The organism is Tessaracoccus zhenghani (genome assembly GCF_055326325.1).
Genome location: NZ_JBUZNQ010000003.1, coordinates 225565 through 456250, shown reverse-complemented (window position 1 = coordinate 456250; position 230686 = coordinate 225565). Strand labels below are relative to the sequence as shown.

Here is a 230686-nt window from a genome sequence, read left to right as displayed (position 1 = left end):
CGCAACACGTGCTCGTCCTCCGCCACCGCGAGGGCCGGGAAGGCGCTGGGCAGCGACAACGCCTCGCCACGGGGCGCACCCCAGGCCGCGAGCGTCAGGAGGGCTCCGGTGAGGTCCGAGGTCTGCGACTCCGGCGTGACCTGGGCCCGTAGCCCCGTGTAGGTCCGCTCGTCGTAACAGCGCCACACCACGCCCGGCCCCTGGCGCGCGGCCCGCCCGGCACGCTGGTCCGCCGACGACCTCGCGCAGCGCACCGTGACCAGTCCCGACATGCCACGGCCGGAATCGCGTCGGGGCTCCCGGGAGAGGCCCGCATCGACCACCGCGCGCACGCCGTTGACCGTCAACGACGACTCGGCCAGGTTCGTCGACACCACCACCCGGGGCCGCTCCCCGGGCCCGCGGCCCGCCACCGCGCGGTCCTGTTCCCGGGCCCCCGCCTGCCCGTGCAGTTCCAGCACCTCCGCGGCCACCCGGCCGCGCAACGCTTCCGCGACGGTGCGCACCTCCCACACCCCGGGGAGGAAGACCAGGAGGTCGCCGTCGGCGGGCAGCTCAGCGAAGGCCCGCGCGGCGGTGTCCGCCACGTGCCGCAGGAAATCGCGGGACGTCCCCCGTGAGTCGAGCGGCATCGGCCCGGGGACCCACCGCACCTCCAGCGGATGCAGCACCGCGGGCACACAGACCACCGGAGCGGGAGACCCGCCGCCCAACAGCGAGGCGAGCCCGGCGGCGTCGAGGGTCGCCGACATCGCCACGACGGCGAGGTCCTCGCGCAGCTCCCGCACCTCCGCAAGGAGGCCCGTCAAGAGGTCCGTGTCGAGGCCGCGCTCGTGCACCTCGTCGAGGATCACGGCGCCCACTCCTTCGAGGGAGGGATCCCGCAGCAGGCGGCGCAGCAGCACGCCCGGCGTGACCATCTCCACGCGTGTGGCAGGCGACACCTTCCGCTCGCCGCGCACCGTGAATCCCGCCACCTCACCCATCGCGGTGCCCGTCAGCGAGGCCAATCGACGCGCAGCCGCCCGGGCCGCGACGCGACGGGGCTGCGTGACCACCACGCGTCCCCGCACACAGCCGGCCACGACGGCGGGCGCCAGCGTCGTCTTGCCGGTGCCGGGTGGTGCCTCCACGACGGCGACCCCACGCGTCGTGACCGCCTTGCGGAGGTCGTCGGCAGCCGCGGCGAAGGGCAGCCCGCAGCCGTCGGCGACGAGTTGGGCGAGAGTTGGCACGGGCCCAACCTAGCGGGGCCGCCTAAGCTGTAGCGGTGGCACAGCTTCCTGACGGCGACCAGGCTCCGGCCGACGGTTCGCTCCCCGCATCCGCACTGGCATCCACCGCGCCCCTGTCGCTGTACGTCCACGTGCCGTTCTGCCGCACCCGCTGCGGCTACTGCGACTTCAACACCTACACCGCCAGCGAGCTGGGCGACCTGTCACCGGACACCTACCTGGGCGCCGCGCACGCCGAACTCGCCCTGGCCCAGCGCATCCTGGGCGATTCCCGGCCCGTCCAGACCGTCTTCTTCGGCGGCGGCACCCCCACCATGCTGCCCGCTGAGGCGCTGACCGGCCTGCTCCGCGCCATCGACGACAGGTTCGGGCTCGCGCCGGACGCCGAGGTGACCACCGAGGCCAACCCCGACACGCTCAGCCCCGCCTACCTGGAGACCCTCCGCGCGGGCGGCTTCACCCGCCTCTCGCTCGGCTTCCAGTCCGTGGTGCCCCACGTGCTGCAGGTGCTGCAGCGCACCCACACCCCCCGTCGGGGCCTGGACGCCGCCCACTGGGCACGCGACGCCGGCTTCGACCACATCTCGCTGGACCTCATCTACGGCACCCCGGGCGAGTCCATGGACGACTGGCGCGCCAGCCTCGACGCGGTGACCGCCACCCCTGTAGACCACGTCAGCGCCTACTCGCTGATCGTGGAGGAGGGCACCCGCCTGGCGATGCAGGTGCGCCGCGGCGACATCCCGATGCCCGATGACGACGACCTGGCGGACAAGTACCTGGTGGCCGACGAGACCCTCACCGCGCTGGGCCTGGCCAACTATGAGGTGAGCAACTGGGCGCGCCCGGGCGGCGAGTGTCGCCACAACCTCGCCTACTGGAGGGGCGCCGACTGGTGGGGCATCGGCCCCGGTGCCCATTCGCACGTGGGGGGAGTCAGGTTCTGGAACCGCAAGCACCCGCGCAGCTACGCGGCGTCGCTGACGGCGGGGGAGTCGCCTGCGCTCGCCCGCGAGGTGCTGACCGACGAGGACCGCCGCGTCGAGCGGGTCCTCCTCGAACTGCGGCTGGCGGGGGGCCTGCCCCTGGACGTGTTGCGACCCAGCGAACTGGCGCGCGTGTCTGCCGTAGTCGCCGCGAACCTGGCGACTGACGACGGCGCCAGGCTACGGTTGACCCAGGCGGGCCGCCTCCTGGCCGATGGCGTGATCCGCGACCTGCTGGACTGAGGCCCGTCAAGGAGGACGCCATGACCTTTCCCATCATCAGGCGCCGCACGCTGCTGGGCGCCTTCGGCGCCGTCACGGTGGCCGGCGCCGTGGGCTGTGGAGGGGACGAACCCGCCGCGGGCAGCCTGGAGGAGGTCGTCTACCAGCTCTCCTGGACCCACTCCGTGCAGTTCGGGGGGACCTACCTCGCCCGCGAGCGCGGCCTGTTCGAGGCCGAAGGGCTCAACGTGCAGCTCGCTGCGGGTGGCCCCAACGTCGCGGGAGACGCCAACACCGTCAGCGGCGGCAGCCTCGTCAACATCTCGGCAGCCGACGGTGTGGCGAGATCCAATGCGGAGGGCGCGGACCTCGTGATCGTCGGCGCGCAGTACCAGAAGTTCCCGGGCACCATCCTGTCCCTGGCGACGGCCCCGTTGAAGCGGCCGGAGGACCTCGTCGGCGCACGGATCGGCGTTGCCGGGGCCGACACCCCGGGCTTGAACTCCTTCCTCACCACCAACGGGCTCACGCCTGATCAGGTGGAGTTCGTGCCCAGCCAGTACGACCCCGCTGTGCTGACGGCCAACCAGGTCGACGGGCTCTTCTGCTTCTACAACGACCTCCCTGTCGCCCTCGCGGTGCAAGGAGTGGAGGGCCATTCGATGTTGCTGGCCGACTTCGGCTACAACCCCATGAGCCAGACCTACACCGTGCTGCGCTCCAACCTGGAGGATCCCGAGAAGCGCGATCAGATCCTGCGCCTGCTCCGGGCCGACTTCCAGGGCTGGCAGCTGTACCGCGACGACCCGCAGGCCGCGGCGGAACTCACCGTCAAGGCCTACCCCGATGCCGGCCTGGACCTGGAGACCCAGCGCAAGCAGGCGGAGGTCCAACTGGACATCATGTTCTCCGAGGCCACCGACGAATCGGGCTTCGGCTGGTTCTCGGACGAGCAGATCACCGACAACCTCGCCCTTTTCGACAGCCTCGGCATCGAGGGGGCCACCGCAGAGCTCTGGGACCGTTCCCTGCTTGAGGAGATCTACGAGGACGGGCCCACGGCGTGAGCGTAGAACCCGCACTGGCGGCACCGCAGGTGACCTGCCGGGCGGTGTGCAAGACGTTCCACACCGCGCGCGGGGAACTGGTGGCCCTCGGCGCCACCGACCTCACGCTCGCCGCCGGCACCGTCACCGCTCTGGTCGGCCCCTCCGGCTGCGGGAAGTCCACGCTGCTGCGCATCCTCGGCGGCCTGGAGCAGCCGGACCCGGGCGGTGCGGTGCTGGTGGGCGAGGAAGCCCCCCAACAGATCCGACGGCGGGGTGAGCTCGCCATCACCTTCCAGGACGCGTCCCTCCTGCCCTGGCGCACGGCAGCGGGCAACGTCGCCCTCGCCCGGAAGCTCGCCCGTCAACCCGCAGACCCCGAACGCGTGCTGGCGCTGCTGCGGATGGTGGGTCTCGAAGGGTTCGAGCACTCCCGGCCCGCGCAGCTGTCCGGCGGCATGCGTCAGCGCGCCGCCATCGCCAGGTGCCTCATCACCGAGCCGCGGCTCCTCCTCCTCGACGAGCCGTTCGGCGCCGTCGACGAGCTCACGCGGCGCCGGCTCAACATCGAACTGCCGCCGCTGTGGTCAGACACCGGCACCACCACGCTGCTCGTGACGCATTCCGTCACGGAGGCAGTGCTGCTGGCGGATCGGGTCCTCGTCATGTCACCGCGCCCCGGCTCCATCGTCGCCGACCTCACCGTCGACCTCGCCCGGCCCCGGACGGCGGAACAACTGCGCTCTGACCGCTTCCGCGAACTCGTGGAGGAGATCGGCGCCCTGCTGTCGGTCGACGGAGAGGCCTGAGGTCGTGGCGGACCGAGGCCGGCCGGCTGCCCTCGCCCGTCGGGTGCTGATCGGGGTGGCCGTAGTGGCCGCGTGGGAGCTGCTCGCGCGCACGCTGTTGGCCGGCCGGCACCTCCTGGGCGCCCCGTCGGGCATCGTCGGGAAGCTGGTGGCCAACGCCGGCGTCTACGGACGCGGGCTGCTCTACACGTCGGGAGAGGCGCTGTGGGGCTACCTCCTCGGCAACGGCGCCGCTGTGCTGCTGGCGCTGCTGGTGGTGCTGCTCCCGTGGTCCGAGCGGCTCGTGCTGCGACTGGCGCTGGTGGTCTACTGCCTCCCGCTGGTGGCGCTGGGGCCGCTGCTGCGCCTGGTGTTCGGGCTGAACGACGGCCCCCAGATCACGCTGGCGGCCCTGGCCGTCTACTACCTGACGCTGGTCCCGTTGCTGGTGGGGCTCCGTGCGCTGCCGAGCGCCTGGCTCGACCTGACCGCCACCTACGGCCGAGGCCGATGGGTGACGCTGGTGACCGTGCGTGCCCGGGCCGCGTTGCCGTACCTCATGGCGGGGCTGCAGACGGCTGTGCCCGCGGCGTTCCTCGGTGCACTGGTGGGCGAGTTCACCGGGGCCGAGCGCGGTGTCGGCGTCCTGTCCATCCTGGCGCTGCGCAGCCTGGACACCGACGGCCTCTGGGCCCTGATGCTCCTGGCCACGGCCGTGTCCCTGCTGGGGTACCAGGCGGTGGCGGCCCTGGCCCGGCGGATCGCGCCGGAGACGCCGCCCGTCCTGCTCGCGCCGTCGAACGCGAGCCCCCGCCCCGGGTGGCGCCGGGCGCTGGAGTCGACAGGGGGAGCCCTGGTGGCCGCGGTGCTGGTGATCGGCGGGTGGGCGGCCGGCTTCGCTGCCGTGGGGCTCAATCCCTACTTCGCGAAGCGGCCCTGGCACGTGTGGGAGTGGCTGGTGGCCGGCCCGGAGGCCCCTGCCAACAGGGCCGGGCTGCTCGACGCCGTGGCGGAGACGGCGACTGTCGCGGTACCCGGCTACTTCGCCGGCCTCGCCGCCGGGGTGTTGTTGGCCGCGGTCTTCTCGCTGTCGGACCGTACCCGCGAGGCGCTGACCCCCGTCGCCGTGGCGTTGCGGTGCGTGCCCATCATCGCCATCGCGCCCCTGCTGGTGGCAGCGCTCGGCCGCGGTGCCTTCGGCACTGCCGTGGTGGTGGCCATCATGACGTTCTTCCCGACGATGGTGGCGTGCCTCTACGGCCTCAGCCAGCTGCCGGGACAGGTGGCCGATGTCTTCGCCACGTTCGACAGTTCCCCTGGGCGCACCCTGTGGCTCGGACGCCTCCCCGCCATGGCGCCGGCCTTCTTCGCCTCGGCCCGGATCGCCGCCCCCACCGCGCTGCTGGCGGCGACGGTGGCGGAATGGCTGGCCACGGGCTCGGGGCTGGGCAACCGGATGGCGGTGGACGCGGCCACCAGCCAGTACACGTCGCTGTGGGCCACCGTCGTGGTGGTGACCGTGCTCGGCCTGCTCGCCTACACGGTGGTCGAATTCGTCGAAGCGCGGGTGCTCGCGCGCGTCGCGCCCGAGCAACTGCGCTGGTAGGTCACCTGCGCAGAGCGGCGGCCACTGTCGCCACGGTGTCGGACCACGTCTGGATCCCAGCGCGGCCGGCCAGCGCCTCTGCCCGCCAACGCCGGCGCACGTGGGCGTCGGTGAGCCAGGCGCGCAGTTCCGCGGCCAGGCCGACGCTGTCGCCGGGGGTGAACTGCGCGCCGCTCGTCTGCGCCTCGACAGCCCCCGTGCCGCCGCTCACGATCGAGGGGATCCCGCGGGCCGCCGCCTCCGCCACGACCATGCCGTACATCTCGGCGCGCGAGGTGTGGACGAGCAGATCGGTGCCGGTCCACACGGCCTCGAGGGCGGGGCCGTTGCGTGCTCCGGTGACGGACACGCGCCCAGCCAGGCCGAGCTCGGCGATCCGCGCGACGACCAACCGCGTGAGGGTGGGGTCCACATCGTCGGGGCCGACGAGGCGCGCCGTCCACTCCAGGTCCGGCAGGTGGGTCAGCGCCTCGATGAACGTCATGGGGTCCTTGCCCGGAGTGAGCCGCGAGAGCCACAGCAGCGACGGTGCTCCGGCTGACTTCCCAGGCGCGGGTCCCGTCGAAACCCCGGGCCGGGCCACGACGGCGTCGGCGCGCCCATAGCGCCCGGCCACCTCGGCGGCGGCCCACGCGCTGGGGACCACCAACCGGCTGGCCGCCCGGACCGCCAGGCCCTCGGACGCGCCCAGCTTGGCGCGCTCCTCCAACGACAGGGACGGGTCATCGGCGGGGAAGTAGTGCATCAGCAGCGTCACCCGACGGCCCTCTGCCACGGCGTCGATGATCGCCTCGGGGGCCGCGGAACCGGCGATGTTGTCGACCAACCACTCGTCGCCGGTGGCGAGCAACTGGAGGAGGGCACGCCGCTCGCAATCCGTGGGCAGTGGCCAGGCCCCCTTCACCGGTCTGACCCGGAGGTCGACCCCGGCGGCTGGCAGGCCCGCGATGAGCTCGTCGTCGTAGCGGTTGCCGCCGCTGGCCTGGGGGCTGCGCCAATGAGCGAAAGCGATCGCGGCCACGGTGCCTCCTTCTTGGACGTCCTCTGCATCATAAGCAGCCACCCGCCAGAGCGCCGCCGCTAGGCTCAGGCGATGAGCACGCCTGGGTCCGCGCGACTGGGCCGCTGGGTGACGGAGCTGAGGCTGACCCCGGCGGACCGGATCACGCTGGGCAGGGCGGCGCTCGGCGGCGTCTGCGCAGTGCTGGTGGCGCTCGGCTACCTCGGATACCTGCCGGGGCGCAGTTGGGCCCTGTTCCTCGTCGCGCTTCCGACGGCGTTGCTGGATGCCGTGGACGGCGCCGTGGCGCGCCGCACCAACACCGTGACCGAGCGCGGCGCCCGCTGGGACGTGGCGGTCGATTCGGCGGTGCTCCTCGTGCTCAGCCTCGCCCTGGTGCCGCTGGCCCCCTGGATCCTGCTGATGGGCGCCGCGCGCTATCTGTTCCTGTTGGGCGGCAGGTTCCGTCCGCGGTGGCTCCTCCCGTTGCCGTTCAGGCAGTCGCGCCGGCTCATCGGCGGCCTGCAGGCCCTTGTCACCGTCACGGCCCTCGCGCCGGTCGTCCCCGTCACGGTGGTGCAGTGGAGCACCGGCCTCACCGTCGCGCTCGTGGCCTACTCCTTCGCCCGCGACATCCGCTACCAGGAACGCCGCCGCGCGTACTGAGCCACGGCCGCACCCCGGACGCAACCGACTCAGGAAGCCTGTGCGTCGCAACTCGTCTGTGCTACTGTATTAAGCACCTAATACAGTGAGACACCGGGAGGTGAGATGGAGTTCGACGCAAGCAGCCCTATCTGGCTTCAGTTGGTCGACGAGTTCATCCGTCGCATCGTCACCGGCCAGTGGGAAGCGGGGACCCGGATCTCCGGCGTCCGCGACCTCGCTGGCGAGCTGAAGGTGAACCCCAACACCGTCCAACGCGCCCTCGCCGAACTCGAGCGGCAGGGCATGACCAGGTCCGAAAGGACCACCGGCCGTTTCGTCACCGATGACCCGGCCGTCATCGAGCAGGCCCGCCTCGTTCTCGCGGCGGGCGCGGCAGATGACTTTGCGCGGCGGGCCCAGGGGCTCGGCATGAGCCTCACCGCCGCCCGCGACCTACTGGGCCGACGCTGGTCGGTCCCCGCAGAAGGAGCCCAAGAATGACAGCACCGGCGATCCAGATCGCCCACGTGACCAAGAAGTACGGCGCGTTCCCTGCCCTCAACGACCTGAACCTCTCGCTCGAGGGCGGCCAGATCGTCGGGCTGCTCGGGGAGAACGGCTCCGGCAAGACCACCCTTTTGAAGGTGTTGGCCGGGGCGCTGACGCAGTACGACGGCGAGGTCCGTGTGCACGGCGTCCCCATCGGGCCGGACACCAAGGCGATGGTGAGCTTCCTGCCCGACGCCAGCTTCCTGGCAGACAACGACGCCATCGACGGCTGCGTCGGCATGTTCAAGGACTTCTTCGCTGATTTCAGCGAGGCCAAGTGCCGCGACCTGCTCAAATTCTTCCAGCTGGACACCCACCGCAAACTCAACACGCTCTCCAAGGGCATGCGGGAGAAGGTCCAGGTGGCCCTGGCCATGTCGCGCGACGCGAAGGTCTTCCTCCTGGACGAACCCATCTCCGGCGTCGATCCCGCGGCTCGGGAAGTCCTGTTGGCCGCCATCGTCCGGGATCTCCCGGAGGACGCGTTGGTCCTGATCTCCACCCACCTCATCCACGATCTCGAGCCCGTCCTCGATTCCTTCGCGTTCATGCGTTACGGGCAGATCCTGCTCAGCGGCTCGGTCGACGACCTGCGGGCCGAGCGCAACATGTCCATTGACCAGCTATTCCGGGAGGTCTACCGATGGTCGGCAAACTGATCAGGCACGAGATTCGGCGCACCCTGCGCTGGTACCTCATCATCGTCGGGGGAGCGGTGCTCGTCGTCGGTCTGGCGACCCTTGCCGCCGTCCTCCTCCCGGCCCCCGTCAACACCCTCTTCGCCGTGCTCACGGCCATCGGCGCGTTCGCCGTGCCCACCGCGGTGCCCGTGTGGCTCGGGTTCGACTTCTACCGCTCGTCCTATTCGAAGACGGGGTACCTCACCCGGGCCATCCCCGTGAAGGGCTCGACGATCTACTGGGTGAAGTTGCTATACGCCTACGTGCTGAGCGTCATCGCCCTGGTGGTCTCCGCAGGGCTGGGCTATCTGGCCGCGGTGTCCTTCGCCCTGGTGGGCGGCGGATCGGTGGGGGGCGTCAACGACGCCATCGCCGGTGCGCTCGACGCGATGGGGCGGATGCTCCCGGGCTGGGTGATCGTCCTGCTGATCGCGCTCATCCTGGTCTGGCCCTTCGTCTGGCTCGCGTCGTACTACTTCGCGGCGGCCGTCGGCAGCGAGGCCTGGAGCAGCAAGATGGGCATCGGTGGCCCCGTCCTGGTGTGGTTCCTCTTCTACGTGGCCGGCCAGGTCGCCGCCATCCTCGGCGCGTTCCTCCCCTTGCAGATGGTCTTCGACGAAGCAGGGATGGTGGGCTTCCAGGCCCGGCTGGTCAACATCTTCACCATCGAGGAGCAGAGCGTCGTGCCCGTGGGCATGTTCCTGGCGATGCTGGTCCTCTCTGCAGTGGGGATTGTCTGGGCGTCGGTGTCGTTCGACAAGAAGGTGGAGTTGCGCTGATAGCGTCGTCCGCCGTGGACAGATACGCGCGAGACGTCTTGGCACCGGGCTGGCAGAAGGCCCATCTGAAGCAGACCCGTGACGTGGCCGTCGAACTCGACCAGGTGGTCGAGTTCGACGACTTCTGCGGCGCGGTGGTCGGCTGGGAGAACGGCCTCGTGGTGTTGGAGGACCGGCACGGCAAACGCCGCTCCGCCCCGTTCGGGTCCGGCTTCCTGCTGGAGGGCGAGCCCGTCGCGCTCCGGGCCCCGCTGCGGGGAGGGCCGGTCAAGCCCAAGTACACCGCCTCCGGCTCCCGGGCGAGCCAGGAGCCCGTCAAGGCCAAGGTCGCGCTGCCCAGCCGCATCTACGTCGAGGGCCGCCACGACGCGGAGCTCATCGAGAAGGTGTGGGGGGAGGACCTCCGGCACGTGGGGGTCGTGGTCGAGTACCTGGGCGGCATCGACGACCTGCCGCGCATCGTGCAGGACTTCGGGCCCGAGCCCGGTCGTCGGCTGGGCGTGCTGGTCGACCACCTGGTGCCCGGCTCGAAGGAGTCGCGGATCGCGGCCGAGGTCTACCGCGCCGGCCACCGCGACGTCGTCCTCATCGAGGGGCACGAGTTCATCGACATCTGGCAGGCCGTCCGCCCGGCCCGCATCGGCCGCAAAGCCTGGCCGGTGGTGCCGCGCGACGTCGACTTCAAACTCGGCACCCTCAAGGCCCTCAACCTGCCACACGCGGACCAGGCGGACATCGCGCGCGGCTGGCAGGCGATCCTCGCGCGGGTCAGCAGCTGGCGCGACCTCGAGCCACAACTGAACACCAAGGTGGAGACCCTCATCGATTTCGTCACGCAGGACCACCTCGGCGCCTGACCCCGGACAGACCACTAAGGTAGCGACATGGACACCGAAGGCATTCTGGGCCTGCTCAAGGAGACCGCTGCGGAGATCATCACCCCGCGGTTCAGGCTGTTGGCCGACACCGACGTCAACGAGAAGAAGCCCGGAGACCTCGTCACCGTCGCAGACCACGAATCCGAGGTGTACCTCACCCGCCGGCTGAAGGAAGCCTTCCCGAACGCCGTCGTTGTGGGGGAGGAGGCCGTCTTCGCGGACCCGTCGCTCCTCAAGGGTCTGGGCAACGCGGACCATGCCTTCATCATCGACCCCATCGACGGCACCCGGAACTTCGTGCACGGCCGCGACGAACACGGCGTCATCCTCGCCGAGGTCCGCGGCGGCGTCACCACCCGGGGCTGGATCTGGCAGCCGCAGACCGGCCGAGCCTATGTCGCCGAGCGGGGGGCCGGGGTACAGCTCAACGGCGGCCCCATCGAACGCCGGCGCCATGACCGCCCGCCGCTGGGCGCCTCGTCCAAGCGCAAGCTCCGCGGCTTCGACGCCGACGGCAAGCTGAGCCCCGTGGTGCGCAGCCACTTCGCATGCTGCTTCGACTACCCGGCGGTGCTCGACGGCACGTTCGACTTCATGTTCTACTCCAGCCTCCACCCGTGGGACCACCTCGCGGGGTCGTTGATGGTGGTGGAGAACGGCGGCATCAGCCGCACGATCGACGGCATGGACTACAGCCTCACCTCGCGCTCGCGCGGCGGCCTGCTGGTCGCCGGCGACACGCTGAGTTGGATGGTGGCCCAGCAGAACTGGCCCATCATCTGAGGTTCGCGCTCAGATCAGGGGCAGGTGCCTCTTCGGCACGACGCCCTTGGCACTCAGCTCGGCATAGGCCTTCGGCAGGGCGATGGCGAGCGTCTCGGCGGTGAAGGGCCACTCCGTGGCCGCCGCCGCGTCCTCCAGCTTCGTGCCCTGGTGGATCAGCATCTCGGTCTGGCCGTAGAGCATGCCGATCTCGGCGCGCTGGATGAACGCGTAATCGCGGTCGACGACGGCCCCATGGCCGGGCACGAAGCGCGTCGTGGCGTTCGCGGCGCCCAGGACACCGTCGAGCACGGTGGGCCAGTTGCTCAGCGAGCCCCGGTCGTCGATCTGCGGATCCGAGCCCTCCTCCAGGAGGTCGCCGGCGAAGACGACGTTCTCACCGGGCAGGAAGACCAGCACGTCGTTGTCGGTGTGGCCCTCGCCGAAGTGCAGCGCCTCCACCCGCAGGTTGCCGAGATCCACCGCCAGCGCCATCGAGAACGTGCGGGAGACCGGAACGGCCGTGAGCTTCTCATGCGCGATCGAGATGACCTCCCCCATGCCGGCCAGGCCGTTGACGTGGTCGTGATGGTCGTGGGTCAGGAGGACGTGCGTCACGGGGACGCCGGCCAGCACGGTGGCCGACGCCAGGACCTCCGCGCCCTGCTCGGGCGAGTTGCCGGTGTCGATCAGCATCGCCCCGGTGTCGCCGACGATCAGCCCGATGTTGACACGGTGCGGTTCCACGGTGGTCATGAAGACGCGGTCGGTCACGGGGGTCCAGTCGAGTGTCATGATGCCCATCGTAGGGGCGGTACACTGGCACTCGGTAAACGAGAGTGCCAATGAGTAGGCTGCTGCAGCAAGTGTTGGAGGTGACGTGATAGACGACCGCAAGTTCGACGACCGCAAGCTCGAAGTCCTCAAGGCCATCGTGACCGACTATGTGGCCAGCCGCGAGCCGGTGGGCTCCAAGGCCCTCGTGGAGCGGCACAAGCTCGATGTCTCGGCCGCCACCGTCCGCAACGACATGGCCGCGTTGGAGGAGGAGGGCTACATCACGCAACCCCACACCAGCGCCGGCCGGATCCCCACGGACAAGGGTTACCGGCTGTTCGTCGACAAGCTTGCGCGCATCAAGCCTCTGTCAGGCGCGGAACGCACCGCCATCACCACGTTCATGAACGGCACCGCTGACATCGACGACCTCGTGATGCGCACCGTCCGCCTCCTGGCGCAACTGACCCGTCAGGTCGCCATCGTGCAGTACCCCGTGGCGCAGCACGACGTCATCCGGCACATCGAACTGGTCTCGCTGACGGCCGAGCGTTTGATGGTGATCGTCGTGCAGTCCTCGGGGCGGGTGGACCAGAGCGTCATCGAGGCCCCGGCGCTGGATGAGGCCCGCCTGCACGGGCTGCGGCAGAAGTTGGTCGCCGCGACGGTGGGCCGGGCCGCCGCAGATGCCGCCGACGCACTGGTGAGGGTGCTCGACACCATCGCACCGGAGGACCGGGCGTTCTCCGCGCCGGTCGTCGCCACGGTGCTGGAAACCATCGCCGCCGAACCCGCCTCGCAGGTGGTGGTGGCCGGCGTCCCGAACCTGGCCGGCGCCGCCTTCGAGACGAATATGCGGCCGCTGTTGGAGGCCCTCGAGGAGCAGGTCGTCCTCATGCGTCTCCTCGGTGAGGCGGGCGGTGACGACATCACCGTCCGCATCGGGCAGGAGAACACCGCCCAGGGGTTCCAGTCGACATCACTGGTGGCCTCCGGATACGGTGCCGATTTCCGGGCGAGCCTCGGCGTCGTCGGACCCACCCGGATGGACTACCCGTCCACCATCGCCGCGGTGCGCGCCGTGGCTCGTTACGTGAGCAGATTCCTCAACGAAGGCTGAACGCAAGAAATATGAGCAAGGATTACTACGCCATCCTCGGTGTCGAACGCGACGCAACCCCTGAAGGCATCAAGAAGGCCTACCGCCGTCGTGCCATGAAGGTCCATCCCGACGTCGCCCACGAGGACGCGGAGGCCGCAGAGAAGTTCAAGGAACTCAGCGAGGCCTACGAGGTGCTGAGCGACCCGAACAAGCGTGCGGTCTTCGACCGTGGCGGTGACCCCATGGCAGGTGCGGCCGGTGCGGGCTTCTCGGGCTTCGGCGGCGGGTTCGCCGGTGGCTTCGACTTCACCAACCTCGTCGACGCCATGTTCGGCCAGGCCGGCAGCCGTGGGCCGCGTTCCCGCGTGCGCCAGGGCCAGGACGCGCTGGTGCGCGTCTCCCTGGATCTGCACGAGGCAGTGTTCGGCGTCACCAAGCCGGTGAAGGTCGCCACCGCCGTCGTCTGCCCGAAGTGCACCGGCTCCGGCGGCGAGCCCGGGTCTGAGCCGGTGACGTGCTCGACCTGTAACGGCAACGGCGACATCACCCAGATCCAGCGCAGCTTCCTCGGCGACATCCGCACCTCGCAGGCGTGCCCGACGTGCCGTGGCTACGGCACGATCATCCCGCGCCCCTGCGGCGAGTGCTCCGGTGAGGGCCGCGTGCGCACCACCCGCACCCTCCAGGTGAAGATCCCGGCTGGTGTCTCGACGGGGATCCGGATCCACCTCGAGGGCCAGGGCGAGGTGGGGCCCGGCGGCGGCCCCGCCGGAGACCTCTACGTGGAACTGTCCGTCAACAGCCACGAGAGCTTCCGGCGAGACGGCGACAACCTCGAGATGGTCGTCAAGCTCCCCATGACCGCCGCTGCGCTCGGCACCACCGTCGCCGTCACCACCCTCGAGGCGGAGTGGGAGAAGTCCGACGTCGAGGACCGCACCGTCTCCCTCGAGGTGCCGTCCGGCACCCAGTCCGGCACCCGGATCGCGCTGAAGGGCCGCGGCGTGCCGCGCCTGCGCGGTGGTGGCCGGGGAGACCTGGGCGTCACCCTGCTGGTGCAGACCCCCACCAAGCTCGACGACCACCAGCGCGACCTGATGCACCAGCTCGCCGAGGCCCGCGATGAGATCCGGGCGGAGGCGGTCACCGCCAAGCCCGGCAAAGCGGGTGTCTTCGGCAAGCTGAGCGAGTGGTTCTCGTGACGGATCCCCTCTTCCTCGCCACGTTCGACGACACCGTCCGGCCCGGTCAGCGCGTCGTCGTCACGGGCGATGAGGCCCACCACGCCGTCAGCGTGAAGCGGATCCTGACAGGGGAGAGCGTGATCCTCGCCAACGGCGAAGGACTCGGGCTGCGGGGCACGGTCATCGACGCCGCGAAGCGTGAGCTCACGGTCGAGGTGACCGAAGTCTTCGACGACGAGCCTCCCGCCCTGCGGTGGGGCGTCGTCCAAGCGCTGGCCAAGGGGGACCGCAGCGACCTCGCGGTGCAGATGGCCACCGAACTGGGCACCCGGCGCATCCTGGCGTGGCAGGCGTCGCGCTCGATCGTGCGCTGGCAGGGTGACCGGGGAGCCAAGGCGCTCGAACGCTGGCAGGCGACGGCGCGCGAGGCGGCCAAGCAGTCGCGCCGCTTCGCCGTCCCGGTGGTCGAGGCGGCCTCCACGGCACAGGTCGTCGAGGCGATCCGTCAGGCGGACCTGGCCCTCGTGTTGCACGAGGACGCCGCGTTGCACATCGCCCAGGTCGAACTTCCCGACGAGGGCATCGGCCTCGTCATCGTCGGTCCGGAGGGCGGTATCTCACCGGAGGAACTGGACACCTTCGTCGCGGCCGGTGCGCAGGCCGTGCTGATCAGCGACGGGGTGCTGCGCACCTCGACCGCCGCTGCGGTGGCGCTGGGCCAGCTCGACGTGCTGGCGCGCCGATGAGCTTCTCGTTCGACGTCACCCACCGCCTGGAGGGTGCCCCGGGGCGGGCGGGCGTCATTCACACTCCCCACGGCCCCATCGAGACCCCGGCGTTCATCGCCGTCGGTACCAAGGCCACGGTGAAGGCCGTCCTGCCCGAATCCGTCGCCGCCACCGGCGCGCAGGCCGTGCTGGCCAACGCCTACCACCTGTACCTCCAGCCGGGCTCCGACATCGTCGACGAGGCCGGCGGCCTCGGCAGGTTCATGAACTGGCCCGGGCCGACCTTCACGGATTCGGGCGGGTTCCAGGTGATGAGCCTGGGCGCCGGCTTCAAGAAGGTGCTCGCCATGGACACCAAGGGGATGGTCGACGACGACGTCATCGCCGAGGGCAAGGAGCGCCGCGCCCACGTCGACGACGACGGCGTGACGTTCAAGTCGCACCTCAACGGCACCATGCACCGGTTCACCCCCGAGATCTCGATGCGCATCCAGCACGAACTGGGCGCCGACATCATGTTCGCCTTCGACGAGCTGACCACGTTGATGAACACCCGCGGCTACCAGGAGGATTCTGTGGCGCGCACGCACGCCTGGGCGGTGCGCTGCCTGGCGGAACATGCGCGGCTGACCAGGGAACGCGCCGACAAGCCCTATCAGGCGCTGTTCGGCGTCATCCAGGGTGCCCAGTACGAGGACCTCCGACGTCGGGCGGCCCAGGGCCTGGCGGCCATGGAGGTGGACGGCCACGGCTTCGACGGCTTCGGCCTCGGAGGGGCGCTCGAGAAGGAGAACCTGGGGCAGATCATCGGCTGGATGGTCGAGGAACTCCCCGAAAGCAAGCCCCGCCACCTGCTGGGCATCTCCGAGCCGGACGACCTCTTCGCCGCCGTCGAGATGGGGGCCGACACGTTCGACTGCGTCAACCCGTCGCGCGTGGCCCGCAACGCGGCCATCTACACCGCCGACGGCCGCTACAACGTCAACACCGCGGCCCACCGGCGCTCGTTCATCCCGCTGGAGGACGGGTGCGACTGCTACACCTGCACGCACTACACCCGGGCCTACCTGCACCACCTGTTCAAGGCCAAGGAGATGCTGGCCTCGACGCTGGCCACCATCCACAACGAGCGGTTCACCGTGCGGTTGGTCGACACGATGCGCCAGACGTTGAAGGACGGCTCGTTCCACGCCTTCCGCGACGAGTTCCTGGGCAGGTTCTACAGCGGCCGTTGACCGCCGCCGGAACCCTCAGGCGACGTCGTCGTAGGAGGGTTCGCGGCGCTTCACGAGCTTGATCACCTGGTAGGTCACCGGCAGGAAGACCACCTCGACCACCACCTTGTAGACGTAGCCCACCAGGATGTAGTTCAGCAGGGTGCCGCCGGTGATGATGCCGGCGAAGGCCACGGTGCAGAAGATGATGGTGTCGGCCGCCTCGCCCACGACCGTGGAGCCCAGGAGCCTCGCCCACAAGCCGCCCTCGCGGGTGCGCTGCTTCAGCTTCACCAGCACCCAGGCGTTGAGCAGTTGTCCGGCGAGGTAGCCCAGGGCCGAGGCCAGCACGATCCGCGGCACGAAGCCCAGCACTGCCTCGAACGCCGCCTGGTTGCCCCAGTCCGCGGCCGGGGGAGCCGCCCCCACCACCAGGAAGGTCAGCGAGGCCAGGATGGAGACGGCGAAGCCGATGATGATCGCCCGCTTGGCGCCCCGCATGCCGTAGACCTCGGCCAGCACGTCGCCGATCACGTACGTGAGGGGGAACAGGAACGCGCCCCCGTCGGTGATGATGGGCAGGATGGGGAAGCCGAAGACCTCCACGTCCGGGCCGAACTGGATGAGCTTGACCGCGGACACGTTGGAGATCAGCAGAAGCGCACAGAACAGGGCCACGACGATGTCGTAGACGCCGTGCTGGCGGGCTGCAAACTTGGCGGTCATGGTCTGTTCCTCGAGGCTGGCTGGCACCTCGGAACTATATATCGCCCGCGAGTTTGTGCCCGCTACCGGCCCGCTGGTGGCAAACTCAGTACATGGACGACATCACCGAGACGGTTCCTGAAGAATCAGTGCAGCTGGACCAACTCCAGCCGGACGACTCCTTGATCTACCGCGGGGTCGACGACGTTCTGGACGAGGGTTACATCACGCCCGACGACTGGTCGCCCGCCATGGGCTTCGGCAACACCGCCGAAGAGATGCGGCAGGGCGAGACCATCGACATGCGGGTGAAGCAGGAGTTGCCGGACAGTTCGCCGGAGCAGGACGAGCGCTGGAACCCCGGCGACGAACCGCGCGAAGTGGGCGGCGAACGCGCCGGCCGGCTCATGCGGGTCCAGGGGCCGGGTGGCAGCGAGACCCTCGGTGTCGACGTCGGCTTCAGCGGAGGCGCCGCCAGCGCCGAAGAGGCTGCGATGCACATCATCTCCGATGACGACGAGGATGACGCATCCTTGGACGTAGACTGATGCATCGGCGCTGACCAGCCCATGCACCCACGGATCAAGGAATTGCCCTGAACAACAACTCTCTCGACCAGCAGCATGCCGTGCGTAACGTCGGGGTGCCCCCGTCGATCGACATGGTCAACCTCCTCGGCCCCCGCGACGAGTACCTGCGGATCCTTGAGGAGAACCTGGCCGCAGACCTGCATGTGCGGGGTGGGCAGGTGACCCTGTCGGGCAAGGCAGTCGACGTGGCGCAGGCCGCTGACGTCCTCACCGAACTCGTCACCATCCTCCGCACCGGGCAGGGCCTCACGTCGGAGACCGTCGAACGGGTCCTCCAGATGGCGGACGAACCCAACGCCACGGCCTCGGAGGTGCTCACCCAGAACATCATCTCCTCGCGTGGCCGCACCGTCCGTCCCAAGACGCTCAACCAGAAGCGGTACGTGGACGCCATCGACCAGCACACCGTCGTCTTCGGCATCGGGCCCGCCGGTACCGGCAAGACCTACCTCGCCATGGCGAAGGCCGTGCAGGCGCTGCAGGCCAAAGAGGTCAGCCGCATCATCCTGACCCGCCCGGCCATCGAGGCCGGCGAGCGGCTCGGATTCCTCCCCGGAACCCTGAACGACAAGATCGACCCGTACCTGCGGCCGCTCTATGACGCCCTCCACGACATGGTGGACGCCGAATCGGTGCCCAAGCTGTTGACCTCCGGCACCGTCGAGGTCGCCCCCCTGGCCTACATGCGCGGCCGCACGCTCAACGACGCGTTCATCATCCTCGACGAGGCCCAGAACACGTCGATGGAACAGATGAAGATGTTCCTCACCAGGCTCGGCTTCAACTCGAAGATCGTCGTCACCGGCGACGTCACACAGGTGGACCTGCCCGGTGGCATCAAGAGCGGCCTGCGCGGGGTCCAGCACGTCCTGGACGGGGTGGAGGACATCGAGTTCTGCACCCTGACCAACCGCGACGTCGTCCGCCACAAGCTCGTCGGCCGGATCGTGGCGGCCTACGACCAGTTCGAGAGCCTTGCCACGGAGCGGAGGCGCGCGCAGTGATCGACCTGAACAACGAATCCGGCGCCGAGGCGGACGAACTGGGCCTGATCGAACTGGCCCGCTTCGCCCTCGACAAACTGCGGATCCATCCGCAGGCGGACCTGTCGATCGTCCTCGTCAATGAGGAGACGATGGCGCAGTACCACGAGCGGTTCATGGACCTGCCCGGCCCCACAGACGTGATGAGCTTCCCCATGGACGAACTGCGGGCGCCGGATGAGGACGAGGAACCGCCGCTGGGCCTCCTCGGCGACATCGTGCTGTGCCCCCAGGTGACGGCGCGCCAGGCTGCAGACAACGGACGCGAGCCTGACGCCGAGGCGGAGTACCTGCTCATCCACGGCCTGCTGCACCTCCTGGGCCACGACCACGCGGAGCCGGAGGAGAAGGCTGTCATGTTCGGCCTCAACGACCGCATCATCGCCGCCTGGGAATTGGCACGGCCCGGACGCTCCTGAGAGGCTGGGGCCCGACGTCCCGTTCCCGAACCCGCAGGAGAAGCGATGTCCACCCGGCCTCACGCCCGGTCCGAGTTGAACCGCAGCCTGGGGCTGTGGGACGCGATCGCCATCGGTGTGGCGTCGATGGTGGGCGCCGGCGTCTTCGTCGTCTGGTCTCCCGCAGCCGCTGCGGCCGGTGACCTGCTCCTCGTCTCCCTGGTGATCGCTTCGGTGGTCGCCTGGGCCAACGCCACCTCGTCGGCGCAACTGGCCGCCCAGTATCCGGCCGCCGGAGGCACCTACGTCTATGGGCGTGAGCGGCTGGGGGAGTGGCCCGGCTACCTGGCCGGGTGGAGCTTCGTCATCGGCAAGACCGCCTCTGTGGCCGCCATGGCGCTCGCCTTCGTCGCGTACCTCGCGCCCCAGGGCTGGGAGAAGGCGGTGGCTGTGGGTGCCGTCTGGGCCCTCGTCGTCGTCAACCTCCTCGGCGTGAGCCGCACCGCCCAGGTGGCCAAGGTGCTCGCCTCGCTGGCACTGATCGGCATCTTCACCGCACTCGGGGTGTCGTGGTTCGGAGGCCGGGGCACGGCCACGTTCGGGTGGGCGGACATCGACGGCAGCCCCTACGGCGTGCTGCAGGCGGCCGGCCTGCTCTTCTTCGCCTTCGCCGGCTACGCACGCATCGCCACCATGGGCGAGGAGGTGCGCGACCCGCGGCGCACCATCGGCAGGGCGATCATCACGGCGCTCATCATCGTGCTGCTGCTCTACGCCGTCGTCGCCGTGTCGCTGCTGACCTGGGTCGGGCCGGAGGCGCTGGCGGCCTCCAGCGCGCCGCTCACGTTGCTGACCACCGCGCATCCCGTCGCCTCGGCCATCCTCACCGGGGGAGCGGTGGCAGCCATCGCCGGGGCGCTCCTGGGGCTGTTGTCCGGCATCGGCCGCACGATCCTGGCCATGTCGCGTGAGGGCGACCTCCCACGCTACTTCGACCACACGCATCCGCGCACGAAGGTGCCGCACCGCATCGAACTGCTGCTCGGAGTCGTCGTCACCGCGGTGGTGCTCGTGGCGGATCTGCGCGGCGCCATCGGCTTCTCGTCGTTCGGCGTGCTGCTCTACTACTTCGTCGCGAACGTCTCCGCCTACACGCAGGATGCCGAGCACCGCCGGTACCGCCGGGCCTGGCAGGCCGTGGGGGCGCTGCTCTGCCTGGTGCTGGTGGCCACGTTGCCGTGGCCGTCCGTGCTGGGCGGGTTGGTCGTGCTGGCTGTCGGAGCGATGTGGCGTCTGCTGCGACCACGAGCGCTGCGTTAGACTCCAACGCACCATGAATTGTCTTCCGAGTGAGCGAGTTGATCGAATCCCGTGACGCAGTCCGAATGGATTGAACTGGGCATTGCCCTCCTCTGCGCTATCGGCGCGTCGCTGCTGGCTGCGGTTGAGACCGCGTTGGGCGTCATCACCAAGTCGCGGGCCGAGCGGCTCGTGGAAGACGACGTGCGCGGCGGCGACCGCATCCTCCTCATCACCCAGGATCCGGCCCCCACCATCAACGCCGTCATGTTCGCGCGGATGGCGCTGGAGATCAGCTCCATCGTGGTGGCCACCATCGTCATGTTCACCCAGTTCGAGGTGGACTGGCAGCGGGCGCTGGCCACGATCGCGATCATGCTGGTGGTGTCGTTCATCCTCTGGGGCGTGGCACCCCGCACCATCGGTCGCCAGAAGCCCGAGGCCACGCTGCGTGCCTTCGGCCCGGCGATCAGCGCGTTGACCACCGTGCTGGGCCCCGTCGCCCAACTCATGGTGTACCTCGGCAACGCGTTGACCCCCGGCCGGGGATACGCCGACGGTCCGTTCGCCACGGAGGCCGAGCTGCGCGACCTCGTCGACATGGCCCAGGCCCACGACCTCATCGAGGCCGGCGAATCGAAGATGATCCACTCGGTCTTCGAACTGGGAGACACCATCGTCAAGGAAGTCATGGTGCCCCGCACCGACGTCGTCTTCGTCACCCGCGACAAGACGCTGCGCCAACTCCTGTCCCTCGCGTTGCGCTCCGGCTTCTCCCGGATCCCCGTCATCGGCGAGAGCCTCGACGACGTGCTGGGCGTGGCCTATCTGAAGGACGTGGCCAAGCGCATCCACGACTTCCCGGACGCCGAACGGCTGGAGACGGTGGGCGACATCATGCGCCCCGCAGCCTTCTGCCCGGATTCGAAGCCCGTCAGCGAGCTGCTGCGCGAGATGCAGCTCAGCCATTCCCACCTCGTGCTGGTGATCGACGAATTCGGCGGCACCGCAGGCCTGGCCACCATCGAGGACATCCTCGAGGAGATCGTCGGCGAGATCGTCGACGAATACGACCATGACACCCCAGCCGTCACTGAGCTGGGGGAGGGTCGCTACCGGATCTCCTCGCGGCTGCCGCTCGACGAACTCGGAGCCCTGTTCGGCGTGGACCTCGAGGACGACGAGGTCGAGACCGCCGGCGGCCTCATGGCAAAGCTTCTGAACCTCGTCCCGATCCCCGGCTCACGCGCCGTCGTCGGCGACCTCGAACTCGTCGCCGACCGCGCCGTCGGCCGCCGCCACCAGATCGGCACCGTGCTGGTGCGCCGTCTGAGCCGCGACGAACTGGACCACCACACTCCCCAGGAGAACACAGATGACTGACTCAACCTTCCGCTCCGGCTTCGCCTGCTTCGTGGGCCGGCCCAACGCGGGCAAGTCGACGCTGACCAACGCGCTCGTCGGCCAGAAGATCGCCATCGCCTCCAGCAAGCCCCAGACCACCAGGCACGTCGTGCGCGGCATCGTCACCCGTGACGACGGCCAGCTGATCCTGATCGACACCCCGGGGCTGCACAAGCCGCGCACGCTGCTCGGCCAGCGACTGAACGACCTCGTCTACGAGACGTGGGGTTCGGTCGACATCGTGGGCGTCTGCCTGCCCTGCGACCAGCGCATCGGCCCCGGCGACAAGTTCATCATCGGCGAGATCGCCCAACTCCAGCGCAAGCCGAAGCTGGTGGCCCTGGCAACCAAGACCGACCTCGTGAATCCCCAGCGGATCCTTTCGCATCTGGTCGACATCGCCGCGGTGGCCGAGGAACTGGGCATCGAATGGGCAGAAGTGGTGCCCTGCTCCGCCACGGAGGGCGACCAGCTCGACGTCGTGCGGGACTCGCTCCTCGGCCTGCTGCCCGAGGGCCCGCAGTTCTACCCCGACGGTGAGATCACCGACGAGCCCACGGAGACACTCATCGCGGAGTTGATCCGCGAAGCGGCCCTTGAGGGGGTGCGGGAGGAACTGCCCCACTCGATCGCCGTGACGATCGACGAGATCCTCCCCCGGGCGGACCGGCCCGAGGACAAGCCCTTGACCGATGTCTTCGCCACCATCGTGGTGGAACGCGATTCCCAGAAGGGCATCATCATCGGCCATCGGGGCGCACGGTTGAAGGAGATCGGCACCACGGCCCGCGAACAGATCAACCGGCTCCTGGGCACGCGCGTGCACCTCAACCTGCACGTCAAAGTGCTCAAGGAATGGCAACGCGACGCAAAACACCTCAATCGCCTGGGGTTCTGAACGTAAATCGCTCAGGGTGCCTTGAGCAAGTTGGCGCCGGCGTCGATTCAGGGCGCTCACCCGGCTCAAGTGCGCAGGCCGCCTGCTCATTACCCTGTTAACGGTAACTATTTGGTTACAGCGTGGTGGTCTTGCCTGGCCAGCCGGGGTGGGTGTTCCTAGTATCAACACAAACAACCGCCCCGGTTGACCTTGACCTTAAGGAAAGGACCACACGTGAAGAAGCGTGTTTACAAGCTAGGCGTGGCCGCCATCGTCGGCGTCTTCGCTCTATCTGCCTGCGGTGGCAACGGCAACGACAATGGCAATGACGCCCCCGCCGACGACGCCGGCAGTGAAGTTGCACCTGCGGATCTCGAGACGACCATCAAGATCCTCGCGCCGTCCTACTCGGACAGCTCGAAGGCGGATTGGGATGCCATCACCAAGAAGTTCAACGAGGAGTACCCGAAGGTCACAGTTGAACTGCAGATCGATGGCTGGGAGAACTTCTCGCAGACCGTCCAGTCGCGCATCCAGGCCAACGACTACCCGGACATCCTGAACGACAACGCGTTCTCGTCGTCGGCTGAGGCCGACCTGCTCTACCCCATCGATGAGCTCCTGAGCGAGGAGACCATCAGCAACATCGACGCCGGCCTCCTGGCCAACGGCGAAGGCCCCGATGGCACGCAGTGGGCGGCTCCCGACATCGCGTCGGCCCGCATGCTCGTCTACAACACCGACCTCTTCGAGCAGGCCGGCGTGGCCGAGGCTCCGAAGACGTGGGAAGACCTCGAGGCTGCCGCCGAGAAGATCACCGCGCTCGGTGACGACATCTACGCCTACGGCATGCCCTTGGGCGCCGAAGAGGCCCAGGTCGAGTCCTCCCTCTGGGTGTGGGGCGCCGGTGGCAACTGGACCGACGGTGAGAACCTGAAGGCCGACTCCGACGTGGCCATCGAAGGCTTCACCCAGATGAAGAAGATGTACGACGCCGGCTACACGCAGCCCAACCTCGAAGACGATCGTCAGGACACCACTGACCTCCTCGCCGCGGGCAAGCTCGCCATGGCCATCGGCCACGGCCAGGTCGTCGGTGACGCCACCGCCAAGGGCATCAACGTGGCTCTGGCCCCGATCCCCTCGAAGGACGGCGAAGGCGTGGCCATCGGCGTGACGGACTTCATCGTCGCCTTCAACAACGACGATGCCGCGCGCAAGCAGGCCACTGCCGCGTACCTCGACGTGTTCTACTCCGATGAGGTCTACGAGCCGTGGTACAAGGGCACCGGCCTCCTCCCGGTGACCACCTCCACCATCGAAAAGGGCAAGGCCGAGGCCGAGGGCAACGAAGCTGCCTTCCTCGACGCCCTGTCCGTGGTGAAGTTCCAGCCCGTCTCGAACCCCCAGTGGGATGCGCTCCAGACCGCCCTGCAGGCCAACGCCTACAAGATCGGCACCGAAGAGCCCGCCGCTCTGCTCGAGCAGATCGAAGCTCAGGTCGCAGCCCAAAGCTGATCTGTCCGTGTGAAGGCGGGGTGGCACGGGAATCCCCGGGCCACCCCGCGTCACGCGAACACCACCCACAATCACGAGAAGGGACGACAGCGGTGTCGTTGACAGCCACCCCCCAAATGGTGGAGCAGGTAAAGAAGCGGAAGATTTCCGGAGGCTGGGAGACGCTGCGTGCGCTTCCCTGGCTGCTGCCCACCCTGATCCTGATCGTCGGGGTCGTGCTGTACCCGGCCGCGCTGATGATCTACACCTCGTTCTTCAAGTACAACAACAAGGGCATCCAGCGCAGCCCAGACCCCGTCGGCCTCGACAACTACATCGGTAAGGCCGGAGCCCTGACGTTCCCGGGTGTGCCGATCGGCCGGATCATGGCCAACACGGTCGTCTGGGTTGTGGTCGTGGTGGTCATCACCGTGCTGTTGAGCCTCGTCCTCGCGCAGTTCCTGAACAAGCCCTTCCGCGGCCGCAAGCTGCTGCGCCTGTTCATCATCCTCCCGTGGGCCTGCTCGGTCGTCATGACGGCCACCGTCTTCCGCTACGGGCTGCAGCAGAACGTCGGCCTGTTCAACCGTCTCCTGGTCGATACCGGCATCCTCGAAACAGCACGGGCCTTCACGAAGGACCCCAGCTCTGCGTTCTGGGTGGCTGTCTTCGTGGCCATCTATGTCTCGCTGCCGTTCACGACGTACACCATCCTCGCGGGCCTGCAGGCCGTCCCCACGGATGTCCTCGAGGCCGCCCACGTCGACGGCGCCCATTCGGCCCAGCGTTACTGGCACATCGTGCTGCCGCTGCTGCGTCCCGCCATCGCGGTGGCCGCGCTCATCAACATCATCAACGTCTTCAACTCGCTGCCGATCCTCCGGATCCTGCAGGAGACCCCCGGCTACCACAACGGCCACATCACCACCACGCTCATGTACGAGTACCAGTCCGCCCTCGGCCCCGGCGTCTCGTCGGCCCTCTCGGTGCTGAACTTCCTGTTCTGCCTCGTCATCATCGCGGTCTACCTGATCATCGTGCAGCCCACGAAGGAGGTGGCCTGAGCCATGGCGAAGGTCAAGTCTGAACACATCCGCGGCGGCATCAACAAGAAGCCGAACCTCGTCGGAATCGTCATCGGCTCCATCCTCGTGGTGCTCTTCTTCGGGTTCCCCTATGCGCTGATGTTCATCACGTCGCTGAAGACACGGCTCGAGGTCACCGACATCCCGCCGGTGTACTTCCCGGAGGAGCCGCGGTGGCAGAACTACATCGACGTGTGGTCCTCGTCGGTCAACCCCGCCTCGTCGCTGCTGTCCACCACGGTGATCGCCCTCGGCGCCACCCTCCTGGTGCTCCTGGTGGCCACCCCGGCCGCCTACTACATCGCACGTTTCCGTTTCCCGGGTCGCATGGTGTTCCTCCTCCTCGTGTTGTGCACGCAGATGCTGCAGCCCACAGTGCTGGCCGTCGGCCTCTTCCAGGAGTTCAAGGGCTGGTCCGGCTACGCGGTCTGGGGGGCGCTGATCCTGATCAACGGCGCGTTCAACCTGTCGTTCGCCATCTGGATCATGCAGGCCTTCTTCGCCTCGGTGCCCAAGGAGGTCGACGAGGCCGCCCTCATCGACGGGCTCGGCAGGCTCCAGACCATGTTCCGCATCTCGCTGCCGCTGGTCTGGCCCGGCATCGTGACGGCCATCGTCTTCGTCTTCGTCAACTCGTGGAACGAGTTCGCCGCGGCCCTCATCCTGGTCCGGCAGAACGACCTCCAGCCGTTGACGGTGTCGATGCCACGCTTCCTCGGTCTCTATGTCCAGGACTGGCAGTACCTCTTCACCGTTGCGCTGGTCGCCATCGTTCCGGTGATCATCCTGTTCTCCTTCATCGAGAAGAGGCTCATCGGCGGCCTCACCGCCGGTTCCGTGAAGTAGCCATCGCCCACAAAGGCACCGCCCCCGCCGGATCGATCGTCCGGCGGGGGCGGTTTTTCATGGGCGGCACGGGCCGGATCGCCTGACCCTAAGCTCGGCATTGAGCCGGCGACGGCCACCTGGGAGGACACCGCATGAGTCACGGGGATGCTGCTATCCGCATTGAAGGCCTCATCAAACGCTTCGGTGCCTTCACTGCGCTGGACGGCCTCGATCTCGAGGTCCGTCGCGGTGAGGTCCACGGCTTCCTCGGGCCCAACGGTTCAGGCAAGTCCACCACCATCCGCGTGCTGCTGGGCCTGCTCGCCTCCGACGGGGGGCATGTCGAACTGCTCGGGGGAGACCCCTGGCGCGACGTGATCTCCCTCCATCGGCGACTCGCCTACGTCCCCGGAGACGTCTCGCTCTGGCCCGCGCTGACCGGTGGGGAGGCAATCGACCTGCTGGGCAACCTGCGGGGCGGCATCGACCCGACGCGGAGGCAGACGCTGCTGGAGCGGTTCGAACTCGACCCCACGAAGCGGGGGCGCCAGTACTCGAAGGGCAACCGCCAGAAGGTGGCCATCGTCGCGGCGCTCGCGGCCGACGTCGAACTCCTCATCCTCGACGAGCCGACCTCCGGACTGGACCCACTGATGGAGGCGGTCTTCCAGGACGAGATCCAGGCACTCAAGGACCAGGGACGCACGGTCCTGCTGTCCAGCCACATCCTCAGCGAGGTCGAGGCGCTGGCAGACCGGGTGAGCATCATCCGGCAGGGCCGCGTGGTGCAGACCGGCACGCTGGACCAGTTGCAGGGCCTGAACCGGGTGACGATCACCGCCACCCTGGCCAGCAGGCACGCGAACCTCGCGGCGGTGCCGATCCTGCACGAATTGCGCCTGGACGAGCACGGGCGGATGTCGGCCACCGTCGAGCCTGCCGACCTCAATGACGCGATGGCGATGCTCCTGGGACTGGGGATCACGGCGCTGAAAGTGTCGCCGGCCTCGTTGGAGGACCTGTTCCTGAGCCACTACGGGGAGTCCCTGGCATGAACGGGGCCCTGACCGGGGCGCGTCCGCTGCTGAAGGTGTCGCTGAGGCAGGACGCCCACAACTTCGCACCCTGGGTGATGTTGATCTCGGTGCTCTCGGCCACCTCGATCCTGGGTTACCGCTGGGTCTTCCCGGACGAGCCGGACCGCGTGGCACTGGCCACCGCGGTGGGGGCCAATCCCGCGTTGGAGCTCATCTTCGGACAGGCTCGGGACCTCTTGACCAACGATGGCTTCAACGCGTGGCGCGCGGGAGGACTGGGGGCGTTCTTCGCCGGCCTGATGGCGATCCTGATCGTGGTGCGCAACAGCCGCGCGGACGAGGACTCCGGACGGGCAGAGCTGATCGCATCGGGTGTCATCACGCGCCGGGCGAGACTCGCGGTGGCGGTGGGCATCGCCGGCGTGGCGTCGGTGCTGCTCTTCGTGGTCTGCTTCCTCCTCACCTGGGCCTCAGGCGGTGACGTGGTGCCCACGCTCCTGCTGTCGGCGACGTTCTCGGCCTCGGCGCTGATGTTCGCCGGGGTGGGGGCGGTCGCGGCGCAACTGGGCGGCGACGCCCGCACCGCCAGCACCATCGCCATTGCCGTGCTGGGCGGCGCCTACGTGCTGCGGGGCTACCTCGGTATGAGCGGGGCGGGCGACTGGACCGAGTGGTTGACGCCGTTCGGCTGGCTCGCGCTGACCCGCCCGTCCACCGACAACGACCCGTTACCGCTCCTGGCGGCCCTCGCGTTGACGGCGGTGCTGCTGGCGGTGGCGATGGTCCTGCAGGACCGCCGGGACCTGGGCCTCGGCATCGTGGCGCAGCGGCCCGGAAGGGCCTCCGCCCCGAGGCTCACCGTCGACAACCTGACACTGCGCCTCCACCGGACGCCGCTGATCGTCTGGCTCCTGGCGCTCGGCTCCCTGGGTTCGGTGTGGGGAAGTCTCGTGTCCTCCGTGGACGAGGTGATCGGTGAGAACCCGGCCATGGCGAAGTTCATCGCGGCGGGGGCTCTCGACGTGGAGCAGCTCAGCTTCGCCTTCGTGGTGACGATCCTCAACCTCATCGGCATCCTCGCCGCCATCGTGGGTGCCCAGGTGATAATGCGGGTCTATGTGGAGGAGATGGAGGATCGCGTCGAACCGTTGCTGGCGGGGGCGGTGACCCGCTGGCGTTTCCTGGCCGGTCCGGTCGCCGTCGCGCTGGGCGTCAGCGCTCTCGCGACCATGGTGGCAGGGACGGGCCTCGGGCTGGTGGCGTCGGCCGGGGACGGCGGCATCGCCTTCGCAGACGTGCTCCTGCAGGCTCTGGTCAGCGTGCCGGCGGTGTGGCTCATGGTCGCTGTCTCCGTCGCTGCGGTGGGTGCCCGTCCCGCCGCCAGGATGGCCGGCTGGGCAGTCATTGTGGCGACGTTCGGCATCACGCTGCTGGGACCCACCTTCGACTTCCCGGACTGGGCCATGGCGGTGAGCCCGCTCTATCACGTGCCCAACGTGGTGGCCGACGATCCGGGCTGGGGCTCGCTGGTGGGTCTGGGCGCTGTGCTGATGGTGTTGCTGGCAATCGGCTTCGCCGGGTTCCGGCGTCGCGACGTGCAGTGACGGATGGTCCCACTCGCGGAATGGAAGCTCTCTGATCTGTGGCAGGGGAGTGCTATTGTGACGCTCGTGGCATGGCAGACCCTCCTCCTTGGCTGCCGCAGCGAGGCCCAGAATTTCTGAGCCGGATCTCCTCGCTGCGGTGCTTCGTCGTGTCTGGCACCTGAACCCCAGCCCAGGAGAGTTTCAATGATTGAGATCAACCACCGCAAGCAGCCCAAGCCTGTTCAGCAGCCCACGGGCATGCCGGTGCACCGCTACACCCCCTTCGTGCCGGTCGACGTACCGGACCGCACCTGGCCGTCCAAGAGGATCGACAAGGCGCCCCGCTGGCTGTCCACGGATCTGCGTGACGGCAACCAGGCCCTCATCGACCCGATGACACCCTCGCGCAAGATGCGCATGTTCGAACTGCTGGTCGAGATCGGCTACAAGGAGATCGAGATCGGTTTCCCGTCGGCCTCCCAGACGGATTTCGACTTCGTGCGGCAACTCATCGAAGAGGACCGCGTGCCCGAGGACGTGACCATCTCGGTGCTGACCCAGGCGCGCGAGGATCTCATCAGCCGCACCGCTGAATCGCTGGTCGGCGCCAACCGCGCCACCATCCACATGTACAACGCCACCGCGGAACTGTTCCGCAACGTGGTCTTCCGCATGTCCGAAGAGGAATGCGTGGAGATGGCGCGGCGCGGTACCGGGATGGTGATGAAGTACGCCGACAAGTACCTGCGCGACGTGCAGTTCGGCTACCAGTACTCGCCGGAGATCTTCACCCAGACGCCCACCGACTTCGCCGTCGAGGTCTGCAACAACGTGGCGGACGTCTGGCAGCCCGGAGAGGGTCGCGAGATCATCTTCAACCTGCCGGCCACCGTCGAGCGGTCCACGCCCAACACGTACGCGGACCAGATCGAGTACTTCATCCGCAACGTGAAGAACCGTGAGCACGTGGCCGTCTCGCTGCACCCGCACAACGACCGCGGCACGGCCGTCGCCGCCGCGGAGCTCGGCCAGATGGCGGGCGCCGACCGCGTCGAGGGCTGCCTGTTCGGCCACGGCGAGCGCACGGGCAACGTCGACCTGGTCACGCTGGCCCTGAACCTGTACACGCAGGGCGTGGACCCGGAACTGGACCTGCACGACATCGACCATGTCCGGCGCACCGTCGAGTACTGCACCGGCCTGCCGGTGCACCCGCGGCACCCCTACGCGGGTGACTTGGTCTACACCGCGTTCTCCGGCTCCCACCAGGACGCCATCAAGAAGGGCCTGGAGCACCTCGAGAACCTGGCCGACGAAGCCGGCAAAGAGGTCACGGAGATGCCATGGGAGGCGCCGTACCTGCCGATCGACCCGCATGATGTGGGCCGCACCTATGAGGCGGTCATCCGCGTCAACTCGCAGTCGGGCAAGGGCGGCATGGCCTACCTGATGAAGTCCGAGTTCAAGCTGGACCTCCCGCGTCGCCTGCAGATCGAGTTCAGCCGCGCCGTTCAACAGCACACTGAGGCCACCGGCAGCGAGGTCACCCCGCAGGAGATCTTCGACATCTTCATGTCCGAGTACCTCGGAGAGGGCCCGTGGCGGCTGACCAGCGCCGGCACCACGTCGAGCAACGGCAGCTTCGTCGTGCACGCAACGGTGGACGGCCCCGGCCGGACCGCCGTCGAGATCACCGGCGAGGGCAACGGCCCGGTGTCGGCGTTCGTCGATGGTCTGGTGGAGGCCGGCGCCCACGTGCGGGTGCTGGACTACACCGAGCACGCCCTGGATTCGGGCGGCGACGCCCAGGCCGCCGCGTACGTCGAGTGCGAGATCGGCGAGGGTGACGACGCCGAGGTGCTGTGGGGCGTCGGGATCGACCCCTCGATCACGAGCGCCTCGATGAAGGCGATCCTGAGCGCCCTCAACCGCTCCGCCCGCTGACGCTTGTGAGGCCCGCGAACCCCCGAGGTTCGCGGGCCTCGCGCAGCTGGACAGGGTGAGCATCGGGTAGGTTGGCACGCATGCCGAAACTCACCGACCCTGTAGCCGGTGACGCCGACTCCCTCTACGAGCACTTCACGGCCTGGGCCGAGAGCCAGTCCATCTCGCTGTATCCGCATCAGGAGGAATCGGCGATCGAGTTGTTCTCCGGCAACAACCTCATCCTCGCCACGCCCACCGGTTCGGGGAAATCGCTGGTGGCGATCGCGGCGCACTTCGCCGCGCTGAACACCGACAGGGTGAGCTTCTACACAGCGCCCATCAAGGCGCTGGTGAGCGAGAAGTTCTTCGCCCTGTGCCAGGTCTTCGGAGCAGACAACGTCGGCATGGTCACCGGCGACGCGTCCGTCAACGCCGACGCCCCCATCATCTGCTGCACGGCTGAGGTGCTGGCCAACATCGCGCTGCGTGAGGGCAGGAACGCCGACGTCGGCCTGGTCATCGCAGACGAGTTCCACTTCTACTCGGAGCCGGACCGCGGATGGGCCTGGCAGGTGCCGCTGCTGGAGCTGCCGCAGGCGCAGTTCCTGCTGATGAGCGCCACGCTTGGCGACGTGGACCGGCTCATGGAGCAGCTCTCCGAGCGGTCCGGTCGCAGCACCAGCATCATCGATGATGCAGAGCGCCCCGTCCCCCTCATCTTCGAATGGTCGCTGACGCCCATGCAGGAGAAGGTCACAGACCTGGTGCACGAGCAGAAGGCGCCCGTGTACATCGTCCACTTCACACAGGCCGATGCGCTGGAACGGGCCCAGGGCCTGCTCAGCCTCAACTTCATCACCAAGCACGACGCGGAACGCATCCAGGAGGAGATCGGGGCCTTCCGGTTCGGGCCCGGCTTCGGGAAGATCCTGTCCGGGCTGGTCAGGCGCGGGATCGGAGTGCACCACGCAGGCATGCTGCCCAAGTACCGCCGCCTCGTGGAGCAACTGGCCCAGACCGGCCTGCTCAAGGTCATCTGCGGCACCGACACCCTCGGCGTCGGCATCAACGTGCCCATCCGCACCGTCCTGTTCACCGGGTTGAGCAAATACGACGGCAACCGCGTCCGCAGGCTGCGCTCACGCGAGTTCCACCAGATCGCGGGGCGCGCGGGCCGGGCCGGTTTCGACACCGTCGGGTTCGTCGTCGTCCAGGCGCCTGAGCACGTCATCGAGAACGAGCGCGCGCTCGCCAAGGCGGGCGACGACGAGAAGAAGCGGCGCAGGGTCGTGCGCCGCAAGCCGCCTGAGGGTTTCGTCGGCTGGAACGACGAGGTCTACGAGAAGATCATCGTGGCGGAGCCGGAGAACCTCGTCTCCCGCATGCAGGTCACCCATTCGACCATCCTCAACATCGCACAGCGACCGGGGAACGGGTACGAGGCGATGGTGCACCTCATCGAGTCCAGCCATGAGGGGCGCGAGCGCAAGAAGGCCCTCCGCCGTCGTGCCCTGGTGCTGACGAAGGGCCTGCTGAACTCCGGCGTGCTCGTCAAGCGCGCCGAGCCAGACGCGACGGGTAATTGGTGCGAGCTGGGGGAGGGTGTCAGCGAGAACTTCGCGCTGAACCAGCCGCTGGCACCGTTCGCCGTCGCCTCGCTGGAACTCCTCGACCCGGATTCCCCCACCTACCACCTGGATGTCGTCTCCGTGATGGAGGCGGTGTTGGAGGACCCGTTCCACGTGCTGCTCGGGCAGCAGCACGTCGCCCGCGGCGAGGCCATCGCGCAGATGAAGGCCGACGGCATCGAGTACGACCAGCGCATGGAACTCCTGGAGGAGGTGACCTGGCCCAAGCCGCTGGCCGAACTCCTGGAGGCCGCCTTCGAGCTGTACGCCGGCGCCCACCCCTGGGTCGACCCGACGGGGCTTTCGCCCAAGTCCGTGGTGCGCGACATGTGGGAGCGGGCGATGAACTTCACCCAGCTCATCTCCGTTTACAAGCTGCAGCGCAGCGAGGGCACGGTACTGCGCTACCTCACGGATGCCTACCGGATCCTCCGCCACACCGTGCCTGACGAGTACCGCACCGAGCAGTTCGACGACCTCGTTGAGTGGCTGGGGGAGACGGTGCGCCAGACGGACTCGTCGCTGCTCGACGAATGGGAATCCCTCACGGACCCCGACAAGGTGGCCGCCGCGGCCGCTCTGGCCGCCCAGGGTGCGCCACCGCCCCCGCCCCGTCCGGTGACGGGCAATGAGCGCGCGTTCACCGCGATGATCCGCACGGCGATGTTCCGGCGGGTCGAGTTGGTCGCCGCAGACAACTGGGAGGGGCTGGGCAGCCTCGACGAGTCCGCCGCCGCACTGACGGAGCCCCCCATGCCGGTCCTGATGAGCCGCGACGACTGGGACGAGGCCCTCGCCCTCTACTGGGACGACTACGACGACGTGCTGCTCGACGGCGACGCCCGCGGGCCGGACCTCTTCCGGCTGGAGAAGGGCAAGGACGTCTGGAAGGTGACCCAGGTCATCCATGACCCCGACGGCAACCACGACTGGCGGATCGCTGCCGAGGTGGATCTGGCCGCCAGCGACGCCGTCGGGGTCGCGGTTGTCCGCACCACGGAATTCGCGCGGTTCGGCTGAGCGAAGAGGGCTAGGCTCAGCGTCGGGACAAGGAGTGCCGATGAATGACCAACGACGCGGTGTGACGCTGCGCTTCCTGGCGGAGCCGTTCGACGCCAACGTGCGCGGCGCGATGGACGCCGGCAAGGTGCTCGAATGGATCGACAAGGCCGGCTATGCCGCGGCCGTCGGGTGGGCGGGCACCTTCGCCGTCACCGGCTACGTCGGCAACACCCACTTCGTGAAGCCCATCCGCGTGGGCGACCTCGTCGTCGTGCAGGCGCGCGTGGTCTACACCGGCACCACGTCGATGCAGATCGTGTGCACCGTCACCAGCGGCGACCCCCGCTCGGCGGAACGGGTGCTCAACACCCAGTGCATCCTGCAGTTCGTGGCGATGGAGAATGACAAGCCGGTGCCCGTGCCGAAGTTCTTCCCCCAGGACGACTGGGAGCTCGAGCAGCACGCCCGCGCCGTCGAACTCAACGCGGCACGACGGGCCATCGAGGCCGACATGCGCGCCCAGATCTACAGCGACGAGACCGAGGTCTGCCGCGAGACGCTGCGCTTCCTCGCCGCTCCCACAGATGTGAACTGGGGTGGCAAGGTGCACGGCGGCTACGTGATGGCCTGGATCGACACCGCGGCCCGCGTCGTGGCGGAGCGCTGGCACGCCGGCCCGGTGGCGTCGGTGTACGCCGGCGGCGTCCGGTTCTACCGGCCGATGTTCATCGGCGACCTCGTGGAGGTCGACGCCAGGCTCATCCACACCGGCAACACCAGCATGCACGTGTCGATCTCCGTGCGGTCCGGCGACCCCCGCACCCGTGAGCTGCGCGAGACCACACACTGCACGTTCGTGTACTGCGGAGTGGACGCGGAGGGCCGCAAGCGGCCCGTGCCGTCCTGGGAGCCGAAGCTGCTCGGCGACATCGCGCTGGACGAGCATGCCAAGAAGGTCATCGAGCTGCGCCGGCAGTTGCTCCGCCCTCTCCCGAGGGAGTTCCCCCCGGACTTCGAGTGAGGCTCAGGCGCTGCCGAACCGCCGGTCGCGGGAGACGTACTGCTCGACGGCGGCCCAGAGGTCGCGGCGGCTGAAATCCGGCCAGAGACGGTCCAGGAAGATGAACTCGGCGTAGGCCGACTGCCACAACAGGAAGTTCGAGATCCGCTGCTCGCCGGAGGAGCGCAGGAACAGGTCGACGTCCGGGATCTCCGGCTCGTCCAGGAACTTCTGGAACCGGTCCTCGGTGAGCCTGTCGGGGTCGAGCTTCCCGTCCCGGGCCAGCCGTGCGATCTCGCGGGCGGCGTCGACGATCTCGGCCCGGCCACCGTAGTTGACGCAGAACTGCAGCGTCAGCGTCGTGTTGTGCCGGCTCATCTCCTCGGCGACCTCGAGTTCTTTGACGACCGATCCCCACAGCCGGGGGCGCCGCCCCGCCCAGCGGATGCGCACCCCCAACTCGTTCAACTCGTCTCGACGACGGTGGATGACGTCGCGGTTGAAGCCCATCAGGTAGCGCACCTCGTCGGGGGAGCGCTTCCAGTTCTCCGTGGAGAACGCGTAGGCCGACAGGTACGGGATGCCGATCTCGATGGCGCCGTGGATCACGTCCAGCAGCGACGCCTCGCCCATCGCGTGGCCCTCGGTGCGTTTCAGCCCGCGCTGCTTCGCCCAGCGGCCGTTGCCGTCCATCACGATCGCGACGTGGCGGGGGAGGGCCTGCTTCGGCAGCTGTGGTGGGGTGGCACCGCTGGGATGCGGGGTGGGGCGACGGCGGGGCTCGGGCACGGGCACGAGACTACCGGCCTATCATCGTGGTGTGCCCACCTACCGTGACGAAGCAGTGGTGCTGCGGACCCACCAGCTTGGTGAGGCCGACCGCATCATCACGTTCCTCACGCGCCGCAACGGCAAGATCCGGGCGGTGGCCAAGGGCATCCGGAAGACGTCGAGCCGCTTCGGTGGCCGGTTGGAGCCCTACTGCCAGGTGGACATCCAGTTCGCGGAGGGCCGCGGCTCGCTGGAGGTGGTGACCCAGGTCGAGGCGATGCACGTCAGCAGGCTCGCGGCTGACTACTCGCGCTTCACGGCGGCCGAGGTCCTTGTCGAGACCGCTGACCGGCTCGTGTCCGAAGAGGGTAGCCCAGCCGTCCAGCAGTACCGGCTGCTGGCCGGTGCCCTGAGGGCGCTGGAAGACCCCCAGCGGCCGTATCCCCTGGTGGTGGACTCCTATCTGCTCCGGTCCCTCGCGGTGGCCGGTTACGCCGTCTCGACGGTGCGCTGCGCCGGCTGCGACAACGCCGAGGTGCGCTGGTTCTCGCCCCAGAGCGGCGGGGCCGTGTGCACCGCGTGCCGGACGTCCGGCTCAGCACCCTTGGAGGAAGGGGCGGCCGTCCACCTGGGCGCGCTGCTCGCGGGCGACTGGGCCACGGCCACGGCCACGGACGTGGGCACCGCCAAGAGTGTGGACGGCATGGTGGTCGCGTACGCCACCTGGCACCTTGACCGTGCGCTCAGATCGTTGCCGTATTTCGAACGGTAGGGTCTGGGCCATGGCACGACTCCTGGCGACCGACGTCGACGGCACCCTGATCACGACGGCGCACCAGATCTCCGAGCGGACCCGCGCCGCTTTCCGCGCGGCCAAGGACGCAGGCCTCGAGGTGATCGCGATCTCGGGGCGACAGCCCTACTCCATCGCTGCCATCGTCCAGGGCACTGCCCTCGACGGTGACGCGATCGGCTCCAACGGGGCGGTGGCGATGAACCTCAACTCACGCGAGGTGCACTTCGAGGAGACGATGGAACTCTCCTCCCAGCGGGAGATCGCTGACCGGCTGCTGGAGCTGTTCCCGGGCATCAAGCTGGTGTCGGTTCGTTCGGCAGGCGACTCGTACATGGCCGAAGAGGGCTACCCGGGGCTCCAGGATCTCGGCGCCTGGGAGACGCGGTGGCCGGTTCGCCACTGGTACGGCCCACGCGAGGAGGTGCTGGCCGAGGCCTCACTGAAGTTGGTGGTGCGTGACGACGCGATCCTGCCCGACCACCTGCTCGCCGCCGCACGCGCCCTCCGGGTGCCCGGCTGCCACCCGACGACGTCGGGTGCTCCCTTCCTCGAGGTAGGGCCCGACGGCGTGACGAAGGCCAGCGCGTTGGAGCGCTACTGCGCAGCACGGGGGATCGACCGCAGCGACGTCGTCGTCTTCGGCGACAACATCAACGACCTGGAGATGTTGCGCTGGGCCGGGCTGGGGGTGGCCATGGCCAACGGCGAGCCCGAGGCCCGCACCGCTGCAGACCACGTGACCTTGAGCAACGACGACGACGGGGTCGCCGTCGTGATCGAGGAGATCCTCGCCTCTGCCGGGGGCTAGGAACAGTCGCGGCAGAGGCCGAATATCTCCAGTTCGTGCCCGGCGTCGGTGAAGCCGTGCTTGCGCGCCATCAGCGCCGCCCACTCCTCCACCTCGTCGGCCTGGATCTCCACCGAGTGGCCGCAGGAGCGGCACACCAGGTGGTGGTGGTGACCGGAGGAGCAGGCCCGGTAGGCCAGTTCGCCCTCGGGGGTGCGCAGCACGTCCACCTCGTCGGCGTCCGCCATCGACTGCAACGCCCGGTACACGGTGGCCAGGCCCACCTTGGCGCCGTCGTCGCGGAGGAGGTCGTGCACCTGTTGAGCGGTGCGGAACTCCTCGACGCGCTCCATCAGGTCGCGCACCGCGGCGCGCTGCCAGGTCTGGCGGGTGCCGGCGCGGGGGGCGTCAGTGCTCGTCATAGTGGTCTCCGTGGCGGGCGTGGCGGTGGCCGTCGTGGACGAAGTCCAGGTGGTCGCCATGCTGGATCACCTGGACGCCCGGCTGGCGGGCATGGCGGTCGTCGTGGTTCTCGGCCTTCTCGTGCGGGTGCTGGCCGTGGTCCTCGACGTAGGGGATGAAGCGGCTGGACCGTTTGAGCTTGCCTCCCACGAGCCATGACACGCCCAGCAGAGCGATCGAGGTCACGACGATGGTGGCGCCGGTGGCGGTGTCCAGGTAGAACGAACCAACGGTGCCGCCCACCGCAGCCAGTGCGCCGATGCCCATCGCGCCGAAGAAGGAGGCGGTGAAGCCCACGAACGACTGCTGGGCCGTGGCCACGGGGATGACCATCAGGGCGCTGATGAGGAGGAGCCCGACGGTGCGCATCGAGACCGTCACGGTGACGGCGGCGAGGACCACCACGAGCAGGTTCAGCCACTTCACCCTGATGCCGAGCACCTGGGCGTAGTTCTCGTCGACCGACACGGCGAATAGCCGGGGGGCCAGCGTGATGGTGATGCCAAGGATGAGCACCGCGAGCGCGATGATGACGTAGATCTCCGTCTGGCTGACGGACGTGAGCGAGCCGAAGAGGAAGCCCGAGAGGCCGGCGGCGCCCTGACCGGCGATGCCGGCCATCAGCACGCCGGAGGCGAGGCCGCCGTAGAACAGGATGGCCAGCGCCAGGTCACCCGACGCCTTGCCGTGCTGGCGTAGCAGTTCGACGACGATCGCACCGATGACGCAGGTGACCACGGCGATGGGCAGGGGAGCGCTCCCGGTCATGAGCGCGAGGCCCACGCCCATGATGGCGACGTGGCCGAGCCCGTCGCCCAGGAGGCTCATCTTGCGCTGCACGATGAAGGTGCCGATCGCGGGCGCGATGAGGCCGCTCAGCATGGCGGCGACGAGCGCGCGCTGCATGAACGGCAGCGAGAGGATGTCGATCATGCGAGCACTCCTGACAGGGGGTCCTCGACGCCGAACACCGAGGCGGGGGCCAGGTCTGGCGCGCATTCAGCGGCCGACGGGTGTTCGTCGTCCACGACGCGGCCGTCGCAGAGCGTCACGGAGCGGCTGAGGATGGGCTCCATGTAGCCGCGTTCGTGCAGGACCACCAGGAGCGCCAAGCCGTCGTCGCGCAGGCGGCTCAGCAACGAGGCCATGCCGGACTGGCTGTGGAGGTCGACACCTGCGAGGGGTTCGTCCATCACCAGCAGATCCGGATGAGATGCCAGGGCGCGGGCAATGAGGACCCGTTGCTTCTGGCCCCCCGACAACGATCCGAACGGCCAGTGCATCCGTTCTTGCAGACCCACGAGTTCCAGCGCCTCGTCGAGTGCCGCCTTGTCCTTGCGCGTCAACCATTGGAAGGGCCGACGGTGCGCCAGCCTGCCGGAAGCGGCGATCTCGCGCACCGTGGCGTTGGGGACGCTGATGGCCGAGTGTTGCGGCACGTAGCCGACGCGCCACCAGTCGCGGAAACCGGGGAGGTGCTCGCCGAAGAGTTCGACGGAGCCTTCCTGGTAGGGGACCAGACCCAGCAGGGTCTTGACCAGGGTGGATTTGCCGGAGCCGTTGCCGCCGAGCAGCGCGACGGCCTCGCCGCTGTCCACGTGGATGTTCACGTCCCGCAGGATGGGCATGCCGCCCATCGAGACGAAGAGCCCCCGTGCGTCGAGAGGGTCAGTTGCAGTCATTGGCACTCCTCAGCGCCTCCAGATTGGCGCGCATGATGGAAGGGTAGTCGTCGCCCGGTGATTCCTCAGTGACGCCTTCGAGGGGATCCAGCACGGCGGTCTTCAACCCGAGGTCGCCGGAGATCGACTTCGCCATGGCATCCGAGGTGAGGGTCTCGAAGAAGATGGTGGTCACGCCGTGCCGCTTCGCCTCCTCATGGACCTCCGCGATCCGTGCGGGGGAGGGCTCGCCGTCGGGGTTGATCCCCGAGATGCCGATCTCCTCGAGGTCGTAGCGTTCGGCCAGGTAGTTGAACGCCGCGTGGGTGGTGATGAATTCACGGCGAACGCACTCGCTCAGGCCTGTCGAGTACTCCTCGTCGAGGGCCTTCAGTTCTTCGACGGCGGACGCTGCGTTGGCCCGATAGGTGTCGGCCTGTTCGGGGGATGCTTCGGCGAGGCGCTCGGCGATGGCCTCGACGACGGTGCCCATCCGCTCGGGATCGAGCCAGAAGTGGGGGTCGAGGTCGCCGTGCTCGTCCTCGGCCTCATCGTGGCCATGGGCTTCGGCGATGGGGGCCAGTTCGATCACGTCGGTCACGTCGAGTGCCCGTTCGCTCCCTGTCTGCGCGACGGCGGTGTCGACCTCGGGCTGGAATCCCTCGAGGTACACCACGACGTCGGACTCGGTCAGCGAGGCGATCTGGCGCGGCGTGAGTTCGAGGCCGTGGGCCTCGCCACCCGGCTTGGTGAGCACCTCGACGGTGCCTTCGGCCTCGCCCAGCACCTGCTCCGTCGCCCACTGCAACGGGTAGAACGCGGCGATCACAGTGGGGCCCTCACCGCCGGTACTCCCGGAGGAAGGGGAACCGCAGGCGGTGAGGACGAGGGTGGTGGCTGCGGCGACAGCCAGGGAGGCGCGGAGCTTCACGTTCATGAGAACCATTATCAACAGCGGTGGGCGGTGAGTCAAACGGTACGGTGGCAGCATGCTCGCCATCAGTCGCTTCTCGTCACCCGGCCCGTCCTTTGCCGCGGACGCCGCCGGCGCCGTCGAGTGGTGGTCCCAGCGGCCTGGCTGCCTCAGCATGGACCTGGTGCAGAACCTCGACGAACCTGAGTTGTGGGCACTGGTCTCGCGGTGGGAGTCGGTGGGCGCCTACCGCCGCTCCTTCAACGGTTTCGACGCCAAGATGCTGCTCACGCCACTGCTGTCGCGGGCCCTGGACGAGCCCAGCGCGTACCTACCGCCCGATGAACTGGGCGAGAACGTACCCAGGGGCCTCTGACTTTTCGGCAGACCGGAGGGGCACGGTTAGACTGGTCTGTCGCCGATCCCGAGGACCCCAACCACATGACCGTCAACGCCGCACCCCTCCGCCTGCATGCGCCCAGCAACCCCGACGCCGTCGTCGTCGAGTTGCCGGTGGTGCTGGCGCCGATGGCCGGTGTGACCAACGCGGCCTACCGGCAACTGTGCCGGGAACAGGGCGCGGGCCTGTACGTCTGCGAGATGATCACCTCCCGCGGCCTGGTCGTCGGTGACCAGAAGACCCGCGACATGCTGCAGTTCGACCCCGGGGAGACCACGCGCTCCGTTCAGCTCTACGGGGTGGACGCAGACGCCATGGCCGGTGCCGCGCGCGTCCTGATCCGCGAGCACAGCGTGGACCACATCGACCTCAACTTCGGCTGCCCCGTGCCCAAGGTGACCCGCAAGGGCGGCGGCGGAGTGCTGCCCTACAAGCGCGACCGCCTCCGCGCCATCGTCCGCGAAACAGTCAGGGCAGCGGACGAGTTCGGCGTGCCGGTGACCATCAAGACGCGCATCGGCATCGACGAGGAGCACGAGACCTTCCTCGACGCCGGCCGCATCGCGCAGGAAGAGGGCGCGGCCGCCATCGCCCTGCATGGGCGCACGGTGCAGCAGGCGTACTCGGGCGAGGCGGACTGGGCCCGGATCAAGGAACTCGTCGACGAGGTCGACATCCCCGTACTGGGCAACGGCGACATCTGGGAGGCCGAGGACGCCCTGCGCATGATGGCCGAGACAGGCTGCGACGGCGTGGTCATCGGCCGCGGCTGCCTGGGGCGGCCCTGGCTCTTCGGCGACCTGGCGGCCGCGTTCCGCGGCGAGGGCCAGCGCCTGCGTCCCTCGTTGGGCGAGGTGGGTCAGATGCTCCTGCGGCACGCCGAACTGCTCACGCGGGTGATGGGTCCCCGCGGCATCGTCGATCTGCGCAAGCACATGGCGTGGTACTTCAAGGGCTATCCGGTGGGCGAGCTGCGCCGCCGGTTCGCCATGGTGTCCTCGATGGCAGAACTCGAAGAACTGGTCGGGATGCTGGACGCCGGTGCGGAGTTCCCGGTGGCCGAACTCGGCACCCCGCGTGGGCGCCAGGGATCACCCCGGGGCAAGGTCGTGCTCCCGCACGGCTGGTACGACGACACCTCGGGTTGCGACCTGGATCTGTCCGAGGCGGAACTGGACGTTTCAGGCGGTTAGTCCCACCCCCGGTGAGCCCGCACGGGCGTCGTCTGTAGGTTTGACGCACCCAGCCCTCCTCCAGGGGGCTCTGGACATGGAGGTGCCCATGCAGGAGTACGCCACCATCACGATCGACGGTGCCGAGCACCGGCTGCCGATCGTCACCGGCACAGAGGGCGAGCGCGCGATCGACATCGCGCACCTCAGGCAGGACACCGGCCTCATCACCCTGGACCCGGGGTACGCGAACACCGGCTCGGCGCAGTCGGCCATCACCTTCATCGACGGGGAGAAGGGCATCCTGCGTTACCGCGGCGTGCCGATCGAAGACCTGGCCGAGCGCTCGAGCTTCATCGAGACCGCCGAACTGCTGATCTTCGGCGAACTCCCCGACGAGGACGAACGCGCCAACTTCCGATCGCTGCTCACGGAGAACTCCGCGCTGCACCGCGACATGCGCAAGCACTTCGACGGATTCCCGGTCAACGCGCACCCGATGAGCATCCTGTCGTCGATGATCAACGCCCTGCAGGCGCACGACATGCCGGAGCACGGCTTCACCACCGGCAACGGTTTCCGTGAGGCGGCCGCGAGCCTGCTCGCGAAGACCCGCACCATCGCCGCCGCGTCCTACAAGTCGCACGTCGGCCAGCCCATCGCCTACCCCCGCTACGATCTGCCGTACGCAGAGAACTTCCTCCACATGATGTTCTCGGTGCCGTACCGCGACTATGAGCCCACCCCCGAAGTGGCCCACGCGCTCAACATGTTCCTCGTCCTGCACGCGGACCACGAGCAGAACTGCTCCACGTCGACGGTCCGCATGGTGGCGTCCTCCGGCGCGAACCTGTACGCGGCCGTCTCGGCCGGCGTGAACGCGCTCTGGGGCCCGCTGCACGGCGGCGCCAACATGGGCGTGATCGACATGTTGGAGCAGATCAACGAGGGGTCCTGGACGGCCAAGCAGTACGTCGACCGCGCCAAGGACAAGAAGTCCGGCATCAAACTCATGGGCTTCGGGCATCGGGTCTACCGCAACTTCGACCCGCGGGCCAAGATCCTCAAGGAGGCCGCGGACAAGCTCCTCGACGCCATGCACATCGACGACCCCCTGTTGGACATCGCCCGGGAGGTGGAACAGGCGGCGCTGACCGACGAGTACTTCGCCTCCCGCAGGCTGTACCCGAACGTCGACTTCTACTCCGGCATCATCCTGCGTGCCATCGGCATCCCGGTGGACATGTTCACCGTGCTGTTCGCCATCGGACGCACGCCAGGGTGGATCGCGCACTGGAAGGAAGTCACCGACGACGCCAAGCAGCGGATCTACCGGCCCCGGCAGGTCTACGTCGGCCCCCAGCTGTCGCAGTGGGTGCCGCGCAACGAGCGCTGATCGGTCGGCTGCCCACCAGGCCCGTTAGGCTGGGGGCCGATGAACGAGATCCTGCCCCGCACGAAGCTCTGGGCGCACACGATGCGCGGCCACGGCGACGACGTGATCACCGCGCACAGCTCGTCGTCGGCCCGCATCAGCGCCCGGCCGCCGCGTGAGCGTGCCCAGCGGGAAGAACTGGAACGCGCGCTCTATGTGCCGGAGGCGACCTTCGCGTCCGGCGCCGGGAACCGCGCCCGGGCGGAGGCGCCGGACCGGATGCGCACCTGCTTCGAGCGCGACCGCGACCGCATCGTGCATTCAGCCGCCTTCCGCAGGCTGGCGGGGAAGACGCAGGTGGTGGTCTACCCGACGGATCACCAGCGCACGCGCCTCACGCACGCCATCGAGGTGGCTCAGTGCGCCATCGCCATGGCCCGCGGGATCGGCGTCAACGTGACGTTGACGGACGCGATCGCGCTCGGCCACGACTGTGGGCACGGGCCGGGGGGACACGCCTCAGAGGACGCCTTCGACGAGTTCATCGCCACCGGCTACGACCACGGGCCCTGGGGCGCCGACGTGGTGCTCGAACCCCTCAACCTGACGTTGGAGACGCTCGACGGCATCCGCAACCATTCCTGGTCCCGCCCGGCGCCCTCCACCATCGAGGGGGAGATCGTCAGTTGGGCCGACCGGATCGCATACTGCGCCCACGATCTCGAGGACGCCGTATACGCCGGCATCGTCAACCTCGCGGACCTGCCTCCCGTGATCCGTGACGTGGTGGGCACCACCCGCCGCGAGCAGTTGGCCACGTTCATCAACGCGGTGATCGTGACCACGGGCGAGACCGGCACCGTCGGCATGGATGCGACGACGGCCGAGGCCCTCGCCGAACTGCGGCGGTTCAACTACGAACGGATCTACACGCGGCCCGAGTCCGTGGCGCAGTCCAGCACGGTCGTGGCCGTGTTGCGCGACCTTGTGAACTTCTATCTGGAGAACCCGCGGGCCTTGCCGCAGGAGTACCACGGGGACGACCTCGTGCGCGGCGCCGTCGCCTATGTGGGCGGGATGACGGACCGGTTCGCCTTCGAGCAGGCGCAGCGTCGCCTTGGCTGGGACCCGTCCAGGTTGCCCCGGGGCATCGGCCGCGGAGCCTGACCCGGTAAGCGTCCGGTCAGGCGTGCAGCTTGACGGCGAGGTCCGGCGGCAGGAGCCACGTCCTGGTCGACAGCCAGCGCGCGGCCACCGCAGTGCACACCTGGCCGGCGTTGATGCCCACGAGCACCAGCAGTTGGGCCGCGGCGGCGTCCCAGGCGGAACCGCCGCCGAGCAGCACGCCGATGTAGGCGCCGGGCAGCGTCACCAGTCCCACCGTCCGGGTCTGGTCCAGCGAGGGGATGAGCGCCTCATGGAGCGTGGGGGAGACGACGTTGCGGATGGCCCTTCCCCGCTCCACCCCGAGCGCCAGCCAGGCCTCGTACTCATCGTGGCGGTTACGCAGCTCCGCGAAGTTCCGGCGGCCCGCCAGCGTGTGCGCGGTCATCATGTTGCCCACCATGATTCCCGCGATCGGCACGATCGACGGGCCGGTCAGGGGCGCAGTGCCGGTGGCGAAGATGATCGTCAGGACGGGCACGGCGCCTGCCGCCATTGCGACGGCCACCGCAAGGTGCCCCCGGAGCCCCTTGATGTCGGTGCGCTGCGCCGTGGTGAGGACGCCGACGATGAACATGACGAACACGAAGGCGAAGGCCAGCGCCCAGTGGGAGAGCGCGAAACCGACGAGGAACGAGACAAGCAACAGCTGCACGGCCGCGCGCAGGGCGACCCAGGGGATGGTGCGCCACACGGACACACGGCCCCACAGCGCCACCCCGGCTCCCAGCGCCACGAGCAGCACCAGGCCGACGGCCAACGGCCAGCCGATTGCGATCTCCATCCAGCCTCCGATCCACCCGAACTCTATCGCTGCCGGGTTGCGGCTAGAGTTGCGGAGTGGCTGGCCGGATCAATGAGGAGGACATCGCAACCGTCCGGGAACGGGCTCGGATCGACGATGTGATTCGCGACTACGTCATGCTCCGCAACGCCGGCTCCGGTTCCTTCAAGGGCCTGTGCCCCTTCCACGACGAGAAGACCCCCAGCTTCACCGTCACACCGGCACGCGGCTTCTACTACTGCTTCGGTTGCGGCGAGGGCGGCGACGTCATCAACTTCCTGATGCGCCAGCAGAACCTCGGGTTCCAGGAATCCGTCCAGATGCTCGCAGACCGCTTCGGCGTCGACCTCCGCATCGAGGACGATGGCGTCCCGGGCCAGCCGCCCGGTCTCCGCAAGCGGGTGCTCGAGGCCAACGAGGCCGCGCAGGAGTTCTTCGCCGACCAGTTGGAGTCGGCAGAAGCGGTGGAGGCCCGCCGCTTCCTCCACGGCCGCGACTTCGACCGCGCCGTCGCCCAGCGCTTCACCGTCGGCTACGCCCCTCGGCACGGCTGGGCGTTGCACCAGACCCTCAAGGCCAAGGGCTTCACCGACGACGTGCTGAAGACCGCGGGTCTGATCCGCGACGGGGGCCGGGACTTCTTCACCGGTCGCGTCCTCTGGCCCATCCGCGATTCCGCCCAGGCCGTGCTCGGCTTCGGTGCCCGGCGCATCTACGACGACGACCGGCTGCCGGCCAAGTACATCAACACCCCGGAGTCCCCGGTCTACAAGAAGTCGCACGTCCTGTACGGCCTCGACCTGGCGCGCCGCGAGATCGGCCGCAAACAGCAGGCCGTGATCGTCGAGGGCTACACCGACGTGATGGCCGCCCACCTGGCCGGCGTGGAGACCGCCATCGCCTCGTGCGGCACGGCCTTCGGCGACGACCACGCGCGCCTGCTGCAGAGGCTGATGGGCACGCAGGGCGGCCTGCACGGCGAGGTCATCTTCACCTTCGACGGCGACAAGGCGGGCCAGGCGGCTGCGCTCAAGGTCTTCAAGGGCGACCAGAACTTCATCTCCCAGACCTACGTCGCCGTCGAACCCACCGGCCTCGACCCCTGCGACCTGCGGCTGCAGCAGGGCGAGGCGGCGGTCCGCGAGCTCGTGGCGCGACGCATCCCGCTGTACCAGTTCGTGATGAACAACATCGCGAAGAGCTACGACCTGGACAGGGCCGACGGCAGGCTGGCGGCGGCACGGGAAGGCGCCGAACTCATCAGCGCGATCCGCGACCAGTCGCTGGTCAACCAGTACCTCCGTGAGCTGGCCGGGGTGCTGGGCATGGACGTCGACGACGTGCGCCGCGAAGCCGGCCGCTTCGGCCGCCGCAATGCCGGTGCGCCGGTTGAACCCCCGCCGCCCCCGGCGCCTGAGGAGCGCGCCGCCGAGCCCGGCTGGCCCAATCCGAACGATCCGCATCTGCGGCTCGAACGCGATTCGCTGAAGCTGATGCTGCAACACCCCGTCACTTTCGACACGGCCTGGAACTCCGTGGTGGAGGAGGATTTCACGCACCCCGGGTACCGCGCCGTCTTCCGGCTGCTGTCCGGGGTGGAGTACGGCGAGAACTGGTCAGACCGCGTCCGCGCGGCGGCGCCCAATGAGCTGGTGGCCCAACTGGTGGTCGCGCTGCTTGTGGAACCCCTGTTCCGGGAGCCCGACGAAAGTTATTCACTGGCGCACACGGCACAGTTGCAACTCACCCGGGTGACGCACGAGATCGCCGACGTGAAGTCGAAGCTGCAGCGGACCGACCCGGTCAAGGACCCGACGGGGCACCGCTCGCAGTTCGCACACCTGACCCAGTTGGAGATGAAACGCAAACAACTACAGCATGTAGGACTAGCCTGACAGCAGGCAGTTGCAGGCAAATTCTTGCAATCGCTCAACGCATCTGCGTATTATCTTGACGTCGAGACAATGTGGTCTCGCCGACCTTCAGGAGAACGATGTCCCAAGGCCGAACAACCGAACCCTCCCCGATCCAGAACAACAGCCGTGAGGTCTTCCTGGAAGTGGCCCGCTCCCAGCGGTTCCAGCAGCTGCGCTCGCGCTTCCGCAACTTCGCCTTCCCGATGACCATCGCCGGGCTGGCCTCGTACTTCACCTTCGTGGTGCTGTCCATCTTCGCCGTTGACTTCATGTCCTCGCCGTTCCTCGGCCTCGAGGGCGTCAACGTCGGGTTGGTGATCGGCTTCTTCCAGTTCGCCCTCGTGTGGGTCTGGACAGCCATCTACGTCAACTACGCCAACACAAAGCTGGACCCGGTCTCGGCTGAGCTCAAGCAGGAACTCATCGAGAAGGGGGCGGTGTGATGCTGCTCGAGACCCAGTACGGCAATCCCTGGATCAACATCGCCGTGTTCGCCGTGTTCGTCCTGGCGACGCTCACCGTCGTCATCGTCGTCAGCCGCCAGAAGACCAAGGCGACCGACTTCTACACCGGCGGCGCCAAGTTCTCCGGCCGGCAGAACGGACTCGCCATCACAGGCGACTACCTCTCGGCCGCGGCCTTCCTCGGCGTGACCGGAGCCATCGCGCTCTACGGTTACGACGGCTTCCTGTACTCGGTGGGCTTCTTCGTCGCGCTGCTCCTGGCGCTGTACCTCGTGGCAGAGCCGATGCGCAACACGGGCAAGTACACCATGGCCGACGTCCTGAGCTTCCGCATGGAACAGAAGCCCATCCGGACCGCCGCAGCCACGTCCACCCTGATCATCTCGCTGGTCTACCTGCTGGCGCAGATGGCCGGCGCGGGTGGCCTCGTCGCGCTGCTGCTGGGTGTGACCGACAAGTCCATGCAGGGCGTCGTCATCGGCCTGGTGGGCGTGCTCATGGTCGGTTACGTGCTGATCGGCGGGATGAAGGGCACCACCTGGGTGCAGATGATCAAGGCCGTGCTGCTGGTCACGGGCGCCGCCATCATGACCTTCCTGGTGCTCATGGGCGACGGCTTCAACTTCGACAAGCTGGCCATGGCCGCAGACGCGGCGGCCAACAACGACCTGCTCGCCCCCATGCAGCAGTACGGCACGTCCATCTGGACCAAACTGTCGTTCCTGTCGCTGTCCATCGCGCTGATCGCCGGCCCTTCGGGCCTGCCGCACGTGCTGATGCGCTTCTACACCGTGCCGACGGCGAAGGAGGCCCGCCGCTCGGCGGTCTGGGCCATCATCCTGGTGGGCATCTTCTTCCTGTTCACCCTCGTCCTCGGCCTCGGTGCGGCCAAGCTCGTGGGTCAGGACGCCATCATGGCCGCCCCCGGCGCCCAGAACTCCGCGGCCCCGTTGCTGGCGCTCAACCTCGGCGGTGAGGTCTTCATGGGCATCATCTCCGGCGTGGCCTTCGCCACCATCCTCGCGGTGGTCGCGGGGCTCACCATCACGGCGTCTGCGTCGTTCGCCCACGATGTGTACAACAACATCATCAAGGACGGCAAGGCTGATCCCGCCCAGGAGGTGAAGGTCGCGCGCTACACCTCCGTGGTGGTGGGCTTCCTCGCCATCCTCGGTGGCATCGTCGCCAACGGCCAGAACATCGCCTTCCTCATCTCGCTGGCGTTCGCCGTGGCGGCCTCCGCCAACCTGCCGTCGATCCTGTACACCCTGTACTGGAAGCGGTTCAACACTCGCGGGTCCGTCTGGTCGATCTACACCGGTCTCATCTCCGCGACCGTGCTGATCGTCTTCTCCCCGGCCATCTCCGGCTCCAAGACGGCGATGCTGGGGGAGGCGATCGACTTCTCCTGGTTCCCGCTGACGAACCCCGCCCTGGTCAGCGTGCCGCTGGCCTTCCTGGCGGGCTATCTGGGCACGATCTCCTCGCCCACACGCGGTGACGACGAGTTCGCCATCGAGATGGAGGTCCGCTCCATGACCGGCGCCGGTGCCGGCGAGGCCATCTCGCACTGAGCCCGGCCCTTCACCCGACGGCGGCGGCCGCCTCACTGTAGGCGGCCGCCGCCGTCGTGCGTTCCCCGGCCAAGAGGAGGCGGGCGGCCTCCAGCGCCTCCCGCTCCCACCGGCTGACCGTGGAGGGGGAGGCCTGCATGATCTGCGCAATCTCCGCCAGCGTGCGGGCCTGCCCCGTGAGCCCGAAGCGCAACTGCAGGAGCCGGCGATGCCGGGGCACGAGGAGGGTCAGGAAATCCAGGCCCTGCCCGTGGCACGGCTCGTAGCTCAGGTGCGCAAGCCCGGTGCTCTCCAGCGCGACGTCGAGACTCACGTGCCGGATGCGGCCCCTGCGGGCGGCGGTGGGGGACAGGCCCATCGCCGTCACCACGGTGTCGACGGCGGATTCGGAGTCGGCCAGGCCGCGGGCGTCCATGGCGCGGACCGCCATGCGCGCGGCCCGTCTGTCCGCCCGGCTGACGGTGGGCCGGCCGATCCAGTGGCGGCCACCGTCCGCCAGTTCGCGCATGAGGTATTCGTGGACGAACGTGGAGAACCTGATCCCGCGGGCGTGGTCGTAGCGGCGGATCGCCTCGCCCACCGCCACGCAACCGTCCTGGAAGAGTTCGTCCTCGGGCAGGCCGGACAGATAGGCGGTACGGCGGGCGTATTTGAGGGCCATGCGGATCCCCACCCACGCGAACCGTTCGGCGGCCCGCCGCCCCAGCGCCACCACTGCCGGCAACAGCGGGTCCAGCCTCCCCTCCTCGAGCAGGTGGTGGGCATACAGGCCGGCCTCCACCGCCCTGGCCAGCTGGGCGTCCTCGCCTGTGGCGAGCATGACGTGGGGGAGATCGAGCTCTGGGATCTTCATGTCGCCCACCCTGCCGAGCGGACGGGCCGTGTCGGCCCGCACGGCTGGGGATGTGGACAACACGCGACGGACAACACTTCTTTTCCACAGGGCACAATGGGCCCATGGCGTTCTTCAAGCGGCCCACCCGCGTCGATTTCTCAGGCCTTGCGGCCCTCCTGGGCGCGCAGCCCCACGTCCTGGCCCACGGCATCGGCGACGGCGATGTCGTCCTCGCGATCACGCGCGAGGAACTGGCGCTGCGCCGCGAGGGCCAGTGGCAGGTGTGGCGGTGGGAACTGGTGGCGGGCGGCTCCTGGAACGGCGAATCAGGCACGTTCACGTGGCGCACGATGGACGGCGAACGCTTCGAGGCGGCGCTGACCGAGGAGAACCGCGTGCCGGAGGCCTTCCGGGAGCGGGTGCTGGCGTCGACGCTGATCCAGTCCGTGGTGGATGCCAGGCCGCGCGGGCAGGTACAGGTCGTCGGCCGGCGCAGCCTTTCCCCTGTCCCGCAGACGCACTGGTACGCCGTGCCCTCGGGCGGTGCGGACCTGAACGACCCGGTCACCCGCGAGGCCGTGGTGGCAGAGACGGACAGGCTGCGCACCGAGTACTTCTAGCCGCTGAGGGGCGGCGGCGGGCTCTTTTCGTTTCGGTCGCGTTACAAGCTTTTTAAGCTCTTTCGTATGGTGCTGGATTGCGTTGCGCCGGATCAGCGGCGGACTTACTGTTCTTTCCGGCCACCGGGCACCTGGTGGTGTCACGCCCTGAATCCAGGAGGATCCGCCATGACGAGACGTGTGTTCCCACAGCGCGAGAAGGTCGGCCTCTACGATCCGGTCAACGAGCACGACGCGTGCGGCGTGGCCTTCGTGGCCCAGCTCGACGGGGTGGCGCGCCACGACATCGTCGCGAAGGGGCTGGAAGCACTCCGGAACCTTGACCACCGCGGCGCGACCGGTGCCGACACGGCTGCGGGCGACGGCGCCGGCATCCTGATCCAGGTGCCGGACGCGTTCCTGCGCGGCGTGCTCGACGTCAAGCTGCCCGACGCGGGGGAGTACGCCGTCGGCCTGGCGTTCCTTCCCACCGACGGGGCGGAGCGTGCCGCCGCCAAGGAGGCCATCGGGGCCATCGCCGAGGAGGTGGACCTCGACGTGCTCGCCTGGCGCGAGGTGCCCGTCGACACCCACACGTTGTCGCCCATCTCCGTGGGCGCGATGCCCCACTTCGAGCAGTTGGTGGTGGCGGGCCGTGAAGACCAGTCGGGCATAGACCTCGACAGGTTCACGTTCGTCCTGCGCCGTCGTGTGCAGCACGAGGTGGGCATCTACTTCGCGTCCCTGTCATCGCGCACGCTCGTCTACAAGGGCATGCTGACCACGGACCAGCTCGAAGAAGTCTTCCCCGAGTTGCATGACGACCGGGTCGCCTCGGCGCTGGCGCTGGTGCACTCGCGCTTCTCCACCAACACCTTCCCGGCCTGGGAACTGGCCCATCCCTACCGGATGATCGCCCACAACGGCGAGATCAACACCGTCCGCGGCAACCGCAACTGGATGCGGGCCCGCGAAGCCCTGCTCACCAGCGACAAGATCCCCGGCTCGCTGTCCAGGCTGTTCCCGATCTGCACCCCCGAAGGCTCTGACTCCGCCTCCTTCGACGAGGTGCTGGAACTCCTGCACCTGGGCGGCCGGTCACTGCCGCACGCCGTCCTCATGATGATTCCCGAGGCCTGGGAGTCGCACGCGGAGATGGACCCGGACCGCCGCGCGTTCTACGAGTTCCACTCCATGATCATGGAGCCCTGGGACGGTCCCGCCTGTATGACCTTCACCGACGGCTCCGTCATCGGCGCGTGCCTCGACCGCAACGGGCTGCGCCCCGGCCGCTACTGGGAGACCCGCGACGGGCTGGTCGTCTTCGCCTCGGAGGCAGGCGTGCTGCCCATCGCGCACGCGGACGTGGTGCGCAAGGGCCGGCTGCAGCCGGGCCGCATGCTGCTCGTGGACCTCGACCGGCACGCCATCGTCTCCGACGACGACGTGAAGGGTGCGCTCGCCGCCGAGCACCCCTACCGCCAGTGGGTGGCCGACAACAAGATCGAGCTCGACGAGTTGCCGAGCCGCGCGCACATCGTGCACTCGCACGCCTCCGTCACGCGCCGACAGCAGGTGTTCGGCTACTCCCACGAGGAACTGCGCTCGATCATCGCGCCGATGGCCAACACCGGCGTCGAGGCGATCGGCTCGATGGGCACCGACGCGCCCATCGCGGTGCTCAGCCAGCGGCCCCGGCTGATCTTCGACTACTTCAAGCAACTCTTCGCCCAGGTCACCAACCCGCCGCTCGACGCGATCCGCGAGGAGCTGGTCACCTCACTCACGGCGAAGATCGGGCCCGAGCGGAACCTGCTCGAGCCGGTGCCTGCGGCGGCCCGCATGATCATCATGAACCGGCCCATCCTCGACTCGGAGCAGCTGGCCAAGATCGTGCGCCTCGGCCGCGACGGCGACCTCCCCGGGTACGCCACCCACGTCGTGCACGGGCTCTACAAGGTGACCGGCGGTGGCCGCGCGCTGGCCCGCAAGCTGGAGGAGATCTGCGACGAGGTGTCTGCCGCCATCCGCGGTGGCGCCCGCGCCATCGTCCTGTCGGACCGCCATTCGACTGCGGAGCTGGCGCCCATCCCGTCGCTGCTGCTGACCGCAGCCGTGCACCACCACCTCGTCCGCGAGAAGACCCGCACCCAGGTGGGGCTCGTCGTCGAGGCCGGAGACGTGCGCGAGGTGCACCACGTTGCGCTGCTGCTCGGCTACGGCGCGGCGGCGGTCAACCCCTACCTCGTCTTCGAAACGGCCGAAGACCTCGCGCGCCGCGAGATCTACGTCGACGTCAGCCCCGAGAAGGCCATCGCCAACGTGGCCAAGGCCCTCTCCAAGGGCGTGCTCAAGGTGATGAGCAAGATGGGCGTGAGCACCATCGCCTCCTACACCGGCGCCCAGATCTTCGAGTGCGTCGGCCTCAGCGAGCAGGTCGTCGAGCGGTACTTCACCGGCACCACCAGCCGCCTCGGCGGGTTGGGGCTGGACGAGGTCGCCGATGAGATCATGGCCCGCCACGAGCTGGGCTACCCGGCCGACGGCATCCCCCTGGCCCACCGCGACCTCCTGGTGGGCGGCGAATACCAGTGGCGCCGCGAGGGCGAACCCCACCTGTTCGACCCGGAGACGGTCTTCCGCCTCCAGCACTCGACGCAGGCCGGCGACTACGACGCGTTCAAGAAGTACTCGGCGCTCGTGAACGACAACTCCGCACGCATCATGACGCTGCGCTCGCTCATGGAGTTCACCGGTACCGAGCCGATCAGCATCGACGAGGTGGAGCCGATCAGTTCGATCGTGAAGCGGTTCTCCACCGGCGCGATGAGCTACGGCTCGATCTCGATGGAGGCCCACCAGACGCTCGCCGTCGCGATGAACCGGCTGGGCGCGAAGTCCAACACCGGCGAGGGCGGCGAGGACCCGGAGCGGCTGCACGACCCGCTGCGCCGCTCCGCCATCAAGCAGGTGGCCTCCGGCCGCTTCGGCGTCACCTCCGAGTACCTCACCTACGCCGACGACATCCAGATCAAGATGGCGCAGGGCGCCAAGCCCGGCGAGGGTGGCCAGCTGCCCGGCAACAAGGTCTACCCCTGGGTGGCCCGCACGCGGCACTCGACGCCGGGCGTCGGCCTCATCTCGCCGCCGCCGCACCACGACATCTACTCGATCGAGGACCTCAAGCAGCTCATCCACGACCTGAAGTGCGCCAACCCGTCGGCCCGTATCCACGTGAAGCTCGTCTCCGAGATCGGCGTGGGCACGGTGGCGGCGGGCGTCAGCAAGGCCAAGGCGGACGTCGTGCTCATCTCGGGCCACGACGGCGGCACCGGGGCGGCCCCGCTCACCTCCGTCAAGCACGCCGGCGCCCCGTGGGAGCTCGGCCTGGCCGAGACGCAGCAGACGCTGCTCCTCAACGGCCTGCGCGACCGCATCGTCGTGCAGTGCGACGGCCAGCTCAAGACGGGCCGCGACGTGCTCGTGGCCGCGCTGCTGGGCGCCGAGGAGTTCGGCTTCGCCACCGCTCCGCTGGTGGTGTCCGGCTGCGTCATGATGCGCGTGTGCCACAAGGACACCTGCCCCGTGGGCGTTGCGACGCAGAACCCCGAACTGCGCGGCAAGTTCCACGGCGACCCGGACCATGTCGTCAACTTCTTCGAGTTCATCGCCCAGGAGGTGCGCGAACTGCTCGCGTCGCTTGGCCTGCGCTCGATTGAGGAGGCGGTTGGCCGCGTCGACCTGCTCGACGTCAGCCGTGCCGTCGGGCACTGGAAGACGCAGGGCCTTGACCTGTCGCCCATCCTCGCGCAGATCGACGTCCCCGAGGGCACCCGCCGCTACCGCACCGTCGAGCAGGACCACGGCCTCGATGCCAAGCTCGATGTCGAACTGATCCGCCTGGCGGAACCGGCCCTCACCCACGGGGAACTGGTGCGCCACACCCTGCCGGTGCGCAACGTGGACCGGACGGTGGGCACCATGCTTGGCCACCACGTCACGCGGGTCACCGAAGGCATCGGCCTGGAGCCGGGCACCATCGACTTCACCCTCACCGGCACCGGTGGCCAGAGCTTCGGGGCGTTCCTGCCCCGGGGGGTCACGCTGCGTCTCATCGGCGACTCCAACGACTACTTCGGCAAGGGCCTGTCCGGCGGTCGGCTGATCGTCACCCCGCCGTCGGAGGTGTCGTTCGACCCGGCTGACCAGATCGTCGCCGGCAACGTGATCGGCTACGGCGCCACGTCCGGGCAGCTGTTCCTGCGCGGCCGGGTGGGCGAGCGCTTCTGCGTGCGCAACTCCGGGGCCAGCGCCGTCGTCGAGGGCGTGGGCGACCACGGCTGTGAATACATGACCGGCGGCGAGGTGCTGGTGCTCGGACCCACCGGGCGCAACTTCGCCGCAGGCATGTCCGGCGGTGTCGCCTGGGTGCTCGACCTCAACCCGCTCCGGCTCAACACCGAGCTGGTGGACCCCGCCCCGCTCAGCCACGCCGACCTCGCCCGGATCCGCGCGCTCATGGAGGAACACCGCCAGGAGACCGGCTCCGCCGTGGCCGACGGGCTGCTCGCGCTCAGCGACTTCGAATTGGGCCGCCGCTTCACCAAGCTGGAGCCGCGCGACTACGCCCGCATCATGGCCGTCCAGGCGCAGTCCCTGGCCGACGGCCTCGACGAGAACCAGACCACCGAGCTGATGATGGAGGCCGCACATGGCTGATCCCAAGGGTTTCATGACCACCCCGCGCGAGGTCGCCGCCCGCCGCCCCGTCGAGGAGCGCGTGCACGACTGGCAAGAGGTGTACCCCGGTACGCCCGGACGGGCGCTGCTGCCGATCATCACCAAGCAGGCCGGCCGGTGCATGGACTGCGGCATCCCGTTCTGCCACAACGGCTGCCCGTTGGGCAACCTCATCCCCGAGTGGAACGACCTCGTGTGGCGCGACGAGTGGCAGCCGGCCCTGGAGCGTCTGCACGCCACCAACAACTTCCCCGAGTTCACCGGCCGACTGTGCCCCGCGCCCTGTGAGACGGCCTGCGTCGTGGGCATCAACCGCGACCCCGTGACGATCAAGAACGTCGAGGTCGCGATCATCGACAAGGCGTGGGACGACTCGCGCGTCGTGCCGCAGCAGCCGGAGTGGCACACCGCCAAGACGGTAGCCGTGGTCGGATCCGGGCCCGCGGGACTGGCCGCCGCGCAGCAGCTGACCAGGGCCGGGCACACCGTCGTCGTGTACGAGCGGGCAGACGCCGTCGGCGGGCTGCTGCGCTACGGCATCCCGGAGTTCAAGCTGGAGAAGTCGGTGGTCACCCGCCGCCTGAAGCAGATGGTGCTCGAGGGGACCCAGTTCAAGACCGGCGTGGAGATCGGCGTCGACATCAGCGCCGCGGACTTGCGCGAACAGTACGAGGCCGTGGTCCTGGCCATCGGGGCCACCGCTGCCCGCGACCTGCCGGTGCCCGGCCGCGAACTGGGCGGCATCCACCAGGCGATGGAGTTCCTGCCGCAGGCCAACCGGGCCGCGCTGGGCGAGAGCGTCGAGGGCCAGATCACGGCGGAGGGCCGCGACGTCGTCATCATCGGCGGCGGCGACACCGGCGCGGACTGCCTCGGCACCTCCATCCGCCAGGGGGCGCGCTCCATCACCCAGTTGGAGATCATGCCGATGCCGCCGGAGGTCCGGCCCGCGGGTCAACCCTGGCCCACGTACCCGATGACCTTCAAGGTCTCGTCGGCGCACGAGGAGGGCGGCGACCGCATGTACGCCGTCTCCACCCTGCAGTTCGTCGGCGACGACGACGGCCGGGTCGCCGGGCTGGAGATCGTCGAGGTGCGCTTCGACGCCGGCCGCTTCGAGGCCGTCGAGGGAACTGAGCGCCACATCCCCGCGCAGCTCGTGCTGCTGGCCATGGGCTTCACCGGCCCGGAGCAGACCGGCCTGGTGCAGGAACTCGGCCTGGAGCTCGACCCGCGCGGCAACATCCTGCGCGACGCGGACTTCGCGACGAACGTGCCGGGCGTGTTCGCCTGTGGCGACGCGGGCCGTGGCCAGTCGCTGATCGTCTGGGCGATCGCCGAGGGCCGCTCCTGCGCTATGGGCGTCGACAAGTACCTGAGTGGCTCGTCGAAGCTGCCCAGGCCCATCGGACCGGAGGTGCGGCAACTCCTCGTGTGATCGGCGAGTAGCCTGACCCGTGTGCTCGACCTCCTCACCTCCTCACCGCTCCTGACGATCATGCTCGTGGTGGCGCTCGGCGCCGCCGTCGGCATGATCCCGTTCGGACCGTTGCGGTTCGGGGCGGCGGGGGCGCTGTTCGTGGGCCTGTTCTTCGGCGCGCTGGAACCGGCGCTGGGGGAGGGTCTGGGCCTGGTGTCGACGCTCGGGCTGGCGCTGTTCGTCTACACCGTGGGCGTCGCCGCCGGCGAGACGTTCTTCGCCGACCTGCGCAGGCAACTTCCCTTCATGGGGCTCGCGGTGGGCGTCATCGCCGTCGTGACGGTGGTGGCGATCCTGCTGGGCAGCGCCTTCGGGCTAGGCCCCGGCATGATCGCGGGCGTGTTGGCCGGTGCTCTGACGTCGACCCCCGCCCTCGCAGCGGCGACGGCCGCGACCGGCAGCGCCGAAGCCGCCGTCGGCTACTCGCTGGGCTACCCGGTGGGCGTGGTGCTGGCCATCATCGTGGTCGCGCTCGTGGTGAACCGGCGGTGGCCGGGCCGCAAGGACGAGCCGTCCGCCAACGCCGAGGGCATCGTCGCTGAATCCGTGGAGGTGGACCGCACCTCCTCGCTGCGCCTGGTGCCCGGTTGGGCCGATGAGGCCATCAAGATGAGCTACCTGGTGCGCGACGGCCGCACCCGCGTCGTGTCGCCCGGCGAGGAACTGCTGCCGGGGGACCGCGTCCTCGTGGTGGGGGCGCCCAACGCGGTGGGCCGGGCGGTGGAGTTCCTCGGCACGCGGCTGGAGCAGGAACTCACCACGGACCGCGGTTCCGTGGACTTCCGCCGCTTCGTCGTCTCCTCGAACCACGTGGCCGGCCACTCGGTGGCGCAACTGAACCTCCCCAGCCGGTTCGGCGGGGTGATCACGCGGGTGCGCCGCGGCGACGCGGACCTGCTGGCGCGCGACGACCTCGTCCTGCAACTGGGCGACCGGGTCCTCGCGGTGGGCCCCCAACGCGACCTCGACGCCATGGGCTCCTTCTTCGGCGACTCCGAGCGCAAGGTCTCAGAGGTGGATGCGCTGGGGCTCGGCCTGGGCCTCGTGCTGGGCCTGCTGCTGGGGGCGGTCACCGTCCCGCTGCCCGGAGGGATCGACTTCTCGCTCGGCCCCGCGGCCGGCCCGCTCGTCGTGGGCATGATCCTGGGTGCCATGCACCGCACCGGCCCGCTGCTCTGGTCCATCCCGTTGTCGGTGAACCTGACCATCCGCCAGCTCGGGCTGCTGCTGTTCCTCGCGACGGTGGGGCTGGCGTCCGGCCCCATGTTCGCGTCGCAGGCCCTGACCGGCACGGGTCTCCGCGCCGGTGCCCTGGCGGCCGCGGTGGTCATCGCCTCAGCTGTCGCGTTCCTGGCCGGAGCCCGCACCATGGGGCTGTCGGCACCGCGGGCAGCAGGCGGTTTCGCCGGCTACATCGGCCAGCCGGCGATCCTGGCCTTCGCGAACGAGCGCGTGAACGACGACAGGGTCGAGGCAGGCTACGCGGCGCTGTTCGCACTGGGCATCATCGCCAAGATCGTGGCGGTCCAGGTGCTCGCGGCAATGATGGGCTGACCCGGCGGGCCGTCACCAGAAGGGGGACCGACGGTGGCAGGGTAAGCTGTGGAGCCGTTGGTCCGTAGTGGAGGTTGGTTGTCTGTGGCTGAGAATTTCGTTCACCTGCACTGCCACACGGAGTTCTCGATGCTCGATGGCGCGGCCCGCATCCACGACCTGTTCAAGGGCGCGGAGAAGATGGGCATGCCGGCCCTCGCCATGACAGACCACGGCAATCTCTACGGTGCCTACGAGTTCTACAAGGCCTCCAAGAACTACGACGTCAAGCCGATCATCGGCCTCGAGGCCTACCTGACGCCGCGCACCCACCGCTCTGAGCGCAAGCGCGTGCAGTTCGGCGACGGTACCGGCGACGACGTCGCGTCGAAGGGCGCCTACACCCACATGACGATGTGGGCCTCCAACAACGAGGGCATGCACAACCTCTTCAGGCTCTCCACCAGGAGCTCCCTCGAGGGCTTCTTCTACAAGCCGCGCGCAGACCGGGAACTGCTCCACCAGTACGGCAAGGGCCTGCTGGCCACGACGGGGTGCCCGTCGGGCGAGGTGCAGACCTTCCTGCGCCTGGGGCAGTACGACAACGCCCGCGCCGCCGCCGCGGAGTTCCGCGACATCTTCGGGGAGGGCAACTTCTACGTCGAACTGATGGACCACGGCCTCGATATCGAGACCAGGGTCCGCAAGGACCTGCTGCGCCTGGCGAAGGACCTCTCGCTGCCGCTCGTGGCCACCAACGACCTCCACTACGTGCACGCCCACGATGCAGACGCCCACGACACCCTGCTCTGCGTCTCGGCCGGCTCGCGGAAGGCGGAGATCAGCCGCTTCAAGTTCGACGGCAACGGGTACTACCTCAAGTCCGCCGAGGAGATGCGCTCGCTGTTCCGGGAACTGCCGGAGGCGTGCGACAACACGCTCGCCATCGCGGAGCGGATCGAGACGAAGTTCGACGAGGGCATGGGCACCTACATGCCCCGGTACCCCGTCCCGGAGGGCGAGACCGAGGACTCCTGGTTCCACAAGGAGGTCGAACGCGGCCTGCAGGCGCGCTACCACGGCAACATCTCCCAGGAGGTGCGTGAACGCGCCGAGTTCGAGACCAGCATCATCGCCTCCATGGGCTTCACCGGCTACTTCCTCGTGGTGGCGGACTTCATCAACTGGGCCAAGAAGAACGGCATCCGGGTCGGCCCCGGCCGTGGCTCGGGTGCAGGTTCCATCTGCGCCTACGCGCTGCGCATCACCGATCTCTGCCCGCTGCAGCACGGCCTCCTGTTCGAGCGGTTCCTGAACCCGGAACGCGTCTCGATGCCGGACTTCGACATCGACTTCGATGATCGCCGCCGCGGCGAAGTCATCCAGTACGTGTCGGAGAAGTACGGCAACGACAAGGTCGCCCAGATCATCACGTACGGCTCCATCAAGGCGAAGGCCGCGGTGAAGGACTCCGCGCGCGTGCTCGACATGCCGTTCGCCATCGGCGAGCAGATCACCAAGGCCATGCCGGCAGACGTCATGGGCAAGGGCGTGTCGCTGGCAGACCTGTTCAACGAGCAGCACAAGCGCTACGCCGAGGGCAACGAGTTCCGCGAGCTGTACCAGTCGTCGCCGGACGTGCGCACCGTCGTCGACACGGCCAAGGGCCTGGAAGGGCTGAAGCGCCAGTGGGGCGTCCACGCCGCGGGCGTGATCATGAGTTCGCATTCGCTGATCGACATCATCCCGCTCATGAAGCGCGAGGCCGACGGTGCGATCATCACGCAGTTCGATTACCCCGGCTGCGAGTCCCTCGGACTGATCAAGATGGACTTCCTGGGGTTGCGCAACCTCACCGTCCTCGACGACGCGGTGCGCAACATCAAGTTGAACCGCGACTTCGACCTCGACCTGGACGCCCTCGTCGAGGACATGACCGACAAGGCCGCCTACGACCTGCTGGCCAGCGGCGACACCCTGGGCATCTTCCAGCTCGACGGCGGTGGCATGCGCACCCTGCTGCGCCTCATGCAGCCGGACCATTTCGAGGACATCTCCGCGGCGCTGGCCCTGTACCGGCCCGGGCCCATGGGCGCCCAGTCCCACACCAACTACGCCCTGCGCAAGACCGGCCAGCAGGAGATCGTCCCGATCCACCCGGAGCTCGAGGAACCACTCGCGGACATCCTCTCCACCACCTACGGCCTGATCGTCTACCAGGAGCAGGTCCAGCAGATCGCCCAGCGCGTCGCCGGCTACTCGCTGGGCAAGGCAGACCTGCTGCGCCGCGCGATGGGCAAGAAGAAGAAGGAGGTCCTCGACGCGGAGTTCGTGCCGTTCTCCGAGGGCATGCGGGCCAACGGCTTCTCCGACGGTGCCATCAAGGCGCTGTGGGAGATCCTGATCCCGTTCTCCGACTACGCCTTCAACAAGGCGCACACCGCGGCCTACGGCGTCATCTCCTACTGGACGGCCTACCTCAAGGCGAAGTACCCCGTCGAATACATGGCGGCGCTGCTCCAGTCGGTGCGCGACGACAAGGACAAGTCCGCCCAGTACCTCGCCGAATGCCGCCGCATGGGCATCGAGGTGCTGCCGCCGGACGTGAACTCCTCCGAGGTCATGTTCACGCCAGTGGGCGAGCACATCCGCTTCGGCCTGGGCGCCGTCCGCAACGTCGGCGACAAGGTGGTCACCGCCTGGGTGGAGGAGCGCAAGCGCCTCGGCCCCGCGTCGGACTTCCACGACTTCCTGGACAAGGCGCCGCTGCTGATCTGCAACAAGCGCGTGGTCGAATCGCTGATCAAGGCCGGGGCCTTCGACGAGATGGGCCACGCCCGCCGAGCGCTCATGAGCATCTATGAGAACGCCGTCGACGCGGTCATCGACCTCAAGCGCAACGCCGAACACGGCCAGGACGGGTTCGACTTCGGTTTCGGTGCCGAGGTCGACGACACCAGCTCCGCGCTGCGCGACACGGTGCCGGAGATGGACGAGTGGGACCGCCGCACCAAGCTCGGCTTCGAGCGCGAGATGCTGGGCCTCTACGTGTCGGACCACCCGCTCAACGGGCTCGAGCACGTCCTGCAGGCCAACTCCGAGCGGTCGATCTCCTCGGTCGCCTCCCCGGACGGCTACCGCGGCCCCACCAAGGTGTGTGGCCTCATCACGTCGGTGGCCCGCCGCGTCAACAAGGCCGGCAACATCTGGGCCATCATCAGCGTGGAGGACCTCACCAGCTCGCTGGAGGTCACGGTCTTCCCCCGGGTCTACGACCAGGTGGCGCAGTACCTGGAGCCGGACACCATCATCGCCATCAGCGGCGTGGCCGAGGACGGCGAGGACCGCGGCCGGATGCGGGCCCAGCAGATCATCACGCCACACGTCAGCGCCGAAGGTAACGTCGGCCCGCTCGCCCTGTCCCTGCCCGCGGTGCGCTGCACCCCCGGCCTGGTGAACCGCCTGAAGGAGATCCTCGCCCTGTACCCCGGCGCGGCCGAGGTGCACCTCAGCCTCCGCACCGGCGACACCATCAAGACCTTCCGCCTCGGCGACGGTTACCGGGTGAACCTCACGTCGGCGCTCTTCGCAGACCTGAAGGCCGTCCTGGGGCCGGCCTGCGTCGGCATGGGACGGGGCGCTGATGTCTGACGGCCTCCTCGTCGTCACCCGGCGCAGCCAACTCGCCGAACTGTGGGACAACAGCTGGTGGCGCCTGATCGTCTTCGTCGCCGCCTCGGTGCTGGTGGGCGCCCTCGGAGGTCTCCTCTGGGCCGCCACCGCGCCCCGGCCCACGTACCAGATCCAGGAGGACCTCACCGCCCTGATCTCCGAACGCGGGCAGGCCGCCATGATCGGCGCCGACGCCAGCTTCGTGCTGATCACCGGGATCATCGGGGCCGCCGTGGGCCTCGTCGGCTGGTTCGTCCTGTACCGCCGCGGTTGGCTCGTGATCGTTGGATCCGTCCTGGCCGCAGTCGCGGCCGCGCTCATGACGTGGCGGCTGGGGCTGGTCGTGGGCACCACCGGGTTCGCGCAGCGGCTGGCTTCGGCCTCGGCCGGCGATGTCGTCGCGGTGGACCTCCAACTGCGGTCCCTGGCCGCCCTGATGGTGGCCCCCTTCACCGCGATCACCCCTGTCATGCTGCTCGCTGCGTTCTGGCCGGAACCAGGGGATGAGCAGGAGTCCGAGGAGCCTGAGCCCACGCAGTAGGATGGCTTACCGTGCTGCGCATTCTTGATTTCACCGGGGCTCAGGGGCCCTACCGGGCCATGTTGCCCCGCGGGTCGTTCGACGTGGACGCCGCGGTGGAGGTGGTGCGGCCGATCGTCGACGACGTGGCTGCCCGCGGTGAGCAGGCGCTGCGCGAGTACTCCCAGAAGTTCGATGGCGTGATTCCGGAGTCGCTCCGCGTACCGGCTGCTGAACTGGCCCGCGCCGCCGCAGAACTCGACCCGGACCTGGCCGAGGCCTTCGCCGTGTCCATCCAACGGCGCCGTCAGGTGGCCCAGGACCTGGAACTCGACTCGAACCCGGCCCCCGCGGTCCTCGCCGACGGCGCCCGCGTGGGCCTGCGCAACATCCCCGTCGGCCGCGTCGGCCTCTACGTGCCGGGCGGCCTCGCTCCGCTGGCCTCCTCGGTCATCATGAACGTGGTTCCGGCGCAGGTGGCCGGGGTGCCGTCGATCGCCGTCGCGTCGCCGCCCCAGAAGGACTTCGGCGGGCTGCCGCACCCCAACATCCTGGCGCTGTGCCACATCCTCGGCGTGGAAGAGGTCTACGCCGTCGGTGGCGCGCAGGCCGTGGCCATGTTCGCCCACGGCGTCGACGGACTGTGCGAGCCCGTCTCGTTGATCACCGGCCCCGGCAACATCTACGTGGTGGCGGCCAAGCGCCTGCTCCGCGGGCTCGTCGGCATCGACTCGGAGGCCGGCCCCACGGAGATCGCCATCGTGGCCGACGACACCGCGAACCCGGCCTACGTGGCCGCAGACCTCATCTCGCAGGCCGAACACGACCCGTTGGCAGCGTCTGTGCTCATCACACCCTCGGCCGCGCTGGGCGAGGCCGTCCGGGCGGAGGTGACCCGGCAGATTGAGGTGCAGAAGCACCACGAGCGGATCCGCACCGCGCTCACTGGCCCGCAGTCCGCCGTCGTGCTGGTGCGCGACCTCGACCAGGCCGTCGCAGTGGCGGACGCCTACGCCGCCGAACACCTGGAGATCCAGACAGCCAACGCGGAGGCGGTGGCCGCGCGTATCCGCAACGCCGGCGCCATCTTCGTCGGCGACTTCGCCCCCGTCTCGCTGGGCGACTACTCCGCAGGTTCGACGCATGTGTTGCCCACCGCGGGCTGCGCCTGCCACTCGTCGGGACTCAACGTGCGCTCGTTCATGCGCACCGTGCACGTCATCGGCTACACCGAGCAGGCCCTGATGGCCATCGCAGACGGGGTGGAGAAGTTCGCGCTGGCCGAAGACCTGCCGGGCCACGCCGCGGCCATCACGGTGCGGAGGGCCCGATGATCACGCTCGACGACCTCCCGCTGCGTGCGGATCTGGTGGGGGAGGAGCCCTACGGTGCTCCCCAGCTGGACGTGCCTGTGGTGCTCAACGTCAACGAGAACCCCTACCCGCCGTCGCCGGCTGTCCGGCAGGAGATGGCGGCGGCCATCGTCAACGCCGCCGGCACGCTCAACCGCTACCCGGACCGCGAGGCGCGCGCCCTGCGGGCCGATCTCGCCGCCTACCTGGGCCACGGCCTGACGGCAGAGCGGATCTGGGCGGCCAACGGGTCCAACGAGATCATGAGCCACCTGCTCACCGCGTTCGGCGGGCCGGGGCGCAAGGTGCTCACCTTCACTCCCACGTACTCCATGTACCCGGAGTACGCGCGCAACACCTGCACCGAGTACGTGACGGTGCCGCGTCGCGACGACTACACGCTCGACGCCGAACTCATCCTCGGCGCCATCGCCGAGCACCGGCCCACCGTCGTCCTCATCACCTCGCCGAACAACCCGACGGGTACCACCGTCGCGTTGGAGGTCATCGACGAGGTGTGCGCCACCACGGATGCCATCGTGGTCGCCGATGAGGCCTACCAGGAGTTCTCCAGCCGCCCCAGCGCACTCGAGCTGCTCGACAAGCACCCCCGTCTGGTGGTGTCACGCACCATGAGCAAGGCGTTCGCCCTGGCCGGAGGCCGCGTGGGCTACCTGGCTGCGGCCTCGGCCATCGTGGACGCCTGCCGGATCGTGCGCCTGCCGTACCACCTCAGTGCCCAGACCCAGGCCGTGGCGCGCGTGGCGCTGGCCCACGCCGACGAGCTCCTCGCCCGGGTGCGCGAACTGACCGCCGAGGCCCGCGGCTTCGAGGCCTGGGCGCGCGAGCACGGCTACGCCGTCGTCGATTCGGAGGCGAACTTCTCGCTGATCGGACGCTTCCCTGACCGGCACCAGGTCTGGCAGTCGCTGCTGGACAGGGGCATCCTGATCAGGGAGACCGGCCCGGCCGGCTTCCTGCGGGTCTCCGCCGGCACCCCGGCCGAAATGGCCGCCCTCGAAGAGGCCCTCACAGATCTCCAGCCCGAAAGGCAGCCATGACCCGCACCGCCACCGTCGAACGCGTCACCAGCGAGTCGTCCATCAAGGTCACCCTCGACCTGGACGGCAGCGGCACCTCGCAGATCTCCACGGGCATCGGCTTCTACGACCACATGCTCACTGCGCTGTCCAAGCACTCGCTGATCGACCTCACCGTCGAGGCGGAGGGTGACCTGCACATCGACGGGCACCACACCATCGAGGACACCGCCATCTGCATCGGGCAGGCGCTGAAGGAGGCGCTGGGCGACAAGTCCGGCATCCGCCGCTACGCCTCCGCCGTCGTGCCGCTCGACGAGGCCGTCGCCGAGGTCGTCGTGGACGTGGCCGGCCGCCCGTACGTCACCTGCCAGGGGGAGCCCGACGGCCAGGTGTACGCCCGCATCGGTGGTTCCGGCGTGCCCTATGCCGGTTCCATGACGTACCACTTCTTCGAGTCGCTGGCGCTCAACGCCGGCCTCTGCCTGCACCTCACGCTGCGCGCCGGCCGGGATCCGCACCACATCGTGGAGGCCGAGTTCAAGGCCCTGGCGCGGGCGCTGCGCGACGCCGTCGAGATCGACCCCCGTCGGCAGGGCATCCCGAGCACGAAGGGTGCACTATGATTCGCCGGGTCGGCCTGCTCGACTACGGCTCGGGCAACCTGCACTCCGCCGCCCGCGCGTTTCGCAACGCGGGGGCTGAGGTCGTCGTGTCGGCGGACCACTCCGAACTCCTCCGGCAGGACGGCCTCGTCGTGCCGGGAGTCGGTGCCTTCGCCACCTGCATGAACGGGCTCACGGCGGTGGGCGGCGACGACCTTATCCGGGACTGGGCCGCGGCCGAGCGTCCCCTCCTGGGGATCTGCGTCGGCCACCAGATCCTCTTCTCCGCCGGCCACGAGCACGGCATCCGCGCCGAGGGCATCGGGCTCTACGACGGAGAGGTCACGGCCCTGGAGACGCACCGCCTGCCGCACATGGGCTGGAACACGGTCAGCGCCGCGCAGGGTTCGCGCCTCTTCGAGGGTCTCGCAGAGGAGCGCTTCTATTTCGTGCACAGCTACGCCGCACGGACGGCACCGGGCGACGGCCTCGTCACCACGGCTCAGCATGAGGACGTCAGTTTCGTCGCGGCTGTCGAGCGCGGTGTCGTGTCGTCCACCCAGTTCCACCCCGAAAAGTCGGGCGCCGCGGGCGCCCGACTCATCGGGAACTGGCTCGCCGCCTTCTCAGGCTGAGCGGGCCTCGCTGTCCAGGACGGCGCAGACGGCCTCGTCGCGCTGTGCGCACCGGAGACAAGGCATGGTGACCAAGCCCCGGCGCGTGGTCTCCCGGCCGGGGCCTGACCGGGTAGGGTTGTGCGTCGTGGAGAAGCTTCAACTGTTGCCCGCCGTCGACGTCCAGAACGGCCAGGCCGTTCAACTGGTGCAGGGCATAGCCGGCACCCAGAAGGAATTCGGCGATCCCCTCGAGGCCGCGCTGCGCTGGCAGGAAGGCGGTGCCGAATGGCTCCATCTGGTGGATCTCGATGCGGCGTTCGGCCGTGGCAACAACGGTGACCTGCTGAAGGACATCGTCGGCAAGCTCGACATGTCGGTCGAGATGTCCGGCGGTATCCGTGACGACGAGTCGCTGGAGCGCGCACTGGCCACCGGCTGCCGTCGCGTCAACATCGGCACCGCCGCCCTGGAGAACCCCGAATGGTGCGAGCGGATCCTCGCCCGCTACGGCGACAGGATCGCCATCGGCATCGACGTACGCGGCGAGAACCTCGCGGCCCGCGGCTGGACCACCGAGGGTGGCCCATGGCACGAGGTGGTGGACCGCCTGACGGCGGCAGGCTGCGAACGCTTCGTCGTCACAGACGTGAACGCCGACGGCATGCTGACCGGCCCCAACACGGATCTCCTCCTCGAGGTCGCCGAACGCAGCGGCCAGAAGGTGATCGCCTCCGGCGGGATCGCCACGCTCGACGACCTGCGTGCCCTGCGCCGCCACGTGGACCGCGGCGTGGAGGGTGCCATCGTCGGCACCGCGCTCTACGTCGGCCGGTTCACGATCGGCGAGGCGCTCGCCGTCGCAGAGGGCGCCATCGATGGTTAGGCCTCCGGCCAGCACGTTCGGTGCTGTTGATCCCGCGCACGGGCATGTGCCCCCGCTGCTGACGGGCCGTATCAAGGACCTCCTGGCGGGCAAGAAGATCGCCATGACCGGTGTCACCGGGTTCATCGGCGAGCAACTCCTCTGGAAGGTCCTCACTGAGTGCCCGGAGACCGCCACGGCGGTCCTGGTGCGCCGCAAGGGGTCGATCACGGCGGAGAGCCGCGTCGTGTCGCTGCTGAAGAAGAAGATCTTCAAGGACGTCGTGGAGCAGGCCGGTGGAGTCGCCGAGCTCATGGCCGCCCGCGTCCAGGTGATCGAGGGTGACCTGCCCCGCGTGCCGGACCTGCCGCGCGATATCGACGTGCTGGTGCACTGCGCCGGCGACGTGTCCTTCGACCCGCCCATCGACCAGGCCTTCATGACCAACGTGGTGGGCACCAAGGCGCTGCTGGGCAAGCTGCGTGAAGCCTGCTCGAATGCGGACGGCAACCTGGTCCGCGTGCCGCACTACGTGCATGTCTCGACGGCGTACACCGCCGGTCGTCGCCGGGGCGCCATCCCCGAAGCCGCGCACGTCCACACCATCGACTACGAGACCGAGACGGCCGCCGCGCTGGCCATGGCCGAGCACATCGAGGCCCGTTCCCGCAGCGCCGAGCAGCTGACGGTCCTGCGCAAGGAGGCGGAGGCCCTCCACCGCCAGGCCGGCTACCTCACCACCTCGCAGGACACCGAGCGCCGCCGCCTGGAATGGGTCAAGAAGGAACTCGTCTCCGCCGGCACCGAGCGGGCCCGGTCACTGGGCTGGACCGACGTCTACACCTTCGCCAAGGCGATGGGGGAGCGCGTCGTGGCAGACCTCACCCACGACATGCAGGTGTCCATCTTCCGGCCCGCCATCGTCGAATCCTCGCTCCGGTACCCCTACCCGGGCTGGATCGAGGGCTTCAAGATGGCAGATCCCCTCATCCTGGCCTACGGCCGTGGCCAGGTGCCGGAGTTCCCCGCCTCACCGGATGCCGTGATCGACGTCATCCCCTGCGACTTCATCGTCAACGGCCTGGTGGCCGTGTGCGCCACCCAGCCCACCGTCGGTGAGCCGGAGTACTACCACGGCGCATCGGGCGCCCGTAACCCGCTGACGTTCCGCGGGATCTACGAGCACGTGCGCAGCTACTTCAGCAAGCACCCGTACACCTCCGGGCAGGGCTCCACACCGTTGTCCACCTGGAACTTCCCGGGGGCTGAGCCCATCGAGAAGCTCATGCGCGTGGCGGACACGGGCCTCAAGGTGGGCAACAAGCTGCTGAGCTACGCGCCGCGTGGCAAGCGGACCCGGGCCATGGCCGCCAGCCTCGACAAGACGTCGAAGACGCTGGACTTCCTGGGCAAATACCTCAGCCTCTACGGCGAGTACCTCCAGTCGGAGCTGCACTTCGTCGACGACAACACCCTGGCGCTGCACCACTCGCTGCACGAGGACGACAAGGAGCGCTTCGGCTTCGATTCCGCCTCCTTCGACTGGACGCACTACATGGAGGAGGTGCACATCCCGGCCATCACAGATCCGGTCCGCCGCCTCGAAGCAGTGCGCAAGCGTCGTCAGGCACGGGCCGCCACGTTCAAGGAACTGAAGCCCGCGGAGCCGGGCACCGTGCTCGCCGCCTTCGACCTCGACGGCACCGTCATGGCCACCAACGTCGTGGAGACCTACCTCTGGGCGCGGCTGCCGGAGCTCAGCCCCGTGCGCCGGCTCGGCGAAATGGCCAGCATCGCCATGCAGCTGCCGCTCTACCTGGGTGCCGAACGCAGAGACCGCGGTGTCTTCCTCCGGTCGATCTACCGCCGGTACGCCGGGGCGGACCTGGAGGCCCTCGAGGCCTACGTCGACGAGAAACTGGCGCCGCTGATCCTCGACCGGATGTCCCCGGACGCCATCCGCCGCATCCGCGAGCACCGCGACGCTGGGCACACCACCATCCTCATGACGGGTGCGGTCCGTCCGCTCACCAGGCCGTTCGAAGGGCTGTTCGACAGGATCGTCGCGGCCGAACTCGCCACCGATGAGCATGGTCGCTGCACAGGATTCCTGAGCGGCCCACCGATGGTCGGCGAGTCCCGCTCCGCCTGGCTCAACCACTATGCCAAACTGCACGACTTCGATCTGGGCGCAAGTTACGGTTACGCCGACAGCCATGTCGACCTGCCCATGCTCAGCACCGTGGGCAACCCCGTGGCAGTCAGCCCCGACATCGGCCTCATGCGGGCGGCCAGGTCCAAGGGCTGGTCGATCGTCGAATGGCCGGAGATGTCTCCGCTGCCGCGCTGGAAGATGTCGTGAACGGAAAGGATCACTGATGGCTCGTCCCGGTTTTGTACTCGAGGTCGACGACAAGACCCCGCCCATCATGGCCCCGGCCGGCGCTGAGCTCCGCCTCGAGCGGCTCGGCATCGGCACCAGGGTCGTCTACCCGGCGGACGCGGTGCCCTCGAGCGATCCGGCGGCGCTGATCGATTCTGCGCTGACCGCACCGCTGAACGCGGAGGCGCTGGCCTCGCGGCTGCGTGAGGACACCAAGCTCACCATCGTGGTCGCCGACGGTGGCCTGCCGCTGCCGCGGCCCCAGTTCGACCCCCGCCGGACCCTCGTGGAGCGGGTGCTGGAAACCGCCGCGCGCGCCGGTGTCGACGACGTCGAACTCGTCGTCGCCAACGGGCTGCGTCAGCGCTGGTCGCCCACGCAGATCACGGCCGTCCTCGGCGACCGCGTGGCCAGCAGCTTCCTCCCCGACGGACTGATCACCAGCCACGACGTGACCAGCGACGACCTGGTCACCATCGGCGAAGCTGCCGGAGGGCCCGTGAGGCTCAACCGCCGCGTCGCCGAATCAGACCTGGTCGTGGTCATCGCGCTGGCCTCCGGCTTCTCCTCCGGTTGCCCCCTGTCGGAGGGCCTCACGGACCTCGGCACCGTCAACCGGATGGCCGGCGCCAACGCCACCGACGAGGCCCGCGCCGCCGTCGAAGAGCTCGTGCAGCAGAAGGTCGACGCGTTCGCGTTGGTGGCCGTCCTCGGCCAGCCCCTACTCAGCAGCACCATGCGTTTCGTCTCGAAGCGTGAATGGGAATGGAACCTCGGCGACAAGCTGGCCTACGCCGGGGCCCGCCAGGTCATCGGCGCCCTGCCCCGCAACGGCGCCTCCCTGGTGCACAACCGCATGTCGGCCGACTACGCCATCATCGATGTCGTGGCCGGCGAACCCGCCGCGGTGCGCCACGATGCGTCGCTGGTGTGGCAGGCAGGCAACTCCGTCGAGGTCCAGGGCGCGGCAGACGTGCTGGTCGTCCCCGTGTGGGGCGCCGCCATCGAGGAGGGCCCCATCGGGTCGCCGCTCGACGCCGCCCACCATGCGCTCGTGACGGCTGCCGGTTCGCACCTCGGCAGCCCCTATGTGCGCCCCGGGGGAGTGGTCATCGCGTTCCACCCCCTGCCGAACAAGTTCTCCAACCGCCGCCAGTCGGCCGGCGCCGACTTCTTCGCGAAGGTGTTGCCCGCCAGCACCGATCCGGCTGAGATCGCGGCGGAGTTCGAGCCCCGGGCGATCAGCGACGACTGGTACATCAACCTGTACCGCAAGCAGTTCGCCCACCATCCGCTGCGCGCGTTCCACCAGTGGTACCGCACCGCGGCCGCCACCCAGGACCTGTCCGACGTGATCTGGGCGGGCGCGGACCGGCGCAGCGCCGCGCTGCTCGGCCACCGTGCCGCCAGCACCTACGCCGACGCCCTCGAGATCGCCGCAGACGCGGTGGGGAGGCAGCCGGCCATCACGTTCCTACGAGGCCCCGGTCTGGCGCTGGGCGACGTGCGATGAAGCGTCATCTCCCGTCCTGGGCCCAGCCCCGACGCTCCAAGCCGAAACCGAAACTCACCCTCGTCACGGACCTGATCCGGCTCTTCCAGTCCGTGCCCGGTCGTCGCCCGGCCGGTGCTCCGAAGCAGGAGCGGACCGGCCTGGAACTGGCCAGCCGGATGCAGTGGCCGCAGGGTCACGTGACGCTCAGCCTGCTGTCGCTGCGTTTCGACATCGAGCTGGTGGGCATCGACACGCTCAACGGGCTGCGCCAGCCCCTGGTGTTCGCCGTCAACGAGCAGGGCGTGCTGGACTACCAGATCCTGCGGATGGCGTTGCCGTCCCGGATGCGCCCCACCAACGTCGGCCTGTCCCGCGCCCTGGTGCGGGGCCGCAACGTCGTGAGCTTCACGGACGACCCCCCGCATGGGCGGCTCGTGGGCGACTTCAGCACCGTGGCCGCGGAACTGGCCAACCAGCACAATGTGGCGATCATCCCGGTGGGGCTCGCCGGCACCTTCAAGTTGAAGGACATCCTCAAGTTGCCGCTCACCACCAAGCCCAAGGTGTCCATCCGCTTCGGCGCCCCCATCTACGTGCGGGGACGCTCGCTGGCGGAGGCCACCGCTGAGCTGCAGCTCCGCGTCGAACAACTCGTCCATGAGGGCGAACTCACCTGGTGGACGGTGGAGCGACGCCGCCAGGGGCACGGCGAACCCGCCGCGCCCACGCCCACCCCCCGGTGGCGCCGACTCTGGGACCAGACCGCCCCCAAGCCGGAAGACCGGAATCGAATCTGGCGATGAGATGAGCGCGATGGAAGCCTACGTCGAACCTCACCTCACCTGGCGGCTCCTGACTAAGGACGACGCCATGGAGGTCGACGAGTTCCGCCAGCAGCTCGAGGCCCTGGACAACTCCGTCCTGTCCGGCGTGGCCACGTCGATCACGGACTCCGGCATGCAGATGGCGGAGGGGATGGCCGTCGGGGGGTGGGACGCCTACTCGTCGCTGTCCGCCTTCGGCATCAGCTACGTGGCCGAGGTGGACCCGCCGCGGATCTACCTCATGGGCGGCGTGCACCCCGTCCACAGGCACCAGTCCATCGGTACCGCGCTGTTCCGGTGGCAGATGAACCGGGCCATCGCCTGGCGCGATGAACACCATCCAGGGCAGCCGCTGTGGCTGGGCTGTTACGCGGAACTGGACCGCCCAGGGACGGAGAAGGTCGCCCGCAAGCTGGGGTTCACCCCCGAACGCTTCTACTACGATCTGCAACGCTCGCTGCGCCACCCGGTCCGCCACCACGACGTGCCGGGCATCACCGTCACGCGATTGACGGATGCGTTGGAGGAGGACGTGCGGGTGCTCCACAACACGTGCTTCGCCCCACTCGGCGGTTCCGAGGTCACCAAGGTGGACTGGCGGCACCGCCTCTGCGATGCCACCTTCCGCTACGACTGGTCCTTCGTCGCCCTCGACGGTGAGCGCGTCGTCGGTTATGCCATGAGCGGTGTCGACCAGGAGGGTGACACCGATGAGGCGCTCGGCGGGTGGACGGAGCGGTTCGGGGTCCATCCGGACTACCGGGGCCGCGGTATCTCGCTGGCCCTCATGGAGCACTGCCTCAACGCCATGCGCGATTCGGGCTGCACGGAGGCAGGCATCGGCGTCGACACCGTCGACGGTGAAGGCATCAAGCGCTTCGCGACAGATCTGGGCTACGCGACACGCGACGCCGTCGCACTGCTGTCCACCGTGGTGGAGTGAGCAGGCCACGGTAAGCTTCGCTGAGCACAGAATTTCCAGAGCATAGAGAGAGTGGGGTCCGATGTCGGGGCATTCCAAATGGGCGACGACGAAGCACAAGAAGGCAGTCATCGACGCCAAGCGCGGCAAGCTCTTCGCCAAGCTCGTCAAGGGCATCGAAGTGGCTGCACGGCTGGGCGGCGCCGACCCTTCAGGTAACCCGGCACTCGAGCTGGCCATCCAGAAGGCGAAGAAGTCTTCGGTCCCCAATGACAACATCGACCGCGCCGTCAAGCGCGGGTCCGGCGCCGAGTCGGGTGCTGCGGACTACGAGACGATCATGTATGAGGCCTACGGCTCCGCGGGCGTCGGCCTCCTGATCGAGTGCCTCACGGACAACCGCAACCGCTCCGCCTCCGAGGTCCGCGTCGCGGTCACCCGCAACGGCGGCACCATGGCGGACATCGGCTCGGTCCAGCGGGGCTTCTCCCGCATGGGTGTCATCGACGTCCCCAAGCAGCAGGGTGGCAAGGAGGTTTCTGAGGACGAGGTCCTCGAAGCCGCCCTCGACGCCGGGCTGGAGGAGGTCGTCGACGACGGCGACAACTGGGAGGCGCGCTGCGACCCCAACGACCTCGATGAGGTGCGCAAGGCCGTGGAGGGCGCCGGGTTCGACTGGGACGTCGCCGAAGTGCAGTTCGTCGCGTCCTTCGAGACGCCCGTCGACGACGTGGACGTCGCCAACCGCGTGTTCCGCATCATCGACGCTCTGGAGGACTGCGACGACGTGCAGAACGTCTACTCGAACCTGGATCTGACGCCTGAGGTGGCCGCGGCACTCGAAGACGAGGAGTGACCGCACGGGCATGCGAGTCATCGGCATCGACCCCGGCCTGACCCGGTGCGGTATCGGCATCGTCGACGGCACCGTCGGTCGGCCGCCCCGGCTGGTCGCCGTCGGTGTCGTCCGCACGCCCGCAACCCTCGATGTCGCCCGGCGCCTTCTGGCGCTCGAGGAGGGGCTCTCCGTCTGGTTCGAGGAGTACCAGCCGGAGGCCGCCGCCATCGAGCGTGTCTTCGCGCAGCACAACCTCGCCTCCGTGATGGACACGGCCCAGGCCTCCGGAGTCGCGGCGCTGAGCGCCGCCAGGCGGGGCCTGACGGTCACCTTTCACACACCGTCGGAGGTCAAGGCGGCGGTGACAGGGTCCGGCACCGCGGACAAGGCGCAGGTGACCCTCATGGTCACCCGCATCCTCAAGCTGTCAGAGGCCCCCAAACCCGCCGACGCGGCAGACGCGTTGGCCATCGCCGTGACCCACGTGTGGCGTGGCACCGGCACGAACCGTTACGCCGCGGCAGTCGCGGCAGCCAAGGGGAAGCGATGATCGCTCAACTCACCGGCACCGTGCTCAGGGCCGGCGCCACCGAATGTGTGCTCGACGTCGGGGGCGTCGGCTACCTGGTCTTCATCACGCCGTCGACGGCCGCGGCCCTGCGCCCGGGGGAGGTCACCACTCTCCATACGTCGCTGGTGGTGCGCGAGGACGCCATGACGCTCTACGGCTTCAACGGGCCTGGCGAGCGTGAGGCGTTCATCGTGTCCCAGGTCGCCTCGGGAGTGGGGCCCAAGCTTGCGCTGGCCATCGTCTCGGTGCTCGGGGCAGCGGAGTTGCGCCGCGCCGTCCAGACAGAGGACATCCGTCGGTTGACCTCGGTGCCGGGCATCGGCACCAAGGGTGCCCAGAAGCTCATCATCGAACTCAAGGACAAGGTCGTGGCCCTCGGCCTCGACGACCGGGACGGGCAGGAGAGTGCGCCGGTCGCGGGAAGTGGCGAGGAACAGTGGCGCCACCAGGTCAGCGAGGGGTTGCAGTCGCTCGGCTGGTCCGCGCGCGACGCCGATTCCGCCTGCGACAACGTGGCCCCCCTCGTCGAGGAGGATCCCGCCATGCCCATCGGCAAGCTCCTGCGCGCCGCGCTCAATTCGCTCGCGAGGCGATAGTGGAGCACGCAGAGACGGATCCCTACGCCCAGGTCGAGGAACGCGACTACGAGGCGGCGCTTCGGCCCAAGACCCTCACGGAGTTCGAGGGACAGCCCCGCGTCCGCGAGCAGTTGGGTCTGGTGCTCGACGCGGCCCGCCACCGGGGCACGACGCCGGACCACGTGTTGCTGTCCGGCCCGCCCGGGCTGGGGAAGACCACGCTGGCCATGATCATCGCCGAGGAGATGGGCGTCGCGCTGCGGATCTCCTCCGGCCCGGCCATCCAGCACGCCGGCGACCTCGCCGCCATCCTCTCGGGCCTCGACGAGGGGGAGGTGCTCTTCCTCGACGAGATCCACCGCCTGTCGCGTCCCGCGGAGGAGATGCTCTACCTCGCGATGGAGGATTTCCGCGTCGACGTCATCGTCGGCAAAGGCCCTGGCGCCACCGCCATCCCCATCGAGCTGCCCCCGTTCACCCTGGTGGGCGCCACCACGCGGGCTGGCATGTTGCCCGGCCCGCTGCGTGACCGTTTCGGGTTCACGGCGCAGCTCGACTTCTACGACCCGGCGGATCTGGCGGGCATCGTGGTCAACTCCGCGGGCAAGCTGGGCGTCTCGATCCATCCCGACGCCACGGACGAGATCGCCCGTCGGTCCCGTGGCACACCCCGCATCGCCAACCGCCTGCTGCGGCGCGTGCGCGACTTCGCCCAGGTCAAGGGACATCCCGTGGCAGATCGTGGCGTCGCCCGCGCCGCGCTGGAACTGTACGAAGTGGATGAGCGGGGTCTCGACAGGCTCGACCGTGGCGTGCTGGCGGCGCTCTGCAACCTCTTCGACGGCGGTCCCGTCGGGCTCTCCACCCTCGCGCTGAGCGTGGGGGAGGAGATCGAAACAGTCTCCGAGGTGGCAGAACCGTTCCTCATCCGCGAGGGGCTCCTGGTGCGCACACCCCGTGGCCGGGTGGCCACCCGGGCCGGCTATGCACACCTCGGCATGAGGCCGCCCGCGCAGAACCCCGTACTCTTCGATTGACCATTTCACGGTACCGGCACCTCTGGTACTGACTTCTGACCGGCCTCCGCTATTCTGAGCGACGGCCACCAACGTAGGGAGAAGCTCCATGCCACCCGGATTTGACCTGATCATCATGATCGTGGCGATGATCGCCCTGTTCTACTTCATGATCATCCGCCCGCAGCGCAAGCGCATGCAGCAGCATCAGGAGATGCAGCAGCAGTTGGTGCCCGGCGCCCGGGTGCTGCTGACCTCCGGCATGTTCGGCACCGTCGTGCATGTCGGCGAGCGTCAGCTCATCGTCGAGCTCGCCCCCGGCGCCGAAGTCACCGTCCTCAAGGGAAACGTGGCCCGTACTGCCAACCCTGATGAGGAGGAGTTCGAGTTCGACGACGCACCGGCGGATGTCCTGAGCACCGAGCCGGTCATCACCGACGAGGAGTTCCAGGCCATGTACGGCTCTGACGAGCAGGCCGACACCGAACCGTCCCACGACGTGACGGACCCGAACCGCAACGAGGATCCCAAGTAACCGTGGCAACGCAAGCTAAGAGGTCACGACCAGGAGTCGTCCTCATCGTCTTTCTGCTGATCCTGGCAGGACTCTTCACCATCATGGCCGCCACCAAGACCTGGGGGCCGAAGCTCGGTCTCGATCTGCAGGGTGGCCAGACCATCACGCTCACGGCCACCAACAAGACCGTGACCCTCGAGTCGCTCGAACTGGCCCGCGACATCATCCGCCAGCGCGTCGACGGCCTGGGTGTGGGCGAGGCCAGCGTCGCCGTTCAGGGTGAGCGGCACGTCGTCGTGTCCGCCCCGAACGTGTCCCGCGACGACCTCGTCGACCTGGTCGGCGCCACCGCGCAGCTCGCGTTCCGCCGCATCCTGAACGTCGGCGTGGGCACCGGTGAGTCGCCGGACTCGGCCACGGAGGACGGCACCGCCCTCCCGGGGCTGCCGGTTGCGCCCACTCCGGAGACCGCCGACGGCGAGGACCCGCAGCAGCTGGGCACGCCCGAGGCGATCAACTACCAGCCCACCCCGGAGGATCTCTCCTACTTCGAGTCCTTCGCCTGCGGCGACGACACCCACGAGGACCCCACCCGCGCGCTGGCCGCCTGTGATTCCACGGGTTCGCAGAAATACCTGCTCGGCCCCACGGTCATCCGCGGCCAGGAGCTGTCCACGGCATCCTTCGGGATCCCGCAGGGCGAACTGCAGTACGCCGTGACGCTCGCCTTCAACGACACCGGCACGCGCCAGATGTCGGAACTCACCGGCGCCCTCGTGGGCCAACCCGAACCCAACAACATGTTCGCCATCGTCCTCGACGGCGTCGTGGAGTCCGCCGCCACCGCGCAGGACCGCATCGTCAACGGCGAGGCGATCATCCGTGGCGGTTTCACCGCGGAGTCGTCCGCGGCACTCGCCAACGTGCTGAAGTTCGGTGCGCTGCCGGTCAGCTTCGAGCCGTCGCAGGTCGAGACCGTGTCGGCCACCCTCGGTGGTGAGCAGTTGCGGGTCGGCATCATCGCCGGCCTGATCGGCCTCATCATCGTTGCGCTGTATTCATTCATCTACTACCGGGCGATGGGCATCGCCGTGGTGCTGTCCCTCCTTGCGGCCGCGGCCGCAACCTACTCCATGCTGGTGCTGCTGGGTCAGACCATGGGAGTGGCCCTGAACCTCCCCGGTATCGCAGGCGCCATCGTCGGTATCGCCATGACGGCAGACTCGTTCGTCATCTACTTCGAACGCATCCGGGACGAGATCCGCGACGGCAAGTCGCTGAAGTCGTCGTTGTTGTCGGGCTGGGCCAAGGCTCGCGGCACCATCGTGATCTCCGACGCCGTCCAGCTGCTGTCCGCCGTGGTGCTCTTCATCCTGGCCGTCGGCAGCGTCAAGGGCTTTGCGTTCATGCTGGGACTGACGACGGTGATCGACCTCCTCGTCGTGTTCTTCTTCACCAAACCCCTGGTGGAGCTGCTCGGCCGCACCAAGTTCTTCGGGCAGGGCCACAAGTGGTCGGGGCTCGACGCCGCGCACATGGGCGTGTCCCGTGACTCACTGCTCGGCCGCCGGTTCCGTCGCAGCACCGCTGCCCCCTCGACCACCCTGCAGGAGGCGTGATGTCCGAGACGACTGACAAGAAGCTGGGATTCGCCCACCGTCTCTACACGGGCCAGATCTCCTACGACTTCATCCGGCACCGCAAGCTGTGGTTCATGATCTCCGGCGTCCTGCTGGTGCTCACCATCCTGGTGCTGTTGATCAGGGGCCTGACGCTCGGCATCGAGTTCCGCGGCGGCACCGATTTCCAGGTGCCGATGCAGGTCACCTCCACCACGGTGGACGACGTGCGCAGCCAGGTGAACGAGTTCAGCGTCGAGGAGCTCGAACCCCAGGTCTTCTCGCTGGGCGACAAGCAGATCCGCATCCAGACGCGCACGCTGTCGCCGGAGGAGACGACCACCACCCGCGCCGAGATCGCCGAGCTGGCGGGCGTGGCCTCGGACGAGGTTACGTACAACGCCATCGGCGCCTCGTGGGGCAAGGAGATCTCCCGCCAGGGCGTCATCGCACTCGTGGTCTTCACCGTGCTCGTCATGCTGCTGATCGCTGTGTACTTCCGCGACTGGAAGATGTCGATCGCGGCGATCGTGGCCGTGTTCCACGACCTGCTGTTGACCGTGGGTGTGTACGCGACCGTCGGCTTCACGGTCACCCCGTCGACGGTCATCGGTGTGCTGACCATCCTGGGCTATTCGCTCTACGACACCGTCGTGGTGTTCGACAAGATCCGTGAGAACACCAGGAACATCGAAGAGACCAACTGGACCTACTCGGAGCGGGCGAACCTCGCGACGAACCAGGTGATCGTCCGCTCGCTCAACACGACCATCATCGGCATCCTGCCGGTGCTGGCGCTGTTCTCCGCCGGCACGCTCCTGGACAGTGGTCCGCTGGCAGACCTCGGCCTGGCGCTGCTGGTCGGCATGGTGGCGGGCGCGTACTCCTCGCTGTTCATCGCCTCGCCCATCCTGGCGATGCTGCGGGAGCGCGAACCCGCCATGGTCGAACACCGCGAGCGGATCGAGCGTCGCAAGGCGCGTGCGGAGGCGAAGTCGGCGCACCGTCACCACGTCGCCGAGGAGAACCTCGTGCACTCCGGTGCCGTTGTCGCGGACGATCACGCGCCCGTTTCCCCCGTCACCCCCGCGGAGCGCCGCGTGCGTCGCACGGGCGGTACCAGGGCCGACCGGAAGAAGGGGAAGTGACCCAGGACGAGTCGGCCGCTCGGCGCGCCCTCGTCGGCGAACTGATCGCTGACGTCCCCGACTTCCCGAAGCCGGGGGTGGTGTTCAAGGACATCACACCGCTGCTGGCATCGGCGAAGGGCTTCCAGGCCGCGATCACCGAGTTGGTGACCACCGCCCCGAAGCACATCGACATCGTGGTGGGGATGGAGGCCCGGGGATTCATCTTCGCGGCCCCCGTCGCCCTCGCGCTCGGTGCCGGCTTCGTGCCGGTGCGCAAGCCCGGCAAGCTGCCCGGCGAGATCATCAGCCACTCCTACGAACTGGAGTACGGCTTCGAGACCCTCACGATGCACCGCGACGCCATCCGTCCCGGGGCCCGTGTCCTCGTGGTCGACGACGTGCTCGCCACCGGCGGCACGGTCGGGGCCACCGCTGAGCTCCTCAAGCAGATGGGCGCGGACCTGGTCCACGTCTCCGTCGTGATGGAACTCAGTTTCCTCGGGGGTCGTGAGCGACTCATCGAGCGTGGCATCGACAATTGCACGGCCTTGGTGACAGTCTGAGGCCATGGCCAAACTGCAGCCCGGGGGGCGCGGCGGGGTCCTGTCCCTGGTCAGTCTGCCCCGCATCACCAGTTCCCCCTTCAAGGAACTGGCGCGCCGCGGCGCCCTCGCGCTGATCCTGCTGCTGATTTCCACCATGCTGGTGTGGCTCGACAATGATGCGTACCGCGACAACACCGCGCAGGACGGCGTCAGCTTCATCGATGCCATCTACTACTCGACGGTCACGGTCACCACCACCGGCTACGGCGACATCACCCCGGTGGCGACCCACGCCCGCCTGATCAACGCGCTGGTCATCACGCCGCTGCGCATCGGCTTCCTGGTGCTGTTGGTCGGCACCACCATCGAGGTGCTCGCGAACGAGGGCAGCCGCAGCATCAAGGACAACCTGTGGAGAAGAACCATGCGTAACCACGTCGTCGTCATCGGCTACGGCACCAAGGGGCGAAGCGCCGTCAACACACTTCGCAGGCAGGGCCAGAAGCCGGACCGCATCGTCGTCATCGACAGCTCGGCAGCGGCCGTCAACGAGGCCAACCTCGACGGGCTGGCCGCGTTCCAGGGAGACGCCACGCGACGTTCGCTGTTGCGCCGGGCGGAGGTGGCGAAGGCGCGGCAGGTGATCATCTCCCTGGACCGCGACGACGCGGCCATCCTGACCACGCTCAACGTGCGGCAGATCAACCCCACGGCCGGCGTCATCGTGTCGGTGCGGGAGCAGGACAACGTCATGCTGGTGCGCCAGTCCGGTGCCTCGTCGGTGGTGACCAGTTCCGAGACGGTCGGCAGGCTCCTGGGTCTGTCGGCGATCGGCCCCGAACTCGGCACGATCATGCAGGACATGCTCACCGGCGCCGAGGGCCTCGAGGTCCACCAGCGCCTCGCGGAGATCGAGGAAGTGGGCAAGCCGCCGTCGTCCGTGCTGGGGGAGCGGGTCATCGGCCTGATCCGCAACGGCACCCTGCGCCGTTTCTACGACCAGACCGCCACCCGCATCGAGACAGGCGACGAACTCATCGTCGTGCGCCGGGCCGCGCCGCCCGCGTCGAAGGACGTGTTCCGCGCGGTCGATGACGACGACCTCTGATCCACGCGGTCCGCGTCACTGTGCGCACACGCACTACACTTGGCCAGCATGACGGATGAGCCCCTCGGCGGTACCTCCCGGTTGGTGACCGGGCCGGAACAGCCGCGTCTCCGGATGCGGCACCGGCTGGCCCGGCTGGGTGCCGTGCGGCCCAAATCGGCCATCCTCGATCCGCTGAACCGCATCGTCCGGTCCAACCATCCACGCGCGGATCTGTCGGTCATCGAACGCGCCTACCGCGTCGCGGAGCACTACCACGAGGGCCAGACCCGCAAGTCCGGGGACCCGTACATCACGCACCCGCTGGCCGTGGCCACCATCCTGGCTGAGCTGGGTATGACTGAGCCGGTCCTTGTCGCGGCGTTGCTGCATGACACGGTGGAGGACACCGACTACTCGCTGGACCAGCTGCAGGTGGAGTTCGGTGAGGAAGTCGCCCACATGGTGGACGGCGTCACCAAGCTGGACAAGCTCACGTACGGCGAGACCGCCAAGGCCGAGACCATCCGCAAGATGATCATGGCCACCAGCGAAGAGGTCCGGGTCCTCGTCATCAAGCTGGCGGACCGGCTGCACAACATGCGCACGCTGGGCTACCTGAGGCCCGACAAGCGGGTGCGGATCGCCACCGAGACCCTGAACATCTTCGCCCCGCTGGCCCACCGCCTGGGCATGAACACGATCAAGTGGGAACTGGAAGACCTCTCGTTCGCCACGATCGAGCCCAAGGTCTACGCCGAGATCGTCGACATGGTGGCTCAGCAGGCGCCCGGCCGCGAACGCTACCTGCGCGAGCTGATCGCCCAGTTCCAGAAGCTGCTCGTCGAGGCCAAGATCGACGCCACGGTCTACGGCCGGCCGAAGCACTACTACTCGATCTACCAGAAGATGATGGTGCGCGGGCGCGACTTCAAGGACATCTACGACCTCATCGGGCTGCGGGTCCTCGTCCACGACATCAAGGACTGCTACGCGGTGCTGGGTGTGGCGCACGCGGGGTGGAAGCCCATCCCCGGCCGGTTCAAGGACTACATCGCCGGCCCGAAATTCAACATGTACCAGTCGTTGCACACCACGGTGCTGGGCGCCAACAACGAACCGGTCGAGTTCCAGATCCGCACGCACGAGATGCACCGCCGCGCCGAGTACGGTGTCGCGGCGCACTGGAAGTACAAGGCGGACCTCCGCGACGGCGTGTCGCCGGAGGAGGCGGGTCTGCGGGCCATGCACCAACTGGGCGTCATGAGCAAGGAGACCGAGGACCCCAGCGAGTTCCTCGACTCGGTGCTGTTCGAGATCAACGCGGACGAGATCTACGTGTTCACGCCGAAGGGTGAGGTCATGGCGCTGCCCGTCGGCGCCACGCCCGTCGACTTCGCCTTCGCCGTCCACACGGAGGTCGGCTACCGCACCATCGGGGCGCGGGTCAACGGCCGCCTGGTGGCGCTCAGCACGCCGCTGCAGCAGGGCGACAAGGTCGAGGTCCTCACGTCCAAGGCCGAAGGCGCGGGCCCCAGCCGCGACTGGCTGGGTTTCGTCGTCAGCTCCCGGGCCCGGCAGAAGATCCGCCAGCACTTCTCCCGCGAACGTCGCGACGTCGCGATGGAGCAGGGCAAGGACATGCTCGCGAAGGACCTCCGGCGCGCCGGCGTGCCGCTACAGAGGCTGCTGACCCTCGAGAACCTCACGGCCGTCGCCAACGCGCTGGGCTACAACGACGTGCCCAGTCTCTACGTGGCCATCGGCGAGGGCCACATCGGCCCGCAAGGCGTGGTCGAGAAGCTCGTCCAGTTGCACGGCGGCGAGGACGAGACCGTCGACACCGTCACGGAAGACCTGGTGGTCAAACAGCACCGCAGGCCGATCACCGACAGTGCGCGGATCCTCGTGGACGGCGACGACTCCGTCATCGCCAAGTACGCCAAGTGCTGTTACCCCCTGCCGGGCGACGACATCATGGGCTTCGTCACCAAGGGCGACGGCGTCTCGGTCCACCGCCGCGACTGCAGCAACGTGCCGTCGCTGATGAAGGAACCCGAGCGCGTCGTGCCCGTGTCCTGGTCCGACAGCCAGGAGGGCGCGTCGTACAGCGTGACCATCCAGATCGAGGGCATCGACCGCGCGCGCCTGCTCTCCGATGTGTCGTCGGTGCTCTCAGAGCAGCACCTCGACATCCTCGCGGTGAACATCACCACCAACAAGCAGCGCCAGTTCACGGGCAAGATGACCTTCGAATCCGCAGATCCCACCCATCTGCAGCACGTGATGAACCTGATCCGGCGCGTGCCAGGCGTCTACGACGTCTTCCGCGTCGCCGGCTGAGCGCACCCGGCCACAAAAAAGAGGGAGAATCCTGCCACATGACGCCCTAGGGCGCCGATGTGGCAGGAATCTCCCTCGAAGTTCCCGGACCGGTTACTTGGTGAAATCTGCGAGCGTCTCCCGAGCCTGCTCCAGCCAGCTGGTGTAGGTCTCGATCGACTTCTGCGCGTCCTTGGCCTTCTTGTCGTCGCCGCGTTCCTGCGCCTGGGCGAGGTCCTGCTCCAACTTCGCGATCTGGTCCTCGAACATCTTCACGGTGCTCTCGGCGCGCTCGCGTGCCTCGGGATCCGTGCGACGCCATTCCTCGGCCTCGAGTTCGGAAACCTTCTCGCCCAAGGTGCGGACCCGGTTGTCCATATCGCGCATGGCGTTGCGGGGCACATGACCGATCTCGTTGAACTGGGCGAGGAAGTCGCGGTGGATGCTCTTGGCGGCCTCGATGTCGGTCACGCCCTCGAGGTCCTTCTCGACCTTCTCCACCAGCGCCTGCTTCGCGGCCAGGTTCTCCGACTGCTCGCCGTCGGCAGCGTTCTGCGCTTCGGAGCGGGCGTTGAAGAACTCGTCCTGGATGCCCCGGAAGCGTGCCCATAGCTTGTCGTCATCTGCGCGACGGGCGCTGCCCGCTGCCTTCCAGCGCGTCATCAGGTCACGGAAGGCGGCAGAGGTGGCGCCCCAGTCTGTGGACGTGGCGAGCGGCTCGGCCTCCGCGATGATCGCTTCCTTGGCGGCCTTCGCGTCGTCGCGGTGCGAATTCAGCTCAGAGAAGTGCGCCTTGCGGCGACGGGTGTACTGGGTGCGCGCCGACGAGAACCGGTGCCACAGTTCGTTGTCCGTGGCGCGGTCGATGCGGGGGAGTGCCTTCCACTCGTCCAGCAGGGTGCGGAAGCGGTCCACGCCACCGCGCCAGTCGTTGCCGGCGGCGAGTTGCTCGGCCTCCACGACCATCGCTTCCTTCGCGGCGACGGTGACCGCGTTCTGCTCGGCACGCTGGGCCTTCCGCGCCTCGATCTGGGCGGGCAGGAGTTCGCTGACGGCCTCGAGACGGGCGGTCAACGCCGGTAGGTCGCCCACGGCGTTGGCCTCGGCCACGTTCTTCTTCGCAGTTTCGATCGCTGTGCGTGCCTCTTCGGGCGACATGGCCTGGGCCTTCACGCGTGATTCCAGGAGTGTCACCTCCGCAGCCAGGTTCTCGTAGCGGCGGACGTAGAAAGCCATGGCTTCCTCGGGGGTGGAATCGGGAATCTGCCCGACACTTCGTTCTGTGTCACCCGTGATGACGTACACCGTGCCGTCTGCATCGACGCGGCCGAAATCTGCGGGCGCTTGCTGTTCGCTCATGGGCCCAATCTAGCGGGATAGGGTGGGTGTGTGCTCGTCCAGCCCATACCTGTATCCCCTTGGCAAGCAAATTGTTATGTGGTGAGCGCTTCCGAGGCCGTGTCGGAGTGCGTCATCGTGGACCCCGGGATCACCGCCGATGAGCCGGTCGAATCGGTCATCCTCGAGCGGGGGCTGAGCCCCATGGCCATCCTCGCCACGCATGGCCACCTGGACCACGTGGGCGACGCCCATCTGCTCGCCGCGCGCTGGGGCGTGCCCGTCTACCTGGCGGCCGCGGACCAGCACCTCCTCACCCGTCCAGCCGATGGTCTTGGACCCAGCGGCGCAGCGATGCTGCGGCAACTCACCGGCTCAGAGACGCTGCCCGCCATCGACGACGTGCGCGACTACGACGAGCCGTTCACCGTGGCCGGCCTCACCGTCGAGGCCTTCGCGGCGCCCGGACACACCAGGGGTTCCACGCTGCTGCGCGTCACCTCATCGCGCACCACCGTGGTGTTCAGCGGCGACGTGCTCTTCGCGGGCACGATCGGGCGCACCGATCTGCCCGGCGGTAACATGGCCGAGATGCGTGACTCGCTGCGACGCATCGTCGAGCACTTCCCGGCGCAGACCCCGCTGCTGCCGGGGCACGGCCAGCCCACCAGCCTGGCCCAGGAGCTCGCCACCAACCCATACCTGCAGCCCGGAAACGTGTAGAGGTACCGCCACCTTGTCCCGCCCCAGGCCGCTCAGCGGCTTCCCCGAGTTCCTGCCCGCCGGTCGTTTCGTGGAGAACCGCGTCCTCGACGTGGTGCGCACCACGTTCGAGCTGCACGGTTTCGCCCCCATTGAGACACGGGCCGTCGAGCCGCTCGACCAACTCGCGCGCAAGGGCGAGATCGACAAGGAGATCTACGTCGTCCGCCGCCTCCACGCGGAAGCCGGGGATGCCGACGAGCTGGGTCTGCACTTCGACCTGACGGTGCCGTTCGCCCGCTACGTGCTGGAGAACGCCGGGCACCTGGTCTTCCCGTTCCGCCGCTACCAGATCCAGAAGGTCTGGCGCGGTGAGCGCCCGCAGGAGGGCCGCTACCGCGAGTTCACGCAGGCCGACATCGACATCGTCGGGCAGGGAAACCTCGCTGCCCACCACGACGTCGAGATCCCGCTCGTGGCCCTGGACGTGTTCGAGAAGCTCCACACGGATCTAGGCCTTCCCCCGGTGAGCCTGCACGTGAACAACCGCAAGCTCTCCGAGGGTTTCTACCGCGGTCTCGGCATCGACGACACCGCGGCGGTGCTGCAGCGCGTCGACAAGTTCGACAAGATCGGCCCCGACGCGGTCGCCGAACTCCTCGTCAACGAGCTCGGCCTCAGCAGCGCGCAGGCCAAGGCCTGCGTGTCGCTGGCCGGCATCGCCGCCACGGACGAGTCGTTCGTCGACGACGTGCGGGCGCTGGGCGTCACCCACGAACTGCTGGACACCGGCATGGAGGAGCTCTCCGCGCTGATCCGGGTGGCCGGTCGCTCAGTGCCGGACCGCGTGGTGGCGGACCTCAAGATCGCCCGCGGGCTGGATTACTACACCGGCACGGTCTACGAGACCTCGCTGGTGGGCTCGGAGAAGCTCGGCTCCGTCGCCTCCGGCGGGCGCTACGACTCCCTCGCCAGCGATGGGAAGACCACCTTCCCCGGCGTCGGCTACTCGTTCGGCATCACCCGCATCCTCGCCCCCCTGATCGGGCAGAAGAAGCTCACTGCGTCGCGCTCCGTCCCCAGCGCGGTCCTCGTGGCCGTGGACAACGAGGAGACCCGCGAGCAGGCCATCGCCGTCGCTGCCGCCCTGCGCAGCCGAAACATCCCGGTCGAGGTCGCCCCCAAGGCGGACAAGTTCGGCAAGCAGATCCGCTACGCCGAGCGTCGCGGTATCCCGTTCGTCTGGTTCGGCGCCGGTCACGACGACTCGGTCAAGGACATCCGCACCGGCGAGCAGGTCCCGGCCTCGCCGCTGGAATGGCTGCCCCCGGCCGAAGACCTCCGGGTCTCCGTCGGGTCGGCGCTCTGACGCCCACCATGGACGTGCAGCGCATCGGTGTCATCGGCGCGGGCAAGCTCGGCACGGCGCTCGCCCGGCTGGCCCTCGACGCCGGCTACGAGGTGAGGATCTCCGGTTCACCGCGCCAGGCCATGCTCGAGCTCGTCATCGGCACGGTGCTCCCCGGAGCCCAGCTGCTGCCTGAGGCGGACGTGGTCGCGCAGTCGGACCTGGTCGTCCTCGCCATCCCGTTCGGCAAGGCGCATTCCGTGAATTTCGACGCGCTGGGCGGCAAGATCGTCGTCGACGCGATGAATGCCTGGGAGGCGGCCGGCGGTCACCTCGACGAGGAGCACGGCGGCACCACGTCGTCGCTGATCAGGATGCGCAACCCTGAGATGCGTTTGGTGAAGTCGCTCAACCACCTCGGATACCTGGACCTCACGGGAGACGCACGGGAGGCCGGGCATCCGCTGCGAAGGGCGATCGCCGTCATCTCCGACGACGAGGAGGCCCGCGCCGTCGTCGCCTCCGTCGTCCACTCCCTGGGGTTCGATCCGGTGGAGGCCCCCACGGCCGCGTCGCGCTGCCTGGAACCGGATTCCCCGGTCTTCGGGAGGCCGGTGTCCGCGGCAGAGCTCCGCGAGGCCCTCGGCCTGTGATTGTCGCCCCACGCCAGAGTCTCGTTACGATGGCCGGACGAGCTGCACCGTCTATGCAGCCGAAGATAGGACAAGTGAAGTGATTCGCACCTTTGAGGCCGGCACGTTGCGTGCCGAGCACGTGGGCCAGGAAGTCGTTCTCGCCGGATGGGTGGCCAAGCGCCGCGACCACGGCGGCGTCGCCTTCATCGACCTGCGGGATGCATCGGGCATCTGCCAGATCGTCGTGCGCGACGAGTACCTCGAATCCGCCGGCATCCACGACCTGCGCAATGAGTTCTGCATCCGGGTCACCGGCCTGGTGGACAAGCGCGAGGACGGCAACGTCAACCCCAACATCCCCACCGGCGAGGTCGAGGTGGTCATCCGCGAGCTCGAGGTGCTGAACCCCGCCGCGCCGCTACCGTTCCAGATCGACGAGCGCACCACCGTCGGCGAGGACGTGCGCCTGAAGTACCGTTACCTGGATCTGCGCCGCCCGCGGCAGCACGAGGCCATGGTGCTGCGCTCCAACGTGACCCACACCATCCGTGAGGTGCTGGCCAGACACCGCTTCTACGACGTGGAGACCCCCACCCTGACGCGCTCCACTCCGGAGGGCGCCCGCGACTTCATCGTGCCTGCGCGCCTCCACCCGGGCAAGTGGTACGCCCTGCCCCAGAGCCCGCAGCTGTTCAAGCAGTTGCTCATGGTGGGCGGCATGGAGCGGTACTACCAGATCGCCCGCTGCTACCGCGACGAGGACTTCCGCGCGGACCGTCAGCCGGAGTTCACCCAACTCGACATCGAGATGAGCTTCGTGGACCAGGACGACGTCATCGCCCTCTCCGAAGAGGTCATGGCCGCCTGCTGGCGTCTGATCGGTGTCGAGATGCCGCTGCCGCTGCCGCGGATCACCTGGCACGACGCCATGAACAACTACGGCTCGGACAAGCCCGACCTCCGCTTCGACCTCAAGATCCGCGAGCTCACCGAGTTCTTCAAGGACACCGCGTTCCGCGTGTTCCAGAACGAGTACGTCGGCGGCGTCGTGATGCCCGGTGGCGCCTCGCTGCCGCGTCGTCAGTTCGACGCCTGGCAGGAATGGGCCAAGCAGCGCGGTGCCCGTGGGCTGGCCTACATCACCATCGGTGAGGACGGCACGCTCGGTGGCCCGGTGGCCAAGAACCTGTCCGACGTGGAGCGCGACGGCATCGCCGGGAGAATGGACGCCCAGCCGGGCGACGCCATCTTCTTCGCCGCCGGCCGCCGCGAGCAGTCCCAGGAACTCCTGGGCGCCGCCCGCCTCGAGATCGGTCGCCGCACCGGCCTCATCAACGAGGACGAGTGGAGCTTCGTCTGGGTGGTCGACGCGCCCATGTTCAAGTCGACGGAGGACGCTCAGGCCGCCGGTGACGTCGCGGTGGGCGAGGGCAAGTGGACCGCGGTCCACCACGCCTTCACCTCGCCGACCCCGGAGTGCCTGGACACGTTCGATACTGACCCCGGCTCGGCGCTCAGCTACGGCTACGACTTCGTCTGCAACGGCAACGAGGTGGGCGGCGGATCCATCCGTATCCACCGCCGCGACGTGCAGGAGCGGGTGTTCAAGGTCATGGGCATCGGCGACGACGAGGCCCAGGAGAAGTTCGGCTTCCTGCTCGACGCCTTCAGCTTCGGCGCCCCGCCGCACGGCGGCATCGCGTTCGGGCTGGACCGCCTCGTCATGCTGCTCGGTGGCTTCGACACCATCCGCGACGTCATCGCCTTCCCGAAGAGCGGCGGCGGCTTCGACCCGTTGACCGAGGCCCCTGCCGCGATCGACCCGAAGCAGCGCAAGGAGGCCGGCGTGGACTACAAGCCGGAGCCCAAGGACGCCAAAGACGCCAAGGCGGCAGAAGGCGCTTCCTGAGCCACGGCCATGAGCTACGACCTTTTCGGCAACCCTGACCCCGAGCCCACGGCCAGGGGCGGGTCGCTGAGCGACGCGATGAACCCGCAGGCGCCCCTCGCGGTGCGCCTGCGGCCGCGCTCGCTCGACGAGATCGTCGGGCAGCAGCACCTCCTGGCCCCCGGCTCACCGCTCCGCCGGCTCGCCGAGGGTCAGCCGATGTCGGTGTTCCTCTGGGGGCCCCCCGGCGTCGGCAAGACCACCATCGCCTCGGTCGTGTCGCAGGCCACCCGCCGGCGGTTCGTGGAACTCTCGGCCGTCACGGCCGGGGTCAAGGAGGTGCGGGCCGAACTGGCCGAGGCCAAGCGGGAACTGGCGCGCGGCAACGCCACGGTCCTGTTCGTCGACGAGGTGCACCGCTTCTCCAAGGCCCAGCAGGACGTCCTGCTGCCCGCCGTCGAGAACCGCCTGGTCACGCTGATCGCGGCCACCACGGAGAACCCCAGCTTCTCGGTGATCTCTCCGCTGCTGTCGCGCTCGCTCCTGCTGCGCCTGCAGCCGCTCGACGAGGCGGACCTCTCCGCCCTCGTGGACCGCGCCCTCACGGACGAGCGCGGCCTGGCGCGCGCCAACGGCGACCTGTTCGAACTGGCAGACGACGCCCGCGACCTCATCCTGCGTCTCGCCGGTGGCGACGCCCGCCGCGCGCTCACCTACCTCGAGGAATCCGCTGCGGCAGCAGACGCCAAGGGCGGGGCGCTGATCGACGTGGCCTCGGTGGAGTCGTCGGCCGACCGCGCCGCGGTGCGCTACGACAAGGACGGCGACCAGCACTACGACATCATCTCGGCGTTCATCAAGTCCGTCCGCGGCTCCGACGTGGACGCGGCCCTGCACTACCTGGCGCGGATGCTCGAGGCGGGGGAGGACCCCCGCTTCATCGCGCGACGCCTGATGATCTCGGCCAGCGAGGACATCGGCATGGCCGCCAGCGGGGTGCTGCAGACCTGCGTGGCCGCGGCCCAGGCAGTGCAACTGCTCGGCATGCCCGAGGCGCGCATCACGCTGGCCCACGCCACCGTCGCGGCCGCCACGGCGCCCAAGTCGAACGCGGCGTACGCGGCGATCAACGCCGCCATCGCCGACATCAGGCAGGGCAAGGGCGGTCTCGTGCCGCCCCATCTGCGCGACGCGCACTACGCCGGCGCTGAGAAGCTCGGCCACGGCAAGGATTACAAGTACGCCCATGACTACCCGCACGGCGTGGCGCCTCAGGTCTACCTGCCGGAGGACCTCGTCGGAACCGAGTACTACCACCCCACGGACCACGGCCAGGAGGCCGCCATCGCCGAGCGCGTCGCTGCGCTGCGCGCGCTGCTGGGCGAAGGATGATGGTCGGCTAGAGTTACGCCCATGACGCTCATGACTGTTGGAGAGGTTGCAGGCCTGATCGCGGCGATCGCGGCCTGCGTATTCGTGGCCCTGGCCGCAGTACCGCTGCTCAAGGCCGGGCGCGCCCTCGACGAGGTGCGTCTCGCCGTCCGCGACATCGGGCACAACTCCGTGCCGGTGCTGCAGGAACTCAAGAGCACCGTGGCCACCACGAACACCGAGCTGCTGAAGCTCGGGGTCGTGACGGAGGACGCCGCCAAGGTCACCGGGCACGCCACCGTCGTGAGCGAGAACGCCGCGCAGCTGTCGACGCTGTTCGCCGCCACCCTGGGCGGCCCACTGGTGAAGACCGCCGCGTTCAGCTACGGCGTGCGGAAGGCACTCAAGGGGCGCAGGAAGTGAGCCGCCTCTTCTGGATGCTCGTCGGCATCGGCCTGACCATCTTCGTGATGCTGCGGGGCCGGGAACTGCTGCACAAGCTCACGCCGCGCGGGATGGCCGAGCAGGTCGAGAAGAAGGGGCACGAGACGGCCGCCGGCTTCGGCGACTTCATGGCCACCTTCCGCCGCGCCATGGCCGAGCGCGAAGCCGAGTTGCGTCGCGAGCTCGACCTCCCCGAAACACCTTCCAACTGATCTCCATTTTCAAGGAACCACACTTATGAAGACCTCCGATATCCGGAGCCGGTTCGTCGACTTCTTCGCGGCGCGGGAACACACCAAGGTCCCCAGCGCGTCGCTGTTGTACAACGACCCCACACTGCTGTTCGTGAACGCGGGCATGGTGCCGTTCAAGCCCTACTTCCTGGGCGACGAGCCCGCACCGTACAAGCGCGCCGTGAGCTCGCAGAAGTGCGTGCGCACGCTCGACATCGACGAGGTGGGCAAGACCACGCGGCACGGCACCTTCTTCCAGATGCTGGGCAACTTCGCGTTCGGCGACTACTTCAAGGAAGGCGCCATCCGGTACGCGTGGGACCTGGTGACGGGCTCCGAGGCCGACGGCGGATGGGGCTTCGACCCGGACAAGGTATGGGTGACCGCGCTCTACGGTGACCAGGAGACCATCGACCTCTGGCGCGAGGTGGGCATCCCGCGCGAACACATCCAGGAGCGCGGGCTCAAGGACAACTACTGGCACATGGGCGTTCCCGGCCCCGGTGGGCCTTGCTCGGAGATCTACATCGACCGCGGGCCGCAGTTCGGGCCCGACGGCGGCCCGGAGGCAGACGAGGACCGCTTCCTCGAGATCTGGAACCTCGTGTTCCAGCAGGAGGAGCTCTCCGCGGTGCGCCGCAAGGACGACTTCGACGTCCTGCGCCCCTTGCCCCACCGCAACATCGACACCGGCTCCGGCCTCGAACGCGTCGCCTACCTGAAGCAGGGGGTGGCGAACATGTACGAGATCGACGAGGTGTACCCCGTCATCGCCAAGGCGGCCGAGCTCTCAGGCAAGGCCTATGGCGCTTCGGACGTGGACGACGTCCGGTTCCGCGTCGTGGCAGACCACGTGCGCTCCGGCCTCATGCTGATGACCGACGGCGTGACCCCCGGCAACGAGGCGCGCGGCTACGTGCTGCGTCGCCTCCTGCGCCGCGTCGTGCGCGCCATGCGCCTCCTCGGCGTGGGTGACCCGGTGCTGCAGGAACTGCTGCCCGTGTCCAAGGCCGCCATGCTCGGGTCCTTCCCGGAGATCGAAGAGGCATGGGGCCGCGTGTCCCAGTCCGCCTACGCGGAGGAGGAGTCCTTCCGTCGCACCCTGCAGTCCGGCACGGTCATGTTCGACACCGCCGTCGGTGAGGTGAAGAAGTCCGCCGTCACCACGCTGCCCGGTGACAAGGCCTTCCAGCTGCACGACACGTACGGTTTCCCGATCGACCTCACCATGGAGATGGCCAGTGAGGCCGGCCTCTCCGTGGACCGCGCCAAGTTCGACGAGCTCATGAAGGAGCAGAAGGAACGCGCCCGCGCGGATTCCAGGGCGAAGAAGGGCGGGGCCGCCTCGGTGGAGGCCTACCGCCAGCTCCGCGAGAAGGGTGAGGTGCCCTTCCTCGGCTACACGGACCTCTCCGTGGCCACCAGTGTGCGCGGCATCATCGTCGACGGCGTGAACGTGGACCGGGCCACGGACGGCACCACCGTCGAGATCGTGCTGAAGGAGACCCCGTTCTACGCGGAGGCCGGCGGCCAGGATGCAGACCGCGGCACCATCGTCGGCGACGGTTTCTCGCTGGACGTGATCGATGTGCAGCGCCCCGTGCCCGGCCTGGTCGTGCACCGGGTAGAGGTGCTGGGCGAACTCCCGCTCGGCGCGCAGGTTGATGCTCGGGTCGACGCCGCAGCGCGCCACGGTGCCTGCCAGGCGCACACCGCCACGCACATCGTGCACGCCGCCCTGCGCGAACTGGTGGGCTCCAACGCGACGCAGGCGGGCTCGTACAACAAGCCCGGCTACATGCGCTTCGACTTCTCCTCGCCGAAGGGCTTGTCGGACCAGCTCAAGGCGGAGGTGGAGGCCAAGGCCAACGAGGCGATCATCGCCAACTACGCCGTGAGCGCCCAGGAGATGAAGCTGGAGGACGCCAAGGCACTCGGTGCCATGGCGATGTTCGGCGAGAAGTACCCGCCGGTCGTCCGCATGGTCGAGCTCGCGGGGCCGTGGTCGCGTGAACTGTGTGGTGGCACCCACGTCGCCAACACCGCGGAGATCGGTGTGCTCAACCTGCTCAGCGAGTCGTCGATCGGCTCGGGGGTGCGCCGCGTCGAGGCGCTGGTCAGCACGGATGCGTTCGCCAAGTTCGCGGCCGAGCGCGCGCTCGTCAACCAGCTGACCGACGCCCTGCGGGTGCGCCCGGACAACCTCGTGGAGCGGGTCGAGAAGATGGTGGCCCAGCTCAAGGATGCGGAGAAGGCGATCGCCAAGCTCCAGTCCGAGAAGTTGCTCGCCGGCGCCGCCTCGCTCGTGGACCGGGCGGTGGATGTCAACGGCGTCCGTCTCCTCGGCGTGGAGACGCCCGGGGTGGGCGGCAACGAGCTGCGCACCCTGGCGCTCGACCTGCGCGAGCGGCTCGGGAGCGGGCCAGGCGTCGTCGCGCTGATCGGTGGCGCAGACAAGCCGACGGCGATCGTGGCCACCAATGAGGCCGCTCGCGGTCTGGGGCTCGGCGCCGGTCGCCTGATCTCGGTCGCGTGCGCTGCAATGGGCGGCAAGGGCGGCGGCAAGGAGGACCTGGCCCAGGGCGGCGGAACCGACGCATCCGCTGGCCCGCAGGCCATCGCTGCTGTCCGCACGGCGCTGGAGGAGCGTGCCTGAGGGTGCGCGCCTCGGGATCGACTGGGGCAAGGCGAGGATCGGGGTCGCGGCGTGCAACGCCGGGGTCTCCTTCGCCTACCCGGTCGAGACCGTGCCGGCCGGCCCCGGCGAGATGCAGCGACTGGCGGCCATCGTGGCGGAGTACGAGCCTGGGGTCGTCTACGTGGGGCTCCCTCTCACCCTCGCCGGTGAGCGCAGCTTCGCCGCGCAATTCGTCGTGGAGAAGGCAGTTCAGCTCGCCCGGATGATCCCGGCGACACCGGTGCTGCTCGTCGACGAGAGAATGAGTACCGCGTCGGCATCCCGTAGTCTGGGCGACGCAGGTCGTCGCGCCAAGCAGCAGCGCAGGGTCATCGACCAGGCTGCGGCCGTGGAGATCCTGCAGCGGGCCCTCGACGCCGAAGGGCGAACGGGACACCCGGTCGGAGAATCTGTAGAGCTGGAGGCAGAGTGAACGCGAAGTTCACCGATAACGACGGTCGTCTCAATTGGCGCCGCCTGGGTTACACGGCGCGCAGCGCCTTTGCGGTGCTGCTGTCGCTGGCGGTGCTCATCGGCGGCGGGTGGTTCGTGTACTCGAAGGCCAACGACGCCTACGTGTCCTGGCGCACCGCCGAGGATTACATGGGGGAGGGCAAGGACGACGTCCAGATCGTCATCCCCCGAGGCGCGAGCATCACCCAGATCGGCGAGATCCTGCGCGAGGCCGGTGTCATCAAGTCCACCCGCACCTTCCGCCAGGTGGCCACGCGCAGCGGCGAGTCGGACCAGCTCCAGGCAGGGCGCTTCAACCTGAAGAAGGAACTGCCGGCTGAGACGGCGTTCAGGATGCTGCTGGATCCGGAGAACGTGGAGCGCCTGATGGTGACCTTCCCCGAAGGCACCGTGTCCGTCAGGCAGTGGCAGATCATGGAACGGCCGGCCAACTCCGTGATCGGGTTGACCTACGCCGACATGGAGGCCGCGGCAGCAGATCCCACCATCTACCCGCTGCCCGGTTATGCCAACGGCCAGTTGGAGGGCTTCCTGTTCCCGTCCACCTACCAGGTGGGGGAGCCGGCGGTCGCCTCGTACCTGATCGCCACCCAGGTGTCGCAGTTCAACCGCGTGGCGGACAAGATCAAGCTGGAGGAGGGCGCGCAGGCGCTGGGCGTCACCCCTCGCAACATCGTCACCACCGCGTCGATCATCGCCGCAGAGGTCAGCAGCGCCAAGGACCAGCCGATGGTGGCGCGCGTGATCTACAACCGCATCAACGCCGGCATGCCGCTGCAGATGGACTCCACCGTCCACTACGCAGTGCAGAGGTGGGACACGGTCACCACCACGGCCGAGGAACGCCAGAACCCGTCGCCGTACAACACCTATGTGCACAAGGGCTACCCGCCGGGCCCCATCAGCAACCCCGGCGAATCTGCCCTCCTCGCCGCGCTCAACCCGGCAGACACCGACGCGCTCTTCTTCGTGACGGTCAACCTGGACACCGGCGAGACGAAGTTCGCCGCCACCATGGAGGAGCACCAGGCCAACCAGGCCGAGTTCCAGGCCTGGTGCCAGGCCAACACCGGCCGCTGCAGCGGATGAGCGCCGGAGGGCGCTACCGGGCCGCCGTCATCGGCGACCCGGCCGAACATTCGTTGTCGCCGGCCATCCACCGTGCCGGCTACCGGGCCAACGGCCTCGTGTGGCGCTACGACGCCGTCACCGTCACGCCCGCGGAACTCGACGGCTTCGTGCGGTCCCGCCTCGACGACCCGGCCTGGGCCGGTCTCAGCGTCACCGCCCCGCACAAGGAGGCAGTGCTGGCCTACGGGGAGGCCGACGAACCCACCCGGCTGGTGGGCGGCGGCAACACCCTCGTCTTCGGGGCTCAGCCCAAGGTCTACAACACCGACGTGCCCGGCTTCGTCCGGGCGTGGCGGGCGCACCGCCTGGGGACGCCCCGCACGGCGGCCATCCTCGGCAACGGCGCCACGGCGCGGTCGCTGGTGCTCGCCCTCGCGGGGCTCAAGACCAGGGAGATCATCGTGCTGGCCAGGAGGCCGGAGCGGGCGGCGCCGATCCTGGAGCTGGCCCGTACCCTCGGGCTGCACGCCGAGGTCAGCCTGCTGGGGGAGAGCGTCGGGCCCGTCGACCTCGTGGCCAGCACCATCCCGGCCCCGGCCACGGCCGAGCACGCGACGAAACTGGCCGCGGAGGCCACGGTCGTCTTCGATGCGGTCTACGACCCCTGGCCGACGCCGCTCGGGCTCGCGGCCCGGGAAGCCGGCCGGTTCTCGCTCAACGGCCTTGACCTCCTGGCCGGTCAGGCGGTGGACCAGTTCTTCCTGCTCACCGGGCAGCGCGTGACGTTCGAGGACTGCCGTTCGGCAGCCGGTCGGGAACTCAAGAGGCGCTCCCTTCTCTGACACAATGACCCTCATGCTTCGATACCTGACTGCCGGTGAATCCCATGGCCAAGCGCTCATCGCCACCATGGAAGGCATCCCGGCCCATGTACGAGTGGGTGTCGAAGAGATCGCCCGGAACCTCGCCCGTCGACGCCTGGGCGTCGGCCGCGGGGCGCGGATGAAGTTCGAGGCCGATGAACTCACCCTGCTGGGCGGCTTCCGCCACGGCGAGACGATCGGTTCGCCCATCGCCATCATGATCGGCAACACCGAGTGGCCGAAGTGGCAGAAGGTGATGGCGCCGGGTCACGTGGACGAGGCCGAGCTGGCTGAGTTGGCCCGCAACGCCAAGCTCACGCGCCCCCGCCCCGGTCACGCAGATCTGGCCGGCATGCAGAAGTACGACTTCGACGAGGCCCGCCCGCTGCTCGAACGCGCCTCCGCCCGGGAGACCGCCGCCCGCGTCGCGCTGGGCACCATCGCGCAGGCGTTCCTCGAACAGGCATTCGGCATCACCGTGCTGAGCCACGTGGTGGAACTGGGCCCCGTGCGGGCCGGCCGCGAAGACCTCCCCACCATCGCGGACCTGGCCGCCATCGACGAGGACCCGGTGCGGTGCTTCGACGCTGAGGCCTCCGTCGCGATGCAGGCCGAGGTGGAGGCCTGCCAGAAGGAGGGCGACACCATGGGCGGCGTCGTCGAGGTGCTGGCCTGGGGGCTGCCCCCTGGCCTCGGTTCACACGCGCAGGGAGACCGGCGCCTCGATGCGAAGCTTGCCGGCGCGCTGATGGGCATCCAGGCCATCAAGGGAGTCGAGGTGGGTGACGGCTTCGCCCTCGCCCGGACCCGTGGCTCGCTGGCCCACGACGAGATCCTGCCCACCGACGGGGGTATCCGCCGCGCCTCGCACCGCTCGGGCGGCACCGAGGGCGGCATGTCCACCGGAGAGGTGCTGCGCGTCCGCGCCGCGATGAAGCCCATCGCCACCGTCCCGCGCGCGCTGCGCACCATCGACACCACCACGGGTGAGGCCGCCGCGGCCCACCACCAGCGCTCAGACGTGTGTGCCGTGCCGGCAGCCGGCGTCGTGGCTGAGGCCATGGTGGCGCTCGTGCTGGCGGAGGTGGCGCTGGAGAAGTTCGGCGGCGACTCCGTAGGGGAGACCCGCCGCAACTACGAGTCCTACCTGGCAGACGTGGCCGCCCGCGGCCTGGAGATCGGCCGATGAGCATCGTTCTGGTCGGCGCCCCCGGCGCAGGCAAGTCCACCGTCGGCAAGAGGCTCGCCCGGAAGCTGGGCAAGACCTTCGTCGACGTGGACCAGCGCATCGAAGAGGTTGAGGGCAAGCCCGTCGCGGAGATCTTCGCCGACGAGGGCGAGGCGTACTTCCGTGCCCTCGAGCAGGAGGCCACCCTGGAGTTGCTCGAGGCGTATGAGGTGGTGTCGCTCGGCGGTGGCGCCGTGATGAACGAGGCCATCCAGCAGGCGCTGCGCGACGGCGGCCACGAGGTGATCTGGCTGAAGGTGTCCATCGGGCAGGCCACGCGCAGAGTCGGCATGAACAAGGCACGCCCCATGCTGCTGGGCAATGTGCGCGGCCGCCTCATCGAACTGTTGCGGGAGCGAAATCCAGTTTATGAAGCGCTGGCCACCCAGATCGTGGAGACTGATGGTCACGGCAGTTCCGAGGTCGCCGACGACCTTGCAGCTGAACGTGGTGCTCAAGGAGGAGCGGAAGAATGAGCGTTCGCGTGGAATCCGCCCTCGGCCCCTACGAGGTCCACATCGACAGGGGCGCGCTCGCCCAGTTGCCCGGCATGGTGGGCGACGCGACGAGGGTGGCCATCATCCATCCCGAACCGCTCTGGGCGATCGCCGCGCAGGTGGCCGGGATGCTCGAGCAACGCGTCCTGTTGCTGCCGGTGCCGGATGCCGAGGCCGCCAAGACCGTTGAGGTGCTCAGCCGCTGCTGGAACGCCCTCGCCGAGGCCGGTTTCACGCGCAGTGACCTGGTGATCGGGATCGGCGGCGGCACCGCCACAGACCTGGCCGGCTTCGTGGCCGCGTCCTGGCTGCGCGGGGTGCCCTACATCAGCATCCCCACGTCGGTGCTCGCGATGGTCGACGCGGCGGTGGGCGGCAAGACGGGCATCAACCTCGACGCCGGCAAGAACCTGGTGGGCGCGTTCTACGAGCCGGTGGGCGTGATCTGTGACCTCGCGCTGCTCGACAGCCTCCCGGACCGCGACGTGCGCTCCGGCATGGCGGAGGTGCTGAAGTGCGGCTTCATCGCCGACACCCGCATCCTCGACCTGGCGCGTGAGGACCTGGCGGATGCCGCAGACGTGCGCAGCGACCGGTTCGCCGAACTCGTCACCCGCGCCGTCCAGGTGAAGGCGACGGTGGTGGCCGCAGATTTCCGCGAGGCGACGTCGAAGGGCGCCCACGTGGGGCGTGAGGCGCTCAACTACGGCCACACGCTGGGGCACGCCATCGAGGCGCACGCGCGCTACACGTGGCGCCACGGCGATGCGATCGCCGTCGGCCTGGCCTGGTGTTCGCGGGTGTCGCGGCAGCTGCTCGGGCTCGACCACGAGTCGGTCGCCATGCACGACGACCTCCTCGGCGGATTGGGCCTGCCGCTGCGCTACGAGCAGTCGGCGTGGGAGGACCTGCGCGCGATCATGAGCCTCGACAAGAAGGCCCGCGGCAACATCCTGCGGATCGTCGGCATCACGGAGTTCGGCAAGCCCGTCATCATCGACGCGCCGGATGAGGCGGCCATGGAAGCCGCCTACCGCGAACTCTGCTGACGAGGCCGACATGCACAAGGACCCCGGCAACGCACAGCGTTGCCGGGGCCCGATGTTTATGTGTGGTTACCGCTTGCGGACAGGCGGCTGGGCCGCCGTCTTGGGCTTGACCTGTAGCAGGACAGTGTCGCTGCTCGTGTTGCCGGCCGGATCCGAGACGCGGATCGTCACCTTGTACGACCGGGGGCCGGTCGGTGTTCCGCTGAGGGTTCCGTCCGCGTCGATCGTCAGCCAGGCGGGGTTGCCGAGCACGCTGTAGGTCAGGTCGGCCGAATCGTCGGTGGCCTGTACCTGCAGTGAGAAGTGCCTGCCCACCGTCAGCTTCTGGTGTGCAATCTCGGAGATCATCGGAGAGGTGACGTCCGGCTGTGGTGCCTTGATGCCCACCACGACAGGGTCGTGGTCCGACGACGCGAACTCGTCGACGGCGTGGAAATCGGTGATGTTGTAGTTGCGGCGCGAGTACTGGAACGCGATCGACTCGTCGCCGTTGATGTTCCAGACCGCCGCATCGGTGACGAGGGCCAGGGCCGCGTCATTGGCGAACACGTGGTCCAACGAGCCGAGGCGGCCGCTGAACTGGTAGGTCGCGTCCTCGGCCACGCCACCCTGGGTCAGGTTGGTGAAGCCGGCGTCCTCGATGAACTGGACCGGGGTCTCCATCGTGTACGCGTTGAAGTCGCCCATCAGGAACACGGGCTTGTCGGCGAAAGCCTCGAAGGTGTTCGCCCAGGTGCTGAGGGCCTTGGCCTGAGCCTCGCGGGAGGGGTTGGCGTTGCCCTGGCCGGTGCCGTCGTCTTCACCGGAACCCTTCGACTTGAAATGGTTCACGATCGCGACGAACGTGGTGGTGCTGCCCTTGGCCTGGAACTCCTGGGCCAGCGGGTTGCGCGCATTGGCAAAGGCGTCGTCGAGCAGGATGTAGGACGGGCCGACGAGCTGGACGGTGTCCGGGTTGTAGATGAAGGCCGTGCGGATGACGTCCTCATTCGGGGTTGCCACCGTGGGGCTGGGTGCGAACGCCCAGTTGCCGCCGGCTGCGTTGAGCGCGGCCACCAGGGTGGCGAGCGCCTTGTCGCGGGGCTGGCCCGCCAGGTAGGTGATGGCGGCGCTGTTCTCGATCTCCTGGAGGCCGACGACATCGGCGTCCAGCTTGTTGATGGCCGCGACGATCTTGGCCTCCTGATCGGCGAACGCCGATTCGGAGTAGGCACCGCGCACCTGGCAGTTGTTGGCGCCCACGGGGTTGCCCTCGCGGTCGCTGTAGTACTTGCAGTTGGCCTCGTTGACGCCGAGGTCGTCGAAGTAGTTCAGCACGTTGAACGAAGCGAGCTGGATGTCGCCCCCCACCACGGGCGCGTCGGCCGGGCGGTCGTTGACGCTGGTGATGAAGGAGACCTCTGCGCCCGTGACCTGGCTGGTGGGCTGGAAGTTCCACTGGAAGCGGTAGTCGAGGATGACCGGCTCCGTGAACGTCACCGGGGAGCCGGTGCGCATGGGCGTGGCCGCGCTCAGGTACGGCAACGGCGAGTTCTTGGCGGCGGCGTTGTTGGTGTAGTCCCAGCTGGAGCCGTCGTCGAGCGTGATCAGCTTCGTGCGGTTCTCGGCTTCGTAGGCGAGGGCCTCAGGACCGGGACGGACCACGTCGGTGGCGGTGAACAGCGGCTCGTCACCGTACGCGAGGCCGATCTGGCCGTAGCGGTTCAGGTCATAGTTGTTGGTGATGGTGTAGCCGCCGGTGGGCAGCACGAGCATGCCTTCGTAGGCTTCCTTCGCGGCGTCGGTGCCGGGGAAGGTGGTCAGCGCGGTGGGGGTGACCGCGGCGCAGTCGGCAGCGGGCGTGAGCGTGGCGTTCGCGAGCTGGGTCAGGGTGAAGTGCTCACCGGCGGTTCCCGTCACGGTGTAGCACTCGCCGATGGTGGCGTTGGCTGCGGCGTCGCCGAAGACGAAGATGCCATCAGAAGCATCGCCGGGTGCCTTGGGCGCCCCACCGGAGCCCGGGGTCTGGATGTAGGCACCGCGGAAGTTGCCGGTGGGATACGCCGCCGTGACGACGCCAGTGGTGGTCACGGTCTGGCCGGACAGGGGAGTGGCCGCGCCCGGGCCCTGGATCTCAGCGATCGGGGTCACGGTGGGCTCCGTCGGGACCGTTGTGGTCTCCGTCGGCGTGGGGGTGGGGGTCCCGCCGCCTGTGATGGAGGAGTCCGAACCCGGGGTGGGTGTCTCGGTGAAATCGAAGTCCTCGGCGTTGTTGTCAGTGTCGGATGCGCCGGTGCGGGTGATCGATCCCGGGGTGGAGTTTCCACCGGTGTAGATGGCCGCGGCGGTCTCGTTGCGGACCGCCGTGCCGTAACCAACAATGTCGATCTCGACGTCGCCGTTCAGGAGGGTGATCGCACCGTTGGTGCCGCTGGGGTTGATGCCGCAGTCGAGCTGTACCGAGACGTCTGCACCGACGGTGGCGTTGTTGGTGCCCGTGCCCACGACGAAGAACCCGCCGGGGGCGACTGTGCCCGAGAGACCACAGGTACTGCCGACGCCGGCAGTGGTGGCCGAGCTGTAGCCGAGCTTCCAGCCCGTCAGGTCGATGGCCTGGGCGGTCGGGTTGTACAGCTCGACGAACTTCTTGTTGAACGGCTGGTTGGCGCTACCGCCGCGGGCGTAGACCTCGTTGATGACGAGGTGATCTGCTGGTACCGCCTGTGCCGGCGCAGCGACGAATGATGCGGCGAGCAATGCCGCTGTCGCAGCCAGCACGGTGAGGTGCTTGCGCATGGATCGGACTCCTAGTGAAGAAACGACGTCGCCGCGGAATTGAGGCGACAGTGGCCCTCACCCTAGAGGGATGTTGTCAAGGATTTGCTCACCCCTGCGGATCGTTTAGAGGAAGTTCATCCCCTGGTACCCGGAAGTTCGTCTCCCTCCCATCGGGTGGCCCTGGGAGGCCGCCGATCCGCTGCCGTAAGCTCTTTCACATGTCAGAGGTGTGGCAAGCGCTGGGAGCGGCCCTGCGGCTGGACAGCAGCCACCTCGCACAGGTGGGCCTCTGGGCGGCCCTCGGAGTGGCCCTGATCGCGGGCGCCTCCACGATGCTCGGCCACACCGCCATCCTGCTGCTCAACCGCATCCACGGGCTGCGCCTGGTCAGCACGCTGTTGCTGAACATCGTGTCGTTGGCCACCCTCCACATCATCCAGGCGGCCGTTACCTGGGGCGTCACCTCGCTGGGGCTGCGCCGCGCCGCGCCGCTGATGCCGCTGGTCCTCGTGGGCCTGCTGTCGGTGGCGCCACTGGCTTTCGCCTTCATCCAGGCCATGCCGCACTTCGGCATGTTCTTCGGCCGCGTCCTGCAGGGCTGGAGTTTCCTCATCCTCTGGTTCGGCCTGGCCGAGGTCTTCGACATCGGGCGCTGGTGGGCGCTGGGGTTCTCCCTCTCGGGCTGGTTCGTGATGCAACTGCTGTCGCGGCTCCTACAGCGCCCGGTCAACTGGGTGGGCTCCAGGGTCTGGACGCTCGCAACCGGCCGGCCCACCGTCGTGACCTCCCGTGACATCCTCGCCGGGATGCCTGCCATGCCGGTGCTGGACCGGACTCGGCGGGAGGCGCAGGCGTGATCAGCTGGGTCCTGGGCGGGGCGGCGCTCATGGTGGCGGCGTTCGTGCTGCTGTCGCCGCTGGAGTCGCTGCGCTGGTGGGCCGACAAGGGTCAGGCGGAGATCGCCGCCACCTTCGACCCCATGCGCCCCCCACCCCAGGCCGCCGGCATCGGGCCAACGGCGTTCGTCGTCTACCTGTCCGGGGTGGCCGTGCTGAGCGGCGACACTCTCTCGGACCGCGAGGACGCCTGGCTGGCCGCGGTCGCCGAAGAGGTGCCGGGCGCCTGCATCATCTCCGAGGTGTTCCCGTACGCCGTCGACAACCGGGGGCTGCTGCACCGGACCACGATGGGCCTGTGGAAGGTGCTCGGCTGGACCCGTGAGCACTGGCACTGGAACCCCATCCACAACCTCATCAACATCCGCAACATCGCCCAGGTGCTGGTCTCCGCAGACCCACGGTACGGACCCACGTTCAACATCGGGCTGGCGCAGGAGCTGTGGCGCGCCCTGCAGCGTCACGGATACCGGCCCGGCAGCGGCACGCCCGTCACCTTGATGGGTCTCTCGGGCGGTGTGCAGATGGCACTGGGCGCCGGGTGGTTCCTGCACGCGCTCAAGGTGCCCGTCTCGCTGATCAGCATCGGGGGCATCTTCGGCGACGACCCCGGCCTGGACAGGATGCGGCACCTCTGGCACCTCACCGGCACCCGCGACCACACCCATCATCTGGGCACCGTCGCCTTCCCCGGACGCTGGCCCACCTCGCCCCTGTCGACGTGGAACCGGGCCAAGCGGGAGGGTCGCGTCAGCTTCCACACGATCGGCCCGATGGGCCACGACGGTCCCGCGGGTTACTACGGCCGGCGTTCCCTCGACGCGCAGGGTCGCAGCCATTTCGACCTGACGCGCGACGCCGTCGTCGCCATTCTCCGCGAGGAGGCGGGTGCCTGAGGGCCCTGCGCGACACGGAGTGTGGACGGATTTTTCTGAGTTGGCGCCCGATCCCGTAGAATGCTCCGTTGGCCGCAGCCCCCGATCCACTGAGGAGAACAGACATGGTCTCGACCAACGATTTGAAGAACGGAATGGTCCTCGATCTCGATGGCCAGCTGTGGCAGGTGCAGTGGTTCCAGCACCACAAGCCCGGCAAGGGGAACACGGTCGTGCGGTCCAAGCTGAAGCACGTGCTGAGCGGCAAGATCGTCGATCGCACCTTCAACGCCGACACCAAGGTCGAGACCGCGACGGTGGACCGCTCGGAGATGCAGTACCTCTACATGGACGGCGACGACTACGTGTTCATGGACATCGCCACCTTCGACCAGCTCCACGTCCCCGCGGAGACCGTCGGCGACGCCAAGGACTACCTGCTCGAGAACACCAACGCGTTTGTGGCCACCCACGAGGGCGCTCCACTGTTCATCGAACTGCCCACCTCCGTGGAACTCATCGTCACCTACACCGAGCCGGGCCTGCAGGGCGACCGCTCCACCGGTGGCACCAAGCCCGCCACGTTGGAGACCGGCAAGCAGATCCAGGTGCCCCTCTTCATCACCAACGGTGAGAAGGTCAAGGTCGACACCCGCGACGGCTCCTACCTCGGACGCGTTTCCAGCTAGATGTCTGAGCGCCCCTCCCACTACAGCGCGCAGACCAAGGCCCGCAAAGCTGCTCTCGACATCCTCTTCATGGCGGAGCAGCGCGGCGACTCTCTGAGCGAGACCTTCACCGAGCAGCGCACGCTGTCGGGCGGCGTCGTCCGCGAACTGACGCGCGAAATCGTCTTCGGTGTGGCTGAGCACCTCGACGAGATCGACGACCGGATCTCCGCTGCCGCCTCCGCGGCGTGGCCGCTGGACCGCATGCCGTCAGTCGACCGCAACCTCGCCCGCATGGCGATCTTCGAGCTCGACTACACCGACACCCCTCCAGGCGCAGTCATCTCCGAGGCGGTCCGCCTCGCGGGAGATCTGTCCACCGATGAATCACCGGCGTTCCTCAATGGCCTATTGGCCAAGGCCGCCGGCGCGAAGCCAAACACGAACTGATCTCCGAAAGAGGTAACGCATGAGTCCCGTTCCCGCATTGTTGGTCTTGGAGGATGGGCGCGTGTTTCGTGGCCGATCTTTCGGCGCCAATGGCGAGACGTTCGGCGAGCTGGTGTTCTCCACCGGCATGTCCGGATATCAGGAGACCCTGACAGACCCCAGCTACCGCGGGCAGGTGGTGCTGGCCACCGCCCCCCACATCGGCAACACCGGGTGGAACGACGAGGATGGCGAATCCGGCCGCATCTGGGTGGCCGGTTACATCGTGCGCGACCCCGCGCCCCGTCCCTCCAACTGGCGCTCCGCCAGGAGCCTCGACGACGAACTGCGTGAGCAGGGGATCGTCGGGATCTGCGATATCGACACCCGTGCCCTCACCCGCCACATCCGTGACCGCGGCGCCATGCGCGTGGGCATCTCCACGGAGACCGACAACGTGGACGAACTGCTCGCCCGCGTGCTGGACCAGCCGATGATGGCGGGTCAGGACCTCATCGGGGACGTGACCACCCAGATGCCGTACACGGTGGAGGCCAAGGGCGACACGTTGTACTCGATCGTCGCGGTGGACCTCGGCATCAAGTCGATGACTCCCACGCAGCTGGCCGCCCGCGGCCTGGACGTGCACGTGGTGCCCGCCCACGCCACCTTCGACGAGGTGATGAGCTACGCACCGGACGGCGTGTTCTTCAGCAACGGGCCCGGCGACCCGTCGACGGCTGAAGCCCCGACGGCGCTGCTGCGCGAGGTGCTGGAGGCCAAGGTGCCGTTCTTCGGCATCTGCTTCGGCAACCAGCTCTTCGGCCGCGCGCTCGGCTTCGACACCTACAAGCTCAAGTTCGGCCACCGCGGCATCAACCAGCCGGTGGTCGACCGCACGACGGGCCGCATCGAGGTCACGTCGCACAACCACGGCTTCGCCGTCGACGCGCCCCTGGAGGGAACCGTCGACACCGAGTTCGGCCAGGTGAGCGTCAGCCACAAGTGCCTCAACGACGACGTCGTCGAGGGTCTCGAACTCCGTCGCGACGGGGACCTCGTGGCCTTCTCCGTGCAGTTCCACCCGGAGGCCGCCGCCGGCCCCCACGACGCCAACTACCTCTTCGACCGGTTCGTGTCGGTCATCTCGGCCGGAAAGGACGCCTGATGCCGCGTCGCACAGACATCTCGTCGATCCTGGTGATCGGCTCGGGCCCCATCGTGATCGGTCAGGCCTGCGAATTCGACTACTCCGGCACCCAGGCCTGCCGCGTCCTCCGCGAAGAGGGCTACCGCGTGGTCCTGGTCAACTCGAACCCGGCCACGATCATGACGGACCCGGACTTCGCGGACGCCACCTACGTCGAGCCCATCACGCCTGAGTTCGTCGAGCGGGTCATCGCGAAGGAACGCCCCGACGCGGTGCTCGCCACCCTCGGCGGCCAGACGGCGCTCAACGCCGCCGTCGCCCTGCACGACAACGGTGTGCTCGAGAAGTACGGCGTGGAGCTGATCGGCGCGTCCATCGACGCCATCCAGCGCGGTGAGGACCGCGAGCAGTTCAAGAAGATCTGCCTCGGCCTGGACATCCCCGGCGGGCCGCCGGAGGTGGCCAAGTCGCACATCTGCCACACCATGGCGGAGGTCGTCGCGGCCGCTGAGAACCTGGGGTACCCGGTCGTCGTGCGCCCGTCGTTCACCATGGGTGGCGTGGGCTCCGGCTTTGCGCACGATGAGGCAGAACTGCGCAACATCGCCGGCGCCGGCCTGGCAGCCTCGCCCTCCACGGAGGTCCTCATCGAGGAATCCATCCTCGGCTGGAAGGAGTACGAGCTGGAGGTGATGCGTGACAAGGCGGACAACGTCGTCATCATCTGCTCCATCGAGAACTTCGACCCCATGGGCGTCCACACCGGCGACTCCATCACGGTGGCGCCCGCCATGACGCTGACGGACCGCGAGTTCCAGCGCATGCGCGACGTCGCCATCGGCGTCATCCGCGCCGTCGGTGTCGACACCGGAGGCTGCAACATCCAGTTCGCCGTCAACCCGGACGACGGCCGCATGATCGTCATCGAGATGAACCCGCGGGTGTCGCGCTCGTCGGCGCTGGCCTCCAAGGCCACCGGCTTCCCGATCGCGAAGATCGCCGCCAAGGTCGCCGTGGGCTACACGCTCGACGAGATCCCCAACGACATCACGAAGGTGACTCCGGCGAGCTTCGAACCCACGCTGGACTACGTGATCGTCAAGATCCCGCGGTTCGCCTTCGAGAAGTTCCCCGCGGCGGACCCGTTCCTGACCACCCACATGAAGTCTGTGGGCGAGGCGATGGGCATCGGCCGCAACTTCACCGAGGCGCTGGGCAAGGCCCTGCGTTCCATGGAGGACCCGAAGGCCCCCTTCGAGTTCAACATGCCCATCGACGAGAGCGTCGAGGAACTTCTCGAGACCGCGTCGCGGCCGTTCGACGGCCGGCTCCAGGTGGTCATGAAGGCCCTGCGCGCCGGGGCGAGCGTCGAACAGGTCTTCGAGGCCACCAAGATCGACCCCTGGTTCCTCGACCAGCTCGAGATCCTCCTCGACGTGGCCCGCCAGGTGCGCGACACGGACCAGCTCACCCCGGAACTGCTCCGGAAGGCCAAGCGCCACGGGCTGAGCGATGCCCAGATCGCCCAGCTACGCAACCTCACCACCGACGTGGTGCGGGGCGTCCGGCACGCGCTGGGCATCCGCCCGGTGTACAAGGCGGTGGACACCTGCGCCGCGGAGTTCGAGGCCAGCACGCCGTACCTCTACTCGACCTATGACGAGGAGACGGAGGTGCCCACCCGCACCAAGGAGGCCGTGCTCATCCTGGGCTCCGGCCCCAACCGCATCGGCCAGGGCATCGAGTTCGACTACTCCTGCGTGCACGCCACCATGGCGCTGCGCGAGGCCGGGTACGAAACCGTGATGGTCAACTGCAACCCCGAGACCGTCTCCACCGACTACGACACCTCGGACCGGCTCTACTTCGAGCCGCTCACCGCGGAGGACGTGCTCGAGATCTACCACGCCGAGCTGCAGGCCGGCCCCGTCGCCGGCGTCATCTGCCAGCTGGGCGGCCAGACACCGCTGAAGCTCGCCCAGATCCTCAAGGACGCGGGCGTGCCCATCGTCGGCACCTCGCCTGAGGCCATCAACCTGGCCGAGGAACGCGGCGCCTTCGGGCGGGTGCTCGCCCGCGCTGGCCTCCCCGCGCCCAAGCACGGCATGGCCGTCACCGCGGATGAGGCCAAGGCCATCGCCGCGGAGATCGGCTACCCGGTGCTCGTGCGCCCCAGCTACGTGCTGGGTGGGCGAGGCATGCAGATCGTCTACAACGACGAAGCCCTCGAGACCTACATCGCCAAGGCCACGGAGGTGAGCGAGGACCAGCCGGTGCTCGTCGACCGCTTCCTGGACGACGCCGTGGAGATCGACGTCGACGCACTGTTCGACGGCAACGAGCTGTACATCGGCGGCGTCATGGAGCACATCGAGGAGGCCGGCATCCACTCCGGCGACTCCGCGTGCGCACTGCCACCCATCACCTTGGGCGACGCCGTCATCGAGGAGATCCGCACCTCCACGCTGGCCATCGCGCAGGGCGTGGGCGTGCTCGGCCTGCTCAACATCCAGTACGCCGTGCACAGCGACACGCTCTACGTGCTCGAGGCCAACCCGCGCGCCTCCCGCACGGTGCCGTTCGTGTCCAAGGCCACGAACACCTCACTGGCCAAGGCTGCGGCGCTGATCATGATGGGCCGCAGCATCGCAGACCTGCGCGCCAGCGGCATGCTGCGCGCCGAGGGCGACGGCTCGACGCCGCGTCCCAACGCGCCGGTCGCGGTCAAGGAGGCCGTGATGCCGTTCAACCGGTTCCGCACGACCGCCGGCGCGTTCGTCGACACGCTGCTCGGGCCGGAGATGCGCTCCACCGGTGAGGTGATGGGCCTGTCGGACAACTTCGGCACCGCCTTCGCCAAGTCGCAGGACGCCGGCGGCGGCCCGTTGCCCACCGGGGGCACGCTGTTCGTCTCCATCGCGGACCGCGACAAGCGCCACGCCATCTGGCCCATCAAGCGCCTCGTCGACCTGGGCTTCCGCGTCCTCGCCACTGCCGGCACCGCCTCGGTGCTGCGCCGCAACGGCGTGGCCGCCGAAGTGGTGCTCAAGCTCTCCGAGTTGAAGGAGGGCGAGGAGTCCAAGTCCATCGTCGAGATGATCAAGTCCGGCGAGATCGACCTGATCTTCAACACGCCGGAGGGCTCCGCGTCGGGTGCCAGCACCCGCGAGGACGGCTACCTCATCCGCACCGCCGCAGTGCTGGCCGACGTGCCGTCGATCACAACGGTGCCCGGCCTGGCCGCGGCCACGCAGGGGATCGAGGCGCTCCAGCGCGGCGAGGTGGGCGTGAGGTCGCTGCAGGAATGGGCGCAGGCCTGATGAGCGGCCTCGTCACCCGCGGGCTCCGGACGGGATACCACGGTCTCAGGGCCGGCCTGTTCCGCTCCGCCGGGGGAGACCCCGAGCGGGTGCACGAGGCCATGATCGACGTGTTGGCCAAGGTCCCGGGCGGTGCCCGGGGCCGCGTGGCAGACCCGGTGACGGTGGCGGGCATCCGCTTCCCCAACCGGGTGGGTCTGGCCGCAGGCCTCGACAAGGACGGGGTCGCGGCCCAGGCCTGGGCACGTTTCGGTTTCGGCTTCGCCGAACTCGGCACGGTCACCGCGCTGGCGCAGCCGGGCAATCCCAAGCCCCGGGTGTTCCGCGCCGTCCGGTCCGAGGGCATCGTCAACCGCATGGGCTTCAACAACAGGGGAGCGGCCGCCCTCGCCACCACGCTGCGGGCGAAGGGCATCGCACGGGGCAACTGCGCCGTCGGCATCCCGCTGGGCATCTCCATCGGCAAGTCCAAGGTGACAGCCCTGGAGGACGCGACGGCGGACTACCTCACGTCACTGCGACTGCTCGCGCCCTTCGCCGACTATGTCGCCGTCAACGTCTCCAGCCCCAACACGCCCGGCCTGCGCAGCCTGCAGGCCGCGCACCAGCTGGCAGAACTGCTGGGTGCGCTCACAGACGAGGCTGCGAGTCTCAACCGCCACCGGCCCGTGCCGGTGTTCGTGAAGCTGGCCCCAGATCTCGAGGGCGCAGATCTGGCGGAGACCCTCGCGGTGCTCAACCATTCGGCGGTGTCCGGCATCGTCGCCACCAACACCACGCTGTCGCGCCACGGGCTCACCCCTCCGGACCAGCATCTGGCCCGCGAGGCGGGTGGGCTGAGCGGCCGGCCGTTGACCGCGAGGGCACTGGCATTCGTCGAGCACCTGGCGGCGTCCACGCACCTGCCCCTGATGGGGGTGGGCGGCATCATGAGCCCCGCTGACGGCAGTCGGATGTTCGACGCGGGCGCGGCGCTGCTACAGCTCTACACCGGATTCATCTATGAGGGCCCTGCGCTGGTGCGCGGGATCCAGGAATACAGGAAGGCGTCATGACCTACGCCGAGAAACTGACCGCCGCCACAGCTTCGCGTGGTCGCCTGTGCGTCGGCATCGACCCGATGCCGTCCGTGCTGGCGGCCTGGGGCCTGCCCCACAGCGTCGACGGGCTCGAACGCTGCGCCCGGGGCATCGTCGAGGGGATCGGCGACATCGTGGCCGTCTTCAAGCCGCAGTCCGCCTTCTTCGAGGCCTTCGGCTCCAAGGGCGTCGCCGTCCTGGAGCGGGTGCTCGAGGATATCAGCGAAGCCGGCGCGCTGAGCATCCTCGACGTCAAGCGCGGCGACATCGGCTCCTCGATGGGCGGCTACGCCACCGCGTTCCTGGGCGACGACGCACCCACCCGCGCAGACGCCATCACTCTGTCGCCGTACCTCGGGGTCGGCTCGCTGCAGCCGGCGATCGACGCGGCGGTGGCCGGTGGCCAGGGCCTCTACGTGCTGGCCCGCACGTCCAACCCTGAGGGTGCGGCGGTGCAGCTGGCCACCACCGGGGGCGTCACCGTCGCCCAACACGTGGTGGACACCATCGCGGCGCTCAACCCCTCCGCGGATCACGCTGTGGGTCTCGTGGTGGGCGGCACGCACGGCGACTCCGGGTGCGATCTGAGCAACTTCAACGCGTCCATCCTCGTGCCGGGTCTCGGCGCCCAGGGCGGTACCGTCGCGGGAATAGCGGAATTGTTCGGGCAAAGCCTGAAGCACGTGTTGCCCACCACGAGCCGGGGAGTGATCGGTTCGGGGCACGACAAGCTACGGGAGAAGACCACCACGCTGCAGTCGGAGATTGCGTCCCTGCTGAACTGATGGCAAAAACCACCCCTAGGGCTGAACTTTTGGGGCCAGAGGCGGTATCTTTTGGGGAGCACCTGTTCACCGTTGCCGGTGCTGTCTATGAAGGATTGAAGGGAACCCCGATGGCAATTCCTCAGTTGAGCAGCGCGCAGCTTGAAGCGGCCAGGGCGGCTGCCACAGAGGCACGTCGAGCCCGCGCGAACCTCAAGGAGCAGGTCAAGAACGGCGACCTCTCCTTCACCGATGCACTGAACAAGGCGGTCGACGACGAGACCCTGTCGCGCATCAAGGTGGTGGATCTGTTGCGCTCCATGCCACGCGTGGGTGTGACCCGGGCCGGCGAGATCATGGAGAACCTCCAGATCGCCCCCAACCGTCGCATCCGCGGGCTGGGCCGCCACCAGGTGGTCCGCCTCACTGAACTCTTCAAGTGAGGCGGCGGTAAGCTCAGGCGGGTGACTTCTTCTCCCGTGTGGGTGATCTCCGGCCCGAGCGCCGTTGGCAAGGGCACCGTCTGCGCAAAGCTGCGGTCGCTCCACCCAGAACCTTTCTATTCCGTGTCCATGACCACCCGCGCAGCGCGTCCCGGTGAGGTGGAGGGCAAGAGCTATCACTTCGTCAGCATCGACGAGTTCAGGGACCTGATCGCGCAGGGGGAGTTGCTGGAATGGGCCGAGGTCCACGGCAACTACTACGGGACCCCCCGTCAGCCCGTGCTCGCCTCCGTCGCGGCCGGACGCCCCGTGATCCTGGAGATCGACCTGCAGGGTGCGCGTCAGGTGAAGCAGAACCTGCCGGAAGCCCGGCTGATCTTCCTCAGCCCTCCGTCGTGGGAGGAGCTGGTGAGCCGGCTCCGGGGCCGCGGCACGGAGAACGAGGAGACGATGGCCCGCCGCCTGGACACGGCGAAGATCGAACTGGCGCAGGTCGACGAGGCCGATCACGTGATCGTCAATGTCACGCTCGATGAAACGGTCGCCGCTTTGGTAAGCTTAATGAGCTTGTGACCTGTCTCTGTGATCACAACGTGAAAGGATCACCTTGAACACCGTGCCCGAAGGCATCACCAACCCGCCGATCGACGACCTGCTGAAGAACGTCGACTCGAAGTACCGGCTTGTGCTGTTCGCGTCGAAGCGCGCTCGGCAGATCAACGCCTACTTCTCGCAGCTGGGCGAGGGCCTGCTCGAGAACGTCGGCCCGCTGGTCTCCGCTGCTCCTGAGGAGAAGCCGCTGTCCATCGCGCTGCGCGAGATGAGCGAAGGCCTCCTGCAGTACACCCAGATCGATCCCGAGGCCGAAGAGGCAGCTGCTGCCGCCGCCGCGGCTGCGGATCCCGCGTTCTCCTTCGTTGATCCCTTCGCGGACACCGAAGTCGCGTCTTCCTGACGCACCCAAGGGGGCGGCTTATCGCCGCCACAACAACCCCTTCTTCCACTATGCGGCTTGTTGCCGCGCTAGGAGTGCTCTGCCGTGAGCCGTCTGTTCACCTCGGAATCGGTCACCGAAGGCCATCCGGACAAGATCGCTGATTCCATCTCCGACGCCGTGCTCGACGGCCTCCTCGCCCAGGACAAGGAGTCGCGGGTCGCTGTCGAGACCCTCGTGACCACCGGCCTGGTGGTGGTGGCCGGTGAGGTTTCCACCTCCGGCTACGTCGATGTCGCCAACCTCGCCCGCAAGCGCATCCTCGAGATCGGCTACGACTCGTCCAGCAAGGGCTTCGACGGCGCGTCCTGTGGCGTGACCGTCGCCATCGGCGCCCAGTCCCCGGACATCGCCCAGGGCGTCGACGACGCCTATGAGCGACGGGTCGACGCGGACGGCGACATCGCCAGCGCCCAGGGCGCCGGTGACCAGGGGCTCATGTTCGGATTCGCCTGCAACGAGACCGAGGCGCTCATGCCGCTGCCGGTGGACCTGGCGCACCGGTTGGCCGAGCAGCTGACGGCGGTCCGCAAGGACGGCACGCTCGAGTACCTCCGCCCGGACGGCAAGACGCAGGTCACCGTCCGCTACGGCGACGACGGGCGTCCCGAGGGCATCGACACCGTCGTGGTGAGCACGCAGCACAGCACAGAGGTCACGCAGCCGCACATCCACAAGGACCTGCGCCGCGAAGTGATCGGCCCCGTCCTGGAGCGCTACGGCTTCGGCATGCCTGAGCGGGTGTTCATCAACCCCACCGGCAAGTTCGTCATCGGCGGCCCCATGGGCGACGCGGGTGTCACCGGCCGCAAGATCATCGTCGACACCTACGGCGGCATGGCCCGCCACGGCGGCGGCGCGTTCTCCGGCAAGGACCCCTCGAAGGTGGACCGCTCCGCGGCGTACGCCACACGGTGGGTCGCCAAGAATGTGGTTGCTGCCGGCCTGGCTGAGCGCTGTGAGGTGCAGGTGGCCTACGCCATCGGCAAGGCGCACCCCGTGGGCTTCTATCTGGACACCTTCGGCACCAACGCGGTGCCTGAGGAGCAGATCCGCAATGCGGTGCTGGCCACGTTCGACCTGCGGCCCGGAGCCATCATCCGCGACCTCGACCTGCTGCGGCCCATCTATTCGGACGTGACGGTCTACGGCCACTTCGGCCGCAACATCCCGTCGGCCACCTGGGAGCGCACAGACCGGGTCGACGCACTGGCGGCTGCTGTCAAGGGATGACGTGACGGGCCGGGTGGCGCGGGTCGCCGTCGACATGGCTCTGGCCCACCTGGACCGGCTGTTCGATTACGAGATTCCAGACCAACTGGTCGAGGTGGCCACCGTCGGCGCCCGGGTGAAGGTGCCATTCGCCGGAACCCAGCGCGACGGGTGGCTCATCGAGATCGCCGACACCTCTGAGGTCGCCTCGCTCGCGCGCCTCAGCAAGGTCGTCTCCTCGGAACCCATCGCCACCCCTGAGGTGTACGGACTGATCCGGGGAGTGGCAGACCACTACGCGGGGGTCTGGTCTGATGTCGCCCGGCTGGCCATTGCGCCCCGGCACGCCGCCACAGAGAAGGCCCCGCAACGCGAATGGCCGGACCCCAAACCCCTGCAGCGGGCCTCGGTGCTGCCGTCGTACCCTGCCGGTCAGTCGTTGCTCGACGCCCTGGGGGAGGGCCGCTCGCCCCGCCTGGTGTGGCAGGCGGCCGCCGTCCATGGGGGAGCGGGCGACCTGCTCGGCGGGGTGATCGAGGCCGTGGACGCCACGCTGCGTTCCGGCCGCTCCGCCGTCGTCGTCTTCCCCACGGTGCGCGAGCTCACCCCTGCCGTGGCCCGGTTCCGGGCCGTGTTCGGGCACGGTGCCGTGGGCGCGCTGGCCTCGGAGGCCGGCCGCTCGGCCCGGTACCGCGCCTATCTCGCCGCCGCGCGTGGGCAGGCTCGCATCATGCTGGGCACTCGCAGCGCCGTCTTCGCGCCGCTGCAGGATCTGGGCCTGGTGGTCGTCGTCGACGACGGCCATGACGCCCATGAGGAACTCCGCGCCCCGTACCCCCATGCCCGCGCGGTGGCCATCCTGCGGTCGGCGCGCCAGAACGCGGCCCTCATGCTGGCGGGGTACTCGCGCAGCGTGGACGCGCAGGCGCTCGTCGAGCGCGGCTGGCTGGCCGAACTCAGCCTCACCCCCACCGAGGCCCGGCGGATCGTCGCGCCGGTGCGGGCCGTCGGGGAGGTCGAGCGCGAGCACGATCCCACCGCGGCGCGCCTACGCATCCCTTCGTTGGCCTTCCGCTTCCTCCGCGACCACCTGCCGCAGGGCCCCGTGCTCGTGCAGGTGCCGATGACCGGCCACTCGGCGTCCCTCGCGTGCCAGCGGTGCGGCAACCGTGCCGTGTGCGCGAAGTGCAGCGGCCCCATGCGGGCCCGTCGCCGGGATGAGCCCGAATGCTCGCTGTGTGGATTCAAGCCCACGCGGTGGACGTGCCCGCACTGCCACACGTCGCGCCTCCGCACGCCGCTGGCCGGTGCCGCGCGCACCGCGGAGGAGTTGGCGCGCGCCTTCCCCGGGGCCCTCGCCGTCAACAGCTCGGCCAAGAACATCCGCGACGAGATCCCCGACGAACCCGCCATCGTGGTTGCCACGCCCGGCGCCGAGCCCAGCGCCCCGTCGGGCTATGCGGGCGTGCTGATCCTCGACACCGAGGTCACGCTGTCCCGGATCAGCCTCCGGGCTGCGGAGGAGGCCCTGCGCCGGTGGTCCAACGCCGCGGCGCTGGCGCGCCGTCCCCTCGACGGGGGTTCCGTCCTGCTGGTCGGCTCAGCGACCCATCCCACGGTGCAGGCCATGCTGCGGGCCGATCTCGCCGGGTTCGCCACCAGGGAGCTCGCCGACAGGGCCGAGGCCGGGCTGACCCCGGCCGTCAAGATGGCGCGGATCGTGGGCGACGCGGATGCGGTGCGTGAGTTCCTCGACAACGACGATTGGGCGGGTGTGGATATCCTCGGCCCCACAGAGGTGGGCCCTGAACGCTGGGCTGCGCTGCTGCGCACCCCCGTCCAGGACGCCCGCGAACTGACACGGCGGGTCAAGAGCGCCGCCGCCATCCGCTCCGCCCGCAAGGAAAAGGGCCAGCTCAGTATTCACGTCGATCCCGAATCCCTGGAGGACAGATGAGGCTCGTGTTCGCCGGCACCCCCGAGGTCGCCGTTCCCTCGCTCAACGCCCTGGTCGCGTCGCAGCACGAGGTGGTGGCCGTCGTCACCCGGCCGGATGCCCCTGCGGGCCGTGGCCGCAGACTGACGCCGTCGCCGGTGGCCGTGCGGGCGGAGGAACTGGGGATCGAGGTGCTGAAGCCGGCGCATCCCCGCGATGCGGATTTCCAGGCCCGCCTGCGGGAACTCGCCGTCGACGTGTGCCCGGTGGTGGCCTACGGCGCACTCCTGCCGCAGTCCGCGCTCGACATCCCGGCCCACGGTTGGGTCAACCTGCACTTCTCCCTGTTGCCCAGGTGGCGCGGGGCGGCGCCGGTCCAACGCGCGATCATGGCGGGCGACGAGGAGATCGGAACCGCGTGTTTCCAGATCGTGCGGGAACTGGATGCGGGCGACGTGTACCTGATGGAATCGCGTCCCATGCCCGACGCCACCGCGGGTGAGCTCCTGATGGCGCTCGCGGAGAGCGGCGCGGACCAGCTCGTCCGGGCCATCGACATGGTGGCGGCAGGCGAGCGGCCCACGCCGCAGCCCACCGAGGGGCTCACCGTCGCGGCCAAGATCACCGTCGACGAGGCCCGCATCGTCTGGGCGCGGCCCGCGAAGGAACTGAGGAACCTCATCATGGGGTGCTCGCCGGACCCGGGAGCCTGGTGCGAACTCGACGGGCAGCGGTTCAAGATCTACCGGGCGTCGGTCGCCGAAGACCATGGCCTGGCGCCGGGCGAACTCGAAGCAACCAAGCGGCAGGTCTTCGTCGGCACCGGGGAGGGCACGCTCGAACTCCTCGAGGTGCAGGCCCCCGGGAAACGACGGATGCCCGCCATCGACTGGGCCCGCTCCGGCGCGGCAGGGAAGGCTCTGACATGAACCCCCGCAAGGTGGCATTCGACGTGCTGCGGCAGATCACCGGCGAGGACGCCTACGCCAACCTGGCGCTGGCCAAGCGGTTGGCCACGGCCGGGCTGGAGACCCGCGATGCCGGTCTCGTCACGGAACTCGTCTCGGGCACGTGCCGGTTGATGGGCACCTACGACCGCGTCATCGAGGCCGCCGCCGGGCGGGCGCTGAACACGCTCCAGCCCGCCGTCGTCGACGTGCTGCGGCTCGGCGCCCACCAGCTGCTGGGCATGAAGATGAAGAAGTACGCGGCGGTCACCTCGACGGTCGACCTGGCCCGCGCCACCGTCGGCCAGCGGGTCACGGGGCTCGTGAACGCGATCATGCGCAAGATCTCGGCCAAGGACCTGGACGGGTGGCTCGACCAGCTGTCCAAGAAGGCCGCTCCCCTCGATGAACTCGCCATCCGCGGCCACCACCCACGGTGGATCGTCGACGCCTACGCCGATCTGCTCACTCCAGATGAGCTGCCCCGGGCGCTCGCAGCGAACAACGAAGCGCCGCATCCCACCCTCGTGGTGCGTCCCGGGCTGGCCACGATCGACGACCTGTCCGGCGCCTCGCCCACGCGGTTCTCGCCCTTCGGCGCGACCACTGAGGGCGCCCCGGCCGAGCAGGCGGCGGTGCGCCAGGGCCGCGTCGGCGTACAGGATGAGGGCTCCCAGCTCGTTGCCTGGGCGTTGGCCCGCACGGAGGCGCCGGCAGGCCCCTGGCTGGACATGTGCGCCGGCCCCGGCGGGAAAGCCGCGCTGCTGGCCGGCCTGGCACGGGAGGAGGGCACCTGGTTGGTCGCGTCGGAGTCGCAGGAGCACCGCGCGCGGCTGGTGCAGCAGGCCCTGTCCGCCTACCCCGACGGCGCAGTGACGATCACCGCCGACGGCACCCGCCCCGCCTGGGGTCGCCAGTTCTCGAAGGTCATGGTGGACGTGCCGTGCAGCGGGTTGGGTGCGTTGCGTCGTCGCCCGGAATCACGGTGGCGCCGCCGCCCGGAGGACGTCACGTCGCTGGGCGGCCTGCAGCGCGACCTGCTCCGCCAGGCCGTCGCGTCGACGGTGCCCGGGGGAGTGGTGGCCTACGTGACGTGCTCGCCGCACCGCGCGGAGACGGTCGAGGTGGTCGACGACGTGCTTGCTGAGCACCCCGAGGTCGCCCGGCTGCACGCTGCGGACGCGCTGCCCGACGTGCCTGAGAGCGCGCTGGGAGACGATGTGCAGTTGTGGCCTCAGCGCCATGGCACAGACGCGATGTACCTCGCGCTGCTGCGCGTGGGTTCCTGACCGGTCCGCTGCCGACCTCCCGCCGAGATCGCTCTTCCGCCACTCGATAGGGTGCTGTCATGCGTATCACCCCGAGCATTCTCAACGCCGATTTTGCCAACCTCGCCACGGAGATCGGGCGGATCGGCAGCGCCGACGCCATCCATGTCGACGTGATGGACAACCATTTCGTGCCGAACCTGAGCATCGGGCTGCCCGTGGTGGAGTCCATCCGCAGGACCACGGACAAGATGCTCGACATCCACCTGATGATCCAGGACCCGGATCGTTGGGCTCCTGCCTACGCCGAGGCCGGTGCGGAGTCAGTGACCTTCCACGTGGAGGCCGCCCACGCACCCATCCGGCTGGCCCGCGAGCTGCGCCGGCTGGGTGCCCGCGCCTCCATCGGCCTGAAGCCGGCCACCCCCATCGACTCGTACGCGGACATGCTCGACGAGGTCGACATGGTGCTCCTGATGACCGTCGAGCCGGGCTTCGGCGGCCAGAAGTTCCTGGACCTGGTGCTGCCGAAGGTGCGCCGCACCCGCGAGCTGCTGGGGGACCGTCCCATTTGGATCCAGGTCGACGGTGGCGTGAGCGCGGAGACGATCGAGCGCTGCGCGGAGGCCGGCGCCGACACCTTCGTGGCGGGGTCTGCTGTCTACAACGCGGCCGACCCCGACGCGATGGTCAACCAGCTGCGCAACCTCGCCGCGGGGGCCTGCCAGCACTAGGCACTGAAATCCGCAGGATCCTCAGCGCCAGGGGTCAGTTGCCGTTCGGCTGGTCGTCGCCCTGACGGCGGCGCAGGAACTTCTCCAACTCCGCCGCGATCGTGTCGCCCGTGGCGCCCTCCACCTCTTCGGTGTCGCGGGCCTCCTCGAGCTGGCCGATGTACTCAGCGATGTCCGGGTCCTGCGCGCTCAACTGGTCCACCGCCAGCGTCCACTTATCCGCCTCGGCGGGGAGTTCCGCGTGCTGGATCTTGACGTGCAGGATCCCCTCCAGCTCCGTGAGCAACGCGTCCTGCGCCTTCGGGTTGGGCGGCGACGACACGTAGTGCGGGACGGACACCCACAGCGAAGCCGCTGGGATCCGCTCGTGCAACATCAACTGCCCGGCCACGCCGATCATGCCCGTTGGTCCGGTGTAGTCGTTGGCGTCCATGTTGTACTTCCGCTCAACCGCGGGATCACTGGTGTAGACCCCCACGGGAAGCGGACGCGTGTGCGGCGTGTCGCTCAGCATGGCGCCGAGGAAGACGACGATCTCCGGGTCGATCTTCTTGATCCGGTCCACCAGGTCCATGGAGAACTGCCGCCACAGGAGGTTCGGTTCCGGGCCCAGGACGACGATGATGTCGCGGTCCGGGTGATGCACGGCGCGCAACCGGAGCGCAGGCCACTCCACCCAGGCGCCGTCCGCGGTGCGGTGCAGCATGGGCCGCGTCTGCTGGTAATCCCAGTAGCGCTCGTCGTCGATGATGCCCGCGTCAGTGCCGGGATAGGAGTCCATCAGATGGCGCAGCAGATCGCTGGCCGCATTACCGGCGTCGTTCCAACCGGAGAACCCGATCACCACTGCGGGGTCTCGGAGACCGTCCAAAGGCGCGAACTGCATTCGTCCAGCCTACCGGGTGCGGCTAGCCTTGCCCGGTGGCTATTAATCTGAGAGACCTGTTGAATCGTCGTGTGCTTGTTGCCGATGGGGCGATGGGCACCATGCTGCAGTCGTTCGGCGACCTCAGTGTCGACGACGACTTCCAGGGGCTCGAGGGCTGCAACGAGATCCTCAACGTGACCAGGCCCGACATCGTGGCCTCCGTCCACCGCGCCTACTTCGAGGCCGGCGCAGACGCCGTTGAGACCAACTCCTTCGGCACCAACCTGGCTGCGCTTGCTGAGTACGACATCGTCGAGCGCCTCGACGAACTTGCTGAGGCCTCCGCGCGGATCGCCCGCGGCGTGGCAGACGAGTTCACCGACAAGCCCCGCTTCGTCCTGGGCTCCATGGGCCCCGGCACCAAGCTGCCCACGCTCGGGCACGTCCAGTTCGCCGCCATCCGCGACGCCTACCAGCGTCAGGTGGCCGCCATGATCCGCGGCGGCATCGACGCGGTGCAGATCGAGACCTGCCAGGACCTCCTCCAGGCCAAGGCCGCCATCATCGGCTCGCAGCGGGCCGCGGCGGAGGCGGGCGTCGACCTGCCCATCCTCGTCAACGTCACCGTCGAGACCACCGGCACCATGCTGCTGGGCTCCGAGATCGGCGCCGCGCTCACGGCGCTGGAGGCGCTGGGAGTGGACTGCATCGGCCTCAACTGCGCCACCGGTCCCGCCGAGATGAGCGAGCACCTGCGTCACCTCGCCCGCAACGCCAAGATCGCCGTCGGCACCATGCCCAACGCCGGTCTCCCGGAACTGACGGCCGACGGTGCCCGCTACCCGCTGGGCCCCGATGGCCTCGCCGACGCCCTGGGCACCTACCTGGACGAGTTCGGGCTTGCGGTCATCGGCGGTTGCTGCGGCACCACGCCTGAGCACATCCGTCTCCTCGCTGAGCGCTACAGCGGCCGTGAGGTCGCCCCGCGCGACCCCCAGCCGCAGAACTCGGCCAGCTCGCTCTACATCGAGGTGCCGTTCGAACAGGACGCCAGCTACCTCAACATCGGCGAGCGCACCAACGCCAACGGGTCCAAGGCCTTCCGTGAGGCGATGCTGGCGGAGAACTGGGATGAGTGCGTCGAGATCGCCAAGTCCCAGGCCCGCGACGGGGCGCACGTGCTCGATCTGTGCATCGACTACGTCGGCCGCGACGGCGTGGCCGACATGAAGCAACTCGCCTCCCGCCTCTCCACTGCGGTCACGCTCCCGATCGTGCTCGACTCCACGGAGCCGGAGGTCCTGCTCGCGGGCCTGGAGCACCTGGCGGGCCGCGTGATCATCAACTCGGTCAACTACGAGGACGGTGACGGCCCCACGTCACGCTTCGGCCGGATCATGCCGCTGGTGAAGGAGCATGGCACCGCCGTCGTGGCCCTGACCATCGACGAGGAGGGCCAGGCGCGCACCGCCGAATGGAAGGTGCGCGTCGCGTCGCGCCTCATCGAAGACCTCACGCAGAACTGGGGGATGGACGTGGGCGACATCCTCGTCGACTGCCTCACGTTCCCCATCGCCACGGGCCAGGAGGAGACGCGCCGCGACGCGATCGAGACCATCGACGCCATCCGCGAACTCAAGCGCCTGTACCCCGGCGTGCGCACCACGCTGGGAGTGTCGAACGTCTCGTTCGGCCTCAACCCGGCCGCCCGCATCGTGCTGAACTCCGTGTTCCTGCACGAGTGCGTCCAGGCCGGCCTCGACTCGGCCATCGTGCACAGCGCGAAGATCCTCCCGATGGACCGCATTCCGGAGGAACAGCGCCAGGTCGCCCTCGACATGGTCTACGACCGCCGCTCCGAGGGCTACGACCCGCTCTCGAAGTACCTGGACCTGTTCGAGGGCGTCACCGCGGCCTCCGCCCGCGCCTCTCGCGCCGCAGAACTGGCCGCGCTGCCCCTCGAGGAGCGCCTCCAGCGCCGCATCATCGACGGCGAGGCCAAGGGCCTCACCGCAGACCTCGACGAGGCTCTCAGGGACAAGCCGGCGCTCGACATCATCAACCAGGACCTGCTCGCCGGCATGAAGACGGTGGGCGAGCTGTTCGGCTCCGGCCAGATGCAGCTGCCGTTCGTACTCCAGTCCGCGGAGACCATGAAGCTGGCCGTGGCGCACCTCGAGCCGCACATGGAGAAGTCGGAGAGCGACACAGGCAAGGGCACCCTCGTGCTCGCCACCGTCCGCGGCGACGTGCACGACATCGGTAAGAACCTCGTCGACATCATCGTCAGCAACAACGGCTACACCGTCATCAACATCGGCATCAAGCAGCCCATCCAGGCCATCATCGACGCCGCGGAGAAGCACAGTGCCGATGCCATCGGTATGTCCGGGCTCCTCGTGAAGTCGACGCTGGTGATGAAGGACAACCTGGGCGAACTCAACCGGCTGGGCCTCGCGGAGAAGTACCCGGTGCTGCTCGGCGGCGCCGCGCTCACCCGAACCTTCGTGGAACACGACCTGGGCGACATCTTCGAGGGCCAGGTGCGCTACGCCAAGGACGCGTTCGAGGGTCTCGCGCTGATGGACGCGGTGATGGCCGTGAAGCAGGGGGTGCCGGGCGCGAAGCTGCCCGAACCCAAGAAGCGTCGCTATGCCAAGGTGGAGGTGGAGGAGGTGCCGATCGAGCCGGGCACCCGCTCCGACGTCGCCCGCGACGTCGACGTGCCCACCCCGCCGTTCTGGGGCACGCGCGTGGTCAAGGGCATCGCGCTGGCCGAGGTCGCCGCATGGCTCGACCACCGCGCCACGTTCATGGGCCAGTGGGGCCTGAAGGGCAGCAGGGGAGGCCCGTCCTTCGAGGAGATCGTCGAGACCGAGGCCATGCCGCGCCTGCGCGGGTGGATGGACCGGATCAAGACGGAGAACCTCGCCAACTTCGGAGTGGTGTACGGATACTTCCCGGTGCACTCGGAGGGGGAGTCGCTGATCGTCGGCAGCCCCGAGGACCCGCAGAAGGAGGTCACGAGGTTCACGTTCCCGCGCCAGCGCCGTGACCGCCGCCTGTGCCTGGCGGACTACTTCCGCGACGCCGACGAGGCCGCTGAGCGCGGCCCGGACGTGTTGGCCATGCAGCTGGTCACGATGGGCTCCGAGGTGGCCAAGGGCACGGCGAAGCTCTTCGAGGCCAACTCGTACCGCGACTACATGGAGCTCCATGGCCTCTCAGTGCAGCTGACGGAGGCTCTCGCGGAGCACTGGCACGACCGGATCCGCCAGGACCTGGGCTTCGGCGCCACCTCCGACATCGAGGAGGCCATCCGCAAGCAGGGCTACCGCGGCTCGCGCTACTCCTTCGGCTACCCGGCATGCCCGGATCTGGAGGACCGCGCCAAGCTCGTGGCGCTGCTGAAGCCGGAGCGGATCGGCGTCGAGCTGAGCGAGGAACTGCAGTTGCACCCTGAGCAGTCGACCGATGCCATCGTCGTGCACCACCCGGAAGCGAAGTACTTCAATGCAGGCTGAGCCGAAGGCCGTCCTCTGGGACTTCGACGGGACGCTGGTCAACACCGAGCCCGTGTGGCAGGAGATCGAGCGCCAGATGCTCGCCGAGCACGGGGTGACGTTCACCACCGAGCAGTGGGAGTCGATGACCGGCCAGGACGCGCGGCTCTCCGCCGCGACGATCGCCGAAGCCATCGGCTCAGACGACATCGACGGCCTACTGGAGACGCTCCTGCAGCGGGTGGCCGACCACCTCCGTCAGCGCGACCTGCCGTACCTGCCCGGCTCGCGCGAACTGCTCGTGGAGTTGGCGGCGTTGGGCGTCCCCTGCGCGATCGTCACCGCCAGCAGCGGGTCCGTCCTCGATGCGGCCCGCGACCGGTTGCCCCAGCATGTCTCGTTCGTCGTCACCTCCGACGACGTGGAGAGGACCAAGCCGCACCCGGAGGGATACCTCCTTGCCATGGAGCGCCTGGGCGTCTCCCCGAAGGACGTCGTGATCCTGGAGGATTCCGTGCCGGGCACCCTGTCCGGGCTCGCCTCGGGCGCCGTCGTCTACGCTGTGCCTTCTGTGCCGCTCGAGCAGCACCGCCGCATGCACATCGGCGAAGGGCTCGACGGCATCACCTGGGAGACGCTCGTCGACGTATGGCGGGCACGGAAGGAACTGGCATGAACCTGTCGGGAGTGCACAGAGGACCCCTGCAGCCCGGCGAGCGCGTGACGCTCACCGACAACAAGGGCCGCCGCAAGTCGATCCTCCTCAAGGAGGGGGCGACGTGGCACACCACCAAGGGCGCGGTGCACCACGACGAGCTGATCGGCGGGCCCGAGGGCGTCGTCGTGAAGTCGGCCGGCGGCATGCAGTACCTGGCGCTGCGGCCGCTGCTCCACGACTACATGGTGGCCATGCCTCGCGACGCGGCGGTCATCTACCCCAAGGAAGCCGCCCAGATCGTCATGTGGGGCGACATCTTCCCCGGCGCGCGCGTGCTGGAGGCCGGCGTCGGCTCCGGTGCGCTGTCGCTGGCGCTGCTGCGGGCCATCGGCCCCGAGGGCACCCTGCACTCCTACGAGCGGCGCGAGCAGTTCGCCGACGTCGCCCAGAACAACGTGCGCAACTTCATCGGCGGGGAGCACCCCGGCTGGCGGGTGACCGTCGGCGACCTCGTCGAGGCCATCACGGACGACGAGATCGACCGGGCCATCCTCGACATGCTCGCCCCCTGGGAGTGCATCGAGGCAGTGGGGGAGCGTCTCGTCCCCGGCGGCGTGCTGGTGTGTTACGTGGCCACGGCCACCCAACTGGGACGCGTGGCCGACACCCTGCGCGCCCACGGCGGTTTCACCGAGCCGCAGCTCACCGAGACGACCGTGCGTGACTGGCACGCCGAGGGTCTGGCCATCCGGCCAGGGCACGGCACGTCGAGCCACACGGGGTTCCTCGCGATCTCCCGACGACTGGCGCCGGGTCAGCAGGCGCCCATGCGCAGCCGTCGGCCGGCCCCCGGTGCCTACGGCCCCGACTACACGGGGCCCCGTCCGGCGAACATCCCCGCAGACCTAGGCGGTGCGGGCGCTCCGGTGGCGGCTCAGTCTCCAGACGAAGCGCCAACCCATGAGGGTGACGGCCAGGAATAGCGCGGCCACCAGGACGAACGCCCAGGCCGCGGTGTCGCCCGAGACGACGCGCAGTACCATGCCCACGACGAGCGTCACGCTCCACACGATGAGCCCCTCCCGCCAACCGGCGAAGGGCACCTTGGTCATCGCCACCGCAGCCCAGGCGATGAGGCAGGCCAGCAGGAACGGCCAAGCTGTGGCGAGGACGCCGAACAGGTCCAAGCCGTGGGAGGCCCGCCCGACGACGGCGAACACCAGTACGCAGACCAGATCGACAATGATTGGCACGACTCGCTTCATGCCAGCCACTATAGAAGGGTGATGATGGACAGCCCCTCCTTCATGGAGTACCTGAGGCAGGTGGCGCCGGAGACCCTCCCCGCCGCCGGCGGTGCCGCCATGCCTGCCGTGCACGGCACCACGATCGTGGCGGCCCGCTACCGCGACGGAGTGGTGATGGCGGGCGACAGGCGCGCCACCATGGGCACCGCGATCGCCATGCGCGACATCGAGAAGGTCTTCGGTGCCGATGACCTGTCGATCATCGGGGTGGCAGGCGTGGCTGGGCTGGCCGTCGAACTCGTGCGGTTGTTCCAGGTGGAGTTGGAGCACTTCGAGAAGGTCGAGGGTACGCAGCTGAGCTTCGACGGCAAGGCGAACCGGCTCAGCTCCATGCTGCGGGCCAACCTCCCCCAGGCGATGCAGGGCATGGTGGTACTGCCGCTGTTCGTCGGCTGGGACGAGCGTGCGATGCGCGGCCGGATGTTCTCCTACGACGCCACCGGTGGCCGCTACGAGGAGCACCAGTACTGCTCCGTCGGATCAGGCGCCGCCTTCGCCCGCGGGGCGTTGAAGAAGCTGCACGACCCGGACGCCGACGAGCATTCGGCCGTCGCGGCGCTGCTGCAGTCGCTGTACGACGCGGCGGACGACGACTCCGCCACCTCCGGCCTCGACCTCACGCGCGGCATCTTCCCGCTCGTGCTGCGGGCCTCGGCCGCCGGTGTCGCCCGGTGGTCCGAAGAGGGCGTGCGGGAACTCGCCCACACAATCGTCGCGGCACGCACCGCGCGTCCCGACGGCCCGAGGGGGTACGCGCTGTGAGCCTGCCGTTCTATGTCAGTCCCGAGCAGCAGATGATGGACAGGGCGGAGTTCGCCCGCAAGGGCATCGCACGGGGGCGCGCCGTCGTGGTTCTGCGCTATGCCGGTGGGATCGCGATGGTGGCGGAGAACCACTCGACGACGTTGAACAAGGTCGCCGAGATCTACGACCGCATCGGTTTCGCAGCGGTCGGCCGGTACAACGAGTTCGAGACGCTGCGGATCGCCGGGATCCGGCACGCGGATCTGCGGGGCTACTCCTATGACCGCCGTGACGTGACGGGCCGCAGCCTGGCCGGCGCCTACTCGCAGCTGCTGGGTGGCGCGTTCGCCTCCGGCGGCGAGAAGCCCTACGAGGTGGAGCTGATCGTCGCGGAGCTGGGGGAGGAGCCCACCGGCGACGTGCTGTACCGGATCAGCTACGACGGCGTGATCACCGACGAGCAGGAACTCGCGGTCATCGGCGGTGACGCCGAACGGGTCGCCGAGGTGGTGCGGGCCGGTTTCACCCCCGACGCACCGTTGGGCGACGCCGTCACTCTGGCCGGCAACGCGCTGCACTCGGACCAGCTCGAGGTCGCCGTGCTGGAGCGCGGCGAGGCCCGGCGCCGCACCTTCCGCCGCCTCAGCCGGGACGAGGTGGCCCGTGGCTGAATCGGTACTGATCCTGGGCGCCGGCCTGGTGGGCTCCTCGCTCGGGCTGGCCCTCACGCGCGCCGGCTACGACGTGATCCTCTGGGACATCGTGGCCGCCCATTCCCTGGTGGCCGCGGGGCTCGGCGCCGGCCGCATCTCGGATGAGGCCACCGACAACCCCGACATTGTGGTGGTCGCCACCCCGCCAGAGGTGATCCCCAGCCTCGTGGCGGAGACCCTCGAGAAGTTCCCGCACGCCGTGATCACCGACGTCGGCTCCGTCAAGGCCCCCATCCTGGAGGCGGTGGTGAAGCTCGCTCCGGAGCATCGCCGCTACGTGGGCTCGCACCCTATGGCCGGATCCCAGTTCACCGGCCCCCTCACCGCATCAGGCGACCTCTTCAAGGACCGCACCTGGGTGGTCACCCCGCAGGACGGGAACCTGCCGGAGGACGTGGCCCGCATCGAGAAGCTCGCCCAGGAGGTGGGGGCACGCGTCGTCACCATGCCGGTGGACCTGCACGACGAGGCGGTGGCGCAGGTCAGTCACGTGCCGCATCTGATGAGCATCCTGACCGCGAGCCACCTCCGTGAGGTGCCCACGGACAACCTGCGGCTCGCCGGCCAGGGGATCCGCGACGTCACCCGCATCGCCGGTTCGGACCCGGCCCTGTGGCGCCAGATCATCGTCTCCAACGCCGACGCCGTCCGCCACGAACTCGAGGAGGTCGCCACGGACCTGGCGCACCTCATCAGCGTGCTGGACCACCCCGAGGACCTCGAGCACTTCCTGTCCATCGGGCGCACCGGCGCCCATTCACTGCTCGGCAAGCACGGCCAGAACCCTCTCGATCTGCTCAAGGTCACCGTCGAGATCCCTGATGAACCGCGCGCCCTGGGCCGCCTGTTCACCGACATCGGCGAGCTGGGCTTCAACGTCGAGGACTTTGAAATCACCCACGACCCGGTCCGCGAGGTCGGCTACCTGCAGATCTCCGTCGAGAGCGAGGTCGCCGAGAAGCTCCGCGCCACCCTGCTGGAGCGCGGCTGGGGTGCGTGGTCATCCAACGGAGGAAATGTCTGATGTCTCTGCTGATCGCCATCGACGGGCCCAGCGGCTCCGGCAAGTCCACCACCGCAAAACTGCTGGCCCGACGGCTGGGCCTGGGGTACCTCGACACCGGCGCCATGTACCGGGCGGCGACCACCGAGTACCTGCGTCGCTATCCCGGGGGAGCCGACGTCGACTCAGTGGCCAGGCTCGTCGCCGAGGCCGCGCTGGTGTGCGGAACCACCCCGGAGTCGCCTACGTTCCACATCAACGGTCACGACGTCACCGACGAGATCCGCGAGCCGCGGATCTCCGCGGCCGTCTCCACGGTCGCCACCAACCTCGAGGTACGTCGGTTGCTCACGGAACTGATGCGCACCGTCATCGCGCAGCACGACCGGCGCATCGTCGTCGAGGGCCGCGACATCACCACCGTCGTGGCGCCTGACGCGGACGTGCGGGTGCTGCTGGTGGCGGATCCCTCCGCCCGGGTCGCCCGACGCGCGGCCGAGGTGGAGGGCAGGGCCACCGCCGCGGAAGTGACCGACCAGGTGCTCCGCCGGGATCGCGATGACTCCACGGTGTCGAACTTCACCGACGCCGCAGCGGGCGTGACGGTCATCGATTCGACCTTCCTGACACCCTCGGAAGTCGTCGACGCAATCGTCGCGCTCACACCGCCCAGCTGATTCGACTAGGCTGGGGCGCTGCCCACTCTCTTCAGGAGGCTCCCGTGACCGAGACCGTCAAGCCCATCGTGGCCGTTGTCGGCCGACCCAACGTCGGCAAGTCGACGCTGGTCAACCGTATCCTCGGTCGCCGGGAAGCCGTGGTCCAGGACCAGCCTGGCGTCACGCGTGACCGCGTCTCGTACGACGCCAACTGGAACGGACGTGAGTTCGTGCTGGTCGACACCGGCGGTTGGATCTCCGACGCGACGGGAATGGCCGCCGCCATCGCGGAGCAGGCGGAGATGGCCATCTCGCTGGCAGACGCGGTGCTCTTCGTCGTCGACGCCACCGTCGGCACCACGGATGAGGACGAAGCGGTGGTCCGCGTGCTGCGCCGCTCCCAGAAGCCTGTCGTGCTCGCCGCGAACAAGGTCGACGACCAGCGTCACGAGGTCATGGCCGCCAGCATGTGGAACCTGGGTCTGGGCGAGCCGTTCCCGGTCTCCGCCCTGCACGGTCGCGGCTCGGGTGACATGCTCGACGCACTGCTGGACGCCATCCCTGAGGCCCCGCGCGAGACCTACGAGGAGATCGGCGGGCCCCGCCGGATCGCCATCGTCGGCAAGCCGAACGTGGGCAAGTCCTCGCTGCTGAACAAGATGGCGGGGGAGAAGCGGGTCGTGGTGTCGGACGTGTCCGGCACCACCGTGGACCCCGTCGACGAGCTCGTCGAGATCAGCGGGCAGGTGTACCGCCTCATCGACACCGCAGGCATCCGCAAGCGGGTCAAGGAGGCCTCCGGCCACGAGTACTACGCCTCGCTGCGCACCCAGGCCGCCATCGAACGCGCCGAGGTGTGCATCATGGTGGTCGACGCCTCGGAGCCGGTGTCAGACCAGGACCTGCGGATCCTCAGCAACATCGAGGAATCCGGCCGCGCCCTGGTCATCGCCTTCAACAAGTGGGACCTCACCGATGAGGAGCGTCGCTACTATCTGGAACGCGAGGTGGATCGCGACCTGCAGGCGTGGAAGTGGGCACCGACGGTGAACATCTCCGCGCTGACCGGCCGCAACGTCGACAAGCTCGGCAAGGCCATCGAAACGGCCGCCGCAGGCTGGGAGTCGCGCATCTCCACCGGCAAGCTCAACGCCTTCCTCGGCCGGCTCTCGGCCGCCCACCCGCACCCCGTGCGCAGCGGCAAGCAGCCGCGCATCCTGTTCGGCACCCAGGCGCAGAACTGCCCGCCCACCTTCGCGCTGTTCACCAGCGGCAAGATGGACGAGACCTACGTGCGCTACATCGAGCGCCGCCTCCGGGAGGACTTCGGCTTCGAGGGATCCCCCGTCCAGGTCCAGATCCGTGCTCGTGAGAAGCGCAAGGACCGCGTCTGACACCGAGCCGACGGGAGATCGGATCCCGGTGCTGGGAGTAGTACGCTTCGCTCTGGAGGCGATTACCACATGGGAAACCGGGATTTCCGGATTGAACCTCAGCGCCTGACGCCGAGGGAACAGATACGCCGCTACCGAGCGCTGGCGGGCGAACACTTCGTCAACCTGAGGAACCTCTGGCCGGGGCCAGCGGACTATGGCGGTTTGAGGCAGTCGTGGCTGAAGGACCTGGTGGCCGGCATCACCGTCGGCGTGGTGGCGCTTCCGCTGGCGCTGGGCTTCGGTGTCGCCTCCGGGGCGGGTGCCGCAGCCGGCCTCGTGACGGCGATCGTCGCGGGCATAGTCGCCGCCGTCTTCGGCGGTTCCCACCTCCAGGTCTCCGGCCCCACGGGCGCCATGACCGTCGTGCTGCTCCCGGTCATCGCCAAGTACGGCCTCGGCGTGATCCCACTGCTCGCCATCATGGGCGGCATCATCGTGGTGGCCATGGCCATCACGGCCGTCGGTAGATCCGTGGAGTTCATCCCCTTCCCCGTGGTCGAGGGGTTCACGATGGGCATCGGCGTGATCATCGCGCTGCAGCAGCTACCGCTCATCCTCGACGCCCCACGCGGCTCGTCGGAATCCACGCTGGTCGCCGGCTGGCAGACCATCCAGCAGGCCGACTGGAGCCACGCCTGGCAGCCCCTCGCACTGGCCGTCGCGGTCATCGCGCTGCACCTGGTGGGCCTGCGCTACGTGCCGAAATGGCCGCTGGCGCTCATCTCCATCATCATCGCGACGGTCGCCGTCGTGCTGCTCCCCATCACGGTGGACTCCATCGGGGCGCTGCCCACCGGCCTCCCCTCACCTCAGGTGCCGGACTTCACCATGGGGATGCTGCAGGACCTGGCCGGGCCGGCCCTCGCCATCGCGGCGTTGGCCGCGCTCGAGTCGCTGCTGTCCGCCAGGGTCGCCGACGGGATGCGTCCGGATCTCACTGCGACGAACCCGGACCGCGAGCTGATGGGCCAAGGCCTGGCTAACATCGCGTCGGGACTCTTCGGTGGCCTGCCCGCCACGGGCGCCATCGCGCGGACCGCCGTCAACGTCCGATCCGGGGCCCGCACCCGGTTGTCGTCGGTCACACACGCGGTCATGCTGCTGGCCGTCATGCTGTTGTTGGCACCCATCGTGGCGACCGTGCCGATGGCCGCGTTGGGCGGCGTGCTCCTGGTGACCGCCGGGCGCATGATCAACCTGCGCCTCGGCCGCACGATGCTCACGGTCACCAGGGCGGACCGCAACACGTTCCTGCTCACCTTCGGTGCCACCGTCCTGCTGGACCTGGTGGCCGCCGTGCTGCTGGGGCTCCTGATGGCCGCCGTGATGAGTCTGCGACACATGGCCACCTACTCCGTGGTGGCCCGGCAGAACCTGCCCACCACCACGATGGAGGGCGTCGTGGACTGGAATGCGGAGCAGGAGCACCTGCGCGATGCCGTCGCGATCTTCCGTGTGGACGGCGCGCTGTTCTACGGCAACGCGCAGCGGTTCATCGACGAGGTCAACGACCTGGGCGACCACACCGCCGCAGTGATCATCCGCTGTCACCAGATGCGCATCCTCGATGCCTCCGGCGCCGTCGCGCTCGACACCGCGCTGCGGCGATTGCGCCGCCGTCACATCATCTACGTCATCCAGGGCATGAACAACACCCAGCGACGCACCTCCGTGCTGATGGGAGCCACACAGCAACGCCATCACGTCAAGGAACTGTCCGAGGCGTTGGCCTGGATCGACGACGAACTGCGCACCGGCGTGGTTCAGACGAAGATGATCTGACCCCCTGCGCTGAGCTCAATGAAGTCCGAGGCGGAGATCACGTCCTCGACCCCTTCGTAGAGGTCGGACATGACCAAGCCGTTCATGTCGAAGCTCAGTTTGCAGCCCCACAGGTGACCGCCGGCGGCCACGATGATGTCGAGGAACTCGCGCACGCCTGGGATCTCCAGGTCGTCGAGCTGTCTGGTCATCATCTTGGTCGCCATGCGCGTCATACCGGGGATGGCTCCCATGCCGGCCCACACCGGCATCGACGGCGCCATTGGCAGGTGCATGGCGGTGTTGCCCAACATGGTGAACTTCAGGTCGTCCATCGTGCGTTCGGTCACGAGGTCGAAGCCCCAGAAGGTGAAGAAGATGTGGGTCTCGATGCCCTCTCCCAACGCCGCGTTGGCCATGATGAGCGCGGGGTAGGCCATGTCGAGGTTGCCCTTGGAGGCGATGAAGCACATCTTGCGCGGCTGCCCTACGGGCTCCGCCCCGACCGCGGGGGCAGCGAAATCCGACGGCTTCAGGCGTGCCCTCCCCTCCGTCGAGGCGTCGGACGACGGGGGCCGGGCAGTCACCTGACCGAAGTCGGGGATGATCGGGTGGTCGAGGATCTCGGTCATGGCACGGCCTCTCTAGACGCAGCCCTTGGGCTTGGGGAGCCCGGCGATATAGGACATCTTCTTGGCCGGCTTGCCGGGGAAGAGACGGAACAGCTCCTTCATGTCGAAGCCACCGACCACCGACGTGCGGCGCAGGGTCGCCGTCTCCTGCCGCTCCGGGTAGTCGCTGCGCAGGAAGCGCAGCACCTTCCAGTGGTCGTCGGTCAGTGCGTCGAGGCCGGCGTACCCTGCCAGGACGCGGGCGAGGTCGTCGTCCCACTGTTCGTAGTCTGTGAGGAAGCCCTCGTCGTTGACGTCAATGACGCGGCCGCCGTCGATGCGTGTGCGTGGCACGGGATTCTCCTTCAACTCCGGGTGCCGAGGGGCAGCTTCTTGCGTGCCCACTGAGTGAGGGTGAGCCCGGCGGAGTCGCCTTCGAGGCGCTTGCCGAGCAGCATCATGTCCGTGGTGAACGGCAGCGGCCGGCCCTTGAGGAGCAGCTGCCAGTAGACCCATCTGAAGGCGAGCTTGGCCAGGTGGTTCGAGCGCGACTCGCCGAGCAGCCGCATCGGCCCGACCACCGGGAGGGGGAAGGTGCCGGTGTAGGGCTGCGTCTGGTAGTTGAAGTCCAGCAACATGCCCCTGCCGTGGCCCGTCTCGATGAAACAGTTCGCGTGACCGTCGAAAGAGTGGGGGAGGGGCTCGCCCTTCAGGTAGTGCGGCCAGTTGTCCATGAACACGTCGACCGAGAAATGCGCGACCGACCCGGCCTTCGATGTCGGCAGGGTGCCGCCGTCGCCCAGCACGAAGATGTCCGGATGGGCATCCGCCCGCATGGTCTGCTGGTCGCAGGGCACGAGGTTGAGCTCGTCCCCCAGGCCTGAACGCGAGATGTACTCCGGGCCGAGATTCAGGGGGATGGACACCAACAGGTCGTAGGGGATCCGCCGGTCGTCGTAGGAGACCAGTTCCTTCGCGTCGGTGTCGACGCGTTCGACGGCGAAGTCCGTCTCCAACGCGATGTCGCGTTCGGCGAACATCGACCCAAGCTCCCTGGAGGCGACCGGCTTGGTGAACGCCCCGTCGAGCGGGGTCACGTAGACGATCTCCACCTTGTGTCGCGACTTCCGGTCCCGGAAGAAGCCGTCGGCCAGGAAGGTGAACTCGAGCGGCGCGACGGGGCACTTGATGGGCATGTCGGTGAGGTGGATGACGAGGCGGCCGCCTCTGAAATCCCGCATGGCGTCGCGCAGGGCGATGGAGGCGGGCAGATCGTAGAAGTGGTGGACGTCAGGGCTGTCCGCCCCGGGCGTGAGGTCCGGTCTCGGCTGAACGCCCGTGGCGATGACGAGGGTGTCCCACGGCAGTTCGCGACCGTCGGCGAGGAGCACAGTCCTGCTGTCGATGGCAATGTGGTCGATCTCGCCGAGGACGAGATCCACGTCGCGTGGCAGGTACCGGCGGCGCGGCTCCACGATCTTGTCCGGGGTGTAGATGCCGAACGGCAGGAACAGGTAGCCCGGCTGGTAGTGGTGATCGTTGTCGCGGTCGATCACCGTGATGGAGAGCTCCTCTGGCGGATGGACGGCGCGCAGCTTGTTGGCCACCATCGTGCCCGCGGTGCCCCCACCGAGGATGAGCAGCCTCTTCATTGAGACCTCCATGAGTAGGAATGCTCACGATTCTATACCCCGCCCCGTATGTCGCGCCGGGGAATTGGTCAACCAGTCGGCGCATTTCCGGTACGGGTCGGCCTCGATGTGCGCACCGCGGCGAGAGGCGCTAAGCTATCCGAGTTGCCTCACGGCAGCGGGCGGGCTGTAGCGCAGCTTGGTAGCGCACTTGACTGGGGGTCAAGGGGTCGCAGGTTCAAATCCTGTCAGCCCGACCAGCAAAGGGCCTTGTCAGACCGGAAATCCGGTGGACAAGGCCCTTTTACGTGCCTGTTGCTCACAGGGCCAAGCACGCCGGGCGTGTGAAGAGGACAGGCGCGATCGGCCACCGTTGGACCTGAGCCCGCCAAGGTGCGCCCACCCCGGTAAGGCCCCGCCCGCGGTGTGGTCAGAGCCCGTGCGAAAGTACTACTCCGGCATTTCTGAAGGCGGCGGTACGGGCGTGGGTTCGGCAAGGAGCGCGACGCGGATCGTTGCGAGCCGGAGCAGGAATGTGCGCTCGTCGTACTTCTTCCGCCTGAGCCAACTCGTCACTTCACTGTTGTGTTTGCTCGCGTTGCAGGATCCGCACGCCGGGACCACGTTGTCGAGCGTATAGCGGCCGCCGCGTGAGATCGGGTGGATGCAGTCTCGCTGCAGCGGCACTCCGTGCTTCCCGCAATAGGCACAGCCTCCCCAGGCGTCGACGAGATCGGCCCACTGGGCGGGAGTGAGGTCGTTGTCGACGCGGTCGAACCTGCGCTGTCGTCTCTTCGCATAGCGTGCTCGGTTGGCCGCCGACCGTCGTGCGGCTGAGAGCTTGTGGCGTGCGGGCACCGTCCAACGGTACTGCGACCACATGATTCGCGTCGGATTGCCCCGCGCGATCCGCGGATCACGCGGTGTGGCGCAATGGCTGGTAGCGGCGGACCCTTGAAGAAACAGATCGCGACTCAGGCGATCACATGGAAGTAGGGAGGCGCCGTGTCCCACGAGTCACAGGTGGCGGCGTTGCATGAGGTTCTCGACGCGTTCAACAGGCACGATCTCGACGCCATCATGGGCCACTTCGCAGAGGACTGCGTCTTCGAGTCGCCCCGTGGAGAGGATCCCTGGGGGAGTCGGTTCGTCGGACGCGACGAGGTCCGGCGCGGCCTCGCAGCGCGCTTCGAAGGCATTCCTGATGTGCGGTACACCGGCGGCAGCCATTTCGTCGCCGGCCATCGGGGCGCCTCCGAATGGACGATCACGAGCACAACCGTGTCGGGTGAGCGCATCGAGGTGCGGGGTTGTGACCTCTGGACGTTCGACGACGAGGGGCTCATCGTCCGTAAGGACAGCTTCTGGAAGTTGCGGCAGCACGCTTAGCTGCCGTGCGGAGCCACGCGTGAGTGGCTGTCAGGCCTCGGCACGAGCGGTCGCACGCACGTTCCTCCGCGCGAAGAGGGCCAGCAGCCCACCGAGGGCGAGCATGGGGAGGCCGAACAACCATGTCTCTCCCTCCACCTGTGTGGCGAGCATGACGCAACTGGCTATGCCCAGGACTGGCAGCACGCGCGGCACGCGGTAGTGCTTGTGCGCCACCGCGTCCTTGCGCAGCACCAGGACCGCCGCGTTGACGGCTGTGAACACCACCAGCAACAACAACACCAGCGTCGAGGCCAGCACCTCGATGGAACCGAGCAGCGCCAACACCACCGACAATCCTGTGGTGACGACGATGGCGAGCCACGGCGTCTTCCGGCCGGGAAGCACCTTCGACAGGAACGACGGCAACAACCTGTCGCGGCTCATGCCGTAGGCCAACCGCGAACTCATGATGCCGGTCAGCAACGCGCCGTTCGCGACGGCGACCAGAGCGATCACCGAGAACAGCACCGGCGGAACCCCGCCCGCAGCGCGCACCACCTCAAGCAGAGGGCCGGTCGACGCGGCGAGCTCGTCGGTGGGCACGATCGCACTGGCAGCGATGCCGACGCCCACGTACACGAGGCCCGCCACCAGCAACGCCCCGAACAGTGCCCGCGGGTAGGAGCGCGCGGGATCCTTGGTCTCTTCGGCGACGTTGACGGACGTCTCGAAACCCACGTACGAGTAGTACGCCAGCACCGTTCCTGCGAGAACAGCAGCGAGCGGGCCGTTCTCGGCGGTGCCGAGCTGAGTGAGTCTCGACGGGTCCGCATCACCGCGGGCGATGACCATGAATCCCAGGACAACCACCAGCACCAGGCCGCCCACCTCGATGATGGTGGCGAGGATATTCGCGAACAGGGACTCCTTGATGCCGAACGCGTTCAGGGCGGCGAGCAGCCCAAGGAACACGATGACGGTCACGGGCACCGGCAGCGTCAGGAACTCGCCGAGATAGTCGCCGGCGAAGCCCAGCGCCAGTGCACCGACCGAGACGATCCCCGCCGCGAGCATGCAGTAGCCGATGAGGAAGCCCGCGAACGGGCCGAAAGCCCGGTTCGTGTAGTGGGAAGATCCGCCCGCCCGAGGGTACTTGGTGGCCAGCTCGGCGTAGGATCCGGCGGTCAGCAACGCCATGACCAGCGCAACCAGGAGCGGCACCCAGACCGCCCCGCCGGAAGCGGCCGCGATGACGCCGACGAGAACGTAGACCCCTGCTCCGAGGACGTCCCCGAGGATGAACGCGAACAGTGCGGGGGTGGTGACGGAGCGGTTGAGCGCCGTGTGCGTGACGTTCGACATCCCCTGAGGCTAGCCACGGAGGGGGCCAACGGCGACCGCGTCGATGCCGAGTTGGCACCTGCCGCCCCTTGCTTCGGAGGCTCACCCGAGTTCTAGAATGTGGAGTGAAGGGCAATGACGCCCTCATATGGGAGTCCACCATGGAAAGACCCAGACCGTCGTCCGCGACAGCGGAACCTACGCTTGAAAAAGCCCTCCTGACAGGGGCAATTGAGAAGCCGACCCCACCCTCCGGGACAGCCAGCGTCGACCTGTCCTGGCGCCCCCTGTACAGCATCGGCGGTTACGCGGCACTGCTGTTCGTGGTGTTGGTGCTGGTCCCCATCGTCCTCGTCTTCGTGGCGCCCTTGCCGCCCAGCCAGGGGCGGCCTCTTCTGGAGTACATCGCCGAGCACAAGGCCGTCTATCTGGTCGAGCTGGTGTCTTTCGTCGGCTTGGCGGTGCCTGCGCTCCTGGTGTTCGCCGCATTGGGCGTCGCGCTGTCCACCGTCAACAAGACCCTGTCTCTGATCGGCGGCCTCCTCGGGATCGTGTCGGAGACCATCGCCTTGGCCTTGGGCAGCAGCCCGCAGTCCCTGCATGGGGGCATGGTCGTGCTGAGCGACGCCTACGCCGGCGCGGATCAAGGCGAGCGGGCCGCGCTGGTGGCGGCGGCAGAGGCGTTGATCGCCGCGACGAACGCCGTGTCCTGGGCGGGCATCCTGACCGCCGGCGCGATCCTGGTGTTGTCCGTCGTGGTGTGGCAGGGGCAGTGGGGCCGGGCCTTGTCCGTCGTCGGCATGGCAGCCGGGGCGATAGGTGTCCTCAGCGAGGCCCTGCGCCCCATGATCGGCTCCGCCTACCTCGTCTACGGCCTCCTGTTGCCGATCTGGTTCGCCTGGGTGGGCGTGAAGCTCTTCCGGGTCGCCCGCCGCAGCGGCAACCCGTCGACGTCGGGATGAGGGCGCCAGAGCCAGAGCGCACGCACGCCCTCGAACAGCAGACGCTGTCCGGGGGGGGCGTGGCAGAGAGGGATCAGAGGGTGGCGAGGAGGTCCGCGCAGGCCTGTTCGCAGCGACGGCACGACTCCGCGCAGACGCGGCAGTGCTCGTGCATCGAGGCGTGCTTCTCGCACTCGTCAGCGCAGGCCCGGCAGACCGCTTCACAGGCGTCGAGCAGGGCTCGGATCACCTCGGTGTTGCGGGCCGTCTGGCGGGACAGGACCGCCGCTGTCGTCGCGCAGATGTCGGCACAGTCCAGGTTCGTCCGGATGCACTGCCTGAGTTCGGCCACCATGTCCTCGGCCAGGCAGGCGTCAGCGCAGGCCGCGCACGTCTGACTGCACTCAAGACAGGCCCGGATGCACTCAACCAACTTCTCCCCGTCGACGCTCGCGAGTTCCTGGGGGTAGGTGTCGAGCATGGCTTCGATGGTCAACATGTCGTCCTCCTTCCGGCGCGCGCCGGGAGTCACCGGCTGTGGACGCGCCGAGTTGCTCTGGCCTCCACGCTAACAGCGCAGATCGGTCAGGGCAGGCGATCCGCCGTGACCTAGCGGCCGGAGGCGTACTCGAACTCGACCTCCAACGACGGGTCGATGGCCGTGATGATCCCCTCGTAGAAAGCCTCGGCCTGGTCCCTGAGGAGGTCCTCGTTGGCGTCGATGTACTGGCTCTGCGCCTCGTCGTTGAGGATCTGGTTCGTCATCTCCACCGCGTCAATCTCCGGGGTGACCCAGCTCAGCACACCGTTATTCTCGGTCACCAGCTTGAAGTTCGCATCGTTGTGACCGATGAAGATGAACTCCGGAATGGAGACGGTGAAACTGTCCTCGCTGGTCTTCTCGATCCGGACGTCGCCGCCGTCGATACCGAGTTTGGCGTTGAAGTTGTACTGCAGGAACAGCGCCCGCTCACTGCCGGGTACATCGATCCCGAAGATGGTCCGACGCTCGTTCTTCTCAGCGATGCCCTGGATACCCAGGCTCAGGAGTGACACCTGTTCCTCCCGGGAGATGGCGTTGATGACCTGGCTGCTGAGGACTTCAGATCGGGTGTCCAGCGCCGATTGCGTGTAGCTGTTCCACACCTGGACTCCGACAAAGGCGACCGCGACCCCCAGCGCGATCCAGACGGTGACCTTGACGCCCTCGCGTAGCCGATCCTTCATCCGACAACCCCTATACCGCTCGTCCACTCGGAGGCGCCGCACTGCGATCCGGTTTGTCGAACGCTAGCAGTTGCCCAACCCCTGCGTGCGTTCGGGCCTGGTGGCGATGAGCATGGTCGCGGCACTCACCCTGGCCGCCACTGCCCGCCCTGCTCATCGTTTCGGGCATGCGCAACGGCCATGGGGCGCCCGTCTCGCGGGTGCCCCATGGCCGATGACCAGAGGTGGATCAGCTCTTCCCGCTCTTAGCGCGGGCGTTGGCCTCGCCCTCGGCCAACTTGGTGAGGAGCTCGTCGGTGCGCGACTCCTCGTCGAGCGACTCGCTGAGGAGCGACGCGCCGTCGTTCAGCCCGAGCATCGAGGCCCAGCGACGGAGGGTGCCGTATCGGGCGATCTCATAGTGCTCGACGGCCTGGGCCGACGAGATGAGGCCAGCATCGAGGGCCGGGCTCTCCTTGAAATCCTCCATGATTCCGTCGCCCTCGGCGATGAGACCGTCAATCGCCTCGCAGCGCTTGGACGTGGGCTGCCGGTCGATCATCTTGAAAACCTTTTCCAGCCGGGCGATCTGCTGCTCGGTCTCCTTCTGGTGGGTCAGGAAGGCCTCGGTCAACTTGTCCGAAACGGCGCTGTCGGCCAGCTTCGGCAGCGTCTTGGCGATGTGGCGCTCGGCGTAGTACATGTCGCGGAGCGTGTCGAAGAACAGGTTGTCCAGGGTCTTGTCGGCCATGATGGTCACCTTTCACTCAGGGGGATTTCTCCTTCCAACCGACGCTAATCGCTGCTCGGCGGAAGCACCTCACCCCGACGGACCAGAACCGAGCGGCGTCGGACATCTCCTTCGAGGGTGACGATCAGGTGAATTTGTGGCTACGGGTGCATGATTCCTGCGCCGAAGACGACCGGGAATGGGGTAGAGGCTGTTATTTTTATGCTGCACACTCACAGGAGAGGTCGCCCCGAATGATCCACACCGTGCACGCCCGTCACCGGCGCCACAGCGCGCACCCGGGGATAGCGGCCGGCCGAGAGGCGATACGACCGTGAGCGATGTGCGAGGCGTGCGCGCCGTGCATCCGAGGCCCCGAGGGATTCCTGTCCCTGGGGCCTCTTTTCATTCCACCTGCAACCCACATGAAAGGAACCGTGTCGCATGGGACTTCGTCTGAGGCATCAGCCGCACCGCTACATCGCCGCCTGCCAGCTCGATGAACACTTCCGCACGGCCTTCGTCGTGGGGCTCGACTACGACGTCAAGGGGGAGGTGGAATGGACCTCGGCCGTGATCGGCATCCTGGAGGGCACCTACTCTCCCTTCAAGGTGCATCCCACCAAACGCGTCCGTTCCGCAGGCGGGACCGTCGACATGTCCTGGCCCATCATCGTGCGGCTCAATTACTGGATCGACATTCCGTGGCGCAAGAGGCCTGAACTGCACCAGCGCGCCACCCGGCTGGAGATCCTGCGCCGCGACGGGTGGACGTGTGCATACTGCGGCGGGCATGCGCTCACCGTCGATCACGTGCACCCTGCGTCCCGCGGCGGCGGATGGACGTGGGGCAACCTGGTGGCGGCGTGCTCGCTCTGCAACGGTCGGAAGGGCAACCGGACTCCGGACGAGGCGCAGATGAAGCTGCTGTGGGACCCGAGTTCCTCCACCCTGGAGTACTCAGGCGTCCAGGCCGAGGTCTGGCGGATCCTCGAGTCCGAGAGCTACTGAGCCTCCGCGACTGCCCGCTCGAGCTGCGCGAAGGTGGCCTCGTCGAAGGCCACCAACCGAACCTCTCCGACGGCGGTGTCAGCCCCGTTGACGGACTCGACGGCGGCCGCGATCGCATCATCCTTGGGCCAGCCGTAGATGCCCGCGCTGATCAACGGAAAGGCGACACTCCGGGCTCCCAGTTCCTCGGCCACCTCCAGCGAGCGCTGATAACAGGAGACCAACAACCCCCGGTCGCGCTCGCCCGCGGCGTAGTTGGGACCGACGGTGTGGATCACCCAGCGGGCCGGCATGTCGCCAGCGGTGGTCCAGCCGGCGTCGCCCGTGGCCAGGCCGTGCGGAAACCGTGTGATGCATTCCTCGAGGACCGCCGGGCCGCCCGCGCGGTGAATCGCACCGTCGACCCCGCCACCGCCCCGCATGCGGTTGTTGGCGGCGTTGACCACCGCGTCGACGTCCTGTTGCGTGATATCTCCCCGGATGACCTTCACCTTGACCATGTCGACCATGGTGCCAGCACCTTAGGCTGGAGCTAGCAGGTCACCGAACCCGATGGAGCTCCCCATGGACATCATTCTCATTCCCGGACTCTGGCTGGACGGCTCCTCGTGGGAGCGCGTCACCCCCGCCCTGCTGAAGGCCGGTCACCGCGTGAGCACCATCACACCGCCAGGCCACGATGGTGCGGACCCCCGCCACGTCACCTACGCCGACCTCGTCGCGGCCATCGTCACGGAGATCGACAGCGCCAGCGGTCCCGCCATGCTCGTCGGTCACTCAGCCGCGTGCGCCGCCGCCTGGGCCGCAGCTGATCGCCGGCCTGGCCGCACGGCCAGGGTGCTGTTGCTGGGAGGTTTCCCCATCCCGGACGGCATGATGCTGTTGGACGGCTTCGAGACCAACGACGACGGCGTCCTGCCCTTCCCCGGCTGGCAACCATTCGACGGCCCGGACATCGCCGACCTCAGCGAGGGGGACCGGGCCTGGCTCGAGGGCCACATGTCTCCAGCCCCTGCCGATTACGCCCTCGGCACGCAGTCGCTGGGCAACCCGAAGCGCTACGACGTGCCCGTCGTCATGGTGTGCCCGGAGTTCTCGGAGGCCGATGTGCGCGACTGGATTTCGCAGGGCTTCGCGCCCGTGTCGGAGCTGCCCAAGGTTCGGCACCTTTCGTACGTGGAGTTGGAATCCGGCCACTGGCCGCAGGCCAGCCGCCCCGATGACCTGGCGCGCGTTCTTCTGGCGGAGGCCGACCCCACCCACAGCTGAGGGGAGTGGACGGCATGAGGAGGCCCCCGGCCGAGGAAACGACCGGGGGCCCAACTCTCGGGAGAGACTGGCCGTTACAGCTGCGCGGGCGAACCGAACATCACGATGTTGTTGAACACCCAGTCATTGCTCTGCGAGAAGGCGTAGCCGCCCGACTGCTTCGCAGTTGCGGCGTACACCGTCGTCATCGTGTAGGAACGGCACGCGCCCCGACCGGTGGCGGCCGTGTCGCACTCGGTCTTCCACTGACGCCCACCAGAGGTGAACACGCCAGCAGTGGTCGAGCTCGGATCACCCAGGGGGTTGCCCTTCCACGACTCACGGGTCATGTACGGCAGGTAGGTCAGGTTGTTGAACGCCCAACCCGACTCCCGCACGAACTGGCCGTTTTCCATCTTCACCACTGTCGCCCAGATCTCCGTGCGGCAACGCTCCGTCTGTGAGTACGGCTCACACGACGTGTTCCACTGACGACCGTTGAACGTATGTGCGCCCGGCAGCGTGTACGGGGCCGTGCGGATGAACTTGCCGCCGGGCGGCGTTGCCGTCCGTGTCGGCCGAGGGGAGGGCCGGGTCGGTGTCGGTGACGGCGACGGCGACGCGGAGGGTGTCGGTGACGGCGAAGGAGACGCCTTCGGGGTGACCGTGAGCGTCAGCTCCACCGTGGTGCTCAGACCCTGAGCGTCAGTCACGGTGACCTGGACGGGATACGCACCTGCGGCGGTGGTCGTCGTACCCGAAATGAGGCCGTCGCCATCGATCTGGAGCCCGGTCGGCAGCCCGGTGGCGGCGAAGGTGACCGGAGAGGCGTCCGCGACCCTGACCGCCAGCGACAGGGGCTTGCCGCTCTCCACGGTGGCGGAGTCCACCATGACGACCGGCGCGTTGGTGTCCGCGCCTGCGACATCGACCGAGAATTCACCCAGCGTCGTCCAAGGATGGGCCGGGTTCTGCGCCGACTTCGACACCAGCAGGAGGTACTGGGCCCGAACCATTTCGGTGAAGGGGATCCACTGCGGCGACTGGCCGGCGGGCAGCTCACCCTCCGCAACCTTCGTCCAACCTGCGGGCACCGCGCCGGGAGTGCCAGTGGTCGTGGTGGCGACGGCGCGGTCGTTGGTGGCGTAGATCTCGAATCCCTTGATCTGGCCGTTGACCGCCCCGGATGAGACGCCCTGGCGGGGGGTGAGCGTCACCGCACAGATGTCTGCTGCGTTCGCCATGCCGACGACCAGCTGATGCGGATGGGCGGGTTCGACGCCGTTCCACTGCGTGTGCCAGAACGTGTTGCCGTTGCCGTCGATGACATTGACAGCAGGCGCTCGCTCAGAAGAGTCATTCTGCTCACTCGAGACCCGCACCACCTCGCTGGGCGACGTGACGTTGGCCGTGCACGAGAAGTTGAGCGGCACGCTGGTGGTGCGTTGCCGCTCCTCACCGCTGCTGTCGGTCCACGAGGTCACGAACTCCAACACCTCGGCGCCGGAGGGGCCGGCGTTCGGGGTGATGCGGAAGGTCAGGTCACGCTCGCCCTGAGCGGCGAGGTCGCCCACCTGAGCCTCCTCGATGTCGACCAGCCAGCCCTCAGGCACGACGGGGGTGACAACGACGTTGCCGACCGCTGCGGCCTCAAGGTTGCGGATCGTGACGGGCACGCGTGCGGTGACACCTGCGAGCACTCGGCCGAGCGACCCAGCCGTGGTGGCGACGCCGTCGCCAACCAGGGCGAAGACGGTGGCCTCGCTGTGGTTGGGATCCTGCTGCGCGACCTCGGCGCCGTCCACCACGAGCGGCATGTTGGAAATCGCGTTGGCGATCGTGAAACCACCGTCGACCTGGCGGATCCACCACTTCTGCAGGTTGCCCGCTTCACGTGGCGTCGAGGTACAGGTGGTCAGGGTGGGCACTTGCCCGAAGGTGTTAGGAGCCTTCAGGTTGAGCGAGTCGCCCTCGGCCATCGCGAGGCATTGATCACCCTGGGCGATCTTGTAGTAGCCGTCCGCGGTGGAGGTGAAGTTCCACGTCGAGGACGCGTCGGTCATGGTCACGGCGGAACCAGCTGTCAGGGACGCGGCGCCGACACGAACCGCGTAGTCCCCGGGGATCAGGGGTGCGTAGTCGACGGACAGGGTGTTGGGGCCGTCGCCCAGCTCCTGTCCGAGCTGCTTGAACGCCGCGTAGGTGGCGGCCGGCCGATCGGTGCTCCACGTGGCCTGAGCGAGGTAACGCAGGGTCTCGTGGATTTGGGCGAAGAGGGCGTTTTCGGTGGTGCCGGGACCGTTGTCCGGCCACAGCACCATCTTGCCGCCCAGAATCTTGCCCGTGGTCGCTGAGTCGTCGATGGCGCGACCGTTGTAGATATGGGGGGTCCAACTCTGGTTCCAGCGCGCCTCGGCGGAGCCCCATGCGCCGTTGCGGGTGAAGTAGAGGCTGCTGTCGGTATTGACGATGTCGTTTCCGTCGCTCAGCGTCTTTTCCATGGTGCGTCCGTAGGAGTACCAGTATTCAACCATGACGTCCTTGTCGAGGGTGACGAGGTTGTCCTGGGCGGGGATGCCGTCGTTCCAGATGCGCAGGTTCGCGCCCTCAGCCTTGACGTGTGCGTTGATCTGGTTGATGAACCAGACGACGAGGTCGCTTTCCGTCGCAGTGGGACCGAACTTCTCCCGGGCAGCCGCGATGATCTGCGGATAGTTCTGGAACGAGCCGGAGCCGAGGAGGTACTCGTCAGCGCCCATGTGATACCAGTCCAGACCGAACTTCTCGATGTACTCGGAGGCGAGGTTCTTGACCACGTCGAGGGCTTCGGGCTTCGAGATGTCGAGCTGCGTCGGCTGACGCACGCCGCTGGCGTTGACGAGCTGGAGGTGGGGGAGGTTCTGCAGCCACGGGCCCATGTGTCCTGGGGAGTTGACCTCGGGGACCAGCTCTACGTGGTGCTGCGCAGCGAACTCGGCCAAGTGGGCCGCCTGCTCGTTGGTGTAGTACGACCAGAAGGTGGCCTCGGGGTAGGCCTCGGACTCAACCTTGAGCTCGATCCACAGTTCGTTCATCTTGTAGTAGGCCATCTCCTTGATGACCTGCTCGAACTTCTCCATGGAGATGTTGACGATGCATGCGCAGATGCCGACCGAGCGGATGGGGTAGGCCGGGATGTCCACGCTGCTTCCGGCCGGAATGGCCGACGTGGTGCCGGCCAGCACGGCCCATTGGACGGCCGTCTGCCCGCCGTAGAACAGACCGGCCTCGGTGGCGGCGGTGATGGCGATGCTTTCGCCCACCTCGATCCGGTAACCTTCATCGCCGAGATCGGTCTGCGAGGCATCCAGGGTCAGTGCGACGTCGCCGGTGCCGGCACTGCCGGTCGTCGTGACCACGTCAGTGTCGAGTGCTGTGCTCAGGTCTACGGCGATCTTGGCGGCCTCAGCCTCAGCGCCGGCGCCAGCCACGACCGTGGTGTCGGATGCGAACTGGAACGAGCCGGTGCCCGGCGTCCAGTCCGAAAGTCCCGGGATGGAAGCCGGGGACCCGTTCGGGGCGGCCTGGACGGGGTCTGCAGCGGCGGCTGGTGGAGCCACCGCGGTGACCGCCATGCCCGCGATGAGCGCGGTGGCGGCCAGAACCCCGAGGAACGGTCTGCGTTTCGTCATTGAACGACATCCTCTTTCGTCGACGCGAACCGGTTGATAAACCGGTTTTGTTCCCCCATCGTCACGGCACCGGCCGTTCATCTGCAAGCAGCCGGCCCAATTTCACCGGATATGACAAGAGTGAGTGCTCATTTCGCGACGAGCCCCCGGAGGACAAGTCCTCCGGGGGCTCCGACACCTCATCGCAGGGTTACCTCCAACTGGGGGCTCCGAACATCACGATGTTGTTGAACACCCACTCGTTCGACTGGCTGAAGGCGTAGCCGCCCGAAGCCTTAGGCGTCGCCGCGTACACCGTCGTCCACGTGTAGGAGCGGCACGCGCCCCTGCCCGTCGCGGCGGTGTCACACTCGGTGCGCCACTGACGCCCACCGGAGGTGAACACACCGTTCGTGGTCGAGCCGAGATCACCCAAGGGGTTGCCCTTCCACGCCTGACGGGTCATGTACGGCAGGTAGGTGAGGTTGTTGAAGGCCCAACCCGACTCGCGGACGAACTGCCCGTCCTCCATCTTGACCACGGTGGCCCAGATCTCGGTGCGGCACCGCTCCGTCTGCGAATACGGCTCGCAGGTGGTCGTCCAGTTGCGGCCGTTGAGCAGGTGCTTGCCCTCAAGGGTGTACGGCGCCGTGCGGACGAACTTCGCCGGCTGGGTCGGGGTGGGGCTCGGGGTGGGAGCGGCCTTCTTCGCCACCGTGACCTTGAAGGACACCGTGGCCTCATTCTCCTGGGCATCCCGGACGGTGACGGTCACGTTGAACACCCCGTCGACGGTGGGCGTGCCGGAGATCACCCCGGTGGCCGCATTGATCCGCACACCAGGGGGAAGCCCCGCGGCGGAGTACGTCAGCGGCAGTGAGTCGTCGGTGGCCTTCACCGCGATGGAGAGTGCGGTGCCCACCCTGCCGGAGGTCGCCGCGACGGCCTGGATGGCGGGTGCCGTCGTGTCCACGACAGTGACGGCCGTCGACGCCGAGTTGGCACCGTCTGAGGCGGTGAGCGTCACCGCTCCCAGCGGCAGGTCCTCAGGCAGCACCATGCTGGTGAAGAAGAGGCCGCTCAGATCAACCATGCCGAACGCGACGGGTTCGCCGCCCAGCGTGACGGTGACCGATGCCTCTGCCTCGAAGCCACCGCCACTCACATTCACGGACGTTCCGGCCGAGGCCGCCGCCGGAGCGACGACGACGCGCGGCGTGGGCGCGACGTCTGGCAGTTCTGGCGACGACCCGGTGAGTGCGCCGATGACTTCCAACTCCGCTGCGTGCGCCCAGGGTTGCCCGCCGGGGTAGTCCTCGGCGCCGTTGGCGTTGTCGGGGACGGCACTGAGCGACACGAGCTTGAGATAGCGTGTCGTGACGGGTTCGTCGAACGTGACCGTCTTCGGCGCGGTGTCTGCGCTCGAGAAGGAATCGGCCTTGATGAGCGAGTAAGTCGCATCCTCCGGCTGGGCGAATGAGTAGCCCTGGAGTTCGGCTACGGTGCGCTCGCCGAAGGTGCCGGCTCCGGCATGGAGCTCGAAGTCAACGATCTGCCCGTTGCAGGCGGTCGCATTGTTCGGGTATTCGCAGGTCGAGTAGCCGCGCGGTACATAGACGAAGGAGTGGACGGTCTGGACCGATCCCAGGTCAAGCACGATGAAGTGGGGGTGGGGAGTGTCATCCGGTTGCCATTGGGTGTGCCAGAAGGTGCTGACATCGCCGTCGATCGCCGCAGTCACCAGGCCATTGCCGGGGATGGTTCCGCCTTCGGCGGGTTCAGCGGAGTCCCAGGCCACCACCCCCGCTATGTCGAGCGGTGCGAGCGCAGGAGCCAACGGGATGTATGTCGCCATCGCTGCGTAGTCGCCGGAGGCCGCGTAGAGGCCAACCGTGACAGTGGCACCCTCTCCGCTGATGGGCGCGCGCAGGGTGACCGACTTGCTGGTCTCTCCCGGAGCGACCAACTGTCGGCTGGGGGAGACCTGCCAACCGGTGCTCACGTCCACCGTCAGGACGGCAAGGGAAGACAGTGCGTCGACGGAAAAGGTCATGGTCGCGTCCTCGCCGCCGACCAGCGTCTCCGGGGCGCTCGTCAACTCGAGGGACAGGGGCGGATCCTCAGCGGCCGCCTGAGGGGCCACGCCCGCAGCCAGGCCCAACGTCAGGGCGACGGCGGCGAGGATCCCGAGGAATGGTCTGTGTTTCGTCATTGAAACATCCTTCGCATCGGAGAGAACCGACCGGTGTTCACCGGATGGCGCCATCGTCTCTCTCCTGGCCCCGGGACACGCCATTTTCGCAAAACAAGGTCCGATCCTGGGTGAGATCCGCTTCACCACGCGGGCCGGAGGCGGAGGAGCGATCCACTCCGGGAGACCGGCCGCTGTCCGCTGACCGCGAACTGGGATGCCTTCGCCGCCGGAGGAGAGGGCAGTAAGTTCACGCTCACACCCTCGACTGAAGGAACACCCATGAGCTACCGCCCGGAAACCTTGGCCGTTCATGCCGGCCAGGAAACCCCTGATCCCACCACCAACTCCCGCGCCGTCCCGATCTACCAGACCACCAGCTTCGTCTTCGACGACGCCGAGCATGCCGCAGACCTGTTCGCGCTGCGGAAGCCGGGCAACATCTACTCGCGGCTGATGAATCCCACCAGCGACGTGCTCGAGCAACGCCTCACGGCCCTCGAGGGTGGCGTCGGGTCACTGGTCACGGCGTCCGGTGCCTCGGCAGTGACGTACGCGGTGCTCAACCTGACCTACTCGGGCGACAACATCGTCGCCCTCTCCACGCTCTACGGCGGCACCTTCGCCCTCTTCGCGCACACGCTGGCCCAGTTCGGCATCGAGGCGCGCTTCGTGGACCCGGGCAAGCCGGAAGAGCTGGCTCAGCACGTCGACGAGAAGACCAAGCTGGTCTTCGGCGAAACCGTGGGCAACCCCGCCCTCAACGTCATCGACCTCGACGCCTGGTCGGCCGCCGCCCACGAGCTGGGCCTGCCGTTCATCGTCGACAACACCGTCCCGACGCCGCACCTGACCCGCGTGTTCGACCACGGCGTCGACGTGGCCGTGCACTCCCTCACCAAGTACCTCGGAGGCCACGGCACCTCGCTGGGCGGGGTCCTCATCGACTCCGGGAACTTCGACTGGAACGCGCACGCGGAGCGTTTTCCGGGGCTCACCGGCCCGGACGCCGCCTACCACGGGGTGGTCTGGACGGAGGCCGTGGGCAACCTCGCCTACATCATCAGGGCGCGCACCGTCCTCATGCGCAACACCGGCGCCACCATCTCGCCGTTCAACTCGTTCCTCGTCCTGCAGGGCGTAGAGACGCTCCACCTGCGGATGGAACGCCACAGCGAGAACGCCCTCAAGGTGGCGCGCTTCCTGGAGGACCACCCCAAGGTGGATTGGGTGAACTACCCGGGTCTGGAGTCGAGCCCCACCCACGAGGTCGCGCTGCGCATCCTCAAGGGCGGTTTCGGCGGCCTGGTCTCCTTCGGCATCTCCGGCGGGCGGGCGGCAGGGCAGCAGTTCGTCGAATCACTTGAGTTGTTCAGTCACCTGGCCAACATCGGCGACGCCAAGTCGCTCGTGATCCACAACGCCTCCACCACCCATTCGCAGTTGAGCGACGAGGAACTGGCCGCGGCGGGCGTGCCAGCTGAGATGGTGCGACTCTCGGTGGGGATCGAGCACATCGACGACATCATCGCCGACCTCACGCAGGCGCTGGACCAGATCTAAACGCCTTCGTTGCCCACCTGTTCGCGCGGTGCGTTTTCCTGGTGGACACGCGTCTCCTCGACGCTGTCCTCCGGGATCGCACCGTCGGCGGAATGGGCGTGTTCCTCGTCCATCTCCTCGACCTCGTCGGCCTGGGGGTCGACCAGGGGCACGGACTCCGAAGCGGGGTCAGGGCGGCGATCTTCAGACATCGGTCCTCCTCAACTGGGTGGTCTTCGTCAGGCTAGCGGCTCCCCGTGTCGCCGGGAAGGGTCGGCGCCCACCAGGCACAGTGACCACACCTCGCAGTGGGTCGCCGGTTCCTGTAAGAATGGGCCGGTGACTTCCCCTGGCAGCGTCGGACTGGTCGAGACCCACTCGGCCCGCCTCTTCGACGACGGCTTCGCCACCCGCAGCGGCACCACGTTGCCCTTCGTGGATGTCGCCTACGAGACCTACGGCAGGCTGAATGCCCAGCGCAGCAACGCCATCTACATCTGCCACGCGTTGACGGGCGATGCCCATGCCGCTGGCTTCCACGAGGGCGACAGCAGGCCGGGCTGGTGGGACAACCTCATCGGCCCGGGCAGGGCGATCGACACGGACCAGTGGTTCGTGGTGTGTTCCAACATGCTGGGCGGCTGCCAGGGCACCACCGGTCCCGCGTCGATCAACCCGGCCACCGGCGAACCGTACGGGCTGGACTTCCCGCTGCTCGACATGGGTGACTTCGTGGAGGTGCACCGGGGGCTCGCCCGCCATCTGGGCATCGCGAAGTTCGCGGCCGTCGTCGGCGGCTCCCTCGGCGGCATGCAGGTGTTGCAGTGGGCCCTCGACCACCCGGAGGACCTCTCACGGGCCATGATCTTCGCCGCATCCTCGCGGCTCACCGCGCAGAACATCGCCTTCTCCGCAGTGGGACGGCAGGCGATCATGCGAGATCCGCACTTCCACGACGGCGCGTTCCTCTCGCGGGGCAGCGCGCCGGACCTCGGCCTGTCCGTGGCGCGCATGTTGGCACACATCACCTACCTCTCGGAGGAGGCGTTCCAGGAGAAGTTCGGGCGCAACGCCCAACGCGGTGAGCTGTCGCCGAACTTCGGCATCGACTTCGCCGTGGAGAGCTACCTGGAGTACCAGGGCGAGCGGTTCCTCAGCCGCTTCGATGCGCTGAGCTACCTGTATCTCACGCGGGTGATGGACTACTTCGACGCCTTCGCGGATCCTTCGGCCCTCGACCGGCTGGTTGCGGATCCGGTGAAGTTCCTGTTGATCAGCTTCACCAGCGACTGGCGGTTCTCGACCGCCCACACCCGTCGCATCGTGAGGCATCTCGAGGGCGCGCGGATCCCCACCTCGTTCCGGGAGATCGAATCCACCTGGGGCCACGACTCGTTCCTGCTCGAACTGCCCGACTACCACGCGACGGTGCGGGCGTTCCTGGACAGGGCAGCAGAGGAGACCTCGTGACCTCCAGCCTCTTCAGGCCTGACCTGGCCATCATCACGTCCCTGATCCCGGAGGGGAGCCGGGTGTTGGACCTCGGCTGCGGCAACGGCGATCTGCTGGCCATGCTGCACGCCAAGGGTTGCACCGGTACCGGCGTCGATGTCGCCCCGGACCGGGTGCTCAACTGCCTGCGCCGCGGCGTCGACGTGATCGAACTGGACCTGGACACCCAGTTGGGGGAGTTCGCCTCAGACTCCTACGACTTCGTGGTGCTGTCGCGCACCCTCCAGACGGTGCACAGGCCCCGCGCCGTCCTCACCGAGATGGGCCGCATCGCGCTGCATTCGATCGTCACCATGCCGAACTTCGCGCATTGGCGCAACCGGCTCCGGCTCATGCGGGGCCGGATGCCGATGTCGAAGGACCTGCCCTTCAAGTGGTACGACACGCCCAACGTGCACCACACGTCGCTGACGGATCTCGAACCGCTCTTCAGCAAGCTGGGCATGGTCATCGACCGTCGGATCCCGCTCGACGCCGAGGGCCACCCCCACAAGCTGGGGAACCTGGCGGCGAACTGGGCGGCCAGTTCTTCGCTCTACCTGTTGCACGCCCGCCGTTAGCCCTGGGGCGACAACACCTTCACCAAACGCTCCATCGAGCCACCGAGAGCCAGTTCCTCGCTCAGCTCAGCTGCCCGCTCGGCGTTGAGGGCACCTCTCTGGAGAGCCGGCAGCTCGAGGGTGTCGACGCAGGTGACCACCTCACGGGCCTTCACCAGGTACTCGACGTCGGCCAGGAGCTTGGACCGCATGGACGGCGACATCCCCGACCCCGGCTCGACGGCTGCTTCCACCATGGCCTCCAGGCTGGGATAGGCGTTGACCAGGGAGGCCGCGCTCTTGTCGCCGATGCCTTTGACCCCGGGAAGGCCGTCGGAGGGATCGCCGCGCAACACCGCAAAGTCGACATAACGGTCCGCGGAGAGCCCATACTTCTGGGCGAGCACCTCCGGTGTCACCAGTTCGTGCTTGGCCACGCCGCGTGCCACGTAGACGACGGAGGTCTGCGGGTCGACGAGCTGAAACAGGTCGCGGTCGCCGGTGACCACCAGCGTGGTGCCCTGGTGCCGGCGGGCGAGCGTGGCCAGCACGTCGTCGGCCTCGTGGTCCTCCGCGCCGATGATGGGGATGCCGGTGGCCTCGAGGGCCGCTCGGATCAGGGGCACCTGGATGGTCAGGTCGTCGTCGATCTGTTCGATCTCCGCGCCCGCCACCTCGACGACGCGGTGGGCCTTGTACGAGGGGATGAGCTCCACCCGCCAGTCGGGCCGCCAGCTGATGTCCCAGGCGCAGGCGATCTCGTCGGGGGAGTACTGCTGCATCAGGCGGGAGATGAAGTCGAGCGTGCCCCGTACGGCATTGACGGGGCGCCCGTCCGGCGCGCGAAAGGTGGCCGGGACGCCGAAGAACGCCCGGAAGTACAGATATGAAGTGTCGAAGATCATCAGGGTGCTCACCCGGCCATGGTGGCACACCGGGGGAGTGGGTGACTGGGGGTAGGCTTCCCGCGTGATCTCGCGACCCGCCCTGCCCGTCGGCGTCTCAGCATTGGTGGCCGTCTGCATCGGCCTGCTGATCGGCGCCGGCCAGGCGCCCATGGGCGTGTGGCCAGCCACGATCGCCGGCCTGGCGCTGTTCACCTGGTTCATGGCCGCGCGCCGCCCGGGGACGGCCTTCGGCTACGGCTACCTGATCGGTCTGGCCATGAACGTCCTCACGGTCTCGTGGGTCTCGGTGCTGGGCATCTGGGTGGGTGTGGCCCTCGTCGCCTTCCTGTCGCTGTGGTGGGCGCTGCTCGCACTGGTGGTGTCGCGGCTGGTGCGGTTGCGGTTCTGGCCGCTGCTGGTGCCCGCCGCCTGGGTGGCCATGGAGTTCGTGTCGGGCAAGATCCCGTTCGGAGGCTTCTCCTGGACCAGGCTGGGGTTCACCGTCGTGGACCAGCCGATGTCCGGGTGGCTGGGTTTCGTCGGCGTCACGGGGGTGTCCTATCTGGTGGCCCTGGTGGCCAACTCGCTGCTCTTCGCGGCGCTGGACAGGAAGCGCCGGGTCCGGGTGCTGGCAGGCGCCCTGGCCATCTTCGTGGTCGGCGGCCTGCTCAACCTGACCCCGCACGCTGATCCCGAGACGACCGTCAGCATCGCCGTCGTGCAGCCGAACGTGAACCGGCAGGAACACGGGACGGGGTCGTACGCGCGCTCCGTCACCAACAACGCGCTGAGCGAAACCGTGTTCGCGCTGGCTGAGGCCCGCACCGGCGACTGGCCCACGCTGGACTTCGTGCTGTGGCCGGAGAACGCCACGGACGTCGACCCCATCCTGGATCCGGAGACCCGCCGCATGGTGGAGGTGGCCGCGCTGTTGGCCGAGGTACCGATCTTCGTGGGCGCCGTGATGAACGGCCCCGAGCCGGACACGCGCCAGACGTCCAGCCTCTGGTGGGACCCGCTGGACGGGCCCGGCGACATCTACCACAAGCGCGATCTCGTGCCCTTCGGCGAATGGATCCCGTTCCGCGACGTGCTGCTGCCGAGGTTGCCCATCCTGCGCCAGATCGGCCGCCAGTCGGTCCCGGGGGAGGGGCCGGGAGTCGTCGACGCCCCCATCGCAGGGAACCCGCACCTCCAGGTGGGCACCATCATCTGCTTCGAACTCGCCTACGACGACACCAGCTACGACGCGGTGCGGGGCGGGGGAGAGATCATCGTCTCCCAGTCGAACACCAACACCTACGGTGGCACCTTCCAGCCCGCCCAGCAGCTGGTCATCAACCGGGTCCGGGCCATGGAGACCGGCCGCGAGGTGGTCGTCTCCACGCTCAACTCGCTCACCGGCCTCGTCGACACGCGGGGGCGGGTGCAGGGCCTCACCTCGGAGTTCGAGGCCGCCAACCGCATCGTGACCGTCCCGCTGCGCTACAGCATCAGCCTCCCGGTCCGGCTGGGCTCCGCGCCGGCCTGGGCCGCGCTCATCGTCACCTTGGCGGCTCTGGCCTACACCTACCGTCGCCGTGGACCGGAGGCCGGTAGCATTGCCCGGAACAACTCACCCCAAGGACAGCCACATGACCAGCACTGACGCGCTCGACCGGGTGCTCGTGATCATCCCGACGTACAACGAGTCGCAGAACATCGAGAGCATCACGAACCGGCTGCGCAAGGCCGTGCCGCACGCGCACATCCTCATCGCGGACGACAACTCGCCGGACGGCACCGGCGAGATCGCCGACAGGCTGGCAGGCAGCGACGAGAACGTCCACGTGATGCACCGCACAGGCAAGCAGGGCCTGGGGGCCGCCTATCTCGCCGGCTTCGAGTGGGGGCTGGAGCGCGGCTACGGCGTCCTTGTGTCCCATGACGCGGACGGCTCACACCAGCCCGAAGAACTGCCACGCCTCCTGCAGGCCATCAATGACGGTGCAGACATGGTGAAGGGCTCGCGCTGGGTGCGCGGTGGCTCGATCGTCAACTGGCCGGCGTCCCGCGTGCTCATCTCCAAGGGCGGTTCGCTCTGGACCAGGCTGATGCTCGGCATCCCGGTCAAGGACGCCACGGGTGGCTTCAACGCCTACCGCGCCACAACATTGCGCGGCATGAACCTCAACGAAGTGGCGTCGGCTGGCTACTGCTTCCAGATCGATCTGGTGTGGCGGGCCATCAAGCATGGTTTCAAGGTGGTCGAGGTTCCCATCGAGTTCGTGGAGCGCGAATTCGGCGACTCCAAGATGAACCGCAGCATCGTCGTCGAAGCACTCATCCGCACCACCCTCTGGGGCATCGACCACCGGCTCGGCCAACTCGGCCGCACCGCGTCGGGCCTGCTCGGGCGCGGACGCAACAAGGACCGTTAAGTGGCTGGCCGACGCGGCGCTGTGGCGCTCAGCGTCACAGCCATCGCGCTGCTGCTCCTCGTGGTGGCAGAAGTTGCTGCCATCATCTGGGTCGCCGGCGAGATCGGCTGGTGGACGCTCGTCCTCATGGTGGGCACCACGTTCCTGGGTTTCTACCTGATGCAGCGGGAGTGGCGGAAGGCCTGGGCGGCACTGTCCGAGGCCATTCGCTCCGGCCAGTTACCCACCGGGCGGATGGCCGACGCCAGCCTGGTGCTGGCGGGTGGCATCCTCCTGACGGTGCCCGGGCTTCTCACGGACGTCCTCGGTCTGTTGCTCCTGTTGCCCTTTACCCGGCCGTTCGTCCGCTCAGCCATCACCTGGTGGGCGGCGCGGGTGCTGAAGCCCACGTCGATCGTGGCGCCCACCGTCATCAAGGGGGAGGCCACCACGGAGGGCCCCGCCACCGACACCCTCATTCCCGGCATCACGAGGAAAAACGACGAGGCCGCCGACGGAAACGTGATCCGCGGCGACCTCGACGATGAAGAGTCGGTTTAGTTCTAGTAGAGCCTGTCAGACTCGCGCAGCTTGGCCAGCTGCTCCTCGAGGATGTCTTCCAGCTCAGGGATCGAGCGACGTTCCCGCAGCATGTCCCAGTGGGTACGCACGGGCTTCTCGACCTTCTCTTCGCCCACGACGCCGTCGGAGCGTACGGCCATGAGGCCACACTGCTTGCACTCCCATTGGGTGGGGAGTTCGGCCTCTGCGGCGAAGGTCACTTCGAAGTGGTGTCCCTTTGGACAGTCGAATCCAAGGTTCTGACGTTCTGCGAATTCGATGCCCTGCTCGTCTTCAAAAGTCTTCGAGCCGAGACCGACGCCACGCAATGCACGATCAGCCATCTTCTTCCCTCCTTCGTCTGCCAATGTCAACGAACCGGGAACCGGAAAGGTTCCCTATTGAGTAGACCACATCCCCCGTGCACGGAGGACGTCTTTGAGCAAGTCCGGCCGGTCTGTGACGAGTCCGTCGACGCCCCAGTCGATGAGGCGGTGCATGGTGGTGGGGTCGTCCACGGTCCAGACGTGGATCTTCCGGCCGGCGGTGTGGATGCGCTCGATGTTCTTCGGGGTGACGATGTCCACCGTCACCGGGCCGATCGGATGCTGGAGCGGCACCTGGTACACCTCGCCTCCGGGCGAGATGGCCCCCATGGTGAGGGCCGCGACCCCCGTCGGCGAAACCGCCGTGGGCACCTGCGGGAGGAGACTGCGGAAACGCCGGATGCGGGTCCGGGCGAACGAACCGACGCACACGCGTCGTTCCGCGTTGTGTTTGACGATGGTCTGCACCAGCGGGTCAACGGCGGTGACGGACTTGATGTCGATGTTGAAGTTGATGTCCGGGAACGTCTCGAACAACTCATCGAGTGTCGGGATGGGCTCGCGGTCGCCTACGCGTAGTTCGCTCAGTTCCGCCAGCGTGAGGTCGCGCAGTGAACCGGCGACATCTGTGACGCGGCCGAGGCTCACGTCGTGGAAGGCCACGAGGTGCCCGTCGCTCGTGGTGTGCACGTCTGTTTCAAGGTAGTGGAAACCCAGGGCGACGGCGTTGGCGAAGGCTCGTGTGGTGTTCTCGATCCCGTGATTGGCGGTCATGAACGACCCGCCTCGATGAGCCATCGCCACGAACTCGGGGGAAAGGTAGTCGGGATACACCGCCGCCATAATCGATCATCGTATGGGGTGACCACGGGTTTCGCCACCGGCCGACCGGATTGACCGCCAGTCATGCCCAAAATGGTTACAGAAGCCCCGGGATGACAAAATGGGCCAATGACCACAGTCCTGTCCATCCAGTCAGCCGTCGCCTACGGCCACGCAGGGAACTCATCGGCGGTTTTCCCGCTCCAGCGCCTGGGTGTCGACGTCTGGCCGGTCCACACGGTGAACTTCTCCAACCACACCGGCTACGGCGCCTGGCGGGGGCCGTTGATCCCGGCCAGCGACGTGTGGGAGGTCGTCCAGGGCATCAACGACAGGGGGGTGCTCGGCAGGGTCGACGCGCTGCTGTGCGGCTACATGGGGGCGCCGGAGGTCGGCCAGGTCATCCTCGACGCCGGTGCCAGGATCAAGGAACAGAACCCCGAGGCGATCTTCTGCGCTGATCCGGTGATGGGCGACGTCGGCCGCGGCTTCTACGCCCGCCCGGGCATCCCGGAATTCTGGCGCGATCACGTCGTCGGGGCTGTGGACATCATGACGCCGAACCTGTTCGAGCTGGAGTTCCTGACCGGGCGGCAGACCACGTCGATGGCCGACGTCATCGACGCGGCGCAGGAACTGCGGGCGAGGGGTCCGCGGGTGGTGGTGGTCACCTCCGTTGTCGGAGCTGACGCCTCGGCCGACGTCATGCGGATGGTGGCCGTCGACGATTCGGGCGCCTGGGAGGTCACCACGCCGGTCATCAACCGCACGTTCACCGGTTCCGGGGACCTCACCACCGCGGTATTCCTGGCGAAGTGGCTGAAGACGCAGGATTCGGGCGATGCGCTGGGCCAGACGGCCTCGGTCGTCTACTCAGTGCTGGAGGCCACGGACTCGGCCGACCACCCGGAACTGCGCCTCGTGGCGGCGCAGAACGACCTGGTGGACCCGCGGTTCGTCTTCATGGCCACCCGCCTCTGAACCCTCTCAGACCTGGGCCGGCTCGCCCCAGAACGTGTTGATGTTGGCACCCAACTTGTTGAGGCGTTGGGGAAGATCCTCGTAGCCACGGTTGATGACGTAGACGTCCATCAGGGTGGTGGTGCCACGGGCCGCGAGCGCCGCGAGCAGGAGGCAGACGGCGGGGCGCAGCGCCGGGGGTGACTCGATACGACGGCCGCGCCACCGCGTCGGACCGATGATCAGCAGGCGGTGGGCATCCATCAACTGGATGTTCGCGCCGAACTCGGAGAGCTTCTTCAAGTGGATCGCCCGGTTGTCGTAGACCCAGTCATAGATGACGCTCTGGCCGGAGGCCGTGGCGCAGATGACCGCGAAGAACGGCAGGTTGTCGATATTGAGGCCGGGGAACGGCATGGGGTGGATCTTGTCCAGCGGCGCCGTCAGGTCTGACGGGATGACCGTGACGTCGACGAGGCGGGTCTGACCGTTGCGGCTGCGGTACTCGGCGGAGCGCTGGAGTACCTGGCCCATCTCGTCCAGGACGGCGAACTCCACCTCGAGGAACTCGATGGGGCAGCGACGCACGGTGATCTCGGAGCGGGTCACGATGCCGGCGGTGAGCAGGCTCATGGCCTCGATGGGGTCTTCGGAGATGTGATACTCGACGTCGGCCTCGATGCAGTCCACACCTGTGATGGTCAGCGTGGTGGTGCCGATGCCGTCGATCCGCACGCCCAGCATCTGCAGGTAGAAGCAGAGGTCCTGCACCATGTAGTTGCCGGAGGCGTTGCGCAGCGTGGTGACGCCGGGAGTTCGGGCGGCCGCCATGATGGCGTTCTCCGTCACGGTGTCGCCGCGCTCGATGAGCGTGATGCTGCGGTGCTCCTCTGTCCTGTCGCCGATGGTGGCGTGGTAGTGCCCTTCCGTCGCCTCAACGGTGAGCCCCATCCGGCCGAGCGCCGACATGTGGGGGTGCACGGTGCGCGCCCCGAGGTCGCAGCCCCCGGAGAAGGGGAGGCGGAACTCGTCGAATTCGTGCATCAGCGGCCCGAGCAGCATGAGGATGGAGCGGGTGCGGCGGGCGGCGCGGGAATCGATGGTCTCAGGGGTGAGCTGGGCGGGGCGCTTGATCTCAAGGTCGTTGTCACCGATCCAGGTCAGCTCGACGCCGATCGAGGTCAGCACCTCGGAGATCCTGTCCACCTCCTCGATGCGCGCGATGCCCCGCAACACCGTGCGTCCGTGGTTGAGGAGGCTGGCGCAAAGGATCGCCATCGCTGCGTTCTTGGAGGTGCGCACGTCGATCTCGCCAGAAAGCTTGTGGCCGCCCTCGATCTCGAAGTTGACCGTGCCCTCGGTCACGGTCTGGATCAGTGGCATCTCCAGGGCTTCCGCGAGGCGTCCGATCATGCTCAGCGAGAGGTTCTGCTGGCCGTTCTCGATACGGTGTACGGCGCTCTGGACGGTGCCCAGTTCGTCGGCCAGCTTCTGCTGGGACCAGCCCCGCGACGATCTGGCGTCGCGGATCATCCGGCCGATGGACTCACTAGTGGCTGCACTCATCAAAACAGGTTATCTCATCGATGAGATAATCGGGGTATCGCGAGGATGGTTTGGTGTCACGGGGAGATCAAAGAGCACTAGAGTGGCGTTCATGAGCTCTGAATTCGACGTCGTTGTCCTCGGCGCTGGACCAGGTGGCTATGTCGCCGCCATCCGCGCCGCCCAGCTCGGCCTGAAGGTCGGCATCATCGAGAAGCGTTACTGGGGCGGGGTCTGCCTCAACGTCGGATGCATTCCGACGAAGTCGCTGCTGCGCAACGCTGAGTTGGCGCACATCTTCAACCATGAGGCCGATGTGTATGGCATCGAGGGCCAGGTCACGTTCAACTACGGCAAGGCGTTCTCGCGCAGCCGCGCGGTCTCGGAGCGGATGACCAAGGGCATCCACTTCCTGATGAAGAAGAACAAGATCACCGAGATCGACGGCTGGGGCACCTTCACGGACGCCAACACCATCGAGGTCGAGAAGGACGGCGGGGAGAAGCAGAGCGTCTCCTTCAAGAACTGCATCATCGCCGCGGGTGCCGTCACCCGCCTGCTGCCCGGCACCCAGCTCTCCGCGAACGTCGTGACCTACGAGGAGCAGATCCTCGCAGACTCGCTGCCCGGCTCGATCATCGTCGGTGGTTCCGGAGCCATCGGCACCGAGTTCGCCTACGTGCTGAGCCAGTACGGCGTCGATGTCACCATCGTCGAATACCTGGATCGCATGGTCCCGACGGAGGACGCGGAGATCTCCGCGGAACTGGCCAAGGCCTACAAGAAGCTCGGGATCAAGGTGCTGACCTCCACCAAGGTCGAGGGCATCGAGGACACCGGCTCCGGCGTGCGCGTGACGGTCAGCCCGGCCAAGGGCGGCGACCAGCAGGTGCTGGAGGCTGACCGCTTCCTCTCCGCGATCGGGTTCGCCCCCCGCACAGAGGGCTACGGCCTCGAGAAGACCGGCGTCGAGCTCACCGAGCGCGGCGCCATCGCCATCGACGACTTCATGACCACCAACGTGCCGCACATCTACGCCATCGGTGACTGCACCGCCAAGATGATGCTCGCCCACGCCGCCGAGGCCCAGGGCATCGTCGCCGCCGAGCAGATCGCCGGCGAGCACCCGCACCCGATCAACTACGAGATGATCCCGCGCGCCACCTACTGCCAGCCGCAGATCGCCTCCTTCGGCTACTCGGAGCAGCAGGCCAAGGACAAGGGCTATGACGTCAAGGTCGCCAAGTTCCCCTTCGCCGCCAACGGCAAGGCCTGGGGCCTGGGCGACGCCACCGGCTTCGTCAAGATCGTCGCGGACGCCACCTACGGAGAGATCCTCGGCGCCCACATGATCGGCCCCGATGTCACGGAACTGCTGCCGGAGCTCACCCTGGCCCAGGCGTACGACCTCACTGCCGAGGAGATTGCCCACAACATCCACGCGCACCCCACCCTGTCGGAGGCCATGAAGGAGGCGGCCCACGGCATCGCGGGTCAGATGATCAACTTCTGAGAGCGCTCAGGCTGCAGCGAAACCCCACGCCACCCCGGTGCCGTGGGGTTTCGCCTTTCTCCGGCTGGGCCGGGCTAGGCTCGAGGCATCATGAGGAAGGGTCGGGAGATGACTGGATCGCCGGGATTTCGCGTCGACGGTGAGGTGGCCGTCGTCACCGGGTCGTCGAAGGGGATCGGCCAAGCGGTCGCCGTCGCTCTGGCGGAGGCCGGTGCCCGAGTCGCGGTGACGGCGCGTCAGGAGGAGTCCCTTGCGGAGACGGTCGCGTTGATCGAGGCCGCTGGGGGAGTGGCGCTGGCGGTGGCCTGGGATGTGCGTGATCCGGATCGAGCAGCCCAGGCAGTCGCGGAGATCGAGGCGAAACTCGGGCCGCTCACGCTCGCGGTCAACAACGCCGGCATCGCAGGGCCCACACCGGCCCTGGACATCACGCCCGAGTTCTGGCGCTCTGTCCAAGGGACCAACCTGGACGGCCTGTTCTGGTGTTGCCAGGCAGAAGGCCGGGCGATGATCGCCAACGGGCGCGGCGCGATCGTCAACATCGCCTCGATCTCCGCCACCATAGCGAATCGGGACCACGATCAGGCCGCGTACAACACGGCGAAGGCCGGGGTGGTGCACCTGTCGAAGTCGTTGGCCGTCGAGTGGGTGCGCAACGGGATCAGGGTCAACGTGGTCAGCCCCGGCTACACCGCCACACCGATGAACTCTCCGGAGCGCGTAGGCGACCTCCTGCCAATATGGCGTGACTCCACGCCCATGGGACGACTGGCCGAACCCCGCGAGATCGCCCTGCCCGTCTTGTTCCTGCTCAGCCCTGCCGCAAGTTACATCACTGGTGCAGATCTGTTGGTCGACGGCGGCTACTGCTGCTGGTGACGGTGGATCAGACGGTGAACAGAGGATCGCCGACAGCCACGTCGGCCCCGACCGCCGCGCCCGTCACCGAATCCGGTGCGTGGTCCATGACGGCGACGACCACCGTCGTGGAGACTCCTGGCTGATCGATGTCATCCGGGTTCCAGGCGACAATGGGCGTGCCCGCGCTGACGGAGTCGCCTCTGGATGCGAGCACCTCGAAGCCGTCGCCTTGGAGTTGCACGGTGTTGATCCCGATGTGCACGAGGATGCCGACGCTGTCGTCGACCATCAGGATGAACGCATGGGGGTCGACCTTCAGCAGCCGTCCGTCGGCAGGAGCAAGGATCTGCGCGGGACCGGCCAGCGGCTCAATTCCCACACCGGGACCGACGATCTGCTCACTGAAGACAGGGTCATCTACGTCGCGCATCGCGATCACATGACCGGCACATGGCGCCAGAATCTGCATGGAAACTCCTCAGTTTCACATCATCTTCTCACGCAACTCCTTGGGCGGTCCGACGGCCCCGGCATCTCGTGCAGGCGGCAGCCCAACCGTATGACCGATAAGCAACATTATGTCACTACGCGGAACGACCGCCCCGGTTCGACCCCCATCATCGGTCGTCCGATCACTCAACGTGAGCACAAGGAGAAAAGCTCTCGGACGTGACCGTTCGCTCCGTCTACTTTCGCGGTACGGCACAACCCGGCCAACGTCGGACGGGAGCAGCTGCCGCCGTCACACCGCGACTGGTGTTGGAGATTCCTTGTCACATTCAGTTCGATTAGCGAGAACCGTGCCAGCAGTACTGCTGGCATGGGCCATTGCGATCACGGTCGCCATCAGCAGCACGGCCAACGCCGAGGCTGCCGTCATCCATACCCGCACCCTGGCTCCCCTCACAGCCGGAAACAACGTCATCACCCAGGTAGGCACCAACCGAGGTCGCGGAATGATGCGCGAATCACTCGGGATCTCCGTGAGTTCCGGTGCTGTCGTCGAAGCACGCGTGACCAACGGTGTGGGCGACGTCACCATCGCGCTCACCACAGACGATCACCAGCAGGACGTCCAACTGACCTTGCCCGTGGACGGAACGTGGCTGCCGCTCACGGCCAAGAAGGACAGCGCCGTCTTCGCACGCTCGAAGCAATGGGCCACCGCGCCGCAGATTGAATACCGCGTCGCGACGGGGACCGAGCACGTCATGCCCGAGTTCCGACTCAACAACTCTCAAGCGACCTTCGTCCAGCAGTGGGCCGGCGGCACCTCGCCCTTCGCGCTCATCGTTGACCAGGCGTTCACGATGCTGATCCCCCGCGTGGATCTGCCCAAGATCCAGGACTTCTCGTGGTCGGACTACAGCGACCTGAATCACGTCATCCAGAGCTACCGCCACCTGCTCGGCACCTACAACGGTTGGCTCGGCATCGACGACGCGCACAGCAACCCCGTGCACCACGACCTCCCGCAGGCGTACTTCATCCGCCCGGACATCAACGGCCCGGGCCTTGCCTACTACGGTCCCAACAACGCCATCGGCACGAACAACAACTCGGTGAGCTACTACCTGCAGGGCCCAGGCTCGTGGCTGATCCTCCATGAAGTCGGCCACGGCTACGACGGCATGATGACCGGGTCGAGCGGTCCCCTGGACATGCAGTTGGGCGAGGTGTGGAACAACGTGTACGCCTACCAATACCAGGCGCACGTGCTCGGCCATACGAGTAACTGGCTGTACAACAACGGCCGCGCGGCAGACCAGAAGGTGTTGGACGACGCACGCCGTAGCACCAACGGCCAGAACTTCGGCGCCATCAACGTGCGGCTTCGTCTCGACGTGCTGGCGCGAATCGCGGAACTCACCGGCGCAGACGGATTCAGCGGCTTCAACCGCTCCCTCCGCGAGTTGCGCGCAAACCCCTCCTTCACCGGATGGCCGAGCCGCACCGACCTGATCGCGGAGCACTGGGGAGCCAAGCAGGGCTATGACCTCCTCCCCTGGTTGGCCCAGTTCGGACTCCCGGTCAGCCCTAGGGTCGAGACAGCGATTCGTGACCACGCGCAACTGCCGTCGGTCCTGCCTCTGGGCGATTACTTCACCGACTACGCGATGGCGACGGCAGCGGCGAACACGTTGGGGCTGGCCTCCCCCGGCCAGCTCGTCTCCACCCTCGACCTCCAGACGCTGAGCTACGCAGGTAGCCTCAAGGCCCAGGCGAGCATCGGCGACCCGAACCGGATCAAGGGCCGTAGCGCCACGCTCTGGGCCGGTTCCCGGCTTGTCGGCCAGGCGGCCTTCGTCAATGGTGTGGCTGACTTCGGACAACTGCCGATCGGCACCTACACCCTGCGATTCCCGCAGGACTCCGCCACCGGGACGGTCCCCCAGCGTCAGAGCGTCAAGGTGAGCCAAGGCGGTAACACCGTTGCGTCTGTCGCGTACCCGGCAACGGCAACGCGCAGCGCCGTCAACGCGACGCAGCTCAGCCTGCTGGGGCTGGGCGACGGCAACTTCGCCAATGTCGTGCACGACCCCGCCACCGCCACCTTCACCGTCAACGATGGGCTCGGGGCACCCCACTCGTACTTCACGGACGAATACGCCCGCATCACGGTGACATCCGGCACGACCACGCTCTTCGACCGCAGCTTCATCGGCAACGCCGGCCGCAGCGGCATGGCTCGCTCCACCACGGTCCCCGCCTCTGCTGGAAACATCGTCACCATCAAGCACCGCGAACACAACAGGCTGGTGGAGACCGACGCCAACACGGGCGCGGCCAAGCCGAGCCTCAACGCGACGGCGATGACCACGCAGTATCAGGTCACCGACCACGGCTTGATCAAGGTGGGCGGCACGGGCAATGTCCAAGCGGAGTTTGCCGCCGCGCTCGGGGTGGCCTTGAGCGACCTCCGCGACACCGCCGACGCACAGCCCGGCACGCGACTCGACGTCGTCGCTTCCCAGCTGCGCAACGCGATCAACCAGGTGACCGACGCCAACCAACGCACCGCGCTGCTCAGCAGCTACGGCGCGCTTCTCGACGGACTCCTTCGGCCCGCCACCGTGTCGGCCGCCCAATTGGCGTTGACCAGTGCGCTGGCATCCCAGCCGGGTCAAGAGAGCTCACATCTCTTCGACGGTGATCTCACGACCGCGTTCCACTCGCCGTGGAACACGGCCGTGACACTCCCCTACAACATCGACGTGTCTCTGGGAGCGGCGCCTATCGAGTTGAGCTCGCTGGTGCTCACCCCGCACACCGGGGGCGGTTCCGGCGCAGCCAACGGCCGACCTGGTCAATACCGGGTGCTGATCGGCAACGACGCATCCTCCCTGGTGGAGGTGGCCACGGGCACCTGGGCCAATGATGCCAACACCAAGCTGGTCTCCCTGCAGGGGCAGGCCAAGTTCGTGCGGCTGCAGATCCTCAGCACATATGGGGCTCCCGCCAACACCTACGTCGCGGCTCGTGAGTTGCAGATCTTCGGCCGAGCGCCTGGGTCCCTCACGGTCACGATGGCCCGCACCGACAACATCGCCACGCCCACCGTCGGGAATGTGCTGACGTTCCGCGTCACGTACCGCAACAACACCGGGTCGGCGCTCACCGCGTTCCCTCGCTCCAGCAATCTCGCCGCGGCATTGACCACAGGCACTCCGAACTGTCGTTACTCCAACCTCGCAGCCGGTGCGACGCAGGCGTGCACGACCGCGAAGTACACGGTGACCGAAGCGGATGTCGCCGCCGGTCTCTTCCGGCCCGCCCTGGTGTTTGACGCCACCGCGGATTCGGCTGGGACCAGCGTGCTTCAAGCGGCTTTCGTCGCCACGCTGCCCGCCGTGGAGGTCGGCTGATGTGAAATGGCGCCCGGCGCCCTCGGTGGAGGCTCAACGCCACAGCGAGGACGTCGGGCGCCTTCGTCTGGCGACGCTGCTTCGCTACTTTCCCCTTGACGGCCCGTGCCCTTGGGTAGCGTGGGGCATCTGCACCCCCTGCGTGCCGAACAGAGAAGGAGCACTGACATGTTCAACTACGAAGAGATCCTCGACGACCTCCCCATGGATCAGATCGCGCACCAGGTGGGAGAACCGCGCGCCGAGGTGGAGAACGCCGTGCGCAACGCCCTGCCGGCCCTCCTCATGGGCCTCGGTGCGAACGCGCAGGACCCCGCCGGCGAGGCATCCCTGGCCCGGGCGCTGCAGGACCACGATCCCGCGTTGCTGCGCGGTGGCGTCAATCTCTCGCAGGTGGACACCGCTGAGGGCGCCAAGATCAGCCACAACATCTTCGGTCGCAACGAAGAGGCGGTAGTGAATCAGCTCGGCGGGCTGGGCGGCGGCAGCGGCCTCATCCAGAAGCTCATCCCGATCCTCGCCCCCATCGTCATGTCCTGGCTCGCTGGCAAGTTCATGGGCCGTGACGAGCGCCAGGGCCAGCCGGAAGCGACACCCACAGGACGTGGCGGTGGCGGTCTCGGCGACATCCTCGGTCAGGTGTTGGGCGGCGGCCGAGGCGAGCAGGCTCCCCCGCCGTCGACCCCGCAGACCGATCCGCAGTTCCGGGCACCCGCGCCGACGAACACCCCCGGTGCACCCACCATGCCGTTCCCGGACGAGGACGAAAACCCGCTCCCGCAAACGCAGCAGACCAACCAGCCCAGCGGCGGCGGCCTCGGTGGCGGTGTGCTCGGGCAGATTCTGGGAGACCTGCTGGGTGGCGGGCGCCGCTGACAGGGATCACCTCAGGACCTCCGTGGCCGGCCTCGCGCTCCCCCTCCTCGCGCGGGGCCGACGTTCGGACGGGAGCAATCTCTTGCTGCTCGGGGATCCCGCCCCAACCTGACGGAGGGTGCGGGGTTACGCTGGTCTGGTCGTCCATGAGGAGGCATCGTGAGCCAGAATCAGTATGATTCGGACGAATCCTACGACCCTTACACCCGGCCCCCGGCGACCCCGTCACCCCAGGCCGATGAGGCGTTCCTGCGCAGCTTCGGTCGGACGCCACCACCGGCTCCGCCGAGGACCCCGAACGCCACCTACTCGCTTCCCCGCGGGTACCGCGGCGACACCCCGGGTGCGCATGATCTCTACGAGCCGCCGATGGCCTATCCCCTGGTGCCGAGACAGGGCTACCTCCCGGCCCGGCTACCGGCCCAGCTGGAGCAGAACATGCTCCTCAACTACTGGCTCTCAGCTCTGTTCGGAATCGTGCCTGCCCTGATCTTCTTCGTGGTGGACAAGGGGAAGCACCCGTTGCAGGACGAGCACGTCAAGGAAATCCTCAACTTCGCCATCACCCGCTCGCTGGCGTCTCTGTTGGCGTTCATCCCGGTGATCGGCTGGTTCATCGCGGCGGGATACTTCGTGCTGGCGATCCTCGGCGCGCTGCAGGGCACCGCCGCCTACCGCCAGGGCCGGACCTACCGCTACCCCGCCACCATCCGCTTCCTGACCTGAGGCCTTACTCCTCGAACGGCGCCGGGTCTCCGGCGCCCACCCGGGCGACCTCCGGCACATCGCCGGTCATGTCGATCACCGTGGTGGGTTCGACGCCGCAGTCACCGCTGTCGATCACCGCTTCCACCTGGTGGTCCAGCAGTTCCTTGATCGCCCACCCGTCGGTCTGCGCCTCCTCATGGCCGGGCAGCAGGAGGGTCGAGGACAAGAGGGGCGCACCGTAGGTGGCCAGCAGATCCAGCGTGGTGCGATGATCGGGGATGCGGACGCCGACGGTGCGCTTCTTGGGATGCATCATCATCTTGGGCACTTCCCGGGTGGCCTGCAGGATGAACGTGTACGGCCCGGGCGTGGCCGCCTTCACGGCCCGGAACACCCGGTTGTCCATCTGCACGTACTCACCCAGCTTGGCGAACTCGTCGACGACGAGCGTGAAGTGGTGCTTGTCATCCAGGTTGCGGATGCGCCTGATGCGCTCGATGCCCTCCGCGTTGCCGAGGGCGCATCCGAGCGCGAAACAGGAGTCCGTGGGGTAGACGATCAGCCCACCGTCGGCCAGGATCCGGGCAGCCTGCGCGAGAGTGCGCGGCTGGGGGTTGTCAGGATGCACATCGAAGTACTGAGCCATTGATCCAGGCTACCCACGGGCCAGGAGTTCATGGCTGATCCTGGCAACTTCATCGCCTGTCAGCGCAAGGTCCATGGCGGCTGCCGAATCCGCGATGGTCTCCGGCCGTGAGGAGCCGGGGATGGGGATGAGGTGCTCGTCGAGCGCCAGCATCCAGGCCAGTAGGGCCTGCTGGGGGCTCACGCCGTGTGCCTCGCCCGTCTCCGCGAGGACCGGGTAGTTCTCGCCCACCTTCGCGGCAGGTCCGCCCGTGCCACCCAGGGGCGAGAACGGCAGGAAGGCGATGTCGCGGGCGGAGCAGTAGTCGAGTTCCTGCTTGCTTGTGTGGTTGAAGCGAGGCGAGAACTCGTTCTGGACGGCGGCGAGCCCACCGTCGCCCAGCACTTCGAGGGCGATGGCGATCTCCTCGACGTTGGCGTTGGAGATGCCCACCTCCGCCACCAGACCCTCGCGCTTGAACTGGGCGAAGGCCTCCACCTCGGCGGCGTACGTGATGCTGCGGTCCGGCCGGTGGAGGTAGTAGAGGTCGAGCCGGCTGACGCCGAGGTTCTCGAGCGTCGCTTCGAGCCGGCTGCGCAGATAGTCGGCGGAGCCGTTGCGGCCCCACTTCTCTCCCTCGGCGCGGGTGATCCCGGCCTTCGTCGCGACCACCACCTCCGAGGTGTCGCCGCTGTAGGTGCGCAGGGCCTCGGCGATGAGCTGCTCGTTGTGGCCCATCTTGTCCCACGACGGTGCGTAGATGTCGGCCGTGTCGATCAGGGTGATCCCGGCGTCCAGGGCTGCGTGGACCATCGCGATCCCCCTGTCGCGCGGTGCGCCCTCGAACGAGGCCGGCATTCCGCCCAGTCCGATGGGTGAAACGGAGAACTGTCCAATGCGTCGTTGCTGAGCTGCCATGTCTCTGATGCTACTTGCCCCGGAGCGGGTCGACCGGGGAAGCACGTTCAGCTGTCACCGAAATCGTGCCCGGGATGAACGGAAGCGAGATGTCGGCCAACTCGACGGCGCAGGTGATGGACACCAGGACCGACGCCTGGCTCCCGAGCGCCCTCGCGACCCCGGACGCGTCGGTGTCCACAGCCGTGTGCCGGCACGCCACGTTGCGCTGCAGCAGAGCCCGTTCGACGGCGGAGCGGGCCTCCCGCTGGGCGGCGGGCACGCTCCGCTCCAACGATGCTGCCCTCGCTCCGGCAGCCGCGGCGGCGCCGACGTGCTGTTCCGCCAGCACCCCCCGCGCCAGCGTCAGCAGCAGGCCGATGAACAGCACCAGCGCAGGCAGCACGACGGCGGCCTCGACCGAGACCGCGAGGCCCCGCTCCCCACGGATCACGACTGCGTCACCCGCTCCGTCGTCACGACGACGGTCCGGCTGATGTCCCGTGGCCACACCACGACGACCGCCCGTCCGGTCACCGTGGCCTGGGTCAGCCGGGCGCCGCGGGTGACCTCCGCAGCAATACCAGTCAGGGAGCCGTTGGAGGCGGCCTGCAGGGCGGCGGCTCGCCCCTCCCCCGCCGTCGCGCCCTCCACTGCTGCGACGGAGGCGCCCTGCTGCGCTGCGGCGATGGCGCTGCCCTCCGCCCACGACACCATCGCCCACTGGAGCAGGGCGAGGAACAGGCCGAGACCAACAGGTAACAGCAGGGCGGCCTGCACGGAGTTGCTCAGCCCACGCTCGTCTCGATGTCGCCCCATGCCGCCATCCTGCCAACGGGAGGGGTCACGTTCCGGGTCCGCGAACGGCCTGTGGATAAGGCCCCCATGAGGAGCCTCATTCGACGGTGCAATAGGCTGGCCTGTGACGCGCTACGCGTCGCACCACACATGAAAGGACACTCATGGTCAAGAAGGTAGCCATCCTCACGGCCGGCGGCTTCGCTCCCTGCCTTTCCTCGGCGATCGGCGGACTCATCGAGCGCTACACCGAGGTCGCGCCGGAGGTTGACATCATTGCCTACCGCCACGGGTACCAGGGCCTCCTCCAAGGCGACTTCCTTGTCGTCGACGACACCGTCCGCAAGAACGCCGCTCTCCTGCACAAGTTCGGCGGCTCCCCCGTCGGCAACTCCCGCGTCAAGCTGACCAACGCCAAGGACCTCGTCAAGCGCGGCCTTGTCGAAGAGGGCGCCAACCCGCTCCAGGTGGCCGCTGACCGCCTCGTCGCCGACGGCGTGGAGGTGCTGCACACCATCGGTGGCGACGACACCAACACCACCGCCGCAGACCTGGCCGCCTACCTGGCCGAGCACGACTACGGCCTGACGGTCGTGGGCCTGCCCAAGACCATCGACAACGACGTCATCCCGATCCGTCAGTCGCTGGGTGCCTGGACCGCGGCCGAGCAGGGCTCGATCTTCGCGCAGAACGTCGTGGCTGAACACAACTCCGGCTCGCGCATGCTGATCGTGCACGAAGTCATGGGCCGCCACTGCGGTTGGCTGACCGCCGCCACCGCGCAGAAGTACCGCGAATGGCTGAACGAGCAGGAGTGGCTGCCCGAGATCGGCCTCTCGAAGGACGCGTGGGACGTGCACGGCGTGTACGTGCCGGAGGGCGAGATCAACATCGCCAAGGAGTCTGAGCGCCTCAACAAGATCATGGATGAGGTCGGCAACGTGACCATCTTCCTGTCTGAAGGTGCCGGCCTCGACTCGATCGTCGCCGAGATGGAAGCGGCCGGCGAAGAGGTGCCGCGCGACCCCTTCGGCCACGTCCGCCTCAACGACGTGAACCCCGGCGCCTGGTTCGCCGACCAGTTCGCCAAGAAGCTCAACGCCGAGAAGGTGCTGATCCAGAAGTCCGGTTACTTCAGCCGCTCCGCCGCTGCCAACGACGCAGACCTGGCGCTCATCAAGCAGTGCACGGATCTGGCGGTGGACAAGGCCCTCGCCGGCGAGCCCGGCGTCATCGGCCACGATGAGGAGAACGGCGACGTGCTCTCCGCCATCGCGTTCGACCGCATCAAGGGCGGCAAGGCCTTCGACATCAACCAGGACTGGTACAAGGAGATGCTGGGAGCCATCGGCCAGGAGTTCCCCGCTCCGGCCCAGGCCCACTGAGCACACCCATACCCGCCCACTCGTCCTGAACGGACGCTGAGGGCACAGACCGGCCGCCCGTCAGGGCGGCCGGTTTCTGGTTCTCAGCGGCGCAACACGAAGCGCACGAGGCCGACGAGCAGCGCGCCGATGCCCAGGCCGGTGGCGGCGCCGACGCCGTACCCGATCCCCAGGTTGGCCTTCATCCCGCGGGCCGCCACGTCTTGACGGACGTAGGTGTCCGGGTCCGGTTCCGGAAGCGCAGCTGCGGCGCCGCGGAGATCGTCGAGGGGTTTGGTGGCCGCCCAGCGCTGGCTGGCCCGTCGCGCGGAGAGGACCGGCTCGACGTCGGTGTCGATGTCGATCTCGTTGGCCAGCCCGGAATGCTCATCTGCGTACTTGCGGGCGTTCTCGGCCTGCCAGACGTGATCGGTGCCCACCCACGCGGCGGTCATCAGGATGATGGTGGCCAAGAGGTTGAACACCAGCATCATCACGATGATGGGACCGAACACCCCGACAGCCGCGTTGCCGCCGAAGACACCCATGATGAGCCCAGCCACCGACTGCAGGATGGTCAGCAGCGTGGCGCCGATCAGCGTGCCGATGAGCCAGGCGCGGGGCCGCGCCGCCCTGCGCGGCATCACGATGAACAGGAACGCCATCAGCAGCCAGCTCACCACGAACGTCAGCCCGACGGTGATGAGTCGCCACAGGATGCCGATCCCCGGGACGTCCTCCCAGCCCAGCCAGCCGATGACCTGTTGGCTGAGCCCGTGGCCCACCTGGGACACGCCCACGCCGACGCCCATGGCGATGAGCAGGCCGACGAAGATCGCCAGATTGATGAGCAGCTCGACGAAGAAGTTGGACTTGACCGTGGCGTCGGAGAACTTGTCAGCCCACATGACGCGCACGGCGCGCTTGAGGTTGCCCACCCAGTTGGTTCCCGAGTAGGCGGCGGTCAGCAGGCCGATTCCGAAGATGCCGCGCCAGCCGGAGAGCGTCTCTGTGATGAACTCCCCGATGTCCTTGCCGACGCCCTCGTCACCGAGCTGTGCGGTGATGGCGTTCTGGACCTGTTCCAGGAGATCTGGGCGCAGCACAGTGAGCGTGAGGCCCAACATGGCGAAGGCGAACATGAGGATGGGCACCATGGACAGCACGGTGAAGTAGGTCACGGCGCCGGCGAACTGTGGACCCATCCGCTTGCCGTAGCGCTCGTTGGCCGCCATGGCATGGGCGACGACGGGCTTGCTGGTGATCTTCTCAATCCAGTCCTTCACACGAAGGACCCTACCGGGAAGCGGTTGCTACGGGCAGACCCTTTGGGGTCAGGCAGGTGCTCAGACGGCCCTGGTACGGCGGCGCATGGCCAGCTCGTCCGCCGGATGATCCTCGGCGGGCGCGTCGGAGATTCGCTCCCCGGGCAGTTCGGCGAGGGTGCCCTCGAGCTCGCGCCAGACGCTACTGACGGAGATCATGAACATGCCCTGCCCGCCGCGGGACAGGTCGAAGAGTTCGTTCGCGGACGTCACTTCGTAGACGCTGAAGCCGTCTGACACGAGGGTGAGTTCCGTCAGGTCGTCGACGCCGCGCTCACGCAGGTGCTCGATGGCCAACCGGATCTGCTGCAGCGAGATGCCCACGTCCAGGAACCGCTTCACCACGCGCAGGAGCAGGATGTCGCGGAAGGAGTAGAGGCGCTGGGTGCCAGAGCCCTCGGCGTTACGGATGGAGGGGACGACGAGCCCGGTGCGGGCCCAGTAGTCCAGCTGCCGATAGGTGATGCCGGCGACGCGGTGCGCGATGGGGCCCCGGTAGCCCGTGTCGCTGGGCACAGGGGCGAAATCGCCGTCAAAGAGCACTTCCTGCAGCGCTGCCTTCTTGGTCACGATTCCTCGCTTTGCTCACCGCGCCGGTGGTGGATCACCGACGACTCTTATGACGCTAACCGTCGCTCCGGCCGCGGGTCAACGACACGCCCAACACCGGTGATATTTACACTGATGTGGTTCGACCTCAGCTTGAGGGTTGCGCGTCGTAGGTTCAGTGCTCGGGGTTCCCGTCGTCCTCGAAATCCTCAGGGGTGACTCGGTCCAGGAACGCCCGGAAGGCCTCCACCTCGTCTGTGGGCGCGGTGTCCACCTCGACGCCCACCCGGTCCATCAGGGCTCGCGGACACTCGATGCGCCAGCCGAGCCGGACGGCCACTGCCACCAGGTCGCTGGGCCGAGCGTCGATCTCGTGGCCGCCGGCATGCAGCGAGGCCTGGTACACCCCGTCGTCGACCGACTCGATCACGACGATGCCCTCGCCAGGTTCCAGGAGTTGGAGGACGGCGCCGAGCAGATCATGCGTCATGGGCCGCTCCGGCTGCTGGCCCTCCATGGCTACAGCGATGGCCGCCGCCTCAGGCGCGCCGATCCAGACAGGCAGGCAGCGGGTACCCCCCTCCTCCTGCAACAGCAGCACGGGCGGGTCCTCCGGAGAAATGATCCGGATGCCGAGCACTTCAAGGCCGATCATGGACACACATTAGCTCAGTGAATCTGCCCGTGAAGCAGCGCGGCGTGTGCCTGGAGCACTGATCTGTAGAGGTCGCGCACCACCTCAGGCGGCGGGCCCTGCCTGCGCCGGTACTGCTCGAGGATCTGCTCGACGAGGGCGGCCTCCATCGCGGCTGCCTGCTGCAACACCCGCATCTGGCGGAGGTCGACCCCGTAGTCTGCGAGCTTCTTGGCGGAGCGGGCCAGCGCCACAGCCTCTGGGCCGTACAGCTGGGAACCGCGCCGGGGCTGGATGATGCGCAGCCGCTCCAGCTGGATCAGCGCGGCCTCGCCGAGGCCGGACTCCGCGAGCACCTGGCGCCGGGCCATGAGCCCTACCCCCGTGCTGGGGGTCCGACGCTGCCTCGGTTCCGACGACTCCTCCACCGGGTGGGCATCGTGGTCCGGCGGCTCTTCACCGCGGTCGATGGCCTCCAGTTCCTCACGGATCACCTTCAGCGGTAGGTAGCGGTCACGCTGCGCACGCAACACGTACAGCAGCCTGTCCACGTCCTGTTGGGAGAATCTGCGATAGCCGGACGGCTGTTGCCTGTCCGGTGAAATCAGTCCCTCTGTTTCGAGGTACCTCAGCTTGGATACGGAGATGTCAGGGAACTCGGGACGGATCATCTCCAGTACGACGCCGATGGTCCGCGCCGCTCCCGACATCAGCCCAGTCCGGGCTCACTCAGCGAGATCGTGGCCCGGTACTTTCCGATCTGGATCTCGTCACCTTCGCGCAGCACGGTGCGCCCGTCCAAGAGCGTGCGGTTGACGTAGGTGCCGTTGAGGCTCCCCAGGTCCTCCAGGTACAGCTTGCCGCCGCTGCGGACGAACTTCGCGTGGTGCCTTGAGACGGTGATGTCGTCGAGGAAGATGTCCGATTCCGGGTGGCGGCCGACATTGGTGATGTCCGAGTCGATGAGGAACCGGTTCGAGTTGCCCGGGCCACGGTTGACGATCAGCAGGGCGTTGCCGGCGGCCAGGGTCTTGGCCGCTTCCCGCTCCTGGTCTGTCAGCTGTACGGATTCAGTGGGTTCCTCAGCCGTGACCGGGAACATCGTGGTGGTGTCACCGGTGGGGTCAGTCAGCGAGGCGCCGCAATTGCTGCAGAACCTTGCCTCGACCGGGCTCTCAGATCCACAAGTGCGGCACTTCATCGGAGTCACTTCCTCGTCTCAGCGGGGTGGGCTCATTCCCCTGTCCAGGCCATTTGAAAGGCTACGTGAGGAAACTTATCACCCGTGGGCAAGCCTGTTAACGGGGGCGCGCGAACTGCGGCTCCGCAATTTCCACCACGGAGGAGATGTCGACGGCCTCCAGTTGCTCGATCGTGACCCTGCCGCCGACCCGTTCCCCCTCGATCTCACTCACCAGGCCGCCACGGAACCGTGCGCCGGCCTCCAGGGTGGCCGGGTCGCCGATCGCATCGATGACGTAGGGCTCAGCCAGGGCAACGCCGTCGGCCGTCACCGCCCCGGTCTCGTCCGCAGAGAAGTAGGAATTCATCACCAGCCGGACGGCGTCGTTCAGCTCGATCACCTCAGCACCGGCGTCGCGCAGCTCCTCGACGGCGTTGAGCAGCAGTTCGGCTGTGACGCGCTCGCCCGGGTCCTGGATCTCGATGCGGATGCCGGGACCTACTGCAGGGACCGTGCCGGCGATGATGCGGGCCTGCTCGAGACGCCGCGCGGCCTCCTCGCGCGCCGCCTGGTCGCGGTCTGCGCCGCTCAGCAGTTCCGTGCGCGAGCGCTCCAGTTCCCGCACCTGTTCCTCGAGGCGGCGGGTCTCACCGGTGACGTTGTCCAGGAGTTGGATGAGGTCTGCCTGCCGGACGTTGGCGAACTCCGGCTGGGTGGCCTGCGAGCGCAGCGTCAACACGACGATCAGCGCGGTCAGGAACAGCGCGAGCCCGACGACGAACTGGCCACGGCTGGGCCGGAAGAAGTCGCGCAGGAGACTGCGCTGGGTCTTAGCGGCGGCCCGACGCGGCTCCCGCGCCTCGTCCACCGGCACCTCTTCCACGGGCTCAGGCATGCAGGACCGCCCTCCGGATGGCTGCGGCATTCGTGAAGATGCGGATCCCGAGGACGACCACCACGCCGGTGGAGAGCTGGGACCCTACGCCGATCTGGTCGCCGACAAACACGATGAGGCCTGCGATCACGACGTTCGACAGGAAGGAAACGAGGAACACGCGGTCTGAGAAGATGCCCTCGAGATAGGCCCGGGTGGCGCCCAGGATGGCGTCGAAGGCCGCGACGATCGCGATGGGCAGGTAGGGGGCGAGCACCGGCGGCAGCGTGGGCTGGAGGACGACGCCGAGCACCACGCCGGCGATGAGTCCGAGAATCGCGTACATGGAATGTCCCCTACTTCTGTTTCGCGTAGCGCACCGTCATGCCGGGGTCAGCCGGAAGGGTGAGGTCGTCGTCGGCCTGGGTGATGGTCATGGACAGCCCGTAGTTCTGCACGATGAGGTGCCACCACGCTGCCCCGGTGGTTTCGTTGAATCTGGCCTGGAGCGTATCAGGATTGCCGATGACCTCCAGCCGGTACGGCGGGCTGAGGGACACGTAGTCAACCGTGATTGCGGCACCGGCGCTGCGGATGGGGGTGAGCACACTGAGCCGCCGGCCGTTGACGCTGATGGCCTCCGCCCCAGCCTGCCGCAGGCCGTTGACGAGGCGGGTGAGGTCGCCGTCGAGCACCATGCCCTGAGCGGAGGTGGCGTCATCTGCGTCGTCCACGGTCACGATGATGCCGGGGCCCGTGACGGACGAGGCGCCGGAGAGCCTGTCCAGGAGCAGGAGGAGGTCCCGTTCAGCGGGGTCTCCGAGGGCTTCGGCGCCTAGTTGGCGAACCTCGTCCTCGAGCTCCGAGGCGGTGTCGCCGAGGACGGCCTGCCGCTCCCGCGCGCCGGCCACTCGGTCGAGCAGTTCCTGGCGCTGCTCGGCCGCGCTGCCTGTGCTGCGGGTGGTCTGGAGGACGGCGACGGTGAGCAGGATCACCACGAGGGCCACCACCACGGCCAGGCGTGCCGGCCGGTTCCGGGGGGCGGTGGTGCTGCGGTACTCCGGCTCCAGCGCCTCTGCCTGCAGGTCTGTGAGCAGGCTCATGCTGGCATCGGGGCGACGCCTCACCGGGCCTCCCGCCCGAGCAGAATCGTCTCGCGCACATACAACGAACCCGCGGCCCAGTACGCGACGGCGCCGGCCCAGCCGAAGCTCCACCCCGTCCAGTGCGCCCAATCCCAGCCCAGGGACGAGCCTGCCCCCAGCAGGATCAGCGGGAAGGCGAGGAGCAGCAGCATGGTGCCGGCCTTCCCCACCCAGTTCACGGGCAGCGCAACCAGGCCGTGGCGCTTGAGCACCGGCACCAGGAGCGCCAACATCACGTCGCGGGCCACGAGCACGACCACGAAGTAGACGGGCACGATGTCGCGCACCAACAGCGCCACCAGGGCGGCGAGGATGTACAGCCGGTCTGCGACGGGGTCGAGCTTGGCCCCGAGCGGGCTGCGCTGCTTGAGGCGGCGGGCGAGGAAGCCGTCGAACCAGTCTGTGGCACCGAACGCGGCGAGCAGCGTGACGGCCGCGACATCCTGCCCGGAGATGATGAGCCAAGTGAACAGCGGGACGCCGAGGAGCCGGATGAAACTCAGCACGTTGGGCAGGGTGAGCACCGCGTCAGTGTCGAACTCCTGAGGAGGAACCAGCGATGCTTGCACATTGCCAGCCTAGGCCATCGCGCAGACAGGCCCGCGGGTTTTGCCGCGTCGCCTACCTGCCTGCGAGGGCACTGGAGTAGACGTCCTCGATCTGGGGGCCGACCACATCCCAGGAGAAGCGCCTCGCGGACTGCCAGGCCAAGACAGGGTCCGCCGGGGAGGCGAGGCGCGCGCGCAGCTGCGCCGACGCCGCGGCCAGGTCGTCGGGCGGGAAGAAGGACGCCACCGCGTCGTCATCGACGACGGCCCGGAAGGCGGGCAGGTCGCTGGCGACCACCGCGCAGCCCCGGGCCAACGCCTCGATCAGGATGATGCCGAAGGACTCCCCGAAGCGGTTGGGGGCCACGAGCACGCGAGCCTCGGCCAACCAACGGTTGCGTTCCTCGTCGCTGAGGGCGCCGAGTTCGCGGACCTGCGGCGCTCCCCCGGCGCCGGGGCCGATGGCCACAAAGGTCGCCTCGGGAACCAGACCGGCCAGTGCCGCGAAGGTGGGGTACCCCTTCCGCGGTTCGTCGAGCCGGCCGAGGAACAGCACCACGTCGCCCTGCTTCGCCGCCGGCGGCCCGGCCGGCACCTCCACCGCGTTGGGCACGACGACGGGAGCCGCGCCCGTGACGATGCGCGCCGTCTCTGCGGCCGCTTCCGACACCGCGACGCTCTGGCGGGGCGGCAGCAGTGCCGCGCGGAGCCGGAGCGGAACCGCGAGGAGGCCGGGCCGGAAGTGGGCGTGGTGGGTCACCACGAGCCTGTCCCGAGCCGACCGCGCCGCCGCGTAGGCGACTCCCGGCGTCAGCGGCTCGTGGACGTGGACCAGATCGGCGCCGTCGATCGCTGCGCGTGTCTCCATCGCCTGATCGGGCAGCACCCCCAGGTGCGCCACTGCGCCGTTGAACGGCAGGCTCACCGCCCTCCCCAGCAGGTGCACGTCGTCGCTCGACGGCCCCGTGCCCGGTGCCACCACGAAGGCCCGGTGGCCACGGCTCCTGAGCCAGGCCGCGAGCCCCAGCACGTGCGTCGCGACGCCGCCCGGCTGGTCCAGCGAGTACGGGCACACGAGCGCGACGCGGAGGCTCACACGAACACCTTGCGCAGCATCAGCCAGCTCTCCGGGTGTCGCCGCACGGCATCGGCGAAGACCTCCACGGCACCCGTCATCAGTTCCTCGGCGCTGTCGCCCCCGATGGGTTCCGAGACTTCCAGCCTGAGCCGGTCACCGTCGAAATACGTGGTGGTGACCCGGAGATCGGCCCCCGTGCGCCGCGCGAGGAGCGCCGGACCCGCGGGCACGCCCACGAGCGCGTCGGCCCCCGGCCACGGCACCTTGAGGCCCCGGGAGGAGAGGTCACGGTCAGCCAGCAGGCACACCAGCCTGCCGGCCTTCACGTCCTCGGCCAGCAGACGCATCACATCCGGCTGGTCGACGGGGTAGATGATCATGCCCATGCCGGCGCGGGCCTCGGCGAAACGCTCGTAGACCCCGTTGGGCAGGCGTTCGGCGACACTGACCACCTTGAGCCCGGCCCTGGCCGCCCAGGCACCGGCGAAGTCCCAGGAACCCATGTGGGGCAGCGCCACGACGAGCCCCGGACCTGCCACCGAATCCCGCAGCCTGGCCAGGTGGTCGTCGTCGATCGACACGACCCGGAGGATCTCCTCGTCGCTCCACCCCGCGAGGCTCAGTGACCACAGGTTGTTGCGGATCCAGTTGGTCAGCAGCCGAAGGCGTTGCCCGCTCGTCGGCCTGGCGCCGGTTGCGTGCTCCACCGAATCCGCCCACGCGTCGACGGCCGGCAGCCGCTTCAGCGAGACGAGTGGCGCGGCAAAGCGCGCGAAGGCGTCGCCGAGCCGCCGGGGCACCCGTCGGCCCACCGCCCAGACAGCTGAGCTGAGGTCCACGTCAGCGGTGCCAGGCCTCGGCCAGCAGCCTGCGGGCGTCGCCGAGGAGTTGTGGCACGGCCTTGGTCTGGGCGATGACGGGCATGAAGTTCATGTCGCCCTTCCAGCGCGGGACGATGTGCTGGTGCAGGTGCATGGCGATGCCCGCCCCCGCCACGTCGCCCTGGTTCATGCCGATGTTGAAGCCGTGGGGCTTCGAGACGGACCGCACCACGCGCATCGCCCGCTGTGTCAACTCGGAAACCTCGCGGGTCTCCTCAGGCGTCAGGTCCGTGTAGTCGGCGACGTGCCGGTAGGGGCACACCAGCAGATGCCCGGGCGAGTACGGGAACAGGTTCATCACCACGTAGGCATGCTCGCCGCGGGCGACGACCAACCCGTCGTCGTCCGTGCGCTTGGGTGAGGTGCAGAAGGGGCAGTCGTGACCGCCCGTGGGTTTGCCCTCCCCCTCGATGTAGACCATGCGGTGCGGGGTCCACAGGCGCTGGAACGCGTCCGGCACACCGGGCAGCGTGCCGGACGCCTCAATGTCGTCCATGGTCACTCGCCGGCGGTGGGCGACTCGTTGGAGCGCGACCCGATGAAGTCGACGATGGTGGTCACCGCGTCGTCGACACTCACGGCGTTGCGCTGCGACCCGTCACGGAACCGGAACGACACCGTGCCGCCGTCGCGGTCCTCGCCGCCGGCGATCAGGATGAACGGGGCCTTGCCCTGGGTGGCGTTGCGGATCTTCTTGCCGAACCGGTCGTCGGAGGTGTCGAAGTCCACCCGCACGCCCTTCGCCTGGAGCTGAGCGACGACGCCGCCGAGGTACTCGTCGAACTCGGAGGCCACCGGGATCGCGGTGACCTGGACCGGCGAGAGCCAGGCGGGGAACGCGCCGGCGTAGTGCTCGATGAGCACGCCCATGAACCGCTCGATGGAGCCGAACTTCGCCGAGTGGATCATCACCGGCTGCTGGTGCGAGCCGTCCGAGGCCGTGTAGTGCAGGTTGAAGCGCTCCGGCTGGTTGAAGTCGTACTGGATGGTCGACATCTGCCAGGTGCGACCGATCGCGTCCTTCGCCTGGATGGAGATCTTCGGGCCGTAGTAGGCGGCACCGCCGGGGTCTGCGACCACGGGCAGGCCGGAGTCGCGGGCGATGCCTTCGAGGATCTCGGTCGCCTCTGCCCACTGCTCGTCGGAACCGATGAACTTGTCCTTCTTCTTGCCGTCCTCGTCGCGGGTGGAGACCTCCAGCGCAACGTCGGTGAGCCCGAAATCGTTCAGCAGCGACAAGACGAAGCGCAGCAGGTGGCGCACCTCGTCCGGCGCCTGTTCCTTGGTGCAGTAGCTGTGCGAGTCGTCCTGCGTGATGGAGCGCACGCGGGTCAGTCCCTGCACCACGCCCGAGGCCTCGTCGCGGTACACGGTGCCGAACTCGAAGAAGCGCAAGGGCAGGTCACGGTAGGAACGGCCACGCGACGAGAAGATCAGGTTGTGCATGGGGCAGTTCATGGCCTTGAGGCGGTACGCCTGGCCACCCTTGACGACGTTGCCCTGCTCGTCGCGCTCGGCGTCCTCCAGGATGGGGGGGAACATGCCATCGGCGTAGTACGGCAGGTGGCCGGAGGTGTAGAAGAGTTCCTCCTTGGCGATGTGTGGCGTGCCGACGTAGTCGAAGCCCTCCTGGATGTGGCGGGTGCGCACGTAATCTTCCATTTCGCGCTTGATCACCCCGCCGCGGGGGTGGAACAGCGGGAGGCCCGAGCCCACCATCTCGTGGAAGCTGAACAGGTCGAGTTCGGTGCCGAGCTTGCGGTGGTCGCGCTTGGCGGCCTCGTCCAGCCGCGTCTTGTAGGCCTGCAGTTCGTCCTTCGACGGCCACGCGGTGCCGTACACGCGCTGGAGGCCGGCGTTGCGCTGGTCCCCGCGCCAGTAGGCGGCGGAGGTGCGGGTGAGTGCCCAGCCGTTGCCGAGGTAACCGGTGTGCGGGATGTGGGGGCCCCTGCAGAGGTCCTTCCACGCCACCGAGCCGTCGCGGTTGAGGTTGTCGTAGATGGTGAGTTCGCCGGCGCCGACCTCGACGGAGGAGCCGTCGTCATCCGAAGCGCTGGACTTTGCGGAGATGAGTTCGAGCTTGAACGGCTCGTCAGCCAGCTCCGCGCGGGCCTCTTCGTCTGTCACGACGCGGCGCACGAAACGCTGGCGTGCCTTGATGATCTGGCCCATCTTCTTCTCGATGGACTTGAGATCTTCAGGGGTCAGCGGGTCCACCTGGAAGTCGTAGTAGAAGCCGTCCGTGATGGGCGGGCCGATACCCAGCCGCGCGTCGGCATGCAGGTCCTGCAGCGCCTGCGCGGTGACGTGGCCGCACGAGTGGCGCAGGATCGAGAGGCCCTCCGGGCTGTCGATGGCGACCGGCTCGACAACGTCGCCGTCGGCCAGTTCGCGCTGGAGGTCCAGGAGTTCCCCGGCGACGCGCATGGCGACGACCGTGCGGTCCTCACCGAAGAGATCGAGCCCCGTGGTCGTGGTAGTCAGCTCCACCTGTTCCGCCTGGTCGTTGCGGTGGACGGTGATGACTCCACTCATGGGGCACTCCTTGTGGTGTGGTCGGTTGGTCTGACGCCCCCATTGTGCCGCGTGGAGCTCAACCGTGGTAGTTGGGTCCCATCACTGCCGCGCCGTCCTGATCGCGCCGATGGAGGCGACAATGACGCAGGCCATCGCCACCCATTCGGGCCAACGCAGCCACTCCCCCAGCACCATCCAGGCGAAGAGTGCGGCCGCAGCGGGCTCGAGGCTCATGAGGATCGAGAACGACGCGGCCTTCAGGGAGCGCCTGGCCTGCAGTTCCATGGCATACGGGATCACGGTGCTGAGCAGCGCCACGGCGGCCATGACACCGAGCACCCTGAGGTCGCCGAATGCGCCGTCTGCCAGCAGAGTGCCCGGAACGGCCAGGGCGGCGGCGCCGATGAGGCTGCCGACGGTGAGCCCACTCATCCCCTCCCACCGCCTGCCCACGGGGCCCGCCAAGGCGATGTAGCCCGCCCAGAGGGCGCCGGCAGCCAGGGCGAACACCATGCCGAGTGGGTCAACGACGGTGGGCCCCGCGCCCAGCAGCACCACGCCGGTTGCCGCGAGCGAGACCCAGAGGATGTCCAGCCACCTGCGTGAACCGAGCACGGCCAGGGCCAGTGGGCCGACGAATTCGAGCGTGACGGCCAGCCCGATGGGGATGCGCTGGAAGCTGAGGTAGATCAGCATGTTCATCCCCGAGAGGCACAGGCCGTAGGCGACGACGACCAGCCAGTCGCCACCGCTGCGTCCGGTGACCCGCGGCCGGGAGAAGGCGAGGAAGATGACCGCGCCGATGAGGGCCCGCAGGAACGCGAGGGTGACGGGATGGGCCGAGTCGAAGATGGACTTGGCGATCGCCGCCCCGAACTGGACGGAGGCGATCGCGATCAAAACCAGGACGACGGGTCGGGGCACGGCCCGACTCTACGCGGGGTTGGGTGATCAGCCGGTCAGCGCCAGACCCGCGGCCCCAGGATCTGAAGCGCCAGCCGCGTCGGCTCCTCGACGCGTCCTCGGTCGTGCCTTCTTGGCACATCATGGGATCTGGGCGCATCCGGATGGCTAGCCTCGGATCATGAACCACGTTCCTTCCGCTCAGAGAGTGTTGGCCGTCATCGCGCATCCGGATGACGAATCCTTCGGCCTCGGCGCCGTCATCGACCACTACGTCTCAGATGGGGCTCGGGTTCAGGTGCTGTGCCTCACGAAGGGCGAGGCCTCCACCCTGGGGGCCAACCCTGAGCTGAGCGCCCAGCGCGAACTCGAACTCAGTACGGCGTGTCAGGCACTGGGCGTCGCAGCCTTCGAGCTGTGCGACTACCCCGACGGCGGGCTGGCCGCGGAGGATCCAGCCACCCTCGCCGCACGCGTCAGGATGAGCGTGGCGGAGTTCCATCCCGATCTCCTGCTGACCTTTGACCCGCTGGAGGGCGTCACCGGTCATCCGGACCACAGGGCGGCCACGGAGGCCGCCATCACCGTGGCCAGGGAGCACGGTCTGCAGATCCTCGGGTGGGCGCTGCCAGAGGGGGTCGCCGACGCCGTCAACGAGGAGTTCGGGACCGGCCTGGTCGGCTACCCGAAAGGTGACCTCCACCATGCGCTCCCCGTCTCCAGGGACGCCCAGATGGTGGCGGTGCGGGCTCACACGAGCCAAGCGGTCCCCGGCAGCCTCCTATGGCGCCGGCTGGAACTGCTGGGCGACAGGGAATACCTACGGCGTCTCTAGGACCTCAGCGGGGAACGCGCGGGTCCGGAGCCGTTCGATAGTGCCGAAGCGGCCCTCGGCATGTGGGAGGCTCACCTCGCGGAGGTAGCCGGCCACCTCTGCGGGACCGTGCTGCTCGAAGTGCTGGATGAGGCTGCGGATGTCGTCGGGATGGCGGTTCTGGCTCATCTTGGCCTTCGCCTCGATCCGGTCGATCTCGAGTTCGACGCCGACGATGGCGCGCGACATGAGGCCCAACTTCTCCGCCCCGACGGCGTCGAGCACTTCGGGCCCCTCCATACGCTCGGTCAGGGCGCTTGCGGCGCGAAGCGCTGCGTCGGGACTCGGGTCGATACGCACGGGGCCCCAGGCATGGATCGTCAGGTAATCCCAGGTGGGGACGTTGGGCAGTTCCTGGTTGGTGGCGTACCAGTGGGGCGAGACGTACGCGTCGGCGATGTCCAAGATGGCCATCCCACGGCCGGTGATCGGGGTCCGGGCCTGGGGGTTGTTGCGCACCAGGTGGGTCACCAGCACGCGGGATCCACCGCGGGATTCGCAGTGCATGGGGACGAAGGTCGACAGCGGTCCGTCTTCATGGACGGTCACGAGATTGCCAGGACGCACCTCGGCGAGCAGTTGCTGCAGGCGGTCCTCTGGAAGGCTGAAGTGGTCTGGCACGTGCACGCAGCTACCCTAGGCGCTGGCCGTGCTGGCGCCGCCCCCGGGGCGGGTCATTTTCTGTCCACCGCGCCCCGTCCTGCATCATTGTCCTTGCATGAGAGGAGACACGTGCTCACAATTCTCTGGGCGATCGGCATCACTGCGGAGGGAATGACCGGGGCCCTGGCCGCCGGCAGGGAACGCATGGACCTCTTCGGCGTCATCATGGTCGCGCTGGTCACGGCGCTCGGCGGCGGATCCATCCGCGACGTCCTGTTCGGGCACTATCCGCTCACGTGGGTCCGCGACCCCGAGTACGTGTTGCTCGTCGTGCTCGCAGCCGTCATCACCATCTCTATCGCCGGGATCATGAAGTACTTCCGGCAACTGTTCCTCGCACTCGATGGTCTCGGTCTGGTGGTCTTCTCCATCCTCGGAGCGCAGGTGGCCCTCGACATGGAACTGGGCATCATCATCGCGGTCGTCGGTGCCGTGGTGACCGGCGTGGCGGGCGGCATCATGCGGGATCTCTTCTGTGACCGGATCCCGTTGGTGTTCCGTGAGGAGTTGTACGCCTCCGTGTCCGTCATCGCCGCGCTGCTCTTCGTGGGTCTGTTGGAGGTGGGCGTCGCCCACAATGCGGCGGTGGCCGTCACCCTGGCCGTCGGTTTCGCCCTGCGGATGCTGGCCATCAAGTTCCGCTGGCGGTTGCCCGTCTTCGAGTACCAGGATTCAGCGGTCGACGGGCGCAAAGCCCTTCGGAAGGTCGCGCTGAGCCTCCGCAGCCTCCGTCTGCTGCGACTCCAGGACCGCCGGCCGGTCATCGACGACTGAGCGCTGCCGCCTCAGTTCACTGACGCGTCGGCTCAGGGAGATCACGTCCAGGTCCCACACGACGCGCTCCGAATCAGTCGTGAGGTCGACGGGGATCAAGCCCGCGGAGCCAATGGGAAACCCTAGCGACCCATTTCCGGGAAGGGTCGTCCCCGAACACCACGATGTTGAGTGTGGAGCATCAGCCCCAAAAAAGAAAAGACACCCGGCATGGCCGGGTGTCTTCTGGTGGGCGGTACTGGGTTTGAACCAGCGACCTCTTCCGTGTCAGGGAAGCGCGCTACCACTGCGCCAACCGCCCGAGGTGGAGACGGGATTTGAACCCGTGTACACGGATTTGCAGTCCGTTGCCTCGCCTCTCGGCCACTCCACCGGGTGGAGGGTTACCCTCCCCTTGTGGGTCTGGGAGAGACCTTGATCTCCGAGCGGACGACGAGATTCGAACTCGCGACCCTCACCTTGGCAAGGTGATGCTCTACCAACTGAGCTACGTCCGCCTTGCGCTACCGCTGCTCCCCTTCCGGTTTGCCGCGTTCGGCGCGTAGAGAACATTAGTCCACGGATTCAGCAAAGTGCAAATCGCCGGTTCCTCAGCGCGATCAGGCGCTGACCCATTCACCCAGCCAGTCCGCGATCGCCTGCTCCACCCGCTCCGGCTCCCGGCTCAGGGTGTGCGTCCCGTCCACGAGGACGACGCGCCTCGTCGCACCCTCCTCCGGGAGCCCGAACGGGTCTTTCCTGCCTTGGACGACGAGCACCGGCGCCGACACGGAGTACAACTCGGGGCCCCGGTCCGCGCCCTTGGGCGACACGAGCGGGAAAGCGAGGCACAGCACCGCCGAAGCACCCACCTCAGCCGCGGACCGGCACGCCACCCGCGCCCCGAACGAGCGACCACCCACGACCAGGACGCCGCCGGGCACCTGCGCCCGGAGCTGCCCGACCACCTGCACCCACGCCCGCTCGGCGTTGGCGATGGGCGGCGTCACCCTGCGACCGGCGACCCTGTAGGGCTGCTCCACCAGCGCCACCACGCAGCCCGCCTCCAGACCCGCCTTCAGTGCGGCCCTGAGATCTGCGGTCTCCACTCCCCCGCCGGCCCCGTGCCCGAGCACCATGAGGCCCGCGGCGCCTGCCGGATAAGACACGTGAGCCCGCGCATTTCCCATGGTTGTGGGGACCTCCAGGACCTCAGTTCGCATTCTGGTTTCCGATCCGCTAGAGTTTTTCTTCGCTAGGGCGATTGGCGCAGTGGTAGCGCGCTTCGTTCACACCGAAGAGGTCGGCGGTTCGAAACCGCCATCGCCCACTCTAGTGGGGCTTTCCGACGCTGGTTTTGCCCACCGAGGGCCCGGAGGAATGAGGCGATGACAGCACCCGCGATCGTACTCGTGGCCGACGGCCCCGACGACGAAGCTGTGAACTCCTCCCTCGAGGCCATCCTCGAGGACCTCCGCACCGCGCGCAGGGACCTCCGGGTCTTTCTCGGCCGCATCGGCGGCCCCGAGCCCCGGCTCGAAGACGTGGTGGCCCAGCTCGTCGCGGACGAGGTGGCAGAGGCGGTGCTGATCCCCCTGGACCTGGTTTCCGCAGCAGATCACGCCCCCGTGCTCGACACCTTCCAGCGTTCTCCAGACATCCACCTCGCTGTCAGTCGCCCCGTGGGCCCGGCCAGCGAACTGCTGAACATCCTCGACGAACGGGTCAGGGAAGCGTTGCACCGCGGCGGCGCCCTCGAGATCGACGGACTCATCCTCGCGGCGCCTGCCGGCGGCGACGTCCGTGGCTCGTCGTTGCTGGCCCGTCGCGCCCGCCAATGGTCGGCCCACCACCGCATCCCGGTTCAGTTGGCGGTCGACGAGGGCAGCGGCAGGGCCACCGCCTCCGCGGTCGCCGCCCTGCGCGGACAGGGGCGTCGTCACATCGCCGTCGGAGGCGTCTTCCTGGCCCCCACCCCGGACTACCAGGCCCACGCCCATGCGGCGTTGCGCGCCGGGGCCATCGCCGTGACCTCGCCCATCGGCCCCACTCCCCATCTGAGGCAGCTCATCCTCGCCCGCTATGCGTTCGGCGCGATGGAGCTGCTCGACGGCACCCCCACCCAGTTGTCCGCGGAGGTCCTGGAGGGCGAGGAGGACTGATCAGCTTGCGATGGCGATTATCATCGTCTTCATGACTGACCAGTACGTCCCGAAGCTGATCAAACCGGATACCGAATGGCGCGAGCAGCTCAGCAAGATGGAGTACCACGTCCTTCGTGAGGCAGGTACGGAGCGGCCGTTCACCGGTGAATACACCGACACCGAGGACGAGGGTGTCTACGAATGCCGGGGCTGCGGCGCGGAACTGTTTCGCAGCAATGAGAAGTTCCACTCCAACTGCGGCTGGCCCAGCTTCTTCGCCCCGCTGGCGGAGGAACGCGTCCGCTACATCGAGGACAGGTCGCTGCCCGGCCGCCCCCGCGTCGAGGTGCGGTGCAGCAACTGTGACGGGCATCTGGGCCACGTCTTCGAGGGCGAGGGTTACGGGACGCCCACCGACCTGCGTTTCTGCATCAATTCCGTGTCCCTGAACCTGCGCCGTTCCTGAGCAGGGCTTCTCGGCGCGCCACCACCGAAAAGCGTGGCGCCGCGCTTAGAGTGGCGACGTGCCCGCGAATGTCACCAGCATCACTCCAGAGCCGTTCAGCCGCGCTCTCCGGGAGTTGACGGCCATGAACTGGCGTTCCGGCATCACCGCGGACGAGATCGGCTCTCCGCAGCGCATCGCGCCCTACTCGGTGGCCATCGCCGCCGAACTGCTGGACGACGACGAGCCTTTGGCAACCGGGCGCCTGATCCTGCTCCACGATCCCGCGGGCAACGACGCATGGGCCGGCACCTTCCGCCTCGTGACCTACGTCCGCGCCGAGGTGGACCTGGACATGGTCACAGACCCTCTTCTCCCTGAAGTGGCGTGGTCATGGTTCACCGAAGCGCTGGAGAGCCACGGCTGCGACGCCTCGGCACTGGCCGGCACGGTGACCGCCTCGTACGGTCGAGGGTTCGGCGAGATGGTTCAGGAACCGGACAGGGCCGACGTCGAACTGCGCTCCTCCTGGACTCCCCAACTCGACGGCGCACACTCCCTCACGCCCCATCTCGCGGCCTGGCAGGATCTGCTCGGACAGGTGGCCGGGCAACCTCCCCTGCCGCCGGGCGTGGCCACCCTGCCGGTGGGCCGCAACCTATGACATATGTGAACAGCAGCCGCGAGCCCCTCAAGCCCGTCGTCGACACCCCTCAACTCCTGGCGGAGTGCCTCACTGCCCTGCGCGCCGGCAGAGGGCCGGTGGCCTTTGACACGGAGCGTGCGCACGGCCACCGGTACTGGGCGAAGGCCTACCTGCTCCAGATCCGCCGTGAAGGCTCGGGGACGTGGCTGATCGATCCGATCGCCTTTGAGCAGGACGGGGAACTGGCTGACCTCAGCTCACTCGTCGACGCGTGCGGCACCGCCACCTGGATCGTCCACGCCGCCACCCAGGACCTGCCCTGCATGCAGGAGATCAACATCATCCCGCCGCGGATCTTCGACACCGAACTCGCTGCGCGTCTCCTGGCAAAACCCGGTGCATCGCTCGGAGCCCTCCTCGAGGCCGAGCTCGGGATCAAACTCCGCAAGGCGCACTCCGCCGACAACTGGTCGCGGCGACCGCTGCCCGAATCCTGGTTGATCTACGCCGCACTCGACGTGGACTACCTCCTCGAACTGTCCAAGGTGTTGGCCACCCACCTGGTGCTGGCGGGGCGGGAAGAATGGTCCGCGCAGGAGAACGACGACATGCTGGCGCGTTTCAGTACGCCGCCGAAGCCCCGCGAGGACCCCTGGCGGCGCCTCAGCGGCCTCACCACCCTCAGGACGCCGATGCAGTACGCGGTGGCCCGCGAACTGTGGCTGGCGCGGGACGAGGTGGCCAGGCGTCGCGACAGGCCGCCAGGCTGGATCCTCCATGATTCGGCCGTGTTGGCGGTCGCCGCCCTGGCCCGCGACACGGTACCGAGCGCGGCGCAGGTCCAGAACCTCCCGGGCTTCAGCTCCCAGCCGGGGCAGCGCTACGTGCGGCACTGGCTCGCCGCACTCGAACGTGTGCGGCACCTGCCGCCCGAACAGTACCCGGCCAAACACCTGCACACCCCCGGCGTGCCGCACCCCAGGTCCTGGGACAAGGCGAATCCTGAGGCAGCGTTGCGCTGGGCAGCGGTGCGGCCCGCCGTCGACGAATTGGCCTGCGACCTGGGGGGCCTTCAGCCCAGCCTGATCGCACCGCCCGCAGTGTTGCAGGAGGCGCTCTACCGTCATTCAGAGGTGACGCGAGAGGTGCTCCTGGAGCTGGGCGCCCGGCCGTGGCAGGCGGACTTCCTGGCCCCCGCCATCGCGGAGGCGCTCGGTCAGGCCTGAGCGTCCTCGACGGCGACGTCGGCCATCTCGGTGGAGAGCAGGTCACCCAGCACCGACAGCGCCGTGGCGGCCGCGGTGAGCCCGATGCGCTCCAGCACTTCGTCGCGTGAGCCGTGCTTCAGGAATTCCTTGGGGATGCCGAAGTTGCGCACCTTCACCGGTGCATCCTCCATCGCCAACTGTGCCCCGAGCCGCTGGCCGACGCCACCGTCGACGAGGTTGTCCTCCAAGGTGACCACGAGGTCGTAGCCGCTGGCCAGCGACACGAGGTCTGGGCTCACCGGCAGGGCCCACAGCGGGTCCACGACTGCGGCGGACACGCCCTGGTCATCGAGGCGTTCGGCGAGATCCAACGCAGCTCCCACGAACTGCCCGTAGCCCACGATGAGGACCTTCGCCTCTTCGGGCCGGACCAGCACGTCGACGCGGTTGATCCCCGCACCCACGTGGGCGATCTCCGGCATTTCGTCCGGCAGGCGTTCCTTCGAGTACCGCACGACGGTGACCGCATCGTCGACCTCCACGGCATGGTCCAGCGCTGCCACCAGGCGGGTCTGGTCGCGCGGTGCGGCCAGTTGGAGGTGCGGCACGATGCCCATGAGCGTCATGTCCCACATGCCGTTGTGGCTGGGCCCGTCCGTGCCGGTCACCCCGGCCCTGTCCAGCACCAGTGTGATGCCGGCCTTGTGGAGCGCCGCGTCCATGAGCACCTGGTCGAAGGCCCGGTTCAGGAACGTAGCGTAGAGGGCGACCACCGGATGCAGGCCGGCGCGCGCCAGGCCGGCCGCGGAGACCACTGCGTGCTGTTCGGCGATACCGACGTCGAAGATCCGGTCCGGGAACGCCGCTGCGAACCGACCCAGCCCGGTGGGGTTGAGCATGGCACCGGTGATGGCCACCAGGTCTGGGCGTCGCTGACCGAGCTGCACGATGGCTTCGGCGAACGCGTCCGTCCAGGTGGCCTGCACCGTCGCCGACAGCGGCTCTCCGGTGAACTCGTTGATCTTGCCGACCGCGTGGAAGCGGTCCTCCTCGTGCTCCTCGGCGGCCTGGAAGCCCCGGCCCTTGCGCGTCACGCAGTGCACGATCACCGGGCCACCGAACTGGCGTGCCTGTTCAAGGTGGTTGGTGAGGGCCGTGATGTCGTGGCCGTCGATGGGGCCGGTGTACTTGATGCCGATGTCCGAGAACATCGTCTGGGGCGCCAGGACGTCCTTCACGCCGGTCTTGAAACCGTGCATGAGGTCATAGACCGGCCGCCCGAACACGGGGATGCGGTTCACGCCGCGCTTGATGACGCTCAGCGTCTTCTCGTAGCGGTGGTCCGTGCGGAGGCCGGCCAGGTGGTTGGCCAGCCCTCCGACGGTGGGTGTGTAGGAGCGGCCATTGTCGTTGACGATCACCACGAGACGCAGGTCGCCGGCGTCAGCGATGTTGTTGAGGGCTTCCCAGGCCATGCCGCCGGTCAGCGCTCCGTCGCCGACGACCGCCACAACGGTGCGATCCTCCCCCTTGATGCGGAACCCCTTGGCCAGGCCCTCGGCCCACGAGAGGGCCGATGAGGCGTGCGAGTTGCGCACCCAGTCATGTTCCGATTCGTCAGGTTCCGGGTACCCAGAGATGCCCTCCTGCTGGCGGAGGGTGTCGAAGAGAGGGGCCCGGCCGGTGAGGATCTTGTGGACGTAGCTCTGGTGACCGGTGTCGAAAATGATGGGATCTGACGGCGAATCGAAGACCTTGTGGATGGCCATGGTCAATTCGACGACGCCGAGGTTCGGGCCCAGGTGGCCACCGGTGCGGCTGACCTTCGTGATCAGGAAGCGCCTGATCTCGTCAGCCAACTGCACCAGTTGTTTCCTGGACAGCGCCCGCAGGTCATGGGGGCTGTGCACCGAATCCAACAGAGACATGCCGTCAATAGTAGGCCCTAAGAACCAATGGGCCGGGCCAACGTGCGGGCGGAGGTCACAGCCGGGGGACGAAACGCACGTCCCGGAGCGCCTGTTCGACGAGCTCCACTCCCCTGGCCACACGGATCAGCCGGGCCTCCTCCTGCTGCAGGACGACCGCAGCCTGATCCACCGTTGCGGTGTCCACCACACCCGACAACGAGGTGCGTACCCCCGCCAGACCGCTGCGCGTCGCCACCAGTTGGGCCGCGACGAATTCCCGCGCCATCCGGGCCAGCACGACAGGGTGACGGCGCAGCACCTGGTACCCCCGGTACTCCGACGGACAGGAGTCGAGCAGGAAAGATTCCGCCGTCTTCAGCCAGCCGCTGGACCCCGGTGGGCGCACGGCTCCGGGCCAGCCCGGCGGCACGTACACACGGATGACTTCATCTTCATCGAACATACCTTCTATTGAAGCTCAACGCCCGGACAAAATCGAGTGCCTGCTCCAATCGACCTCACCGCGAGGTCAGGGGTTCAGCTCCGGATCTCCGGCGTCCCCTCCGTGCTCCCCTTCGCGGGGCCGGTGAACAAGCCAACGATCAGCGCTGCGACAGCGCCGACCAACACGAAACGCTTCATCGATGCGAACATGTGATCCTCCAATCGGTTCCCTCCAAGCAGAACCTGACCAGATGACGCGGCGCCCACGGCGACGTGAACTGCGGATGTCGGTCAGATGACGATGTTCAAACCCTCCCGGGCACGCCAGGGGATGCCCGCAGAAGCAGGCAGCCCCCGCAGCCGGCATCGCCGAGCTGCAGGGGCCACTCTCGTGAGCGGGAGCTTGCGCTCCCCCGTTCAGCGTCTGCTACTTGAACATCACGATGTTGTTCAAGACCCACTTGCTGTCCTGGCTGAAGGTGAAACCGCCTTCGGCTCTGGCCGTGGCCTGGTAGACGGTCGCCATGGCGTAGGAGCGGCAACCGTTGCGGCCGGTGGCAGCCGTGTCACACTCGGTGCGCCACTGACGCTGGCCGGTCGGCGACGTCCAGGCGGTGTTGTTCGCCAACGGGTTCTCTCCCCAGGCCGCCCGGGTCATGCGCGGCAGGTAGGTGAGGTTGTTGAACGCCCAGCCGGTCGTGCGCACGAACTTGCCGTCCTCGATCACCACCAGGGTGGCCCAGATGTCCGTGCGGCAACGCTCCGTCTGCGAGTAGGGCTCGCACACGGTGTTCCAGTCGCGTCCATTCAGGTTCTTGTGCAGGCCGGCCTGGGTGTACGGCGCGGTCGCCTTGAAGAAGTCGGAGGTCTGCCCGGGCTTCACGGTCTGCCCGGTGGTGGGCGTGGCGGTCACGCTGGGCTCAGCGGTCGGGGTGGGTTCAGCACTCGGTTCCCCGGCAACGCGCGAGATCAACCACTCCGAGGGATCCAGCGGGCGGTCGACGAGGCGGGTCTCGCCGAGGCAGCCGAGGAAGCCGCTCTGGCGCTGGCCCGCGTAGGAGCCTGCTCCCATCACCCAGGGCTGGTTCCCGTCGGTCCCGATACCCAGGGCGTCCTTGACGTTACGCAGGATCGGCACGCAGTTGATGTACATCGTCACGGAATGGTCGGCAGGATCGTTGACAGTGGCGATGTGCATCCAGTCGGCCAGGTTCACGATCTCGCCGGACCACGCGGAGTAATCACCCAGGAACTCCTCGCCCCGGGATTCAAGGAAGGAGAACTGCACCTCACGCAGGCTCGACAGGGCCCAGGCGAACGGGGGTTCCTCCATCTCCGAGAAGTAGTACTCGTCCACGTTGCCCCGTTGGCCGTCGCGCGACAGCCAGGCCATCCAGGCGTTGAGGTTGTTGTCGAACCCGGGGTCGATCTTGACGAAGGTCTCGAACGTGAAGCCGTTCTCGAACTCCTCCAGGTTGGCCGGTGCGTCCGCGGCCGTCGTGAAGTACGACGCCACGTTCCCGGTGCTGGAGGCGTTGTCGAAGCACACCGACCCGAAGTTGGACGAGCCAGCGGCATGGTCAGGCGTGAACGTCACGTCGGATTCCTGCGCACCGGTCACCGCGCCCTCGTTGAGCTGGGCGCGGGTCATGTCGTTGAGGCCGGTGACGTCAGGAATCACTGTGCCGGTGGGCGCCACGGTTTCCGCGTCAACGACGGGAACGCGCCAGTGGGCGACGGTGCCGTCCACCACCGGGTAGTCGTCGGCGGCGGTTGCGTTGCTGTACTGCGTGGGCTCGGGCGCGTCGAAGCCGGCGAAGGTGCCTCTCAGCTTCTCCGTGTAGGAGGGCTTGTCCACGGCGCCGACCTTCAGGCCCGGGAACCGCTCGGCGAAGTCGAAGGGGATCTCGAAGGTGCGGGCGCCGCCCTCCAGGATCGGCTGGTCGAACTCGTTGAGTTCTTCAGCGGGCTTCTCCGTGACCCAGTTGGAGAAGGTCAGTTGCGAGATGAGGTTGTTCGTCAGATCGAACTCGACGAGACCCATGTATCCGTTGCCACCCATGTAGGCCATCTGGTGGTCCATCAGGATCTGATGCACGGGGTTGCCGAAGCTGTTGGTGCGCACCATGTGCGCCGCGCCATGGTGGTGACCGTTGAAGGTCAGGAACACGTTGTCGTGCTGGGTGATGAGGTTGTCGAAGACCCTGTCGCCGAACGCGGTGTGGGTTGCGGTCTCACCGTCGGTGTCGACGTTGATGAGCTGATGCGAGGTCAGGATGGTCGGCACTTCCGGGTTGGCGGTCAGCTGGGCATCGGCCCAGGCGAGCGCTGCATCGGAGGCGCCCCAGGTCAGCGCAAGGACGGCGAACTTCTGGCCCTCGACGGTGAACTGGTGGTACTCGTGGGACCCGCTGGCCGCGTCTCGCTCGACGAGCGACTCATTCAGCTTTGCCCGCTCAGCGCCGAAGGTGTTGAGGTACTGGTAGCTCGGCATGTCGTGGTTGCCACCGATGACCGAGTGGTTGATGTCGGCATCCTCGAGCACCTTCATGGATGCACCGGCGACCTCCCACTCCTGCGCCTGGTTGGCACGGTCGACGAGGTCGCCCAGGTGAAGCACCATCTGGGTGTTGTATTCATCGGCATGGTCTGCCCAGAACTGCGTCTGTGACGCGAAGGGGTTCGAGCCGTAGCGCTCCATGAACAGGTCGCCCTGGCCAGCGGTCGCATATCGCGAGTAGAACTGCGTGTCGGGCAGGATGCCTAGGGTGAACCTCGCGGCCGTTGCGGCCGTTGCGGCCGTTGCGGCCTCGGCCACGGGGAGGGTTCCGAACAGCCCGGCGGTGAGTGGGACCGCCAGGGCGGCTGTGAGGAACCGCTTCATGGGTGACAGCATTATGCTCCTGATCCATTGGTTGATGTGTCGCCTCGATCCAACTTCTTTGAGATGACAAATCGCCCTACGGCAGGTAAACGCCTGATGACCAGTGGGAAACGCCACGGAATTGTCCTGTCGACAATTCTCGGGACCAGTGCGGCAACGACACGAGAACCGGGCCGGCTCCCGAAAGGGAACCGGCCCGGTTGGTCTGTGCTCAGATCAGGCGTTGGCCAGATTACGCAGCACGTACTGCAGGATGCCGCCGTGCTGGAAGTAGCTGCGCTCCCCCGGCGTGTCGATGCGGACGAGAGCCTCGAACACGGTCTCCTTGCCGTCGGGGCTCACCGCGGTGACCTTGACGGTCTTCGGCGTCACATTGTTGTTGAGCTCGGAGATGCCTTCGAAGGAGAAGGTCTCCTCACCGGTCAGGCCCAGGGAATCGGCGCTCTCGCCCGCCGGGAACTGCAGCGGGAGGACGCCCATGCCGATGAGGTTGGAGCGGTGGATCCGCTCGTAGCTCTCGGCGATGACGACCTTGACGCCCAGCAGCGCGGTGCCCTTGGCCGCCCAGTCACGCGAGGAACCGGAGCCGTACTCCTTGCCCGTCAGCACGACGAGCGGGGTGCCCTGCTCGGCGTAGTTGACGGCAGCGTCGTAGACGGCGGTGACGGGGCCGTCGGCCTGGGTGAAGTCACGCGTGAAGCCGCCCTCGGTGCCGGGTGCGATCTGGTTGCGCAGCCGGATGTTGGCGAACGTGCCGCGGATCATCACTTCGTGGTTGCCGCGACGGGAACCGTACGAGTTGAAGTCACGACGCTCGACCCCATTGGCCGTCAGGTACTCGCCGGCGGGCGAGTCTGCCTTGATGGAGCCGGCCGGGGAGATGTGGTCCGTGGTGACCGAGTCGCCCAGCTTCAGCAGGACCCGGGCGCCGGAGACGTCCTCGACGGGCGCCGGGTCGGCCGGCATGCCCTCGAAGTACGGGGGCTTGCGGACGTAGGTGGAGTCGTCCTCCCACTCGAACGTGTCGCCGTCAGGGGTGGGCAGCGAGCGCCAGCGGTCGTCGCCGCTGAACACGTCGGCGTAGCGCGAGGAGAACATCTCCGCGCTGATCGACCCGGCGACGACCTCTTCGATCTCCGCCTGGGTGGGCCAGATGTCGGCCATGAACACGTCATTGCCGTCCTGGTCCTGGCCGAGCGGCTCCGAGAAGAGGTCGATGTCCATCGTGCCGGCGAGCGCGTAGACGATGACCAGCATGGGGCTGGCCAGGTAGTTCATCTTCACGTCCGGGTTGATGCGACCCTCGAAGTTGCGGTTGCCCGAGAGCACCGCCGAGACGGCGAGGTCGTGCTCGTTGATGGCCTCGGAGACCTCGGTGATGAGCGGACCGGAGTTGCCGATGCAGGTGACGCAGCCGTAGCCGACGAGGTTGAACCCGATGGCGTCGAGATACTGCGTGAGGCCGGCCTTCTCGTAGTAGTCCGTGACCACCTGTGAGCCCGGCGCCAGCGAAGTCTTGACCCACGGCTTGCGGGTGAGGCCCTTCTCGACGGCCTTCTTGGCCACCAGGGCGGCACCGATCATCACGCTCGGGTTCGAGGTGTTCGTGCACGAGGTGATCGACGCGATGGTGACCGCGCCGTGATCGAGATCGAAGCTCGAGCCGTCTGCCAGCGTGACGGGCACCTTCTTGACCACACGGTCAGGCGAGGCGCCGTTCCCTGCGCCGTGCGGCGCGGGCGAGTTGTCCGTCTCGCCAGGAGTGGGCTCGGTGGGGTCCGAGGCGTCCATCGTGGAGTTCACGGCCCTGTCGTAGCCGTTGTAGTCGGCCTCCGGCTCGCCCACGTAGGCGACCAGTTCCTGATGGAACGCGGTCTTCGACTGGTCCAGCCTGATGCGGTCCTGGGGGCGACGGGGCCCGGCGATGGACGGGACGACGGTGGAGAGGTCCAGTTCGATGTACTCGGAGTAGACGGGCTCGATCGAGGGGTCGTGCCACAGGCCCTGGGCCTTGGCATAGGTCTCGACGAGGGCGATCTGCTCCTCATCACGGCCGGTCAGGCGCAGGTAGTCGGTGGTCTTCGCGTCGATCGGGAACACGGCGATGGTCGAGCCGTATTCGGGGCTCATGTTGCCGATGGTGGCGCGGTTGGCCAGCGGGACCTCGGCCACGCCGTCGCCGTAGAACTCGACGAACTTGCCGACCACCTTGTGCTCTCGCAGCATCTCCGTGATGGTCAGCACGAGGTCGGTGGCGGTGGTGCCTTCGCTCAGCCTGCCGGTCAGCTTGAAGCCGACGACGCGCGGGATGAGCATGGAGACGGGCTGGCCCAGCATGGCCGCCTCGGCCTCGATGCCGCCCACACCCCAGCCGACGACGCCGAGGCCGTTGACCATGGTGGTGTGCGAATCCGTGCCCACACAGGTGTCGGGATAGGCCTGCACCACACCGTCGATGCTGCGGGGGAAGACGACGCGGGCCAGGTGCTCGATGTTGACCTGGTGCACGATGCCGGTGCCGGGCGGGACCACCTTGAAGTTGTCGAACGCGGTCTGGCCCCAGCGGAGGAACTGGTAACGCTCGCGGTTGCGCTGGTATTCGATGTCGGTGTTCTGCTGGAACGCGGTGGGCGTGCCGAAGACGTCGGCGATCACGGAGTGGTCGATGACCATCTCGGCCGGCGACAGCGGGTTGACCTTGGAGGCGTCACCGCCGAGGGCGACGACGGCCTCGCGCATGGTGGCCAGGTCGACGACGCAGGGTACGCCGGTGAAGTCCTGCATGATCACGCGCGCCGGCGTGAACTGGATCTCGTGGTCGGGTTCCGCAGTCGGGTCCCAGTTCCCCAGGAACTCGATGTCTTCCTTGGTGATGTTGGCACCATCTTCGGTGCGCAACAGGTTCTCCAGGAGGACCTTGAGGCTGAAAGGCAACTTCTCGGAGCCCGGCACGGAGTCGAGCCGGAAGATCTCGTACGAGGTGCCGTTGACGTCGAGGCTCGACTTCGCCCCGAAACTGTTGACGCTCATCCTTCTCCTTTACTTGGCTGACGCCAGATTATCTTGATATCAAGATACCGCACAAGCTCCGGGCACGCGGCGGCGTCGCCATCTTCCGCTCATCCTAGGGGGTCGGCCGCCGCCTAAGAGGCTGGGTGGAGGATCGCGACGCATTCAATGTGGTGCGTCATCGGGAACAGGTCGAAGCCCCGGATGGAGACAGGCTCATAGCCTTCGGCGGCGAACGTCTTCAGGTCGCGCGCCAGCGCAGCCGGGTCGCACGCGACGTAGGCGATGGCCCGTGGGCGCCGGGCCGCCACCGCCCGAACCACGCCGGCTCCCGCACCCTTGCGCGGTGGGTCCAGCACGATCAGGTCCGCCCACTCCGGCAACTGCCGGTCAGCGCGCTCGACGGGCAGGGCGTAGAACTCGCCCTCTGGTACGTTGCGCCTGGCCAGTTCAACCGCCCCACGGCCGGCCTCGACCCCCAGCACCAGGCAACCGGCGTCGGCCAAGGCACCGGCGAACAGGCCGACGCCGCAGTAGAGGTCCATGGCCCGCTCCCCCGGCTCGGGACGTAGCCCGTCCAGCACGGCTCGGCTCAGGGTTTCGGCGGCGGCCGGGTGCACCTGCCAGAATCCGCCGGCGGCGACGGTGTAGGTCCGTCCGAGCACCTTCTGCTGCACGGGATCCGGTCCCTTGAGGCGACGACCGCTGATCAACGTCACGCTCCGGTCCGCCACGGTCACCTCCAGGTCGACGCCGGGATCTGCGAACGCCTGCAGCTCCTCCACGGTGGGCCCGGGGGCGGCGATGAGGCAACCCTGGTCCGGCAGCGGCACGATGTCGTGCGAGCGCCGGGCCCGGAGGCCGACCGAGCCGTCGTCGACGACGGCGTAGCGAACGCGGGTGCGCCAGTCGAGCAGACCTCCGGGCACCGCCTCGACTTCGCCGTCCCAGGTGAGTCCGGCGAGCCGCTCGAGCTGCTCGGCCACCACCGCTGTCTTGAGGGCGAGTTGCGTGTCGGCATCGGCGTGCTGCCAGTCGCAGCCACCGCACCTGCCTGCGATGGGGCAGGGCGGGACCACGCGCCCGGGCGCCGCGTCGAGCACCTCCGTCACGCGGCCGCGGTCGAACTTGCTGCCGCGGTCCGTGATCTCCAGCCGGACCCGCTCCCCGGGCAACCCGCCGGTGACGAAGACAACCTTGCCGTCGAGCCGCCCGACGATGTAGCCACCGTGCGCCACGCGCTCCAACATGACCTCAGTCATCATCTACCGATCCTTGGTTGCGACGCGCGACGGGTGAGGTCGCGGCGCCTGCCTGAACTGCGCAACTGGTAGGGCACCGACGTCACCATGACACCCTGCATGAAGTGCAGCCTGGTGCGGATGAGCAGCGCCGTCTGGTTGTGCAGCAGCTGTTCCCACCAGTGTCCGACGACGTACTCGGGGATGTAGACGCTGACGACGTCGCGCGGGTTCTCCGAGCGAAGCTCGCTGACGTAGCGGATGAAGGGGCCCGTGATCTCGCGGTAGGGAGACGCGATCACCTTGAGCGGAACGCCGAAGTCTTCGTCCTCCCATTCGTCCAGGATCTGCTCCACCTCGTCGTCGTCGATGGCGACGGTGACCGCGGTGAGCGTCGTGGGTCGCGTGGCGCGTGCGAACGCAATGGCCTTGACCGTGGGCAGGTTGACCCGCTGCACCAGGATGACCCCGCGCACCCGGCTGGGGAGGGCGCGATCAGATTCCGGCGTGAGGGCCAGTTCCCTCGACACCGCCTTGTAGTGGTTCGAGATGGCGAGCATGACGAGGAACATGGCGCCCATCGCCACGAGGGCCAGGTACGCGCCGTGGGTGAACTTGGAGACCAGCACCACGAGCAGCACGATCCCGGTGAGGGAGGCGCCGATGAAGTTGATCACCCTGCTGCGCACCATCTGGCGGCGTTCCGCGGGGTCGTGCTCCGTGCGCAGCGCGACGGTCCAGTGCCGCACCATCCCGACCTGCCCCACCGTGAAGGAGATGAACACCCCGACGACGTACAGCTGGATGAGGGCCGTGACCGAGGCGTTGAAGGCCAGCACCAGGGCGATGGCGCCCAGCGACAGCATCACGATGCCGTTGGAGTACGCCAGCCGGTCACCGCGCGAGTGCAGCTGCCGTGGGAGGTACCCGTCTTTGGCCAGGATCGACGCCAGGGAGGGGAACCCGTTGAAGGCGGTGTTGGCCGCGAGGAACAGGATCAACATCGTGGCAGTGATCATGATGTAGAAGCCGGGCTGGAACCAGTCCATGAACACCACACGGGCCAACTGCCCCGTCACCGTGGTGGCGGCGCTGTGGATGGTGTTGCCCGCGGCGTCGACGTAGTGGGTGCCGGTCAGCTCGTCGATGAGGTGCACCTTGGTGAGGTTGGCCAGCGAGATGATGCCCACCAGCATGGTGATGGCCATGAGGCCCAGCAGCGCCAGCACCGTGGCGGCGTTGCGGCTCTTGGGCGGCCGGAACGCCGGCACCCCGTTACTGATGGCCTCAACGCCGGTCAGCGCCGCGCAACCCGAGGAGAAGGCGCGGGCCAGGATGGCGATCAGGGCCCAGCCGGCCAGGTCGGCCGCGCCGTCGGGCCGCACGACGATCAGGTCTGCCGTCTCCGACTTGAGGTCATGGCCGAGGACGAAGATGCGCAGGAGACCGATGCCGATCATCGACAGCATGGAGACCATGAAGACGTAGGTCGGGACCGCGAACGCGCTGCCGGACTCGCGCACGCCGCGCAGGTTCACCAGGGTGAGGAACGCGATCACGCCCACCGCCGTCCAGGCTTCGTAGCCCTCCAGGAACGGCGCCATGGCCTTGGCGTTGATCACGCCGGCGGAGACCGACACAGCGACGGTCAGCACGTAATCCACCATGAGGGCCGACGCGACCGTCAGCGCGGCGTGCCGGCCGAGGTTCTCGCGCGCCACTTCATAGTCTCCGCCGCCGCTGGGATAGGCGTGGACGGTCTGCCGGTACGACGCGACCACCACCGCCACGACGATGGCGACCAGCAGGCCGATCTCCCAGGAGAAGAGGAAACCCGCCATGCCCGCCAGGGACAGCGTGATGAGGATCTCGTCGGGCGCATACGCCACGGAGCTCAGCGCGTCGGAGGCGAACACGGGCAGCGCGATGCGTTTCGGCAGCAGCGTCTCGCCCATCTGGGCGTTGGCCAGACGTCGTCCCACCACCATGCGCTTGAGCGCCGAGATCACGTTCACAACGCTCAACGTAGACCTGTTCCCCCCAAATGTCATCGGCGCACCCTGGTGCTATGTTCTGAACACACGGGTGCTCATCCCGACCGTCGGAGGAGACAAGGGTGCATATCGTCATCATGGGCTGCGGCCGCGTGGGGGCCATGCTCGCCACGGGTCTCGAGAAGCGGGGCCACAGCGTGGGGGTCATCGACCAGAACCCTGAGGCGTTCCGCCGGCTGGGCAACGACTTCAAGGGAATCACAGTGGAGGGCATCGGGTTCGACCGCGAGGTGCTGGAGGCCGCCGGTATCCGCCGCGCAGACGCCTTCGCCGCGGTCAGCTCCGGCGACAACTCCAACATCCTCTCGGCACGCGTGGTGCGCGAGAACTACCACGTCAGCAACGTGGTGGCCCGCATCTACGACCAGGGCCGCGCCGAGGTGTTCGAGCGGTTGGGCATCCCGACCGTCGCGACGGTCAAGTGGACCGTGACCCAGATGCTCCGCAGGCTGCTCCCCGCAGGGAGCCAGCCGGTGTGGTCAGACCCCACCGGCGACGCCCGCCTCATGCAGATCCACGTCCACAACGGCTGGGTGGGCCGCCGGGTCAGCGAACTGTCAGCTGCCGCAGACGCCCCCATCCCGTTCCTCCTGCGGGTGGGACGCGGGCTGGTCCCGGACCGCGACACGATCTATCAGGACGGCGACCTCATCTTCGTCGCCTGCTACACCGAGCGGGTCGATGAACTCGAGACGCTCTTCGCCAACGCCCCCGGCCGGAACTAGGAGGACGAGATGCGCGTCGCCATCGCGGGAGCAGGCAACGTCGGCCGCTCCATCGCCCGTGAACTGATCGCCAACGGCCACCAGGTCCTTCTGATCGAGAAGGACCGCTCCGCCATTCACCGCGGTGCCGTCCCTGGCGCCACCTGGCTCGAGGCTGACGCCTGCGAGCTCAGTTCGCTCGAGGAAGCGGAGTTGGACCGCTACGACGTGGCCATCGCGGCCACGGGTGACGACAAGGCCAACCTCGTCCACTCCCTGCTCGCCAAGACCGAATTCGGCGTGCCCCGAACCGTTGGCCGGGTCAACCACCCGGGCAACGAGTGGATGTTCGACGACCAGTGGGGCGTCGACGTCTCCGTCTCGACGCCCCGCCTGATGTCGGCCCTCGTCGAGGAGGCTGTGTCCACGGGCGACCTCGTTCGGCTGCTGACCTTCACGAAGTCCACGACGCATCTCTCGGAGATCCGGCTTCCCGTGGGTTCACGCTTCATCGGCCACCGCATCCGCGACATCCAACTGCCGGGCGACGCGGTGCTGGTGGCCATCATCCGCGACGGCGCCCCGCTGACCCCCGAACGCGACCGTGCGTTCGAGGCGAGCGACGAGCTGCTGTTCCTGGTCACCCAGGAATCAGAGCCTGACCTGGCCGAGCTCTTCGACCCGGAATCAGAGCCCGAGGAGAGCTAGGGGATGATCTCGAAATCCGGGTTGTAGATCACCGGATTTCCGTCCTCGTCGGCGAGCCTGCCGGCAACGCGGATGTGGCGCCCCGGCATCAGGCATTCGAGCCGGCTGCGGCCCATCCAGATCAACCGGACGGTGCCGGAGCCGTCGTTGACCTCCGCCTCCAGCCAACCGTTCTCGGCATCAGAGGTGATGGAGACGATCTCGCCGCGGAGCGTCACTCGACTGCGCGGCTCGCACCGTGCCAGTTGCTGTGCCCCGCTGTCCTCGGCGCGCTGGATCAGCTCAGTGGCCTCCAACTCCTCGATCGGGGTCACCCAGCGCCGCAGCCGCTCCCGGAGCGACGTACGAGTCATTTCTCAGTCCTCCTGCGCCGCCTGCTGCTGGGCCTGCTGCGGCACCGTCATGGGGAGCAGGCTGCCCGGTGCTGCCGGCGCGGTGCCGCGACGGACGACGAGGGCGCTGAAGAACTCGCGCAGCGCCACCTGGACGTCTTCGTTGTTGGGCTCGAACGTGGCCTTGCCGAGGAGAACTCCCCGGAGCACCCAGCCGGGGCCGGGCACCAACCAGGTGCGCGACACGTGCATGGCTGGATTGCCGTTGGGGTCTGTCATGGGCAGCGACCGGCGGACCTCAGCTCCGAAGGGACCCTCGACCAGTTCGATGCGCCCCTTCTGCTGCTGGGTGGCGCGGATGATCTCGGAGCGGATCTCGGGCACCATCGACGACTTTCCCGGGCCGGCGAAGACCGCCACCTCGAGGGCCGACTGGTTCCCGTCGCCCACGAGGAGGGACTGCACGGTGTTGGTGTCCTTGTTGACCTGCAACTGCAGGGACATGCCTTCGAAGGGCGTGAGCACGAGCGTACCGAGATCCAGGCGCTGCACCTCGTCGGCGTCGGCCTCGAGGTCCACCTCTTCGATGTCGAAGGGGCCCCAGTCACGGTCGAATTCGGCGTCCCACAGGGCCGCCTGGGCCTCGATCGGCGTCACTTCGGGCTGCGCCTCGGCTTCTGCCGGGCGGTCTTCCGCTTCTTCCGCGATGCGCTCGTCCACGACGTCAGTGGTCGGCCGGTTCTGTTCGGCCTCAGCGGGGCGCTTCTTGCGTCCGAAAATCACAGGTCTTCCTTCTGATCTCAGGGTGTGGTGAAACCACCAGTTGAACCATACCCACCGATCCCGCGCGAAGTCTCATCGAGATCGTCCACGGGTGTGAAGGAGGCCGTCACACAAGGCATGATCAGCAGCTGCGCGATCCGGTCCCCGGCGCTGAGCCGGATGGGGTCGTGCGGGTCGAGGTTGATGAGGCACACCTTGATCTCACCGCGGTAGCCGGCGTCGATGACACCGGGTGAGTTGACGATGCTCAGCCCGGTCCGCGCCGCGAGCCCTGAGCGGGGCGTGACCAGACCGACGTGACCGTCGGGGATGGCCACCGACACGCCGGTGCCCACGAGGCGGCGCTCCCCCGGCGCCAACACCGCGTCCTCCGTCGTGCGGAGATCAGCGCCGGCGTCGCCCGGGTGCGCGTAGCTGGGGAGGTGCCCGTCGGCAGCGACGGTGTTGATGTTCATCGCGCAATCTCGCTGAGCGCTGCGGCGAGTTCGGCGGGGCGCCGGGTGCTGACGAGCCACCGCGAGTGCGGGTCTGCCGGATCCGCCAACTCCACCCGCACCAGGCCGTCGATGAAGGGCCTGGTGAAGAGGAACTCGCGATTGTCGGCGCCGGGGCCGAGCGCCTGGCGGGCCGCCTCACCCTCGAGCGCGGTCACCTCGCCGATGTAGTCCCGCTCGAGCCTGTTGCGCCCCGCGGTGAAGGCTTCGCCGTCGACGCTCAGGCGGGTGGCGCTGTAGGCGACAAGGCCCAGCCCGACGCCCACGAGGGTCAACGCGATGACGCTGATGGCCAACCACAGTTCGAGGTAGGCGAGCACGGCGACGGCGATACTTGCCACGAACAGGAGGCCGATCACGATCCACCACCAGGGGATGTGCAGGCGTTCGGAATAGCTCACGACAGTCACCTTAACCCGTGGGCATAATGGGCATGGATCTGGTGCCGTCGAAAGGAACCTTCATGGCAATGACCGAGAAGATCATGTGGAAGCTCTACGCGGGAGCTGCAGGTGCCGTCACGACGATGGTGGTGCAGAAGACCATCACGAAGGTCTGGGAGGCCGCCACCGGTGAGCCGCCGCCGGACCCCAATGATCCGGAGGCCCCGCTGGTCAACGGCCTCATCTGGGCAGCCGCCAGCGGCCTGGGGGTGGGAGTGGCGCAGCTCGTCATGAACCGCTACGTGCATCGCCGCTGGATGGCCAATTTCAGCCACAACGGTCCGGGCAAGCTGCGCTCACGCCTCACCTGATCCAGCTGTCAGACGCAGTCGACGCAGTAGTACTGGCCGTTGCGTTCCTCCGCGAGCTGCGGGCGGGCCTTCACGAGGAAGCATGAAGCACACGTGAACTCGTTCGCCTGCCGCGGCAGGACGCGCACGGTCAGTTCTTCATGGGAGAGGTCAGCTCCCGGCAGCTCGAAGGATTCGGCCGCCTCGACCTCGTCCTCGTCAACCTTGCCTGAGTTCTTGTCAGCGCGACGCGACTTCAACTCCTCAAGCGAATCCTCGCTCATCTCCTCGTCGGTCTTGCGGGGAGCGTCGTAGTCCGTTGCCATCCGTGTATGTCCTTTCGTTGCCGCGATCGCGCTATGTGTACCACATCCCGCCAAAATGTGGGATACCCGCTCGGCACCTGTGTCTGGGAATGTGCCCTCCCAGCGCTCTGCCTACCGCGCGACGAGGGCGTACGCTGGTAAGTTGTCCCAGACAGTCGCCAGCCGTACGAGGAGCCCAATGGACCACTCTCTGACCCCACGGGAGATCCAGACCCGTGTCCGTGCGGGTGCCTCCATCGAGGACCTGGTTGCGGAGAGCGGAATGCCGGCCGAGCGCATCGACGCATTCGCCGGCCCCGTGCTCGCCGAACGCGAACATGTCGCCCAGACGGCCCAGGTGTCCACCGTGCGCCGTCGGGGCGAGTCCGGCACGCACAGGCGTCTCGGCGAACTCATCGCCACGAGGCTCCGCACGCGCAGCATCGACGCCGACGACGTCACGTGGGACGCATGGCGCCAGCCAGACCTCAAGTGGCGCATCGTCGCCCGCCTCGCCTCAGAGGTGGAGGCCGAGTCAAGGGTGGCCGAGTTCGTGTTCGACCCCAAGGGTCGCTTCTCGGTGGCCCACAACTCCGACGCCCGCTGGATGATCGGCGAGGAGGCGCGGGGCGACGCTCCCCCCGAGGAGGAGAACACCATCGACTTCCACGATGAACTCGCCCTGGTGCGGGCCACGCAACCCGTGACGCACCCCGGCGACGAAGTGCCTTCGTCGGAGTTGATGCACGACGGCAACGAGGACACCTCCGAACTCGACAGCCTGTATGACATGTTGAGCGGCATCAGCGAAGACTCGGTGCGCATCTACACCGGCATTCTGGACCCTGTGCAGGAGGAGGCCCCTGTGGTCGCACCCGAGGTGCAGGCCGACGAGGAACCCGTCGTGGATGAACCCGCTGAAGACCTCACCGCCCCCGAGAACCCGGCCGAGGAGGCACCGCAGGATGAGGTCACGACGGTGATCGAGGACGAGCCGGTGACCGAGGTGGCGGAACCCACCCAGGACGCCCTCGTCGAGGCTGAGGACGAGCAGCAGAAGCCCAGCCGCCGTCGCCGTCGGGCGAAGGTGCCCAGCTGGGACGAGATCATGTTCGGCGGCCCCACCAAGTAGCAGGCGGGGGCCACAGCACGAAAGAACCCCCCGGGCTTCAAGCAGTTCTGCTTGGAAGCCCGGGGGTTTCGCTTCAGCTACTGGTCAGCTGACCGCCTGAGCCGCGCGGAACGCGCGGCCCAGGTCAGGATCAGCCTCGCTTCTCGGGACCTCCGAACATCACGATGTTGTTGAAGACCCACTCGTTGCTCTGCGAGAAGGTATACCCACCCACAGGCTTCGCAGTGGCCGCGTACACCGTCGTCCAGGTGTAGGAGCGGCACGCGCCCCGACCCGTGGCCGGGGTGTCACATTCCGTCTTCCACTGCCGACCGGCAGAGGTGAACAGGCCCTTGGTAGTGGACTCGAGATCACCGAGCGGGTTGCCCTTCCAGGCCTGCCGGGTCATGTACGGCAGGTAGGTCAGGTTGTTGAACGCCCACCCCGACTCGCGGACGAACTGCCCGTTCTCGACCTTGACCACCGTGGCCCAGATCTCCGTGCGGCAGCGCTCCGTCTGCGAGTAGGCCTCACATTCCGTGAACCACTGACGACCGTTGAACTCGTGCTTGCCCGGCAGCGTGTAGGGCACCGTCGGGACGAACTTGTCCGAGGCCGGCGTGGTCGTCGGCTTGCCCGAAGGCGTGACCGTCGGCTTGACCGACGGCTTCACGGAGGGCTTGACCGACGGCGACACCGACGGGCTCGGCGACGGCGTGGCCCCCTTGGCAACGGTCAGCGTGAAGCTGGCCGTCCCCGCGTTGGAGGCCTCATCCGTGACGGTCACCACGACGGTGAACGCACCCGACGCCGACGGCGTACCGGCGATCAGCCCGGTGGCCGCGTCGATGGTCACGCCGGTCGGCAGCCCGGTGGCGGCGTAGGTGAGGGTTCCCGGACGCTCGTCCGTGGCCCGCACCTGGATGGACAGCGCAGTGCCCACGGTGCCGCTCTGGGCGCCGATGGCCTCGACCACCGGGTCAGTGACGTCAGGTCCGCAGGGGACGGGCGGGGCCCAGGTCTCCGGCACCGGGGTGACGACCACCGGGGGCTCGGTCGACACGGAGCGGAACTCCAGTTCGCCGATGGTGGCGTGCGGATCCGTCGTGGAGTGGTTCTCCGTGATCACGATGCGCACATAACGCGCCGACACATCGAGGTCGATGTCCGTGGCGGCCCTGCCCGCGGGCAGCGTCTTGGCCATCGGCTCCGACCAGGTCACGTTGTCGTCGCTGTAGGCGATCGTGTAGTTCGACACCTGCCCGTTGTTGCTGTCCTGACGCGGTACCCAGGTGAGCCAATCGAGGTCGTAGACCTTGCCCAGATCGACGTTGATGGTGTGCGGCATCGGGTCGTTCGGGTTCCACGAGGAGTGCCAGAACGTGTTGCGTGCACCGTCGACCAGAGCGGTCGCCCTGCCGTCGGGGGCAGGCTCGTTGAGCGCCTGAGACGAGGCGGTGGCCGTCGCGCCGGTGATGAGTTCCCCGGTGAGCGGCGCCCACGGCGAGTCAACAGTGATGACCTGCTCCGAGAAACGCCCGTCGACATCGGTCACGCGCAGCAGGTACTGACCGGCGAGCGTGCGGTACACCACCGGCATCGTCAGGTGGGCGCTGCCGTCGTCACTGATCCAGAAGCGACCCTGGATCGACGGATCCTCGAACTTCGTGTCGTTGGCGCCGGCGACCTCGATAGGGTCCTGGCTGAACTGGACCGTGGCGAGGCTGTTCGGCGTGAAGCCGGCCAGATCCGCGACGATACGGGTGTTGTCCTTCATGGTGGCATTCTCAACGCTCACCGTCGGGGCGACGCACACGTCCGGTGCCCAGGCGACGGGCGCGGTGTACCCGGCCTCGACAGCCACCTTGCCGGTCACGACGCGGCCGTCGGAGAACGTCACAGTCGCGTCGAACGAGCCTTCGGCGGCATAGGCGTGCTCGGCACCCACCAGATAGCGCGAGCCTGAGTGCACCGGGGTGCGCTCCTGGACCGGCGTGAAGGTGGCGTCCACCACTGGTGAGCCATCACCGAAGTCCACGGTGGCGGTCAGGGGGGCTGTCAGCTCCGAGTTGCTGCGGCCGTCGGCGTCGTCGACGGTGTCGACCTGGATCGACGTGCCGTCAGCCGAGACCTTGGTTCCCGGGGCTGCGATGGTGGCAGGTTCCACGAGCATTGCGGTGCCCGGGGCTGCCTTGGCGTCCACACCCGCGGCTGCAACGTCCCACGCAACCTTGGGGCTGTCGTAGAAGTTGGAGTCCCTGGCCAGCAGCCTGGCGCCCATGGGCTCCATCCGCTTCATGAACTCCGTCACGTCGCGCTGCGCCTGCGGGGTCCAACCGACCTCCGCGTGGGACATGGCGCGCGGGAACATCATGAATTCGTTCTGCGTGCCACGACGGATGGTCTCGGACCACATCGGGCCCTCCATGCCCAGGAGATCGTCTTCCGTGACAGCCGGCAATTCGGAACCTGCGGGAGGCACGACGACCGTCAGCGGGTTCCAGGTGTAGTAGTGATCGAGATCACCGATGCCGGCCCAGGTGAGGCCGATGGGCGTCTTGCTCGAGTACTTCATGTCCAGGTAGGCACGGTTGGACGCTGACACGACCACCTTGGCACCGGCCTGGATCGCCTCGTAGGTGCGCTGGGTGCCACCCACCCAGTACTGGACGACATCGCCCTCGGAGAGGCCCGCGTCGGCGAACTCGTTCCAGCCGATGGCGCTTTTGTCCAGGCCGCGGATGATGGTGATGACCTGGCGCACGAACGCCTGGAAATCGGCGTGCGGGGTGGCGTGGGTCTCATCGCCACCGACGTGGATGTACGGGCCAGGTGTCATCTCGGCCAGTTGACCGAAAACGTGCTTGAGCGCAGTCCAGGTCTGGGGGTTGTTGACGTCCAGAGTGGATTCGCCGACGTTGCCGTTGTTCTGCTCGACGGTGTTGCCGTAGACGGTGGCGAACGGCCGGCTGCCCGTGCTGTTCAGCTCCGGCAGGGAGTGCAGCATCGCACCGGTGTGGCCGGGCACGTCGATCTCGGGCACGATCGTGATCTGGCGCGCCGCGGCGTAGGCGACGATGTCACGGTACTGGTCCTGCGTGTAATAGCCGTTGCGCCCGATCTCCTGCCGATAACCGAAGTCCTTGCCGGCCGTGGTCTCCGCCATAGAGAGGTTGCCGCCGATGCGATGTAGGCGGGTGTAGTCGATCTCGTCGCCCTCGACGCGACCCTCGTTGGTGATCTCGATGCGCCAGCCCTGATCGTCTGCCAGGTGCAGGTGGATGCGCGAGATCTTCACCGACGCAAGGGTGTCGATGATGTTCATCAGTTCGTCGACCTCGATGAAGGAGCGGGCGACGTCGATCTGGGTGCCGCGATGCACGTAACGCGGCGCGTCTTCGACTGTGACCGCGGGTGCAGTCCACTCGGTGTAGACGGTGTCAGGTGAGTAGATCATCGGGGGCAGCAACTGAAGGAGAGTCTGAGCGCCGTTCCAGAGGCCGTGCTTGGCCTTTGCAGTGATCGTGGCGCGGCCCTCGGCCGTCACAAGCTTGTAGGGCTCATCCGTGCTCGGGGTAGCAACGACGGGAACCAGCGCGGGGTCCACCACGAACTCGATCGCGTTACTGTCTGCAGCAGCCACGATGGGCAGTGCATAGCCAGTGGCCGCCCGCAGTTGCGCGGCGAGCAGTTCGGCAATGGGGGCCGCCTCACCGGAGGCGACGATCCGGGTGTTCGCGTCGAGCGTGAAGGGCTGGCCCTCGTCCTCAGTCACCTTGACCGGCAACGGAACCAGGTTCACTGCGCCTGACGGTGGGGCCGGCGGGGTGGGCTCGGCGCCGTTCCAGACCTCGAACTCGTAGAGCGACACGCCCCACTTCGAGCCTCCGATGGGCGTACGGTCCTCGGCCTGCATGCGCACATAGCTCCATGTCTCGCCGGTGGTGGCGGCGTTGAGGGTCTGCTTGTCCAGCCCCGCCGTGCCGGCTGCCGGGCACGTGGGCCGGATCGACGCGGTAGCGTCGCTCCAGATGGTCCCGTCATTCGACACCTGCAGTTTGTACTGCGCGGCGCAGGCGGCTTCCCAGTAGATGTTGACGTGGTCGACGACCGTGGGCTGGGCCAGCTTCACCTGGAGCCAGGCCTGGTCGGAGTGGTTCGAGGACCACCGGGAGTTCATATCTCCGTCTGTCGCGTTCTCCGCGACCCAGGTGGTCGTCTCATTGCCAGAGGCACTGACGACGGCACCGTTGGAGGTCAACGCGACGTTGGTTCCGATGTCCTCGGCCGACGCCATCGTCGGCGCCACCATGGCGGCGACTCCGCTGAAGGCGACAGCCAACGCGGACACCAGGGCCGCCAGGCTCCTGGACTTTCTTCGCACGTGCATCTTCGCACCCTTATCTCCCTAGGCGCGCCACGGAACTGTGGCACGGTTTTCCTGCGATCCTCCCCGACCCTTCGGGGCATTGGGAACCGCGGACGCCGTATTGCGAAGGGCGAGTGCGCGTTTGCGCAGCGGGGTCAGTGGCTTGTCACAGGGCACTGTCGTCGAAAGGCAACGGATCCGGAGACAGCGTCGCCCGAGCCCTCGTCGCCGTCATCCGCCGACGGTGGTGCATGCGGCACAGCACCTCGTAGCGCACCTCTTCGCCCGCCGCGGTGTCACCCACCACGACCTGCGAACCCTCGGTGACCATCAACCCGTCGACGGTGCGCGCGTTGTGCGTTCCGCGGGCGCCGCACCAGCACAGCGGCCCCAGCGACAGCATCTCGAGCCTGTCTGCCAGCTCCACCAATCGTTTGGAGCCCGGGAACAGCTCCGTGCGGAAATCGGCGAGGATCCCGAACGCGTAGACGTCGAGTTGGAGTTCGTCGACGATCCGCCCCAACTGGTCGATCTGTTCCGCCGTGTAGAACTGGACCTCGTCACACACCAGGTAGTCGACGATGCGGCCGCTGGTCAGTTCGGTGATGACGTAGCGCCAGAAGTCGAACTCCGCTGAGACCTCGATGGCGCGGGCGCTCAGCCCCAGTCTGGAGGTGATCACGCCCTGCCCCGCCCGGTCCTGAGAACTGAAGACCCGTCCCCGCCGTCCATGGGTGGAATGGACGTGGTCCAGTTGCAGGGCCATCGTGGACTTGCCACAGTCCATCGGTCCGCTGTGGAACACAAGTTCAGCCATGTCTCCTCGGCATCCTGATCGCTTCTTCGTACACCTCGACGTAGGCGTCGGCCATGTCCGATGGCCGCAACCGCACGTCCACCTCGCGGTATCCCCGGCGCAACGCTGCAAGCCGGCCGGGTTCCGCCATCTCCCGTAGCCCGACGGCCAGCGCCTGCATGTCCGGGGCCACCAGGCGGCTGGTGGCAGGACTCAGTCCAGCGGTCAGCCGGTCGTCGCAATACAGCACCGGCAGCTCAGCGGCGCCGGCCTCGAGGATGACCATGGGCTGTACGTCGAAACGGTACGAACTGAGCACCATCGCGTCCGCCATCAGGTACTGCTCGGCCACGGCCTCGCGCTCGGAGAGCGCCCCGAGGAACCGCACGCCCGGCCCGGCGAGGGTCTCCAGACGGGCGCGCTGGTCGCCGTCGCCGACAATGACCAGTTCGGCACCGGGGATCCCGGCCCGGTTGAAGGCCCGGATGGCCACGTCGAGGCGTTTCTCCTTGGCAAGTCTGCCGATGCTCAGGAAGCGCACTGCGCTGCTGTCGGTCCTGCGCGGGGCCTCGACGCCGACGAAGGTGTCGGCCGACGCGTTGCGGATCTCCCGGCCAGCGATGGGCTGCGCGACGGCGGCCTCGATGTTGTCCAGCATGTACTGGGCGGGACTGGTCACACGATCGACGTGGGCCGCGATCCACCCCAGGGAGCGCCAATCCATCCGCGTGAAGAAGCCGTTGTTGTCCGGCTCCGCGGTGCGGGGCGGCAACGCCGAAGTGAAGCGCGGCGGCCGTTTGGAGGCCAGCGCCAGCGCGCGGGTGACCAGCACCTCGTAGCCGAGCGACCCGAACACGGCCTTCACCGGCAGCGTGCTGTGGGTGCCGGCGATGTTGGCATGGAAGGTGTGCACGTGCGGGATGTTCTGCAGGCGCGCCAGGCGGGCGCCCAGCACCACCGCGCCCCGCTCCGTCTGGGAGTGCACGACGTCGAACGCGGCCCTCGCGGAGATCCTGCGGGCCAGACGCTCCGTCGGCTGCAGCACACTCAGGTGCGAGGGCAGGCCCTCTCTGTACAGCACGGGGCAGGCGATGGTCCGTGCCCCGGGTGGCGGCACCAGGTGCCGGTCCGGCGCGATGAGGGTGACGTCGTGACCGAGGCGGGTGAGCTCCTCCAGTTGCGTCTGTACGGATCTGGAGATGCCCCCCGAGGCGGGGAAGAAGTCGTCGATCAGGATCGCGATGCGCAGGCTCACCGGCCACCCCCGTGCATCAGCAGGGGGACCTCCATCTCGGCCGCGGTGAGGGAGCCGTGCATGCCCACCAGGGAGAACTCGCCGGGCGTGGCGTACGTCATCGCCGCCCAGGTACCGGTCATCGCCGCCACGACGTCCCCGATGCGCGCGGAGCTCATGTTGGACACGTTGGGTCCGAACCAGCCCGCCTCGATGGCCTCTTCACGACGGAGCACCAGCGCCCGCTCACCGAACACCGATTCCCAGGCCCAGGCCAGGGCCCGGGGGTCCTCGCCGTAGACGTGGCGGAATCGGGGCTCGCCGCCCAGGTGCGAGTAGCCGGCGAGCCGCGGTTCATCCTCGACGATGACGCGGGTGTCCTCAGGGACGTTCAGCATGCCGTGGTCGCCAGTGATGAGCAGACACACCGACGGCGGCAGGGTCTCCACGAGGTGGGCGACGTAGTCGTCGATGACGGCCAACCGGTCGAGCCACTGCCAGCTGCCCGTCCCGTGGGAGTGGCCGTCCGAGTCGAGGAGCCGTTCATAGAGGTAAACGACGTCCGATTCGCGCAGCGCCTCCGTCACGTGGCCGGTGATCTCGTCCACATCGCCCTCATTGGCCACCGGGAACAGCCGGGTACCCGCGAAGGCGACCCTGGTGAGTGCGCTGCCGGCGAACCGCTCCAGCGTCACGGCCGCGCTGGGCCGCCCCTGGGAGGCCAGGCGCTGGAACACGGTGGGCTTCTGAGCGAACCCCTCGATGTCGTCGGGGCCGCCCTCCCAGGTGAGCGAATTGATGACCCGGCCCACCGTCGGCTCGTAGAAGCTGTAGCCCATCACCCCGTGCTCACCCGGCGTGGCGCCGCAGCCCAGCGACGTCAGCGACGTGGCGGTGGTGGACGGGACGGAACAGGTGAGCCGGTGGCCGCGGTCCAGGAGGCCGGCCATGGTCTCCGCGTGCGCGGCGTGCTCCCTGAGCTGGTGCCAGCCGAGCCCGTCGATCAGCAGCACGACGTACTGCCGGGCCTCGGGGATCTCGATCAGGGGGATCTCACCATCGAGCCGAGCCACGACGCTGGGCAGGAGGTTGGCGAGCGACAGGTCCCCGTAGCGAGGATCCACGAACGTGAACATCAGGCGACCACCAGCTGGAGGGCGGCGCCGAAATCCACGAGTCGCTTGGCGTTCTCACCGTCCGCCGCGGGGCTCATGCGCACGGTGATGTCGTCGGGCTGCAGCACACCCGTGTAGCCGTGGTCCGCCTCGCAGGTGGGGTCCTCACACGTGGCCGGGCCCAGGTCGAGCCGGCGAGCGGCGCCCCAGACGATCGTCAGCCAGGCTTCGTTCAGCCCGGAGCGCGTCTCTGGATTGGCCATGGCCCGCGTCACCACGACGGAATCGATGGCCCGCAGCGCGACCACCTCAGAGGTGGCGAGCGCCTCTGCGCGGCCGCCCTCACCCTCGTCGATGTGACAGATCTGCAACTGCTGCTCCGTGAGGACCAGCACCGTCATGTGCCGGTGCAGTTCGTGCCCCGCGAAGGTGGCCTCGTGCTGCACGAGGTAGTGCAGCACCGGTCGACCCTGCAATCCCATCAGCACCGTCTCGGCAACGAGGCTGGGATAGAACCCGCATTCGGCGATCTCGTCAATGAGGCCGGTGGGGAGAGTCTGGTTGTCGGCGGTCACCGGGCCATTCTGTCACGGAGCCGGATAGGTTTGGTTCATGGCCTCTCGCCCCTTCATCGCAGCCCGCATGGAAGACCGACTCAACTCGCTGTTGAACAGCGCGCTCGGCCGCAGGGGCTGGCAGGAGTCGATCATCTCCTACACCGGCTACGGCACCAGCGAGCAGTTACGCATCCTCGCCCGGGTCGTGCTGCGCCCGTCCGACACGCTGGGCATCGTGCAGGCAGCCTCTGCCCTCATCTACCGCCGCGGCTGGCGCAACTTCATGGCCGCCGCCAAGGTCAACGCCATCGTGTCGGTGGTGATCGGCGACGTCCGTATCCCCGTCCAGGCAGACAGAGGCGGCTTCATCGACGTGCGCGTCCGGAACCCAGGGCTGGCGCCGGGCTGGCACTCGGTGACCCTCGAGGGCGAGGGTGGCGCCTCCGCGCTGGCCAGCGTCCAGGTGATCGGCGACGACGTGGACTTCGGCATCGTCAGCGACATCGACGACACCATCCTCAGCACCTCGCTCCCCCGGCCAATGCTCGCCGCCTGGAACTCGTTCGTGCTGACGGAACAGGCCCGCCAGGCCGTCCCCGGGATGGCGCGGCTGTACCAGCAACTGCTCGCCCAGCACCCCGGCGCACCCATCATCTTCATCTCGACGGGGGCCTGGAACACGTTCCCGATGATCAAGCGGTTCATCGCGCGGCACGGGATCCCGCAGGGCGCGATGCTGCTGACGGACTGGGGCCCCACCAACACCGGCTGGTTCCGCAGCGGCCCGGACCACAAGCGTCGCTGCCTGCGCGAACTGGCCCGTGACCTCCCCAACATCCGCTGGGTCCTCGTCGGCGACGACGGCCAGCACGACCCGGACCTGTACGCCGAGTTCGCCAGCCTCCAGCCCGAGCATGTCCGCGCCCGCGCCATCCGCCAACTGACGCCCGGCGAGCACACGTTGGCCCACGGCCTTCCCATGGAGGTGCCGCAGAGCGACGAAAGGTGGGAACCCGACACGGCGCCGGAGGTGCGTGCGCCTGACGGCGACGGTTTGGGCGATAAGCTCTCCAGGTTGCTGTAGTCCCACAACCTGAGGAGAGCGCCCGATGACCAAGCGGACGATCGACGACGAACTCAATGAGGAAGAACACATCCTCGACGTCGACGTCACCCAGGAGATGGAGACCAGCTTCCTGGAATACGCCTACTCGGTCATCTACTCCAGGGCACTGCCGGACGCCCGCGACGGACTCAAGCCCGTCCAGCGCCGCATCCTCTACTCGATGGACCAGATGGGGGTCCGACCCAACGTCAGCCACGTCAAGTGCGCCCGTGTCGTGGGCCAGGTCATGGGCCTCCTGCACCCCCACGGCGACACCGCCATCTACGACGCGCTGGTGCGCATGGGCCAGACGTGGTCCGTCCGCCTCCCCCTGATCGACGGGCACGGCAACTTCGGCTCCCTCGACGCCGGCCCGGCCGCCATGCGCTACACCGAATGCCGGATGGCGCTGCCCGCGCAGGCCATGACCCGGGGCATCGACGAGAACACCGTCGACTTCAAACCCAATTACGACGGCAAGGAGACCGAGCCCGTCGTCCTGCCGGCCGCGTTCCCCAACCTGCTGGTCAACGGCGCCGCGGGCATCGCGGTGGGCATGGCCACCAACATCGCGCCGCACAACCTCGTCGAAGTGATCGCCGGCCTCCAGCAACTCCTGAAGAACCCGGGCATCGAACTCGACGAGCTGATGCGCCACATCCCCGGCCCGGATTTCCCCACGGGCGGCAAGATCGTCGGGCTCGACGGTATCCGCGACGCCTACGCCACCGGCCGCGGTTCCCTCAAGCTGCGCGCCACCACCCGCATCGAGAAGGTCAGCCCCCGGCGCATGGGCATCGTGGTGACCGAACTGCCCTACATGATCGGGCCCGAGCGCATCATCGAGCAGATCAAGAAGGGCGTCCAGGACAAGAAGCTCACCGGCATCGCGGACGTCAAGGACCTCACGGACCTCGCCCACGGCACCCGCCTGGTCATCGAGGTGAAGAACGGCATCAACCCCGAGGCCCTGCTCGAGCAGCTCTTCAAGGCCACCAAGCTCGAGGACACCTTCGCCATCAATGCGGTGGCGCTCGTCGAAGGCCAGCCGCGCACGCTCACGCTGAAGGAGATGCTGGAGGTCTACCTCGACCACCGCCTCGACGTCACCCTGCGCCGCACGAACCACCGGCTCACCAAGGCCGAAGAACGCATGCATCTGGTGCGCGGTCTCATCATCGCCATCGCCGATATCGACGACGTGATCGCCATCATCCGTTCCTCCGACGACGGCGCCCAGGCCAAGGAACGCCTCATGGGCGCCTTCGACCTGGACGATCTGCAGGCCACCTACATCCTCGACATGCAGCTGCGGCGCCTCACCCGGTTCTCGACCATCGAGCTGGAGAAGGAGGCCGACGAACTGGCCACCACCATCGCCGGCCTGCGCGAGATCATCGAGGACCCGGCGGTGCTGCGCCGTCTCGTCAGCACCGAGCTCGCGGCGATGGCCAAGGAGTTCGGCACCCCGCGTCGCACCATCCTGCTGGCCTCCTCCGGCGTGCCCACCACGGTGAAGGCGGCGCCCCTCGAGGTGCCGGACCATCCATGCTGGGTGCTCCTGAGCGGCACGTGGCTGGTGGCGCGCACCAGTGACTTCGGCCCGCTCCCCACCGAGGGCCGGGCCGCGCACGACGTGGTCATCGCCAGGGTGAAGACGAGTGCCCACGGCGAATTCGGGGTGTTGACCAACCGCGGCCGCGTCCTCCGCTGCCGCGCCATCGAGTTGCCCACCGTCCCGCTGACGGCTTCGGGAACCAGCCTCCAGGGCGGCAGCCTCGCCCACGAACTGTGGCCCCTCGAGCCCGGTGAGCGAGCGCTGGGCCTGACCACCTTCGATACCGAGTCTCCGGGGCTGGCCCTCGGTACCCGTCAGGGCATCGTGAAGCGGGTCCGCCCGGATCTGCTGGTCCGCGACTCGTGGGAGGTCATCGCCCTCAAGGACGGCGACGAGGTGGTCGGCGCCGTCGAGCTGCACGACGAGTCGAAGCATCTGGCCTTCCTCAGTACCGACGCCCAGCTGCTCCATTTCCCGGCGTCCATCGTCAGGCCCCAGGGCCGCACCGGTGGCGGGATGGCCGGCATGAAGCTGTCGGCCGGCGCCACCGCCGTCTGGTTCGGCGCGGTCGACCCCGCCACGGACGACGTGGTCACCATCTCCGGCTCGTCGACCTCGCTGCCCGGTACCGAGACCGGCCTGGCGAAGGTCACGGCGTTGTCCGAGTTCCCGGCCAAGGGCCGGGCCACGGGCGGCGTGCGCGCGCACCGCTTCCTGAAGGGCGAGGACACCCTCCTCATCGCGGCCATCGGCCCACGCCCAGTGGTCGCCGCGGCCTCCAGCGGTTCGCCGGTCGAACTGCCCCGCGAACATGGACGACGCGACGGCTCCGGCACTCCGCTGTCCCAGCCGGTGACGATGCTGGCGGGCCGTGATGCGGGCGTCGCTCCCCGGACAGAAACCGGCGACACCCTCTTCGGGGAGTAACATTTCCGCGACGAAGGGATGCACCTCGCATGAGCGACTTTGACGACCTGATGGCGGCCAACAAAGCCTACGCAGCGGATTTCACCGATGGTTACTTCGACGGCATCGCCAAGGCGGGCGTCTGCATCGTGACCTGCATGGATTCGCGCATCGAGCCACTCGACATGGTCGGGTTGCGGATCGGCGACGCGAAGATCCTGCGCTCCCCCGGGGGACGGGTCACCACGTCGGTGGTCACCGGCTGCGTGCTGAGCGTCCAGCTCCTCCAGGTGGACCGCATCATGGTGGTGCCGCACACCCGCTGCGCCATGGCTTCCGGCACCGATGAGGATCTCCGCAGGGTCATCTCCGCCAAGACCGGCACGGATACGTCCTGGCTCTCGTTCGGGGCCAACCCTGATCAGGCTTCGCGGCTCCGCTCGGACGTGGACATGATCGCCAACCACCCGCTGATCAAGGGTCACGCCGAGGTCGGCGGCTTCATCTACGACGTCGACACCGGCCTTCTGACCCAGGTCCTCTAGCTCGCTGCTCGCCACCTCGGGGGCTGCTGTCTAGCTGAGCGCGGCGAGCGCGTTGCGCACGTGCTCCTCGCTCAGTTGGGCGGCGCGCTCCCCGTCGCCGGTTTCCAGGGCGTCGACGATGTGTACGTGTTCTTGGACCAGCCTGGCGCGTAGTTCCTCCCAGTGCGCCAGGCGCTCTTCAGCGCTGAGGATCCTCTCAGCCACCGCCTCGCGGATCGCGATGGTCATGTCGCGGATGAGCCGGTTCTCGCCGGCCGCGGCGATGGCGACGTGGAACGCGGTGTCCAGGTCGTTGAACGCGGCGGGCCGGGTCACGGTGACCATCTCCTCGGCGAGGCGCCTCACCTCTCCCATCGGCTGGCCCACGGCAGCCAGCGCGGCGGCGCGCTCCAGCACCACGCGTGTCTCGGTGATCTCGGCGAAGGAGACTGCCTCCAGCGCGACGTGCAGTTTCAGCATGCGGCCGAAGGCGACGCCCTGCCCCGTCCCGACGGTGGTGCCTCCGGCCCGCCCGGTGGCCGAGCTCAGCACGCCCTGGGCCTGCAGCACCTTGATGGCCTCACGGACCGCGCTGCGGCTTGCCCCGAGCTGGCTGGAGAGCTCGCGCTCGTTGGGCAGCCTGTCACCGGCTCCGAAGCGCCCGGCGAGGATCTCGCCCGTCAGGTAGTCGAGCGCGTTCTCAAAGCCGCCGGTGGTCATAGCACCCCATTGTGTCCCATCCAGTTGACAGCCGCGTCTCCAGAGCTTATGGTCTGACCATTAGTAATGGTCAGACCATATGAACGACGGAGTTCACCGATGTTGCTGGAAACCTTCCAACCGGTCACTAACCCCCTGGGCGCCCAGTGGCTGTCCGCGCTCGTGGCGGCCGTCCCGGTGATCGCGATGCTCATCACCCTCGGCGCGCTGCGCTGGAAGGCCCATCTCGCCGGCCCCTTCTCCTGGGCGACGGCCGTGCTGGTCGCCGTCACTGCCTTCGGCATGCCGCTGACCACCGCGCTGGCCACCAGCGTGCACGGCTTCGTCTACGGGCTGTTCCCCATCATCTGGATCCTGCTGACCGCCATCTGGATGTACGAGGTGACGGTGGCCTCCGGCCGCTTCGATGACCTGCGGCGCACCTTCTTCCTCATCTCGGATGACCCCCGGGTCCTGGGCCTCCTCATTGCGTTCAGCTTCGGCGGCCTCCTCGAGGCCCTCGCCGGCTTCGGCGCCCCCGTCGCCATCACCGCGGCCATGCTGATCGCGATCGGCTTCTCGCCCCTGCGCTCTGCGCTCATCGCGCTGCTCGCCAACACCGTCCCCGTCGCGTTCGGCGCCGTCGGCCTTCCGGTGCTGATGGCCGCCAAGACGGGCGGGTTCGACGACGTGCTGGCCATCTCCCCCATCACCGGCCGGCTGACCGCACTGCTGTGCCTCGTGGTGCCCTTCCTGCTCCTCGCGGTGATGGACGGAAAGCGCGGCCTACGTGAAGGCTGGCCCTTCGGCCTGGTCGTCGGCGTCACCTTCGGCATCGCCAAGTGGATCGTGTCCGCCACGCCCCTCTACAACCTCACCGAGGTGTTCGCCGCCGTGAGCAGCGTCATCGTGGCCATCGCCTTCCTCAAGGTGTGGCACCCGAGGGGTGGCGCGGAGGCGGCCCAACGGATCGGCATCAAGATCGACCCCGCCGTCGAGAAGGACGCACCGGTCGATGCCCGCCGCACCTCGGGCGAGGCACTGACCGGAGGCCGGATCATGATGGCACTGGTGCCCTACCTGCTCGTCATCGTGGTGTTCGGAGTCGCGGCGCTGCCGCCGGTGAAGGCCGCGCTGGCCGCCACCGACGTGAAGTTCGCCTGGCCCGGCCTGGGCGGGCTGCTGGACGTCGCCGGCAACCCGGCCGCCCACCAGTCCTACACGCTCGCCTGGGCGTCGACGCCGGGCATCCTGCTCGCCTTCGTGGCCATCGTCACCGGCCTCATCTACCGGATGGGCATCGGAGAGATCTTCGGCGTGCTGTGGACCAACGCGAAGAAGCTGCGCTTCGCGATGCTCACCATCGGCAGCGTCGTGGCGCTGGCCTACGTGATGGGCGACTCGGGCCAGACCCTGGCGCTCGGCCTCTTCTTCGCGGGCGCCGGCGCCCTCTACCCCTACGTGGCCCCGGTCCTCGGCTGGATCGGCACCTACGTGACCGGCTCCGACACGTCGGCCAACATCCTGTTCTCCAGCCTCCAATCCGGAGTGGGCGCCGAGATCGGCCCAGGCTCGCACCTCGGCACCGAATCGATGCGCGCGCTGCTCGTCGGCTCCAATGCGGCCGGCGGCGTGGTGGGCAAGATGATCTCGCCGCAGTCGCTGACGATCGCCGCCACCGCCATCGGCATCGCCGGCGCCGAGTCCACGATCCTGCGCCGCATCATCGGATGGAGCTTCGTGCTGCTCGCCCTGCTGTGCCTGCTCTCCGGGCTCATGTCCACCCCCGTGCTCTCCTGGCTGCTCCCCTGATCCCCGAAAGGCCACTGCCATGAACGTCAACCCCCACGTCGCGTTGTTCGCTACGTGCATCACCGACACCATGAAACCGTCGGTGCCCATCGCCACAGTGCGACTCCTCGAGCGCCTCGGGTGCCGCGTCTCGTACCCGGAACGCCAGACCTGCTGTGGGCAGATCATGACCAACACCGGCTACTGGGACGAGGCGGTGCCCACCGTGCGCAACTACGTGCGCTCATTCGGGGACTATGACTACATCGTCGCCCCCTCCGGTTCCTGCGTCGGTTCCGTGCGGGAGCAGCACCCCATGCTCGCCCGCCACGCCGGCGATGCCGGCCTCGAACGCGACGCGACGGCGACGGCGGCCCGCACCTACGAGCTGAGCGAGTTCATCGTCGACGTGCTCGGCGTCACCGACGTGGGCGCCTACTTCCCGCACCGCGTGACCTACCACCCCACCTGCCATTCGGTGCGGGTCGCCAAGGTGGGCGACCGCCCCCTGAGGCTGTTGAGGGACGTGCGCGGCATCGACCTGATCGACCTGCCGAAGGCCGAGGAGTGCTGCGGCTTCGGCGGCACCTTCTCCCTCAAGAACCCTGACGTGTCCATCGCCATGGCCTCCGACAAGGCCCGCCATGTGCGCACCACCGGCGCCGAGTACCTCGTGGCCGGAGACCACGCGTGCCTGATGAACATCGGCGGCGTGCTGCACCGCGGCCGCTCCGGCGTCAAGACCATCCACCTGGCCGAGATCCTGGCCGCCACCGAGGAGGACGCGCGATGAACCGCCGCACCCCTGAGCCCGGCTCGTGGCTGGGCATCCCCGAGTTCCCGCAGGCAGCGAAGGCGAGTCTGCAGAACGCGGAGCAACGCAAGAACCTCACCCACGCGACGTCGACCATCCGCGCCAAGCGCATCGTCCGCGCCTCGGAGGTGCCCGAATGGGAGGAGCTGCGCACCGCGGCGGCCCAGATCAAGGACCGCGTGGCACGCCACCTCGAGCGCTACCTCCTGCAGGCCGAGGAGGCCATGACAGCAGCCGGCATCACCGTGCACTGGGCACGTGACGCGGCCGACGCCAACCGCATCGTCACGGACATCGCCAAGGCCAAGGGCGTCGACGAGGTGGTCAAGATCAAGTCGATGGTCACCCAGGAGATCGACCTCAACGAGCACCTCGAGGCCGAGGGCATCGCCGCCTGGGAGACGGACCTGGCCGAACTCATCGTGCAGTTGGGCCATGACCTGCCCAGCCACATCCTCGTGCCCGCCATCCACCGCAACCGCTCCGAGGTGCGCGAGATCTTCAAGGAGGAGATGGGCCGCTACGGTAGGCCCGCCCCCGAGCCCATCTCCGACGACCCGGCCGAACTCGCCGAGGCCGCCCGCCTGCACCTGCGCGAGAAGTTCCTGCGCGCGAAGATGGCTGTCTCCGGCGGCAACTTCATCGTGGCCGACACCGGCACGCTCGTCATCGTCGAATCCGAGGGCAACGGCCGCATGTGCCTGACCCTCCCCGAGACGCTGGTCTCCGTCGTCGGCATCGAGAAGGTGCTCCCGACGCTGGAGGACCTGGAGGTCTTCCTCAAGTTGCTCCCCCGCTCCTCCACCGGCGAGCGCATGAACCCGTACACCTCGATGTGGACGGGCGTGACGCCCGGCGAAGGCCCGCAGGACCTCCACGTGGTGCTGCTCGACAACGGACGCACCGACGTCCTGGCCGATCCCGAGGGCCGCGCTGCGCTGCGCTGCATCCGCTGCTCCGCCTGCCTCAACATCTGCCCCGTGTACGAGCGGGTGGGCGGCCACGCCTACGGGTCGCCGTACCCCGGCCCCATCGGCGCCATCCTCGGCCCGCAACTGCGCGGCATGGACGACGCGAACACGCGCGCGCTGCCGTTCGCCTCGACGCTGTGCGGCGCCTGCAACGAGGTGTGCCCGGTGCGGATCCCGTTCACCGACATCCTGGTGCACCTGCGCCACAAGGCCGTCGAACGCAAGACGGCCAAGCACCCCACCGGTGAGCAACTGCTGATGAAGGGCGCCGGCTGGGTGATGAAGGACGGCCGGAACCTGGCGTCGGTCCAACTCGGCAGCCGCTTCGCCGGCCGCATTTTCCGCGGCAAGTGGCTCGGCCCCATGCCCATCCCGCTGGCCTCGCGCTGGCTGCAGGCCCGCGACGCCGAAGCCCCACCCACGCAGACCTTCCGCCAGTGGTGGAAGGACGAGCACGAAGGAGACGAACAATGAGCGCACGCGAAGAGGTGTTGCAACGCATCCGCCGAGCCACCCAGGACGTCACCGAAACGGATCCGATGGTCGACGTGCCCGTCGACTGGGTCTACGGCCGCCCCCTGGGCACCAAGGACGTGATCGCGGACTTCGTCGAGAAGGTCGAGGACTACAAGGCCGCGGTCCGCCGCTGCGCCCCCGACGGGGCGGCGGCCATGATCGTCGAAGCCCTGGAAGCGTTGGACACGAAGAGCATCGTGGTGCCGGCGGGGTTCCCCGAGGCGTGGATCGCAGCGCTCCGACATGCCGGCTTCGCGCTGCACCGCGACGACCCGCAGTTGACCCACGCCGAGCTGAACGCCATCGACGCGGTGGTGACGACGGCGGCGGTCGGCATGGCTGATTCGGGCACGATCGCCCTCGACCACGGCGAGGGTCAGGGCCGCCGCGCCCTGACACTGCTTCCGGACCGCCACATCTGCGTGGTGCACGAGTACCAGGTGGTGAGCGACGTTCCCGAGGGCATCGCCCGGCTGGCTCCGGCGATCCGCGAGCGTCGCCCGGTCACGTGGTTGAGCGGCGGCTCAGCGACGAGCGACATCGAGTTGAGCCGGGTCGAGGGCGTCCACGGCCCGCGCCACCTCTCCGTCGTCCTCGTCGCTGACTGACGCCGGCTCAGCAGGCGGGAACCAGCGTCAGGCGTCGATGCGATCCGCTTCAAGGGCGTAAGCACCCTCGATGATGAACTCTTTACGAGGAGCCACTTCGTTGCCCATGAGGACCTCGAAGACGCGCTCGGCAGCTTCCGCATCGTCGACGGTGAGCCTGCGCAGCATCCGGTGCTTCGGGCTCATCGTGGTGTCTGCCAGCTGGTCCGCGTCCATCTCACCGAGGCCCTTGTAGCGCTGCGGCTCCTTGAACTTCTGTCCCCGCTTGGTGAGTTCGAGCGACTTGCGCTGGTACTCGGCATCTGAGTACGTGTAGATGTACTTGTCGTAGCCCTTCTTGGGGTTGATCAGCTCGAACCGGTGCAGCGGTGGAACGGCTGAGAACACGCGGCCGGCCTCCACGAGGGGGCGCATGTAACGGAAGAAGAGGGTGGCGAGCAGGCAGCGGATGTGGGCGCCGTCGGAATCCGCGTCCGCCATGAAGATGATCTTGCCGTAGCGGGCCGAATCCACGTCGAAGGAGCGGCCGGACCCGGCGCCCACCACCTGGATGATCGAGGCGCACTCGGCGTTCTTCAGCATGTCGCCGATGGAGGCCTTCTGCACGTTGAGGATCTTGCCCCGGATGGGCAGCAGCGCCTGGAACTCCGAATTGCGGGCCACGTTCGCGGTGCCCAGTGCAGAGTCGCCCTCCACGATGAACAGTTCGGTGCTGTCCACCGCGGTGGAGCGACAGTCCTTCAGCTTGGGCGGCAGCGTCGAGGATTCGAGGGCGTTCTTGCGGCGTTGGGTCTCCCGGTGCGCACGTGCCTGCACGCGCGTGCGCGCGGCCGAGACAACCTTCTCCTGCAAGGTGCGTGCCATCTGTCGCGTCTTGGGGGAGGTGAGGAACTTGCCCATCTCCGACTCCACGACGCGCGCCACCAGCCGGTTGACGGCGGGGGTGCCCAGCACCTCCTTGGTCTGGCCCTCGAACTGCGGCTCGGCCAGACGCACCGTCACGACGGCGGTCATGCCTTCGACGCAGTCTTCCTTGACCACTTCCTCGCCGGCCTTCAGGAGCCCGCGGGTGCCCTCATAGGACTTGACCAGCGCACGGGTGAGGCCCCGCTCGAAGCCCTGCACGTGGGTGCCGCCCTTCGGGGTGGCGATGATGTTCACGAACGACTTCAGCACCGTGTCGTAGCCGGTGCCCCAGCGCAGCGCGATGTTCACGTCGAGGTCGCGTTCCACGTCGGTGGGGGTCATCGCGCCACTGTCGTCGAGCATGGGCACAGTCTCCACGAAGGAGTCCCTGCCCTCCAGCCGGATGATCTCGGTGAGCGCGGCGTCCGGCGCCAGGAAATCAGCGAATTCGGTGATCCCGCCCACGTGCAGGAACGTTTCGACGGCGGGCTCACCGGCGCGCGCATCCGTGACCTCGATCTTGAGGCCGGGCACCAGGAAGGACGTCTGACGCGCGCGGTCATGGAGGTGGCGGAGGGACAATTCGGCGTCTGCGAGGAAGATCTGCCTGTCCGGCCAGTACCGCACGCGGGTGCCCGACTTGGCCTTGGCAACCTTCTTGATCTTGCGGATGCCGCTGGCGGGGGTGAAGTTCGCCTCAGGACCTTCGCCGTCGAAGACGCCGGGTACGCCACGGCGGAAGCTCATCTCCCAGGTGCTGCCGTCGCGGTCCACCTGGACATCGAGGCGCGACGACAGCGCGTTGACGACGGAGGCGCCGACGCCGTGCAGGCCGCCGGTGGCCGTGTAGGACGAGTTGCCGAACTTACCGCCCGCATGCAGCTTGGTGAAGACCACCTCGACGCCGCTGAGCCCGGTGCGGGGTTCCTTGTCCACCGGCACACCGCGGGCGTGGTCGTGCACGCTGACGGAACCGTCGGCGCCCAGCATCACCTCGATCTCCTCGCCGAAGCCGGCCAGGGCCTCGTCCACGGCGTTGTCGATGATCTCCCAGAGGCAGTGCATGAGACCGCGGGTGTCCGTCGAGCCGATGTACATGGCAGGCCGCTTGCGCACGGCCTCGAGCCCTTCGAGGACGAGAAGGTTCTTCGCCTCGTAGTCACGGGACAGCGGTGGGGTCTTCGGGGTCTGCACCCAGACAGGGTACCCGTGCGCACCGACGGACCGTGTCAGTGAAACGCGGGCGCGGCGCCCAGGGAACATTCCGCCCCCCAGGTACGTTGATACATGAGAAGGTAAGAAAGATAAGGCAGGAGGCCATGATGACCGAACTCGCAACGGATCCCACCCTGACCGCTGTCGATCGCTGCGATCGCTGCGGCGCCCAGGCCTACCTGCGCGTATTCCTCCAGTCCGGCGGTGAGCTGCTCTTCTGCGCCCACCACGCCGCTGCCCACAAGGAGAAGCTCCTTGAGGTGGCCACCCGGATCCAGGACGAAACCAGCAGGCTCAACCAGAACTGAGCCAGCGCTGAATGAGGGCCCGCGCAAGCGAGGCCCCGGCAGGGAGGATCACCTCACCCGCAGCCAAGGCGGCGGCGAGATCTGACCGGGTGTAATACGCACCCTCAGAGATCTCGTCGCCGTCCACTGTTATCTGCGCATCTTCGGCACGGGCCTGGAACCCGAGCATCAGTGAACGAGGCATGGGCCACGGCTCGGAACCGAAGTACGTCAGGGACGTCAGCCGCGCCCCCACCTCTTCGTGCACCTCGCGGTGCACCGCCTGTTCAACAGACTCGCCCGCTTCGATGAACCCTGCGATGACCGAGATGCGTCCGCGCGCCCACTGCGCCTGCCTGGCCAGCAGCAGCCTGTCGTCGGGATCTGTGACCGCCACGATGACGCACGGGTCGATGCGGGGGAACTGGAGTGTTCCGCAGCCGGTGCAGATGCGCCGGGCACCGGCCTGATCCGGCCTGGTGGCCGAACCGCAGTTCTCGCACGGCGGCTGCCCGGCGTGCCACCGGGCGAGCGCGACGCCGGTGGCCAACGGGTCAAGCGAATCCGGCTGGGTGTCGCGCCAGCTCATGGCCTCGCCAGAGACAGCGTCGACGCCGCGGGCGAACCACGCCACACCCTCGACGATGCCCAACAGGATGTCCTCGGGCTGCCTCGCCCCCGGCGACCGCAGCGGGCGTGGGCGTCCCTGTTCCGACGCGATCGTGCCCTCGGCGTCCACCTCGACGACCACGGCACCCCGCCACAGCGCTTCCACCTCTGCTGCACCGCGCCCGATGGGCAGCCGGTCCAGCGGGGAGCGATCCAGCCACCTGCTCATGCTTCAGCAACCTCCAGGGCCCGGTCGACGAGGCCGACGGGGGCCTCCACGAACCTCAACTGGTCCGTCAGCACATGGTAGAACGCCGCACCCACTGCGGCCGGATCCACTCCACGGGCCTCCGCCCAGGCCTGCCGGTACACCGCGAGCTGGAGGGGATCTGCTGCCTGGTTGGAGGTCTTCCAGTCCACGACGAGGTACTCGAGTCCGTCCCGGGGCCAGGCGTAGACAGCGTCGATGCGACCGCGCAGCACGTGCGGGCCCCGGCGCATGAGGAACGGCACCTCCACGCCCATCGGCATCCGGTGCGCGAACTGACCGGCCTCAAATGCTTCGATGAGCCTGGTCAGTTCCGCCGTGGCCGCCGTGGGTTGCGCCTCCAGTTCCTCCAACGAGGCGGGGAGGAGGAAGCGTTCCTGGAGCCATTCATGGAACCTGGAGCCCACGCGGGCGGCCGTCGAAGGTCTGCGGGGCATGCGCCGCAGCAGTCCGGCCGCGAACGCGCTCTGGTCTGTCTGAAGGGCGATCAGCGCGGTGGCCGACAGCCCGTCCGGCAGCGCCACCGAGCGGTCTCCGCGGCGTTGGGCCAGTTCGGTGAGGTGCCTGATGCTCTCGTCCCAGGCGGCGACAGTGGCGGCGTCCTCGTCTGCTATGACACCCGACTCCCACGTCCATCTCAACTGGTCCTGTTCGGTGGCATCGGCCAGTTCGGTGGCTCGGGTGATGAGCTCAGCGGCTGCCGCGCGCCGCGCGATGCCGTCCTCGTCGAGTTCGACGGGCCAGACGGCCCGGACCGGCTCTGCCGGGATGGGGTTGGTATCCGAGGAGCGGGTGGCGTTGTCGAGGTCCGTGCCGGCCGCCTCGCAGAGTTCGCGGATCACGGTGAAGTACGGGGACTCTGCCCGGGGACGGATGTTGCCGGGCGTCCAGAGGTGGGCCGAGGCCAGCAGCAGGCGTTTGGCGCGGGTGGCGGCGACGTACGCGAGCCGGTCCTCCGAGAGGCGGTGTTCGTCCTTCAGCGCGTCGCGGTACGCGTCGATGCCCTTCTTGGTGTGCTCCCCCAGTTGCGGAATCGAGCCCGCGTCGCCCCGCAGCGGCCCCGGCAGCACATCGGCCCGCTGGGGCCACACTCCGGACCTCGACTCCGACGGGAAGACCTTGTCCACGAGGCTGGGCAGGAACACCGTGTCCCACTCCAGGCCCTTGGCGCGGTGCACCGTCATGAGCTTGACCGAATCCTCCTCGCTGGGCACGGCCTGCATGAGGCCTTCGCCTTGTTCGGATTCGGCGTCGAGGTAGGCGATCAGGCCGGTGAGGCTGCCGTCGCCATCCACGTCGACGTAGCTGGCCACCTCTGCGACGAACCTGGCGACCTGGGTGGTGTCGGCGCCGGTGGCGATGAGTTCGGCCTCCAACCCGAGGGTGGCGATCACCCTGGTGACGAGGTCTGCCACCGGCTCGGAGGCATGCCGGCGGAGGGCGGTGATCTCGTGGTGGAAGCGGCCGAGCCGCCGGCGGCCCTCCGCGCTCAGCGGCGCGTCCCCGGGGTCTGCCACCGCGTCGAGGAGGCACACCACCTCGCCCGGGTCTGCCTGCGTGACGGCCCTGATGAGGTCGTCGCTCTCCGGGGTGCCGATGGCGGATTGCGTTGCCAGTTCCCGTGCCCGCGCCCCCAGCACCTCCATGTCGGTCAGCCCGAGGTTCCACCGCGGCCCCGTGAGGAGCATGGCAACCTCCGGATTGGCGGTCACGTCGTCCAGCACGCGCAGCGTGGCAACGATGGGGGCCACTTCCGGAAGGCCCAACAGCCCCCCGAGGCCGACGATCTCGACGGGCACGTCGCGGTCACGCAACGCCTCGAAGATGGGGGCGAGCGCCGCGTTACGCCTGACCAGGACGGCCTGGTCCTTCCAGGACCGGCCACCGTCATGCTGCGAGATGACAGTCTCCGCCAGCCAGTCGACCTCGTCGCGGAAGGTGTCGAACATGGCCGCCGCCACGGCGCCGGCTGGCGCCCCCTGGGGGGCCACGAGCGAAACGCCCTCCTCGCCAGGAGCAGCATGCAGCCCTGAAGCCAGCGAGTTGCCCACCTCCAGGATGCGGTGACCGCTACGCCGGTTGATGCTGAGCGTCTGGCGTTCGGCGGGGGCACCGTCTGAGCGACGGAACTGGTAGGGGAACTCGAGGATGTTGCCGGAGGCGGCGCCCCGCCATCCGTAGATGGCCTGGTAGGGGTCTCCGACGGCGGTGACGGGGAAGCCCATGGCATCCGAGTTCACCGGCCCCGTGAAAAGGCGGCGCAGCAGTTCGGCCTGGGCGGAGGACGTGTCCTGGTACTCGTCGAGGAGCACCACCCGGAACCGGTGGCGCAGTTCGCGGCCCACATCCGGGACCTCTGTGACCAGCCGGACTGATTCGCGCAGCTGGTCCGCGAATTCGACGACGCCGAGGCGGCGCTTGAGTTCCTGGTAGCGCATGACCAGCGAGAGGAGTTCGCGACGCTCCTCCGTTGCGTCCAGCGCCTTGGCCACGTCGCGCATGACCTTCCCCCGGAAGAGGGGCGCGTCGAGGAAGGCCGTCTCACTCCGGGCCGACTGCTCGAGGATCTGGCGGGGGGTCACCAGGTGGGAGGCCATCTCCGCGTCCAGGGAGAGCACCCGTTCCGGGATGGAGTGGTGGCTGAGGCGGCTGATGCTCCGGAAGGGCCCCGGCGCATCCGCCACCACCCTCGTGGCGAGGCGGAACCGGCTGGCGCCGGTGATCATGACCGGGTCCTTGTCGATGCCGATGCGCAGGCCGAACTCGCTCACCAGGCGGGCGGCGAAGGAATCGTAGGTCATCACCAGTTCGGCGCCCTCGCCCTCCGCGCCGGTCAGCACCCTGGCGCGCGCAAGCGCATCAGCCACCCTGCCGGCCAACTCTGCCGCCGCCTTGCGGGTGAAGGTGAGTCCCAACACCTGTTCCGGACGGACCTGACCGGTGCCCACCAACCAGACCACCCGCGCGGCCATGACGGTGGTCTTCCCACTGCCTGCGCCGGCGATGATCACAGCCGGCTCGAGCGGCGCGGTGATGCACGCCAGCTGCTCGTCCGAGAACGGAATGTCCAGCGCGTCACAGAGTTGCTGAGGATCTGTGAACAGCCGGGAACGGATGGGGTGGATGGTCATCGGTGGCCTGTCTTCCCCGGCGCGGCGAGTGCCGGGCACGAAGCCTTGAACGGGCAGTAGCGACATGCGGTGCACTCGGCCGCCTCGAACCGGCCACTCCGGAGGATGTCCACGGCGCTGGCGATCCTGTCATGCACCCAGGTGGGCCCCACTGTGAGTTCCTCCCCCTCGATGGCCGGCACGTCGTCGATGGATGGCTGTTCCACCATCGACGGGAGCGTTTCGCCGCCACGCAGGAACATCAGGGCGGGCGGTGCGACGCCGGCACTCTGGCCCGCAACGTCGTTGAAGGCGCCCAGGCTTGCCGCCAACTGGTATATGCCGAGCTGCGGGTTGTCCACCACCTCCGGTGGCCGCTGCACCTTCCTGGCCGTCTTGAGGTCCACGACGCGGAGCCTGCCGTCGGCGGTGCGCTCGAGCCTGTCGACGGTGCCCCTGAGCACCACCCGTTCCCCTGCCACGTCCAGCCCCACTTCGAAGGACTTCTCGACGGCCAGGAGCTCGTGCGGGTTGGTGGTCTGGTAGTTCGCGAAGCGCTCCACTGCGGCAAAGATCTCCGAGCGTTCAGTGGCGGACAGCCACTCGGTCTCGAACGGGATCTTCTCCCAGACCTCGTCCAGCCTGGCGTGCATCTGTGCGGCGGTGAGCCCCTCGGTGGCGGCATGCTTGGCCACGACGTGGACCACGTCGCCCACCGAGGCGCGGGACTGGCGGGACGGCTCCGCCTGAGCGCGTCTCGAGAGGAACCACATGCGCGGGCAACTGAGCAACTGCGCCAGCGAGGACCCGTTGAGGTGGATGGGGCCACGGTGTTCGTGCGCCGTCCCGCTGGTGTCGCGCATCCCCCACCAGGTGCCGGGCGAGGCTCCCGGGAAGGCCGACGCACCGTCGGGGTTCTGCACCGTGGCCATGGCCGCGAGCCGCAGCGCCGCGGCGCGCCGGAGCCCCGGTGCCGCTGTGTCATCTGTCATGACCCGCCGCAGTTCCCCCACCAAAGCCGAAGCGGACAGGAGTTGGCCCGGCCGACCGTTGACGCGGTGGGCCTCCGCTCCGAGCTCACCGAGGAACCGGGAGGGGCGCCCGCCCTCCCCGTCGACGCCCTGCACCGCCGAGACGTGCAGACCGGCGCGGGCACGGCTACAGGCGACGTAGAACAGTTGCCGCTCAGAGGACAGGTGTGATGCCTGCCCCGGGGCGGCGAGGCCGTCGGGGCCGAGGCGATCCGGGTCTACGAGCAGCCCGGCCCGGGTGAGGCGGGGCCACAGCCCCTCCTGGACGCCGATCACCCAGACGCGTTCCCACTCGAGGCCACGCGTGCGGTGCGCCGTCACCACCCGGACGCCCCGGCCGCCGATGTCGAGTTCGCGGCCGGTGTCTGCCGGGATCTCCTGACCGGACAACTCGGCGATGAAGGTGCGCGCACCGGCGGCACCGCGCAGGTCATCTGCGCGCGAGGCCTGTTCGAACAACTCGACCATGGCGTCCAGATCCGCGTCCGCCCGGCGGGACCCCCGCAGAGCGCGCTCCCGCAACTGCTCCGGCCACCCGGTGGCCGACCACAGGTGCCACAGCACCTCCTGTACCTCTGCGCCCCGCTCCGCCAGCGCCGTCCCCTCGGTCAGCAACCCGGCCAGGGCAGCGGCCTGGGCCGCTTCTGGGAGGTCGATCCCCTCCAGCAGCGACGGCTCGGAGAGAGACCGGCTGAGGAGCACCGCCGACGTCCCCTCCGTCCGATGCCGGGCGAGGAGCGCGCGACCCAGCCGTCGCTGGCCCACGCCGTCGAGGCCGCAGAGCGGCGAAGACAACAGCAGGCGGGTCTCGTCCGCCTCCGGAGCGCCACCGTCGGCGCAGATCCGCAGGGCGAGCAGCAACACGGAAACGGCCGGTTGTTCGGCCAGCGCGATCTCGTCACCGGAGACATCGACGGGGACGCCCAACCTGACGAGCTCCTTGGCCACGGCGCTCAGTTGCGCGCGCCCGGCCCGGGTCACCACCACCAGGTCTGCCCAGGACAGACCGTCCTGCGCCACGGCGGACCTCAACTGCGCGGCGACCTGCGCCAGTTCCGCGGATTCGTTGTCGTAGACCGACACCGTGACCTCGCCGCCACCGAGCACGGCCCCGAGGGGCGGTGAGGCCAGGCGCTGATCTAGGCGTTGCCGCAGGACCTCCAGCGACTCCGCCAGCACGGCCCGGCTCCGGAAGCCGCCCGTCAGCTGCGCCCGGCGGGCACCTGGAAGAGCCGCCAGGTCAGCCATTGCGGTGGGGCTGGCGCCGCGGTAGCCACCGATCCGTGAGTGCGGATCCCCCACCGCCAGCACCGGCAGGCCCAACCGCGCGAGGTCTCCGACGAGACCAACCTGTGCATGGTCCGACTCGTGCGCGTCATCGACGAGGACGGCGTCGAACGCGGCACGCACTCCCCCGGCGACCGACTGCTCGGTGAGCAGCAGCCGCGTGCGGTAGACGAGTTCGGCGTAATCCAGCGTGCCTGCGAAATCCGCGACGGTGAGGTATTCCTCGATGAAGACGGCTGCGGCCCGGAACAGTTCGTCCCCACCCGCCGTCGCCATGCCAGCGATGGATTCGGCATCGAGTGACAGCTGGCGCGCCCGTGCCAGCACCTCCCGCAGTTGGCGGGCGAACGCCCGGGTGCCGACCGCGGCCCTGAACTCCTCCGGCCACGCATCCGGGCCCATCCCCTCCAGGAGTTCACGGATCCGGGCCTCCTGCTCCGGCGCCCGCAGCAGGCGCCACGGGCTGTCCTCGTGGGGCCGGAACCGGCGCAGCAGGCCGAGCGACAGACCGTGGATGGTGGTGACGTGCGCCTCGGTCTGTGCCCTGTCGAGCCTGCGGGTGATGTCACGGCGGAGCGTCTGCGCTGCGGCTCGCGAGTGGGCCAGCACGATCAGTCGCTCCAGGGGGGAACCCGCCGCGACCCTGGCCGCAGCAGCCTCGGTGATGAGTGTGGTCTTGCCCGAACCGGGGCCACCGAGCACGACCGTGACGCCGTTGGCGGGCGCCGCCAACTCCGCCTGCTCGGCCGTGAGTGCCGGCATGACGACATGGCGGGGCGGCACCACTCGGAAACTCATGGGCACCATGCAACCATCCTGGT

At 68.1% G+C, this 230686-nt stretch carries 207 protein-coding genes, 5 tRNA genes and 1 pseudogene (1 of these 213 cut by a window edge); 137 read left to right on the top strand and 76 right to left on the bottom strand.

Annotated elements, in window-relative coordinates; all coding sequences use genetic code 11:
• Positions 1-1235 carry the 5' end (the start) of an ATP-dependent helicase HrpB gene (gene hrpB / locus ACZK4S_RS09265; protein WP_463644058.1) on the bottom strand. It extends 1252 nt beyond the left edge of the window, so the window shows 1235 of its 2487 coding nt (coding positions 1-1235); it begins with the start codon at positions 1233-1235; its stop codon lies beyond the left edge, outside the window.
• A 35-nt stretch (positions 1236-1270) separates the two neighbouring features.
• Here hrpB and hemW point away from each other — a divergent pair, with 35 nt between their 5' ends.
• Genes hemW through ACZK4S_RS09245 form a run of 4 tightly spaced genes read left to right on the top strand, consistent with a single transcriptional unit; the run spans position 1271 to position 5883 of the window.
• Positions 1271-2464 carry a radical SAM family heme chaperone HemW gene (gene hemW / locus ACZK4S_RS09260; RefSeq protein WP_076059137.1) on the top strand — a complete coding sequence of 398 codons (1194 nt, stop codon included), beginning with the start codon at positions 1271-1273 and terminating at the stop codon, positions 2462-2464.
• Between the two features lie 20 nt (positions 2465-2484).
• Positions 2485-3510, top strand: a complete 1026-nt coding sequence (locus tag ACZK4S_RS09255) for an ABC transporter substrate-binding protein (protein ID WP_463644057.1) — start codon at positions 2485-2487, stop codon at positions 3508-3510.
• Positions 3507-4298, top strand: a complete 792-nt coding sequence (locus ACZK4S_RS09250; RefSeq protein ID WP_463644056.1) for an ABC transporter ATP-binding protein — start codon at positions 3507-3509, stop codon at positions 4296-4298. Before ACZK4S_RS09255 ends, ACZK4S_RS09250 begins: the two co-directional genes overlap by 4 nt.
• A 4-nt stretch (positions 4299-4302) precedes the next feature.
• Positions 4303-5883, top strand: a complete 1581-nt coding sequence (locus ACZK4S_RS09245) for an ABC transporter permease (protein WP_463644055.1) — start codon at positions 4303-4305, stop codon at positions 5881-5883.
• 1 nt (position 5884) lies between these two features.
• Here the strand turns inward: ACZK4S_RS09245 and ACZK4S_RS09240 are convergent, their stop codons facing one another.
• Positions 5885-6904: a glycosyltransferase family 4 protein gene (locus tag ACZK4S_RS09240; protein WP_463644054.1), complete on the bottom strand. Its 1020-nt coding sequence runs from the start codon at positions 6902-6904 to the stop codon at positions 5885-5887.
• A gap of 72 nt (positions 6905-6976) precedes the next feature.
• Here ACZK4S_RS09240 and ACZK4S_RS09235 point away from each other — a divergent pair, with 72 nt between their 5' ends.
• From ACZK4S_RS09235 to ACZK4S_RS09210, 6 genes are all read left to right on the top strand, one after another.
• Entirely contained in the window at positions 6977-7549 is a 573-nt protein-coding gene (locus tag ACZK4S_RS09235; protein WP_463644053.1) for a CDP-alcohol phosphatidyltransferase family protein, read from the top strand.
• Between the two features lie 105 nt (positions 7550-7654).
• Positions 7655-8032: a GntR family transcriptional regulator gene (locus ACZK4S_RS09230; protein ID WP_463644052.1), complete on the top strand. Its 378-nt coding sequence runs from the start codon at positions 7655-7657 to the stop codon at positions 8030-8032.
• A complete protein-coding gene (locus ACZK4S_RS09225; protein WP_463644051.1) occupies positions 8029-8739 on the top strand; it encodes an ABC transporter ATP-binding protein in 711 nt (236 codons plus the stop codon). Before ACZK4S_RS09230 ends, ACZK4S_RS09225 begins: the two co-directional genes overlap by 4 nt.
• Positions 8724-9539, top strand: a complete 816-nt coding sequence (locus ACZK4S_RS09220) for a hypothetical protein (RefSeq protein WP_463644050.1) — start codon at positions 8724-8726, stop codon at positions 9537-9539. Before ACZK4S_RS09225 ends, ACZK4S_RS09220 begins: the two co-directional genes overlap by 16 nt.
• A 14-nt stretch (positions 9540-9553) precedes the next feature.
• Positions 9554-10396 carry a DUF3097 family protein gene (locus tag ACZK4S_RS09215; RefSeq protein WP_463644049.1) on the top strand — a complete coding sequence of 281 codons (843 nt, stop codon included), beginning with the start codon at positions 9554-9556 and terminating at the stop codon, positions 10394-10396.
• 27 nt (positions 10397-10423) lie between these two features.
• The gene (locus ACZK4S_RS09210; RefSeq protein WP_463644048.1) at positions 10424-11200 is read left to right on the top strand and encodes an inositol monophosphatase family protein; all 777 of its coding nucleotides are present in this window, start codon (positions 10424-10426) and stop codon (positions 11198-11200) included.
• 9 nt (positions 11201-11209) lie between these two features.
• Here the strand turns inward: ACZK4S_RS09210 and ACZK4S_RS09205 are convergent, their stop codons facing one another.
• Positions 11210-11974, bottom strand: a complete 765-nt coding sequence (locus ACZK4S_RS09205) for an MBL fold metallo-hydrolase (RefSeq protein WP_463644047.1) — start codon at positions 11972-11974, stop codon at positions 11210-11212.
• A gap of 88 nt (positions 11975-12062) precedes the next feature.
• On the opposite strand from ACZK4S_RS09205, the gene hrcA reads away from it, so the two are divergent.
• From hrcA to tgt, 4 genes are read left to right on the top strand one after another with little or no spacing between them, the layout of a single operon-like run.
• Entirely contained in the window at positions 12063-13076 is a 1014-nt protein-coding gene (gene hrcA / locus ACZK4S_RS09200; protein WP_076059544.1) for a heat-inducible transcriptional repressor HrcA, read from the top strand.
• An 11-nt stretch (positions 13077-13087) separates the two neighbouring features.
• Positions 13088-14260, top strand: a complete 1173-nt coding sequence (gene dnaJ, locus ACZK4S_RS09195) for a molecular chaperone DnaJ (RefSeq protein WP_463644046.1) — start codon at positions 13088-13090, stop codon at positions 14258-14260.
• Positions 14257-14988: a 16S rRNA (uracil(1498)-N(3))-methyltransferase gene (locus tag ACZK4S_RS09190; RefSeq protein WP_463644045.1), complete on the top strand. Its 732-nt coding sequence runs from the start codon at positions 14257-14259 to the stop codon at positions 14986-14988. Before dnaJ ends, ACZK4S_RS09190 begins: the two co-directional genes overlap by 4 nt.
• Entirely contained in the window at positions 14985-16205 is a 1221-nt protein-coding gene (tgt, locus tag ACZK4S_RS09185) for a tRNA guanosine(34) transglycosylase Tgt (RefSeq protein ID WP_463644044.1), read from the top strand. The genes ACZK4S_RS09190 and tgt overlap by 4 nt, the downstream gene beginning before the upstream one ends.
• A gap of 15 nt (positions 16206-16220) precedes the next feature.
• Here tgt and ACZK4S_RS09180 read toward each other — a convergent pair whose 3' ends face one another.
• The gene (locus ACZK4S_RS09180) at positions 16221-16910 is read right to left on the bottom strand and encodes a queuosine precursor transporter (RefSeq protein WP_463644043.1); all 690 of its coding nucleotides are present in this window, start codon (positions 16908-16910) and stop codon (positions 16221-16223) included.
• A gap of 92 nt (positions 16911-17002) precedes the next feature.
• Here ACZK4S_RS09180 and ACZK4S_RS09175 point away from each other — a divergent pair, with 92 nt between their 5' ends.
• From ACZK4S_RS09175 to ACZK4S_RS09110, 14 genes are all read left to right on the top strand, one after another.
• Complete coding sequence (locus ACZK4S_RS09175; RefSeq protein ID WP_463644042.1) at positions 17003-17437, top strand: DUF5709 domain-containing protein; 435 nt, start codon at positions 17003-17005, stop codon at positions 17435-17437.
• A 41-nt stretch (positions 17438-17478) separates the two neighbouring features.
• On the top strand, positions 17479-18483 hold the full coding sequence (locus tag ACZK4S_RS09170; RefSeq protein WP_076059098.1) for a PhoH family protein: 1005 nt from the start codon (positions 17479-17481) through the stop codon (positions 18481-18483).
• Positions 18480-18941, top strand: coding sequence for an rRNA maturation RNase YbeY (ybeY, locus tag ACZK4S_RS09165; RefSeq protein ID WP_076059096.1), 462 nt, complete (start codon positions 18480-18482; stop codon positions 18939-18941). The genes ACZK4S_RS09170 and ybeY overlap by 4 nt, the downstream gene beginning before the upstream one ends.
• A 45-nt stretch (positions 18942-18986) precedes the next feature.
• On the top strand, positions 18987-20240 hold the full coding sequence (locus tag ACZK4S_RS09160) for an APC family permease (protein WP_463644041.1): 1254 nt from the start codon (positions 18987-18989) through the stop codon (positions 20238-20240).
• Positions 20241-20291: 51 nt separating this feature from the next.
• A complete protein-coding gene (locus ACZK4S_RS09155; protein WP_076059091.1) occupies positions 20292-21602 on the top strand; it encodes a hemolysin family protein in 1311 nt (436 codons plus the stop codon).
• On the top strand, positions 21595-22521 hold the full coding sequence (gene era / locus ACZK4S_RS09150; protein WP_463644040.1) for a GTPase Era: 927 nt from the start codon (positions 21595-21597) through the stop codon (positions 22519-22521). The genes ACZK4S_RS09155 and era overlap by 8 nt, the downstream gene beginning before the upstream one ends.
• A 216-nt stretch (positions 22522-22737) precedes the next feature.
• Entirely contained in the window at positions 22738-24021 is a 1284-nt protein-coding gene (locus ACZK4S_RS09145; protein WP_463644039.1) for an extracellular solute-binding protein, read from the top strand.
• Between the two features lie 92 nt (positions 24022-24113).
• Positions 24114-25064, top strand: coding sequence for a carbohydrate ABC transporter permease (locus tag ACZK4S_RS09140; protein ID WP_463644038.1), 951 nt, complete (start codon positions 24114-24116; stop codon positions 25062-25064).
• A 3-nt stretch (positions 25065-25067) separates the two neighbouring features.
• The gene (locus ACZK4S_RS09135) at positions 25068-25931 is read left to right on the top strand and encodes a carbohydrate ABC transporter permease (RefSeq protein WP_083665350.1); all 864 of its coding nucleotides are present in this window, start codon (positions 25068-25070) and stop codon (positions 25929-25931) included.
• A gap of 134 nt (positions 25932-26065) precedes the next feature.
• On the top strand, positions 26066-26968 hold the full coding sequence (locus ACZK4S_RS09130) for an ABC transporter ATP-binding protein (protein WP_463644037.1): 903 nt from the start codon (positions 26066-26068) through the stop codon (positions 26966-26968).
• Positions 26965-28554: an ABC transporter permease gene (locus tag ACZK4S_RS09125; protein WP_463644036.1), complete on the top strand. Its 1590-nt coding sequence runs from the start codon at positions 26965-26967 to the stop codon at positions 28552-28554. The genes ACZK4S_RS09130 and ACZK4S_RS09125 overlap by 4 nt, the downstream gene beginning before the upstream one ends.
• A 186-nt stretch (positions 28555-28740) precedes the next feature.
• Positions 28741-30480: a 2-isopropylmalate synthase gene (gene leuA / locus ACZK4S_RS09120; RefSeq protein ID WP_076059078.1), complete on the top strand. Its 1740-nt coding sequence runs from the start codon at positions 28741-28743 to the stop codon at positions 30478-30480.
• An 80-nt stretch (positions 30481-30560) separates the two neighbouring features.
• On the top strand, positions 30561-33110 hold the full coding sequence (locus ACZK4S_RS09115; RefSeq protein WP_463644035.1) for a DEAD/DEAH box helicase: 2550 nt from the start codon (positions 30561-30563) through the stop codon (positions 33108-33110).
• Positions 33111-33150: 40 nt separating this feature from the next.
• The gene (locus ACZK4S_RS09110) at positions 33151-34113 is read left to right on the top strand and encodes an acyl-CoA thioesterase (protein ID WP_463644034.1); all 963 of its coding nucleotides are present in this window, start codon (positions 33151-33153) and stop codon (positions 34111-34113) included.
• Positions 34114-34116: 3 nt separating this feature from the next.
• Here the strand turns inward: ACZK4S_RS09110 and ACZK4S_RS09105 are convergent, their stop codons facing one another.
• Entirely contained in the window at positions 34117-34887 is a 771-nt protein-coding gene (locus ACZK4S_RS09105; protein WP_076059072.1) for an isoprenyl transferase, read from the bottom strand.
• 25 nt (positions 34888-34912) lie between these two features.
• Here ACZK4S_RS09105 and recO point away from each other — a divergent pair, with 25 nt between their 5' ends.
• Both recO and ACZK4S_RS09095 read left to right on the top strand, forming a co-directional pair.
• Positions 34913-35635, top strand: a complete 723-nt coding sequence (recO, locus tag ACZK4S_RS09100) for a DNA repair protein RecO (RefSeq protein WP_076059069.1) — start codon at positions 34913-34915, stop codon at positions 35633-35635.
• A 10-nt stretch (positions 35636-35645) separates the two neighbouring features.
• Positions 35646-36467 carry a Cof-type HAD-IIB family hydrolase gene (locus tag ACZK4S_RS09095; RefSeq protein ID WP_076059067.1) on the top strand — a complete coding sequence of 274 codons (822 nt, stop codon included), beginning with the start codon at positions 35646-35648 and terminating at the stop codon, positions 36465-36467.
• Here ACZK4S_RS09095 and ACZK4S_RS09090 read toward each other — a convergent pair.
• Genes ACZK4S_RS09090 through ACZK4S_RS09075 form a run of 4 tightly spaced genes read right to left on the bottom strand, consistent with a single transcriptional unit; the run spans position 36464 to position 39506 of the window.
• Entirely contained in the window at positions 36464-36868 is a 405-nt protein-coding gene (locus ACZK4S_RS09090) for a Fur family transcriptional regulator (protein ID WP_076059064.1), read from the bottom strand. The two genes, ACZK4S_RS09095 and ACZK4S_RS09090, sit on opposite strands and share 4 nt — an antisense overlap.
• A complete protein-coding gene (locus ACZK4S_RS09085; protein WP_459397586.1) occupies positions 36855-37841 on the bottom strand; it encodes a metal ABC transporter permease in 987 nt (328 codons plus the stop codon). Before ACZK4S_RS09085 ends, ACZK4S_RS09090 begins: the two co-directional genes overlap by 14 nt.
• Complete coding sequence (locus ACZK4S_RS09080; protein WP_463644033.1) at positions 37838-38590, bottom strand: metal ABC transporter ATP-binding protein; 753 nt, start codon at positions 38588-38590, stop codon at positions 37838-37840. Before ACZK4S_RS09080 ends, ACZK4S_RS09085 begins: the two co-directional genes overlap by 4 nt.
• Positions 38577-39506 (bottom strand): metal ABC transporter substrate-binding protein, encoded by a 930-nt coding sequence (locus ACZK4S_RS09075; protein ID WP_463644032.1) that lies wholly within the window; start codon positions 39504-39506, stop codon positions 38577-38579. The genes ACZK4S_RS09080 and ACZK4S_RS09075 overlap by 14 nt, the downstream gene beginning before the upstream one ends.
• 52 nt (positions 39507-39558) lie before the next feature.
• Between ACZK4S_RS09075 and ACZK4S_RS09070 the strand changes: the two genes are divergently transcribed.
• The 4 genes from ACZK4S_RS09070 to ACZK4S_RS09055 all read left to right on the top strand — a co-directional run bounded on the left by ACZK4S_RS09070 (position 39559) and on the right by ACZK4S_RS09055 (position 43596).
• Positions 39559-39858: an antibiotic biosynthesis monooxygenase family protein gene (locus ACZK4S_RS09070; RefSeq protein WP_182764729.1), complete on the top strand. Its 300-nt coding sequence runs from the start codon at positions 39559-39561 to the stop codon at positions 39856-39858.
• 65 nt (positions 39859-39923) lie between these two features.
• Entirely contained in the window at positions 39924-41075 is a 1152-nt protein-coding gene (gene dusB, locus ACZK4S_RS09065) for a tRNA dihydrouridine synthase DusB (protein ID WP_463644031.1), read from the top strand.
• 76 nt (positions 41076-41151) lie between these two features.
• On the top strand, positions 41152-42450 hold the full coding sequence (locus ACZK4S_RS09060) for a citrate synthase (RefSeq protein ID WP_463644030.1): 1299 nt from the start codon (positions 41152-41154) through the stop codon (positions 42448-42450).
• Between the two features lie 39 nt (positions 42451-42489).
• Entirely contained in the window at positions 42490-43596 is a 1107-nt protein-coding gene (locus ACZK4S_RS09055) for an HD domain-containing protein (protein ID WP_463644029.1), read from the top strand.
• Positions 43597-43612: 16 nt separating this feature from the next.
• Here the strand turns inward: ACZK4S_RS09055 and ACZK4S_RS09050 are convergent, their stop codons facing one another.
• Positions 43613-44377 carry an ABC transporter permease gene (locus ACZK4S_RS09050; RefSeq protein WP_459397592.1) on the bottom strand — a complete coding sequence of 255 codons (765 nt, stop codon included), beginning with the start codon at positions 44375-44377 and terminating at the stop codon, positions 43613-43615.
• A gap of 56 nt (positions 44378-44433) precedes the next feature.
• Here ACZK4S_RS09050 and dnaG point away from each other — a divergent pair, with 56 nt between their 5' ends.
• The 3 genes from dnaG (at position 44434) to ACZK4S_RS09035 (ending at position 48331) form a co-directional block, all read left to right on the top strand.
• Entirely contained in the window at positions 44434-46272 is a 1839-nt protein-coding gene (dnaG, locus tag ACZK4S_RS09045) for a DNA primase (RefSeq protein ID WP_463644028.1), read from the top strand.
• Between the two features lie 98 nt (positions 46273-46370).
• Positions 46371-46736 carry a DUF485 domain-containing protein gene (locus ACZK4S_RS09040; protein WP_076059045.1) on the top strand — a complete coding sequence of 122 codons (366 nt, stop codon included), beginning with the start codon at positions 46371-46373 and terminating at the stop codon, positions 46734-46736.
• Positions 46736-48331 carry a monocarboxylic acid transporter gene (locus ACZK4S_RS09035; protein ID WP_076059042.1) on the top strand — a complete coding sequence of 532 codons (1596 nt, stop codon included), beginning with the start codon at positions 46736-46738 and terminating at the stop codon, positions 48329-48331. Before ACZK4S_RS09040 ends, ACZK4S_RS09035 begins: the two co-directional genes overlap by 1 nt.
• Positions 48332-48341: 10 nt before the next feature.
• Here ACZK4S_RS09035 and ACZK4S_RS09030 read toward each other — a convergent pair whose 3' ends face one another.
• Entirely contained in the window at positions 48342-49184 is an 843-nt protein-coding gene (locus ACZK4S_RS09030) for a sigma-70 family RNA polymerase sigma factor (RefSeq protein ID WP_143570863.1), read from the bottom strand.
• Positions 49185-49288: 104 nt separating this feature from the next.
• Here ACZK4S_RS09030 and ACZK4S_RS09025 point away from each other — a divergent pair, with 104 nt between their 5' ends.
• From ACZK4S_RS09025 to ACZK4S_RS08905, 25 genes are all read left to right on the top strand, one after another.
• A complete protein-coding gene (locus ACZK4S_RS09025; RefSeq protein WP_076059037.1) occupies positions 49289-49786 on the top strand; it encodes a hypothetical protein in 498 nt (165 codons plus the stop codon).
• A 168-nt stretch (positions 49787-49954) separates the two neighbouring features.
• Positions 49955-54484 (top strand): glutamate synthase large subunit, encoded by a 4530-nt coding sequence (gene gltB / locus ACZK4S_RS09020; RefSeq protein ID WP_463644027.1) that lies wholly within the window; start codon positions 49955-49957, stop codon positions 54482-54484.
• On the top strand, positions 54477-55943 hold the full coding sequence (gene gltD / locus ACZK4S_RS09015; RefSeq protein ID WP_463644026.1) for a glutamate synthase subunit beta: 1467 nt from the start codon (positions 54477-54479) through the stop codon (positions 55941-55943). Before gltB ends, gltD begins: the two co-directional genes overlap by 8 nt.
• Before the next feature lie 12 nt (positions 55944-55955).
• Positions 55956-57539: an aspartate:alanine exchanger family transporter gene (locus ACZK4S_RS09010; protein ID WP_198928195.1), complete on the top strand. Its 1584-nt coding sequence runs from the start codon at positions 55956-55958 to the stop codon at positions 57537-57539.
• 129 nt (positions 57540-57668) lie between these two features.
• Positions 57669-61169, top strand: a complete 3501-nt coding sequence (gene dnaE / locus ACZK4S_RS09005; RefSeq protein ID WP_463644139.1) for a DNA polymerase III subunit alpha — start codon at positions 57669-57671, stop codon at positions 61167-61169.
• Entirely contained in the window at positions 61162-61731 is a 570-nt protein-coding gene (locus ACZK4S_RS09000) for a hypothetical protein (RefSeq protein ID WP_076059027.1), read from the top strand. Before dnaE ends, ACZK4S_RS09000 begins: the two co-directional genes overlap by 8 nt.
• A gap of 11 nt (positions 61732-61742) precedes the next feature.
• The gene (hisD, locus tag ACZK4S_RS08995; protein WP_463644025.1) at positions 61743-63044 is read left to right on the top strand and encodes a histidinol dehydrogenase; all 1302 of its coding nucleotides are present in this window, start codon (positions 61743-61745) and stop codon (positions 63042-63044) included.
• A complete protein-coding gene (locus ACZK4S_RS08990) occupies positions 63041-64123 on the top strand; it encodes a histidinol-phosphate transaminase (RefSeq protein ID WP_463644024.1) in 1083 nt (360 codons plus the stop codon). The genes hisD and ACZK4S_RS08990 overlap by 4 nt, the downstream gene beginning before the upstream one ends.
• The gene (hisB, locus tag ACZK4S_RS08985) at positions 64120-64728 is read left to right on the top strand and encodes an imidazoleglycerol-phosphate dehydratase HisB (protein ID WP_463644023.1); all 609 of its coding nucleotides are present in this window, start codon (positions 64120-64122) and stop codon (positions 64726-64728) included. The genes ACZK4S_RS08990 and hisB overlap by 4 nt, the downstream gene beginning before the upstream one ends.
• A complete protein-coding gene (gene hisH / locus ACZK4S_RS08980; protein ID WP_198928194.1) occupies positions 64725-65342 on the top strand; it encodes an imidazole glycerol phosphate synthase subunit HisH in 618 nt (205 codons plus the stop codon). Before hisB ends, hisH begins: the two co-directional genes overlap by 4 nt.
• A gap of 127 nt (positions 65343-65469) precedes the next feature.
• On the top strand, positions 65470-66207 hold the full coding sequence (gene priA, locus ACZK4S_RS08975; RefSeq protein WP_076059016.1) for a bifunctional 1-(5-phosphoribosyl)-5-((5-phosphoribosylamino)methylideneamino)imidazole-4-carboxamide isomerase/phosphoribosylanthranilate isomerase PriA: 738 nt from the start codon (positions 65470-65472) through the stop codon (positions 66205-66207).
• Positions 66200-68548, top strand: coding sequence for an HAD-IB family hydrolase (locus ACZK4S_RS08970; RefSeq protein WP_463644022.1), 2349 nt, complete (start codon positions 66200-66202; stop codon positions 68546-68548). The genes priA and ACZK4S_RS08970 overlap by 8 nt, the downstream gene beginning before the upstream one ends.
• Positions 68549-68564: 16 nt before the next feature.
• On the top strand, positions 68565-70082 hold the full coding sequence (locus ACZK4S_RS08965; protein ID WP_463644021.1) for a lactate racemase domain-containing protein: 1518 nt from the start codon (positions 68565-68567) through the stop codon (positions 70080-70082).
• The gene (locus tag ACZK4S_RS08960; protein WP_076059010.1) at positions 70079-70867 is read left to right on the top strand and encodes a lysophospholipid acyltransferase family protein; all 789 of its coding nucleotides are present in this window, start codon (positions 70079-70081) and stop codon (positions 70865-70867) included. Before ACZK4S_RS08965 ends, ACZK4S_RS08960 begins: the two co-directional genes overlap by 4 nt.
• Position 70868: 1 nt before the next feature.
• On the top strand, positions 70869-71831 hold the full coding sequence (locus tag ACZK4S_RS08955; RefSeq protein WP_076059007.1) for a GNAT family N-acetyltransferase: 963 nt from the start codon (positions 70869-70871) through the stop codon (positions 71829-71831).
• Positions 71832-71892: 61 nt separating this feature from the next.
• On the top strand, positions 71893-72666 hold the full coding sequence (locus ACZK4S_RS08950) for a YebC/PmpR family DNA-binding transcriptional regulator (protein WP_463644020.1): 774 nt from the start codon (positions 71893-71895) through the stop codon (positions 72664-72666).
• Positions 72667-72685: 19 nt separating this feature from the next.
• Positions 72686-73198, top strand: coding sequence for a crossover junction endodeoxyribonuclease RuvC (gene ruvC / locus ACZK4S_RS08945; RefSeq protein WP_198928193.1), 513 nt, complete (start codon positions 72686-72688; stop codon positions 73196-73198).
• Complete coding sequence (gene ruvA, locus ACZK4S_RS08940) at positions 73195-73815, top strand: Holliday junction branch migration protein RuvA (RefSeq protein WP_459397603.1); 621 nt, start codon at positions 73195-73197, stop codon at positions 73813-73815. Before ruvC ends, ruvA begins: the two co-directional genes overlap by 4 nt.
• Complete coding sequence (gene ruvB, locus ACZK4S_RS08935; protein WP_076058999.1) at positions 73815-74834, top strand: Holliday junction branch migration DNA helicase RuvB; 1020 nt, start codon at positions 73815-73817, stop codon at positions 74832-74834. The genes ruvA and ruvB overlap by 1 nt, the downstream gene beginning before the upstream one ends.
• An 88-nt stretch (positions 74835-74922) precedes the next feature.
• Positions 74923-75348 carry a preprotein translocase subunit YajC gene (yajC, locus tag ACZK4S_RS08930; RefSeq protein WP_076058996.1) on the top strand — a complete coding sequence of 142 codons (426 nt, stop codon included), beginning with the start codon at positions 74923-74925 and terminating at the stop codon, positions 75346-75348.
• 2 nt (positions 75349-75350) lie between these two features.
• Positions 75351-76949, top strand: a complete 1599-nt coding sequence (gene secD / locus ACZK4S_RS08925) for a protein translocase subunit SecD (RefSeq protein ID WP_198928181.1) — start codon at positions 75351-75353, stop codon at positions 76947-76949.
• A complete protein-coding gene (gene secF, locus ACZK4S_RS08920) occupies positions 76949-78097 on the top strand; it encodes a protein translocase subunit SecF (RefSeq protein ID WP_463644019.1) in 1149 nt (382 codons plus the stop codon). Before secD ends, secF begins: the two co-directional genes overlap by 1 nt.
• The gene (locus ACZK4S_RS08915) at positions 78094-78642 is read left to right on the top strand and encodes an adenine phosphoribosyltransferase (protein WP_076058991.1); all 549 of its coding nucleotides are present in this window, start codon (positions 78094-78096) and stop codon (positions 78640-78642) included. The genes secF and ACZK4S_RS08915 overlap by 4 nt, the downstream gene beginning before the upstream one ends.
• A gap of 4 nt (positions 78643-78646) precedes the next feature.
• Positions 78647-79732 carry a potassium channel family protein gene (locus ACZK4S_RS08910; RefSeq protein WP_463644018.1) on the top strand — a complete coding sequence of 362 codons (1086 nt, stop codon included), beginning with the start codon at positions 78647-78649 and terminating at the stop codon, positions 79730-79732.
• A gap of 48 nt (positions 79733-79780) precedes the next feature.
• Entirely contained in the window at positions 79781-82054 is a 2274-nt protein-coding gene (locus tag ACZK4S_RS08905; protein WP_463644017.1) for a RelA/SpoT family protein, read from the top strand.
• Between the two features lie 93 nt (positions 82055-82147).
• On the opposite strand, the gene ACZK4S_RS08900 is transcribed toward ACZK4S_RS08905, so the two are convergent.
• On the bottom strand, positions 82148-83392 hold the full coding sequence (locus tag ACZK4S_RS08900; RefSeq protein WP_076058984.1) for a DUF349 domain-containing protein: 1245 nt from the start codon (positions 83390-83392) through the stop codon (positions 82148-82150).
• Positions 83393-83422: 30 nt separating this feature from the next.
• On the opposite strand from ACZK4S_RS08900, the gene ACZK4S_RS08895 reads away from it, so the two are divergent.
• The 14 genes from ACZK4S_RS08895 (at position 83423) to aroB (ending at position 97851) form a co-directional block, all read left to right on the top strand.
• Entirely contained in the window at positions 83423-84094 is a 672-nt protein-coding gene (locus ACZK4S_RS08895; protein ID WP_076058981.1) for an MBL fold metallo-hydrolase, read from the top strand.
• A 13-nt stretch (positions 84095-84107) separates the two neighbouring features.
• Positions 84108-85442: a histidine--tRNA ligase gene (hisS, locus tag ACZK4S_RS08890; protein ID WP_463644016.1), complete on the top strand. Its 1335-nt coding sequence runs from the start codon at positions 84108-84110 to the stop codon at positions 85440-85442.
• 14 nt (positions 85443-85456) lie between these two features.
• Positions 85457-86074, top strand: a complete 618-nt coding sequence (locus ACZK4S_RS08885; RefSeq protein ID WP_463644015.1) for an NADPH-dependent F420 reductase — start codon at positions 85457-85459, stop codon at positions 86072-86074.
• A 79-nt stretch (positions 86075-86153) separates the two neighbouring features.
• Positions 86154-87965: an aspartate--tRNA ligase gene (aspS, locus tag ACZK4S_RS08880; RefSeq protein WP_463644014.1), complete on the top strand. Its 1812-nt coding sequence runs from the start codon at positions 86154-86156 to the stop codon at positions 87963-87965.
• A 9-nt stretch (positions 87966-87974) separates the two neighbouring features.
• Positions 87975-89336, top strand: coding sequence for a replication-associated recombination protein A (locus tag ACZK4S_RS08875; RefSeq protein WP_463644013.1), 1362 nt, complete (start codon positions 87975-87977; stop codon positions 89334-89336).
• Positions 89337-89357: 21 nt separating this feature from the next.
• Positions 89358-89738 carry a DUF948 domain-containing protein gene (locus tag ACZK4S_RS08870; protein WP_233120669.1) on the top strand — a complete coding sequence of 127 codons (381 nt, stop codon included), beginning with the start codon at positions 89358-89360 and terminating at the stop codon, positions 89736-89738.
• Positions 89735-89971 (top strand): DUF6167 family protein, encoded by a 237-nt coding sequence (locus ACZK4S_RS08865; RefSeq protein ID WP_463644012.1) that lies wholly within the window; start codon positions 89735-89737, stop codon positions 89969-89971. The genes ACZK4S_RS08870 and ACZK4S_RS08865 overlap by 4 nt, the downstream gene beginning before the upstream one ends.
• A gap of 25 nt (positions 89972-89996) precedes the next feature.
• A complete protein-coding gene (gene alaS, locus ACZK4S_RS08860) occupies positions 89997-92648 on the top strand; it encodes an alanine--tRNA ligase (RefSeq protein WP_463644011.1) in 2652 nt (883 codons plus the stop codon).
• The gene (gene ruvX, locus ACZK4S_RS08855) at positions 92641-93102 is read left to right on the top strand and encodes a Holliday junction resolvase RuvX (protein WP_459397614.1); all 462 of its coding nucleotides are present in this window, start codon (positions 92641-92643) and stop codon (positions 93100-93102) included. Before alaS ends, ruvX begins: the two co-directional genes overlap by 8 nt.
• Complete coding sequence (gene mltG, locus ACZK4S_RS08850) at positions 93099-94232, top strand: endolytic transglycosylase MltG (protein WP_463644010.1); 1134 nt, start codon at positions 93099-93101, stop codon at positions 94230-94232. The genes ruvX and mltG overlap by 4 nt, the downstream gene beginning before the upstream one ends.
• Positions 94229-95056 carry a shikimate dehydrogenase family protein gene (locus tag ACZK4S_RS08845; protein WP_463644009.1) on the top strand — a complete coding sequence of 276 codons (828 nt, stop codon included), beginning with the start codon at positions 94229-94231 and terminating at the stop codon, positions 95054-95056. The genes mltG and ACZK4S_RS08845 overlap by 4 nt, the downstream gene beginning before the upstream one ends.
• 13 nt (positions 95057-95069) lie before the next feature.
• Positions 95070-96266, top strand: a complete 1197-nt coding sequence (gene aroC, locus ACZK4S_RS08840; protein WP_459397615.1) for a chorismate synthase — start codon at positions 95070-95072, stop codon at positions 96264-96266.
• Positions 96263-96781, top strand: a complete 519-nt coding sequence (locus ACZK4S_RS08835; protein WP_076058960.1) for a shikimate kinase — start codon at positions 96263-96265, stop codon at positions 96779-96781. The genes aroC and ACZK4S_RS08835 overlap by 4 nt, the downstream gene beginning before the upstream one ends.
• Positions 96778-97851, top strand: a complete 1074-nt coding sequence (aroB, locus tag ACZK4S_RS08830; protein WP_463644008.1) for a 3-dehydroquinate synthase — start codon at positions 96778-96780, stop codon at positions 97849-97851. The genes ACZK4S_RS08835 and aroB overlap by 4 nt, the downstream gene beginning before the upstream one ends.
• 66 nt (positions 97852-97917) lie before the next feature.
• On the opposite strand, the gene ACZK4S_RS08825 is transcribed toward aroB, so the two are convergent.
• Positions 97918-100626, bottom strand: coding sequence for an ExeM/NucH family extracellular endonuclease (locus tag ACZK4S_RS08825; RefSeq protein ID WP_463644007.1), 2709 nt, complete (start codon positions 100624-100626; stop codon positions 97918-97920).
• A gap of 200 nt (positions 100627-100826) precedes the next feature.
• On the opposite strand from ACZK4S_RS08825, the gene ACZK4S_RS08820 reads away from it, so the two are divergent.
• The 16 genes from ACZK4S_RS08820 (at position 100827) to rpe (ending at position 117323) form a co-directional block, all read left to right on the top strand.
• Positions 100827-101465: a hypothetical protein gene (locus ACZK4S_RS08820; protein WP_076058954.1), complete on the top strand. Its 639-nt coding sequence runs from the start codon at positions 100827-100829 to the stop codon at positions 101463-101465.
• The gene (locus ACZK4S_RS08815) at positions 101462-102400 is read left to right on the top strand and encodes a hypothetical protein (RefSeq protein ID WP_463644006.1); all 939 of its coding nucleotides are present in this window, start codon (positions 101462-101464) and stop codon (positions 102398-102400) included. The genes ACZK4S_RS08820 and ACZK4S_RS08815 overlap by 4 nt, the downstream gene beginning before the upstream one ends.
• 104 nt (positions 102401-102504) lie before the next feature.
• Positions 102505-103068: an elongation factor P gene (gene efp, locus ACZK4S_RS08810; protein ID WP_076058949.1), complete on the top strand. Its 564-nt coding sequence runs from the start codon at positions 102505-102507 to the stop codon at positions 103066-103068.
• The gene (nusB, locus tag ACZK4S_RS08805) at positions 103069-103497 is read left to right on the top strand and encodes a transcription antitermination factor NusB (RefSeq protein WP_076058947.1); all 429 of its coding nucleotides are present in this window, start codon (positions 103069-103071) and stop codon (positions 103495-103497) included. It abuts the gene before it with no gap.
• Positions 103498-103516: 19 nt separating this feature from the next.
• A complete protein-coding gene (gene carA, locus ACZK4S_RS08800; protein WP_463644005.1) occupies positions 103517-104644 on the top strand; it encodes a glutamine-hydrolyzing carbamoyl-phosphate synthase small subunit in 1128 nt (375 codons plus the stop codon).
• Positions 104644-107946 (top strand): carbamoyl-phosphate synthase large subunit, encoded by a 3303-nt coding sequence (carB, locus tag ACZK4S_RS08795; protein WP_463644004.1) that lies wholly within the window; start codon positions 104644-104646, stop codon positions 107944-107946. The genes carA and carB overlap by 1 nt, the downstream gene beginning before the upstream one ends.
• The gene (locus tag ACZK4S_RS08790; protein WP_463644003.1) at positions 107946-109001 is read left to right on the top strand and encodes a quinone-dependent dihydroorotate dehydrogenase; all 1056 of its coding nucleotides are present in this window, start codon (positions 107946-107948) and stop codon (positions 108999-109001) included. Before carB ends, ACZK4S_RS08790 begins: the two co-directional genes overlap by 1 nt.
• Positions 108998-109810: an orotidine-5'-phosphate decarboxylase gene (gene pyrF, locus ACZK4S_RS08785; protein ID WP_076058936.1), complete on the top strand. Its 813-nt coding sequence runs from the start codon at positions 108998-109000 to the stop codon at positions 109808-109810. The genes ACZK4S_RS08790 and pyrF overlap by 4 nt, the downstream gene beginning before the upstream one ends.
• 110 nt (positions 109811-109920) lie before the next feature.
• On the top strand, positions 109921-110232 hold the full coding sequence (gene mihF / locus ACZK4S_RS08780) for an integration host factor, actinobacterial type (RefSeq protein WP_076058934.1): 312 nt from the start codon (positions 109921-109923) through the stop codon (positions 110230-110232).
• 21 nt (positions 110233-110253) lie between these two features.
• Positions 110254-110805, top strand: a complete 552-nt coding sequence (gene gmk, locus ACZK4S_RS08775; protein WP_209455089.1) for a guanylate kinase — start codon at positions 110254-110256, stop codon at positions 110803-110805.
• Positions 110806-110839: 34 nt separating this feature from the next.
• Positions 110840-111187 carry a DNA-directed RNA polymerase subunit omega gene (gene rpoZ, locus ACZK4S_RS08770; RefSeq protein ID WP_076058931.1) on the top strand — a complete coding sequence of 116 codons (348 nt, stop codon included), beginning with the start codon at positions 110840-110842 and terminating at the stop codon, positions 111185-111187.
• An 84-nt stretch (positions 111188-111271) separates the two neighbouring features.
• A complete protein-coding gene (gene metK / locus ACZK4S_RS08765) occupies positions 111272-112459 on the top strand; it encodes a methionine adenosyltransferase (RefSeq protein WP_463644002.1) in 1188 nt (395 codons plus the stop codon).
• A gap of 1 nt (position 112460) precedes the next feature.
• Positions 112461-114395 carry a primosomal protein N' family DNA-binding protein gene (locus ACZK4S_RS08760; RefSeq protein ID WP_463644001.1) on the top strand — a complete coding sequence of 645 codons (1935 nt, stop codon included), beginning with the start codon at positions 112461-112463 and terminating at the stop codon, positions 114393-114395.
• On the top strand, positions 114392-115303 hold the full coding sequence (fmt, locus tag ACZK4S_RS08755; RefSeq protein WP_463644000.1) for a methionyl-tRNA formyltransferase: 912 nt from the start codon (positions 114392-114394) through the stop codon (positions 115301-115303). Before ACZK4S_RS08760 ends, fmt begins: the two co-directional genes overlap by 4 nt.
• Positions 115300-116610 (top strand): RsmB/NOP family class I SAM-dependent RNA methyltransferase, encoded by a 1311-nt coding sequence (locus tag ACZK4S_RS08750; RefSeq protein WP_463643999.1) that lies wholly within the window; start codon positions 115300-115302, stop codon positions 116608-116610. Before fmt ends, ACZK4S_RS08750 begins: the two co-directional genes overlap by 4 nt.
• Before the next feature lie 59 nt (positions 116611-116669).
• Positions 116670-117323 carry a ribulose-phosphate 3-epimerase gene (gene rpe / locus ACZK4S_RS08745; protein WP_463643998.1) on the top strand — a complete coding sequence of 218 codons (654 nt, stop codon included), beginning with the start codon at positions 116670-116672 and terminating at the stop codon, positions 117321-117323.
• A gap of 34 nt (positions 117324-117357) precedes the next feature.
• On the opposite strand, the gene ACZK4S_RS08740 is transcribed toward rpe, so the two are convergent.
• The gene (locus ACZK4S_RS08740; RefSeq protein WP_076058919.1) at positions 117358-118209 is read right to left on the bottom strand and encodes a proteasome assembly chaperone family protein; all 852 of its coding nucleotides are present in this window, start codon (positions 118207-118209) and stop codon (positions 117358-117360) included.
• A gap of 41 nt (positions 118210-118250) precedes the next feature.
• Here ACZK4S_RS08740 and metH point away from each other — a divergent pair, with 41 nt between their 5' ends.
• Both metH and ACZK4S_RS08730 read left to right on the top strand, forming a co-directional pair.
• Positions 118251-121715, top strand: coding sequence for a methionine synthase (metH, locus tag ACZK4S_RS08735; protein WP_463644138.1), 3465 nt, complete (start codon positions 118251-118253; stop codon positions 121713-121715).
• Positions 121705-123335 (top strand): annotated as a pseudogene (locus ACZK4S_RS08730) (HAD-IA family hydrolase). Before metH ends, ACZK4S_RS08730 begins: the two are co-directional and overlap by 11 nt.
• Here the strand turns inward: ACZK4S_RS08730 and ACZK4S_RS08725 are convergent.
• Complete coding sequence (locus tag ACZK4S_RS08725) at positions 123258-123617, bottom strand: DUF3054 domain-containing protein (protein WP_076059513.1); 360 nt, start codon at positions 123615-123617, stop codon at positions 123258-123260. The pseudogene ACZK4S_RS08730 and the gene ACZK4S_RS08725 overlap by 78 nt on opposite strands.
• Before the next feature lie 21 nt (positions 123618-123638).
• On the opposite strand from ACZK4S_RS08725, the gene prcB reads away from it, so the two are divergent.
• The 6 genes from prcB to ACZK4S_RS08695 all read left to right on the top strand — a co-directional run bounded on the left by prcB (position 123639) and on the right by ACZK4S_RS08695 (position 129996).
• Positions 123639-124421 (top strand): proteasome subunit beta, encoded by a 783-nt coding sequence (gene prcB / locus ACZK4S_RS08720; RefSeq protein ID WP_076058914.1) that lies wholly within the window; start codon positions 123639-123641, stop codon positions 124419-124421.
• On the top strand, positions 124418-125074 hold the full coding sequence (gene prcA, locus ACZK4S_RS08715; protein WP_463643997.1) for a proteasome subunit alpha: 657 nt from the start codon (positions 124418-124420) through the stop codon (positions 125072-125074). Before prcB ends, prcA begins: the two co-directional genes overlap by 4 nt.
• The gene (locus ACZK4S_RS08710) at positions 125067-126140 is read left to right on the top strand and encodes a prephenate dehydrogenase (protein ID WP_182764668.1); all 1074 of its coding nucleotides are present in this window, start codon (positions 125067-125069) and stop codon (positions 126138-126140) included. Before prcA ends, ACZK4S_RS08710 begins: the two co-directional genes overlap by 8 nt.
• Positions 126140-126796 (top strand): (d)CMP kinase, encoded by a 657-nt coding sequence (gene cmk / locus ACZK4S_RS08705; protein WP_463643996.1) that lies wholly within the window; start codon positions 126140-126142, stop codon positions 126794-126796. The genes ACZK4S_RS08710 and cmk overlap by 1 nt, the downstream gene beginning before the upstream one ends.
• A gap of 44 nt (positions 126797-126840) precedes the next feature.
• Entirely contained in the window at positions 126841-128172 is a 1332-nt protein-coding gene (der, locus tag ACZK4S_RS08700) for a ribosome biogenesis GTPase Der (protein ID WP_076058903.1), read from the top strand.
• 204 nt (positions 128173-128376) lie between these two features.
• Entirely contained in the window at positions 128377-129996 is a 1620-nt protein-coding gene (locus ACZK4S_RS08695) for a SulP family inorganic anion transporter (protein WP_463643995.1), read from the top strand.
• Here the strand turns inward: ACZK4S_RS08695 and ACZK4S_RS08690 are convergent.
• From ACZK4S_RS08690 to sqr, 3 genes are read right to left on the bottom strand one after another with little or no spacing between them, the layout of a single operon-like run.
• Complete coding sequence (locus ACZK4S_RS08690; protein WP_463643994.1) at positions 129978-130607, bottom strand: DsrE/DsrF/DrsH-like family protein; 630 nt, start codon at positions 130605-130607, stop codon at positions 129978-129980. The two genes, ACZK4S_RS08695 and ACZK4S_RS08690, sit on opposite strands and share 19 nt — an antisense overlap.
• 12 nt (positions 130608-130619) lie before the next feature.
• Positions 130620-130940 (bottom strand): TusE/DsrC/DsvC family sulfur relay protein, encoded by a 321-nt coding sequence (locus ACZK4S_RS08685; RefSeq protein ID WP_076058898.1) that lies wholly within the window; start codon positions 130938-130940, stop codon positions 130620-130622.
• An 11-nt stretch (positions 130941-130951) separates the two neighbouring features.
• The gene (gene sqr / locus ACZK4S_RS08680) at positions 130952-132238 is read right to left on the bottom strand and encodes a type III sulfide quinone reductase, selenoprotein subtype (RefSeq protein WP_463643993.1); all 1287 of its coding nucleotides are present in this window, start codon (positions 132236-132238) and stop codon (positions 130952-130954) included.
• 162 nt (positions 132239-132400) lie between these two features.
• Here sqr and ACZK4S_RS08675 point away from each other — a divergent pair.
• Positions 132401-132477 (top strand) — tRNA-Pro (locus ACZK4S_RS08675).
• A 190-nt stretch (positions 132478-132667) separates the two neighbouring features.
• Here ACZK4S_RS08675 and ACZK4S_RS08670 read toward each other — a convergent pair.
• Entirely contained in the window at positions 132668-133075 is a 408-nt protein-coding gene (locus ACZK4S_RS08670) for an HNH endonuclease (protein ID WP_463643992.1), read from the bottom strand.
• Between the two features lie 147 nt (positions 133076-133222).
• On the opposite strand from ACZK4S_RS08670, the gene ACZK4S_RS08665 reads away from it, so the two are divergent.
• Positions 133223-133606: a nuclear transport factor 2 family protein gene (locus tag ACZK4S_RS08665; protein WP_463643991.1), complete on the top strand. Its 384-nt coding sequence runs from the start codon at positions 133223-133225 to the stop codon at positions 133604-133606.
• Positions 133607-133636: 30 nt separating this feature from the next.
• Here ACZK4S_RS08665 and ACZK4S_RS08660 read toward each other — a convergent pair whose 3' ends face one another.
• The gene (locus tag ACZK4S_RS08660) at positions 133637-134950 is read right to left on the bottom strand and encodes an APC family permease (RefSeq protein WP_463643990.1); all 1314 of its coding nucleotides are present in this window, start codon (positions 134948-134950) and stop codon (positions 133637-133639) included.
• 140 nt (positions 134951-135090) lie between these two features.
• On the opposite strand from ACZK4S_RS08660, the gene ACZK4S_RS08655 reads away from it, so the two are divergent.
• A complete protein-coding gene (locus ACZK4S_RS08655; RefSeq protein ID WP_463643989.1) occupies positions 135091-135891 on the top strand; it encodes a hypothetical protein in 801 nt (266 codons plus the stop codon).
• A gap of 73 nt (positions 135892-135964) precedes the next feature.
• Here ACZK4S_RS08655 and ACZK4S_RS08650 read toward each other — a convergent pair whose 3' ends face one another.
• The 3 genes from ACZK4S_RS08650 to ACZK4S_RS08640 form a co-directional block, all read right to left on the bottom strand.
• Positions 135965-136369 carry a four-helix bundle copper-binding protein gene (locus tag ACZK4S_RS08650; RefSeq protein WP_463643988.1) on the bottom strand — a complete coding sequence of 135 codons (405 nt, stop codon included), beginning with the start codon at positions 136367-136369 and terminating at the stop codon, positions 135965-135967.
• Positions 136370-136479: 110 nt separating this feature from the next.
• Complete coding sequence (locus ACZK4S_RS08645) at positions 136480-137097, bottom strand: hypothetical protein (protein ID WP_463643987.1); 618 nt, start codon at positions 137095-137097, stop codon at positions 136480-136482.
• Positions 137098-137326: 229 nt separating this feature from the next.
• Entirely contained in the window at positions 137327-137827 is a 501-nt protein-coding gene (locus tag ACZK4S_RS08640; protein WP_076059502.1) for a YciE/YciF ferroxidase family protein, read from the bottom strand.
• 423 nt (positions 137828-138250) lie between these two features.
• On the opposite strand from ACZK4S_RS08640, the gene ACZK4S_RS08635 reads away from it, so the two are divergent.
• Positions 138251-138817: an HNH endonuclease gene (locus ACZK4S_RS08635; protein ID WP_076058886.1), complete on the top strand. Its 567-nt coding sequence runs from the start codon at positions 138251-138253 to the stop codon at positions 138815-138817.
• On the opposite strand, the gene ACZK4S_RS08630 is transcribed toward ACZK4S_RS08635, so the two are convergent.
• Positions 138811-139317 (bottom strand): O-acetyl-ADP-ribose deacetylase, encoded by a 507-nt coding sequence (locus ACZK4S_RS08630; RefSeq protein WP_076059500.1) that lies wholly within the window; start codon positions 139315-139317, stop codon positions 138811-138813. The two genes, ACZK4S_RS08635 and ACZK4S_RS08630, sit on opposite strands and share 7 nt — an antisense overlap.
• A 64-nt stretch (positions 139318-139381) precedes the next feature.
• Here ACZK4S_RS08630 and ACZK4S_RS08625 point away from each other — a divergent pair, with 64 nt between their 5' ends.
• Positions 139382-140086, top strand: a complete 705-nt coding sequence (locus ACZK4S_RS08625) for an alpha/beta fold hydrolase (RefSeq protein ID WP_076058884.1) — start codon at positions 139382-139384, stop codon at positions 140084-140086.
• Between the two features lie 74 nt (positions 140087-140160).
• On the opposite strand, the gene ACZK4S_RS08620 is transcribed toward ACZK4S_RS08625, so the two are convergent.
• Together ACZK4S_RS08620 and ACZK4S_RS08615 are read right to left on the bottom strand one after the other, a co-directional pair.
• The gene (locus ACZK4S_RS08620) at positions 140161-143736 is read right to left on the bottom strand and encodes a family 20 glycosylhydrolase (protein ID WP_463643986.1); all 3576 of its coding nucleotides are present in this window, start codon (positions 143734-143736) and stop codon (positions 140161-140163) included.
• 190 nt (positions 143737-143926) lie between these two features.
• Positions 143927-145927, bottom strand: coding sequence for a putative Ig domain-containing protein (locus ACZK4S_RS08615; protein WP_463643985.1), 2001 nt, complete (start codon positions 145925-145927; stop codon positions 143927-143929).
• A gap of 261 nt (positions 145928-146188) precedes the next feature.
• Between ACZK4S_RS08615 and ACZK4S_RS08610 the strand changes: the two genes are divergently transcribed.
• Positions 146189-147469 (top strand): O-acetylhomoserine aminocarboxypropyltransferase/cysteine synthase family protein, encoded by a 1281-nt coding sequence (locus ACZK4S_RS08610; protein ID WP_463643984.1) that lies wholly within the window; start codon positions 146189-146191, stop codon positions 147467-147469.
• Here the strand turns inward: ACZK4S_RS08610 and ACZK4S_RS08605 are convergent.
• Positions 147466-147660, bottom strand: a complete 195-nt coding sequence (locus ACZK4S_RS08605) for a hypothetical protein (protein ID WP_182764652.1) — start codon at positions 147658-147660, stop codon at positions 147466-147468. The two genes, ACZK4S_RS08610 and ACZK4S_RS08605, sit on opposite strands and share 4 nt — an antisense overlap.
• A 127-nt stretch (positions 147661-147787) precedes the next feature.
• Between ACZK4S_RS08605 and metX the strand changes: the two genes are divergently transcribed.
• The gene (metX, locus tag ACZK4S_RS08600) at positions 147788-148918 is read left to right on the top strand and encodes a homoserine O-acetyltransferase MetX (protein ID WP_463643983.1); all 1131 of its coding nucleotides are present in this window, start codon (positions 147788-147790) and stop codon (positions 148916-148918) included.
• Positions 148915-149520, top strand: a complete 606-nt coding sequence (gene metW / locus ACZK4S_RS08595; RefSeq protein ID WP_076058869.1) for a methionine biosynthesis protein MetW — start codon at positions 148915-148917, stop codon at positions 149518-149520. The genes metX and metW overlap by 4 nt, the downstream gene beginning before the upstream one ends.
• On the opposite strand, the gene ACZK4S_RS08590 is transcribed toward metW, so the two are convergent.
• On the bottom strand, positions 149517-150416 hold the full coding sequence (locus tag ACZK4S_RS08590; RefSeq protein ID WP_463643982.1) for a 5'-3' exonuclease: 900 nt from the start codon (positions 150414-150416) through the stop codon (positions 149517-149519). The genes metW and ACZK4S_RS08590 overlap by 4 nt on opposite strands.
• A 52-nt stretch (positions 150417-150468) precedes the next feature.
• Here ACZK4S_RS08590 and lnt point away from each other — a divergent pair, with 52 nt between their 5' ends.
• From lnt to ACZK4S_RS08575, 3 genes are read left to right on the top strand one after another with little or no spacing between them, the layout of a single operon-like run.
• Positions 150469-152034 carry an apolipoprotein N-acyltransferase gene (gene lnt / locus ACZK4S_RS08585; protein WP_463643981.1) on the top strand — a complete coding sequence of 522 codons (1566 nt, stop codon included), beginning with the start codon at positions 150469-150471 and terminating at the stop codon, positions 152032-152034.
• Positions 152021-152806: a polyprenol monophosphomannose synthase gene (locus tag ACZK4S_RS08580; protein WP_076058864.1), complete on the top strand. Its 786-nt coding sequence runs from the start codon at positions 152021-152023 to the stop codon at positions 152804-152806. Before lnt ends, ACZK4S_RS08580 begins: the two co-directional genes overlap by 14 nt.
• Positions 152807-153346: an FxsA family protein gene (locus ACZK4S_RS08575; protein WP_463643980.1), complete on the top strand. Its 540-nt coding sequence runs from the start codon at positions 152807-152809 to the stop codon at positions 153344-153346.
• A 2-nt stretch (positions 153347-153348) separates the two neighbouring features.
• Here ACZK4S_RS08575 and ACZK4S_RS08570 read toward each other — a convergent pair whose 3' ends face one another.
• A complete protein-coding gene (locus ACZK4S_RS08570) occupies positions 153349-153690 on the bottom strand; it encodes an RNA polymerase-binding protein RbpA (RefSeq protein WP_076058860.1) in 342 nt (113 codons plus the stop codon).
• 54 nt (positions 153691-153744) lie between these two features.
• Positions 153745-154470 (bottom strand): glycerophosphodiester phosphodiesterase family protein, encoded by a 726-nt coding sequence (locus tag ACZK4S_RS08565; RefSeq protein WP_463644137.1) that lies wholly within the window; start codon positions 154468-154470, stop codon positions 153745-153747.
• Positions 154471-154623: 153 nt separating this feature from the next.
• On the opposite strand from ACZK4S_RS08565, the gene pdxY reads away from it, so the two are divergent.
• The gene (pdxY, locus tag ACZK4S_RS08560) at positions 154624-155475 is read left to right on the top strand and encodes a pyridoxal kinase PdxY (RefSeq protein ID WP_463643979.1); all 852 of its coding nucleotides are present in this window, start codon (positions 154624-154626) and stop codon (positions 155473-155475) included.
• A gap of 6 nt (positions 155476-155481) precedes the next feature.
• Here pdxY and relB read toward each other — a convergent pair whose 3' ends face one another.
• Positions 155482-157020: a type II toxin-antitoxin system RelB family anti-toxin gene (relB, locus tag ACZK4S_RS08555; RefSeq protein WP_463643978.1), complete on the bottom strand. Its 1539-nt coding sequence runs from the start codon at positions 157018-157020 to the stop codon at positions 155482-155484.
• Between the two features lie 91 nt (positions 157021-157111).
• Here relB and lpdA point away from each other — a divergent pair, with 91 nt between their 5' ends.
• The gene (lpdA, locus tag ACZK4S_RS08550; RefSeq protein WP_463643977.1) at positions 157112-158512 is read left to right on the top strand and encodes a dihydrolipoyl dehydrogenase; all 1401 of its coding nucleotides are present in this window, start codon (positions 157112-157114) and stop codon (positions 158510-158512) included.
• Positions 158513-158620: 108 nt separating this feature from the next.
• Positions 158621-159391: an SDR family oxidoreductase gene (locus ACZK4S_RS08545; RefSeq protein WP_076058851.1), complete on the top strand. Its 771-nt coding sequence runs from the start codon at positions 158621-158623 to the stop codon at positions 159389-159391.
• A 7-nt stretch (positions 159392-159398) separates the two neighbouring features.
• Here ACZK4S_RS08545 and ACZK4S_RS08540 read toward each other — a convergent pair whose 3' ends face one another.
• Positions 159399-159842 (bottom strand): PTS sugar transporter subunit IIA, encoded by a 444-nt coding sequence (locus tag ACZK4S_RS08540; protein WP_076058848.1) that lies wholly within the window; start codon positions 159840-159842, stop codon positions 159399-159401.
• A gap of 331 nt (positions 159843-160173) precedes the next feature.
• Here ACZK4S_RS08540 and ACZK4S_RS08535 point away from each other — a divergent pair, with 331 nt between their 5' ends.
• The 3 genes from ACZK4S_RS08535 (at position 160174) to ACZK4S_RS08525 (ending at position 164841) form a co-directional block, all read left to right on the top strand.
• Complete coding sequence (locus ACZK4S_RS08535; protein WP_463643976.1) at positions 160174-163239, top strand: putative mucin/carbohydrate-binding domain-containing protein; 3066 nt, start codon at positions 160174-160176, stop codon at positions 163237-163239.
• A gap of 168 nt (positions 163240-163407) precedes the next feature.
• Positions 163408-164115, top strand: coding sequence for a DUF937 domain-containing protein (locus ACZK4S_RS08530; protein ID WP_076058843.1), 708 nt, complete (start codon positions 163408-163410; stop codon positions 164113-164115).
• Positions 164116-164274: 159 nt separating this feature from the next.
• Positions 164275-164841, top strand: a complete 567-nt coding sequence (locus tag ACZK4S_RS08525) for a DUF4870 domain-containing protein (protein WP_463643975.1) — start codon at positions 164275-164277, stop codon at positions 164839-164841.
• A gap of 4 nt (positions 164842-164845) precedes the next feature.
• Here the strand turns inward: ACZK4S_RS08525 and ACZK4S_RS08520 are convergent, their stop codons facing one another.
• Genes ACZK4S_RS08520 through ACZK4S_RS08505 form a run of 4 tightly spaced genes read right to left on the bottom strand, consistent with a single transcriptional unit; the run spans position 164846 to position 167164 of the window.
• On the bottom strand, positions 164846-165469 hold the full coding sequence (locus ACZK4S_RS08520; protein WP_076058839.1) for an L-threonylcarbamoyladenylate synthase: 624 nt from the start codon (positions 165467-165469) through the stop codon (positions 164846-164848).
• Positions 165470-165478: 9 nt separating this feature from the next.
• Positions 165479-166366 (bottom strand): aldo/keto reductase, encoded by an 888-nt coding sequence (locus tag ACZK4S_RS08515; protein WP_463643974.1) that lies wholly within the window; start codon positions 166364-166366, stop codon positions 165479-165481.
• Positions 166367-166376: 10 nt separating this feature from the next.
• Positions 166377-166856 carry a TadE/TadG family type IV pilus assembly protein gene (locus ACZK4S_RS08510; RefSeq protein WP_463643973.1) on the bottom strand — a complete coding sequence of 160 codons (480 nt, stop codon included), beginning with the start codon at positions 166854-166856 and terminating at the stop codon, positions 166377-166379.
• Positions 166796-167164 (bottom strand): TadE/TadG family type IV pilus assembly protein, encoded by a 369-nt coding sequence (locus tag ACZK4S_RS08505; protein WP_463643972.1) that lies wholly within the window; start codon positions 167162-167164, stop codon positions 166796-166798. The genes ACZK4S_RS08510 and ACZK4S_RS08505 overlap by 61 nt, the downstream gene beginning before the upstream one ends.
• A 143-nt stretch (positions 167165-167307) precedes the next feature.
• Here ACZK4S_RS08505 and ACZK4S_RS08500 point away from each other — a divergent pair, with 143 nt between their 5' ends.
• The gene (locus ACZK4S_RS08500) at positions 167308-168528 is read left to right on the top strand and encodes a pyrophosphate--fructose-6-phosphate 1-phosphotransferase (protein ID WP_076058830.1); all 1221 of its coding nucleotides are present in this window, start codon (positions 167308-167310) and stop codon (positions 168526-168528) included.
• 83 nt (positions 168529-168611) lie between these two features.
• Here the strand turns inward: ACZK4S_RS08500 and ACZK4S_RS08495 are convergent, their stop codons facing one another.
• The 14 genes from ACZK4S_RS08495 to ACZK4S_RS08430 all read right to left on the bottom strand — a co-directional run bounded on the left by ACZK4S_RS08495 (position 168612) and on the right by ACZK4S_RS08430 (position 180165).
• Positions 168612-169793 (bottom strand): YihY/virulence factor BrkB family protein, encoded by a 1182-nt coding sequence (locus ACZK4S_RS08495; RefSeq protein WP_076058828.1) that lies wholly within the window; start codon positions 169791-169793, stop codon positions 168612-168614.
• Positions 169794-169853: 60 nt separating this feature from the next.
• Positions 169854-170402, bottom strand: a complete 549-nt coding sequence (locus ACZK4S_RS08490; RefSeq protein ID WP_459397713.1) for a MerR family transcriptional regulator — start codon at positions 170400-170402, stop codon at positions 169854-169856.
• Positions 170403-170556: 154 nt separating this feature from the next.
• On the bottom strand, positions 170557-171036 hold the full coding sequence (locus tag ACZK4S_RS08485) for a bifunctional nuclease family protein (protein WP_076058823.1): 480 nt from the start codon (positions 171034-171036) through the stop codon (positions 170557-170559).
• 14 nt (positions 171037-171050) lie between these two features.
• On the bottom strand, positions 171051-171725 hold the full coding sequence (gene ftsR, locus ACZK4S_RS08480) for a transcriptional regulator FtsR (RefSeq protein WP_076058821.1): 675 nt from the start codon (positions 171723-171725) through the stop codon (positions 171051-171053).
• The gene (locus tag ACZK4S_RS08475) at positions 171725-172216 is read right to left on the bottom strand and encodes an FHA domain-containing protein (RefSeq protein ID WP_076058819.1); all 492 of its coding nucleotides are present in this window, start codon (positions 172214-172216) and stop codon (positions 171725-171727) included. Before ACZK4S_RS08475 ends, ftsR begins: the two co-directional genes overlap by 1 nt.
• A 97-nt stretch (positions 172217-172313) precedes the next feature.
• On the bottom strand, positions 172314-173093 hold the full coding sequence (locus tag ACZK4S_RS08470; protein WP_158069030.1) for a DUF881 domain-containing protein: 780 nt from the start codon (positions 173091-173093) through the stop codon (positions 172314-172316).
• Positions 173086-173418 carry a small basic family protein gene (locus ACZK4S_RS08465; RefSeq protein WP_076058817.1) on the bottom strand — a complete coding sequence of 111 codons (333 nt, stop codon included), beginning with the start codon at positions 173416-173418 and terminating at the stop codon, positions 173086-173088. The genes ACZK4S_RS08470 and ACZK4S_RS08465 overlap by 8 nt, the downstream gene beginning before the upstream one ends.
• Before the next feature lie 10 nt (positions 173419-173428).
• Positions 173429-174175, bottom strand: a complete 747-nt coding sequence (locus ACZK4S_RS08460) for a DUF881 domain-containing protein (protein ID WP_076058814.1) — start codon at positions 174173-174175, stop codon at positions 173429-173431.
• Positions 174176-174195: 20 nt separating this feature from the next.
• The gene (locus ACZK4S_RS08455) at positions 174196-174786 is read right to left on the bottom strand and encodes a CDP-alcohol phosphatidyltransferase family protein (protein WP_083665335.1); all 591 of its coding nucleotides are present in this window, start codon (positions 174784-174786) and stop codon (positions 174196-174198) included.
• A gap of 52 nt (positions 174787-174838) precedes the next feature.
• Positions 174839-175861 carry a glycosyltransferase family 4 protein gene (locus ACZK4S_RS08450; RefSeq protein WP_076058812.1) on the bottom strand — a complete coding sequence of 341 codons (1023 nt, stop codon included), beginning with the start codon at positions 175859-175861 and terminating at the stop codon, positions 174839-174841.
• Positions 175858-176682 (bottom strand): LpxL/LpxP family acyltransferase, encoded by an 825-nt coding sequence (locus tag ACZK4S_RS08445; protein WP_076058810.1) that lies wholly within the window; start codon positions 176680-176682, stop codon positions 175858-175860. Before ACZK4S_RS08445 ends, ACZK4S_RS08450 begins: the two co-directional genes overlap by 4 nt.
• 1 nt (position 176683) lies before the next feature.
• Entirely contained in the window at positions 176684-177226 is a 543-nt protein-coding gene (locus tag ACZK4S_RS08440; RefSeq protein ID WP_198928178.1) for an HIT family protein, read from the bottom strand.
• Complete coding sequence (gene thrS / locus ACZK4S_RS08435) at positions 177223-179259, bottom strand: threonine--tRNA ligase (RefSeq protein ID WP_463643971.1); 2037 nt, start codon at positions 179257-179259, stop codon at positions 177223-177225. The genes ACZK4S_RS08440 and thrS overlap by 4 nt, the downstream gene beginning before the upstream one ends.
• Positions 179260-179340: 81 nt before the next feature.
• Positions 179341-180165: an EamA family transporter gene (locus tag ACZK4S_RS08430; protein ID WP_463643970.1), complete on the bottom strand. Its 825-nt coding sequence runs from the start codon at positions 180163-180165 to the stop codon at positions 179341-179343.
• Positions 180166-180325: 160 nt separating this feature from the next.
• On the opposite strand from ACZK4S_RS08430, the gene ACZK4S_RS08425 reads away from it, so the two are divergent.
• A complete protein-coding gene (locus ACZK4S_RS08425; RefSeq protein ID WP_463643969.1) occupies positions 180326-180979 on the top strand; it encodes a PIG-L deacetylase family protein in 654 nt (217 codons plus the stop codon).
• On the opposite strand, the gene ACZK4S_RS08420 is transcribed toward ACZK4S_RS08425, so the two are convergent.
• On the bottom strand, positions 180965-181645 hold the full coding sequence (locus ACZK4S_RS08420) for an FMN-binding negative transcriptional regulator (protein WP_463643968.1): 681 nt from the start codon (positions 181643-181645) through the stop codon (positions 180965-180967). The genes ACZK4S_RS08425 and ACZK4S_RS08420 overlap by 15 nt on opposite strands.
• Before the next feature lie 105 nt (positions 181646-181750).
• On the opposite strand from ACZK4S_RS08420, the gene ACZK4S_RS08415 reads away from it, so the two are divergent.
• Positions 181751-182455 carry a trimeric intracellular cation channel family protein gene (locus ACZK4S_RS08415; protein ID WP_370585930.1) on the top strand — a complete coding sequence of 235 codons (705 nt, stop codon included), beginning with the start codon at positions 181751-181753 and terminating at the stop codon, positions 182453-182455.
• A gap of 226 nt (positions 182456-182681) precedes the next feature.
• On the opposite strand, the gene ACZK4S_RS08410 is transcribed toward ACZK4S_RS08415, so the two are convergent.
• The 4 genes from ACZK4S_RS08410 to ACZK4S_RS08395 all read right to left on the bottom strand — a co-directional run bounded on the left by ACZK4S_RS08410 (position 182682) and on the right by ACZK4S_RS08395 (position 183603).
• Positions 182682-182756 (bottom strand) — tRNA-Val (locus ACZK4S_RS08410).
• Between the two features lies 1 nt (position 182757).
• A tRNA-Cys gene (locus ACZK4S_RS08405) sits at positions 182758-182828 on the bottom strand.
• A gap of 51 nt (positions 182829-182879) precedes the next feature.
• Positions 182880-182952: transfer RNA gene (locus tag ACZK4S_RS08400), tRNA-Gly, on the bottom strand.
• A 102-nt stretch (positions 182953-183054) separates the two neighbouring features.
• Positions 183055-183603 (bottom strand): alpha/beta hydrolase family protein, encoded by a 549-nt coding sequence (locus tag ACZK4S_RS08395; protein WP_463643967.1) that lies wholly within the window; start codon positions 183601-183603, stop codon positions 183055-183057.
• Between the two features lie 89 nt (positions 183604-183692).
• On the opposite strand from ACZK4S_RS08395, the gene ACZK4S_RS08390 reads away from it, so the two are divergent.
• The 5 genes from ACZK4S_RS08390 (at position 183693) to ACZK4S_RS08370 (ending at position 186895) form a co-directional block, all read left to right on the top strand.
• Positions 183693-183764: transfer RNA gene (locus ACZK4S_RS08390), tRNA-Val, on the top strand.
• Between the two features lie 58 nt (positions 183765-183822).
• Positions 183823-184596, top strand: a complete 774-nt coding sequence (locus tag ACZK4S_RS08385; RefSeq protein WP_463643966.1) for a sirohydrochlorin chelatase — start codon at positions 183823-183825, stop codon at positions 184594-184596.
• 31 nt (positions 184597-184627) lie between these two features.
• Positions 184628-185044, top strand: coding sequence for a peptide-methionine (R)-S-oxide reductase MsrB (msrB, locus tag ACZK4S_RS08380; protein ID WP_463643965.1), 417 nt, complete (start codon positions 184628-184630; stop codon positions 185042-185044).
• A gap of 58 nt (positions 185045-185102) precedes the next feature.
• Positions 185103-185687 (top strand): DUF3000 domain-containing protein, encoded by a 585-nt coding sequence (locus ACZK4S_RS08375; protein WP_459397727.1) that lies wholly within the window; start codon positions 185103-185105, stop codon positions 185685-185687.
• Entirely contained in the window at positions 185684-186895 is a 1212-nt protein-coding gene (locus ACZK4S_RS08370; protein ID WP_463643964.1) for an HRDC domain-containing protein, read from the top strand. The genes ACZK4S_RS08375 and ACZK4S_RS08370 overlap by 4 nt, the downstream gene beginning before the upstream one ends.
• On the opposite strand, the gene dxs is transcribed toward ACZK4S_RS08370, so the two are convergent.
• The 6 genes from dxs to ACZK4S_RS08340 all read right to left on the bottom strand — a co-directional run bounded on the left by dxs (position 186886) and on the right by ACZK4S_RS08340 (position 198380).
• A complete protein-coding gene (dxs, locus tag ACZK4S_RS08365) occupies positions 186886-188805 on the bottom strand; it encodes a 1-deoxy-D-xylulose-5-phosphate synthase (RefSeq protein ID WP_463643963.1) in 1920 nt (639 codons plus the stop codon). The two genes, ACZK4S_RS08370 and dxs, sit on opposite strands and share 10 nt — an antisense overlap.
• A gap of 55 nt (positions 188806-188860) precedes the next feature.
• Positions 188861-189250 (bottom strand): hypothetical protein, encoded by a 390-nt coding sequence (locus ACZK4S_RS08360; protein ID WP_463643962.1) that lies wholly within the window; start codon positions 189248-189250, stop codon positions 188861-188863.
• A gap of 408 nt (positions 189251-189658) precedes the next feature.
• Complete coding sequence (locus ACZK4S_RS08355) at positions 189659-192115, bottom strand: metallophosphoesterase (RefSeq protein ID WP_463643961.1); 2457 nt, start codon at positions 192113-192115, stop codon at positions 189659-189661.
• Positions 192116-192331: 216 nt separating this feature from the next.
• Positions 192332-195145 (bottom strand): aconitate hydratase, encoded by a 2814-nt coding sequence (locus tag ACZK4S_RS08350; protein ID WP_463643960.1) that lies wholly within the window; start codon positions 195143-195145, stop codon positions 192332-192334.
• 113 nt (positions 195146-195258) lie between these two features.
• Complete coding sequence (locus ACZK4S_RS08345; protein WP_463643959.1) at positions 195259-196389, bottom strand: class I SAM-dependent RNA methyltransferase; 1131 nt, start codon at positions 196387-196389, stop codon at positions 195259-195261.
• Positions 196386-198380, bottom strand: coding sequence for an APC family permease (locus ACZK4S_RS08340; protein ID WP_463643958.1), 1995 nt, complete (start codon positions 198378-198380; stop codon positions 196386-196388). Before ACZK4S_RS08340 ends, ACZK4S_RS08345 begins: the two co-directional genes overlap by 4 nt.
• A 116-nt stretch (positions 198381-198496) precedes the next feature.
• Between ACZK4S_RS08340 and ACZK4S_RS08335 the strand changes: the two genes are divergently transcribed.
• Both ACZK4S_RS08335 and ACZK4S_RS08330 read left to right on the top strand, forming a co-directional pair.
• Entirely contained in the window at positions 198497-199144 is a 648-nt protein-coding gene (locus ACZK4S_RS08335) for a potassium channel family protein (RefSeq protein ID WP_076059482.1), read from the top strand.
• A 9-nt stretch (positions 199145-199153) separates the two neighbouring features.
• Positions 199154-199831 (top strand): potassium channel family protein, encoded by a 678-nt coding sequence (locus ACZK4S_RS08330; protein WP_076058776.1) that lies wholly within the window; start codon positions 199154-199156, stop codon positions 199829-199831.
• On the opposite strand, the gene ACZK4S_RS08325 is transcribed toward ACZK4S_RS08330, so the two are convergent.
• The 4 genes from ACZK4S_RS08325 to ACZK4S_RS08310 are packed head-to-tail and all read right to left on the bottom strand — an operon-like array spanning position 199828 to position 201841.
• Complete coding sequence (locus ACZK4S_RS08325) at positions 199828-200184, bottom strand: OB-fold nucleic acid binding domain-containing protein (RefSeq protein WP_463643957.1); 357 nt, start codon at positions 200182-200184, stop codon at positions 199828-199830. The two genes, ACZK4S_RS08330 and ACZK4S_RS08325, sit on opposite strands and share 4 nt — an antisense overlap.
• A 3-nt stretch (positions 200185-200187) precedes the next feature.
• Positions 200188-200946, bottom strand: coding sequence for a DUF3710 domain-containing protein (locus tag ACZK4S_RS08320; RefSeq protein ID WP_463643956.1), 759 nt, complete (start codon positions 200944-200946; stop codon positions 200188-200190).
• 17 nt (positions 200947-200963) lie between these two features.
• Positions 200964-201401, bottom strand: coding sequence for a dUTP diphosphatase (dut, locus tag ACZK4S_RS08315; RefSeq protein ID WP_463643955.1), 438 nt, complete (start codon positions 201399-201401; stop codon positions 200964-200966).
• The gene (locus ACZK4S_RS08310; protein ID WP_158069027.1) at positions 201398-201841 is read right to left on the bottom strand and encodes a DUF3093 domain-containing protein; all 444 of its coding nucleotides are present in this window, start codon (positions 201839-201841) and stop codon (positions 201398-201400) included. Before ACZK4S_RS08310 ends, dut begins: the two co-directional genes overlap by 4 nt.
• Before the next feature lie 62 nt (positions 201842-201903).
• Here ACZK4S_RS08310 and ACZK4S_RS08305 point away from each other — a divergent pair, with 62 nt between their 5' ends.
• The gene (locus ACZK4S_RS08305) at positions 201904-202194 is read left to right on the top strand and encodes a DUF4235 domain-containing protein (RefSeq protein WP_463643954.1); all 291 of its coding nucleotides are present in this window, start codon (positions 201904-201906) and stop codon (positions 202192-202194) included.
• A gap of 8 nt (positions 202195-202202) precedes the next feature.
• On the opposite strand, the gene ACZK4S_RS08300 is transcribed toward ACZK4S_RS08305, so the two are convergent.
• Positions 202203-202499 carry a DUF4193 domain-containing protein gene (locus ACZK4S_RS08300; RefSeq protein WP_076058767.1) on the bottom strand — a complete coding sequence of 99 codons (297 nt, stop codon included), beginning with the start codon at positions 202497-202499 and terminating at the stop codon, positions 202203-202205.
• A gap of 55 nt (positions 202500-202554) precedes the next feature.
• Between ACZK4S_RS08300 and sepH the strand changes: the two genes are divergently transcribed.
• A complete protein-coding gene (gene sepH, locus ACZK4S_RS08295; protein ID WP_463643953.1) occupies positions 202555-203610 on the top strand; it encodes a septation protein SepH in 1056 nt (351 codons plus the stop codon).
• A 130-nt stretch (positions 203611-203740) separates the two neighbouring features.
• On the opposite strand, the gene ACZK4S_RS08290 is transcribed toward sepH, so the two are convergent.
• The 5 genes from ACZK4S_RS08290 to ACZK4S_RS08270 form a co-directional block, all read right to left on the bottom strand.
• On the bottom strand, positions 203741-207979 hold the full coding sequence (locus ACZK4S_RS08290; RefSeq protein ID WP_463643952.1) for a family 20 glycosylhydrolase: 4239 nt from the start codon (positions 207977-207979) through the stop codon (positions 203741-203743).
• A 145-nt stretch (positions 207980-208124) separates the two neighbouring features.
• Positions 208125-208775: a thymidine kinase gene (locus ACZK4S_RS08285; protein ID WP_076058760.1), complete on the bottom strand. Its 651-nt coding sequence runs from the start codon at positions 208773-208775 to the stop codon at positions 208125-208127.
• Positions 208768-210009: a glycosyltransferase gene (locus tag ACZK4S_RS08280; RefSeq protein ID WP_463643951.1), complete on the bottom strand. Its 1242-nt coding sequence runs from the start codon at positions 210007-210009 to the stop codon at positions 208768-208770. Before ACZK4S_RS08280 ends, ACZK4S_RS08285 begins: the two co-directional genes overlap by 8 nt.
• Positions 210006-211124 carry an alkaline phosphatase family protein gene (locus ACZK4S_RS08275; RefSeq protein WP_076058756.1) on the bottom strand — a complete coding sequence of 373 codons (1119 nt, stop codon included), beginning with the start codon at positions 211122-211124 and terminating at the stop codon, positions 210006-210008. The genes ACZK4S_RS08280 and ACZK4S_RS08275 overlap by 4 nt, the downstream gene beginning before the upstream one ends.
• Complete coding sequence (locus ACZK4S_RS08270; protein ID WP_076058754.1) at positions 211124-211678, bottom strand: DUF5998 family protein; 555 nt, start codon at positions 211676-211678, stop codon at positions 211124-211126. The genes ACZK4S_RS08275 and ACZK4S_RS08270 overlap by 1 nt, the downstream gene beginning before the upstream one ends.
• Before the next feature lie 37 nt (positions 211679-211715).
• Between ACZK4S_RS08270 and ACZK4S_RS08265 the strand changes: the two genes are divergently transcribed.
• The 3 genes from ACZK4S_RS08265 to ACZK4S_RS08255 are packed head-to-tail and all read left to right on the top strand — an operon-like array spanning position 211716 to position 215774.
• A complete protein-coding gene (locus ACZK4S_RS08265) occupies positions 211716-212744 on the top strand; it encodes an App1 family protein phosphatidate phosphatase (RefSeq protein ID WP_463643950.1) in 1029 nt (342 codons plus the stop codon).
• Positions 212745-212769: 25 nt separating this feature from the next.
• Complete coding sequence (locus ACZK4S_RS08260) at positions 212770-215250, top strand: DNA gyrase/topoisomerase IV subunit A (protein ID WP_463643949.1); 2481 nt, start codon at positions 212770-212772, stop codon at positions 215248-215250.
• Positions 215251-215279: 29 nt separating this feature from the next.
• Entirely contained in the window at positions 215280-215774 is a 495-nt protein-coding gene (locus ACZK4S_RS08255) for a beta-class carbonic anhydrase (RefSeq protein ID WP_076058748.1), read from the top strand.
• A gap of 30 nt (positions 215775-215804) precedes the next feature.
• Here ACZK4S_RS08255 and ACZK4S_RS08250 read toward each other — a convergent pair whose 3' ends face one another.
• The gene (locus ACZK4S_RS08250; RefSeq protein ID WP_076058746.1) at positions 215805-216473 is read right to left on the bottom strand and encodes a FadR/GntR family transcriptional regulator; all 669 of its coding nucleotides are present in this window, start codon (positions 216471-216473) and stop codon (positions 215805-215807) included.
• A gap of 99 nt (positions 216474-216572) precedes the next feature.
• Between ACZK4S_RS08250 and ACZK4S_RS08245 the strand changes: the two genes are divergently transcribed.
• The 4 genes from ACZK4S_RS08245 to ACZK4S_RS08230 are packed head-to-tail and all read left to right on the top strand — an operon-like array spanning position 216573 to position 221152.
• Positions 216573-218264 carry an L-lactate permease gene (locus tag ACZK4S_RS08245; protein WP_076058743.1) on the top strand — a complete coding sequence of 564 codons (1692 nt, stop codon included), beginning with the start codon at positions 216573-216575 and terminating at the stop codon, positions 218262-218264.
• 19 nt (positions 218265-218283) lie between these two features.
• Complete coding sequence (locus ACZK4S_RS08240; protein ID WP_076058741.1) at positions 218284-219036, top strand: (Fe-S)-binding protein; 753 nt, start codon at positions 218284-218286, stop codon at positions 219034-219036.
• Positions 219033-220502 carry a LutB/LldF family L-lactate oxidation iron-sulfur protein gene (locus ACZK4S_RS08235; protein WP_463643948.1) on the top strand — a complete coding sequence of 490 codons (1470 nt, stop codon included), beginning with the start codon at positions 219033-219035 and terminating at the stop codon, positions 220500-220502. Before ACZK4S_RS08240 ends, ACZK4S_RS08235 begins: the two co-directional genes overlap by 4 nt.
• Entirely contained in the window at positions 220499-221152 is a 654-nt protein-coding gene (locus ACZK4S_RS08230; protein ID WP_076058736.1) for a LutC/YkgG family protein, read from the top strand. Before ACZK4S_RS08235 ends, ACZK4S_RS08230 begins: the two co-directional genes overlap by 4 nt.
• 27 nt (positions 221153-221179) lie before the next feature.
• Here ACZK4S_RS08230 and ACZK4S_RS08225 read toward each other — a convergent pair whose 3' ends face one another.
• Positions 221180-223321, bottom strand: a complete 2142-nt coding sequence (locus tag ACZK4S_RS08225) for a DNA gyrase/topoisomerase IV subunit B (protein WP_083665327.1) — start codon at positions 223319-223321, stop codon at positions 221180-221182.
• Between the two features lie 59 nt (positions 223322-223380).
• Between ACZK4S_RS08225 and ACZK4S_RS08220 the strand changes: the two genes are divergently transcribed.
• Positions 223381-223581: a DUF7455 domain-containing protein gene (locus ACZK4S_RS08220; protein WP_143570855.1), complete on the top strand. Its 201-nt coding sequence runs from the start codon at positions 223381-223383 to the stop codon at positions 223579-223581.
• Here ACZK4S_RS08220 and nudC read toward each other — a convergent pair.
• Genes nudC through ACZK4S_RS08205 form a run of 3 tightly spaced genes read right to left on the bottom strand, consistent with a single transcriptional unit; the run spans position 223568 to position 230663 of the window.
• The gene (nudC, locus tag ACZK4S_RS08215) at positions 223568-224398 is read right to left on the bottom strand and encodes an NAD(+) diphosphatase (protein WP_083665326.1); all 831 of its coding nucleotides are present in this window, start codon (positions 224396-224398) and stop codon (positions 223568-223570) included. The genes ACZK4S_RS08220 and nudC overlap by 14 nt on opposite strands.
• A complete protein-coding gene (locus tag ACZK4S_RS08210) occupies positions 224395-227568 on the bottom strand; it encodes an ATP-dependent helicase (protein ID WP_463643947.1) in 3174 nt (1057 codons plus the stop codon). The genes nudC and ACZK4S_RS08210 overlap by 4 nt, the downstream gene beginning before the upstream one ends.
• Positions 227565-230663, bottom strand: coding sequence for an ATP-dependent helicase (locus ACZK4S_RS08205; protein ID WP_463643946.1), 3099 nt, complete (start codon positions 230661-230663; stop codon positions 227565-227567). Before ACZK4S_RS08205 ends, ACZK4S_RS08210 begins: the two co-directional genes overlap by 4 nt.
• Between the last annotated feature and the right edge of the window lie 23 nt (positions 230664-230686).

Bases quoted from the DNA above. Each gene is read 5' to 3' on its own strand.
- ACZK4S_RS09130 (WP_463644037.1), top strand. From the start codon at position 26,066: ATGAGTCACGGGGATGCTGCTATCCGCATTGAAGGCCTCATCAAACGC.
- msrB (WP_463643965.1), top strand. From the start codon at position 184,628: ATGACTGACCAGTACGTCCCGAAGCTGATCAAACCGGATACCGAATGG.
- efp (WP_076058949.1), top strand. From the start codon at position 102,505: ATGGTCTCGACCAACGATTTGAAGAACGGAATGGTCCTCGATCTCGAT.
- secF (WP_463644019.1), top strand. From the start codon at position 76,949: ATGTCCGAGACGACTGACAAGAAGCTGGGATTCGCCCACCGTCTCTAC.
- ACZK4S_RS08645 (WP_463643987.1), bottom strand. From the start codon at position 137,097: ATGAAGGATCGGCTACGCGAGGGCGTCAAGGTCACCGTCTGGATCGCG.
- ACZK4S_RS08355 (WP_463643961.1), bottom strand. From the start codon at position 192,115: ATGAAGCGGTTCCTCACAGCCGCCCTGGCGGTCCCACTCACCGCCGGG.
- ACZK4S_RS08655 (WP_463643989.1), top strand. From the start codon at position 135,091: ATGGAAAGACCCAGACCGTCGTCCGCGACAGCGGAACCTACGCTTGAA.
- ACZK4S_RS09075 (WP_463644032.1), bottom strand. From the start codon at position 39,506: ATGAACGTGAAGCTCCGCGCCTCCCTGGCTGTCGCCGCAGCCACCACC.
- ACZK4S_RS08845 (WP_463644009.1), top strand. From the start codon at position 94,229: ATGAGCGCCGGAGGGCGCTACCGGGCCGCCGTCATCGGCGACCCGGCC.
- ACZK4S_RS08345 (WP_463643959.1), bottom strand. From the start codon at position 196,389: ATGATGACTGAGGTCATGTTGGAGCGCGTGGCGCACGGTGGCTACATC.
- ACZK4S_RS08285 (WP_076058760.1), bottom strand. From the start codon at position 208,775: ATGGCTGAACTTGTGTTCCACAGCGGACCGATGGACTGTGGCAAGTCC.
- ACZK4S_RS09160 (WP_463644041.1), top strand. From the start codon at position 18,987: ATGTCCACCCGGCCTCACGCCCGGTCCGAGTTGAACCGCAGCCTGGGG.
- ACZK4S_RS08460 (WP_076058814.1), bottom strand. From the start codon at position 174,175: ATGAGCCTGCTCACAGACCTGCAGGCAGAGGCGCTGGAGCCGGAGTAC.
- dxs (WP_463643963.1), bottom strand. From the start codon at position 188,805: ATGTCTCTGTTGGATTCGGTGCACAGCCCCCATGACCTGCGGGCGCTG.
- ACZK4S_RS08565 (WP_463644137.1), bottom strand. From the start codon at position 154,470: ATGGCTCATCGAGGCGGGTCGTTCATGACCGCCAATCACGGGATCGAG.
- ACZK4S_RS08325 (WP_463643957.1), bottom strand. From the start codon at position 200,184: ATGACTCGTACGTCGCTCCGGGAGCGGCTGCGGCGCTGGGTGACCCCG.
- ACZK4S_RS08570 (WP_076058860.1), bottom strand. From the start codon at position 153,690: ATGGCTGATCGTGCATTGCGTGGCGTCGGTCTCGGCTCGAAGACTTTT.
- ACZK4S_RS08630 (WP_076059500.1), bottom strand. From the start codon at position 139,317: ATGGTCAAGGTGAAGGTCATCCGGGGAGATATCACGCAACAGGACGTC.
- ACZK4S_RS09235 (WP_463644053.1), top strand. From the start codon at position 6,977: ATGAGCACGCCTGGGTCCGCGCGACTGGGCCGCTGGGTGACGGAGCTG.
- ACZK4S_RS08870 (WP_233120669.1), top strand. From the start codon at position 89,358: ATGACGCTCATGACTGTTGGAGAGGTTGCAGGCCTGATCGCGGCGATC.
- ACZK4S_RS08950 (WP_463644020.1), top strand. From the start codon at position 71,893: ATGTCGGGGCATTCCAAATGGGCGACGACGAAGCACAAGAAGGCAGTC.
- ACZK4S_RS08240 (WP_076058741.1), top strand. From the start codon at position 218,284: ATGAACGTCAACCCCCACGTCGCGTTGTTCGCTACGTGCATCACCGAC.
- ACZK4S_RS08265 (WP_463643950.1), top strand. From the start codon at position 211,716: ATGGCCTCTCGCCCCTTCATCGCAGCCCGCATGGAAGACCGACTCAAC.
- ACZK4S_RS09055 (WP_463644029.1), top strand. From the start codon at position 42,490: ATGAACGAGATCCTGCCCCGCACGAAGCTCTGGGCGCACACGATGCGC.
- ACZK4S_RS09030 (WP_143570863.1), bottom strand. From the start codon at position 49,184: ATGAAGATCCCAGAGCTCGATCTCCCCCACGTCATGCTCGCCACAGGC.
- nusB (WP_076058947.1), top strand. From the start codon at position 103,069: ATGTCTGAGCGCCCCTCCCACTACAGCGCGCAGACCAAGGCCCGCAAA.
- ACZK4S_RS08235 (WP_463643948.1), top strand. From the start codon at position 219,033: ATGAACCGCCGCACCCCTGAGCCCGGCTCGTGGCTGGGCATCCCCGAG.
- gltD (WP_463644026.1), top strand. From the start codon at position 54,477: ATGGCTGATCCCAAGGGTTTCATGACCACCCCGCGCGAGGTCGCCGCC.
- ACZK4S_RS09070 (WP_182764729.1), top strand. From the start codon at position 39,559: ATGCTCGCCATCAGTCGCTTCTCGTCACCCGGCCCGTCCTTTGCCGCG.
- relB (WP_463643978.1), bottom strand. From the start codon at position 157,020: ATGAGTGCAGCCACTAGTGAGTCCATCGGCCGGATGATCCGCGACGCC.
- ACZK4S_RS08305 (WP_463643954.1), top strand. From the start codon at position 201,904: ATGGCAATGACCGAGAAGATCATGTGGAAGCTCTACGCGGGAGCTGCA.
- ACZK4S_RS08370 (WP_463643964.1), top strand. From the start codon at position 185,684: ATGACATATGTGAACAGCAGCCGCGAGCCCCTCAAGCCCGTCGTCGAC.
- ACZK4S_RS08250 (WP_076058746.1), bottom strand. From the start codon at position 216,473: ATGACCACCGGCGGCTTTGAGAACGCGCTCGACTACCTGACGGGCGAG.
- ACZK4S_RS09205 (WP_463644047.1), bottom strand. From the start codon at position 11,974: ATGACACTCGACTGGACCCCCGTGACCGACCGCGTCTTCATGACCACC.
- ACZK4S_RS08505 (WP_463643972.1), bottom strand. From the start codon at position 167,164: ATGGGGCGACATCGAGACGAGCGTGGGCTGAGCAACTCCGTGCAGGCC.
- ACZK4S_RS09060 (WP_463644030.1), top strand. From the start codon at position 41,152: ATGGAGGTGCCCATGCAGGAGTACGCCACCATCACGATCGACGGTGCC.
- ACZK4S_RS09255 (WP_463644057.1), top strand. From the start codon at position 2,485: ATGACCTTTCCCATCATCAGGCGCCGCACGCTGCTGGGCGCCTTCGGC.
- dut (WP_463643955.1), bottom strand. From the start codon at position 201,401: ATGAACATCAACACCGTCGCTGCCGACGGGCACCTCCCCAGCTACGCG.
- dusB (WP_463644031.1), top strand. From the start codon at position 39,924: ATGACCGTCAACGCCGCACCCCTCCGCCTGCATGCGCCCAGCAACCCC.
- dnaJ (WP_463644046.1), top strand. From the start codon at position 13,088: ATGAGCAAGGATTACTACGCCATCCTCGGTGTCGAACGCGACGCAACC.
- ACZK4S_RS08360 (WP_463643962.1), bottom strand. From the start codon at position 189,250: ATGTTCGATGAAGATGAAGTCATCCGTGTGTACGTGCCGCCGGGCTGG.
- ACZK4S_RS08230 (WP_076058736.1), top strand. From the start codon at position 220,499: ATGAGCGCACGCGAAGAGGTGTTGCAACGCATCCGCCGAGCCACCCAG.
- aroC (WP_459397615.1), top strand. From the start codon at position 95,070: ATGCTTCGATACCTGACTGCCGGTGAATCCCATGGCCAAGCGCTCATC.
- ACZK4S_RS08635 (WP_076058886.1), top strand. From the start codon at position 138,251: ATGGGACTTCGTCTGAGGCATCAGCCGCACCGCTACATCGCCGCCTGC.
- ACZK4S_RS08990 (WP_463644024.1), top strand. From the start codon at position 63,041: ATGATCACGCTCGACGACCTCCCGCTGCGTGCGGATCTGGTGGGGGAG.
- ACZK4S_RS08965 (WP_463644021.1), top strand. From the start codon at position 68,565: ATGGCTCGTCCCGGTTTTGTACTCGAGGTCGACGACAAGACCCCGCCC.
- ACZK4S_RS09115 (WP_463644035.1), top strand. From the start codon at position 30,561: ATGCCGAAACTCACCGACCCTGTAGCCGGTGACGCCGACTCCCTCTAC.
- ACZK4S_RS08470 (WP_158069030.1), bottom strand. From the start codon at position 173,093: ATGCCTGAGCCCGTGGAAGAGGTGCCGGTGGACGAGGCGCGGGAGCCG.
- cmk (WP_463643996.1), top strand. From the start codon at position 126,140: ATGTCTCTGCTGATCGCCATCGACGGGCCCAGCGGCTCCGGCAAGTCC.
- ACZK4S_RS08475 (WP_076058819.1), bottom strand. From the start codon at position 172,216: ATGAAGTGCCGCACTTGTGGATCTGAGAGCCCGGTCGAGGCAAGGTTC.
- ACZK4S_RS08260 (WP_463643949.1), top strand. From the start codon at position 212,770: ATGACCAAGCGGACGATCGACGACGAACTCAATGAGGAAGAACACATC.
- carA (WP_463644005.1), top strand. From the start codon at position 103,517: ATGAGTCCCGTTCCCGCATTGTTGGTCTTGGAGGATGGGCGCGTGTTT.
- ACZK4S_RS08290 (WP_463643952.1), bottom strand. From the start codon at position 207,979: ATGCACGTGCGAAGAAAGTCCAGGAGCCTGGCGGCCCTGGTGTCCGCG.
- ACZK4S_RS09085 (WP_459397586.1), bottom strand. From the start codon at position 37,841: ATGATCGACATCCTCTCGCTGCCGTTCATGCAGCGCGCGCTCGTCGCC.
- hisH (WP_198928194.1), top strand. From the start codon at position 64,725: ATGATTCGCCGGGTCGGCCTGCTCGACTACGGCTCGGGCAACCTGCAC.
- ACZK4S_RS08580 (WP_076058864.1), top strand. From the start codon at position 152,021: ATGACCAGCACTGACGCGCTCGACCGGGTGCTCGTGATCATCCCGACG.
- ACZK4S_RS08300 (WP_076058767.1), bottom strand. From the start codon at position 202,499: ATGGCAACGGACTACGACGCTCCCCGCAAGACCGACGAGGAGATGAGC.
- ACZK4S_RS08875 (WP_463644013.1), top strand. From the start codon at position 87,975: ATGAGCTACGACCTTTTCGGCAACCCTGACCCCGAGCCCACGGCCAGG.
- ACZK4S_RS08900 (WP_076058984.1), bottom strand. From the start codon at position 83,392: ATGAGCGAACAGCAAGCGCCCGCAGATTTCGGCCGCGTCGATGCAGAC.
- ACZK4S_RS08520 (WP_076058839.1), bottom strand. From the start codon at position 165,469: ATGGCTCAGTACTTCGATGTGCATCCTGACAACCCCCAGCCGCGCACT.
- ACZK4S_RS08690 (WP_463643994.1), bottom strand. From the start codon at position 130,607: ATGACCGAGATCCTCGACCACCCGATCATCCCCGACTTCGGTCAGGTG.
- ACZK4S_RS08425 (WP_463643969.1), top strand. From the start codon at position 180,326: ATGAACCACGTTCCTTCCGCTCAGAGAGTGTTGGCCGTCATCGCGCAT.
- leuA (WP_076059078.1), top strand. From the start codon at position 28,741: ATGATTGAGATCAACCACCGCAAGCAGCCCAAGCCTGTTCAGCAGCCC.
- ACZK4S_RS08500 (WP_076058830.1), top strand. From the start codon at position 167,308: ATGGTCAAGAAGGTAGCCATCCTCACGGCCGGCGGCTTCGCTCCCTGC.
- ACZK4S_RS08615 (WP_463643985.1), bottom strand. From the start codon at position 145,927: ATGACGAAACACAGACCATTCCTCGGGATCCTCGCCGCCGTCGCCCTG.
- aroB (WP_463644008.1), top strand. From the start codon at position 96,778: ATGAGCGTTCGCGTGGAATCCGCCCTCGGCCCCTACGAGGTCCACATC.
- ACZK4S_RS08825 (WP_463644007.1), bottom strand. From the start codon at position 100,626: ATGCGCAAGCACCTCACCGTGCTGGCTGCGACAGCGGCATTGCTCGCC.
- ACZK4S_RS08385 (WP_463643966.1), top strand. From the start codon at position 183,823: ATGACAGCACCCGCGATCGTACTCGTGGCCGACGGCCCCGACGACGAA.
- ACZK4S_RS08750 (WP_463643999.1), top strand. From the start codon at position 115,300: ATGAACCCCCGCAAGGTGGCATTCGACGTGCTGCGGCAGATCACCGGC.
- ACZK4S_RS08725 (WP_076059513.1), bottom strand. From the start codon at position 123,617: ATGAAGCGAGTCGTGCCAATCATTGTCGATCTGGTCTGCGTACTGGTG.
- ACZK4S_RS09090 (WP_076059064.1), bottom strand. From the start codon at position 36,868: ATGACGAGCACTGACGCCCCCCGCGCCGGCACCCGCCAGACCTGGCAG.
- ACZK4S_RS09025 (WP_076059037.1), top strand. From the start codon at position 49,289: ATGGCGTTCTTCAAGCGGCCCACCCGCGTCGATTTCTCAGGCCTTGCG.
- ACZK4S_RS08835 (WP_076058960.1), top strand. From the start codon at position 96,263: ATGAGCATCGTTCTGGTCGGCGCCCCCGGCGCAGGCAAGTCCACCGTC.
- mihF (WP_076058934.1), top strand. From the start codon at position 109,921: ATGGCAATTCCTCAGTTGAGCAGCGCGCAGCTTGAAGCGGCCAGGGCG.
- ACZK4S_RS09095 (WP_076059067.1), top strand. From the start codon at position 35,646: ATGGCACGACTCCTGGCGACCGACGTCGACGGCACCCTGATCACGACG.
- ACZK4S_RS09175 (WP_463644042.1), top strand. From the start codon at position 17,003: ATGGACGACATCACCGAGACGGTTCCTGAAGAATCAGTGCAGCTGGAC.
- ACZK4S_RS08660 (WP_463643990.1), bottom strand. From the start codon at position 134,950: ATGTCGAACGTCACGCACACGGCGCTCAACCGCTCCGTCACCACCCCC.
- carB (WP_463644004.1), top strand. From the start codon at position 104,644: ATGCCGCGTCGCACAGACATCTCGTCGATCCTGGTGATCGGCTCGGGC.
- rpe (WP_463643998.1), top strand. From the start codon at position 116,670: ATGCGTATCACCCCGAGCATTCTCAACGCCGATTTTGCCAACCTCGCC.
- ACZK4S_RS08625 (WP_076058884.1), top strand. From the start codon at position 139,382: ATGGACATCATTCTCATTCCCGGACTCTGGCTGGACGGCTCCTCGTGG.
- era (WP_463644040.1), top strand. From the start codon at position 21,595: ATGACTGACTCAACCTTCCGCTCCGGCTTCGCCTGCTTCGTGGGCCGG.
- ACZK4S_RS08515 (WP_463643974.1), bottom strand. From the start codon at position 166,366: ATGGCAGCTCAGCAACGACGCATTGGACAGTTCTCCGTTTCACCCATC.
- fmt (WP_463644000.1), top strand. From the start codon at position 114,392: ATGAGGCTCGTGTTCGCCGGCACCCCCGAGGTCGCCGTTCCCTCGCTC.
- ACZK4S_RS08330 (WP_076058776.1), top strand. From the start codon at position 199,154: ATGCGCGTCGCCATCGCGGGAGCAGGCAACGTCGGCCGCTCCATCGCC.
- ACZK4S_RS08205 (WP_463643946.1), bottom strand. From the start codon at position 230,663: ATGAGTTTCCGAGTGGTGCCGCCCCGCCATGTCGTCATGCCGGCACTC.
- yajC (WP_076058996.1), top strand. From the start codon at position 74,923: ATGCCACCCGGATTTGACCTGATCATCATGATCGTGGCGATGATCGCC.
- prcB (WP_076058914.1), top strand. From the start codon at position 123,639: ATGATGGACAGCCCCTCCTTCATGGAGTACCTGAGGCAGGTGGCGCCG.
- ACZK4S_RS09125 (WP_463644036.1), top strand. From the start codon at position 26,965: ATGAACGGGGCCCTGACCGGGGCGCGTCCGCTGCTGAAGGTGTCGCTG.
- ACZK4S_RS08220 (WP_143570855.1), top strand. From the start codon at position 223,381: ATGACCGAACTCGCAACGGATCCCACCCTGACCGCTGTCGATCGCTGC.
- pyrF (WP_076058936.1), top strand. From the start codon at position 108,998: ATGACCTACGCCGAGAAACTGACCGCCGCCACAGCTTCGCGTGGTCGC.
- ACZK4S_RS08335 (WP_076059482.1), top strand. From the start codon at position 198,497: ATGGGCTGCGGCCGCGTGGGGGCCATGCTCGCCACGGGTCTCGAGAAG.
- ACZK4S_RS08350 (WP_463643960.1), bottom strand. From the start codon at position 195,145: ATGAGCGTCAACAGTTTCGGGGCGAAGTCGAGCCTCGACGTCAACGGC.
- thrS (WP_463643971.1), bottom strand. From the start codon at position 179,259: ATGAGTGGAGTCATCACCGTCCACCGCAACGACCAGGCGGAACAGGTG.
- ACZK4S_RS08650 (WP_463643988.1), bottom strand. From the start codon at position 136,369: ATGTTGACCATCGAAGCCATGCTCGACACCTACCCCCAGGAACTCGCG.
- nudC (WP_083665326.1), bottom strand. From the start codon at position 224,398: ATGAGCAGGTGGCTGGATCGCTCCCCGCTGGACCGGCTGCCCATCGGG.
- ruvA (WP_459397603.1), top strand. From the start codon at position 73,195: ATGATCGCTCAACTCACCGGCACCGTGCTCAGGGCCGGCGCCACCGAA.
- ACZK4S_RS09225 (WP_463644051.1), top strand. From the start codon at position 8,029: ATGACAGCACCGGCGATCCAGATCGCCCACGTGACCAAGAAGTACGGC.
- ACZK4S_RS08740 (WP_076058919.1), bottom strand. From the start codon at position 118,209: ATGCAGTTCGCGCCTTTGGACGGTCTCCGAGACCCCGCAGTGGTGATC.
- ACZK4S_RS08790 (WP_463644003.1), top strand. From the start codon at position 107,946: ATGAGCGGCCTCGTCACCCGCGGGCTCCGGACGGGATACCACGGTCTC.
- ACZK4S_RS08620 (WP_463643986.1), bottom strand. From the start codon at position 143,736: ATGACGAAACGCAGACCGTTCCTCGGGGTTCTGGCCGCCACCGCGCTC.
- gltB (WP_463644027.1), top strand. From the start codon at position 49,955: ATGACGAGACGTGTGTTCCCACAGCGCGAGAAGGTCGGCCTCTACGAT.
- ACZK4S_RS08960 (WP_076059010.1), top strand. From the start codon at position 70,079: ATGAAGCGTCATCTCCCGTCCTGGGCCCAGCCCCGACGCTCCAAGCCG.
- pdxY (WP_463643979.1), top strand. From the start codon at position 154,624: ATGACCACAGTCCTGTCCATCCAGTCAGCCGTCGCCTACGGCCACGCA.
- ACZK4S_RS09040 (WP_076059045.1), top strand. From the start codon at position 46,371: ATGTCCCAAGGCCGAACAACCGAACCCTCCCCGATCCAGAACAACAGC.
- sqr (WP_463643993.1), bottom strand. From the start codon at position 132,238: ATGAAGAGGCTGCTCATCCTCGGTGGGGGCACCGCGGGCACGATGGTG.
- ACZK4S_RS09050 (WP_459397592.1), bottom strand. From the start codon at position 44,377: ATGGAGATCGCAATCGGCTGGCCGTTGGCCGTCGGCCTGGTGCTGCTC.
- ACZK4S_RS08485 (WP_076058823.1), bottom strand. From the start codon at position 171,036: ATGATCGGCCTTGAAGTGCTCGGCATCCGGATCATTTCTCCGGAGGAC.
- ACZK4S_RS08245 (WP_076058743.1), top strand. From the start codon at position 216,573: ATGTTGCTGGAAACCTTCCAACCGGTCACTAACCCCCTGGGCGCCCAG.
- dnaE (WP_463644139.1), top strand. From the start codon at position 57,669: ATGCTCGATGGCGCGGCCCGCATCCACGACCTGTTCAAGGGCGCGGAG.
- ACZK4S_RS08225 (WP_083665327.1), bottom strand. From the start codon at position 223,321: ATGTTCCCTGGGCGCCGCGCCCGCGTTTCACTGACACGGTCCGTCGGT.
- ACZK4S_RS08530 (WP_076058843.1), top strand. From the start codon at position 163,408: ATGTTCAACTACGAAGAGATCCTCGACGACCTCCCCATGGATCAGATC.
- ACZK4S_RS08545 (WP_076058851.1), top strand. From the start codon at position 158,621: ATGACTGGATCGCCGGGATTTCGCGTCGACGGTGAGGTGGCCGTCGTC.
- ACZK4S_RS09110 (WP_463644034.1), top strand. From the start codon at position 33,151: ATGAATGACCAACGACGCGGTGTGACGCTGCGCTTCCTGGCGGAGCCG.
- ACZK4S_RS08275 (WP_076058756.1), bottom strand. From the start codon at position 211,124: ATGTTCACGTTCGTGGATCCTCGCTACGGGGACCTGTCGCTCGCCAAC.
- ftsR (WP_076058821.1), bottom strand. From the start codon at position 171,725: ATGTCGGGAGCGGCGCGGACCATCGGCGTCGTACTGGAGATGATCCGT.
- ACZK4S_RS09210 (WP_463644048.1), top strand. From the start codon at position 10,424: ATGGACACCGAAGGCATTCTGGGCCTGCTCAAGGAGACCGCTGCGGAG.
- ACZK4S_RS09135 (WP_083665350.1), top strand. From the start codon at position 25,068: ATGGCGAAGGTCAAGTCTGAACACATCCGCGGCGGCATCAACAAGAAG.
- lpdA (WP_463643977.1), top strand. From the start codon at position 157,112: ATGAGCTCTGAATTCGACGTCGTTGTCCTCGGCGCTGGACCAGGTGGC.
- ACZK4S_RS08610 (WP_463643984.1), top strand. From the start codon at position 146,189: ATGAGCTACCGCCCGGAAACCTTGGCCGTTCATGCCGGCCAGGAAACC.
- ACZK4S_RS09000 (WP_076059027.1), top strand. From the start codon at position 61,162: ATGTCTGACGGCCTCCTCGTCGTCACCCGGCGCAGCCAACTCGCCGAA.
- ACZK4S_RS08955 (WP_076059007.1), top strand. From the start codon at position 70,869: ATGAGCGCGATGGAAGCCTACGTCGAACCTCACCTCACCTGGCGGCTC.
- ACZK4S_RS09220 (WP_463644050.1), top strand. From the start codon at position 8,724: ATGGTCGGCAAACTGATCAGGCACGAGATTCGGCGCACCCTGCGCTGG.
- tgt (WP_463644044.1), top strand. From the start codon at position 14,985: ATGAGCTTCTCGTTCGACGTCACCCACCGCCTGGAGGGTGCCCCGGGG.
- ACZK4S_RS09035 (WP_076059042.1), top strand. From the start codon at position 46,736: ATGCTGCTCGAGACCCAGTACGGCAATCCCTGGATCAACATCGCCGTG.
- ACZK4S_RS08465 (WP_076058817.1), bottom strand. From the start codon at position 173,418: ATGTACGCGATTCTCGGACTCATCGCCGGCGTGGTGCTCGGCGTCGTC.
- ACZK4S_RS08255 (WP_076058748.1), top strand. From the start codon at position 215,280: ATGAGCGACTTTGACGACCTGATGGCGGCCAACAAAGCCTACGCAGCG.
- ACZK4S_RS08210 (WP_463643947.1), bottom strand. From the start codon at position 227,568: ATGACCATCCACCCCATCCGTTCCCGGCTGTTCACAGATCCTCAGCAA.
- ACZK4S_RS08905 (WP_463644017.1), top strand. From the start codon at position 79,781: ATGACGGATGAGCCCCTCGGCGGTACCTCCCGGTTGGTGACCGGGCCG.
- ACZK4S_RS08640 (WP_076059502.1), bottom strand. From the start codon at position 137,827: ATGGCCGACAAGACCCTGGACAACCTGTTCTTCGACACGCTCCGCGAC.
- ACZK4S_RS09230 (WP_463644052.1), top strand. From the start codon at position 7,655: ATGGAGTTCGACGCAAGCAGCCCTATCTGGCTTCAGTTGGTCGACGAG.
- sepH (WP_463643953.1), top strand. From the start codon at position 202,555: ATGTGGGATACCCGCTCGGCACCTGTGTCTGGGAATGTGCCCTCCCAG.
- ACZK4S_RS08605 (WP_182764652.1), bottom strand. From the start codon at position 147,660: ATGTCTGAAGATCGCCGCCCTGACCCCGCTTCGGAGTCCGTGCCCCTG.
- ACZK4S_RS08910 (WP_463644018.1), top strand. From the start codon at position 78,647: ATGGCCAAACTGCAGCCCGGGGGGCGCGGCGGGGTCCTGTCCCTGGTC.
- ACZK4S_RS09080 (WP_463644033.1), bottom strand. From the start codon at position 38,590: ATGACTGCAACTGACCCTCTCGACGCACGGGGGCTCTTCGTCTCGATG.
- ACZK4S_RS09180 (WP_463644043.1), bottom strand. From the start codon at position 16,910: ATGACCGCCAAGTTTGCAGCCCGCCAGCACGGCGTCTACGACATCGTC.
- ACZK4S_RS08540 (WP_076058848.1), bottom strand. From the start codon at position 159,842: ATGCAGATTCTGGCGCCATGTGCCGGTCATGTGATCGCGATGCGCGAC.
- alaS (WP_463644011.1), top strand. From the start codon at position 89,997: ATGAAGACCTCCGATATCCGGAGCCGGTTCGTCGACTTCTTCGCGGCG.
- hisB (WP_463644023.1), top strand. From the start codon at position 64,120: ATGACCCGCACCGCCACCGTCGAACGCGTCACCAGCGAGTCGTCCATC.
- ACZK4S_RS08970 (WP_463644022.1), top strand. From the start codon at position 66,200: ATGGTTAGGCCTCCGGCCAGCACGTTCGGTGCTGTTGATCCCGCGCAC.
- ACZK4S_RS08820 (WP_076058954.1), top strand. From the start codon at position 100,827: ATGTCAGAGGTGTGGCAAGCGCTGGGAGCGGCCCTGCGGCTGGACAGC.